This window comes from Parabacteroides chongii (assembly GCF_029581355.1).
GTDB lineage: Bacteria > Bacteroidota > Bacteroidia > Bacteroidales > Tannerellaceae > Parabacteroides > Parabacteroides chongii.
The window spans coordinates 1,817,634-2,048,319 of the sequence record NZ_CP120849.1 but is presented as its reverse complement, the minus strand read 5'-3'; the positions used below and the strand labels follow the sequence as shown (position 1 = coordinate 2,048,319).

Below are 230,686 nucleotides of genomic sequence, written 5' to 3'. Positions count from 1 at the left end.
GCCGCGGCGCATCGTCAGACGATATGGTTCGCGGGAAAGACGTTCAAGGATCATCGGAGAGACGTTACCGCCACCATTGGCACGATCGTCGATGATCAGACCTTCTTTATCCAGTTGCGGATAGAAATAACGGGAGAACTCATTCAGACCATCCACGCCCATATCCGGGATATAGATATATCCAACACGCCCGTTAGTCGCCTTATCCACTTTCTTGATGTTATCCTGCACCCAGTTGTAGTGATACAAAGAATATTCCTCGGCAAGCGGGCTGATCACAATCTTACGCGCACCAGCCAGCTGGGGTTTACTGTTCAATGAAAGTTCGGTAGGCACACCGGCTTTCCCTACTAACAAAGAGAACATATCCTTCACACTGTTGGTCGGAACGCCATCGATAGCCACGATAAACTCACCGGCTTTGGCTTCGATACCCGGCTCAGTCAGCGGAGAACGCAAATCTTTGCTCCAGGAAGCACCCGGCAATATCTTTTCCAGACGGAAGAAACCACTCTTATCACGTGAAATCTCTGCTCCCAGCAGACCGGTCTGCACACGGTCTGGAAGATCCAATTCACCCGGATTCACATAAGCATGACCGCAGTTCAGTTCGCCGATCATCTCACCGATCACATAATTCAAATCCAAACGTGTTTTTACGTACGGCAAAAGGACTTCATATTTCTTCTTAATAGCCTTCCAATCCACTCCATGCATATTTTCCACATAGAAGCCGTCACGGAAAGCGCGCCATGCCTCATCGAATATCTGTGCCCATTCTTTCGGATAATCAGTCGTAATCTTCATGTTCGAAAGATTCACAGCTTCGCTCAGATCAGCCTTACCCGAAGGGATATCGGTCACATAGATCTCCCCTCCTTTGTAGAACAATGCTTTTTTACTGCCGGGAGCTACGGACATAGAAGCACCGTCGGCAACACTTTCTTCTTTTTGCTTTTCGAGATCGTATACCTTCGTACCGCCCCTGCCGAAATAGTAAACTTTATTACCATCAGCATAGAAGTTTCCGTAACGGGAACCTGCCAGCGGGAGCTGGATAATACGATCAGAAATACCATCCATATCGATCTTCACAACCGGACTTTCGGAAGCAGTTTCTTTCTTCCCGTCTTTCTTCGGTTCTTCTTTTTTCGCTTTATCCTCTTTTGCTATAGCCACTTCGGCATCTTTTTCCAGGAAAGGAGAAGGAGTATCCTTTGATAACAATACCAGGTAAACGCCCTCCATATTATTATATACATGATTCCATTCCAGAGAACCGTAAGTAGGATTAAAATCGCGGGCAGAAGAGAATACGAGATATTTTCCGTCACGACTGAAAACAGGTGAATCCGAATTATACCACTTATCCGTTACCGGATATTCTTTTTTCTCTGCAATGTTGTAAACATAGATAATACTGTGCTCATTCGTTCCCGGACGGGAATAGGTCAGCCATTTGCTGTCAGGAGAATAGGTTACGTCCCGGATCTCGGCCATCGGGTCCTGCAACAAGGTCGTTACCTGCTTAGTAGCTATATCCAGCAGGTTGATACGGTTCTTACGGTCTGTATAAACGACCGTTTTTGAATCCGGACTCCACTCGAATGAACGGATATAGGTGTCGTTATCTTTTGTCAGCTGAACAGGTTCGCCACCTGTTGCATCCTGCATATAAAGTTCCGTTTCACCGGTACCGTCAGAGATGTAAACGATCATTTTACCGTCTGGGGACCATTGTGCTTCCCGGTCATGCTGCCCCGGAGAGCGGGTGATATTCTTTGTTACGCCTTTCTCTACCGGCAGGTTGAATACTTCACCACGGGCTGTCACGACAACACGTTCGCCGTCAGGAGAGATACTGGCTTCAGTCAGATACTGTGCACCATCTTTTATCTCGCTACGGGCATAGATATTATCGGATGTCAGCTTTACCTCCACCTTTTCCGGCTTCTTGGCTGCCGCATCCATCTTATAAAGATAACCGCCATTCTCGAAAACGATCGTATGGCCGTTTGCACTCGGGAACTTCACATCGTATTCCGTGAAATCGGTCACTTTACTGGTTTGCCGGGTCTTTATATTGTAAACAAAGATATTCATCGTACGATCACGGTCCGAAAGGAAGAATATTTCATCACCGATCCACATCGGAATAATATCCTGGGCGACATTGTCCGTAATGTTTTCCACCGATTTCTTTTCCGGATTATAAATCCAAATATCATCGGCCATTCCCCCTTTGTAATATTTCCAGGTACGAAATTCACGCATCACACGGTTGTAAGCCAGTTGTTTTCCATCCGGTGAATAACTGCAGAAACCACCTTCCGGCAAAGGAATCACCTCGGAAAGACCACCTTCTTTATCCACCGTATATAATTTCCCGTCGAAACCATCGCTGATACGATTACGGTAAACGATACGGCTTCCGTCGGGAGTCCAGTTCATGACAATGTTGTTAGGCCCCATACGGTCACCGAGATCATCACGCTTGTTGGTCGCCGTATAAGTGACACGTAAAGGCTCTCCCCCCGTAGAAGGGATTGTATACACTTCTGTGTTACCATCATACTGTCCGGTGAATGCAATCGTTTTGCCGTCCGGAGAAAAACGGGGGAACATTTCGTACCCTACATGCGAAGTCAGGCGCTGGGCCTCTCCACCAGTAGCCGGAACTTTATACAGGTCACCGGCATACGAGAAAACGATCTCACTGCCATTGGTAGCCGGAAAGCGCAACAGGCGTGCATCGTCCGCAGCCATCAAGAGAGCGGGAACACCTGCTAAGGCTAGCAAAGAAAGAATAAGTTTCTTGTTCATGTTATATTAGTTTAGTCTACGGACAAAGGTAGAAAAAGAGACTGACAATTTGTACTCATACACGTACTTCTACAAACTTATTGATACGTTAAAAAATATTACCCGGTCGGATAATTTCATTTACCCGGTATAGTAATCCGAATTACATGGCATAGTAGTATCAATTTGTCAAACAAAAAATCCCCGGAGGACAGTGATTTCCCCGGGGATTTCGGTTATAAATTTAGTAACAAAGGATTATGCTTCTTCCGTATCTATACCTTTCCATACCAAAGCAGCTATTGCGGCTCCCAGGAAAGGTGCAACGATGAACAACCATAATTGTGAGAGAGCTTCACCACCCTGGAACAAAGCCGGACCGATACTACGTGCCGGGTTCACCGATGTTCCGGTAATAGGGATACAAACAATATGGATCAACACCAAAGCCAGACCGATAGCGATACCGGCAAACTTGGTATTGGCTCCTTTGGATGTGGAACCTAAAACAACAAGCAGGAAGATAAATGTAAATACTGTTTCGGCAACAAAAGCCGGAACGAGATCATGATACCCGTTGGCTCCGGTAAGCGTGGTAGTAGAACCGGAGTCTTTTGCCAGTATATAAAGGATAGATGATCCGATGATCGCACCGATCACCTGGAAAATCATATACATACCCGCATCTTTTCCGGAAATCTTTTTAGAAAGCAACATTCCCAGTGTGATGGCAGGATTGATATGACATCCCGAAATCTTACCGATCGTGTATACCATTGCAAGAACTGACAGCCCGAAGGCAAAAGCTACACCCAGCGTTCCAACCGCTGAAAAAGGTTGAGCGGCTCCCGCAAATACTGCGCTACCACAACCCATCAGGACAAGTACCATCGTCCCGATCATCTCTGCTAAATACTTTTTCATTAGTGATCAAAAATTTGTTTTTAAATAGTATTTGTATAGGAATAAATTGTTAACTATCTCGCCTTATTGACTATACTTCATTTAGTAAAACAGACACTTATCATCCTTTGTTTCGGTTTTTTAGTTACTATTTTCGAACATAACAGAGGGAATCAGAGACTACGTTTTCCGGTCACATTGAATTGCATAAGCCGTAGCCTTTCATACATGATTTTAGGAAATATGACATTCGTATAAAAATAATCTTGTACTTTTACGGAAATTAATAAACGCATGAAAAAATTACTGATCTTAACATCGGCCCTTTTATTGACAGGGTCCGTTTTTGCCGACAATGATCCGTTATGGATGCGTTACCCGGCAATTTCTCCGGACGGAGGAACAATAGCATTCACCTATAAAGGCGATATCTATACCGTACCGGCTACAGGTGGTAAAGCTACCCAGTTGACAACCCACCAGGCCCACGACACACGCCCTGTCTGGTCGCCCGACGGAAAGCGGATCGCTTTCGCTTCCGACCGTAACGGTAACTTCGACGTCTTCATTATGAATAAAGAAGGAGGCGCACCGACTCAACTGACCACCCATTCGGCCAACGAATACCCGGATACATTCAGCGACAACGAGCATGTTCTTTACACAGCCTCTATCCAACAGGATGTAAAGGACAGCCAGTTCCCTTCGTCACTGTTTTCGCAGGTCTACCAGGTCAATACTACCGGAGGACGACCGACTTTATATTCGTCATTGGCGATGGAAAATATAGCGCTCAGCAAAGACGGAAGCCAGCTATTGTATAATGATTTCAAAGGATATGAAGATCCCTGGCGCAAACATCACCAGTCTTCCATCACACGTGACATCTGGTTATGTTCGTTAGGCAACGACCGTTCTTTCAAGAAGATCACCACTTTCCGCGGTGAAGACCGTAATCCGGTATGGACAGCCGACGGAAAGGCATTTTACTACCTAAGCGAAGAAAAAGGGAGTTTCAATATCTTCAAGAACGACCTGACCGGTAAAAACGGCAAGCAGATAACCAATCATACGACACACCCTGTCCGTTTCCTTACTTCCGACAACAACGGAATGCTTTGCTACGGATATGACGGTGAAATATATACAATTAAGGAAGGCGGACAACCGTCAAAAGTAAAAGTAAATATCATCTCCGACCAGACAGAGAACGATCTGATTCATCGCTTGATGTCAAACGGAGCGACTAGCATTGCTGTTTCTCCGAATGGAAAAGAAGTAGCCTTTATTGTAAGAGGCGACGTATATGTTACTTCCGTTGAATACGAAACAACCCGACAGATCACCGATACACCGCAGCAGGAACGCAATATCGATTTCAGTCCCGACGGTCGTTCGCTGGTTTACTCGGCTGAACGGGGGGAAACATGGGGTATCTATCAGAGCAGCCTGGCTCGTAAAGACGACAAATATTTCACTTATGCACAGGAAATAAAAGAAGAACCGCTCGTAGTAACGGACAAAACTTCTTTCCAACCGGCTTATTCGCCTGACGGTAAAGAGGTGGCTTTCCTGGAAGACCGTACGACATTACGTGTGATCAACCTGAAAAGTAAACAGGTACGCACGGTATTGGATGGCAAATACAATTATTCATACAGCGACGGAGACCAGACTTATCAATGGTCTCCCGACAGTAAATGGTTCCTGGTGGAATATATCGCAATCGGCGGATGGAACAACAAAGACATCGCATTGGTAAAAGCAGATGGTAGCGGAGATATTACCAACCTGACGGAAAGCGGTTATTCGGACGGAAACCCCAAATGGGTACTCGATGGAAAAGCAATGATCTGGTCGTCCGACCGGGCAGGTTACCGCAGTCATGGCAGTTGGGGGGCACAGGATGATACTTATATCATGTTCTTTGATGCCGAAGCATACGATAAATTCCGCCTGAGCAAAGAAGAGCTCGCACTGATCGACGAAGACAAAGAGAAGGACGAGGACAAAAAGGATGATAAAAAAGAGTCCAAAGCGAAAAAAGATGACAAAAAGAAAGATGATAAAGACAAAAAAGACGACAAGGACAAACCGGTAGAACCATTGAAGTTCGACCTGGAAAACCGCAAAGACCGTGTCATCCGTCTGACAATCAACTCATCGAACCTGGGTGATGCCGTATTGACACCGAAAGGCGATAAACTTTATTATTGTGCTTCTTTTGAAAAAGGTTATGACCTGTGGGAGCGTAACTTCAAAGAGAATACGACCAAGTTATTGATCAAAGAAGTCGGCGGGGGCAGAATGTTTACCGATAAGAAGGGTGAAAACCTCTTCCTCGTATCGGGTGGCCAGCTGAAAAAGGTAGAGATCAAAGACAGCAAAACCAAGAATATCCCGTTCAAGGCTGAATTCTCTTATCGTCCGCCGCAAGAACGTGAATATATATTCAACCATGTATGGCGTCAGGTAGAAGACAAGTTCTACGATCCGACGCTTCATGGCATCGACTGGGATGGATACAAGAAAGCCTATGCCCGTTATCTGCCGCATATCAACAATAATTACGACTTCCAGGAAATGTTATCCGAACTATTGGGAGAATTGAACGGTTCGCATACAGGTGCCCGTTTCCGTCCGTCTTCCTCTGCTCCGGCAACGGCTTGCCTGGGTGCATTCTATGACAATAGCTATAACGGCGACGGTTTGAGGATTGCCGAGATTATTGCCAAAGGTCCATTGACACTGGCCGATACCAAGATTAAACCGGGTTGCATCATCGAGAAGATCAATGAGAAACCGATCAAGAATGGGGAAGATTTTTATCCGTTGTTAAGCGGTAAAGCCGGAAAGAAAGTCTTATTGTCGGTTTACAATCCGGCAACGAAAGAACGTTTTGAAGAACAGGTTAAACCAATCTCTTACGGCGAACAATCCAATCTGCTGTACAAACGCTGGGTAGAGAACTGCCGTAAGAAAGTAGATGAACTTTCCGGCGGAAAGATTGGCTACGTACATGTCAAAGGGATGAACAGCGAAAGTTTCCGTGAAGTTTACTCTGAATTGCTTGGACGTTGCCGCAACAAGGAAGCGGTGATCGTCGATACCCGTCATAATGGTGGCGGCTGGTTGCATGACGACCTGGCTACATTGTTGAGCGGTAAAGAATATCAGCGTTTCATGCCACGCGGACAGTATATCGGTAGCGATCCGTTCAACAAATGGTTGAAACCGTCGTGTGTACTGGTTTGCGAAGATAACTACTCGAATGCGCATGGCTTCCCCTGGGTTTACAAAACGTTGGGAATAGGTAAGCTGATCGGTACTCCGGTACCGGGAACTATGACTGCTGTTTGGTGGGAGTCGCAGATCGACCCGTCTATCGTATTCGGTATTCCGCAGGTGGGTGTTCAGGATATGCAAGGTAATTACCTGGAAAACCATGAACTGGAACCGGATATCGAAATCTACAACACACCGGAGTCGCAGTTGAAGGGTGAAGACCATCAACTGGAAGAAGCAGTGAAAGTGATGTTGCAGACGGTAAAGAAATAAGTACCTGAGATATAAAAAAGCGGATCAAGTCAGTAGCCAGTTTTATGGCTCTGATTTGATCCGCTCTTTTATATCAATTAAATAGTCAGATTACCGGATAGACAAAACAGACGTGCTTTCATTCCAGGAGTTTCAATAAAGCATAACAATAATGTTCTACTCTCAAACAACACAAACTCTATTCATGATAAATGCTGTTTTAATCGGGGATTGCTATGCGGGAAGATGAAAAGTCTAACTTTTTATATTTATCTTTCATCCGATCGTCGGCCTGTTCCTTATCATCGGTAAAATAAACGGGAGATTGTTCGAAATGCCAGGTACCGACATAGTTCAGCGTATTCGGGGCAACGGTAAATTTAAACAGGACTAGTTCGTCCGGGCGTTGTTCCTTGTTCTTTATCTTCCGTTCCGTCTCCAGGATAGAGTCTTCTCCTTTATAAATAGGTTCCATATAAGATTTTCCGCCATACCATTTGCTTTCCGTCCACCAATAATTCAGGATCGCATACGTTCCCGGCTCGATCAGGTAACAGAATGGATTTTCCTTGGAGGTCTTAAAGGTAGACTTTACCCTGAAAATAAATACTTCGTTCGTCTCAATGTTGATTATCCGGATATCCTGGGGATAACCGCCACTTTTAAACTTTTTCAGGCGTTGGATGAAATCGCCGTAAAATGCAGCCTGTCCGGCTGGGATCATTTCGCTATCCCCCAGCTTATCCAGTCTTCGTCCCGGCTGTCCGGCAGCACAGAACGAAACGAGCAACAATATAGCGATCAGTAAGTTTCTCATACAGATTATTATATTATCTTTTATGACTATCCTATTCACATTGAACAGAAAAAAGAGACAAAGAACGGCACCGTAAAATCGACCAAAATACCGTGGAAGATAGAAACGAATACCAAATCTTTTCCGGAATAACGGGTAATAATCGGTAATGTTGTATCCATCGTCGTCGCCCCTCCGGCACAGATAGGGGCCAGTCTTCCGAAATACTTGACAAACAAAGGTGCACCGAGCAAAGCCATAATCTCACGGATAATATTAGCCATCAACGCAATCGTCCCTAGTTCCGTAGCCATCTGTACACCCAGTGAAGCTTCTTTCAACTCCGTTATCAGGATAGACGACAACGAATAATAAGCAAATCCGCTACCGACAGCCAGGCAGTCGAACACACTCCATTTGGTGATCACCAGACTGATCAAAGCGGAAGCCGTCAGCGTCCCGATAATAGTTGCCAAAGGTACCAGCAATAACTTCGGACGGATACTACATAATATATCTTTCAGTTTCTTATCACTGCCAATGCTTAATCCAACCTGAAACATCAGGAGGTAAAGCACATACATAGTTATATTATTTTCTACGATCACATCCGGCAGATACCCGCTCCATCCCAGGATACAGCCGAGTGCAAAGAAAGCGACAACGATCAGACTCCCTCTCATTCTCCCCTCCTTTCCTTAAAAAAGAAATGGTAAACACCCCAGGCAGCCAGCACACTTCCGGAAGTTCCCGCCAAAGCGATCAGAAAAGCCTGCCCTCCCAATGTAGTCAGATTATCGACAATAGCATCATTCGCCCCTACTGAGATACCCAGCAGAAACAGCAAGAGCAGGATTGTATAAGAAATAGGCTTACCGATCTTTTGCAGCAGTTCCACCTTCCGCAAAAGATATCCGACAGCAATACCACCAAACATGATTCCAATTACCGTGAACATGATTTTTCAAATTTCCTGCAAAGGTAAGAATATATCAAACACAGCAATTATTCTCTATCATAAAAGAAGATGTCAGCAACAAGACCAGCAACAGGATAATAATGACACTTACCAAGGTGGTAAATGAATAGAAAAGACGAAGATGCCGCCGTTTCTTCTCCCTGCTGATCCGCTGGAGAACTTTCAAGTCAAATTCCTTCCCTAACGGTGGCAGGATCTCTGCTTCGGGAGACATGAACCAGGCACGGTAAGGGCGTAACTCCGGCGGCAATGTTTCAGCCGAGAAAAAGTGACGCAATTCCCGTTCTTCTTCAATAGTGGTAGCGCACTCCCAGTATTTGTCCAACAATAATGTAATACGGTTATAATCCATATTCGCGGTTTAAACAATGTTATCTGACTACGAAGCTTTCTGTTCGTTTCTTCTTTAAATTGACCGTTTCCAATGCCATGTTACGCGTGACCATCAAGCAATAAGAAGGAAGATCTTCTATTACGATCCATGCGGCCCGTTCGTTCCAAATCTTCAGCATGACCTCCTGAACGATCTGCTCCGAACGATCTGCATTTCCGGTAATCCTGAAAGCAACCCGCAACAGGTTGTCTTTTAGCGGCAGTATCCTTGTTATGAATTCGTCTGTTCTCATCTCTGTTATATTAGACGAGTGAGCCAGGTAAAAGGTTGCAGTTTTCTGTCACTTTTTTTATCAGATAGAAGAAAAACAGCGCTATATAGTTCTTTTTCATTATATTTGTAGCAGTTCTAATTAACAATAGATACGCATAATATCAAACTAAATCAATAAAAAGTGAAAAAGACGATCTTATTCCTACAGGCAGCTGTACTCTGTCTGCTGGCAGGTTGCCAGTCAGCCCCCGGCAGTGGCTTATTAAGTGATGAAATCAAGTATGTCGATCCGTTCATTGGAACCGGATTCCACGGGCATACTTTCCCCGGCGCTACCCGTCCGTTTGCTATGGTACAGGTTAGTCCGGATACCCATATCATGGGTTGGGATGCCAGTAGCGGTTATCATTATGATGACCGGGAAATCTATGGATTCAGCCATACACACCTTTCAGGTACCGGTATCGGCGATCTGGGTGATGTAGCATTACTGCCTTTCTCCGGTACCGACTCGATCAAGCCGGTTGGTCTTTTCAATAAAGATACCGAGAAAGCAACTCCGGGCTATTATGCCGTACGCTTGGATAACTTCGGAGTAAATGTGGAATTAACAAGTACTGATAAAGTTGGTTTCCATAAATATACCTACGACAACCCTAAAGATCGTCGCGTAATGCTCGACCTGGGACATATCCTGCAACCGAACTGGGGGCATAAACTGGTAGATAACAGCTACCTGTTCGTGAACGATTCGACAGTAGAAGGAACAGTCCGCACGCAGGGATGGGCACATTTCCATTCGGTTTCTTACCGGATCACCTTCTCTGAACCTATCGAAACAATATACCAATACATCGACGGTAAATTGCGCCAGGATTCATTGTTCCTGCGTATCAATACTGCCGAAGATCTGAAATTCCATTACAAATTTCCAGAAAAGGCTGAACCTTTATACGTAAAAGTAGCACTTTCTATGGTAGATACGGAAGGAGCAGAAAAGAACCTCGAAGCAGAACTTCCCGGCTGGGATTTCGAAGCAACCCGCATCAAATCGGCTGAGATATGGAACAACGCACTGAATGCGATCGAAGTTCAGGCTGATCCTACCGTTATGGTAAATTTCTACACTGCTCTATATCATACGATGATCGCTCCGTTCGCCTATCAGGACGTAGACGGTCGTTATCTAGGTATGGATAAAAAGATACATAAGGCAGAACCGGGCTATACGAACTATTCCGTATTCTCTTTGTGGGATACCTTCCGTGCTTTGCATCCGTTAATGACGATCATCAATCCGGATCTGGCAGCCGACTGGGGTAAAGTATTGGTACAGGGATATAAAGAAGGAGGCATTCTACCGAAATGGCCGTTGGCTTCCAGCTATACAGGTTGTATGGTTGGCTATCCTGCCGTATCCGTTCTGGCTGACCTGGTTTGCAAAGACCTGGCTGACGGTGACCTGAAAACATGGGCGGAAGCCGGTGCACGTTCTTCCGTTTACCGTGAAGACCTGGCAGAAAAGTTCAAAGGAACACGTGAACTCGATTTGATCACCCGTCATCCGTATTATAAAGAAAAATATGGATTCGTTCCGGCTGATTCCGTTCCCGAATCTGTATCCTGGGGATTAGAAATGGCTTACGAAGACTGGTGTATCTCACAGATCGCAGCCAAAGCAGGATTGGACTCTATGGCGCAGGCTTATGCTGCCAAAGGAGAATACTACAAACGTTATCTGGATCCGGAAACGAAGATGATGCGTCCGATTATGGGTGACGGAACTTTCCGTACTCCGTTTAATCCGCGTTACTCGGCTCACATGAGAAGTGATTATACGGAAGGTAATGCTTTCCAATGGAGTTTCTTCGCACCACACGATATGGATAATTTCATTGCTACGATCGGAGGCAAGAAAGAATTGGAAACACGCTTGGATACTCTATTCACAACATCTTCACAGGTGGATGGTGAACATGCTTCAGGTGATATCACAGGTCTGATCGGTCAGTATGCTCATGGTAACGAACCGAGCCACCATATGGCTTACTTGTATAACTGGACGGATTCACCCTGGAAAGGACAGGAACGCCTGGATTATATCATGCGCGAATTCTATACGAACAAGCCGGACGGTATCATCGGCAACGAAGATTGCGGACAGATGTCGGCATGGTATGTGATGAGTGCATTAGGTTTCTATCAGGTTGCTCCGGGTATTCCGGTTTATACATTGGGCCGTCCGATGATAAATCATGCCTTAATTCGCGTGAAAGGCGGAGTATTTGAGATTCGGGTGGAGAACAACAGTCCTGAAAACAAATATATAGAAAGAGTTTTGCTGAACGGCAAAGTACTGGAGACTCCGTTTATCTCGCATAAAGACATCACCAAAGGTGGTAAACTTGTATTTGAAATGACAAACACACATCCGTAAAAAACGATAAACGGATAGGCATTCGATAAACGACGGACAGAGATTCTATATAAATGAACCTCTGTCCGTTTTTATTTGTGCTAAATCCGATCACAGATTCAATATAATAGATATATTTGCTGCAGACTATAAAATAAAAAGCTATGTTATTAACAACGACAAACAACATCGAAGGGAAAAAGATCACCCAATATTATGGAATTGTATCCGGTGAGACAATCATCGGGGCAAATGTATTCAAAGATTTCTTTGCAGGAATACGCGATATTGTAGGTGGCCGTGCCGGTTCATACGAAAGTGTATTACGCGAAGCAAAAGATATCGCTTTACAGGAAATGAGCGAGCATGCTGCTCGTATGGGAGCCAATGCTGTCATAGCAGTAGATCTGGACTATGAAACAGTTGGAGGCAGCGGAAGTATGTTGATGGTCACTGCAGCCGGAACAGCCGTGCGCTACGAATAAAGCATCGATGTTTTGGACGAAGAGAATGGATCTGTATAAAATAGAAAAGGAGTCAATTCTGTTGAACTGACTCCTTTCTGTCTTTCAGCTTTCGCCTGAATAAAACGGCGGCTATCTACTCTCCCACTTTTACGCAGTACCATCGACGTGGTTGGGCTTAACTTCTCTGTTCGGAATGGGAAGAGGTGGATCCCCAACGCTATAACCACCTTAATTTCTTTTTAAGATATTTGACTTGGACAACGTTACTTTAACGTAACCATAGAGCGAATCAATAATTGTCAATTCTCAATTCTCAATTCTTCAGATATATCAACCCTTTCTCCGGAAAAAGAAAGTCTCGGGCTATTAGTACTACTCGGCTTCGACATTACTGCCCTTACACCTGTAGCCTATCAACGTCGTAGTCTACGACGACCCTTGAGGGATATCTAATCTTGAGGCTGGCTTCGTACTTAGATGCTTTCAGCACTTATCCAATCCAGACTTAGCTACCCGGCGGTGCACCTGGCGGTACAACCGGTAAACCAGGGTCTGTCCAACACGGTCCTCTCGTACTAGTGTCAGAGCCTCTCAAATATCCTACGCCCACGATAGATAGAGACCGAACTGTCTCACGACGTTCTGAACCCAGCTCGCGTGCCACTTTAATGGGCGAACAGCCCAACCCTTGGGACCTTCTCCAGCCCCAGGATGTGACGAGCCGACATCGAGGTGCCAAACCGCTCCGTCGATATGAGCTCTTGGGAGCGATCAGCCTGTTATCCCCGGAGTACCTTTTATCCTTTGAGCGATGGCCCTTCCATGCGGAACCACCGGATCACTATGCTCTAGTTTCCTACCTGATCGAGTTGTATCTCTCCCAGTCAAGCACCCTTATGCCATTACACTCTACGACCGGTTACCAATCGGTCTGAGGGTACCTTTAGAAGCCTCCGTTACTCTTTTGGAGGCGACCACCCCAGTCAAACTACCCACCATACAGTGTCCTCGCATCTCGCGAGTTAGAACTCAAACAACCAAAGGGCCGTATTTCAACGGTGACTCCACAAATACTGGCGTACCTGCTTCATAGTCTCCGGCCTATCCTACACATTAGTTGCCCAAATTCAATGTAAAGCTATAGTAAAGGTTCACGGGGTCTTTTCGTCCCATCGCGGGTAATCGGCATCTTCACCGATACTACAATTTCACCGAGCTCACGGTTGAGACAGTGTCCAGATCATTACACCATTCGTGCAGGTCGGAACTTACCCGACAAGGAATTTCGCTACCTTAGGACCGTTATAGTTACGGCCGCCGTTTACTGGGGCTTCAATTCAAAGCTTCTCTTGCGATGACTTCTCCTCTTAACCTTCCAGCACCGGGCAGGTGTCAGGCTGTATACTTCATATTTCTATTTCGCACAGCCATGTGTTTTTGTTAAACAGTTGCCTGGACCTATTCTCTGCGCCCTACCTTTCAGTAGGGACCCTTTATCCCGAAGTTACAGGGTCAATTTGCCTAGTTCCTTAACCGTGAATCACTCGAGCGCCTCAGTATTCTCAACCCAACTACGTGTGTCCGTTTACGGTACGGGTACTTTATGAATATGCTTAGCGGATTTTCTAGGAGCCTGATTACGTCCATATTGCCTTGTACAAGTACGCGGCATACTGTCAGGTTCGACTCTCATGGCGGATTTGCCTACCACGATCCACGTCTACACCCTTTAACCATCTATTCCGTCAGATGGCAGGACTGTCACTTCTCCGTCTCCACATCGCTCCATAAAGTAGTATGGGAATATTAAACCATTCTTCCATCGGAATCGCCGTTCGGCTTATCCTTAGGTCCCGACTTACCCTGATCCGATTAACGTTGATCAGGAAACCTTAGTCTTTCGGCGAGGAAGTTTCTCACTTCCTTTATCGTTACTTATACCTACATTTGCTTTTCCAGTCGCTCCAGCAAGGGTTATCCCTCACCTTCAACGCCGCTGGAATGCTCCCCTACCATGTCTTACGACATCCATAGCTTCGAAACAGTTTATGCCCGAGTATTATCCACGCCAAACTCCTCGACTAGTGAGCTGTTACGCACTCTTTAAATGAATGGCTGCTTCCAAGCCAACATCCTAGCTGTCTCTGCAGTCTGACTTCGTTAGTTCAACTTAACTGTTATTTGGGGACCTTAGCTGATGGTCTGGATTCTTCTCCTCTCGGACGCGGACCTTAGCACCCGCGCCCTCACTCCTTATCAATATATAGCACGCATTCGGGTTTATCGGACTTGATAGGCGGTGAAGCCCTCGCATCCAATCAGTCGCTCTACCTCATGCTATACTAAATAAAGGCTGCACCTAAATGCATTTCGGGAGTACGAGCTATCTCCAAGTTTGATTAGCCTTTCACCCCTACCCACAGTTCATCCGAAAGCTTTTCAACGCTTACCGGTTCGGTCCTCCAGTTAGTGTTACCTAACCTTCAACCTGACCATGGGTAGATCACTTGGTTTCGCGTCTACTCCCTCCGACTATGGCGCCCTGTTCAGACTCGCTTTCGCTTCGGCTCCGTGACTGAATCACTTAACCTTGCCGGAGAAAGTAACTCGTAGGTTCATTATGCAAAAGGCACGCCGTCACAACCTTAAGGCTGCTCCGACCGCTTGTAGGCAGACGGGTTCAGGGTCTATTTCACTCCTCTGTTCGAGGTTCTTTTCACCTTTCCCTCACGGTACTGGTTCGCTATCGGTCTCTCGGGAGTATTTAGCCTTACGGGATGGGCCCCGCTAATTCACACAGAATTCCTCGTGCTCCGCGCTACTCAGGATACCACTAGGCTTCCTCAGAAAGTCGTGTACGGGATTTTCACCCTCTCTGATCGCTTTTTCCAAAGCGTTCCACTTTCCTGATTTCTTGCCATGCCGTGGTCCTACAACCCCGGTATTGCCTAAACAATACCGGTTTGGGCTCTTCCGCGTTCGCTCGCCACTACTTGCGGAATCATTCTTATTTTCTCCTCCTATGGGTACTTAGATGTTTCAGTTCCCCACGTTCGCCCCTCTTACGAGGTGACAGGCCTTCAACCTGCCGGGTTGCCCCATTCGGAAATCCGAGGATCAAGGATTATTTGCATCTCCCCCCGGCTTATCGCAGCTTATCACGTCCTTCATCGCCTCCGAGAGCCAAGGCATCCACCGTCTGCCCTTGCTTACTTTCTTTTTTCCGGTTACCATACGGTAAATCGGATTGATATATCTTCAGCTTGCTCTTTTATTCGTTACTTTATTTTACGTTGTCCATCATGTCAAAGATCTTTTAAATTGACAATTAACAATTGATAATTGACAATTTTTGTGTGGAGAATAACGGATTCGAACCGTTGACCCTCTGCGTGCAAGGCAGATGCTCTAGCCAGCTGAGCTAATCCCCCAGTTTCAATTGACAATTGATAATTAACAATTGACAATTAGAGTTTGAGTTCTATAATTATCAATTGTGCATTGTCAATTGTCAATTATATTCGTAGTCCCAGGCAGAGTTGAACTGCCGACCTCTACATTATCAGTGTAGCGCTCTAACCAACTGAGCTATAGGACTGTCAACTTTGCCTTGGTTGCCCTCAGCATCATTTTTTCTCTTACTTACTTTTTATCGTAAGTATGATCTATATTTTATACATATTCAACCGTAGTACAAGTTAACTAATACCTTTAGTCAACTTGATAACGAACTCTTCGCTCCAGAAAGGAGGTGTTCCAGCCGCACCTTCCGGTACGGCTACCTTGTTACGACTTAGCCCCAGTCATCGGTTTTACCCTAGGCCGATCCTTGCGGTTACGGACTTTAGGTACCCCCAACTCCCATGGCTTGACGGGCGGTGTGTACAAGGCCCGGGAACGTATTCACCGCGCCATGGCTGATGCGCGATTACTAGCGAATCCAGCTTCACGAAGTCGGGTTGCAGACTTCGATCCGAACTGAGATGGGGTTTGGAGATTAGCATCCTGTCGCCAGGTAGCTGCCCTTTGTCCCCACCATTGTAACACGTGTGTCGCCCCGGATGTAAGGGCCGTGCTGATTTGACGTCATCCCCACCTTCCTCACAGCTTACGCCGGCAGTCTCTTTAGAGTCCTCAGCTCGACCTGTTAGTAACTAAAGATAAGGGTTGCGCTCGTTATGGCACTTAAGCCGACACCTCACGGCACGAGCTGACGACAACCATGCAGCACCTCGCAAATGGCTATTACTAGAAGAAGTGTTTCCACTCCGGTCCAAATGCGTTCAAACCCGGGTAAGGTTCCTCGCGTATCATCGAATTAAACCACATGTTCCTCCGCTTGTGCGGGCCCCCGTCAATTCCTTTGAGTTTCACCGTTGCCGGCGTACTCCCCAGGTGGATTACTTAACGCTTTCGCTGTAGAGCTTACCGTGTATCGCAAACTCCTAGTAATCATCGTTTACTGCGTGGACTACCAGGGTATCTAATCCTGTTTGATCCCCACGCTTTCGTGCTTCAGTGTCAGTTATGGTTTAGTAAGCTGCCTTCGCAATCGGAGTTCTGCGTGATATCTATGCATTTCACCGCTACACCACGCATTCCGCCTACCTCAAACATACTCAAGTCCTCCAGTTTCAACGGCAATTTTATGGTTGAGCCACAAACTTTCACCGCTGACTTAAAAAACCACCTACGCACCCTTTAAACCCAATAAATCCGGATAACGCTCGGATCCTCCGTATTACCGCGGCTGCTGGCACGGAGTTAGCCGATCCTTATTCACAGGGTACATACAAAACGGGACACGTCCCGAACTTTATTCCCTATAAAAGAAGTTTACGAACCATAGATCCTTCATCCTTCACGCGACTTGGCTGGTTCAGGCTCTCGCCCATTGACCAATATTCCTCACTGCTGCCTCCCGTAGGAGTCTGGTCCGTGTCTCAGTACCAGTGTGGGGGACCTTCCTCTCAGAACCCCTATCCATCGTGGACTTGGTGGGCCGTTACCCCACCAACTATCTAATGGAACGCATGCCCATCTATCAGCGATTATTCTTAACAAATATTCCCATGCGGGACCCTGTTTTATGCGGTATTAGTCCGACTTTCGCCGGGTTATTCCCCTCTGATAGGCAGGTTGCATACGCGTTACTCACCCGTGCGCCGGTCGCCGGCGGAGTATTGCTACTCCCCGCTGCCCCTCGACTTGCATGTGTTAAGCCTGTCGCTAGCGTTCATCCTGAGCCAGGATCAAACTCTTCGTTGTTTAAATTGTTTTATATCTTTGCTCAGAATCCGTTATTATTTCAAGTTTTGACGGTATTAATTTTTAATACTTGTACTACTTGTTGATATGTAAATCTTTCAAAGAACTTTCGCTCATCTTTCGATTGCGGCTGCAAAGGTAAGGACTTTATTTTAACCGGCAAATTTTTCAGAAGAAAAATTCAAAGTTTTTTTTGAGTCGCTGCGGCAGTTGGAATCTTGCTTAGAATCTCTAACCTCATCCCCTTTCCACAGGTTACCCCTTTCATCATTTCTAGTGCGCCGTTCTCTCTCGAATGCGGGTGCAAAAGTAGTGCTTTACAACATACGCTCCAAATATTTTACCAAATATTTTGTATTTATTTTCACAAAGAAGCCTTGTAGTATCGTGTGCGCACGAATTTAGAATAGAATTACTCAATAGCTGTTTTAGGGAATAACGAAAGGATAAATAATTTTAAGGCGTTTTTAGCGTTATCTAAGCGAGTTATAATACAAAGGGAGTCTGATGGTCACTGCAGCCGGAACAGCCGTGCGCTACGAATAAAGGCATCGATGTTTTGAACGAAGAGAATGGATCTGTATAAAATAGAAAAGGAGTCAATTCTGTTGAACTGACTCCTTTCTGTCTTTCAGCTTTCGCTGAATAAAACGGCGGCTATCTACTCTCCCACTTTTACGCAGTACCATCGACGCGGTTGGGCTTAACTTCTCTGTTCGGAATGGGAAGAGGTGGATCCCCAACGCTATAACCACCTTAATTTCTTTTTAAGATGTTTGACTTGGACAACGTTACTTTAACGTAACCATAGAGCGAATCAATAATTGTCAATTCTCAATTGTCAATTTTCAATTCTTCAGATATATCAACCCTTTCTCCCGGAAAAAGAAAGTCTCGGGCTATTAGTACTACTCGGCTTCGACATTACTGCCCTTACACCTGTAGCCTATCAACGTCGTAGTCTACGACGACCCTTGAGGGATATCTAATCTTGAGGCTGGCTTCGTACTTAGATGCTTTCAGCACTTATCCAATCCAGACTTAGCTACCCGGCGGTGCACCTGGCGGTACAACCGGTAAACCAGGGTCTGTCCAACACGGTCCTCTCGTACTAGTGTCAGAGCCTCTCAAATATCCTACGCCCACGATAGATAGAGACCGAACTGTCTCACGACGTTCTGAACCCAGCTCGCGTGCCACTTTAATGGGCGAACAGCCCAACCCTTGGGACCTTCTCCAGCCCCAGGATGTGACGAGCCGACATCGAGGTGCCAAACCGCTCCGTCGATATGAGCTCTTGGGAGCGATCAGCCTGTTATCCCCGGAGTACCTTTTATCCTTTGAGCGATGGCCCTTCCATGCGGAACCACCGGATCACTATGCTCTAGTTTCCTACCTGATCGAGTTGTATCTCTCCCAGTCAAGCACCCTTATGCCATTACACTCTACGACCGGTTACCAATCGGTCTGAGGGTACCTTTAGAAGCCTCCGTTACTCTTTTGGAGGCGACCACCCCAGTCAAACTACCCACCATACAGTGTCCTCGCATCTCGCGAGTTAGAACTCAAACAACCAAAGGGCCGTATTTCAACGGTGACTCCACAAATACTGGCGTACCTGCTTCATAGTCTCCGGCCTATCCTACACATTAGTTGCCCAAATTCAATGTAAAGCTATAGTAAAGGTTCACGGGGTCTTTTCGTCCCATCGCGGGTAATCGGCATCTTCACCGATACTACAATTTCACCGAGCTCACGGTTGAGACAGTGTCCAGATCATTACACCATTCGTGCAGGTCGGAACTTACCCGACAAGGAATTTCGCTACCTTAGGACCGTTATAGTTACGGCCGCCGTTTACTGGGGCTTCAATTCAAAGCTTCTCTTGCGATGACTTCTCCTCTTAACCTTCCAGCACCGGGCAGGTGTCAGGCTGTATACTTCATATTTCTATTTCGCACAGCCATGTGTTTTTGTTAAACAGTTGCCTGGACCTATTCTCTGCGCCCTACCTTTCAGTAGGGACCCTTTATCCCGAAGTTACAGGGTCAATTTGCCTAGTTCCTTAACCGTGAATCACTCGAGCGCCTCAGTATTCTCAACCCAACTACGTGTGTCCGTTTACGGTACGGGTACTTTATGAATATGCTTAGCGGATTTTCTAGGGAGCCTGATTACGTCCATATTGCCTTGTACAAGTACGCGGCATACTGTCAGGTTCGACTCTCATGGCGGATTTGCCTACCACGATCCACGTCTACACCCTTTAACCATCTATTCCGTCAGATGGCAGGACTGTCACTTCTCCGTCTCCACATCGCTCCATAAAGTAGTATGGGAATATTAAACCATTCTTCCATCGGAATCGCCGTTCGGCTTATCCTTAGGTCCCGACTTACCCTGATCCGATTAACGTTGATCAGGAAACCTTAGTCTTTCGGCGAGGAAGTTTCTCACTTCCTTTATCGTTACTTATACCTACATTTGCTTTTCCAGTCGCTCCAGCAAGGGTTATCCCTCACCTTCAACGCCGCTGGAATGCTCCCCTACCATGTCTTACGACATCCATAGCTTCGGTAAACAGTTTATGCCCGAGTATTATCCACGCCAAACTCCTCGACTAGTGAGCTGTTACGCACTCTTTAAATGAATGGCTGCTTCCAAGCCAACATCCTAGCTGTCTCTGCAGTCTGACTTCGTTAGTTCAACTTAACTGTTATTTGGGGACCTTAGCTGATGGTCTGGATTCTTCTCCTCTCGGACGCGGACCTTAGCACCCGCGCCCTCACTCCTTATCAATATATAGCACGCATTCGGAGTTTATCCGACTTGATAGGCGGTGAAGCCCTCGCATCCAATCAGTCGCTCTACCTCATGCTATACTAAATAAAGGCTGCACCTAAATGCATTTCGGGGAGTACGAGCTATCTCCAAGTTTGATTAGCCTTTCACCCTACCCACAGTTCATCCGAAAGCTTTTCAACGCTTACCGGTTCGGTCCTCCAGTTAGTGTTACCTAACCTTCAACCTGACCATGGGTAGATCACTTGGTTTCGCGTCTACTCCCTCCGACTATGGCGCCCTGTTCAGACTCGCTTTCGCTTCGGCTCCGTGACTGAATCACTTAACCTTGCCGGAGAAAGTAACTCGTAGGTTCATTATGCAAAGGCACGCCGTCACAACCTTAAGGCTGCTCCGACCGCTTGTAGGCAGACGGGTTCAGGGTCTATTTCACTCCTCTGTTCGAGGTTCTTTTCACCTTTCCCTCACGGTACTGGTTCGCTATCGGTCTCTCGGGAGTATTTAGCCTTACGGGATGGGCCCCGCTAATTCACACAGGATTTCTCGTGCCCCGCGCTACTCAGGATACTACTAAGCTTCGTCAGTAAGTCGTATACCGGGCTATCACCGTCTATGGCCGTTCTTTCCAAAACGTTCTACTTTACTAATGTCTTGCTACATCGTAGTCCTACAACCCCGGTATTGCCTAAACAATACCGGTTTGGGCTCTTCCGCGTTCGCTCGCCACTACTTGCGGAATCATTTTTATTTTCTTCTCCTATGGGTACTTAGATGTTTCAGTTCCCCACGTTCGCTCCTCTTACGAGGTGACTGGTCTTCAACCAGCCGGGTTGCCCCATTCGGAAATCCGAGGATCAAAGATTATTTGCATCTCCCCCCGGCTTATCGCAGCTTATCACGTCCTTCATCGCCTCCGAGAGCCAAGGCATCCACCGTCTGCCCTTGCTTACTTTCTTTTTTCCGGTTACCATACGGTAAATCGGATTGATATATCTTCAGCTTGCTCTTTTTCGTTACTTTATTTTACGTTGTCCATCATGTCAAAGATCTTTTTAGATTACTTTCGTTTCTTATGTCCCGGTAATCCTTTGTGTGGAGAATAACGGATTCGAACCGTTGACCCTCTGCGTGCAAGGCAGATGCTCTAGCCAGCTGAGCTAATCCCCCAGTACCTTCTTAGAGATCCTGTAGTCCCAGGCAGAGTTGAACTGCCGACCTCTACATTATCAGTGTAGCGCTCTAACCAACTGAGCTATAGGACTGTCAACTTTGCCTTGGTTGCCCTCAGCATCATTTTTCTCTCTTACTTACTTTTTATCGTAAGTATGATCTATATTTTATACATATTCAACCGTAGTACAAGTTAACTAATACCTTTTAGTCAACCTGATAACGAATCCTTCGCTCCGTAAAGAGGTGTTCCAGCCGCACCTTCCGGTACGGCTACCTTGTTACGACTTAGCCCCAGTCATCGGTTTTACCTAGGCCGATCCTTGCGGTTACGGACTTTAGGTACCCCCAACTCCCATGGCTTGACGGGCGGTGTGTACAAGGCCCGGAACGTATTCACCGCGCCATGGCTGATGCGCGATTACTAGCGAATCCAGCTTCACGAAGTCGGGTTGCAGACTTCGATCCGAACTGAGACATGGTTTGGAGATTAGCATCCTGTCGCCAGGTAGCTGCCCTTTGTCCATGCCATTGTAACACGTGTGTCGCCCCGGATGTAAGGGCCGTGCTGATTTGACGTCATCCCCACCTTCCTCACAGCTTACGCTGGCAGTCTCTTTAGAGTCCTCAGCACGACCTGTTAGTAACTAAAGATAAGGGTTGCGCTCGTTATGGCACTTAAGCCGACACCTCACGGCACGAGCTGACGACAACCATGCAGCACCTCGTAAATTGCTATTGCTAGAAAGAGTGTTTCCACTCCGGTCAACTTACGTTCAAACCCGGGTAAGGTTCCTCGCGTATCATCGAATTAAACCACATGTTCCTCCGCTTGTGCGGGCCCCCGTCAATTCCTTTGAGTTTCACCGTTGCCGGCGTACTCCCCAGGTGGATTACTTAACGCTTTCGCTGTGCCGCTTACCGTGTATCGCAAACAGCTAGTAATCATCGTTTACTGCGTGGACTACCAGGGTATCTAATCCTGTTTGATCCCCACGCTTTCGTGCTTCAGTGTCAGTTATGGTTTAGTAAGCTGCCTTCGCAATTGGAGTTCTGCGTGATATCTATGCATTTCACCGCTACACCACGCATTCCGCCTACCTCAAACATACTCAAGTCCTCCAGTTTCAACGGCAATTTTATGGTTGAGCCACAAACTTTCACCGCTGACTTAAAAAACCACCTACGCACCCTTTAAACCCAATAAATCCGGATAACGCTCGGATCCTCCGTATTACCGCGGCTGCTGGCACGGAGTTAGCCGATCCTTATTCATAGGGTACATACAAAACTGGACACGTCCAGCACTTTATTCCCTATAAAAAAGAAGTTTACGAACCATAGATCCTTCATCCTTCACGCGACTTGGCTGGTTCAGGCTCTCGCCCATTGACCAATATTCCTCACTGCTGCCTCCCGTAGGAGTCTGGTCCGTGTCTCAGTACCAGTGTGGGGGACCTTCCTCTCAGAACCCCTATCCATCGTGGACTTGGTGGGCCGTTACCCCACCAACTATCTAATGGAACGCATGCCCATCTATCAGCGATTATTCTTTAACAAAATTCCCATGCGGGACCCCTGTTTTATGCGGTATTAGTCCGACTTTCGCCGGGTTATTCCCCTCTGATAGGCAGGTTGCATACGCGTTACTCACCCGTGCGCCGGTCGCCGGCAGAGTATTGCTACTCCCCGCTGCCCCTCGACTTGCATGTGTTAAGCCTGTCGCTAGCGTTCATCCTGAGCCAGGATCAAACTCTTCGTTGTTTAAATTGTTATATCTTTGCTCAGAATCCGTTAGTTTATTTTCAAGTTTTTGACGGTATTAATTTTTAATACTTGTACTACTTGTTGATATGTAAATCTTTCAAAGAACTTTCGCTCATCTTTCGATTGCGGCTGCAAAGGTAAGGACTTTATTTTAACCGGCAAATTTTTCAGAAGAAAAATTCAAAGTTTTTTTCGAGTCGCTGCGGCGGTTGGAATCTTGCTTAGAATCTCTAACCTCATCCCCTTTCCACAGGTTACCCCTTTCATCATGTTGGTGCGCCGTTCTCTCTCGAATGCGGGTGCAAAAGTAGTGCTTTACAACATACGCTCCAAATATTTTACCAAATATTTTGTATTTATTTTTTCATCAAAGACGTTGTTATATAATGTACGTACGAAAGAGAAAAGAAATACGGGCATAAACGAAACCGACACGGATAAATCAGCTGAAATTAACCTCGCTCATTCTGTTGCTAAGTCTAAACCGGTACAATCCATAGGCAGGAAGAAGAACAAGGATGCCGTTCATTGTGCATTTACATTCCAAACGGTTTGCCTTTCGACAGCTGTGGGAAGGCCTTTCGATAGCTATGGGAAAGCCTTTCGACAGCTATCGAAATATCTTACCACAGCTGTCGAAAGGCAAATTGTTCGAGAAATCAACTTTATCTGTTCACCATATATTAAACAAAACTCCGTATTCTTCGATATAAGAATACGGAGTTTCGCTATTGACGCAATTTCAAATTTACATAACCGGAGCATCCGGAGCTTTACCCGGCTTTGGAGCTTCCCCTTCTTTATAGAATGGTAACGGTCCCATCTTATATTCTTCCGGACCATAACGGAGAGTCGATGCCATAATCTCATCCCATGTAATCGGTTTACCGGTATAAGCTGCTTCACGTCCAAGAATAGCAACCTGGGTTGAATAGGCCAGTGCTTCTGCCTGATTTATTTTTTTATCTAAACGAATTGATTCAACCAAATGGACATGTTCCTGATCATACGGATTTTTCACCGGTTTATTCTGATAGTCATACTCCCAAAGGGTATTCCCATTGTAATCTACAAGCTTAATTTCACCTCTGTCGTTCAACAGGGCAACGCCTTTGGTGCCATATACCTGTTCGGATACATTTCCGTCACAACCGTCAATCTGACGAGCAGTTGCCAACATCCGTTTATTATTATTGTAATAATAGTCTACACTGAAGAAGTCATAAATATCGCCAGTCAGACGCTGTGCACGACCGCCGAAACCTACCGCACGAACCGGACGATCTTCCATAAACCAAGTAACAACATCAATATTATGAATAGCCTGATCCAGCAGATGGTCACCGCTTAGCCATTTAATATTAAACCAGTTACGGATACAATATTCCATATCGCTCCATTCCGGCCGTTTCCGTTTATTCCACCAGGCACCCTGATCCCAATGAGCTGAAGATGACACCACATCACCAATCAATCCATTTTTTACCTGAACATAAGCTTCCCAATAGTCTTTACGATGACGACGCTGATTTCCCGTTACTACAGTCAAACCTTTTGAAGTTGCCACTTTTGCCGCAGCAATCACTGTACGTATACCCGTAGGGTCGACAGCACAAGGCTTTTCCATAAAGATATGTTTACCGGCTTCAACGGCAGCTTTAAACTGTTCCGGACGGAAATGTGTCGGAGTACACAGCAGAACGACGTCTATATCGTTCATCGCCAATACCTTTTTATACGCATCGAATCCCAGGAAGCAGTTTGCATCAGGAACCTCGTTTTTAAATTGTTCCGATAATACTTTCCGGCAAGTAGCCATTCTATCCGGAAATAGATCAGCCAAAGCGATGATGGAAACATTCGGACCGGATTTAAGAAACTGAGTAGCTGCACCTGTTCCACGGTCACCGCAACCGACCAACGCCGCTTTTAACGGTTTTCCGTCAGGAGCCACTTCTACAAAAGAAAACATTCCCAATTCTTCCGGAGAATAATTCTTCGCAGCGGCACCTGCACCTTGTTTTTCTTGCGTACATGAAGTCATTACAGCCGACGACATACCCAGTGGTATTCCGGCACCCAACAATGCTGTGTTTGTTAAGAAATCTCTTCTTTTCATGGTATCTATTATAAATAATATAGTTATTAGATGCCCAAATATATGAATTCATTATCAACAAAACAAACTTAGAATACATTTTATACATCACATTATTAAGCAGATAGAGAAATACCACATGTATTTAATACAATAAGACAAAGAATATTGTACTAAATACGCCAAGATCCTATCGGATAGCTTTTTCCCTGTTATACAATAAGTAAAAATATCAAAACAGACTGGAAAAACATCGGCAAACCAGATTTTTCGTACCTTTGGGAGCATAAACAATAACATAAACACGAGATGAAAAGCACAAATTATCTTTTCCTCCTTGGGGTCGGACTCAGTACGTTATTTTCCTGTAAGGAAGTAAGTGCCCCTGACCCTGTCTATCCTATTCCGACACCGGAGCAGGTAGAATGGCATAAAATGGAAACCTATGCATTCGTCCATTTTGGTTTGAACACATTCAACGATCTTGAATGGGGGTACGGAAATACGCCGGCTTCAACTTTCAATCCTACTGATCTGGATTGCGAACAATGGGTCCGCACGATCCAGGCAGCCGGATTAAAAGGGGTGATCCTCACCGCCAAACATCACGACGGTTTTTGTCTGTGGCAGACTGCTACGACAGAATACAGCGTGAAAAACTCTCCTTGGGAAGATGGGAAAGGAGATATGGTGAAAGAGCTTTCCGATGCCTGCCATAAACACGGACTGAAATTCGGAATCTATCTTTCTCCCTGGGATCGCAACAGTGAAAATTACGGACAACCGGGATACGTAGAGAAGTTTCATGCCCAATTGCATGAACTGGTGTGCAACTATGGTCCGTTGTTCGAATACTGGTTCGACGGCGCAAACGGAGGAAACGGCTGGTACGGCGGTGCCGATGAAACACGTTCGATCGACCCGAACAGTTATTATAAATACGAACAGGCCGTCGACACCATCAAAAAATACAATCCGTCAGTCATGATCTTCGGCGGAACCGAACCTACTATCCGCTGGATCGGGAACGAAGAAGGCTGGGCAGGTGATACACAATGGAGTATGTTTACCAAAAAAGACGGCATACATTACCGTCAGAGCCAATGGGGACTGGAAGATGGCGAGCAGTGGCTGGGCGGCGAATGCGATGTATCCATCCGTCCGGGCTGGTTCTATCATGCACGCGAAGACCACCAGGTGAAGTCGTTGTCACATCTGGTAGATCTGTATTACCGGAGTGTGGGACATAATGCGAACTTCCTGTTGAATTTCCCTGTCGCACTGAACGGAAAGATCAGCCCGACCGATTCGATCCGCGCTATCGAATGGCATCAGACCATACAGAACGATCTTAAAACAGATTTATTGAAAGGTACCTCTGTAAAAGCCAGCAATTCCCGCGGCGGTCAGTTCAAAGCCGACAAAGTCAATGACGGGGATTGGGATTCTTACTGGGCTACAGATGATGACGTCACAAATGCAACACTTACCTTTACATTTAATAAACCGACAGATGTAAACCGCCTGATGATCCAGGAATACATTCCATTGGGGCAGCGCGTAAAAGCATTTACCATCGAAACGGAAAAAGACGGACAATGGACTCCCGTCGAAGCAGCCGACTCTACGACAACTGTCGGTTATAAACGAATTGTCCGCTTCCAGACCGTCAACGCTGATAAGATACGCATCAACTTCCTGGATGCACGCGGTCCGCTATGTATTAATAATGTAGAAGCATTCCTTGCACCTGCATTGCTGACAGAACCTGCAATCAGACGTGACTTGAAGAATATCATTACAATCCAGGTGGAAGATAAAAATTCAGAACTTCATTACACAACCGACGGTTCTGAACCGACAAAAGACTCTCCTCGTTACACAGAACCGTTTGCGTTTGCTCAAAAAGGTACGATCAAAGCTATTTCATACGACCGTACATTTGACAAAGCCAGTCCGGTATCTGTAAAAGAACTGGATATTCCAGCTTCAGACTACACGGTTATTTCTCCAAAGAACGAAAAGGCTATTGCCATGTTCGACGGTAACGGATATACAACTTTTTATTTACCGAAAGGAAAGCAAGAGATCGAGATACAATTGGCTAAAGAACTTCCGATCGCCGGATTCCGTTATGTGCCTAACCAGGGACGTGATGCAGGAGGACATATTTCCAATTATCAGTTATTTGTGAACAACAAAAAAATTGCTGAAGGAGAGTTCTCAAACATCAAACATAATCCGATCGAACAGGAAATACGTTTCCCGGCTGTAAAAGGGGATAAGATCCGGTTTGTAGCAACACGGATTGTGGATGATTTGCCCCAAGCTGGTATTGGGGAGTTTTCAGTTATTACTGAATAAAGCCAGTAGTACAAAACCAATACGATTCAAATAAGAAGGAGTGTCGGACATACGTTTCGACACTCTTTTTTATATATGATAGCTTTTCTTTGATAAATACAATCTTATTTACTTAGTTCTTGGAGAACTATGTCCATTTGGACTATCTTTATAGTTATAACAGAAACTGTTTTATAAAAATATCTTAGACTTAGAACGATAAACTTATTGGTGTTTGTTGTCGTTTTTTTGGGTTATTAAAAAAACGACGGCAAGTTATATAAAAATATCACAACTACAACCTTTTTTTACATAAAATATCCAGCCATACTAAATATTTAGCAGCAGGAGCCACCAAAAACAAACCAATGAAAGCTGTTTTTTCACACCTTTTAAATGATAATAAATATCAAATCCTCATCTTACAGTAAATACACCTTCCGTTTTATCCACAAAGAGCATGATACTCAGTAAACTTAAATTCAAAGCAAGAACAGAATAACGACTATTCAAAACAAGATCATTAAGCTTTCCTTCTGACTAAAAGACATAGTTCTCCAAGGACTTAGATATACCTTATTTAACCTTAGTAAAAATTGTAGTTATATTATATAATTTAATGTGTGCGAAATGAAAAAGTTAACTTTTACTTTACTGTGCCTTGTGATCTGCATGTGTACAGTAGTGGCTCAAAATGTGAAGGTGACAGGTACTGTTACCGCCGCAGATGACGGTCTACCGATTATTGGAGCATCAGTTCTTGTTAAAGGGACAATGATTGGTACAGTAACGGATGCCGAAGGTCGTTTCTCTTTGGATGTACCACCCGAGGGAAAAATTTTACAAATTTCGTATGTCGGTATGAACACGCAGGAAGTAGCTGTAAAGCCAGTTATTAAAGTGCTCTTGCAGTCAGACACCCAGAATTTGGAAGAAGTTGTCGTTACGGCAATGGGTATTACCCGCTCCGAAAAAACCCTGGGATATTCAGCAACGACCGTTAAGGCTGATGAAATTATCAGCTCACGTACGACCAATGTAGCCGATGCCCTTTCCGGTAAGGTAGCCGGATTATCGGTTAGCTCCACCTCTTCCGACCCGGGTTCGGTTAGTAACATTGTAATCCGTGGTTTCAGTTCTATCAACGGAAGTAATCAACCACTTTATGTAGTTGACGGTGTACCTTTACAGAATAATATGGTTTCCGGTGATGGCAAGAACGTAGCAACCGGAGGTATTTCAAGTGTGGCTTCTGAAGATATCGCTTCGATGACTGTATTAAAAGGTGCAGCCGCAACAGCCCTGTATGGTAGCCGTGCCGCTAACGGTGTGATCGTGATTACCACGAAATCAGGAAAGAAAGGCGACGGACGAAATTTCTCGATCAGCTACAGCGGTAATGTACAGGCTCGTATGGTCTCTTTCCTGCCGGAAATGCAGAACTCGTTCGGACAGGGATGGAACGGTGCACAGACATTTATCGAAAATGGTTCCTGGGGGCCTCGCTTGGATGGATCAATGCAGGTGTATGGCCCGATCTGGAATAATCAGCAGTTGATTCATGAATACAGTGCAAAAAAAGATAATGTAAAGGATTTCTTTGATCCGGGTTGGTCGCAGAACCATACAATTTCCTTGAGCGGTGTTTCTTCCGACACCAAGATGGATTATTATCTGTCTTATTCTTTTACGAAAGATGATGGTATCATGCCGAAAGATTATGATACATACGAACGTAATACGGTAGCTTTCCGTGGCGGCTATGAAGCGACAGACTGGTTGAAAGTGTCTTCTTCCCTTAATTTTGCACGCAGCCAGACGGATGCAGTCGGCAGTTTCCAAGGTACATCCGTAATCGACGGCGTGTTTGAGTTACCTCGCGACATCTCTATCGTGGACATGAAAGATACCAGTTCACCCTTCAATACTCCGGAAGCTTACTTTACTCCTTACGGCATCACCAACCCCTACTGGTCATTGGAAAACAATTACAACCATACGGCTTCGAAGCAAATTTACGGTAAAGTGCAGGTGGATGTCACTCCGATCAGAGAGTTGAAACTGTCCTATCGCATGGGCTTCGACTATACGGACTATGACCGTAAGGTAGGTGCTCCGCAAATTAAGCTGGACGACGCGCTGATCGACGAAGACTATGGATATGCTCCTTCCAACATGAACCAAAGTGGACATGTATATACCCGCTATGGCCGTCATTACGAATTGAATCACGATTTCCTGGCTAATTATTCTAAACGTTTCCTGGAAAACAAGCTGGATGTGAACGTAAATGCCGGTGTAAACATGAACGAACGCGGATATACGCGCACGACCGGCCAGACCGACGACTTGTCGTTCTTTTCCGGATTTTGGGATCTGAGTAACGGTTCTACGAAAACAACATTGTCGGAAAGTCAGAATAAACGCCGTTTGGTAGGTCTCTTCGGAGATGTAACCGTTGGTTGGGACGATATGATTTACCTGAACCTGACCGCCCGTAACGACTGGTCGTCTACATTGCCTATCGACAACAACAGTTTCTTCTATCCGGGTGCCACATTGAGTTGGATCTTTACCCGCCTAATCCCGGAAAATGAAATTCTTACTTTCGGAAAGGCTCGTTTGGCATATGGTAAGACCGGTAACGATGCAGATCCTTACCAGACAGGTCTGACTTATATACAAGGTACGGCAAATGGTTATTATGGTCTCGACATATCCAAGTTCCCGATGAACGGAGTGAATGCCTTTATAGCTTCCAATACAAAAGGCAGCAACACATTGCGTCCGGAAATGACATCAGAATTTGAAGTCGGCATGAACCTACAATTCTTCAACGGACGTTTCGGGATCGATGCAGCCTATTACAACCGCAAAACGAAAGACCAGATCTTTACTCTTCCGACCGATCCGTCAACAGGTTTCAGCTATATGGTAACCAACTTCGGTGAAGTCAGCAACAAAGGTATCGAATTAGTTATCAACACCACTCCGATACAGGTTAAAGATTTTCGTTGGGATTTGAGTTTCAACTTCTCAAAAAACAACAACAAGGTACTTTCATTACCTGAAAGCCTGGAAGGCGGAAAAGTTTCCATCTATAACTTCTCTGCCGGTAACGATGCGATTTATATGTATGCCGAAGAAGGTAAGCCGATGGGGCAGTTCTATACTTACTTACCGAAGAAAACTGCAGATGGAAAGCCGATCGTAGACGCAAACGGTTATCCTGTTTTAGGTACATCGGTCGAAGATACCGGCAAAAACATGAATCACGACTGGACAGGCGGAATCAATACAGCTTTTACCTATAAAGATTTCACATTGAGCGCATCTTTGGATATTCGTAGCGGTGGTTATATGTTCTCACGTACGAAGAACCTGATGCAATTTACAGGTAACGGTGTAGTTACAACTTACAACGACCGCCGTCCGTTCATTATCCCCAATTCAGTCGTTGATAATGGCGGTGGCAATTATACCGAAAACACCACCCCGATTTATCTGGGCAACGGCAGCTATCAAACCTATTTCAACGATTACGGATATGGAGATGGCGGAGAAGCTTATCTGCTCGATCGTTCATTCGTTAAATTGCGTAACATCAGCCTGACCTGGAATGTTCCGAGACAGTGGGTACGCAAGATGTCATTGAGCAATTTGGCCATTACGGCATTTTGTAATAATGTATTTACCTGGACCGCATCAGATAACCGCTACGTAGATCCGGAATCGACAACCGTATCACAGTCCACTTACGGTGACCTGGCAACACAATTCGGTGAACTGTATACCAACCCGTCTTGCCGTATATTCGGATGCAACCTGAGTGTTAAATTCTAAAACGAGGAGAAAATAAAATATGAAAAAGATATTATTGGCATCTGCACTGCTTTTGGGTGTAAGCTTCACTTCTTGCAACAGCTATTTGGATATCAACACGGATCCCAATTCGCCAGCCGAGGAGAACATTGAGACTTCCATGTTAATGCCTGCCATCGAAATGAACACGGCTTCAAGCTATGGTAATTTTTTGCGCATTGCCGGAGGTTTCCATGCCCAGCAGTACGCGCACTTATTCGGAACAAGCAACTATTTGGACTATTCAAAGTTCAATATGTCGGCTACCCGCAGTAGCGGAACCTATACGCAATTCAATCAAAAAGCATTACAGAACCTGAAGACATTACTAACCAAGTCCGCAGAGCAGGAAGACTGGGGAACCTATCTGGCTGGAACCGTTTTGCGCGCGTTTGTTTACGAAGCTTTGGTTGATTGTTATGGCGAAGTGCCTTATACAGAAGCACTGGATTTAGAAAACTTTCCGACTCCTAAATATGATGAAGGACAGGTGGTTTATGAAGGAGTGATTGCAGAAATCAATGAGGCGCTGGAAAAGGTTTCGGCATCGAATATTGTATGCACCAACTTCCTTTTCCCGTCTTCAACGGCCGACAAATGGATCAAGTTCGCCAATGCATTGAAGTTGAGGATGCTGATGCGTATATCCGGTGTGAAAGACGTACAATCAGAAGTGGCTGCTTTATTGGCAGAAAACAACTTCCCAACCACCGACGTTTCTTATAAAGGATGTTGGAAGAACGAACCAGGACAGATGAACCCGTTCTATTCGGAAGAATTTGCTACGACCTGGGGATCTACGCAAACCAATATCGCTGCCAACCTGGCGATCATCGGTACGATGCAAGTAAAGAACAGCGAAGGCGCTATCGAATATGAAGATCCTCGTTTGGCTGCTTTCTTTCAAAAAAACAAAAGCAATGAATATATCGGCGGTATTTCAGGAACCAACTATCCGAAGTCTACCAGCAAATTGCAGGATTGGTGTCGTCCGGTGGCCACATTCGATATGCCGGTTTACCTGATCACCGTATCAGAAGTTGAATTCTTCAAGGCTGAATATTATGCACGTTATGGATCTGCAGCCGATGCCGCCACTCATTATGCGGCCGCCATCGAGGCTTCTTTTGCTTCTGCTAACGTAAGTGGAGCTGCCGACTATGTAGCCCGTTATCCGTTCGATGCTTCCAATTATAAAAAGAGTATCGGTATCGCAAAATGGGTCGCTCTTTCCGGTGTCAACCCGTTCGAAGCCTGGTGTGAGATGCGTCGTTTGGATTACCCCACATTCGGTACAGCCAAAGGTAGCGACTTTTATACCGAAGGCGATCAGGAATCATACAATACATCCAAATATGTTCCCGGTACGTTGTACACGCCGATTCAGGTATTTGGCGAAGTGGGTGCAAATAAATTGCTGGAACGTTATCCGTATGCAGAAAGTTCTTCTTCCCGTAATGAGAACACACCGGCATTCCCGGGATATACGTCACCGGTGTTCTGGGGTAAATAATTTAATTTAAAAGAGAGATTTATGAAAAAAGTAATTTATAGTTTATTGCTTTTTTGCGGTCTTTTCGGTTTATGGGGCTGCGAGAAAACGACAGAAGGTCTGACTAAAGTGACCTATTATGTGAACTTTGAACTGAATGGTGATAATCCCATGCTGGTACCGGTGGGCAGTACATTCTCTGATCCCGGTGTTGTTGCCATGGAGGGAGAAGAAGACGTGACCGCTTCGGTAACTGTCAATAGTGATGTGAAAGCAGATCAAATCGGTCTATATTCTGTATCTTATTCAGCTACGAATGCGGATGGATTCTCCAGTTCGGTTAAACGCACGGTGGTTGTTTATGATCCGGAGGTCACAACAGATGCTTCCGGTGATTATACGGTGGACTCAAGCGTCAGTTATCGAAATATGAATGGTCAACAAGCTCCATTCAAAGGAGATTTCAGTGTATCTGTTACTTTGGTGGCACCAGGCATATTTGCCGTATCCGATTTTCTGGGAGGTTGGTATGACCAAGGAGCCGCTTACGGTGCAGCTTATGCCATGAAAGGCTATTTCAAACTGAATGCAGACAATACGATCGAACCGCTCAGTAGTTTGCTTGCTGGTTGGGGCGACTCTATGGACAGCATGAAAGAGGGGAAATATGATCCGGAAACAGGACAGATTTCCTGGTATATCGACTATGCAGGAACGATGACATTCTATGTAATAATGAACAAATAAACGGATAGAAATTATGAATAAACATATTATTTGGCTATTTACCCTGCTGGTATTCGTATTGGCAGGTTGCGAAAAAGACGAAATAGGCAACACAGCAACCGAAGCACTTGCCGGTGAATGGAAAGTGACGGTAGATGCGGTAGATGAAGGAGGTAATGTCATTGCCGAAGATTTCAACGGAATTGGACATATCCTGATGAATACCTATAACACGGCAGCAAATACACCTACCGAAATGTATGTAGACGATATAGGCCACTTTTGGGAATATAAAGTACGGGTTAAATCGGATGTCGGTGCGTTGACATTTGCAACTAATGGTGCTGCTCCCAATGAAGCCTACGAATGTGATGTGACGATTGACGGCGGTAAAATCTTATTGGGAGCTGCTACAACACCTCATGGAACACCGGCGGACAGTATCGTCTATTATATCTCATTCAGCGACGATGAACCCGGTATGAGGTATAAAGTTTCCGGATATCGCTATTCAGGGCTTGCTGTTGACGATTAATATATAAGATCTATTTATAAAACATACATATTAACCAAAAACCTTGCTAGACACACTTGACCGGAGTTAGTAGTGATACCAGCTCCGGTTTTTTTATACGACAAAAGAACGCTCTTATTCGTACAAAACAGGATCATGAGGAATAGGTCATAAACCAATGCGTAACTTTCTCGCTATAGGTCTTCGAGATCGGGATATCCGGGACTTTCTCTACCCCTAATTCCAGATAAACGCCATCTTTTTCACGACGGATCACTTTAACCTGGTCGAAATTGACCATATAGGAACGATGGCAGCGTAACACATTTGTTTCCGCCAGGCTCTCCTCGATCGCCTTCAACGAATTGCGAAGCATGAACTTTGTCAACACTCCTTTATTCAGGTACCAGATACAGACATAGTTATCAGCAGATTCAATATATAAAAGATTTGTCCGCTTCACCGACAAACGCAATTCGTGCTTCTCGTCATAGAAAGAGAATACTGATAATTTGTTGGCAGCTTCCGCCCTGTCTTCTTCCAGCAACCTCAATTGCCGTTCTTTCTCCTGATAAGAAAAATAAAGATGCAAAGCCGAATAAGGCAACAGCAATACCAGACTCGTATTGATAGCCGACTCTTTGAATACACTCAAATATTCACGTTCCGGATTCAATACCAGCGTATAAATCGTATAAAACAGAGACATAAAAAATATCTCCAGCAGGATCCACAGCGAATATCCGCCTACCGAAACAACATGTTTCCTCCCCCAATAATACATTACGATCCGGCTGATTACCACCACCAGTACACCGGTAAGGATTATCAGGCTGGAAAAAACAAAAAATTTAAACTCTGAAACCGGATACCAGTTAGACGAACTGAACGGCTTATAAATATTGATAAACACCAAAGCGAAAAGTGCCGTCAGCAGAACCAGGCGAACGATGTTCGACTTCTCATAAATATAAGCGGGTATTTTATGACCGAGCATTCCCATATCTTTTGCCTCTTATTTGGTAACAAATGTACTAGTAAATCCCGAAACATTCACCCCGTATACAAAAATTTCACCCCGCTATTCGGATTTATGCCCCTGCCGGAGTTCACCGGAACCATTTATTTGCAAGGATTGTTTTAATAATGTTTGTTTGCATCAAAAATCGATTGTTATGGATATCTCACTTCGCACACAACAACTAAACAGCCTTTTTTCGTACGATAAAAAGGCACGCCTGGAAGAGAGCCGTCTGGAAATAACTCCCTTTCGTTTTACGCAGACAATAGGTGCCAGCGAAATAAACGAATTCCAAAAGGAGCTTGCCACGACCGAATTCTGTTCCGTCACCGACGACCATATCCAGGAAAATAAAATATTTAATTATACGGTTTTTGCCCCTTCCGGAAAAGAGAAGCGCGACAAAGCCATCATTCTCCTGCACGGATTGAACGAACGAACCTGGGAAAAATACCTGACCTGGGCCGAATACCTGACCGAGTCGACCGGAAAGCCGGTCATACTTTTCCCGATCGCTTTCCATATGAACCGGACACCGGGCAGCTGGTGCAATCCGCGAACTGTATTACCCTGGGTCGGCAAACGGAAACAGGAAATAAACAACCTGGTCAACTCCACCTTTGCCAATGTGGCATTAAGCAGTCGGCTGTCAATAAACCCGTTGCGCTTCTATGCCTCGGGACGGGAATCGGTGTATAACCTCTGGCAACTGGTATACGAAATCAAAAGCGGCAGACATCCTCTGTTCAAAGAAGATACGTCCATCAATCTGTTTGCCTACTCGATCGGAGCATTGCTGTCGCAGGTATTATTATTGAGTAATCCGGAGAAAATGTTCAACGACACCCGCCTGTTCATGTTCTGCGGCGGTTCCATATTCAGCGAGATGGATGGAAATGCACGCGACATCATGGATCAGGAGGCATTCGACAGCCTGCAGCGTTTTTACCGCCATGACTTCCTGGAAAACCGTTCTTTACCGACTTCGTTTAAGAATGATTTCCTCGAACAGGCTTTCAAAGCCATGATCCGTCCGGATGTGCTACAGGAATACCGCGAATCCTTTTTCCAGAAAGCATGTCACCGGATCCAGGCGATCTCACTGAAGAAAGATGTCGTCATGCCGACCGGCGGAGTGATCAAAGCATTGGGCAAAGCATCCGGCAAGATACTGGAAGAACTGGATTTTCCTTTCCCCTATTCACATCAGATACCGTTCCCGTTCCGGTCAAAGACCGACCAGACACTCGTAAACCAGGAATTCAACAGTATATTCAGCAAAGCGGCGGCATTCCTGTAAAAACAGAATGAATATCAAAAAAGCCCCGGGATCACCCAGGGCTTTTTCATTTCATACAGAGCTTTTAATACTCCGGTTTTATTATACTTAACTATCAATTAGTCCAATGTAATCACTTTATATTTCGGTACCAAAGCCTTCATTGCTACCCATCCGATCAGATAAGCGACCGAACATACGCAGAAGATAATGAAATATCCCGCTGGTTTCCCTTCGAATCCCATAAACGTCATATGAGTCTCATCCGCATAAACAAACAGGTTACCCGCCACTTTTTGCAGGATCATCGAACCTACACCGCCAGCCATACCACCGATACCGGTAATACTCGCAATCGCTGATTTCGGGAACATATCGCCTACCGTAGAGAAAATGTTAGCAGACCAGGACTGATGAGCTGCACCACCGATACCGATCAATATAACCGGGAACCAGGGAGAGATCGTACCCAGCGGTTGCGCCAGCAATACAACGAGCGGGAAGAAAGCAAAGATCAACATCGCTTTCATACGGGCTGCATACGGGTTCATACCTGTACGGTTGATAAATATAGTCGGCAGTTTACCACCGTAAATAGAGAGCATTGTCACGGCATATAAAGTAAAGATAAGTGCCATGCCCAACGGATCTGAAGTTTTGATCCCGAATTGTGTATTCAAATAAGAAGGAGTCCAAAACAAGAAGAACCACCATACACCGTCTGTCATGAATTTACCGACAACGAATGCCCAAGTCTGTTTAAAAGTAAAACACTGCCAAAAACCTATTTTCTTCTGCTGGTCTTCCGGCAATTCCGGAGCTACACCCTCTTCGTGTTTATCCTGCTCAATATAAGCGAGTTCAGCAGCATTTACATGTTTACTTTTGGCTGGCGAAGTGTACATAAATACCCACATCCCCATCCAAACAAAGCCCAACGCACCAATTACGATAAACGCCATCTCCCAACCCAGCCATTTAGCCAACGGCGGAATAGTCAGCGGAGCGATCAAAGCACCGATAGAGGCACCGGCATTAAATATAGATGTCGCATAGGCACGGTCTTTTTTCGGAAAATACTCGGCTGTTACCTTAATAGCTGCCGGGAAGTTACCTGCCTCTCCTAATGCCAGCACACAGCGGGCAACCAGGAAGCAATACATACTGACAGTAGCCAAAACAACCACTACATCACCTGTTGCAGCAATCAATTCGGCAGCACTGTTCATACCTACATAATGTTCTGTTACAACACCACACAAAGCATGCAAACAAGCACCAGCCGACCAGACACCAATTGACCAAAGATATCCTTTCTTCGTACCCATCCAGTCGATAAAGCGACCGGCAAACAACATACAAATAGCATATACAATAGAGAATACAGAAGTGATCGTTCCGTAATGGGATTCATTCCAATGAAATTCGGGTTTGATAAATTCATCCCAGGTTAGTGATAAGACCTGACGGTCGAGATAATTTACTGTCGTTGCGAAAAACAACATCGCACAGATTGTCCATCTGTACTGGGTCATTTTCTGACCTACATTGCCTAATGTGCTCATTTCTTACTGGTTTTTCATGATTTGCGGCAAATATATATCATTTTTTTTAAATACAAAGCATATTGTGTGTGCGAATACACAATTATTTTCATTTAATTGGGAACTCACAGTAGAACCGGGTTATAATCAAGAAATGATTCTGTGTAGAGTTGGGTTCTACGTTTTTTTTATCATCTTTGTATAAAGAAAACACACAACACATTACAGGCTGTCTTTATGAGAAAATCTGTTCTATACCTTTTGCTGATGATTTTCTGTCTGTCCGGGCTATATGCCGCCAACAGAAAACCATTTAATTATTACTTTTCACATATCTCAAGTGAAGACGGCTTATCAGAAAGTCAGGTCAAAGTAATCCTACAGGACAGTTATGGCTTTATGTGGTTCGGGACCAAAAACGGGTTGAACCGTTATGACGGAACCTCTATCCAGACATTCAATTGCGACGATTATATCACCGGAACAAGCAATCACAATATATCCGCCCTTTTTGAAGATGAAAATAAAAAGTTGTGGGTAGGTACAGACCGGGGCGTGTATATCTATGATCCGGTTTACGACAAATTTTCTTTCATCAACCTGGAGGCTGAGAATGGGGAAAGAATGTTCAACTGGGTAGCCAGAATAACGTCCGACCATGATGGAAATATATGGGTGCTGATCCCTGACCAGGGCGCTTTCCGTTATAAAGACGAGAAGTTATATTATTATGCCATCACCAACAAGGATAATATCAAACGGGAAAGTACGGAAGCCATCTGTGTAAAAGAAAACGGCGAGGTGTGGATCGGCACGGCAGGAGTCGGTATCTTCCGTTACAACCCCGAAACAGATTCATTCACTCAATACCATACCGATAAGAATGGCAACAGCCTGATGGGCGAGCATATCTTTGCCATGTGTGAATATGGCGACTGGATCGCCCTCGCCATTCATGACGGCGAACTGAAAAAATACAATCCGGTGACCAACGTCCTGCAGACAGTGAAAGCCCCGGGCGTGCACCATACGATCCTACGGGATGTGGTATGCCTCGACAAAGAAAGACTTTGGGTCTGCACGCATGCCGGGTTATTCATTGTCGATGAAGCCCACAATAAAGTAACCCATCTGGAAGAAGACCCGATGCATTCGTACAATCTTTCGGATAATATCATCTTTTGCATCCATAAAGACCGGGAAGGTGGGATCTGGCTCGGCACAAAATTCGGGGGTGTCAACTACCTGCCAAACCATAAGCTGCTGTTTGAAAAGTATGTTCCTTCCAGTTCGGAAAAATCGCTCAACACGCGACGCATCCGTGAAATCGTGGAAGCTCCCGACGGCAATATATGGATCGGGACAGAAGATAACGGCATCAATATACTGAATCCCTCAACCGGCGAAGTTACACAGATAAACTATCCGGCTTCCGACAGGAAAAACCACCTCATGACCCAATCCATGAGCTTCCATGACGGGAAAATATACTGCGGGCTGTTCAAATACGGGTTGGATATTATCAACATATCCGACTATTCGATCAGGCACCTCACCCACCAACAGTTAAACCTCGACGAAGAAAGCGTTTATTCCCAGCTAATCGACAGTCGGGGCCGTCTATGGGTAGGAAATGCATGGGGACTATCCCGGGCAGAAGCTAATTCTTCCAACTTTACCCGGATTCCTGAGGTAGGGCTCGACTGGATCGTGTGCATGCTGGAAGATAAAAAAGGACGGATATGGTTCGCCTCGATGGGAAGCGGTGTCTGGAAATATACACAGGAAGATAACACTTTCAGGAAATATTTTAATGACGAAAAAGACCCCGGCAGCCTGAGTTCAAACTCTGTCAGTTCCATTCTGGAAGACAGCAAAGGACAGATATGGTTCTCTACAGACCGGGGCGGTATCTGCCGGTATAATGAGACGGATGATAATTTCACCACTTTCTCCAAAGAGCAGGGATTACCCGATGATGTCGCCTATAAAATATTGGAGGATAACAAACATAATTTCTGGTTCGGCACGAACCAGGGACTTGTAAAGTTTAAACCGGAGACCGGGGATGTCCGTGTATTCACCGTTCAGGACGGATTGATCGGCAACCAGTTCAACTACAATTCAGGAATTAAGGCGAGCGACGGAAAATTTTATTTCGGGACGATCGACGGACTGATCGCCTTTAATCCGAATGACGACCAGCAAAGTGATTCCATTCCTCCGGTTTATATCACCAAATTCAGCATCTATAATAAGGAAGTAACGGTACATACGCCCAATTCGCCGTTAAGTAAAAGCATCCTGCATACAAACCGGATCGTATTGCCTTACGACCAGTCGAACATCAGTTTTGATGTAGCTATACCTTCTTATTCGTCTGCACGCAGCAAAGAATGTTTCTATAAAATGGAACCGCTGGACCATAACTGGGTAAAGTCAAACAGCAATCAGAACATATCCTATGCCAAATTACCTCCCGGCAATTATATATTCCACGTAAAAGCAACACAGGAAGAGGATACAGACGATCAATCGGCTACATCGCTCCGCATCACCATTCTCCCTCCCTGGTGGTTGTCGACCTGGGCCTACATTGCTTATACGTTACTGGTGCTATGCCTGATATACGGATGGTTCCGCTGGTACAAACGGCGTAAGGAACGGCAGATGGAAGAAAAACAGAAACTTTTCGAAATAGCCAAAGAAAAGGAACTCTACGAAGCTAAGGTGGAATTTTTTACCGAGATCGCCCATGAGGTACGTACGCCCCTGACACTGATCAACGGTCCGCTGGAAACGATCCTCGATATGCATATCCAGGACAGTAAGATCACGCGTAACCTGACCGTGATCGCCCAAAACACCAAACGCCTGCTCGAACTGACCGGGCAGTTGCTTGATTTCCGGAAAGTCGGAGCCAATAAATTCAAGATGGACTTTGCTTGGGTGAATGTCACCACCTTGCTTAAAGATACGATCCTGCGCTTCGAGCCGACCATCCTGCAACAAGAGAAAGTACTGTCTGTCGACATTCCGAAAGAAGAGATCACGGCTGCCATCGACCAGGAAGCCGTTACCAAGATATTGAGTAATCTGCTGAACAATGCGCTGAAATATTCGGCACAGACGATACGGATCGAACTGCGTCAGGAGGAGACCACCTTCAGTATCCGCGTGATCAGCGACGGAAAACGGATACCGGCAGAACTCAGCCAGCAGATATTCGAACCTTTCTACCAGGTCAACAAGAAAGAAGGGACATCGACAGGTGCCGGTATCGGCCTGCCGCTCGCCCGTTCGCTTGCCATGCTCCATTCCGGTCAGCTCTGGCTGGATACCAAGGCCACCGACAATTCATTTGTACTGACATTACCTCTTGTCCAGGAAAAAGTCCGGCAACAGGAAAGTGCCGTTATCCAGGAAGAATTCATTTTCCCGGAAGAAGGGACCACAGTTAATGCCGAAGGCCGGAACTATACGCTTCTGCTCGTAGAAGATAATGAGACTATGCGCTCGTTCCTGGCGGAAAAACTTCAGGAACTCTTCATCACGGAAACAGCTCCCGACGGTAAAGTGGCACTGGAGATCCTGCGTGAACATCACGTAGATATTGTTGTCAGCGACATTATGATGCCTGTGATGAACGGTCTCGAACTGTGTAAAGAGATAAAAGCTGATATCGAACTCAGCCATATTCCGGTTATTTTCCTGACAGCCAAGAACGACCTCGACAGCAAGATCAATGGTCTGCGCCTGGGAGCGGAAGCATATGTAGAAAAGCCTTTCTCTTTCAATTACCTGGCGACACAGATATTCTCGCTGCTAAACAACCGGCAGAAAGAACGCGAAGCATTCTCCAAGCGTCCGTTCTTCCCGGTCAATAATATGCAGATGAACAAGGCAGACAAGGAGTTTATGGATCGGATCATCGCAATCATCCACGAAAATATCACGGATGAAAACTTCGGTGTAGAGAGACTGGCAGAAATACTTTTCCTGAGCCGCTCCAGCCTGTTGCGCAAGATAAAGGTGTTATCCGGATTGTCTCCGAATGACTTTATCCGTCTCATCCGCCTGAAGAAAGCAGCAGAACTGATACTCGACGGCCAGCACCGGATCGGGGAAATATGTTACCTGGTAGGTATCAACTCTCCTTCTTATTTCAGTAAGATATTCCTGAAGCAGTTCGGTGTCACACCAAAGGATTTTGAAAAGCAGAATCAAGGTGTACCCAATGAAGGATGAAAGGGAAATTCATCTTTTCCGGGAAGTTTCCCGCACTGACAAATGGGTAGGTACAACGATCTGCCGGGGCTTTTCCCGTTTTTTTATCTGCTTAAGAAGGAGGTTACAGCATTCCTCTCCCATCTTATAGGTCTGATGAGTGACGGCTGTAAGGGCTGGTTCCACATAGTTGGAATGAAGTTCGTCGGTATAACCGATCAGGGCAATATCGGCAGGGATGCGGAACTGATGCTTTTTAATCTCTTTCATGGCAGCAAAAGCCAGTGTGTCGTTCATTGCCAGGATGGCATCCGGCGGTTCCGGCAGTGAGAGCAACCGGCAACAACCTTCCCGCCCCTCTTCATAGGTCATCTTCTTACAGACAATCAACTCTTCTTCGACTGGGAAACCTTGCTCTTTCAATGCCTCCATATATCCGTCACGACGCTGCTGCACGATCGCCAAATGATCCGAACCACCCAAGAAAGCCACCCGTTTCGACCCCGTCTCCAACAGATGCCTGGTAGCCACCCGAGCCGACTCCTTATTATCTGCCACCACCGAAGGGATCGTACTCGTCAGGCAGACACGGTCGAAAAAAACCAACGGTATATCCATATCTTCCAGAGAAAGAAAATGGGAATAATCGGTCGTTTCCTGTGAGAGACAGGCCAATATACCCTCCACCCGCATGTTTACCAGGTCTTCCACACAATGCAGTTCCTGTTCGTACTGTTCATAGGAAGAAGTGATAATAACGGAATACTCGTTCTTACGCGCCACGTCATTGATACCGCTGATAATCGATGAATAGAAATGAGTAACGATATCCGGCACGATGATGCCGATAATACGCGGTGTATTTTTCAACAGACTCAACGCAAACGGGTTCGGCCGGTAATTCCATTCTTCGGCAAGCGCCTTCACCCGTTCCCGCATTTCGGGACTGATCTCGTAGCTGTCATTCAGCGCACGCGATACAGTAGAAACGGAAACACCCAGTTCTTTGGCCAGGTCTTTCAGCGATATGTGTCTTTTCTTAGGCATTACAATTCCGATTACTTCCGGCAAATATACTTATTTCCGGCAGAAAACCGGCTTTTCTTCATCACATCCGTTCAAACTCTCAACCGATTTCCAACAGATCCTCCGGCTGTTTCAATTTGTTTCACCCCGATGAAACACTTGTTTCTCCTAGGTGAAACAGTTGTTCCATCAGGGTGAAACAGTTTCGACCACCGCAGCATAGTGCAAACCTTTGCGTAGATTTTTCAGCACAAAACGGCTATAGGCAAACCATAAAAGCTATACATTTGAGCAATCGATAACTCAAATCATACATACCATGAACTACTCATATTGTGGAAAAACAGGGATGAAAGTACCCGTTCTGAGCTTTGGAGCCTCTTCGTTGGGCAGTGTCTTTCATGAAACACGGGAAGCGGAAAGCATCCAGGCAGTATTTACTGCCGTCGAAAACGGGATGAACTTTATCGACGTCTCCCCTTACTACGGACATTACAAGGCGGAAACGGTATTGGGAAAGGCACTGAAAGAAATTCCCCGCGACGCTTTTATGCTTTCAACAAAAGTCGGCCGCTACGGAAAAGACGGCGTTAATACCTGGGACTATTCCGGCAAACGGGCTACCGAAAGCGTATATGAAAGCATGGAACGGCTGCATTTGGACTACATCGACCTGATCAATGTACACGATATCGAATTTGCCGACCTCAACCAGGTGGTGAACGAAACATTGCCGGCATTGGTGGAATTACGCGAAAAAGGAATCGTGAAGCATGTCGGCATTACCGACCTTCAACTGGAAAACCTGCAATGGGTAATCGACCGCGTCCCCGAAGGAACGGTAGAAACCATTCTCAATTTCTGCCACTACTGCCTGAACGACGATAAGCTGGCCGACTATTTCGATTATTTCGAATCCAAACAGATCGGTATCATCAATGCTTCTCCCCTTTCGATGGGATTATTGTCGCAACGGGGTGTTCCCGACTGGCATCCGGCACCGGCAGCACTGGTAGAAACCTGCCAAAAAGCAGTGCAACACTGCGCTTCCAAAGGTTACCCGATAGAAAAACTGGCTATGCAATACTCAGTAAGTAACCCGAGAATCGCAACCACCCTGTTCAGTTCGGCAAATCCGGAGAATGTCCGGAAAAACATCCAATATATAGAAGACCCGATCGACTGGGACCTGGTTCGTGAAGTACAGGAGATTATCGGCGACCAAAAGCGGGTCAGCTGGTCGAACTCCTGACCGGAAAACAAATATCCTTTAAAGAAAATACCATGAACAGAAAGATTATAGATGCCCATTCCCATCTTTGGCTCAGGCAGGATACGGTAGTCGACGGATTGCCGATACGGACACTCACTAACGGACGTTCACTCTTTATGGGTGAAATCCGGCAGATGGTTCCTCCGTTTATCATCGACGGCAGGAACACGGCAGAGATATTCCTGTCGAACATGGATTATGCACAGGTTTCGGCAGCCGTCGTCACCCAAGAGTTTATCGACGGCATGCAAAACGATTATTTGCTGGAGGTCGCCAACCGCTATCCGGATCGCTTCTTTGTCTGCGGTCTCTGCGAATTTCGCCGTCCCGGCTATACGGCACAGGCACGCGAACTGGCTGCCCGCGGATTCAAGGCTATCAAGGTGCCGGCACAACGCCTTTTACTCCAGGAAGGGCGGGTCTGTCTGAATGGTGACGAGATGATGGAAATGTTCCATTTTATGGAAAACAAAGATATGATCCTCTCCGTCGACCTGGCTGATGGCGACAGCCAGACCGGTGAACTGGAAGAGGTGATTCAGGAATGCCCCGGATTAAAAATTGCGATCGGACATTTCGGTATGGTTACCCGACCGAACTGGTTGGCGCAGATCAGCCTGGCACGTTACCCGAACGTCCGCATCGAATCCGGAGGTATCACCTGGTTGTTCAACGACGAATTTTATCCTTTCCCCGGTGCCGTTAAAGCGATACGCGAAGCAGCAGACCGGGTAGGCATGGAGAAGCTGATGTGGGGATCGGATTATCCCCGCACGATTACGGCTATCACCTACAGGATGTCATACGATTTCATCCTGAAGACCGAGGAACTGACAGAACAGGAAAAGGACCTCTTCCTGGGAGAAAATGCAGCCACTTTCTATGGATTCAAAGAGTTGATCGAATTACCTTATATCAAAAACATGTCCGAATAAACACGACCTAACACAATCATACCATGAAACAGAAAAACTATATGCTACCGCTGGCGCTGATATTCAGCCTTTTCTTCCTGTGGGCGATCAGTAGCAACCTGTTGCCGACCATGATCCGGCAGCTGATGAAAACCTGTGAACTGAACCCGTTCGAGGCATCATTTACCGAAACGGCCTACTGGCTGGCTTACTTCATCTTCCCGATCCCGATCGCCATGTTCATGAAACGGTATAGTTACAAGGCAGGGATCGTTTTCGGACTGTTCCTGGCTGCTTTCGGAGGCTTATTGTTCTTCCCGGCTGCCCTGTTAAAAGAATACTGGGCGTATCTCAGTATCTTTTTCATTATCGCGACAGGTATGTGTTTTCTGGAAACGGCAGCCAACCCTTACGTAACCGTATTGGGTAATCCGGAGACGGCTCCCCGACGGTTGAACCTGGCACAGTCGTTCAACGGATTAGGAGCCTTTATCTCGGCCATGTTCCTCAGTAAACTGGTATTAAGCGGAAACCACTATACACGTGAAAGCCTGCCCGTCAATTATCCCGGAGGTTGGGATGCGTACATCCAGTTTGAAACGGATTCAATGAAACAGCCATACCTTCTATTAGCACTTTTATTAATCATTATCGCAGTTGTTTTCATTGTTTCCAGACTACCCCGTATCCAGGACGAAGAACATACAGGCGAGAAAGAGGGAAAGCTGATCGACTTCGGCGTGCTGAAACGTTCGCATCTGCGCTGGGGAGTGATCGCACAGTTCTTTTATAATGGAGGGCAGACAGCGATCAACAGCCTTTTCCTGGTATACTGTTGCAGTTATGCCGGGTTATCGGAATCGGTCGCGACCACTTTCTTCGGTCTGTATATGCTGGCTTTCCTGCTGGGACGATGGATCGGCACCCTGCTGATGGTCCGCTTCCGTCCGCAGGACATGTTGCTGGTTTATGCACTGCTCAATGTCGTACTTTGCGGAGTGATCGCCTTATGCGGCGGAATGGTCGGGTTATATGCGATGCTGGCTGTATCGTTTTTCATGTCGATCATGTATCCGACACAGTTCTCGTTGGCGTTAAAAGGACTGGGCGACAATACCAAGAGCGGCTCGGCTTTCCTGGTGATGGCAATCGTCGGAAATGCCTGTCTGCCCCAGCTGACGGCTTACGTGATGCATCATTTCGAAGCTGTTTATTATATCGCTTATCTGATCCCGTTGGTTTGCTTCCTTTTCTGTGCTTACTACGGGTGGAAAGGCTATAAAGTGGTCGATTAATTTATAATATATATAATGTATATGAAAGCAATACAAATTCCCGCTCCTGCAACACTGCAGGTAGTCGACATAGCAAAGCCGGAAGTAAAAAACGGCGAAGTTCTTCTGAAAATTAAGTTTGTCGGTTTTTGCGGCTCCGACCTGAACACATTCCTGGGGCGTAATCCGATGGTCAAGCTTCCCGTTATCCCCGGTCATGAGGTCGGAGCTGTGATTGAAGCCGTAGGTCCCGGGATTCCTGACGGATTCGAACCGGGCATGAGTGTTACCGTAAATCCTTACACCAACTGCGGTAAATGCGCTGCCTGCCGCAACGGACGGGTAAATGCCTGCGAACATAATGAGACATTCGGCGTACAGCGTAACGGTGCAATGGGAGAATATCTCGCTCTGCCCTGGCAGAAAGTCATTCCGGCTCCCGGCATTTCTCCCCGCGACTGTGCCCTGATCGAACCGATGAGCGTAGGATTTCATGCAGTCTCCCGCGGACAAGTCACCGACATCGACACCGTCCTGGTCATTGGTTGCGGCATGATCGGTTGCGGGGCGATTGTGCGTGCTGCATTAAGAGGTGCAACAGTGATCGCCATGGATCTGGATGATGAAAAACTGGAACTGGCCAAACGTATCGGTGCCCGTTACACGATCAACTCACAGACTGAAAATGTACATGAACGTTTACAGGAAATGACCGACGGCCTGGGACCGGATGTGGTCATCGAAGCCGTAGGAAGTCCGGCAACTTATGTAACGGCGGTAAACGAAGTCGCTTTCACCGGACGGGTAGTATGCATCGGCTATGCGAAAAGCGAAGTAACCTTTCAGACCAAATATTTCGTACAGAAAGAGTTGGATCTCCGGGGTTCACGCAACGCTCTGCCGGAAGATTTCTGGGCTGTAGTACGCTATCTTCAGCAGAACAGTTGTCCGCGGGAAGAACTGATATCCCGGATTGTCACCCCCGAAGAAGCATTTGCCGCCATGCAGACATGGAGCGCTGCTCCCGGTAAAGTATTTCGTATTCTTATAAAGTTCTGACATATAAAAAATTTAATTACCTTCGCAAGGCTACAAGATGGCACACTGATAACACAGATTAAGCAGATGACCACAGATCTTTTTTAATAATATATCTGCGATAATCAGCTTAATCTGTGTTATCTGCGTGCCATTTAGCAGACTCTGAATAGAGAATAGAGAATCAAGAATCGAGATAAGTTATCATGAAAAAGCTAATCAATCTAATCGTATTTTTTCTGATCGTCAGTCTGAATGGCTGGACGCAGGAAGCCGCTGAAGTAATCCGAGTGGCATGTGTAGGAAACAGTATTACATTTGGGGCCGGGATTGCCAACCGCGACCGCGACAGTTATCCTTCTGTTCTCGGGCAAATGCTCGGAAAGAAGTATGAAGTACGGAACTTCGGCTTTAGTGCCCGTACTATGCTGATGAAAGGGGATCGTCCTTACATGAAGGAACAAATGTTTAAAGATGCTCTCAGCTATAATCCCGACATCGTTATAATCAAGCTGGGGACAAATGATTCCAAATCGTTCAACTGGAAATACAAAGCCGGACTTCCCGGAGATATTCAGACGATGATCAATGCGTTTAAGGCAATCCCGTCAAAACCAAAGATCTATCTTTGTTATCCACCCAAAGCCTATGTCAGCGATGCCAGTATTAACGACAGTATCATTGCAGCCGGTGTTATTCCAGTGATTGAACAGGTAGCGAAAAGGAATAAATTACCGATCATTGACTTACATACGGCATTGAGCGGCATACAGGAACATTTCCCGGATAATGTCCATCCCGATCCAGTCGGTGCACATAAAATAGCCGAGACCGTTTACAAAGCGATTACAGGCAAAGAAACTTCGCACCGGATGCAGGCTTTTCCCGGTCTGAAAAGCGAATGGAACGGATGCGACCGTTACGATTTCCAGTTCAAGGGACGCGATGCGATCGTGGTTGTCCCTAAACAGGCGGCCAAAGGAAATCCGTGGATATGGCGCCCGGCTTTCTTCAATGCTTTCCCCAGTGTAGACAAGGCTTTACTGGAAAAAGGATTTCATGTAGCTTATTATGATGTGACACATTGTTATGGGAACCCGCGTGCAGTAGCACTAGGCACGGAGTTCTACCATTATATGAAAGATTGGTACGGACTTTCTCCGAAAGTGACTCTGGAAGGATTCAGCCGCGGTGGTTTATATGCTTTGAACTGGGCTGCCAAAAACACAGACAAGATCGCCTGCATCTATATCGACGCCCCGGTTTGCAATGTATTCAGCTGGCCGGGAAGAAAGAATGCAGAGTTGTGGAACGACTTGTTGAAAGAATGGGACCTGACAGACGAAGAGATGAATGCGTTCAAAGGTAATCCGATCGACAACCTGGAACCGTTGGCAAAAGCCGGAATCCCGATCATCAGCGTTTGCGGAGATGCAGACAAAGTCGTTCCGCTCAAGGAGAATATGGATATAGTACGTTCCCGCTACCTGGCTCTGGGTGGTCCGGTAGAAGTAATTATCAAACCGGGTGTAGACCATCATCCCCATAGTTTGGAAAATCCGGAACCGGTTGTGGACTTCATCCTTCGCCACCAACCGGAATATGAGAAATATCTGCATTACAACGTGCGCGGCAGCCTGCAAAACTCGTTTGTCAAGTTCGAGAAAGAACGTAAAGCACGTGTCGCCTTTCTGGGCGGTTCCATCACAGAGATGAACGGCTGGAAGAACATGATCGAAAAACAGCTGCAACAGCGTTTCCCTTATACGACTTTCGAATTTGTAGAAGCCGGCATCGGTTCTACCGGAACGACTCCGGGTTCCTTCCGAATGAAAAATGATATTCTCTCGAAAGGAAAAATAGACCTGCTTTTTGTGGAAGCAGCCGTGAACGACCATACAAACCATTTCAGCCCATTGGAACAGGTACGTGGCATGGAAGGGGAAGTGCGCCATGCATTACTGAGTAACCCGGAAATGGATATCGTGATGTTACACTTCATCTACGATCCGTTTATCCCGATGGTTGCTAAAAAACAGCAACCAGACGTCATACTGAACCACGAACGGGTGGCAAACCATTACCTGATCCCTTCTGTCAACCTGGTTCAAGAAATAGGCGAACGGATGCAGGACGGCGAGTTCACCTGGGAACAGTTCGGCGGAACCCATCCGCTACCGTTCGGACATAAATTCTATGCCGCAGCCATCAACCACCTCTTCGATACGATGTGGAAAGGAATCACTCCCAACAGTCCAGTCGTTGCCCACGAAATACCTGCACAACCACTCGATGCATACAGTTATTATGGCGGCGACTTTATCGACCTGAAAGAGGCTAAACTGAACAAAGGCTGGAAATACGTTCCTTCCTGGCGTGCGGATAATACGTATGAAAAGAGAAGAGGTTTCGTTGATGTTCCCATATTGGAAGCTACTCGTCCGGGCGACAAATTGACACTCGACTTCACAGGAAAAGCGATCGGTATTTTCTGTACACCGGGTCCGACAGCCGGAATCCTTGAATACAGCATCGACGGTGCCCCATTCAAAAAGCTCGATACGTTTACCGAATGGAGCAAATATCTTTATATTCCCTGGGTATATATGCTGGAAACAGAATTAGATGACACAGCCCATAAGCTGGTACTTCGTATCTCGAAAGAAAAGAATCCCGATTCTTTAGGTACGGAATGTCAGATACGAAACTTCGTTGTAAACAAATAAAATAAAATGAAAGAATTAAACAGGAAGAACGTTCCGGTCACCATCCGCCCGGAACGTATCATACAGTTTGGAGAAGGTAATTTCCTTCGGGCATTTGTGGACTGGATCATCTGGAATATGAATGCCAAAACGGACTTCAATAGCAGTGTTGTAGTTGTTCAACCCATTGAGAAAGGGATGGTCGACATGCTCAAGAAGCAGGATAACCTGTATCATGTCAACCTGCAAGGTTTGGACAAAGGGAAAACAGTCAACAGTATCGAACTGATCGACGTAATCAGCCGTTCACTGAATCCTTACACCGATTTCGAAGCATTCATTCAATTGGCGGAACAGCCGGAAATGCGTTTCGTGATCTCCAACACGACCGAAGCAGGCATCGTTTTCGATCCGTCCTGCAAACTAAATGATGCACCAGCCTCCTCTTACCCCGGTAAACTGACACAGTTACTTTACCACCGTTTCAAAACATTCGACGGGGATAAGAACAAAGGATTAATCATTTTCCCCTGCGAACTGATCTTCCTGAACGGACACAAACTGAAGGAGACTATTTACCAATACATCGATCTCTGGCAACTGGGCGAAGCATTCAAAACCTGGTTCGAAGAGGCCTGTGGTGTTTATGCCACGCTGGTAGACCGTATCGTTCCCGGTTTTCCACGAAAAGAGATCGATACCATCAAAGACAAACTCCAATATAACGATAACCTGGTGGTACAGGCTGAGATATTTCATTTATGGGTAATCGAAGCACCACAGGAAATATCCAGGGAATTTCCCGCCGATAAAGCCGGCCTGAATGTATTGTTCGTTCCTTCCGAAGCTCCTTATCACGAAAGAAAGGTTACTTTACTGAACGGCCCTCACACCGTCCTTTCACCCGTTGCTTTCCTTTCCGGAATCGACATCGTACGGGATGCCTGCCAGGATGAAGTGATCGGAAAATATATCCGCAAAGTGATGTTCGAAGAACTGATGGAAACGTTGAACCTGCCTAAAGCAGAACTGGAACAGTTTGCAAATGATGTACTGGACCGCTTCAACAACCCGTTTGTCGATCATCAGGTCACTTCCATCATGCTGAACTCTTTCCCCAAATACCAGACACGCGACTTGCCGGGTTTGAAAGAATACCTGAAACGCAAAGGTGTTTTGCCGGAAGGACTTGTATTGGGACTGGCAGCGATCCTTACCTATTATAAAGGAGGCAAACGTGAAGACGGAACCGAGATCGTACCCAACGATGATCCGAAGACAATATGCCTGATGAAAGAACTTTGGGCAACCAACTCTACACGGACCGTGGCTGAAAATATCCTGGCAGTGGATGAGATTTGGGGCGAAGACCTCAACCGGATTTCCGGGTTAACAGAGCGGGTTATTTATTACCTGGATGCGATTCAGGAAAAAGGTATGAGAGAGGTAGTAAAAGAGATTCTCTGATGAAAAAGTATATCCAAATAAATCCGGCCGATAATGTCATTGTTGCCATAGCCCCGTTATCAGCCGGAGATCAGATTGAACTTGGTGATCGTCAGATCACTATCCGGGAAGAGATCCCAACCGGGCATAAAGTGGCGTTGAAAGATTTCACCACCGGTGATCTTGTTATCAAATATGGTTTTCCCATCGGCCACGCACGGAACGATATCCCTGCCGGAGCCTGGGTAAACGAGAAAAATATAAAAACAAACCTGGACGGGTTACAAGATTACACCTGGCAACCACAGGACACAACATTACATATTCCCGACCGAGGATTGACCTTTAACGGCTACCGACGTAAAAACGGAGAAGTCGGCATACGTAATGAGATATGGATCCTGCCGACAGTCGGTTGTGTTAACGGCATCGTCAACCAACTGGCAGAAACTCTCCGACGGGAAACGGATGGGAAAGGTGTGGATGCGATCGTGGCTTTTCCCCATAATTACGGCTGTTCCCAGTTAGGTGACGACCATGAGAATACCCGTAAAATCCTCCGGGACATGGTAAAACATCCGAACGCCGGTGCAGTACTGGTGGTCGGACTAGGCTGTGAAAACAATCAGCCGGATACTTTCCGCAAGTTTCTGGGGGAATACGATACGGAACGTGTTCGCTTTATGGTCTGCCAAAAAGTGAAAGACGAGCAGGAAGAAGGCATGAAGCTACTGCGCGAATTATATGCCATAGCCTCAACCGACCAACGTACGCCGGTTCCTTTCAGTGAACTGCGTATCGGTTTGAAATGCGGTGGTTCGGACGGTTTCTCCGGTATTACTGCCAATCCGCTATTGGGTGTATTTTCCGATTTTCTGGTTGCACAGGGAGGAACGAGTGTTTTGACGGAAGTCCCCGAAATGTTTGGTGCCGAAACATTATTAATGAATCGTTGCGGTACAGAAGAGTTATTCAACAAAACCGTCCGCCTCATCAACGACTTCAAAGCCTATTTCCTGGAAAACAAACAACCGGTTTATGAAAATCCTTCTCCCGGAAACAAAGCCGGAGGTATCTCTACCCTGGAAGAAAAATCACTCGGCTGTACACAAAAGTCCGGTAAATCAGGAGTCAAGGATGTCCTTATGTACGGAGAGCGTTTATCCGCTAAAGGTTTAAACCTGTTGAGCGCCCCGGGAAACGACCTGGTAGCCAGCACGGCATTAGCCGCCTCGGGTTGCCACATGGTACTTTTCACCACCGGACGGGGAACGCCTTTCGGAACATTTATCCCCACTGTCAAGATTTCAACCAACACTGCTTTATCAGAAAACAAACCCGGCTGGATCGACTTTAACGCCGGAACTTTGGCGGAAGGTGAAGCAATGGAAACCCTTGCCGAACAGTTTATCCGGTTCATACAGGATATTGCCGGAGGAAAACAGACCAACAATGAACGGAAAGGATATCGGGAGATTGCTATATTTAAGTCCGGGGTAACGCTATAAATCTAACGACAAACGCACTTTCTCCCTCTTTTTGATTATCTTTGATAAAGAAAAGGAGGCTATACGGAACGCAAAATCATACATATAGATATGGATGCATTCTATGCATCGGTCGAGCAACGGGATAATCCGGAACTGAGGGGGAAACCTTTGGCGGTGGGTTATTCGGAAGAACGCGGTGTGGTTGCAGCAGCCAGTTACGAGGCGCGAAAATATGGTGTCCGTTCCGCCATGTCGTCGCAGAAAGCAAAGCGGTTATGCCCCAATCTGATCTTTGTTCCGGGCAGGATGAGTGTATACAAAGAAGTCTCCAACCACATTCATGAGATATTCCATGAGTATACGGATATCATCGAGCCGCTCTCGTTGGATGAAGCCTTTCTCGATGTCACAGAAAATAAAAAACAGATACCTCTTGCCGTCGATATTGCCAAAGAGATCAAGCAGCGGATACGGCAGGAACTGAACCTGGTCGCCTCAGCTGGCGTATCCTATAATAAGTTCCTGGCAAAAATAGCTTCCGACTACCGGAAACCGGACGGTCTTTGTACGATCCATCCGGCACAGGCTCTCGATTTTATTGCCCGCCTGCCCATCGAATCATTCTGGGGTGTCGGCCCTGTCACCGCCAAAAAGATGCATACGTTGGGTATTCACAACGGAGAAAAGCTAAGGGAATGCTCATTGGAAATGCTTACCCGCCAGTTCGGGAAAGCCGGTTTCCTTTATTATGAATGTTCCCGCGGAATAGACCTGCGCCCGGTAGAAGCCGTACGTATCCGCAAATCCGTCGGCTGCGAACATACGCTGGAAAAAGATATTTCCCGCCAATCGTCCGTCATCATCGAACTTTATCATGTAGCGACCGAACTGATCGGCCGCCTGCAACGAACCGGATTCAAAGGAAATACATTGACATTAAAGATAAAATTTCACGATTTCACATTAAAAACAAAAAGTATTACCCAACCGCACGAACTGACCTCCTTAAACGAGATCCTCCCCCTTGCCAAACAACTGCTGAAAGAGGTCGATTATGAAACGAACCCGATCCGACTGCTTGGCCTTTCTGTTTCAAACCCACAGGAAGAACGGGAAGAAACTGTAAAAAAAGAACGGTGGGAACAGTTAAGTTTGGAGTTTAGTGATTGGAAAGTTTCGTATTAAAGTTATATTTGCAAAAAATCTAAAAGGGATACTATTATATGCACAAGCGGTTCCTCTCCATATCCGGGCAAACCGATGATGAGTTACTTATTCTTTTGCAAAAAGGAAATGAGAGGGCTTTCACTACTATTTATGAACGGTATCATAAATTACTTTATGTCGTTGCTTTCAAATATTTAAAGGACAACGATACCGCCAAAGATGCCGTCCAGCAAATATTTCTGAAGCTCTGGGAGTCACGCACGCTCCTCAGCATCCAGATCAACCTGAGAAATTATCTGTACACCATGCTGAAAAATCACTTGCTGAACGAGATCAGGAATAACTATACCGCATTGGAGAAGAATTATGAACTGGCACAAGAAACAATCGAGTATGAAAACGAAATATTGGAAAAGCTGGAAGAGAAGGAAATGAGCGAACAGTTGTACCGGGCTATCGGCAACCTGCCGGAACAGAAGAAAATCGTCTGCCTGTACAAACTGGAAAAAGGATTGTCCAATCAAGAAATTGCAGAAAAGATGCAGATATCGATACCGACAGTCAAAACTCATTATTCGCAGGCCATCAAACTGCTCAGGGAACATTTCGATAAGTTGCTAATCCTGCTACTCTCTTCTTTTTTCCTCTAAAAAAGGGAAAAAGAGTAACAAACACTCATACCAACAGTCCAGTTATGTGTCAATTAAGAAAACAGGAATAAAAAAATGAAAACACCAGATAAACATATCATCGACAGAACGCTCGACAATACCGCCACTCCGGAAGAAGCACGCCAGGTAATCCGCTGGTTCTCCACTCCCGAAGGTTCCCGGTATTTGTCATCGCTAATGGATGAAGATATGGAAAAGATACAGCCCGGCTGCGAAGAATTATATGCAGAACGATCCATCCCAACAGACGAGATGTACAAGTACATCATGAAGAAGATCCACCTGCAACAAAGGAAGCGGTTCATTTTTCGTGCAGCCGCCATCCTTATTCCGTTACTGTTGTTCCTCGGGCAATTCTGGTATATAGATAAACGCATCGACCTTTTCGCTGATTCCGGTTACGAAGAAATATATGTACCTAAAGGAGAGCGCATGCAACTGATCTTCCAGGATGGTTCACGCGCCACACTCAATGCCGAAACCCGTATCAAATATCCCCGAAAATTCGGTTTCTCCGAGCGCAAAGTCGAACTGGAAGGAGAAGCATTTTTCGAGGTCTCGCCGAACAAGGACCGTCCATTCATCGTTGATATGAAAGATATCAATGTAAAGGTACTGGGTACGACATTTGATGTAAAAGCCTACACTACCGACCCGGATATCTTCGTTTCCCTGGAAAGTGGAAAAGTACAACTGGCAAACCAACACAGTTCATTAGCCTACATGAAACCAGGAGAAAAAGCGACTTACAACCGGAAAAGCGGCGTTTGCAAAATATCCCGTCCAGAGAACATCAATCTCCTTTCTGCCTGGAAAAAAAATCAGATTGTATTCGATAATACGCCTCTGTCTGAAGTGATAACAACCTTGTCACGCTGGTATAATATAGAATTTATCATAGCTGACTCATCGGTTCTCCACTATAACTACACGCTTACCTCAACAAACCAGAGCATTGAACAAATTCTGAAAGATATTGAGAAAATAACACCAGTGAAATTCATTGAAAAAGAAGGTATTATCAGCATAGAACTAAAAAAATAAAACTTTTTTCATTTTCTACTCATACTTTTTCTACCACCGTGTGTCTACTATATAGAAAGCATCAAATTGTTTAACCTATAAAAAAGACACACATGAACAACACAACATAATAAACTCAAAAAAATAACCGGAAATGTCCCCACATTCCCGGTTATCTGCATACCGAAATTCAAATTAATTTCTAATACATAAATTCATTTCAAAAGTATGAAAAAAAATGATTCGTGCTTTATCCCCAGGCACCTTTTAATATTAATTGAGAAAATCCCGAATGCAATGAAACTGACATTTTTATTTCTGGTTATCTCCTTGTTAACCTTTACAGCAGAAGCCTCAGCCCAGCGGGTTTCTATGTCACTCAACAACGTCAAGGTTGAAAAAGTGTTATCAGCCATCACCAAACAGACGGGACTTAGCGTTGCATACAGCAAGCAAATTGTCAATCTGGACAGAAAAGTGAGTATCCAGGTTGAAAATGCAGATGTTGCCTCGGTTCTGGAAAAACTGGTTGCCGATACCAATCTGAATTACGAGATCAAAAACAATAAGATCTATTTGTTCGAAAAACAGACTGTGACTACAAAACCAGCTATTCAGCAACAAAAAAAACAGATTTCAGGAAAAATTGTAGATCAAAATGGAGAATTTGTTATCGGAGCAAATGTAGTAGTTGCCGGAACAGCGATTGGTACAATTACAGATACAGATGGTAATTTTACATTGGAAGTACCTAACGGAGCTACATTGAAAATCTCTTATATTGGTTATATCGAACAAAGTATTCCTATTGGTAATAAATCCGTCATATCTGTTATCCTAAAAGAAGATTCCCAAACATTGAATGAAGTGGTGGTGGTTGGTTATGGTACACAAAAGAAAGCTACTTTGACCGGTGCTGTCGCCAGTGTACGATCGGAACAAATTGCCAATAGAGCAGCATCAGATGCTACGAACTTGTTGACCGGTATCGCTCCGGGATTGACAGCTATTCAACGTTCCGGTCAGCCGGGAGCCGACGGTGCAGAATTTATTATTCGTGGTCCCGGAACACTGAATTCTACATCTCCCTTGATCATTGTCGATGGAATTCCGGGTAGTATGAATGCCATTGATCCGAATGACATAGAAAGCATCAGTGTTCTGAAAGATGCTGCCTCCGCTGCTATTTACGGTGTGCGTGCTGGTAATGGAGTAATTTTGGTTACAACCAAGAAAGGGAAGGAAGGTCGCATGAAAGTATCTTATAATGGGTATATCGGCTTTCAAAACCCAACCCGTCTACCTAAATGGGTGAACTCTACCGATTACGCGACCTTGTATAATGAAGCGTTGACTAATGACGGATTGGCTCCCAAATATTCAGATACGGACATCGAAAATTACCGAAAAGGAACAGATCCGGATCTGTATCCTAATTCGAATCAAACCGACGAGTTATTTTCAAAAAGCGGATTCCAGCATAGCCACCATGTACAGTTGGATGGAGGAACGGAAAAAACAAGATATAATTTCTCTTTAGGGTATCTGAACAGAGAAGGATTAATTGCTCAAACTGGTTTGGAGAGATATTCAATCAGAGGTAATTTTGATTTCGACATTAGTAAACGAGTGAATTTTGGTATGAATTTCTCATACATCAGACAGGAAAAATCACAACCTTATCAGAGTATCAATGAGTTGGTTCACCGTTCTTATCGTGAAACACCTGTTACTCCGATCAAATGGTCGAACGGGAACTGGGCTGCTTTCATGAATGAACATAATTCAGTAGCAGAAGCACAAGACGGAGGCTATGATCATTATACAGATAATTTCCTGACTGCTATTGGAACACTCGAAGTAAAGCTCATGGACGGCTTATCTGTAAAAGGTGTTGCTGCCTTAAATGGTAATTTCACCCATACCAAAAGACAGCAATACAACCTGTTGCTTTATAATGCACCTGATGTTGTCGGTATGAAGTTCAGACCCTATTTATATGAGAACAGAGGAGAATCATCTGATATAAACTTACAGGCGTTTCTTAATTATGATAAAACATTCGGGAAACATAATGTGGCTGCGGTCCTTGGTTACGAACAACGTAAATACACAAACTCTTCCATCGCCGCATCTCGTTATGATCTTCCTGAAAACAACATGTTGGATCAAATAAATGCCGGCGATGCTTCCGACCAGCGAAACGACGGAGGAATGGATGAAAATAGTATCCGTTCCGTGTTTGGCAGGGTAAACTATAATTTTGCAGAACGCTATCTATTGGAAGTTACATTGCGTTATGACGGCTCCTCCCGCTTCCCTAAAGATAATCGTTTTGAATTATTCCCTTCCGTATCGGCAGGTTGGCGCATATCTGAAGAAGAGTTCTTCCATTTCGATCCTGTCTCAAACCTGAAATTAAGAGCTTCATGGGGACATTTAGGAAATCAGGAAATTGGTAATTATGCCTATCAGAATAAATATTCTTTAGGGCGTTTGTATGGTTTCGGAAATATAATGTATTCTGGTATCGCAGAGAATTATAGTATGTCCAATGCAACTATTGGCTGGGAAAATACCGAAATGGTGAATGCCGGGTTGGACTTGAATATGTTTAACAACAGACTGTCGTTTACATTTGATTATTTCGTTAGAAACACTCGTGATATCTTAATGAGTTTGCCTCAGCCTTCCATTTTGGGAGCTTACGCTCCGGTAATCAACGCCGGTGCAGTACGGAACAATGGTTTTGAAATGCAGTTAGGATGGAATGATCAAGTAAAGGACTTTAATTATTATGCTAATCTGAGTGTATCCAGAGTAAAGGATAAGATTACGGATCTGAAAGGAGCTGATACTCCAGGACGTTCAGTTGGCGATCCGATTAATAATATATTTGGTTTGGAAGCCATCGGTTTGTTTGCTTCTGAAGAAGAAATTAAAAATGCTCCGAATCAAGATTATACAGGAGGTGCTTCCCCCGGAGATATCAGATATAAAGACCAGAATGGAGATAAGAAAATTACAGCAGAAGACCGTGTCAACATCGGTAACTCTTTTCCTGGCGTAACTTTTGGTTTACAGCTCGGTGCAAGTTATAAAGGTTTTGATATGGCAACTACGATTCAGGCGGTAGCTGATGTCCAGGGTTACTTGACGGGAACAGCCGCCCAAGCTTTTTCTAATGGAGCAAGTGCTCTGGAAGCACAAAAGGATCGTTGGACACCAGATAATTTGAATGCTTCTTATCCTCGCCTTTCGTTGAACAACGCATCAAGGAATTATACGCAGACGAACTCTTTCTTTATGGAGAATGCCAGCTATATAAAAATGAGAAATTTACAAATCGGCTATTCCTTACCCAAATCTGTGTTAAGTAATCTGTTCGTTGAGAAATGCCGTTTTTATGTAAGTGCGGATAACCTGTTCACAATTACAAGTTTCAGAGGTTTCGACCCGGAAACTCCGTGGGGTGGAGGTAATATCTATCCAATGGTTACTTCTTATACATTTGGTTTAAATCTTGTCTTCTAATCGTTAATGATGATAAACATGAAAAAGTATATTTTTATATGGATGATAGGGATCATATTCCCCTTATTTACTGCTTGTAATGATAGCTTTCTGGATCTGAATCCGAGAGATCAATTATCGGAGCAAACATTTTGGGCCACGGAAACGGATGCTTTTAATGCGTTGGTCGGCGTTTATTCCCGTTATACGGACGGTGATAATGTTTGGATGTATTATGATCATATATTAGGTTTGCCGGCCCGGACGGACGAAGCAGTCAATGTGTGGAAAGGTAATGATTATAATAACCTGGGAGCAGGAAATAACAGCCCTTCCATGTGGTATACGAAAGAGTTATGGTCTATCCGCTATCGTATTATTCGTACTTGCAATGTGTTTCTGACTAATATTGACAAACCGGAAATGGATAATACAAAGCGTGAACAAATGAAAGGGGAAGTTAAATTCCTGCGTGCTTTTGCTTATCATTTTCTGTTGAATAACTGGGGAGGAGTTCCCATTATTGAAGAACCTCTGAATCTGGAGGATCTGAAACGCCCAAGAAACACTGCAGAAGAAGTGCTGGATTTTATTTTAAAAGATTTAGACGATGCAATCAAGGTCCTGCCGGAAACATGGTCGTCTGAATATGCCGGACGTATTACGAAAGGAGCAGCTTTAGGAATGAAAGCACGTGCATTGTTATATGCCGGACGTTGGGAAGAAGCTGCCGTTGCCGCAAAAGCTGTAATGGATTTAGGAGTACATTCGCTGTATCCTAACTATGAAGAGTTATTTGAAATAAATAATAAGTATAATGATGAAATATTATATGCTTGGCAATTTGTAGGACAAAATATGGCAAACTATACGCAAATCTATATGCATTTCCCTAGTTATGGCGGTTGGGGTGGAACAAATCCTTTACAGGGCTTTATTGATGAATTTCCTTGTACAGATGGAAAGCCGTCTTATGAGTCTGCCGTATATAATCCCGAAAAACCATATGAGAATAGAGACCCTCGTTTTTATATGTCCATCATATATCCGGGAGCGACTTATAGGGATGTCGAAATTCCGGTTTATGGCGATGTAGACTATCCGGGAGCAACAGGAAATTCTTCCCAGTCCGGATATTATACTCGTAAATTCCTGGATGATGGAGCTGTCAGATATGCTTTGATACCTATGGAAAGTAATGTAGTCATATTGCGTTATGCAGAAGTACTTCTGACTTATGCAGAGGCTAAGATTGAATCCGGCTCAATCGATCAGTCTGTGTATGATGCCATCAATTTATTGAGAGCAAGAGCCTATGGGGTTAATATTAGTGAAACTGATAAATATCCTGCTGTTACAGGAGGTTCTCAAACCGAGTTGAGAGAGATAATACGCCGTGAACGTATGACCGAACTTTGTTTTGAAGGACAGCGCAGAGACGATATTATTCGTTGGAAAACAGCCGAAAAAGCATTGAACGGCGCTTGTTATGGAATTCCTGTGGAAAAGGGCAGTAAAGACCATATTTTAGTGATGGAGCGTCGTTTTAACCCTTCTTATCATTATCTCTTCCCGATTCCCCAAGATGAAATCGACCTGATCGGTAAAGATATTATGAAACAAAATCCAGGTTGGGATTAATTCTTTAGACCGTATAATCCTGAGTGGTCGAAATCATTCAGGATTATTTTTATCAATCTGTAAAATATTATTATCATGAGTATAAATCGTCGTAACTTTTTAAAAGGTTCTCTTTTCGGAGCAGGGATGGCTCTGACCGGCTTTACTAGTTGTTCTTCCGTAGATAAATCAGAGGCAGAAGCCATTGTAAGAGAATGCGTAGAAAAAGGGAAAAATAGAAAACAACTGTTTAATATGTGCGGTTATGCCGCCGATCCTATTCCGGTTGTCCGGATCGGTTATGTAGGAATAGGGAGCCGGGGAAGCTGGGCCGTAACTCGTATCCTCAATATCAAAGAAATAGAGGTCAGGGGCTTGTGTGATCTACGGGAAGAGGCAGTGAAGAAGAACCAGGAGACACTTAAAAAATTTAATAAACATCCGGCAAAGGAGTATTTTGGAGATGAGTATGCTTGGAAAAAGTTATGTGAGCAGGAAGACATTGATTTGATTTACATCGCTACTCCTTGGAAGTGGCATACTCCCATAGCTGTGTATGCAATGGAATGCGGAAAGCATGTGGCGGTAGAAGTTCCGGCTGCAAAAACATTGGAAGAATGCTGGCAGCTTGTTGAAACATCTGAACGCACCCAAAAACACTGTATGCAACTGGAGAATTGCTGTTATGACTTTTTTGAGATTTTAACGGTAAACATGGTTCAAAAAGGATTGTTCGGAGAAGTAATTCACGGAGAGGGTGCCTATATCCACGAATTACTAAGTGGCATGTTCGGAGAACCGGAATGGCCGGCATGGAGATGGGATGAAAATCATAAAAGTGGAAATCCTTATCCGACACATGGTCTAGGACCGGTATGCTGGGCTATGGATATCAATCGTGGCGACAAAATGGAATATCTGACCTCCATATCAACCGATGATTTCATGATGGAAGCAAAAGCGAAAGAGTTGGCGGCTAAAAATGATTATTATAAACCGATGGCGGCAATGAAATATAGAGGTAATATGAATACAACAACTGTTCGTACGGCGAAAGGTAAAACAATTATGATCCAACATGATGTAAGTACTCCTCATCCATACGATCGTTTGCATGTACTGACTGGAACAAAAGGTTCTTGCCGCAAATATCCCGAACCAGGTAAAGTTGCATTTGGGCACGATTATATTTCGCAAGAGAAGATGACAGAACTGGAAGAACAATATACTCCAGAGGTTGTTAAACACATTTCTGAAGTTGCCAAAATTATAGGAGGTCATGGAGGTATGGATTTTATTATGGATTGGAGAATGATCGATTGCTTACGTAACGGCTTGCCTTTGGATATGGATGTATATGATGCGGCAGCATGGTGTAGTATTACGCCATTAAGTTATTGGTCGGTAGCAAATCGTTCCAATTCAATTGATGTTCCGGATTTTACAGGAGGATCTTGGAAAAAGAATCGTCCGGTGGATCTTTCTCTTCGTGGAGGTGGAAATACGAATGTTGTAGAACAACCGAAATCCTAAGTGCATTATGAACAAGAAAATTTGTTATCAGGCATGTTTATTTTTATTCATGTTTTTCATGGGGGTTCAGGAGATATATTCACAAAAAGACGCTAAAGAGTGGAATAAATTACCGATTAAAGCCCTTTTGTTAGCTCCTCCTGAACCAGGACAGGTAGAATCATTTTGTCATTTTATCAAAGACGCTTTGCCTAAAGAAGGAATTAATACCTTGGTTGTTCGATTTAAATATAGATATAAATTTGAGTCTCATCCGGAATTGGCAGATACATTGGCTCTGTCTAAAAGTGAAGTGAAACAGATAGTACAAGCCTGTAAGGATGTGGGTATACGTTTAATTCCTAAAATGAATCTGTTGGGACATCAATCGGAAGGAACACATGTAGAACCATTACTTATCAAATATCCAGAGTTTGACGAGTCTCCAGGGGTCGATCCTCCTGTCCCATGGGTAGACGCTTACCCTCAGGGCGGATTCCTTTGTAAAAGCTTATGCCCTCAACATCCGGATATATATAAAATTTTATTCCCTCTAATGGATGAGTTAATCGATGTTTGTGAGGCAGATGCTTTTCACGTAGGTTTGGATGAGGTTTGGATCATTGCCCATGAGAAATGCCCCAGATGTTTCGGAGGAGATCGGTCTGCAATTTATGCCGAACATGTAAGAAATCTTTATAACCACCTTAAGAGTAAAAGTTGTGAGATGTGGATGTGGGGGGATAGACTGATCGATGGAAAAACGACGGGGCTAGGAGCATGGCAAGCCAGTTTGTCTGATACACATAGGGCTATTGATTTGATCCCGAAAGATATAATGATTTGTGATTGGAAATATGAAGATGCTCCGCCTACACCTGAATATTTTGCTATAAAAGGATTTAATGTATTGGTCAGTACATTTTGGAAATCTGATGTTGCCATAGACCAACTGAAAATGTTGGAAATGGTACGAAGAAACGGAGCTAAAGAAAGTTATTCTCCTATCCTGTCTTCTAGGATGCAAGGAATATTTACGACTTCCTGGGAACCCGCCGAAAACTTTATAAATACCTATTATGGTCGACCGGCTAAGCGGGATAGCAAAGCGGCAAAAGCCTTTAAAACTATAATGGAATATGTTCGAGTTTCCGAAAATAAGGACTGATTAAAATGTAAGATAAGCTGATAAAAAAGGAGCCGTCTAACAACCAAATGTTAGATAGTCTCCTTTTTTAATTAGAAAAAGACCTACCTCTTTCTCCAAATACTAACTGAGATTTATATAAATCGTGTATATTTGCGACAATACATCTTTCAGAAACAGGGAGAACGGATAATTATATGGAAAAAAAGGAAGAACTACATTTGATTCATTCCCTGAAATCAGGAAATAATCAAGCATACAAATACATATATGATCATCATTATGTACTGTTATGTAAGATTGCCTATGAATTCCTGAAAGACGATTTTCTGGCTGAAAGTATTGTCGACGATATTATTTTTCATCTTTGGGAGAAAAGGGATACCCTTGAAATTACCACCTCCCTGCGCAGTTATCTGGTTCAGGCTGTCCGTAACCGTTGTATAAATTATCTGAACCTGGAAAGAGAAAAAAGAGAAGTCCGCTTTTCAGTCATCGACCAGCAAAATGAGTGGATAAATTCTGTCTTCCCATCCGACGACTACCCGCTGGCACGATTGCTGGAGAATGAGCTCGAACAAGAGATCAGGAATGCTATAAACAGACTTCCTGAAGAATGTAAAGTTGTATTCAAAAAAAGCCGCTTCGAAGAAAAACGATATGAACAAATAGCTGAAGAACTCGGCATTTCCGTCAATACGGTAAAATATCATATAAAAAATGCGATATCTCGCCTAAGTGCTGATCTAAGTAAGTATTTGCTCCTGCTCATATGCTGTTTTTGGATTTAATTGAAAAAATTATCCGAACGCACTACCCTCTCCCCTTTTCTAACTGTCATATATACAAGAGAACGAAAAATGAAAGCAACAAACATACATACCAAAATAGATGAACTGATCACAAATTACCTTTCAGGAGGTTTGGGAACAGAGGAATTAACTGAGCTCGAAGATTGGCTCAAGGCTTCTCCGGAAAACCAAAAATATTTCCGACAGATACGGGAAGCTTGGTTCTCTACGATCGGAGCTAATGAAGAGACACGATACGATAAAGAAGCAGCATTCCAACGGTTCCTTTCCAAAACCCAGGTAGCAGCAGAGAAAAAAGTGATCAAAAAACATCCTCTGCACAAATATATGTATGCGGCAGCAGCAATTGCTCTTTTATGTCTCATTTCTTTCGCCTCTTATTGGAGTGGCTCCGAACAGGTCAAGAAACAATTTGCCGAGATGGTGATAGAAGCTCCTTTAGGCTCGAAAACAAAATTATACCTCCCGGACGGCACATTGGTATGGTTGAATGCCGGCTCGAAAATCACCTATTCACAAGGCTTCGGTGTTGCCGAACGAAAACTGCAACTGGCAGGTGAAGGATATTTTGAAGTCACTAAAAATGAGCAAATACCTTTCGAGATCAAAACAAAAGAGTTGGAGCTACGGGTGTTGGGAACCAAATTCAATTTTAGGAACTATCCGGAAGATGAGGAGATTTCAGTCGATTTGCTGGAAGGGAAAGTCAGTCTAAAAAACTCTCTTAAAAACAATAGCCTATGCTATCTGGAGCCAGATCAGAAAGCTATATTGAATAAGAGAAACGGAGAACTTCAGATATCTTCAGTTGAAGCAGAATATGCTTCTGAATGGACAAACGGCTTTCTCTTTTTTGATGAAGACCTGCTACCGGATATCGCTAAAGAGTTGGAAAGAAGCTATAATGTAAAAATAACCTTGGAAGATAGTTCATTGGCTACATTCCGCTTTTATGGAAATTTCGTCCGTAAAGAACAAAGTATCCGCGATATATTGGATATGTTAGCATCTACCGGCAAACTGCAATATCATATCAACGGTAGAAACATACATTTATATACAACCAGATAATAGTTTTCATTAAATCACATTATTAATTTAAAATTTAATCTATATGAGACAAAAAGGACCTGATTAAAAATGTAACACAAAAATCGAGTCTGCAATATAATAAAAGAACCGGAAGATCTGCACAATCTCCCGATTCTGAATTTCGGACTCTATCTCTGCGAATTTCCGAAAGTATTGACAAATGTAATAAAACTTTACTTTTGGTATCAAAATTTCTTGTTTAAAACAATTAATTCTAATTACTTATGAATATCCGAAAAAAGGCCATATCTGTGGCCCTGGTAATGTTTTGCCTCAACCCAACGATATTTGCGCAAGACGTTAACCTGAATTTAAATAATGTAACAGTAAAAAAAGCCATAGAAACATTGAAAGAAAATAATGGCTATTCTTTCGTTTTTGCTTCCGGTGATATAGACACCCGCAAAGTCATATCTGTAAATGCAACCAATAAATCTATAGGGGAAGTAGTAAAACAAATTTTAGACGGGCAAAATATTACTTTCGAAATCAAAGGAAATAATATTATAATAAAGAAGTTATCTGCCGCTAGTTCCGCAGATGAAAAAAACAAAAAGATCACAGGTACAATCACAGACAATAACGGTGAACCTATTATTGGTGCAAATGTGGTAGAAAAAGGTTCCAGCAATGGAACAATAACCGATATTAATGGAAATTTTTCACTTTTGGTATCCGAGAAGTCTATATTGACAGTATCTTATATTGGATATGAAGCTAAAGAGGTGAAAGTGGGAAATCAAACCAAATTACAAATCGAACTTTCTGAAGACACTCAATTCATAGATGAAGTAGTAGTAGTAGGTTTTGGAACTCAAAAGAAAGTTAATCTGACCGGAGCTGTTAGTGCTGTTGATTCCGAGGTATTAGAGGCCCGTCCGGTAACAACCGCTACCCAAGCACTGCAAGGCGTTTTACCCGGATTAAACATTGGCATGAACAATGGCGGTGGAGAATTGAACAACTCTTTAGAAATTAACATCCGTGGAGCCGGCACGATTGGAGATGGTTCCAAATCCAGCCCATTAGTATTAATTGATGGGATGGACGGAGATATTAATATGTTGAATCCACAGGACATTGAATCTATCAGTGTTTTAAAAGATGCCGCAGCTGCCTCTATTTATGGTTCTCGTGCCTCCTTCGGTGTAATTTTAATTACGACCAAAAGAGGAAAAGAAGGAAAAACGAATGTTTCATATAATAACAGTTTCCGTTGGTCTTCTCCTATGCGTATGCCTGAAATGATGGACTCCTATACATTTGCTAATTATTGGAATACCGCATCAACAAATGCGCATCAAGGTGTTGTATTTGATGAAGAAACAATGGGACGAATCATTGCATTCCAAAAAGGAGAAATCACTACTCAGGGTGTATCCGATCCAAATAACCCGAACCGTTACCAAATGTATGAAAAAGGCAACAACAACATTGACTGGCTGAAAGAACACTTCAAGAGTGGAGCTTTTGCGCAAGAACATAACTTATCAGTCAATGGAGGTAGCCAGAAAATCCAATTCTATTTATCTGCCAATTATCTGGGGCAAGAAGGATTACTTCGCTATGGAGGTGATGATTACAAAAGATACTCATTCACTTCCAAAATCAATGCCCAGCTAGCAGATTGGGCTTCGGTAAATGTTTCCACCAAATTTATGAGAGGAGACCAAAGCCAGCCCACTTATTTAACGGAAAACACAAGGCTATTTTTCAATGAGTTATCAAGAAAATGGCCAGTAACTCCGCGCAACTATGAACATGGAGGATATACATCTACATCCCGCATCATACCATTAGAAGACGGAGGACGTTTCAAAAGCCAAAATGATTACTTATACCAGCAACTTCAACTAGTTCTAGAACCTTTAAAAAACTGGAAATTATTTGGAGAGATCAACTATAGAATCCACAATAAGAATGAACATACAGAAATTCTGGAAACTTCTGAATTGGGAATCGATGGTATCAACTCACAAGTCGAAGGTGTAGCAGGTTATGCTAAAGGACTCACACGCATTACCGAATATTATTATAAAGAAAACTTTTTGAATACCAATCTGTACACTGAGTATTCTCATTCTTTTGATTCAGGTCATAATTTAAAAGGATTGATCGGTTTCAATGCCGAATTAAGTAAAGATCGTGATCTGAAAGCCTATAAGGAAGGTTTGATTACTCCCTCTTTACCAACAATCGATACCGCAACCGGATTAGAAAAGATACAAAACGGAGGTTACGATCAGTGGGCGACAGCCGGCTTTTTCGGTCGATTGAATTATAACTACAAAGACCGATATATGGCGGAATTCAATCTACGATACGATGGAACTTCACGTTTTCTAGAGTCAAAACGGTGGAACTGGTTCCCTTCTGTTTCCGCAGGATGGAACATTGCACGAGAAGAATTTATGGAATCTATAAACTCTTGGCTCGGTAGTTTAAAACTAAGAGCATCTTACGGACAATTAGGAAACCAGAATACAGAATCACTGTATCCATTCTATTCATTAATGGATATTACAGCAGGTGGCGGAAATTGGCTATTAAATGGCGTTAAACCTGATAAAGTATTACCTGCAGCTCTGATCAGCAGATACTTGACTTGGGAAAAAGTTGAAACATGGAATGTTGGACTGGACTTCGGATTATTTGACAACCGACTGACCGGTTCCATCGAAGGATTCTCCAGATATACCAAAGATATGGTTGGTCCAGCTCCTGAATTACCGGTTATTTTAGGTACAGATGTTCCTAAAATGAACAATGCAGACTTACAAACTACAGGTTGGGAATTGGATTTAAGCTGGCGGGACCGATTAAAAAATGGATTATCTTACGGTATTCATTTCACTGTTGCAGATGCACGGATGAAAGTCAAACGCTATCCGAATGAGAATAACAAAGTTGATGTCAAAAATGAGGATAAAATATATTACGAAGGTCAATATATCGGAGATATATGGGGATATACCACTATCGGTATAGCAAAAACTGACGAAGAAATGAACAATCATTTGGCAAAAGTAGATCAAAGCACTATCGGTAATGAATGGGCTGCAGGAGATATCATGTATGCCGACCTGGACGGTAACGGCGAAATAAACGGCGGGCAAGGTATGTTAGGAAAAATGGGAGATAAACGTATCATAGGAAACAAAACTCCCCGTTACAATTTTGGATTAACACTAGATGCTTCCTGGAAAGGATTCGATATCTCAGCATTTTTTCAGGGAACAATGAAAAGAGACTTGTGGTTAGGTGATAATCAATTCTGGGGTGCTAGCACAATGTGGCAAGGGATTGGGTTGAAAGCACATGAAGATTATTTCCGATTGGCAGATGATCCTATGGGAGAAAATCTGAATTCCTACTATCCGCGCCCTATCTTTGATTCAGACAAGAACAGACAGGTCCAAACCCGTTATTTACAAAGCGGAGCTTATATCCGATTGAAAAACTTGCAGCTAGGATATACTCTGCCTGCAGAATTAATGCAAAAAATAGCTATCCAGAAACTGAGAGTATTCGTCTCTGGTGAAAATCTTTGGACAGGAACGAAAATGAGTAAAGCATTCGATCCGGAGGCTTTTGCCGGAGAAAGAGGAGAAGGACGTGTATATCCATTGCAAACAACTATATCTTTAGGTTTAAGTGTTAACTTCTAAATTAAATATAATCATGAAACTCTATAGTACAATAATATCATCTATTCTGGCACTAGGAATTTTCACAAGTTGTAATGACTTTTTGGACAGACCTCCATTATCATCCGTATCACCGGACAAATATTTTCATTCAGAATCAGATCTGGCTAACTTCTCTATCACACTTTATAGTGAGTTTAAGACTCCTATCGATTGGACTATGACAACAGGTGAAGACAACAACACTGACAATCAAGCGGAAGTATCTCCCAATAATCGTTTTTCTCCAGGAGAATGGCGAGTTGCTCAAAATAAAGAGAACTGGGATTTCACAACAATTTATAAGTGTAATAATTTCCTTGATAACGTTTTAGCCAACTATCAGGCAGGTTCCATAAAAGGAGATGAAAACAATATCCGTCACTACATCGGGGAGGTTTATTTGATACGCGCATATAATTATTTTACCCGTTTAAAAGAATATGGTGATTTTCCTATCGTTCGTAATGTTCTTCCTGATGATATGAACACTTTGACCGAGGCTTCAAAACGTATGCCCCGGAATGAAGTTGCCCGTTTTATTATATCAGATCTGGACTCTGCAGCAATGTTTTTAAGTGAAGTATCGCCTAATCAAAAAGTGAGACTGTCTAAAAATGTGGCTTACTTGTTAAAATCAAGAGTTGCTTTATACGAAGGATCATGGTTAAAATCGTTCAAAGGAACTTCTTTTGTACCTAAAGGAGAAGGTTGGCCAGGTGAAGCGATGTATCCCGATTATCAATATCCATCAGGAGATATCGACAGTGAAATAAACTACTTTCTCGATAATGCTATAGCCAGTGCTAAAGAAGTTGCAGAAAAAGTTGGACTAACCAGTAATAGCTATAATAAAACAGAATTAAATCAGGCAATTTCAAACCCTTATTACAGAATGTTTTGTGATAAAGATCTGGAATCTTACGAAGAAGTTTTATTTTGGAGAAGTTATGACCAATCTTTAGTAAGTCATGTCACTACACGTTATCTCTATTATGGTAGCTGCAACTCAGGATACACAAGAGGCTTTGTTCAGTCTTTTTTAATGGAAAACGGGCTTCCTATTTATGCAGAGAACTCTGGTTATAAAGGAGATTCAGACTTTACGAGTTTTCGAGAAGACAGAGACTGGCGTTTAAGTCTGTTTACAAAAACAAAAGGCGACTTTTTATATCCACCGACAACTACATTTGAATATCCTAAAATATTAGCGATCAATGCCGAAAGGGATGTAACTGGATATAGTATCCGTAAATACTGTACACACGATGAATTCTTTACAGGAGCAAATGTAGACACAGGCTTCCCTATTTTTAGATCTGTTGAAGCTTATTTGAATTATATCGAAGCTTACTATCTACGCTATGGTTCTTTAGATGCTCTTGCTGACAAATACTGGAAAGCAATCCGTACACGTGCCGGTATAGATCCTGATTATCAAAAAACAATTGCAGCAACAGACATGAGCAAAGAAGCTCCAAACGACTGGGGAGCATATACCGGAGGGCAATTAGTCGATCCTACATTATATAATATCCGCCGCGAGCGTCGTTGTGAGTTTATAGCAGAAGGTTTGCGTTATGATGATTTGCGCCGTTGGCGTTCTATGGATCAGATGGTTAAAACACCTTATATCATAGAAGGCTTCAATTTATGGACAGAAAACTATAAAGCATACGTCGACAATAACGGAACTTCTTTATTAATTACCTCAGACGATAATGCAGGAACTCCTAATGTTTCTCCAAAATCAGTAAGCAATTATTTGCGTCCTTATCAAATTGTAAAAGAAAATAATCGTTTTTACGACGGTTATAAATGGCATGCTGCCCACTATTTGTCTCCTATCCCGATGGATAATTTCATCATTACTTCCAACGGAACAGGGGATGTAGAACAATCTACCATCTATCAAAATCCTGGTTGGCCTAAAATTGCACAACAAGGACCAAGTAATGTAATTGGATTCTAATTCCTGCATTTGTAATGTGAATCAATATTAATGATTCACATTACAAATGCCAAATATTAAAATAATTAAGAACTATGAGCAAAATACTATTTATCGGTATTTGCATACTATGCACAGTATTCTCTAAAGGAGAAAATATAAATAACGGGTTTCGTATTCTCGACGATTCTCTACAAATACAAGTTTCTTCACCATTGGATAAAATTATCCATATCCAAGTAGTTCCAATTGGTACTAAAGCAAAGGAGTCTCTAATCGTACCTGAAAAAACAAGCATACCTTCTTCTCATTACAAAATTTTAGAAAAAGGAGATTTTATATCTCTGCAAACCCAATATGTGACAGCGACTTACTCATACAAAGATAAAAACTTCTACTTTTCAGACACCCGAAATAAAACCGTGCTCCTTCAAGAACAGGCACGTTCTTTCGAACAAAAAGACGTAGCTGGCGAAACGGTATGGCAAATAAAACAGACATTCAAACTACAGGCAGACGAAGCACTGTATGGATTAGGACAATATCAGGAAGGAATAATGAACTACCGAGGGAAAAAAATCAAACTCGTACAGGCCAATATGGAAATTGTCAATCCATTTCTACTATCCACACAGCCATATGGCATTTTATGGGATAATTACTCCAAAACATTGTTCGAGGACAACAATGAGGGAACTTCTTTTTGGTCGGAAGTGGCTGACGCAATCGACTACTATTTCGTTTACGGTACCGATATGAAAGAGGTTGTAGCCGGTTATCACCAACTGACAGGCACAGTCCCCATGTTCCCCAAATCCGCATTCGGATACTGGCAGTCCAAAGAGCGTTACAAATCATTCAACGAACTTACCGATGTCGTAAAAGAACACCGCAAACGGCAGATTCCACTTGACAATATCGTACAGGACTGGGAATACTGGGGAGATCGCGATCATTGGAACAGTCTAAAGTTCGATACAGTCAACTTCAATCATCCGACAGAAGTAATCCGCCAACTCCATGATCAGTACAACGTGAATCTGATGCTTTCTGTATGGCCGGGATTCGGAAAAAAGACAGATGTATACAAAGATATGGAAAAAATCGGTGCTTTATTTGACGAACCCACCTGGGCTGAATATAAAGTCATGGACATATACAATCCACAGGCTCAGCAGATTTTTTGGGAACATCTTTATAAAGGACTGTACCGTACAGGAGTGGATGCCTGGTGGATGGATGCTACAGAACCTTCTTTCCGTGAAGGCTTCACACAAGATAAACAAGAGGAAAAAACAAAATCGGCGGGACAAACTTATATCGGTTCATTCGACCGGTATCTGAATGTCTATTCCTTGTTCTTGTCCAAAGTCATGTATGAAAACATACGTAAACAGAGTGATAAACGAGTTACTATTTTAACCCGCTCCGCATTTGCCGGACAACAGCAATATGCAACAGCTGTATGGTCAGGAGATATCACCGCTTCCTGGGATGTATTCCAGAAACAATTACCGGCAGGACTGAATCTCTGTATGAGTGGAATACCTTATTGGACAACTGATATAGGCGGTTTTTTCGCAACAACAAGAGGTAGCCAATATACCAAAGGGCTTGCCGATCCATCCTATAAGGAACTTTATTTGAGATGGTTCCAACAAGGTGTATTCTCTCCCATTTTCCGAGCCCACGGCAGCAATATTCCCCGTGAAGTATGGCAATTCGGAGAACCCGGCGATCCTTTTTATGATGGATTATTAAAAATGATAAACCTACGGTATAATCTGCTTTCCTATATATATTCATCTGCTTGGCAAGTAACAACAAACTCTCGATTAATAATGCGTGGACTGGTCATGGATTTTCCGGACGACCATCACGTATATAATATAGCAGATACGTATATGTTTGGTCCTTCATTGCTCGTTAAACCGATAACAAAGCCTATGTATTATACAGCAGAAGGTCCAATCGAAAACCCTGATTCAGAAGAATCAATCTATCTGCCCAAACATTCCGGTAAATACTGGTACGACCTGAATACTCAACAACTCTATACGGGAGGTAAAACGATTTCATATCAAACTCCGCTTGATGTGATACCTGTATTTATAAAGGCAGGCTCTATTCTTCCCATAAATAAAGTAGTTCAATATGTCGGAGAACAAAAAGAAGAAGAGTTGGAATTGCGAATTTATAGTGGAGCCGATGCCGATTTCGAACTTTATGAAGATGATAATAAAACTTATGCCTATGAAAACGGCGTCTATTCACTTATCCGGTTCCATTGGGATGATCAAAACAAACAGCTAAGTATTTACGATAAAGAAGGAACATTTGTCGAATATCCCCAAAGGAGCTTCCGGGTGAAACTTTTTATACCGGTAAAGAACAGCACAAATTATTCTGTCCTCGAAAAGCTTATACGGTATGATAATAAAGGCATAAAGGTTGAGATTACAAAATAATTCCAAAAACCCGTTTAAAACGAACCACAAATTCGTTTAAAACAAGCCTTCACCCCGTTTAAAACGAGAAAAAACTCCTTTTAAACGAGATGAGGGTTCGTTTTAAACGAGTTTTCGAAGCTATAACATATACATGAGACGATCAGAGAGATTGATTATAATTAAAAATGCTATTATCTCTGATTTTTATTTATCTTTACCCTGTCAATTATTTGATATGGAGAATATTTCAGAGATAAAGGAATTTAACAAACTGTTTTCAAACTATCGGGGGATTTTCATTCGTTTCGCTAATACTTATATTCAGGATGAGGATACTGCTGAGGATATAGTAGTCGACAGCCTGGTGTATTATTGGGAGAATCGGCATTCTCTTGCTTCCAAGTCAAATATACCTGCTTATATAATGGAAGTAGTCAAGCATAAAAGCCTTAATTATCTTCGTAACCAACGAATTAGGGAAGATATAGAACAAAACCTTTGGGCTCATATGGATAGAGTAAGAAAATTAAAGATCACGACACTGGAAGCCTGCAACCCGGAAGAATTATTCAGCGCTGAAGCACAGCAGTTGGTCAATAAAGCATTGGACAGCCTTCCGGAAAAAACACGGGAGATTTTTATCATGAGCCGGTATGAGAACAAAAAACACAAGGAAATTGCCGAACATTTCAATTTATCAACCAAAAGCATCGAGTTCCATATTGCCAAAGCACTTGATGTTTTAAGAAAACAATTAAAAGACTATCTCCCATTCTTTTTTCTCTTTTTAAACTAGTAAAAGACCTTTTTTCTCTCTTTTTTGAAAAAGGTCGTTTTTTCATTAGGGATACTTTTTACTTATGTGCTTACAATAATATGAAGAGAGAAACACTATATCGTTTTTTCGAAGGCAAAGCTTCTTTCCAGGAGGAAGAAGAAGTTTGTAGCTGGACAGAATCTTCTGAAAAGAACATGCAGGAATATATCAAAGAACGGAAATATTTCGACCTGCTACTCATTCAGAACAGGAAAAACAGTGTACAATATAATCCTTCGGTCAAGACATATCACTTAAACAATATAGCTAAATACGCAGCTGTTATAGCTATATTGATCATGTGCAGCATACAAGTCTATCAAATAGCAACTTCCGACCGAAAAATAGAACCGGAAATGAATCTCATATCCGTGCCAACCGGTCAACGGGTTAATCTTTTGTTATCCGACGGAACGAACGTATGGCTTAACTCCGGTTCGAAAATGAAATACCCGGCATTCTTTTCAAAAGGGAAAAGAGAGATCACCCTCGATGGAGAAGGCTATTTTGAAGTAGCTAAAGATACTGAAAGACCTTTCGTTGTACAAACCGGCAAATATGATATAGAAGTTTTAGGTACAAAATTTAATGTCGATGCTTACAATGATATAGCCTCCTTTTCTGCCGCATTAATGGAAGGTTCCATACAGATATCGGACAAAGCTGCTCCTTCCTGCAAAATATTATTACGTCCGCAGCAAAAAGCTGATTATATAGACGGCAAGCTGGTTGTTAAAGAAATAGATAATTATGACGTTTATCGGTGGAGAGATGGTTTATTGTGTTTTGAACACATCGCTTTCAATGACTTGATGAAGGAATTTGAAAAAACATATGACATACAAATAATCAATAAAAACAAACATCTGGAAAATTATATTTGCAGCGGTAAATTCCGTATCACAGATGGCATTGACTTTATATTGCACGTACTGCAAAAAGATGCCAGCTTCAGTTTTCACAGAAATTCCGACAACACTATAATTTATATAAAGTAACATGTTGAACCTTTAAATCGAATAGCCTATGATATAGCTTATAAAAAAGAAAAAGCGATAAATGCGGGAACATCTATCGCTTTATAACTAACACAATTGTTAAAACTGTATTAATTTCTAATATTTACAAAGTTATGAATAAAGTATCTTTGTCGGGACCTTATTTTCTTAAAAAATCACGACATAAACATTTTTTCAGAATTATGAGAATAGCCTCATTCCTACTGTTCGTATTGATATTTTCACTACATGCAATCAATACAAATTCACAGAATACACGTATTACGGTAAAAGCCAGTAATACGACTTTAAAAGAAGTATTGAATATGATCGAAAAACAAACAGACTATCTGTTTGTCTACAACATCAATGTCGATACCAAACAAAAAGTAGCAGTAAACGCGGTTGAGAAAACGACCAAAGAAGTTCTTGACAACCTGTTCGAAAATCTTGGCCTCAGTTATTCAATGGAGGGATCCTATGTTGTTGTATCCACTCAAAAAACACAACTACAAGAAAAGTTGCAAGATAAGAAATCAATCTCAGGCATAATTACCGATAATACCGGTGAGCCTATCATCGGTGCCAATATTATTGAGAAAGGAAGCACGAACGGGACTATCACCGACCTGGACGGAAAATATACTTTGGAAGTTTCCTCTAATGCCATTCTGCAAGTCACTTATGTGGGATATGACACACAGGAAATTGCAATTAACGGTCGCTCAACGATCAATATTGAACTAAAAGAAGATTCACAAGCGTTGGAAGAGGTGATCGTTGTTGGTTATGGCGTACAGAAAAAAGTTAATTTGACGGGAGCCATCTCGCAGGTTTCCTCCAAGGTTTTAGAGAACAGACCTATTACGAATCTTAGCCAAGGTTTGCAGGGCGTCGTTCCAAACCTCAACATCAGTAATTCGGACGGAAATCCAAACTCGACAGCCAAAATGAATATCCGTGGGGCAGCGACCATCAGCGATGACTCCAGTTCTCCATTGATTTTGGTGGACGGAGTACAAATGACGCATTTCAATATGCTGAATCCGGAAGATATTGAAAGTATTTCTGTATTGAAAGATGCCTCTTCCGCTGCCATATATGGAGCCAGAGGAGCATTCGGTGTTATCCTCATCACAACTAAAGGGGGCAAGTCTAACCAAAAACCGGTCATTGAATATTCCGGAAGTATACAATTCAATACACAGACTTATCGTCCTGACATGTTAAGTTCATTAGATTACATGAATGCTTCCAATGAATCATCCTTCAATAATTCCGGTAAAAACAAATACACAGACGAACAGGTACAATGGGTTAAAGATTACACGGAAGATCCGATAAACAACCCTGTTTATCATACTTTGGCAAATGGCAAGATATTCTGGAACGGCAATAACAACAACTATGACCAAATGTTGCAAAAATGGTCGCCGACACATAAACACACAGTTAGTGTGAACGGCGGTTCTGAACGGATCAATTTTTATGCATCTGCCGGCATGATGCATCAGGACGGTATGTTCAAAGACAATACGGATGTATTTAAACGATATAACTTCCTGACGAATGTTTCTGCCAAACTAGTAGAAAATTTCCGTTTAGGATTTAAGGCAACTTATTCACAAACCATTTATGACGAACCCCATCGTTATACCACAAAAGGATCCAGCTGGTGGGAACAGATGACACGTGGGGAACCGCAAATTCTATATCCAATTTACACACCGGATGACAGTCCTATCTGCGGGGGAGTTCCAACAGAACACTTCTACAATTTTCTAGCCAGCGGCTCCAGAAATAATACCAAGCGGGAAGATGCAACTTTTCTGATCAATGGAGACTGGGATGTTGTCAAGGGATTGAAACTAAAAGGAGATTTCAGTTACCGTACTACAAACTATCGAAATAAAGATGTACAAAAAGAATTCGGTTATATCCGCGATTCATGGACAACACAGAACAGTGCGACTTTCCCTTCATTTATCTTTGATGAAAACCGTCACACGGATTATTTTGCCGGTAATATCTATCTAGACTATAATACCAGTATAAACAAGGCACACAATATTTCGGCTTTGGGTGGTTTCAACCAGGAATGGGAACTTTATCGTATGTCTTCTATCAAAAAAGAAAACCTGGTTTCAATGGAAGTACCTTCCATTAATCTGGGTACGGGGAATATTATTGGCAAAGATGCCGAACAAGCCTGGGCGATAAGAGGTGCATTTATGCGTTTAAAATATGACTATAAAGGAAAATACTTATTTGAAATGAACGGACGTTACGACGGAACATCTAAATTCCCGCATAATTCCCGTTTTGGATTTTTCCCTTCTTTTGCCGCTGGCTGGCGTCTCTCGGAAGAAAGATTCATGTCCTCAACCCAAAACTGGTTGAATGACTTGAAGGTTAGGATCAACTATGGAAGTTTGGGTAATCAGAATGTTTCAGGTGTTTATCCCTATATTTCAACCTTTGATGTAACGCAACAAACACAGTTCATCATGAACGGAAATCTTCCTATTTCAGTTACAGCTCCCGGATTAGTAGCTTCGGATCTTACCTGGGAAACTGTAAAAACACTGAATCTTGGAGTAGATGTTACTCTATTGGATAAATTATCTGCAAGTTTCGACTGGTTCGACCGCCGAACAATCAATATGCTGACAGAAGGAGACAAATTACCTTCTATTTTAGGTACAGATTCGCCACGTCGTAACAATGCAAATATGAAAACAAACGGTTGGGAAGTTTCAGTAAGATGGCAGGATGTGTTAGCGAATGGAATTAATTATGATGTAAGTTTCATTTTATCCGACTACATCAGTAAAATTACCAAATATGATAATAATCCCAGTAAACTATATGATACATATTATGTAGGCAAAACTATCGGTGAAATCTGGGGATACGAGACAGCCGGTATTTTCCAGTCAAAAGATGAAGTTGCAGCGTCAGCTGATCAAAGCCAGTTGGGGAACGGTAGTAAATGGGGACCCGGCGATGTACATTATGCGGATCTGAATGGTGACAAAGTCATCAACTGGGGGGACAAAACAGTTGACAATCCGGGAGACACAAAAATCATAGGAAATACAACACCCCGATACCAGTTTGGTTTTACAGGGAATATCGCATGGAAAGGCTTTGATTTCAATATCTTCATTCAAGGCGTGGGAAAACGCGATTTCTTCCCTACCGGCAATTTCTTCTGGGGACAGATTAATAATGCCGGTGCCGTAGGTACCTATGAAGTATACAACAATGCATGGAGAGAAGACAATCCCAATGCCCTTTATCCCATTTGGAAAGCCGGATCAGCAGGCTATAATGCAAAAACCCAGACACGCTTCTTACAGAGCGGAGCTTATGCACGTTTGAAGAATCTGACATTAGGTTATACATTGCCTCGAACATTGACCTCCAAACTATACATCAACCGGTTAAGAATCTATTTCTCCGGACAGAACCTATGTGAGATCTCCGGTATAAAAGGAGGTTTCGATCCGGAAATCATAGGAAAAGTCGGTGAATTTTACCCCTTACAACGTTCTATCATGTTTGGTCTCCAAGTAACACTATAAAGAAATATCATTATGAAAAAGTATAAACATATATCAAATACCATTCTCGGATTTGTACTTTTGGGAATGCTCTCCTGCAACAATGACTTCATGGACCGCTACCCGACAGATAGTATCAGTGACGAGAACTTCTGGAACTCAGAGAAAGATCTGGAAATTTACAGCAACGGCCTTTATACATTTATAGAAGGACATGCTTCCGGACACACTAGAAGCCCCTTATTAACCGGGGATAATCAAAGTGATAATATGGCTCCTCAGGATTATAACGTCATCGCAGCAGGTGAACATGTCGTTCCTGCTAAAAGTGGTGAGTCAGACTGGAACTGGAGTTTTATCAGAAAGTGTAATTATTTTCTTAATCGCTATCAAAAAACTCCAATAAAAGAAGAAGTAAAAGACACCTATGCCGGTGAAGTCCAATTCTTTAAAGCATGGGATTATTTCAAAAAAGTGAAACGGTATGGCGATGTTCCCTGGCTCACTAAAGACCTGAATGTCGATTCTGAAGAGTTATATGGCTCACGTGATTCACGGCTTGTAGTCATGGACTCGGTTCTTCATATAATAGATTGGGCTATCGATAAATTGCCGACCTATTCAAATGCGGAACCTAATCGTATCAACCGGGACGTTGCATTAGCATTGAAGGCCAGAATATGCTTACATGAAGGAACTTTCAGAAAATATCATGGAATAGAAAATTACGAAAAGTTCTTAAAAGAAGCCATGAGTGCTGCGAATTCACTAATGGTTGAAAAACATTACAGCATCTATAATACAGGAAATCCGGAATCAGACTACCGTACCTTATTCAGTTCACTCGATCTGAAAGGAAATCCGGAAATGATCTATTACAAAATATATGAACTTGGATTATTAGGAAACCGAACCAGTAATCTCATCGAAGGAGGAGAGTCCAATTTAGGTTTCAGTGTATCCAAATCATTGGTGGAATCTTATCTCTGCAAGTGTGGAAAACCTATTTCTCTATGTAAAGAACATTACCTGGGAGATGATAGTATTCAAGTAGAACTGTTAAACCGTGATCCCCGCCTGACACAAACAGTTTGTTATCCGGGAAAAGATTTACAACGCGAAACAATGAAACCATCTATTCCCGGTTCCAATATCGCCACAGGAATCATCCCCACAGGATATCAAATCATAAAATACTGGGTGGATGACCGGGAGGAATATTTACGATATCAGAACGGTATATTGGATGCTCCGGTCTTCCGTTATGCAGAAACATTATTGATCTATGCGGAAGCAGCAGCAGAACTGGGCTTATGTGACCAGAACGTATTGGACAACACGATCAATCAACTGCGTAAAAGGGCAGGAATGCCTGATATGAGAATCGAGACATTAGTAAAGGATCCGGCTTCAGACTTTCCGGAACTGCCTGTCCTGACCGATGAAATCAGGCGTGAGCGGAGAGTGGAGTTTGCCCTCGAAGCAATGCGTTATGATGATCTGATGCGCTGGAAAGCAGGGAAACTTCTGGAAAAGACCGTGCGGGGCATGAAGTTTGTCCAATCCCAATACCCGACTGTTGTAGTAGGTAAACATATTGATCTGGATGAAAAAGGGTATATCCTTCCTTATAAAAAGATATTACCTAACGGACGGAAGTTCGATGAATCCAAACATTATTTTTTCCCATTACCGACAGAAGAGTTAGTACTAAATTCAAATTTGAAGCAAAATCCTAATTGGTAATAAAATGAGAAAGATCTTAATACCAGTTTTCACACTGGTTTTATCTACAGCATGTCTGGCGCAATCTAAAAAGAAAGCGCCTAACATTCTGTTCATCCTTGTCGATGACATGCAGAGCACATGTATCCATTCGTATGGATGTGACCAGGTACATTCACCTAACATCGACCGGATTGTTGAAAACGGTATGTCTTTTACACGGACATACACTAACGGTTCATTAGGCGGAGCCCTGTCAATGCCCAGCCGAGCCATGATCATGACCGGACGAGGAGTGTATCAGGTTCTTCAGGATGGCGCCCTGATACCGGAACAACATGTCACGCTGCCGGAGTTATTAAGACAGAACGGATACACGACTTTTGCCACGGGGAAATGGCATGCAGACAGGCAGGCATTCAAACGTTCTTTCGAATGTGGAGAGAATATCTTTTTCGGAGGAATGCATCCTTACAAAACAAATGGTCATGTGTCTCCTCATCTCTATCACTACGATCCTACAGGAAACTATGCCGAGCATTTTGTCGGAGAAAAATTCTCATCAGAAATGTTTGCTGATGCTGCTGTTGAATTTCTAAATGGAAGGAAGAAAGAGAAAAATCCATTCTTTGCTTTCGTAGCTTTCACTTCGCCTCATGATCCGCGTATGGAACATCCGGCTTATGCTCATCCATACAAAGCCGATACACTGAAGTTGCCGATCAATTTCCTACCTCAGCATCCGTTTGAGAACGGAGATATGAAAGTACGTGATGAAGTCCTTTCACCCATTCCCCGAACGGAGAGTGCTGTTCAAAAGGAATTAGCCGGATATTATGGAATGATTAGTGAAGTAGACACACAGATAGGCCGTGTCATTCAAGCGTTAAGAGAGAGTGGAGAAATGGATAATACGATTCTGGTATTTGCCTCGGACAATGGTCTGGCTGTCGGTCAGCATGGATTATTAGGCAAACAAAATCTGTATGATCATAGTGTACGCGTTCCATTAGTCATATCTGTCCCAGGAATGGAAAAGGATAAAGGGACCCAAAAAGACGTAAACTGTTACTTGTACGACCTCTATCCTACCCTTTGTGATCTGGTGGGTATTCAACCAGCTCCGTCCGTAACGGGTAAATCTTTACTCCCTGTGATGAAAGGACGCGACAGACATCGCGATTGCCTGTTCCTTGCATACAACAGCATTCAACGCGGTTTGATAAAAGATGGATGGAAATATATTATTTACAATGTAGGTGGTTTCAGAACCGAACAGCTATTCGATTTGAGAAACGATCCGTGGGAGATGGTCAATCATGCACAGGATCCTGCTTATTCTTTTAAACTTGCTGCTTACAAGAAGTTACTGAAAGAAGAGATGGAAAAGAATAATGATTTCTGCCATCTGGATGATTTCTTTTGGTGGGGCAATGGTGGAATGTTACCCTGGAACGAAGGGAAAAAGCTATATACAGATCCTAATAAATAAAATGAAAGCAGGAGAAAACGAAATGTATTTTCTCCTGCTTTCACTATAGATTATAATTCCAACCTTAAAAGCTTTAATCCTTATTTCTTTACAAACTTAAAAGTCTTCCTGTTTCCATTCGTACATACCACTTGTGCAATATAAACTCCTTTACTTATCGAATGAATATCGACAGTCGCAATATTAGTCATCGGTGATTCTTTGGAAATAAGACGTCCTGTAATATCAATAATTTCTATAACAGCAACCGGATCGGTAGCCTCAACGGTCAAGCGGCTGTTGGATACCTGGCAAACGATTGCATCAGCATTGATTTCTTCATTTCCTGTTGCCGGACTTTTAGAGAAATAGAGATTATCCAAATAGAAAGTGCCTTTCGTATCACTCTCAAACCGGATATACTTGACGATACTCCAATCCAGCAAAGTCAATTTGGATGTCAGCCAGTTTTCTTTCGGAATCGAGAGTGCGGTAAGCTCCGTTTCACTTATGCCGTCCGACAAATATACTTTCAGTGTTCCGGCATTAGGACTCCATACATCCAGGTGAAGGAACTCCATCGAAGATACATCCTGTAATTTAATGTTGACTGCCAGTATATTCGTATTGGTCAGTTTCCATACAGGAATACCTTTAACTGTAATAGTTTCCACTTTAGTATCCTGCCCTTCCAAGCTCTCAAAGCTGGAATAAATATTTTCGTAAACATTGCTGAATACAGAGATCACATTTTCCTGCAGGAGAGTCGGCGCTGATGCCGGCCAAAGGGGGGCAGATTCATCTTCCGGATCGGGATCTTCAGGGTCCGGATCCTCAGGGTCCGGTTTTACTACCGTCTTTTGGTATAGATAGATATGATCCAGATAAATTCTGCGTTCTTCTCCGGTTCCTCCGGATAGCTGGATACTCTTCAGTTTTCCACCTGTCTGGGATAGGATACTGGTTAAGTCTATATCGATGCTGTTCCATTCATGGGGTTTCAATGTATAGCTTTCTTCTGCTAAAGTATCTCCATTTCCGGTAACAGCTATCTTTACATCAAACCAACTCCCTGGATATACTTCCAGGTGAAGCATTTTCTTATCTCCCGGAGACGTTGTTGCAAAAGAAATTTCCCGTGAGTCAAAGTCTGAGAATAGAATAATCTTCTGTTCTTGCATGTTCATGGCTAAATCATTCGCTGCCGGAATATACAAATCTCCGGTATATTTTGAACTGAATATACATATTGTTTCTTCTGCATTTTTGGATGGAACAGGAGCCTGCGGAATGACTTCGACAACCTTCTTTACTGTAATATCCTTTAAAGTAATTGTAGCCGGACTTCCTTTTCCTAAGTCAAAAGCCATACGAGCTTCGGCATCCGTATCATAATGCATGGTAAAGGCATAAGAAAATACTTGTTCTTCATTTCCCGGCGCAAAAGAGAAATTGCCGTATGGAGTATGACCTTCACCTTCTGAACCGACATAAGTATAATAGCTACCCCCCTCACCTGTTGACATAGCAGTAAAAGAGACCTCATAGGTCGCATTGTTTTCTATAGGTAACCCTCTTAATAGTGCCTGAACCGAGTAAGTATACTCACCTCCATTTTCTATTTGTACCGTTAAAGCATCTTTGACAGAATTAAGTTCACCCACATATCCATGTCCTGACCAACTCTTTCCACCAGGATTTTTTATATCATAAACAGACTCTTTTTCACGATACTCTATACCAGCCACTTTAGCGGGCATCGAATGAGTAAGCAATGCATCGGGCAGATAAGGGAAATCTCCTTTTGACTTATTGTATATGCTTGACGTCAGATGCCAGTAAGCAGAACTAAATCCATGTTTATCGATTGTCCGTGCTATATGATTTGTCCAAAGGAGGCGTGAATCGATATCTGCCTCAAAATGGACACCGAACTCTCCGATATGAATAGGGACATTCTTATTGTCTTCGCTAAATTTTTTTATCTTTTCAAAATCAGCAGTGACAGCATCCCGCTCTTTTTGTGTATCGTTCCATCTCAATCCGATAGGATAGCCTGGCTTTACCCAACTCGCTCCCTGGTGAGTAAAAGGCAATGGGTTGTAATAGTGAATCGTTACGATCAAACGTTTATCATCCTCTGGTAATATTAAGGCATTGCTGCCTTCCAAGCCGTTGATCGTTCCCCAATCCGTTGTACCAACCATAAGGACACGATTTTGGTTGTTGGCGTTTCCGAATTTGTTTTCTTTTCTTATCACGCCAATAGCATCTTTGAAAACTCTGTTCCATTTGCTATCCATCGCATCTCTTGGTTCATTCAATATTTCGAAAATCAGACGCTCATCGTAATTTTGGAAATACTCGGACAGTTGTCCCCAAAGAGCCAGGAATCGTTTTATTTCAGCCTCCTGTGTATCACCCGTCAGATCCATCAACGGATCATAATGGTGTATATTAAGAATGACTTTCAGATCGGCAGCCAAAAGTTTATCTACAACTGTTTGTATTTCTGTCAGAAATTCCGGCTTTATATTATAAGGTGCCTCTTTGAGACTTCTATAATCGCTTGTCGGGAAATTATCCCAACGAACAGGTAAACGTACATGCTTAAAGCCTTTTTCTTTTATCTTTTGGATATAATAATCATCCCACAGATAGTCAGCTTCCTGCTCGAAAGTGGCACCGATGTTGACACCACGACCTAACTGATTGTTAAAGGTGGAAATCGGAGTTGGATCGAAATGATCTTGCTTGTTATAGAAGTATATGTTATCGACAAAGAGGGTATTCGATCCTCCATTTTCAGGCCATACATAATCTAATCGGGTTAATATACTTCTATTTTCTCCTAATTTGAGCGTACTCAAATCAATATCAAAACGATTCCATTTACCAGCTTCAAGGGGTAAATTAATATCATGAGTTTTTTCATTACCATTTAGTTTAACATTAAAGCTTCTTATTGCTACCGGTGAATAGATATCGATATGGAAAAAATCCATCCCACTGACATCTTTATTCTCATCGAGAATCTGTATCGGGCAATGATTCATATCGATCAAAGCCATCACTTCACGATTAGCAATGGACGTAGGTTGTGGTACAGTGGTTTGATGACTTGATGTTGCAAGAAAATCAACCTTTCTCTTAGAACTTACATCTGTATATGAATCGCCAAATAAAGAAATCACATCATCCGCATTGCGTACCGGAGGAAGATAAGCGGTAAAATCGGGCGTCCCTTCAACAACCGTTTGTTTGCTATCATAGAAATAGACATGATCCATGTATACGGTAGTAAGCTCACTATTGGAAGAAAGATTTATAACACTGATATACTTATTTCCACCTGTTTTCTCGTAAAAATCAGAAAGATTTATATCAATAGAATTCCAGCTATTGGCAGTAAGGCTATAGAAGTTGGTTTTTACTTTTTGGGATTCATCAACCCCTTCTATTCTGTCTTCATAAAGAATTAACTCTACGGCAAATAATATTGCAGTCTCAGGATAAACTTCCAAATGCAAATAGTCTTTCCCCTCTATATTCAAAACCTGATTAGTAGGGTTATATTGCATTGCCATCCATCCAAATGTTGAGAATTTGAGAATATCTTTTTGATTTTCATCCTTTGCTGTTGAGTTTACAGTCGATGATCCCCATTGTAAATATTCTATACTGATATCTGTCCCATATTCCGTACTGTAGAAGTTTTTGATATTAGAACGCTGGTATTTTGGAATAGGCGCGGCTTCTAATAAAGTAGTAGAAACATCCGCTTTTTTATAAAAAAAGATGTTATCCAAATAAGCCGTTGTGCTCCCCTCGACAGGTTTCCCCGTCCCGTCTACAACCGTTAATTCGATAGCGTTTATTTGTTTCAGTTCATTTCCCTCATATGATACAGATCTAAATTCACTCAAAGGGATACTGAGGGTATGCCAAACACCTGATGACAATTCTCCGTCTGCATCATTTTTTGAAGCCGTATAGCCATAAACCGCCTCAGAAAGAGGCGCATACAACTTCATATAAAGACCGTCTATCTTTTCGCTTAGATAAATATCAATATTGATATGGCTAATAGATGATGTTTCTATCTTAACATCAGGATCTGCTTTCTCTTCATAAAACGTAATAACTTGATTATCAAACGACGAAAACTTGATCATTTCTTGACCACTACCATTGTTCTCTATAGACTTTACAGTCGTATGAGTTGCCCCCCACGAAGCATATTGTAAATCAGTACGTTTCCCATAGTAATTACTATAAATAGTTTTTACCCCATGACTTTCTTTATTAAGTCCCGGATCATTTGCAGCAGAAATCGTTTCAGCCTGCGCACTCTGCCCAAATACTCCGGCCATTCCGGTTAATAAACATACAATAGTGGCTATCCTTGTGAAAATATTTTTCTTCATAATTTGTGTATACCCCTTTTTTTAAGCGCTCATATCTTTGTCCATACTAAAAAGCGGACATTCAACAACAAACTGGTTTTTAACTCATTATACTCAAGACAAATATCGCTATATTTATTTAATAAAACAGACTCGTTAAGTTTATTTTTAATTTAATAAGCAATTGGGATACAGCTTAATAGACACACCTTTTAAACTTCACGTCATGAATTTCCGCTTTCGCAGATTATTAAAAGAGTAAAAAGAACTACCATCTCATGTTTATCCCCCAAATCAAGGAATATGTTGCATAAATAGTGCTGTTTTGTTCTATAACCCATGTATTTTGGAAAATTAGAAGCGTTTTCTCTTGTCGATTCGGAAAACCTCTTTACCTTTGCAACAGATTCCGTAGCGAGCAGCGGCTCGCGATAAACGGTTTGTTTACATATTGTAAGCATTTTACGAAGATTATTCCAAATTGAAAATCTGGTAAATTTTTAGCACAAAGGAATAATGAACAGTAAATGCTTGCGCTTGTTACGTATAAGTGTATCTACCATTTTGTATGGGTGGATTATATTATATCGTATAAGCGCGGGCAGTTGTTCTATTATTTTTGTGCGGGCTTACCAGAGCCTTCAATTTGATAATAGACAACTCGCCCGCGTTTTTTTGTGCCCGTTCATAATCATTCGCGGGGGTTGTTCCCTCCTTCGTAAAATTAGTTGTTGGTTTTTTGAACCCTATTTATAAACAATTAATTTTAAGATTATGAACAAAAAGTTTTCTACGTTTGTGGCTGGCGCTCTGCTAGCCGGTGCTGTGGTTACTCCTCAAGATTTGTTGGCAGAGATTGCGTTAGGAGCATCTCCTGCTGATGCTACGGTAGTAACTACTTCCGGAGCAACAACGAATGGATTTATGGTGTTGAATGTTAATGGTAAAAAGTATGTCGTTACAAGCGATGTCAATCATGCAATGATTGCAACTCCGTTTGAAGAGGCTTTTCTTTCCTCTTCAGAAATGAAGTTTACATCAGATGGAACCAATATGACTATTACCGTTAATGGTAATACTATCGGATTTGCGTCAGCAAGTGAAGGTTGGGGAGAAGAGCCTATTGTTATTGCTAATAGCGCATTTTCTAATCGGTTGTCTATTGCAAATACATCTCATTCGGTGAAAGTTGCAATTGATCCAATTACTGGTCGACCAGTGTTTACTCCTGAAGATAATACAAATAATTGGTTTGAGTGCTCAGGATGCGACATTAAAATTTACAATGAAAATAGTTTAAATGCTGTTTTTGCTGAAAACTTTATCGGAGATAACGACTTGAACGAATTTGTATTCGGTAAGTATTATATTTTAATGAATGCAGATGGACAGTATTTGAAAGCTGTTTCTTCCGGCGCTGAAGGCTACGTAAGTGCAGAACCGGTTGCTGATTTAGATGAAGACGATCCTGCTTTTTATTGGACTGTAGGAAAACAAGGAGCTTTGAACAAAGCAGCATTTACAAGTAAAGATGGTGGACTGTTAGTGTCTACTGGAACAACTGTTTTGTATGCAGGTTTGGATAATGACAAAAAAGGTCTTGTTAGCACTAATGGTGAAGTTGCTTTAACAGACGAAAGTGGAACTCCTTCATCATTATCTTCTGTATACATTGCAAATGTATCCCTTTATCCTATTTCTTCTAGCGAACTGCAGAGCATCTACGGTTCTAGCTTTGCTGCTACTATTTCAAGAAATAACAAAGGCTTGGACAATAATCCGTTTACAGGCAGCCTAACTCCGGTTCAATGGAAGAATCTTTCTGTAAATGCAGATTTGATTCCTCTTGCAGGTTCTCAGGATCAATTCATGTTGCAAAATGGTGAAGGTAAAGTTATCGTAGTTCAGACTGATGATAAATATGCTGCTGCAACAGATAACTATGGCTATAAAGTACTTGCTTTGGATCCTAAAGATTTAGCTACTGCGATAAAAGCAAATAGTACTAAATATGTATACAATTTCTCTATTTATGCAGATCCTTTGTTCACTGCAGGAACTAATGAAGAAATTTCATTTATTACTGCTACAACAAGCAATGGTACTTCTTATAAATTAGGTTCAATAGCTTTAGATTCAGATGATAATCAGACTTTAGCTGCAGAAGTGATGGGTACTGATTATCTGGATGCTATCAAAATCAAATTATCAAAAGCCAATCTGATCAACCTGAAAGAAGTATTGAAGACTCCGACATTCTTCACTATCAAGAATGTAAATACAAAAGCTAAATACGCTGCCGGAACAACAGGTGTGAACTTTGGTAAAGTATTAGGTTTGGATGAAGACGGTAACGTTGCTTTCATGAAGAAAGACGAAGTTTTGTTGGATCATCCTGAAACTCAGTGGGCTATTACTATTGAAAATGGCCAGATGGTTATCAAGAACCGTGAAAATACTGTAGCTAAGGATGCTGAGAATACAAATAATGATTTTACTTTGGATCCGAATCAATTGTATGTGGTTCCTGGTAAAGCAAACACTTATGCTTGGATTAAGGGTGGAAGCTTGACTAAAGTCGACACACTGGAAATTGCTCCGGTTGTTACATCTGTAGAAGATGGTTTTGCTCGTTTCGATGCAAATGCTGTAAAAGATCAGTTGTTCTATATCGGTTCTTATTCAGACGTGAAAGGTGTTTCTTATGTAGCTGAAAGCCACAAGAACAACCACCAGCTCGGTTTGGTTGCTGAAGAAAAAGAAGCAACAGAATGGCGCTTGGGTGCTTTGACTTACGAAGAAAACGACGCCTGGGACAAACCGGTATCTTATACTGCCGATACAATCCGTATCGAAAGTGCTTTAGGTTACTGGGATGCTGATGCAAAAACATTTAAAAATACAAAAGATGATGATTCAGCAGCTAACAACTCTTACCTGAAAATCCTTGTTTATTCTTTGAAGAATAGTGCAAATGACGAATATGTAAAATATGATGATGTTGCAGCCCGTAACAGATATGCTACAGGTTTGGAAGGTGAAAAAGACGGCTTCAAGAAACTGACAGATGCACAGTATTTCGCAGTGAAGGTTGCTGGCGAAGATTTGTATAATTTGATTCCGGTTACTTATGTTGATGGAACGACAGCTGATGGTTATGCAGACGGTACTTATAACACTGTAACAAAAGAAACAGAAGCTTACGAAGTAAAAACATCCTTGTCTAATCATAAAGTATTTGCCGGTAATAGTGCTTCAAAAGGTATCCTGGCTCAAACATCTATCTATGACAGAACAGAGAATGACTTGTTCACTATCAAACAAAAAGATGCTCCTGCATACTTGAAGTTGAAACAAGGTCAGATTATCAAACTGTATCGTGAAGAATATACTTCCGAGTCAAATGTATTGTATGAAAAGGATAATTTCTTAGGTGTTGGCAACGCTGTTGAAAATACAAAGATCAATCCGGCTCTGTATGTTGATACTGTTTATGTAGACCGTGAAGGTAACAACCGTTGGGAATATCTGTTGGGGGTAAACATTACTCGTATAGATACGACTTACAAATGTGACGAACCTTCTCATTCTCACCTGATCCACCGTGCCGATACGACTAAAGGCCGCTTCCTGGTTAACTTCGCTGATTCTGCTATCGTTGCAGCCGGAAAGGAAGATGTTCATGTAAACAAATATATGTATTCTGACAGCCGCGGCGACTGGGCCAAACTCGGTTTCGTTCCTGGTTTCCGTACAGCTGACGTATTATCTATCTGGAATGGTGAAAAGGGCAAGGCTGATCTGATCGAAGTTGGTACTGCTGCTCCTCAGCTGGTTAAGTTCGCATTCCGCATCGTAGACAGTGCAAAGAATGCATTTGTTATCGAAACAGGCTATAAGGATCTGAATGTAAAGGACTATGATGATGCAACAATCGAACGTGCCGGTTACCTGCGTTACGATAATGGTGTAGTATATGTAACTGATGATATCGAAGATGCAGAAGTATTCATGGCTAATCCGGACGAAGACCGCACTCCGACAGCCAACGACGAAATCGCAGCTGAAGGTGTATCAGTAGTTGCTGGTAACGGAACTGTAACCGTGAAGGATGCTGAAGGCAAGAACGTAGTAATCACTAACGTACTTGGTCAGACAATTGCCAATACAGTAATCACTTCTTCTGAAGCTACAATCTCTGCTCCTGCAGGTATCGTTGTAGTAGCCGTAGAAGGTGAAGCCGCTGTTAAAGCAATCGTAAAATAATAGAAACTATTTATAATCAATAAATTTAAATTGACCGCGCGTCGTAGGGGGCGGCTCCAAACTACTCCCTTCTGATAATTACCCTGCGACAGGCGAACAAGCAGTCAGTATTAATACTAAAGTAATGAAATAAAGTTCTTCTGTTCTGACCCCTGTGAAGGGCGACGGCAGGTAAAAAGCCCCGGCGGAAATTCCGTCGGGGCTTTCGTTATTTTCACGAAGGAATACAGAGCTTTTTATAGTAGAAAGGCAACAATTCAGTAAGACTTTCCCTTTTGGATAAGAAAACGTTACAGACTTTTTGAGCACCTAAAAATATTTTATGAATTTGAATTTGAGACAATACCACACCAACGAAGTAAAGGATTTTTCTTTTTCTCATTCTTCTGTGGTGATATGAACTTGACAGATATGGCTAATATAAAATTGACGGATATAAAATCGAACTTCGACAGACAAAGAAATTCTATTCGCTATTTCACATATACCCTTCAAAAACCAAAGAGAATATATAAAAAGAGAGTCCCTTTAAAATGTTTGTTGTAAATCTTTTATATTTGATTTTTATTTAATAAAGCCTCATATTCTAGTTCCATGAATAATCGACCGAGGTTTACGGCTTCAGCTTTCATCATTTTATTAATATTCTCTTTTTGATAAGTTGATTGTGTGTCCTCAATTATTTTTATTATTTTTTCTGTATCTGTCTCTTGAGTCTTTATTATTTTTTCTGTTATTTGATTAGTTGTTGCTTCCCAAGCTTTTTGCTCTACAACTTCATATGCCTTTTTGAGTTTATCTAAGGTCTCATCAGATGATTTAAGAAAATAAGTACACTGATTAAAATCAGGTGATTTCTCGTATGTATTCCCTAAACTTACACTACGATTGTGATGAAGTTTTATTGAAAAGATTGAAGAGCCTAAAGATGCGTCAAAATTAGAGGCTTCTGCATCTTTTTTTAATTTGAATGTTATATCTTTATAATAGATGTTTAGGAGAAACAATGCAGCCATTGCATCTAATAAATATTTTACGCTTCCAAAATGTAAAGAATGGGCTCTATCGTGTTTCAGATTTTGGTAAGAGTTGTTCCAGCTGTAAGTCATTCTGTTACTTCCTGTTCGTGTTTCATTTTTTTTGAATGGATATATTTCTCTATTTGTTAGGAAGCAATTATATGAGCTTATAATTATAGTTTTCTCTTCGAGAGACCATTTTGAATTTAGAAATGAGATAGCGTCTTCATCATATTTTATATTGATGGTTTTTGGACCCCCATTAAGAAGATATAGCTCTTTTGAAATAGACTCTATTTCAGCAGATGATCTTAGTATTAAGTCTGAGATTTTACTGGAGTAAACAGAGATTTGTGTGTCATCAATATGAATATAAAACATTATGTTGTTAAATTCATTCTCTATGTTTTTATATACGGGCCAATAGATATTTGTATTCATACTCAATAGTTTAAAAATCTTTATTTTGCATACTGTTATGTTGAATTTGCTTTTTGTTAGAGTAACAGAGTAGACAGGATTCGAACATTGGTGTAATAATCGTATTTTTATTTGATATATGCAAGTCTTTGTCTTATAAAAATCAAAACATTAACCCATTGCTGGCTTTCGCCACCTCATTTGCCCAAACGACTCCAAATATACCTTCGTTATCTCTGTATTCGAATGATGAAGTACTGCTCTTACGATATCAATAGACTTTGTTTCTGAAAATAAACGCATGGCGAAGCTATGCCGAACAAAATATGTGCTGAGGTCTTAAATCGCTTTTGGAGATCCCATGATGGTTGCCATTTTTTCAGGTACTTGTTGAGCTTTTTGTGCTTGTTCTTCTTAAAATCACTCAGCTCTGCATTTGTATCTTAATCGGTTCTTTGTAAAAAGAAGATTTTATGGACATTCCAAAAAAAATTTAAGTAAAGAATTTCTGTTCTAATTTAAGACATGTGAAGATGTTATCGCTTTCATGAAATAGCTTCATCCCCGTGTTTATGAACAAATGCTGAAAGCCGGATAGATAACCATTTAGGTTATGAGAAGTACTCCAAGCAGGGTGATCATAGTGCTAATTCCCATAATAGTAATTATAAGAAGCAGATTCAAACAGATCCTTTGGAATGTTTATACATGATTGCCTGGATGGATGGCATCGCATTCAAAGTCAGGGAAATTACTATATTTAAAAACAAGATTCAAGTATAAAACCTAAATCCTGAAGTTTTCTATTTACACAAAATTATGTACAGCGTCTTTAGGAGAATTATATTTCATTTTATAATCTGAATATACCGCTGCAATGCTTCTTTTTCAGCCTCGGCTACCAAGAAATAAAAAGCATTCGGTTCATGCTCTGTATGTGACTTTTCCAAAGCCTTATAATATTGCAGTTTCTTGTCATTATCACCTTTCAGCGTAACAAGGATATAACCATGCAGTAAAAGGTAAAGGTTCATCAAAAGACGACATGTTCGCCCGTTTCCGTCGATAAACGGATGAATCCTGACAAGTTCGTCATGTAAGTACCCTGCTATTATTACCGGGTGGATGCCCTCCTTCTCCATTTGCTGAAACTTTAAAATAAAATCTTCCATTTGTTTCTCAATGAGATAGGGTTGAGGCGGTATGTGAGTACTCCCCGTTATCAGTACCGGCACAGTCCGATAACGACCGGCATTCTCCCGGTTAATGCCATGCAGCACGATAGCGTGGATTTCCTTAATTGTCCGTTCGCTTATCTCTATTTTTTGCTGGGCAATATCTTTGATAAAATCGATGGCCTGCGCATGGTTGATAGCTTCCAAGTGCTCCCGCATAGATTTACCGGATATGGTTACACCCTCATTCACAACAAGGGCCGTCTCCTGCAATGTAAGCGTATTTCCTTCTATTCGGTTACTTTCATAGGTATACTCCATTTCGAGAGCATCCGCTATCTTTTTTAAGGCTTCCGGGGGCAATGGACGCAAAGTAGCTAGTTCCGCTTTAAGAGAATCCACTTCTTGCAATACGATACTTAGATCTTCAATCATGATTATTCGACTTTAATGTTGATGCTTTTCCCAGTACAACAAAACAAAAAAGGCTTTGCAGTCACCCGCAAAGCCTTTTTCCGAAGGTGGTCCCACTTGGGCTTGAACCAAGGACTCCCTGATTATGAGTCAGGTGCTCTAACCAACTGAGCTATAGGACCGGTATTTCAGAGGGTTACTCTGAAATCGGGTGCAATATTACGACTTTTAATCGAGTTTTGCAAGTTTTCCATTAAAAACTTTACTTTTCAGCAGCTTCCTCACCGCCAAACTCCATCAGATAAGCCTTGATAAATTCGTCGATCTTACCATCCATTACACCATTTACATCAGAGGTCTGATAGTTGGTACGGTGGTCTTTCACACGGCGGTCGTCGAAAACGTAACTACGGATCTGTGATCCCCATTCGATCTTCTTCTTACCGGCTTCAATCTTAGCCTGCTCTGCCAAACGATGTTTCAACTCCTTATCATACAGGATAGAGCGCAACTGACGCATCGCATTCTCACGGTTCTTCGGCTGGTCACGCGTCTCGGTATTTTCAATCAGGATCTCTTCTTCCTCACCCGTATAAGGATCCTTAAACTGATAACGCAAGCGTACTCCTGATTCTACTTTATTTACGTTCTGCCCACCGGCACCGCCTGAACGGAAAGTATCCCATGAAATAGCAGCTGTTTCAATCTTCACTTCAATCGTATCGTCCACCAACGGAGTAACAAACACGGAAGCAAAAGAAGTCATTCGTTTTCCCTGCGCATTATATGGGGAAACACGAACCAGACGATGCACGCCATTCTCACTTTTCAAATAACCGAAAGCATAGTCGCCTTCAATATTAATAGTGACAGTCTTGATACCCGCTTCATCACCATCCTGTATGTTGGCGATAGAAACCTTATAATTGTGAGATTCAGCATAACGCAGATACATACGCATCAGCATAGAAGCCCAGTCCTGGCTTTCGGTGCCACCTGCCCCGGAGTTTATCTTGAGCACGCAACTCATCTGATCCGCCTCGTCACGAAGCATGTTCCGGAATTCCAAATTCTCCACCAGCTCCAAAGCCTTGGCATAAGCCGCATCAACCTCTTCTTCAGTGATAACCTCTTCCTTTACGTATTCATAAGACAACTGCAATTCCTCTGCCGCAGCATTCACCTCGTTATAAAGCTCGATCCACTTTTTCAGCTCTCTTACTTTCTTCATCTGAGTCTCCGCCCGTTTGGCATCCTCCCAAAATCCGGGATCCTGCGTACGCAATTCTTCTTCTTCTAACTGGATGGTCTTACCATCTATGTCAAAGATACCCCCTCAGCGCTTGCTCGCGCTCCAACACGTTCTGTAGCTGGTCTGATGTTATCATAATCTTGTTTTTGTTTTAAAATTCGTGCAAAGATAAGAAATTAATCGTCCGCTCACTCAGCATACATCGCTTCAATCTCATTTGCATATTTCTGCAAAACGACCGGACGACGCAACTTCAATGTGTCTGTCAGCTCACGTCCCTCCATCGTAAACGGTTGGGGAAGCAAAGTGAACCGTTTGATCTTTTCATATGAAGCCAGATTTTTCTGATGTTCTTCGATATGCGATTCTATCAGACGGATTATTTCATGATTGGCAACGAGCTCCTCGCGGCTATTATAGGAAATACCCTTTTTCTCTGCATACACTTCCAAAAGCGGATAAGACGGAACGATCAAGGCACTGACAAACTTGCGCTGGTCACCGATAACGGCAATCTGTTCGATATATTTATCACTGCTCATTTCCATCTCGATCGCTTGCGGAGCTATATATTTCCCATTCGAAGTCTTATATAAATCCTTGATACGCTCCGTAAAGAATAATACATTTCCTTCCAAACGTCCGGCATCTCCTGTGCGGAAAAAACCGTCTGCCGTAAAGGAACGGGCATTTTCTTCCGGCTTGTTATAGTAACCGGTGGTGACAGTCTTTCCTTTCACGAGGATCTCCCCGTTACTTTCATCGATCTTCACTTCGACACCCGGCATCGTCTCACCGATGGAACCGAACTGGAAACCTATTTCCGGATAGAAACAAACGGTAGCCGTCGTTTCACTCAGACCATATCCATATACGATAGGAATATTGACAGATTGCAAAAACTCATTGACCGTATCGGATAACGGCGCACCTGCAACCGGGAATAAACGGCCTCTTTCGATACCCAGCACCTTTTTCAGAAGCGTAAATACCGTTTTATCATAAAATTCAAATTTGGTTTTCAGACAGAATGGAGCCTTGATACCTTTGTTCTTGTACTCCAGATTATATAAACGTCCTGTTTCTATCGCATTCAGGAATACTTTCTTCAGGAAAGGCGACGAAGAGTTTATCTTCTCATGAACTCCGACATAGACCTTCTCCCAAAAACGCGGCACATTACACATCAAAGTCGGATGAACCTCCGGCAATGTCTTTTGTATCATCTTCGGGTCCTGGTTGATAGCGATCTTCACTCCTTTATGAAGGCAATAATAAGTCCATGCCTTCTCAAAAATGTGAGTCAAAGGAAGAAAACACATCGACAGGTCTTTATCATTCACCATCGGCAAACGGATATCATGGATACGCATTGCCTCCAGGTAATTAAAATGGTGAAGAATTACCCCTTTCGATTCACCGGTCGTACCGGATGTATACATTATAGTAGCAATATCCTCGGGATTCGCCTCATTGGTACGGATCTTTACAGTCGTTTCCGCATGTGCATTATCGCCCAGGCGCAGGAAATCATCAAAATAGATGGAAGTCTTATCGTCCGGATTCAGTTTAACGGCAGGATCAAAAACAACCAACCGTTTTAATACAGTCGACTCTTTCTGCACTTTAAAAGCATTGTTGTACTGAAGCTGTTCGCCGACAAATAAGGTGTGGATCTCCGCATCATTAATGATATACTCTATCTGTGCCGGAGAATTCGTAGCATACATCGGGATCGATATCACCCGGTTTCCATAAGCCCCGAAATCAGTAAATAAACACTGAGGCATATTCTGAGAATAGATACCGATCTTCTCCTGTACTTCTATTCCAAACTCAGCCATTGCTTTAGCAGTAAGCATTACCTTCTCAGAGAACTCTCTCCATGAGATCTTTAACCATTTCCCGCTTTCGTCATCGCGGTATTTCAAAGCTGTACGTGAGCCATACTTTTCAGCCTGCCGGTGAATTAACTCGGCATAGTGGTAATATACCATAATTCTTCGTTTTGAATTGATACAACAAAAGTACGGCTTTCCTACTGAATAGCAACACATTCCTTTCTTTTTTTACACACAATCGCACTTTTTGTGCAAAAAGTGGATATGGGAATGCAGTCCGGCATACATCCGAAAGATGTTAAAATAGGATAAACATAGTAGCATGTATTGCATAGTACACAGGCAATACATATATTTGCATCATAAAACTATAAAAGATGAATGCAGAGAACGTAAAATCACAGATGAGAAAGGGGACGCTGGAATACTGCATCCTCTTACTTCTCAAGAAAGAACCGGCTTACACCTCTGACATTATTCAGAAGTTACAGGAAGCTAAACTGATTGTAGTAGAAGGTACGCTATACCCTCTCTTAACCCGGTTAAAGAACAGTGAACTGTTAAGTTATCAGTGGATAGAATCGACTCAGGGCCCGCCCCGCAAGTATTACCAACTCACTCCGAAGGGCGAAGAATTCCTCGGAGAACTGGAAAACTCCTGGCAGGAACTAAATGATACAATAAACCACATTAGAAACAATTAAAATTAGAAGACAATGAAGAAGACGCTTACAGTTAATTTGGGAGGAACAGTTTTCCACATTGACGAAGATGCATACCAGCTGCTGGATAAATATCTTTCTAATTTACGCATACATTTCCGTAAAGAGGAAGGATCGGAAGAGATCATGAATGATTTTGAAATGCGTATTTCCGAATTGTTCGGTGAAAGAATTCGTCTAGGACACGAAGTGATCACGATCGAACATGTGGAAGAAGTGATCAACCGCATGGGCAAACCGGAGGAGATTTTCGAGGAAGAAGAGACGGAAGAGGAAAAAGAGAACGCTAAAAAACGTGTTTTCCAGGAACAGGTTACCACAGGCAAGAAGAAACTGATGCGTGATCCGGACAACCGTGTGATCGGAGGCGTTGCCGCAGGTATTGCCGCTTATATGGGCTGGGACGCAACAGCCGTCAGATTAGCCATGATTTTACTGCTGTTTATCCCAGTCGTACACTGGATGGCTTTATTATATATCATTTTATGGATGGTTATGCCGGTAGCAAGAACGGCTGCCGACCGCTTGATCATGCGAGGGAAAAGCGTTACACTTGAGACAATCGGACAAACCGTTACAGACGGCTTCGAGAAGGTATCCCATAATGTGAACGACTATATCAGTTCCGACAAACCCAGAAGTTTTTTTCAGAAACTGGCTGATCTGTTTGTAACAGTATTCGGCTTCCTGCTAAAATTTGGGGCTGTCTTAGCCGGAATCATCCTGCTCCCTCCGCTTTTGCTTATCGTTTTCGTATTGTTCATTGTGACTGTAGCTTTAGTCGGAGGCGGAGCAAGCATGTTGTACCAGCTTTCGCCATTCGGATGGGACCTGTATAGCGGAGTTCCCGTTTACATGGCTGTGATCGGCTGTATCGGTGTCATTTTATTAATCGGCATTCCTGCAATCGCATTACTTTACGCTGTATGCGGACAATTATTCAATTTAAAACCATTACCCACACCAGCTAAATGGACATTGTTGGTTTTATGGCTAATCGCAGTGGCAGGATGCATTATCTATTTTGTAAACGTAGGGTTGCCGGCACTTAGTCCATACCTTTGGCATAACAACTACTCAATACATATATAAAAGACTGGATAAGAAATAGGTTTATAATTTGTGTGTTTAAAAAAGAAGGCCGTCCTGTCTCAGGAGGGCCTTTCTTCTAAGGTTAACAAATTTATGAGTAAAAACCACTAATGAATCATTTAAAAAACCACTATCACTGCCGTTTTAAAACTCGCAGTAATAGTGGTTACAAATATAGGTATTATTTTTAATAAAAAAAGACTTTCGTCAATTATTTGTACGCTTTTCTTATCAAGGCAGCAACCTCTGCCAACTCCTCCTGGGTTATTGTCATTTTATCGCCTCCGAAATACATATCCGACTCCTTGGTTATAGGGATTAAATGGATATGTGCATGAGGTACTTCCAGTCCCATCACTGCCATGCCTATACGCTTACAGGGAATAGCAGCTTCCTGAGCACGTGCCACACGCTTGGCAAAAGCCATCATTCGCCCTAACAATGCGTCTTCCAAATCAAAAAGATAGTCTGTTTCCTGCTTTGGAATAACCAAAGTATGCCCTTTCGCTACCGGATTAATATCCAGGAAGGCAAAGAATTCTTCGTCTTCCGCAACCTTATGGCAAGGTATTTCTCCTGCCACTATTCTACTGAATATTGTTGCCATATCTTATTGTATTAAATTGAAATTTCCATCACTTCAAAAGTCATCAAACCCGACGGCACTTTGATTTCCACCACGTCACCGACTTTCTTTCCCATCAGCCCTTTGGCGATCGGAGTGCTGACAGCAATCTTACCCTCTTTCAGATTTGCTTCAGAGTCAGAAACCAACGTATATGTCATCACAGCATTATTTTTTGTGTTCTTGATCTTCACCTTGTTCAGAATCTGAACCTCGTCAGTCTGAACACGTGATTCATCTATCAGACGTGCATTAGATATCAGCCCTTTCAACTGGGCAAGCTTAGCTTCCATAATGCCCTGAGCTTCCTTGGCAGCATCATATTCTGCATTTTCAGACAGGTCACCCTTATCCCTGGCTTCAGCAATCTGGGCAGAAATTTCAGGACGCTTCACGGTTTCCAAATAGTTGATTTCAGCTAAAATCTTGTTGTAGCCGTCTTCTGTCATATAACTAACAGCCATACTAAATCCTCCTAATTATTGATTATTAAATTAATATTTATACCACATAATAAAAAAAGAATCCCGACCAGAACATGGCCGGAACTCCTCTTTCTATCTATTTTAAACATTGCAAAGATAAGACATCTTTTCAAGATGCACAAACCGTCGCAAGTGCTTTACAACATATAAATCTGATTACTAGCGTACTACATTAAAGTACCGCTTTTACATCCGCTTCCAGGTTTTTCACATCGTCTACCCGTTTCACCAAATTACCTTTACGATCCAGGATAAAGATAGCAGGCAGTTGCTTTACATTATACAGTCCTGCGATCTGAGAATAAACCGACTGCGGATCACGCACAGCCACCCAGGGAAGATTTGAAGCGGCATTCTTCCAGAAATGGGCATCAGAATCCAAAGAGACCTGATAGATATCCAGTCCCTGACCATGATACTTTGTATAGATTTCACCCAAAGCCATATTCAGTGCCGGAGACCATTCTGCCTGGTAAGCCGTAAAATTAATGATCACGGGCTTTCCTTCTGCAACAGAAGAGAGTTTAACCACCTCCCCTTTCAGATTCGGCAATTCGATATCCAAGAAACTGATTTCAGTCGTTTTAACATCATCCAAATTTACCGGACGCTGGGCACGAAGTACCTTCATAGACTGCAGCGTCAGGTTATACAGATGTTTTGAACGCGGACTGCCCGGATAAAAATGGTCGTAGCTGGTAGCAACCGCGCCATAAGCTTTCACATCATTCCGATCGTATAAATCAAAGAATAACAGACCGTCGATTTGCTGAAACAAAGCATAATAAGCAGCAGTAGACATCGGAGCCGAATAAATATATTTGCGGGCAACCTCTTTGTAAGCTTCAGCTGTTTCTATAATTCTCGCACGGTATGTCGTATCTGCAATATGCTTATCTTCATATTCTTTACGTAACTTACCGATGGCCTGATTGGCATCCAGCTGCGCCAATGTAATCGCCTTAATAGCCTTACAGTTTTCAGAACCTTCCACCGAATAAGAGGTGGCGAACGTTCCGGCATCGGCTGCAATCGTAATCGTCTCCACCGAATCGATCGAGAAATTAATCTTCTGATTGTTCAGACGCAGACGATAGAAATCCGGAAAATCCGGACGCTTATGCGTAAATTTAAACTTACCTGCCGCCGTGAGCTTAACAGAATCTATCAGTTCGACATTCGATATGCCGACGTTTTCCAAATACATGGTCTGACCATCAGCTCCGGATACAACTCCTTTCACTGTAAAATCGGACGTGTTGTTACAGGCCGTGAATAGCAATATACATATCCCGACAACAAACAGTAACCATACTCCGATAACGGACTGTGACTTTGCAGATATTTGTTTCATCATTTTTTCTTTACAATGTTCGTAATTCCGATGCAAATATACATTATTTTACAATTGTGGCACTATTATTCGTGAAATCTTCCCTTTATTTTTATAAAAAAGGGCTTTTCTGATGTTTTTTATTTTCATTTTCACGTGTTTACAGGCAAACTTTCATTACATTTGCACCAATTTTTACAGATAGAAAAATAAGAAAGAAGATTATGCTTAATCCAATTAACAAGACGATCGAGTTGGCTGATGGAAGAACCATCACCATCGAGACCGGGAAGTTGGCAAAACAGGCGGACGGTGCGGTTACCGTTCGTATGGGCAACACAGTGTTGCTGGCTACTGTTTGTGCCGCTAAAGATGCAAATCCCGGTGTTGACTTCATGCCGCTGCAAGTTGAATACAAAGAAAAGTACTCCGCATTTGGCCGTTTTCCCGGAGGTTTTACAAAAAGAGAAGGAAAGGCTTCGGATTACGAAATCCTGACATCGCGCCTCGTAGACCGCGCGTTGCGTCCGTTATTCCCGGACAATTACCACGCAGAAGTATATGTAAACGTTATATTATTCTCTGCTGACGGCGAAGATATGCCGGATGCTCTGGCTGGTTTAGCAGCATCTGCTGCTTTGGCAGTATCCGATATACCTTTCAACGGACCGATTTCTGAAGTTCGCGTAGCACGTGTCGACGGTAAATTTATCATCAACCCGACATTCTCTGAATTGGAAAAAGCTGATATCGACATGATGGTTGCTGCTACTATCGACAACATCATGATGGTGGAAGGTGAAATGGCAGAAGTTCAGGAATCTGAAATGCTGGAAGCAATCAAAGTGGCTCACGAAGCTATCAAAGCACAGTGCCAGGCTCAGCTTGAACTGTCGGAAGCTTGCGGCAAACTCGTTAAACGCGAATACTGCCACGAAGAAAATGACGAAGAACTGCGCAAAGATGTACATGATAAATGTTTCGCAAAAGCATATGCTGTTGCTACATCCGGTACGGACAAACACCAGCGCTTCGATGCTTTCCAGGCAATCGTAGAAGAATATAAAGCTAACTTCTCTGAAGAAGAGCTGGAAGCCAAGGCTGAAATGATCGGCCGTTACTACCACGATGTAGAAAAAGAGGCCATGCGCCGTGCTATCCTCGACGAAGGAAAGCGTCTGGACGGTCGTAAGACAACAGAAATTCGTCCGATTTGGATCGAAACGGATTATCTTCCGGGACCTCACGGATCTGCAGTCTTCACACGTGGTGAAACTCAGTCGTTGACAACTGTTACACTCGGTACCAAAGCCGACGAGAAAATGATTGACGACGTACTGAACCACAGCAAGGAACGTTTCTTATTACATTATAATTTCCCTCCGTTCTCTACCGGTGAAGCAAAAGCATCACGTGGTGTAGGACGTCGCGAAGTAGGTCATGGTAACCTGGCTCACCGTGCTTTGAAGCGCATGATCCCGGATAATTATCCTTACGTTGTACGCGTAATCTCCGATATCCTCGAATCAAACGGTTCTTCTTCTATGGCAACTGTTTGCGCCGGTACACTGGCATTGAGAGATGCCGGCGTTCCGATGAAGAAACCGGTATCAGGCATCGCAATGGGGCTTATCTCTGAGAACAAAGGTCAAAACTACGCTATCCTGTCGGATATCCTGGGAGACGAAGACCACCTGGGAGATATGGACTTCAAAGTAACAGGTACAGCAGACGGTATCACTGCCACTCAGATGGACATCAAGGTTGACGGTTTGTCATACGAAATCCTTGAAAACGCACTGGCTCAGGCAAGAGAAGGCCGTATGCACATCTTAGGAAAGATCATGGAAGCTCAGCCGGAGACACGTGCTGAACTGAAACCGCATGCTCCGCGCATCGAATCGATGACGATCGGCAAAGAGTTCATCGGCGCAGTGATCGGCCCGGGTGGAAAGATTATCCAGGGTATCCAGGAAAAGACAGGTGCTGTTATCACAATCGAAGAAGTGGACGGTTTTGGTAAGATCGAAATCTCCGGAACAAACAAAGATACGATCGATGCTGCTATCAGAGCGATCAAGGGTATCGTTGCCGTTCCTGAAATCGGCGAAGTATATGAAGGAAAGATCTCTTCTATCATGCCTTACGGTGCATTCGTTGAATTTATGCCGGGCAAAGACGGTTTGCTGCACATCTCTGAAATCGACTGGGCTCGTCTGGAAACAGTTGAACAGGCTGGTTTGAAAGAAGGTGATACTATTCAGGTGAAACTGGTAGACATCGATGCAAAGACCGGTAAGTTCAAACTTTCACGCAAGGTATTGCTGCCGAAACCGGAAGGTTACGAAGAACGTCCGCCGAGACCCGAAAGAGGTCCGAGACCGGAACGTGGTGATCGCGGAGACCGTGGTCCTCGTCAGGATCGTGGTGACCGTGGAGATCGCGGAGACCGTCGTAACGATCGTTATTAATAAACGACTTTCTTATACATTATATATAAAAGAGCTATCCTGCGACAGGATGGCTCTTTTTTTGTTATCGTTATCAAGGGGAAAGAAAACAGGACACTGGTAATTCTTCAGCATGAAAAAAAGCTGCCCCACAGAATGGAGCAGCTTTCACCTCTTATAATGAATTAGTCTTATTTACTGCAAGAGCAACGTGGCTTCAGCTGTTTGAAGAAATCATTGCCTTTATCGTCAACCAGAATAAATGCAGGGAAGTCTTCTACTTCGATCTTCCAGATTGCTTCCATTCCCAGTTCAGGATATTCCAGACATTCTACCTTCTTGATGCTTTCCTGTGCAAGGATAGCAGCCGGACCACCGATACTACCGAGGTAGAAACCACCATGCTTCTGACAGGCATCTGTAACCTGCTGGCTACGGTTACCCTTGGCAATCATGATCATGCTACCGCCATTGTCCTGGAACAGGTCGACATACGAGTCCATACGACCGGCAGTTGTCGGGCCGAAAGAACCGGAAGCCATTCCAGCCGGAGTCTTGGCAGGACCTGCATAATAAATAGGATGATCTTTGATGTATTGAGGCAGACCTTCCCCTTTATCAATACGTTCTTTCAGTTTAGCGTGCGCAATGTCGCGACCTACCACGATCGTTCCGCTCAGAGAAAGGCGAGTCGATACCGGATATTTAGTCAGTTCTTTCAGGATATCAGCCATCGGCTGGTTCAAATTGATCTTTACAGCATTACCTTCACCGGCCTTACGCAATTCCTCTGGGATCAGACGGCCAGGATTTGAATCCATCTTTTCGATCCAGATACCGTCTTTATTGATCTTACATTTGATGTTACGGTCGGCAGAACAGGAAACACCCATACCTACCGGGCAAGAAGCACCGTGGCGGGGTAGACGAACGATACGAACGTCGTGCGCATAATACTTACCGCCGAACTGGGCACCCAAACCGATGTTGTGAGCGGCTTCCAGTACCTGTTTTTCCAATTCGATATCACGGAAAGCCTGTCCGCCTTCGTTACCGCTTGTAGGCAAGTTGTCGTAATAATGAGTAGAAGCCAGCTTCACTGTCAACAGGTTCTTTTCAGCAGAAGTACCACCGATAACGAACGCAATATGATAAGGAGGGCAAGCAGCCGTACCCAATGTCTTCATTTTTTCTACCAGGAACGGAACCAGGGTAGCCGGGTTCAGGATCGCTTTTGTTTCCTGGAACAGATAAGTCTTGTTGGCAGAACCACCGCCTTTAGCTACACAGAGGAATTTATATTCCATACCTTCAGTAGCTTCGATGTCGATCTGTGCAGGTAAGTTACATTTCGTATTTACCTCGTCGTACATATTTAAAGGAGCATTCTGTGAATAACGCAGGTTTTCTTCCGTATAAGTTTTGTAAACACCTAAAGAAAGCGCTTCTTCATCACAATATCCAGTCCATACATGCTGGCCTTTTTCACCGTGGATAATAGCCGTACCGGTATCCTGGCAGAAAGGAAGCTGTCCTTTTGCAGATACTTCCGCATTACGCAGGAAAGTCAATGCCACGAACTTATCGTTGTCGCTGGCTTCCGGATCGCTCAGGATCTTAGCTACCTGTTCGTTGTGCTCGGGACGAAGCATGAAAGCCACATCACGGAAAGCAGCGTTAGCCATCGCTGTAAGTCCTTCTTTTGCAATTTTCAGCATCGGCTGTCCTTCAAATTCGGATACCGATACATAATCTTTTGTAAGCAGATAATACTCTGTTGTATCCGGTCCGAGTGGGAACGGTGCCTGATACTTGAAAGGAGGTGTTGCCATATCTTTATTATTTAATTATGTAATATTGGTTTTACAAATTCAGAATCATTCTTTTCGCTTGGCAAACTTAGATAAAAATCACGAAATACGGGAGTGCTTTCACAAATTTGTTCACCGGAAACAATTAAATTGTTAAAAGAAAAACATATATTTGCAGGTATATGAAAAAGCTAGTCACCCTTTTCATCCTGTGTTTATTGTCAGCCAACCACATGATAAGCCAGGTCAGCCACGGAGGCAAACCTCTTCCGTTGTCGACTCTCAACACCCGGTCAGGAACACAATTCAAGGAAATGCCGCCTTTCGATGTTGCCGAACAATTACGGATCGACTCGCTGAATGAAAGTGACTTGCGCAGCGGATTCCATTTCGCTTATAAATTCATGACAGACTTTACTCCGGAAAATTCGGGTAACTGGTTCACAGGAGCAGACGGTACCCGCGTATGGCGGCTGGGGATACGGTCGGAAGGAGCCTACTCTATCAATGTCTTATTCTCCGAATACGAGATACCGGAAGGTGCCCAGCTATTCCTCTACAACCCGGACCAGACCCATATTCTGGGAGCATTTAACCATTTGAATAACTCCGAATTAAACAAGCTTCCCGTCTCGCCGGTCCAGGGTGACGAACTGATTATCGAATACCAGGAACCTGCCAACGTCCCGTTCCACGGCAGACTGAAAGTAGGTGAAGTAAACCATGACTACCGCAATCTCAGAGGATACGAACCCAAAGGGCACAGCACCATCTACCATTGGTGTATGAAGCCGTTGGTATGCTATCAGGACACTACAGACAAATATAATGACATTGGCCGCAGTGTCGTGCTGATCATCATCAATGGCGAAAATGCCTGTTCGGGTACGTTAATTAATAATACATTAAATGATGGTAAACCCTATCTGTTAACAGCGTCACATTGCCTGAACAATCAATTCACAATTACCAATCCGGACTATGAAACGATCGCCGGAAATATCGTCACATTCTTCAATTACGAAAGTCCTCTTTGCGACCCGGTCATGAGGGGAACGGAAGAGATGTCGATGGCTTCCGCCCGTTTCAGGGCAACCAATGAAAGTACAGACATGGCATTGCTGGAACTAAAAGAGACACCTCCGGCCTATTATCAACCTTATTATGCCGGATGGAATGCAAAAGACGAGGGAACCGCCCCTTACGCAGGAATACACCATCCGGGAGGTTCCGTAAAGCGGGTCAACACGACTAAGCTAGTTGAATCGGCGACCTATCCCGGAATGGACTTTATAAAGAACGGACACTGGCATGTGAAAGAATGGACAAGCGGCAGCACAGCCGGCGGTTCTTCCGGCTCCGGACTGTTTGACAGCAACAACCAGCTTATCGGGGGATTGTCGGGAGGCGAATCCAGCTGCCCGGCACCTTATAACGATTTCTATTTTGCCCTAAGCCAAAGCTGGGAAGCATCTACCGATGCCGACAAACAACTGAAAACATGGCTCGACCCCGCCGGAACAAACACAGGACGCACCTGCAAAGGTCTCGATCCTTACAGTGCAACCCCCTGCATTCGTCTGAGCAACATAAAGGAAAGCGGAAAAGCGGAGAAAATAGAAGCCACTCCTCTGCCCTCTCCCGGGACCGGTCCGGCATTCGGAAACAATTCACTGAATATGAACGAGTTTGCCGAGGCTTATAAAATAACCGGAGAAGCAAAAGTATACGGCACATATATCGTGAATCCGGCCATCACCCAAGATAAAGAAATAGACGTAGAGATCACCGTCTACAGCGGCTCCGGCAAACCGGAAACACTGTTGCATACCGAATCATTCAGACCATCGTTCGTAACCACCAATAACAAAATAGATTTTATCGACTCCATCAAGCCATTGAGTCGTGATCAGGAATCGTTTATCACTTTTTCCGAACCGGTAGATGTATCAGGCAGTTTCTTTGTCGGCTATAAGATCAGGACAGCTACCGCCGGCACTTCTTTCTCTGCCTATAACCTTCCGAAAGGGGAAACAAGCAAAAACACGGCATGGATCAACTATCAAGGCCAATGGACAGAGGCTTCCGCCCATCCGGCTTCACCAATGAGCACGTCCCTGTTCATCGATCCTGTCATCCAATACAATACGGCATCAGCCAACACATCCATCGACAACAACAATCCCATCCGCATATTCACGGAAGCAGCATCCAAAACAGTCCATATCCTGTTACCTGCCACTATCCGAGAAGCCCGATATTCAATCATATCCATGAATGGGACCAGGTTACAAAACGGGATTGTCCATAGCGGAGAAAATACGATCGTAGTAACAGGTGCCGGGCCGGGCATTTATCTGGTACAGATCACCTCCGACAAGGACAGTTTTACGCAAAAGATTTTATTTTAGTCAAAAATAAACAATAAGAGTACATCAAACAAAGCATAACAAGACATACAAAGAGAAACGAAACACGAAAATTTAACTAAAATACAATCGGACGAATGCTATTAAAACGTCCGTAAATTCTGTATCTTATGTACTTTTTAAGGAAAAAAGAGACATGGATTCATTAATAAGTATTAATTAGAAAGATTTTATCGTATCTTTGCTATTCATAACAAAAAAATGCTTTAGTTTTGCACTTTGATGGCTAAGGGACAATTGAAAGTGAATATATAAACATAGTAACATTTTAAACTTACATCAAATTATGAACAAAAAGTTTTTATTGTCATTCTTTGTAATGGCAGCAATTTTAACCCTTTCTTCTTGTTCAAACAAGTTGAAACCGCTAGCTGAAGAGTACATCAAAGCTGAGCCGCAGCCGCTTGAGGCTATCGGAGGCAAAGTACCCGTGACTATCAACGCGACTTTCCCTGCAAAATGGTTCAACAAAAAAGCTACAGTAACAGTAACTCCGGTTCTTCGTTATGCCGGTGGTGAAGCATGGGGAACATCTTACACTTATCAGGGTGAGAAAGTAAAAGGTAACAATCAGGTTATCCCGCAGAAAGAAGGTGCTAACGTAACCATGAAATCTGCTTTCACTTACAAACCTGAAATGAAAAAATCAGAATTGTATCTGACTTTCGATGCAAAAATCAAAAACAAAACAGTTAAATTACCGGACGTAAAGATCGGTGAAGGAGTAATCGCAACTTCTGAACTGGCTGACGCTGCTACTGCAACTGCTGCTATCGCTGCTGACAAATTCCAGCGTATCATCAAAGAAGCTCACGATGCAAACATCATGTTCTTGATCCAGCAGGCTGAACTTCGTTCAAAAGAACTGAACTCTACATCTATCAAAGATTGGAAAGACTTGGTAAAAAATGCAGACGAAGCTCCTAACCAGAATGTAGCAATCGAAATTTCTGCTTATGCATCTCCTGATGGTGGTGTTAAACTGAACACTGGTTTGGCTGAAAGACGTGAAGGTAACACTTCTAAATATCTGGCTAAAGAATTGAAGAAAATGAAAGTTGATGCTCCGGTTGATGCACGTTACACTGCTCAGGACTGGGAAGGCTTCAAAGAATTGGTATCTGCTTCTAACCTGCAGGATAAAGACCTCGTATTAAGAGTTATCTCTATGTACCAGGATCCTGAAACAAGAGAAAAAGAAATCAAAAACATCTCTGCTGTATATTCTGATTTGGCAGAAACTATCTTACCTCAGTTGCGTCGTTCTCGTTTGACTGCTAACATCGAAATCATCGGTAAGTCTGACGACGAAATCAGCGCATTGGCTAAGAGCAACCCTGCAGAACTGAACATCGAAGAAATTTTGTATGCTGCTACTCTGACTAACAACGATGGTGAAAAGATGGCTATCTATACAAAAGCTTCTGAACTGTATCCTAACTGCTACCGCACTTGGAACAACATCGGTATGATGGCATTCAAGGCTGGTGACCTGGCTAAGGCTGAACAGATGTTCAACAAATCTAACTCTGTTAAGGCTAACAACGAAGCTAACATGAACTTAGGTCTTATCGCTCTGACTAAGGGTGACCAGGCTAAAGCTCAGCAATTGTTCGGTAACGCTGCAGGTGTAGCTGAATTAGGCGAAGCTCTGGGTGTTCTTTATCTGGAACAAGGCGAATATGCTAAGGCTGTTAACTCTTTCGGTTCTGTTAAGACAAACAACGCTGCTTTGGCTCAGTTGTTAGTAAAAGATTACAGCAAAGCATCTCAGACTCTGAATGCTGTTGCTAATCCTGATGCTACTACTTCTTACCTGAAAGCTGTTGTTGCTGCTCGTACAAACGACGCAAACGGCGTTGTAAGCAACCTGAAAGCTGCTATCGCAAAAGACAAAGCTCTGGCTAAAGAAGCTGCTATCGACCTGGAATTTGCTAAATATGCAACTAACAGCGAATTCGCTAACTTGGTTAAGTAATTAGTATATTACACAATCCTATATAAAAGGCTGTCTCCTTCCGGAGATGGCCTTTTTTCTTGCCTTACTGCCAACAAGAAAAAAAACTCGCCGGATATTTTATTATTAATCAGAAAGTTGTATCTTGCACTAACTAATCTGAGGCATTATGAAGCGACTTGTTATTTTTCTGATTATCTGCATCGGAAACCTGCCAGGATTCAATGGGACGGCACAGGAAGCCCCGGTCGACAGTTCACAGTTTCTGTTACGAAGCTTTGAAAACGGGTATGTGTATTATAAGGACGGACGAACATTCACCGTCCCCCTGAACTACAGTTTGCTGATCAAGAAATTCCTGTTCATCGACCAACATGACGATAATGCAATCAAAGAGTTCTCGGAACCTGAAATGGTAGCCACCATCAAGATCGGAGAAAGGACATTCCTTCCTACCAAAGACGGTGCAACGGAAGTGCTTCAGAAAGATCCTCCTATCTTCGTTCAATACAGAGGCTCGTTAAAATGGGAAGGTAAACGGGTTGGCTACGGAGGCCGCTCGGAAACATCGGCAGTCGAAACTTATTCGACATTCCAGTCCGGAAGCACTACACATAAACTGGAAACAGAAAAGCTGATCCTAACCCGCATCGACAAGATTTTCCGGATAGAGCGCAAAGGAAAACAATACCGTTTCATTAATGAAAAACAATTCCTCAAAGCATTCCCGGATCAAAAAGAGAAACTGAAGAAATATGCAGATGACAACAAGATAGACTTTAACGACATCGAAAACGTCCTGCAAATCTATAATTACGCATCGACATTATAAAATAAAAGCCGGATACACATCAACAGTGCATCCGGCTTTACTCATATTATATATGTACTATTATCTACCCTGACGTTTACGTTCTGTTTCATCCAAAATGATCTTACGCATACGCATATAATTCGGAGTGATCTCCACATATTCGTCTGCCTTGATATATTCCAGCGCATCTTCCAGGCTGAATACCAAAGGAGGAGCCAATGATACTTTATCATCAGAACCCGAAGCACGCATATTGGTCAGCTTCTTCGACTTCGTAACATTCACAACCAGGTCACCTTCTTTTGTATGCTCACCTACGACCTGACCGGCATAAACTTCTTCCTGCGGAGAGATGAAGAAACGTCCGCGTGACTGCAGGTTATTCAAGGCATAAGCAAACGCTGTGCCTGTTTCCATGGCAATGATAGAACCATTGTTACGACGTTCGATATCACCCTTCCAAGGCTGATATTCCAAGAAACGATGTGCCATGATTGCTTCACCGGCAGAAGCAGTCAGAACAGCATTGTTCAAACCGATGATACCACGTGAAGGAATATTAAATTCAAGATGCATACGGTCGTTCTTACTTTCCATCATCGTCATTTCCCCCTTACGCTTGGTTACCATATCAATGATACGGCTGGAAGATTCTTCCGGGAGATTGATAGTCAGCTGTTCAACCGGCTCACATTTTACGCCGTCTATCTCTTTGATGATAACCTGAGGCTGTCCTACCTGCAATTCGTAACCTTCACGACGCATTGTTTCGATCAATACGGACAAATGAAGTACGCCACGACCATATACCAGCCATGAATCGGCAGAGTCTGTCGGGACCACACGCAAGGCCAGGTTCTTGTCCAACTCTTTCTGCAAACGTTCGAAAATATGACGTGATGTCACGAACTTACCGTCTTTACCGAAGAACGGAGAGTTATTGATCGTGAAGAGCATAGACATGGTAGGCTCATCAATAGCGATCGTAGGCAGCGGTTCCGGTTCATTAACATCGGCAATCGTTTCACCGATCTCAAAACCTTCAATTCCGATCAAAGCACAGATATCACCTGATTGAACAGAAGATACTTTTGTACGGCCTAAACCTTCAAAGACATCGACTTCCTTAATCTTGGATTTGACCATCGATCCGTCACGCTTGCACAGCATAACGTCCTGTCCTTCTTTCAGCTCACCCCGGTGAACACGTCCGACAGCGATACGTCCGACATATTTAGAATAATCCAGTGAAGTGATCAACATCTGAGGAGTTCCTTCCAGCACTTTCGGTTCCGGAATATATTCAATGATGGCATCCAGCAATGCCAGAATATCCTCTTTCGGCTCTTTCCAGTCGGTCGACATCCATCCCTGCTTGGCAGAACCATAGATTGTCGGGAAGTCCAACTGTTCTTCCGTAGCATCCAGGCTGAACATCAATTCGAAAACCATTTCCTGCACTTCCGACGGACGACAGTTCGGCTTGTCTACCTTATTGATAACCACAATCGGTTTCAGTCCCAGCTGAATGGCTTTTTGTAATACGAAGCGAGTCTGAGGCATCGGTCCTTCAAACGCGTCGACCAGCAGCAAGCAACCATCGGCCATGTTCAATACACGCTCTACTTCACCTCCGAAGTCAGCGTGACCCGGAGTATCAATAATATTGATTTTGTAATCTTTATAATTAATAGAGACATTCTTGGCCAAAATCGTAATTCCTCGTTCACGTTCCAAATCATTGTTGTCCATGAACTGATCCGGTTCTGCCTGTCCTTCACGGAAAAGCTTACCGGCTAATAACATCTTATCCACAAGCGTCGTTTTGCCGTGGTCTACGTGCGCGATAATCGCGATGTTTCTGAGTTTTTGCATCGAAGACTAATTTATTGGCTGCAAAAATACGACATTTTTACGATATATATATGTCATTCATGTCTCAAAATACAAAAAATAAGATGAAAAGTATTGTATATCTCAAAGGAATGCCTACCTTTGCATCCGCTTAGATAATATAGTATCAATTTATTAAAGTAAAAAGAATCATGTTTTTAGATTCAGAAAAGAAAAAAGAAATTTTCGAAAAGTATGGTAAATCTGCTACTGACACAGGTTCGGCAGAAAGCCAGATCGCTTTGTTCACAGTTCGTATCGCACACTTGACAGAGCACCTGAAAAGTAATCACAAAGATTACAGTACAGAAAGAGCATTGAAGATGTTGGTTGGTAAACGTCGTCGTTTATTGGACTATCTGATCAAAGTTGATATCGAAAGATATCGTGCTATCATCAAAGAGCTTGGTATCAGAAAATAAGAAACTACTTCTCCGGAAGTTACAAAAGGGCAACTCAAACAAGGGTTGTCCTTTTTTTCTTTCAGCAAATTACATGGTAAAATAAAATATTAATGTAAATTTGCGGCGTTTAGTTACAAATTAAAAGAAAATCTAAAATAAACATACTTATGGGAAACAACAAAATCATCGGAGCCAAAATTAAAAGTATCCGTGAATCAAAACAACTGTCCGTTGAAGAAGTAGCCGAACGTTCCGGCCTTGGTATCGAACAGATCGAACGCATAGAAAGTAATGTAGACTTTCCGTCACTGGCACCACTTATCAAAATAGCACGGGTACTCGGTGTCCGCCTGGGTACATTCCTCGACGACCAGTCAGAACTGGGTCCGGTCATTTGCCGTAAGAAAGACAGCAACGACTCCAACAGCATCGGCTTTACCAACAACTCGATGGAAAACCGCAAGCATATGGAATATCACTCTCTGTCACAGGATAAGTCCGGACGACATATGGAACCGTTCCTGATTGATGTTTCTCCATCAGAAGAAGGCGTTGATTTCGTTCTTTCCACACACGAAGGCGAAGAATTTATTTATGTATTGGCGGGCGTGGTTGAAATAAACTACGGGAAGAATACTTATTTACTGGAAGAAGGCGACAGCATCTATTATGATTCTATCGTTGCACACCATGTTCATGCTGCAGCCGACAGCACTGCTAAAATACTTGGAGTTGTTTATACCCCGTACTAATTGACCGAAGGATATGGAAATACAATTACAGGATAAGACTTTAGGTCAATGGCTGGAACATTGGGCCACTACTACGCCGGACAAGGAATACGTGGTTTATTCCGATCGCGACCTGCGTTTCACATGGAAAGAGTTTAACGAACGCGTAGACCGGATGGCAAAAGGTATGTTGTCCATCGGAATCGAACATGGTACACACGTAGGTATCTGGGCGACCAATGTGCCCGACTGGCTGACATTCCTTTATGCAGCCGCCAAGATCGGCGCCGTTGCCGTTACGGTAAATACAAACTATAAGCAGAACGAACTGGAATTTCTCGTTGAGAATGCCGACATACATACGATGTGTATCACCGACGGCGTATTCGACGGAAGTTATGTAGATATGATGTACTCCATGCTTCCCGAGCTAAGGGAGTCACAACGCGGATACCTGAAAAGCAAGCGTTTCCCGCGACTGAAGAATGTGGTTTATATCGGCCAGGAGAAATACCGCGGCATGTACAATACACCGGAGTTATTGCTGCTGGGTGAAAATATCAGCGATGACAGACTGGAGGAAGCTAAAAAGCTCGTCAACTGCCATGATGTTGTCAACATGCAATACACCTCCGGTACGACTGGTTTCCCGAAAGGGGTCATGCTGACGCATTATAACATTGCCAACAACGGTTTGTTGACCGGCGAACATATGAAATTTACTGCCGACGACAAGCTCTGCTGCTGCGTTCCCCTCTTCCACTGCTTCGGCGTGGTGTTGGCTTCCATGAACGTGCTGACACACGGCTGTACACAGGTGATGGTCGAGAAATTCGACCCGCTGGTCGTGCTGGCTTCCATCCACAAAGAACGTTGCACGGCTCTTTACGGCGTACCGACCATGTTCATTGCCGAACTGAATCATCCGATGTTCCCGATGTTCGACCTTACCTCACTCCGCACCGGTATTATGGCGGGTTCACTTTGTCCGGTCGAACTGATGCGCCAGGTGGAAGAGAAAATGTATATGAAGGTAACCAGTGTCTACGGCTTGACGGAGACATCTCCGGGCATGACCCACTCCCGTATCGACGATCCGGCAGAGGCACGGCATAACACGGTAGGACGTGACTTCGAATTTACGGAAGTCCGCGTTATCGACCCGGAAACCGGAGAAGAATGTCCTGTCGGCGTACAAGGGGAAATGTGTAACCGTGGTTACAACAACATGAAAGGTTATTACAACAACCCTGCCGCCACAGCCGAAGTAATCGATAAAGACGGTTTCCTTCACAGCGGCGACCTCGGTATAAAAGATGAAAACGGATATTACCGTATTACCGGCCGTATCAAGGATATGATTATCCGCGGTGGAGAAAACGTTTATCCGCGCGAAATAGAAGAGTTCCTGTATCACCTGGAAGGTGTGAAAGACGTACAGGTAGCCGCCGTTCCGTCCAAGAAGTACGGAGAGGAAGTGGGCGCTTTCATCATCCTGCACGAGGGTGTAACAATGACAGAAGATATAGTAAAGGACTTTTGCCGCGGCAAGATCGCTCGCCATAAGATACCGAAATATATTTTCTTCATCGATACATTCCCGATGACAGGTAGCGGCAAGATCCAAAAATTCAAACTGAAAGACCTGAGTCTGAAGTTACTTGCCGAACAAGGTATTACGCCGGTATAAAAAACAGACATAGACCTATCAACCAACCGATTACAGTTTCCTCGTAATTCCGTGCTTAGGAAACTCCAGTTTCCTGCGCGAGGAACTGCAATTTCCTGCCGAGGGAACTAGCGTTTCCTGCCTTGGAAACTGTAGTTTCCTAAGCAGGAAATTTTGAAGACACCAGGGGATGATTATGTTTGTCCCCGGGAATTATCTGAACAACCTAATAATTTCTTATCTTTGCCACACATTCAAAATAAGTATTATTTATGTCACAATTATTTCCAACTAATCTGCCTTATAAAGTGGCGGATATGAGTTTGGCTGACTTCGGTCGCAAAGAGATCGAGATCGCCGAACACGAAATGCCGGGACTGATGGCTCTGCGCCAGAAATATGCCGATCAGAAACCTCTGAAAGGTGCCCGTATCACCGGCTCACTGCACATGACCATTCAGACTGCAGTGTTAATCGAAACATTAGTTGCGTTGGGAGCAGATGTACGCTGGGCAAGCTGTAACATCTTCTCTACACAGGACCATGCCGCAGCGGCTATCGCAGCCGATGGCGTTCCCGTTTTTGCCTGGAAAGGTGAAACGCTGGAGGAATACTGGTGGTGTACTGACATGGCACTCCGTTTTCCTGACGGAAAAGGTCCTCATATGATTGTTGACGATGGCGGAGATGCCTCTTTGCTGGTTCACATGGGATACCGTGCCGAAGATAACGCCGAAACGATCAATCGTAAGGGCGGTAATCACGAGGAACAGGTAATTCTGGATACTTTACACCGTATCCTGGAAGAAGATAATCAGCGCTGGCATCGTACAATCGCCGAGATGAAAGGTGTTTCGGAAGAGACAACTACCGGTGTACACCGCCTGTATCAAATGATGGAAAAAGGTGAACTGCTGGTTCCGGCCATCAACGTAAACGACTCGGTAACGAAATCCAAATTCGACAACTTGTACGGTTGCCGCGAATCATTGGCTGACGGCATCAAACGTGCTACTGACGTAATGATAGCCGGTAAAGTCGTTGTCGTTGCCGGCTATGGCGATGTAGGTAAAGGTTGCGCCCATTCCATGCGTTCTTACGGAGCTCGTGTGCTGGTGACGGAAATCGACCCGATCTGTGCTTTGCAGGCTGCAATGGAAGGCTTCGAAGTAACAACGATGGAAGATGCCGTAAAAGAAGGTAATATCTTCGTTACGACAACCGGTAACTGCGACATCATCACGATCGAGCACATGACACAGATGAAAGACCAGGCAATCGTTTGTAATATCGGTCATTTCGACAATGAAATACAAGTTGAAAAACTGGTAAACTACCCCAATATCCAGCACACCAACATCAAGCCGCAGGTCGACAAATATACTTTCCCGACCGGAAACTCTATCTTCCTGCTGGCAGAAGGCCGTCTGGTTAACTTAGGTTGTGCAACCGGCCACCCGTCATTCGTGATGAGCAACTCATTCACCAATCAGGTACTGGCACAGATGGATTTGTGGCAGATGGCTTATGAAGTAGGTGTTTACCGCCTGCCGAAACGTCTGGACGAAGAAGTTGCCCGCCTGCATCTCGAACGGATTGGCGTGAAACTGTCTAAACTGAGTCCTAAACAGGCCGAGTATATCGGGGTTCCGGTAGAAGGTCCGTATAAGGCTGATCATTACAGATACTAATTCAATTGACAGTTGACAAGTGACAGTTGACAGTTATTTCGGCTTTCAGCCGATCAGGTATCGAATATAAAACCTAACTGTCAACTGTCAACTGTCAACTGTCAACTGTCAACTGAACACATATGTCCCCAACATTATCACTTATTATACCCGTATATAACCGTCCGAACGAGGTTGATGAGTTACTGGATAGTCTTACCAAACAAACAAGGACAGACTTCGAGGTAATCATTGTCGAAGACGGTTCAAAGGATACCTGTAAACATATTACAGACAAGTATGCGGACAGGCTAGCTGTATATTATTATTTTATCCCGAATGGTGGTCCGGGGAATGCCCGCAATCACGGTGCAACCAAAGCCAACAGCGATTACCTGATCGTTCTAGATTCCGATTGTATTCTGCCACCGGCTTATATCGAGGCTGTACATAAAGAACTTCAGAAAACCGGGGCCGATGCGTTCGGCGGTCCGGATAAAGCATCGGACAGCTTTACCGATGTGCAGAAAGCCATCAATTATTCGATGACCTCTTTCTTTACCACCGGAGGTATTCGCGGCGGAAAAAAGAAAATGGACAAGTTTTATCCCCGCAGTTTTAACATGGGGATCCGGAGAAGTGCTTATGAAGCATTAGAAGGCTTTTCTGCCATGCGCTTCGGAGAGGATATAGATTTTAGTATACGTCTTTACAAAAACGGTTATAAAGTATGCCTGTTCCCGTCTGCCTGGGTATTCCATAAGCGCCGGACAGACTGGAAGAAATTCTTCCGTCAGGTATATAATTCAGGTATTGCACGTATCTCTTTATTCAAGAAGTATCCGGATTCTTTGAAGATAGTACATCTACTACCTGCTGTTTTCACGTTGGGAACGTTGTTTTTTCTTATCGGAGCGTTTTTCTGCAAATGGAGTTTATTGCCTCTGTTGATCTATTGCGTGCTGATATTCCTGGATTCATCTTACCAGAATAAAAACTGCAAGATAGGATTCTTATCTATCATAGCCTCTTTTGTACAACTCATCGGTTACGGCAGTGGCTTCCTGGCAGCTGTATGGAATCTGTTGATATTGAAAAAAGAGAAATACTCAGCATTCCAAAAGAACTTTTATAAATAAAAAAAGCCGGGATTCAAATTGAAGTGTAAGCCCGGCTTTTTTATGATTTAGCTTTTTTCTTCTATTCCTTGGTCTTACTTTCTTTTCTGTATGTCCAATACGACCATCCTATAGCAGCCAACAGCAACAGCAGGATCAGGAATGAGCTATAAGCCGATACATTGGCTGCCAAAACATAGGTGTCCGGATAAAATTCGAAAACAACCGTATGTTCACCTGCCGGAACTACCATTCCGCGCAAGATCCAATCGACCCGGAAATGCGGAACTTCTTTTCCATCCACATAAGCTTTCCAACCCGGTTGGTAATAGACTTCGGAAAATACAGCCAACTGATCGGAAGCGGCTTTCGTTTTATAGGTCAAACGGCTCGGACGATATTTTTCCAATACAATCGAAGCTGTCGAATCTTTTTGAGGAGTAAAACCTTCCAGGTCTTTCGCAAAACGTTTATCCACAACAGCCGTTTCCAACGGGTTGATCGTATTCAACGCATCTATCTCAGCATCCGCATTCTCCACAATTTCCACCTTATCCACAAACCAGGCATTGCCAAAAGCATACGGGTTACGGATCGGAGCCTGATCCGGATTATAGATGATATAGCGGGTATTCAGCATGTTCAGAGATGGAGAAGCTGCTAACACAGCATAAATATCATCTACCGACTGGGCTTTTTGTAAAGCACCAACTATATTCCTATATTCAGGATCTAAACGATGATCGATCAGTTCCTGATATCTACGTAGTTTAACGGCATGATATCCTCCGATAGAATGATGGAAGTAAGAGACATTGGTATCCTGCCACGGATTATTCAAACCGAACACACGGAAAGATTCATCCGTATCCTTCAATATCTCCTTATCCGCAACTGTCTCCTTATAGGTCTCCTGCGGTTTATCCTTGACATAATTACTATCATTCAGATAACGATGGTCTACAGTCCATAAATCGACCAGTATCAGTACCGCAATGCCTGCACTCACAAACATGCCTGTTGTTTTCTTGTTCCCGGATTTCCAGAACCAAACAAGGAGTGCAGCCCCTAAGAGGATAAAGATCAACGAGCGCAATGCATCGGCTGAAGCCAAAGATGCGCGGTCCATCAACAGAGCTGTGTAATACCATTCCGGTACCTGATTCTGAAACTGTGCATCATAAGCAGACTGGAAGTTCAGTAATAGCGTCGGCATTAACCAAAGTATCAAACAGAGACCTCCGGTCAGTCCCAAAGACCAAAAGAAACCTTTTTTCAAACGGGCTTCTTCCACCTTTTCCGCCAAAATTTCCTTTAATCCCCAGATACCTATAATCGGGAATACCAGACCAGGAATTACCAGCGCCATCTCTACCGTACGGAATTTATTGTATAATGGCAGATAATGGAACATGAAATCATTGAATGCATCGAAATTACGTCCCAGTGCCAGGAATGTCAGAAAGACAGATCCGCCCAGTAACCACCATTTCATCGGATTCTTAATCACAAACATACCCAGTACAAACAGGAAGCAAACCAATGCTCCAAAGTAAACCGGCCCTGAAGTGAAAGGTTTATCGCCCCAGTATGTATAAGTCTGTACTTCTTTTCCTACTTGTGCCCCATTCTTCTTCAGTTCTTTATACAACTCGGATGAACTGTCCAAAGTTCCTCCCGAACCACCTCCGTATACATCCGGAACCATTACTGTCAACAATTCTTTCCAGCCATAACTCCACTGGAAAGCATAATCTTTATCCAGACCGGAAGAGACCTTCTCTACGTTTCCGCTTTCATCAGCCTTAGGTGTCAACTCGGTAGCGCCACGGATGGAATGTTCTCCCAAATCCCAGTTGGCATACATATGTTTGGCATTGGGTAAAACAGACAGAATCACACAGCCCGCCATGATCAGAGATGTCTTCATCCATTCTCCATAAGCTTTCTCTCTGATCTTCATTACCGTATATCCTATATAAATAAACAGGCAGAGTAATACCAGGTAATAAGTGATCTGCACATGCCCGTTTGATAATGAGAACGCAACTCCCAGCAGGAACAACACCGCTCCCCATAGCCATTTGCGCTTAAACAACAAGAACATACCTGCCAGCGTAATCGGCATATAGGCTATTACATAAGCCTTGACAATATGTCCGGCCTCAATAATAATGATATTATAAGAGGCAAAAGCAAAGGCTATAGCCCCGGCAATCGCCAACCACCAGTTTACCCCCATCACGCACATCAGCAGGTAAAAACAGACCAGTCCTGTAAAGACCATAGCGGCATGAAAATAACCGGGCATTTTTAACAAGTTATCTACTACGGAGTAAGACGGTAACTCCGGAGCCGGATTACCATATCCCGGTCCGTAAGGCATCCCGGAAAACATCGCATCAGACCAAATACTAAACTCACCTGGCTCAGCTGTCTTCGCATATTTTTCGACCTGACTACCACCCTGCCCGGCAGCTTTTATATTATCTCCTTGCCGTATAACTTTCCCTTCAAACACAGCGGGAGAGAAATAGGCCATTACTAACCCCAAAAACAGGACAAGGGCTGCTACATGCTTACCTACATTTTTAATTAAACTATGCATATATAACTATTCTATGATTATCTTTTAAACTTTCTTTCCCAGGCATTTCGCCGTATAAAACCGTATGGCGAACCATACATGTAACAAGGATGTCGATACAGTTCCATAATACTTACACATGATCTCGTATCTTTCTTTTAAAGAGGCTTTATGTTGAGTTGTACTAACTCCTCCCTCCAGAAAGTTAGAGAGTGTCATACGCGTATTATATATCTTATTTGCCTGCTTCATACAACGGATACACCAGTCAAAATCAGCAGAATAACGATATGTTAAATCATATAACGGAACAATAGTGCGTTTTGTTATAAACGACTGGTGACAAACTAACATCCCCATCCGGAAACTTTTCCATGACAATTTATCCGGAGCCTTCAATCTACGTCTTCCCAAAGAATTTCCATTCTCATCAATGATTGAGGTTTCACCATAAATAATATCCGGCAAAACTTTTTTCTTTTGGATTAATGACGCTACCCGCTGAACCGTATCCGATGTATATAAGGAATCACCGGCATTAATAAACCATACATAATCACCGGTTACTTTTTGGAGTCCTTTGTTCATCGCATCATAGATTCCTTTATCCGGTTCACTTACCCAGTAAGAAATACCGGAAGCATACCGCTCGATAATATCGACCGTTCCATCAGTCGAGCCTCCATCTATGATGATATATTCAATATTGGAATAAGACTGGCTCAGAATATTCAAAATAGTCTGTTCCAACCAACGGGAGGCGTTGTAAGTGATTGTTATAATTGAAAAAACAGGGTTGTGCATTCTTTATTTCAATTTTGCTTTTATAAAGTTCACAAATAGCTGAGGATTATGAATGGCCTTTTTTACTCCTCTAAGCCTGGCTTTCACTATTTCTTTCGATAGCATCCACTTTAATGTATACAGAAATCCGGAACGATGCACTTTGTTTTTATCCAAGACGTATTTGAATATGGAATATTTAGCTCTTCCCTGAAGATGTAAACAATAGAAACGGATCAGAGAAGGATCTCCTTTCAATCTCCCGTATGGAAGATTATCGACCCAATACACTTTCTTCTTTCCATTTTCATACTCAAATCCCAGATCCCATGTAATACATCCATCAAAACATACGCCATTTTCCGGAATTGCAATATCCGCCACGTTACAATCCTCATCATCCTGAAACCAGGTAAAAGCTGTCATATCACAAACACCACCTAATTGCTTATTGTCAATAAACCCCTGATACATGGTTTTCATTCTGCTTATAAGAGATTCTTTCGTATACATAGACATCATATATTCGCAAAATCTCGTAATAGATGATATATTAAACAGGGAACAGCCAGGTCCATATCTATTACAGATTGTAAAATCATAGGACTTATATTTTGATAAAACGGTATCTATATTACAATATAATAATACGTCCGAGTCCATACAGAAAAAATAGTCTAAGCCCTGAGCTTTTGCAAAATCCCAAGCATAGAACCATCGTTGAAAACAGATAAGCTCAAACTCATAAGGATTAGATGACATATGATCATAAACAGCTTCAAAAGACTTTGCCCCAGCCGAATAATCTTCCAGATTATAATGTTCTACAAAATCAAATTTACCTTTAGTAGAAGCATCACTAAGCAAACAAATCCGAGTATCCGGATTAAATAAACGGATATGCTCTAAAACTGGTTTTAAATAAAATGTATTTCCCTTATGTACTAATATAACCGGAATCTTATTATCCATAATTTTCTATTTTCATACACACTTATAATAAATATCGCATGTTGAATCAACCATCCTTTTTATTGAATACTCTTCAACCTTCATTTCCCCTCTATTTCGCAACGTATCAGCATATTCTTCATCGTTTATAACTTTGGATACAGCATCCAAGATAGAATCACTATCATACGGATCAAAATAGCAAGCAGCTTCCCCTGCCACTTCAGGAAAACAACTAGCATCACTTAAACAAACAGGACATTTGTTTTTAAAAGCTTCCAAAATAGGTATTCCAAAACCTTCATACAAAGATGGATATACAAACAACAATGCATATTTATACAATGAAGCCAATTGTCTGTCATTTACAGATAACTGGATTAATTGATTTTGTATTTTCTCTTCCGAGAATAACAGTAATTCCTCCTTACTAAACGGCATTCCGGTACAAACAATTTTCAGTTCTCTGTTTTGCGCAAGTAAAGGAGCTACGGATTTTATGAAAAAATTGAAGTTCTTATAATTCTTCCTATCGCCAACATATAGAATATAAGAATCAAAAAGGCGATCCACCGGGGTCGCAAAAGATTCATAACCATGATGAACGACTGATATCTTGTCGGGATTTATGTCGAACAAGTCTACTATATCATTTTTAGTACATTGACTAACAGCAATAACATGCTCTGCCTTATTGATCAAGTTCTTTTTATATTCAGTAGTTTTATCATAGGGAGAGAACAAATCATGAAATTTCTCATGAATCATATCATGCACCGTTAATACGAAAGGCTTCTTGATAGATTTTAAGAAATAAGTAGAATAGTATGACGGATGAAACAGATCAAACTCACCTTTCTTTATATGTTTGCAGGATACTCTATCATTAAAAAAATAATATACACGTCTCTTTATACGAAAGGAAGATATCAACGAAATCTGCTTAAGTTCCAACCCCATCATCTCTTTCAAATAATGATTCTCAGAATAGACAATAGGTAATTCATATTCCATATTCTGCGGCAGATTTTGCATTAGATTACAAAAATAGCGAGTTACACCTCCATATTTTTGCATGGAAAACATTTGATGGTCATATAATATCTTCATAATATACTTGAAGTTAAAAACGTTTTAAAAGTATTCTTTTCATTCTTAACAACATATCATCTACTATATTTACAGGATACATAACATAAGGAGTAATCTCCTTTTCAACTATCTCTTTAGAAGAGATGTCAATATACTTATTGATATATGCTATTACAAATGGAAATATATTATATACGAATAATAATCTATTTCTTGACTCTTTTATAGAGGGTAACATTTCATTATAAATAGAATCTGCATTAGCTATTATTGCTCCAATTTCATCAATTGCTTCTTTCACATCCTGAATATCAATTAGTCTAACTGAATTCTCCGGAAAATATCGTTTAATATTTTTACATCCGTAATATATAGGAACCGTGTATGCTAAAAATGGATCTGCTATTTTCTCTGTCCAATAATCATTTATACATGAATTCTCAATACAAATTGAAAATTTGTATTGTAATAAAGCAGATGCTTTATCATCAACAATATTAATTCCTCTACCATAAAAGTCTACATCATCACCAAACTCAGACTGTATTCTTTTTAGAAATCTCAACCGTTCTTTATGTCCCGGAAGAAATGTTCGTGTAGAAGTAATAAATGATATTTTCTTCCTTTTTAAAGGAACATCCATTTGTTCAATCTCTTCATAAGAAAATGATGGACTTTTTTCACGAAAATTATAACCAAAATACCATGGTAAAGCTTGTTGATCTCTATGGTTATTCAAATGCTTTAGTTTATGAGCAGATATAACATGATCAAATAAAGTTAAAAAAGATCGAGAATAAACCTTTACAATTGGAGGTTCTCCTGATATGAAAAAAAATCCTCCTTTTCTACATTTTAAATGATAGTATTGATTTATATTTTCATAAACAATCACAGAATCCCAAACAATATCTTCTTGCGAATTGAAAAAAAATTCATATCCATCTGTTTTCCAGTTAGAAGACAATTGTTTCTTAAATATTTCTACATCTGTAGATATCAAATTAATCTTCATTTCTCTACATTTTTTAGCAATAAGATTTTATCTGAAATTCTCTTTAATTTCTTATATATATCATGAAGCCAAGTATATTTTAAATATTTAGCCAAAAATCCTCCATTTATCTCATCTTGAAAAGATCTGGATTTTTTTAATATATCATCATTATATCCTTTATAAGAAATAAACCGAACGGATGAATCTGATTGACCTAAATTAGGTTTTGCCCACCAAACGTTTTTATCTCCACAATGTTCTCCAGTACCATCAAATCCCCAATTTTGAGTTTTAGATTTAACAGGAAAGACAGAACACATATTGTGCTGGAACATATGGTAGTAAACTCGTAGGTCTCCAGCCACAATTTCTTTTCGTGAATCAGCTTGTAAAATCCCTTTTATATAAAAACCAATAGAAAGAAACTCCTTAAACTTTTTTTTGTCCTTCTTCAGTTCTGAATAACGATCATAATAATCATGATTTACAGACTCCCATCGATCTTTCCATGTCGCAAATCCCCATGGAGAATTACAGGGATAGAAAAAAACGTCTTCTTTATAATCAGAGGGTAAATCGAACGGTGCTTTAAAACCACAAATTGCAAAAATGTTTTTTTGCTCTCTATAGTAAACCAAACCATCATTTAAATATTGCAAAAAGTCATTAGAAACAACAATATCATCTTCCAGGAAGATAAAAGAATCATTCGTAGACAATACATCATCCAAAACTAAACCTATAGATTTCTGGGCTCCTAAATTCTTTTCCCTAAAAACAGGTCGTACTTCCTTAAAACCGTTTATTGAAGAAATATAATCACGTACTTTCCGTATTTTGTCAACATGCTCCTCTTTATATGCTGCATCTGAAACTACATACAATATAGACTCGATAGCCAATTTATTGGCTTTCAAAGACTCTACACACCTCCGTAAATGTTCCAATCGATCATAAACGGATACAATGATAGGTGCATACATCATTATTTCAACTTTGCTTCTAAAAGACTCTTAATTGAATCATAACTTTTCAATTCTGCAATTTCTTCTGGTTCCAAAGATATATCAAACTCTGATTCGATTGAAATTATTAAATTAAGATGATTCATTGAATCCCATTTAGCACATGTCTGTTGTGAAATTGTTGTATCAACTTGATCTAAACCAAAAGTTTGTTTTAGCACATTTAATATACGCTCTTCCATATTTACTTAAATTGTATTTTATAGAATGTTTTAATTTTTACACCATATTCTTTTAAATCTAAAGAATACGTTTTAAGAGACTCCTTATTATCAACGATTGTAAAGCCCATTTTTTCATAGAAATTAGCGACTTGAGCATTCTTCATTGTAGGAATATAGACAGCCTCAACAAATTCAATACCTTCTGATCGTAACTTTTGTAAAACAGATTGAACAAATACCTCTTCTATTCCTTTTCCTAAAATTCGGCAACTTAGTAACAAAGTATCAATTATCCAAGACTTTCCATTCGGCTTCAAAAACATTGTTCCAGTTATACCACTGTCACCAAATTTATCTTTTACTTTAATACAATAGATCTTCCATCCATCTTTCGCAAATGCTAACAAATCAGAATCATTATAACGCTTAGTCGTCAAATTAAACTGATTTGTCTTTTGAGTCATTTGAGCAATACGAGATAAATTATATTCATTAAGAGATTGAACCTCTACCTCTATATTCAGACTCCCCAGATATTCATCCAAATTCGTAAATTTACATAATTCTTTTTGTCTATTTGCATTCGCTTTGTACTGAGCAGCTTTTTGCTTATCCTCATCTGTTAATGTATAAATCCGGAAGTAATCATTTAATAATGATTTAAAAAAGCTTGGCAGATCATATGGTTTATCTGGAAAATCAGGAACAGCAACCATCGGTAATAACTGTCTTACTAATTCTCTTTCCGCAGGATTATCATCTATGAAAACAAAACTATCTAATCCTATATTTAACTCTGTAGCTATATCCTGAATATTATCTGCTTTATTCTTCCAGTTGATCCTATAAGTCGTTATATAATCATTTTTCAAGACTATATATGGATTCTTATTCCAAACATCCAATACATCCTGCTCATTATTTTTACTGCAGACAGTGAGAATGATACCTTTTCGAGTCAATTCTGCTAATGCTTCCTGGAAATATAAAAAAGCATTACCCGGATAATCCCCCCCAATCTTTATTCCACTTATACCATCTTCTCCCAAGATACCTCCCCAAAGCGTATTATCTAAATCCAAAACCAAACATTTTTTACGCTTCAATTGGATTTCATTAATTTTCTGAGTAAACCATTTTCGAAAAGATACAGCCAGTTTAGGATTTAATCCAATCTGAGAAATAAAATAATATTTCCAATCAACAACTTCTTCTAAAGAATAATTTCGTATAAATTCCGAAAAATCTATAAATTTCACATTTTGATGTTCTTTTGAAAAAGAATATATATTGGAATTGAATCTTTCTATTTCTTGAGTTAGTTCATAGTTTTCACTACTATATTTAAGAGGAAATAAATTCTCTAACGTAAAAACAATCAATTGTCTGTTCTCTGGTAATTGTTGATAGACAAGTCTTAATTTATCAAAATACTCAGATATTTCACCTACTAAAGAAGCTATATCCGATTTAAACGGAACTTGATAAAACCAAATATAGGAAGTAGCATCAGTCGGAATAAATGATATATCACCATAACCACTATATTCAAATTCGGATGCTCCGAAGAAGATTTCAATTGTATTATTTCGAAAAACAAAATATTCCATAGATAAAACTTATTCCTCCAGTAATTCTATTAATCCAACTTCTCTATTAAACAAAAAACAAACTTTCTTATTATTTATAGCACAAGCTTCTACAGGTTTTCCCAGCAGAATGAAATGTTTCTTTTTTAACAGAACTATCGCCTCTTCAATATTTCGAACTAAATAGCAAGAATGATAAGGAGTCACCCCAACTTTTTCCAAAGTTTTGACTACCGGAGACTTATCATCCACAGGAGCTAAAAGTTCCAACATAGGCATCCCTTCCTTTGACAAAAAACAAATCCGGATATTTTGGATCGGATCAACAATCGTTTCTGATTTTTTATATCCAGCTTCTACATAATACCTAGCCGTTGCATCAATGTCAAAAACAGCAATTCCTATGTGATGAAATTTAAAATCTGGTAACATGTCAATATGTTATAATTGGTGATATATGGCAATCTCTATAATGAATAAGTGCTGTAGCCCACGATAAACCAGCTCCAAATCCGCACATTATTACTTGTTTTTCTCCTTTCAATTTTTGCTCTAACTCTGAAACAATAGTCAGAGGAATAGAAGCAGAACTGGTATTACCGTACTTGGCAATACAATAGGGAACTTTCTTTTCATCAAACTTTAACCTTTTGATAAAGAAATCTGTCATAAATTTATTTGACTGATGAAAAACAAGATAGTCTATAGCATTCAACTCTATTTGAGTTATTTTGGCAACTTCTTTAATGCTCTTAGGTACTACGCTTATAGCAAAGTTAAAAACATCCATACCGTCCATATAAATTTCCATCTCAGTACGAATATTATTATTCTCTCTTTCCTTTTCCTCTAACGAGTCAATCATGACAGGATTACGCATACCGGCTGGAATTTTAACAGAATCTTCTCCAGAACCATCTGTATTCAAAACAAATGTGGAATCCTTATATTCCCCTTTCTCTATCAGAGTAGCAGTTCCTGCATCCCCATAAAGAGGTGCGTTCACTTTATCCTTGGGATTCACTATCTTAGAGAAAGTTTCTCCATCCAATAATAAAACCCTATTAATGCCCTCCAAAGAGGCATATGCAAATGCTGTTGAAAGCGCATATACATACCCAGAACATCCCAAAGACAAGTCTAAACAGGCACAGGACTTAGGTAAATTTAATCGATGTTGGAGAATACAAGATGTAGCAGGTATTCTATAGTCTGCTGTTTGGCTGGTAAATAACAACATATCAATTGATGCAATATCTATATTGTTATCTTCAATCAGCCGTTTTGCTGCCTTATAACATAAATCAGATGCACAAACATCTGATTCACAAATACGCCTCTCATGAATACCCACCGAATTGATCACTTTATCAACCTCTTCTTGTTCCATAATAGCATTCAAATCCCTATTATAAGCAATCTTTGAAGGGACACATGCACTCATTGCCTTTATTCCAACGTTATGATATGTTATTGTTGCCATGACTATTTTAATGAAAAACCACCATCTAAAACCATTATATTCCCTGTTAACCAACGACTTCCTTCCGACAAATGATATATGACAGCATTAGCGACATCCTCTGGCGATCCTAACCCTAAAGGATATAATTTTTCCTGTTCTAAAAACTGTTCTTCTGAAATATTTGTATTTCCTATCATTTGGGTCCTGACTATTCCAGGGCATATTGCATTAACTCTAATTCTCATTCCAGATAACTCTACAGCAAGAACTTTTACCGTTGAATTGATAGCTCCTTTAGACGCAGCATATAAAGTCGTTCCAGGTGTACCTAATAATGAAGAAATAGAAGATATAAAAACTAAAGAAGCACCTTTATTAATCAATTTCTTTTTGAGAAGTTTCTGAATCAGTATTATCTGTGAAAAATAATTGATTTGAAACATGGAATTAATTTTCTCCTGATTAATAAATTTCACAGGAACAAATTCATTTACTCCAGCACAAAAAACTACACCATCTAAATGCCCCATAGAATCTACAATAGACTTTAATTCCTCTTCTTTCGTTAGATCACAACAGAAATAATTATGATCCCCGTTTTCCAAAGTAACTAATGTTTCATTCAGACGTTCTTCGTTTCTGGCAACTAAGACAACTTGTCCTTTCTCGCGAGCTACATATTGAGCGACAACTCGACCAATACCGGAAGAAGCTCCTGTTATTAATATACGTTTCCCTTCTAACTGGCTCATCCCAACTTAGATACAACTATATTATACAAATCTTCCACAGTAATAGCATTACGTATATCGTCTCCTTTTATACTAACTTCGTATTCTTCATCAACCATTGCGATAATAGATAAAGCAGTTAAAGAAGACCATTCTTCCAACTCTTTAAATGCAGTCTCCGCTTTTATTTCGTCAATATCAGTATCATCGAACTGAGCTGCAAAATTTTCAAGAAAAAGATTCAAATCCATATATATATTCTAATTTATTATATTTTTACGGCTGGCAAACCAAACACTGTCATTTCTTCTTTCACATTTCTAATAACAACACTACCAGCCCCAACTGTTGCTTTATCGTTAATTTTCTTATGCGGCAAAACAATTCCACCCGTGTGAATGGTCACCATTTCACCTAATTCGGCATATCCACCTAAAAAAGCATAAGTATTCAAATGACAATAATCACCCACTCTAACATCATGTCCCAAATCAGAGAAAGGTTGTATAGTCACAAAATCACCTATAGTGATATCACATGAAATTAAGGCATTACGACAAATAATACATCCTGTTCCTACTTTGACATTTTTTGAAATATAAGCATTAGGATGAATTAAAGTCATAAATTTTCCATTTTTATCCAACACCATTTGTACATACTTTTTCTTATAGAAAACATCTCCTAAAGCACACACAAAAATATCATTTTCCTGGATATTATAATCCTCAACAGCTCCCAATATAGAAGGATAACCTTCATATCCATCTAAAGCATCACTTTTATCATCCAGGAATCCTGTGACAATAAAGTCTCTACCATATCCATCACATTCAATCGCTAAATTGTATATTTCACGACCAAATCCACGTGCTCCGATGATTATTAAATGCTTCATTGTATAATAGACTTTATTACTCGCTCAATATCATTTTCATTCAAGCCATGATGCATCGGTAGACAAATTACCTCTTCAGCCATTTTATAAGCTTCTGGCAAATTCATTTTGGAAGCCGACTCCAAACCACGGTATGTAGAAAAAGTACTTATTAAAGGATAAAAGTAGCGACGCCCAAAGACACCTACAGACTTCATTTTCTCGTATAAGTCATCTCTACTCATACCATATTTCTTTTCATCCACAAAGATAGGAAAATAAGAGTAATTATGTTTAACATTCGGTTTATCATCAAAACAACGTATCCCTTCAACATCATTCAAGGCTTCCCGATATTGTTTTGCCACCCGACAACGTTTTTCTATAGCTTGATCCACATGTTTAAGGCTCAATAAACCATATGCAGCACGCACTTCATCCATTTTTCCATTAATACCAGGAGCAACAACAGTTGTTTCATTCGCAAATCCAAAATTTTTAATATAGTCAATCCGTTGTTTTGTTTGCTCATCATGACAAATCAAAGCTCCTCCCTCTATTGTACTATAAACCTTCGTAGCATGAAAACTCAATGTAGCCATATCTCCAGCATTAACAATAGATTGTTCATTTTCCTGAACCCCGAAAGCGTGAGCTGCATCATAAATTATTTTCAATCCATAAGTATCCGCAATTTCCTGAATACGCCTGATTTTACAAGGTTGCCCATAAACATGAACAGGCATAATTGCTGTTGTCTTAGGTGTTATTGCTGCTTCTATTTTCTCAGGATCTATATTACCCGTCTCAGGATCTATATCAACAAATACTGGTTTAATGCCATTCCACCACAAAGCATGGGTAGTAGCAACAAAACTATATGGAGTGGTAATGACTTCTCCTGTAATTCTCATTGCTTGCAATGCACAGATCAAAGGTAATGTTCCATTAGTAAATAAACTAATATATGGTACCCCTAAGTATTCACAAAGAGCCTTCTCCAATTTCTGATGATATAACCCATTATTGGTAAGCCATTGCCTATCCCAAATATCTTTTAATGATACGATAAACTCATCCAATGAAGGAAGCAATGGAGAGGTTACTTTTATTTCTTCCATATATCTTATTTTTTTGCTAAATACTCAAATATATTTTCATAGTTCTTTTTTAAGAACTTCTCATCAAATGCCTCTTTGGCATATTCGATACCCAAAGTATTCGGATATAAATGCAAAGACAATTCTTTTAAAGGTATATTTCCTATCTCATCACAATCATAAACATTCACACCATCATCTTTAAATCCTTTGAATAAAATACCTTTAGAAGATAGATAAACTTTTTTACCCCAAAGTAGTAACAACATTATATTTCCTAATGCTGATTGATGTTTATAGTCAAAAATAGCGATATCTATAGTCTTTATTAGTTTAACATAATCCAAAAAGCCTAAATTCTCTCGTAAAATCAGCACCTTATCACCATAAAGAGTTCTTGCATAAGTTTCAATCGTCTCAGCATATGAGATATCACCATAAGAAAGTGGTAATACTATTTTTATATCTTCATTTTTATATACTAACAATTTATCCAGATATTCCCTATGCTTTAAAAAATCAAAGGCACAATGACCTATCATTATATTTATACTATCATCCATCCGTTTTTCCTCTAATTGAACAAGTTCAGGATAGTAATACCCAGAAGTATAGTAAGATCTAAATATTTTCATATCAGATCCGAACCTTCTTCTAACTTCATCTTGATCTGCGCGGCAACAAACTATGATCGATTTCATTTTTTTTACTTTAGAGAAGTACACACAACTCCAAAGCTGCTCATACACAAACGAATACATTAAATTCAGTGTAAACTTCAGACAATACACTAACCGCTTTTTCAAAGAAGAAATATCACGCTTGACTCTATGAGTTCTATATAAATCATGTCCCCAAACCCACCAAGTTATTTTTCTTAACAAACTTTTCTTCATAAATAAAAAAGTCCAAATAGGATATGGAAGACTATGCAGAATTATCGAATCACCTAAAGGCAAATATTTATATAAAACCTCTGCTCGACTTTTATCTTCGTAAATAACATTGTCTAAATCAACTAATTTATCTATAATATTCTTTGACAAGAGTACAAACAAATGTTCACGTGCAGACAAATATTTATCAATGAACAATATGAAATTTATACAAAACGAAGATGCCCCCATAGGCATTATATGAATATATTTATATCTTCCATTTTGTTTCATCTTTTTCTTAATACAAAATTCAACGACTCTTTTAATATCTTTGAATCAGCAACCCAAAGAATAGCAAAGTATACAACGCCAGTGATTAATATCTTTGAGAATAACAACAAATAAATATTTGATATATAAAGACACAATACCCACGCTACAAAGAAAGAAAACAATACAGACAGTAGATAAGGGGAAATATCTTTAAGTACTAAAACAAATTTCAAATTCAATATTTTAGAAACGCGGGTATGCCACCATATAATACTAATTAAAAAAACAAAGATATAAGCGCACACCATCGTATAAATGCCTAAAGGGAAACATAGAGCCACCACAGATAACTGAACAATGGCAGTTCCCACTACACCTTTTAAATAAATATCAGATTTTCCATGTGCTATCAAGAGATTAGTATATAAAAACCATATATAGCCAAAAGCTCCCCACAAGCAAAACAATTGCAGAAAAGGCACACTAGCTAACCATTTCTCTCCAACTGTAATAATAATGAATTCTTTAGCTATAAATGCTAATCCTAATAATAAAGGGAAAGAGACAAAAGCGCCAAAACGAAGCATTTTTCGTAAAATCATAGTTTCCCTTTCCGTATCATCTGTTACCTGGGCAAATACAGGCTGAGCCACACTTAGAACCATTCCTGTAACCAGACCATACCCCATAGTCATCCATTTATTCCCTTGAGAATAGTATCCTACCTGATTTGCATTATAAAAACGCCCCAACAATATAGAAAATACATTTACATTAATCTGCTGAAATATATTTGTTAGAAACATTTTACTACTAAACCCCAATATACCTTTTAATGGAGCAAAGTTAAATTCAAATGTTGGTTTCCAAGGTGCAAATATGAATCTCAGAACTGCCCCACTAATTGCATATGTAAGACTTTGCAGAGCTAAAGCCCAATAGGCATATCCTTTTATTGCCAATACAACTCCTACAGTTCCAGATAGAGCCATTGCTGAAATATCAATTTGAGCCTGTTGCTTCACCATCAACTGTTTAAATAGGACTGTATAGGATACAGAAGCACATCCAGAAAAGAAAAAGCCCAAGAACAGAACTCTCGAAAGCCAAATCAATTCAGGATGATGGTAAAACTCCGCAATCATTGGAGCTAAAAGAAAAAGAACTAGATAACAAATCAAACCAACAATAACTGTGAACCAAAATACGGCATTATAATCACTATGCAATATTTTCTTTTTATTCGTTAATGCAACAGTAAACCCACTATTAATAATCGTTCCTGCAATCCCGGAAAAGACAGCGAGCATACCTACCAATCCATAATCTTCTGCATCCAAAATACGAGCTAAAACAATACCAAAGCACATGCCTAGCAACTGCTGTACACCATTACTCAGTCCTCCCCAAAAGAGTCCTTTTGCCGTCTTTTCTTTCAGTGTTTGCTCTGCCATTTATTCTTTCTTATCATTTCCTTTATCCAACCTCAACCCCGTTTTCGCATTAAGCGGGGAAATAACCGAATGTCCCAAATCACTTTCCAATTGTTTTCGGGCAGCTTCGGCAGCTTTTCCTCCTTGTTGGGCTACTTGTACATGCTCTTCAAAATATTGTGGATCCTTTTCTTTGGATAATTCCGTAGTTGCAGCTTCTGCCAGCATATTGAGGGCGAGTTCGGTATTCGTCATGTTATCACGAAGACTCTCTTTTTTCAACCCTTTAAAACGTTTATATTCTTTTGATGTTTTACCTGACCATGTTTGATAAATAATATCCGTGAGAGTGGCGAACTGTACACCCTCTTGTAAGTCGTGACTTCTCCATTCATCGGCCAGATCTTTACGAATCTCGATGCTTTTGAGCCGTTGGTTGATCCAATGGTCCGAATAGCCCAAGTTTTTATACTCCATCATCGCCCGATCGATTGTCCGTTCCGGATCCTGCATTTCGTCTAATCGCTCTTTAGCGACTTGAGCCATCCAAAGCTTGAACGGTTCAGCTTTCGGAGATGGGATAGATTGGATCAAACGGAACAACTGCTCAGTTGCGGCAACATCGGTTTTATAATATTTACCGTCTGCTGATGGTAATTTCAGTTGTACGATTTGAGCGTACAACTGACTTCCTTCTACAGATAACTTCCGTTTCAAATCACTCCAATATCTACGTGGGTTCTCACTATCCGTCAGTACACTCACCACATCTACTATGGAGAAATACCATTCTTCCGTTTCGTCGTCCCAAAGGGTACGCACTTTCTTTTCTTCAAAAATTTTAATTGCTTCTTTCTTCGTCATTGTTTTGGTCTTTATTTATTATTAACCTTTTCAAGCTCACTCTGATTTCCTTTTTACTGTATGTCAATTCTCTCAAAAGCTTCAACGAATATACTTGAAAAAGCAGAACTGGTCAAAAGTTTTAACCAGTTCAAATAGATTATTCTACCTCCCTATGCAATGATAAACAAACCCATTCTCTTCCATCTCCTTGATGTCATAAATATTACGACCGTCAAGTACCAGCGGGGTAGCCATCAGTTTCTTAATGGCAGACCAGGAAGGCATACGAAATTCTTTCCATTCCGTCACAAGCATCAAGGCATCAGCATCTACAACAGCATCATAAATGTCTTTTGCATAATGAACCGCATCACCAATACGGCGTTTGGCTTCTTCCACAGCCACCGGGTCATACGCATACACCTCACAACCGGCAGCCAATAACTTATCTATCAAGACCAAAGAGGGAGCTTCGCGCATATCATCTGTTTCAGGTTTAAAAGCCAATCCCCAGATAGCAACACGTTTTCCTTTCAAGTCGCCCTTGAAATGTTTTTCAAGCTTATGGAACAAAAGAGATTTCTGTTCATTATTCACTTCCTCTACAGCCTGCAGGATACGCATCGGGTATTTATTCTGTCTAGCCGTATTAATCAAGGCTTTTACATCCTTTGGAAAACAAGAACCGCCATATCCGATACCTGCATACAGGAAACGGTTACCGATACGACTATCCGATCCGATCCCCTTGCGCACCATATTCACATCAGCACCAACAATCTCACACAAATTCGCGATATCATTCATAAAGCTGATGCGGGTAGCCAGCATGGCATTCGCAGCATACTTGGTCATCTCCGCAGAGGGCACATCCATAAAAATAACACGGAAATTGTTCAAAAGGAAAGGACGGTACAAACGAGTCATCAGCTCTTCTGCACGCTCCGACTCAATACCTACGACTACACGGTCCGGACTCATAAAATCACTGATCGCAGCTCCTTCTTTCAGGAATTCCGGATTGGAAGCAACATCAAATTCAATTTGTACCCCACGCTTATCCAACTCTTCCTGGATAGCCTGGCGTACCTTTTTAGCAGTACCGACAGGCACTGTACTTTTCGTTACTACCAAAATGTGCTTTTTGATATTGCGACCGACAGTACGTGCCACTTCAAGCACATACTTCAAGTCTGCACTGCCATCTTCGTCGGGAGGTGTACCTACGGCACTGAACAAGACTTCTACCTCATCCAGGCACTCTGCCAAATCAGTTGTAAAATGTAATCTTCCGGCCTGCTGGTTACGGTGAACCATATCTTCCAGGCCCGGTTCATATATAGGGATTATACCTTGTTTAAGGTTTTCAATTTTTTCAGTATTTACATCGACGCAAAAGACTTCGGTTCCCATTTCTGCAAAACAGGTTCCGGTAACCAGGCCCACATAGCCTGTTCCTACTATCGCTATTTTCATAATTTATAATCAAAATGCAAATTAAAGACTCTTGAAATATTTAATAGTCTCTACCAATCCCTCTTCCAGGCGGATTGTCGGTTCCCAGCCATTCAGTTTTTCTTTGGCTAAAGAAATATCCGGTTTGCGTTGTTTCGGATCATCGGAAGGAAGAGGCTTAAATACAATCTTTGATTTCGAGTTCGTCATTTTCAATATGATCTCCGCCAATTCAATCATTGTAAATTCACCGGGATTTCCTAAATTGACAGGTCCCGTAAAATTCTCCGTTGCCATCATACGCACCATACCTTCGACCAAATCGTCTACATACTGGAAACTACGAGTCTGCATTCCATCGCCATAAATAGTGATATCTTCCCCTTTCAATGCCTGCATGATAAAGTTCGATACCACCCTGCCATCGTCCGGACGCATACGTGGTCCATATGTATTAAAGATACGGATAATCTTGACATCTAGCTTGTTCTGACGATGATAGTCCATGAACAAAGTCTCTGCGCAACGTTTCCCTTCGTCATAACAACTCCGCAAACCTATAGGATTCACATTACCCCAATAACTTTCTTCCTGAGGGTGAACAGCCGGATCGCCATACACTTCACTGGTAGAAGCCTGAAGGATACGCGCTTTCGTACGTTTAGCCAACCCAAGCATATTAATCGCACCGATAACAGATGTTTTAATAGTACTCACCGGATCGAACTGATAATGTATCGGAGACGCCGGGCATGCCAGATTATAGATTTCGTCTACCTCTACATAATACGGGAATGTCACATCGTGGCGAACCAACTCAAAGTAAGGATTGTTCAATAAATGAACAATATTCTGTTTACAACCTGTAAAATAGTTGTCCATACAAATCACATTGTTCCCGTCTTTCAGTAGGCGTTCGCAAAGATGAGAGCCGATAAACCCGGCTCCACCGGTAACCAAAATCTGTTTCATGCTATTTATTCAATTTGTGTTTTCCTATACACTTCAGCTGTTTTCACAAAAACGAGAACGCAACAATGTTGGTCAGTCCCATGTCGAGAATGACTAAACTTGCACAAAGATAGGAATTTGCAGGGATACAACCTCTATAAAAATGGTTATTTGTACGAAAGGGAGACTATGCAAATCAGCCCTTATCCATCCCTCTATGAAACATCATTGTTCTTTCTGAGCATAGATACGTTGAATAATATCTACCACCTTCATACCTTCCAGAACATTCGTCGTAATACATTCGGTACCTGTTCCGGAAAGCACACGCACAACATTACGAATGACAAAATTATGATTCTGGGCAGACCCTTTATAAGGACCATAATCATTCCCGGGATTCGTCGGAGCCAGTTCCGGCATCTCATAATCTTTCACATGGCAATACTCCACTTCATTCATATATTGTCCGCCGATCTTGACGCTGCCATTCTCGGCAACGATCAGCATACTGCTTTCCATATTCCTGTTCCAAACAGCAGTCGAATAACTCAGGCTACCCATTCCACCGTTCACAAAGTTGAAATTCACAAAACCGGAATCCTCGAAAGCCGTCAGCTTCTCATGATTGAAATCGGCAAAACGGGCCTGTATATTGCAAATATCGCCAAACAGCCAATACATGATGTCGATAAAATGGGAGAACTGTGTGAAAAGTGTTCCACCGTCCAGTGCTGCATCACCATGCCAACCGCCCGGCTTATAATAACGCTCGTCACGATTCCAATAACAGTTCAACTGAACCATATAGATCTTTCCCAATTTACCGGAATCGATCATATCCTTGATCCATGCCGATGGAGGAGAATATCTGTTTTGCATCACACAGAATACCTGTTTACGATACTTCAGGGAGGCATATACCACCTTTTCCGCATCAGCCAGCGTCAATGCCATCGGCTTTTCAATCACCACATTACATCCGGCTTCTATCGCCTGCACCGCCATAGCCGCATGCAGTCCGTTCGGCGTACAGATATTAACGACATCTATATGAATACCACTCTGCAACAGCTCCTGCAAACCGGCAAAAAAAGGAACAGCATACCCCTCTATTCCCAACTCCTCGCGAGGACGAATATCACACAAGGCAACCAGTTCGGCATCCGGATCACGGGTAACCATCTCTGCATGACGTTTCCCGATATGACCACAGCCGACAACGGCAAATTTTATTTTATTCTCTTTCATATTTAGTCAAATATGAGTTATTTCCTTTAATAATGTATCTATTATATATTCTTGTTCTTCTTCCGTCATTTCCGTATGGATGGGCAACGATAAAACGGATGTACTCAAACGGGCTGCCTCATCCATAGCTCCAGGTGTACGTGCCATCCATTTATAAGCCTCCTGCGCCTGTAAAGGCAATGGATAATACACCATGGTCGGAATCCCTTTTTCCTTCAGTGACGCTTGCAAAGACTCCCTGTATTTTGCCGTATCCGCAACATCACCTGCCGGTTTTAACCGGACCGTATACTGGTGATATACATGCGTAGAAAAAGCACTTTTCCGCGGAAGATGCAACTGCTCGCACGAAGCCAAAGCTTCGTCATACCGGGCAGCAACAGCCTGGCGGGAGGCTGTAAACTCATCTATGTGTTTCAGTTTCACATCTAGAACAGCCGCCTGTAACGTATCCAGCCGTGAGTTACAGCCAATCAGCTGATGATGATACTTACGTTCCTGACCATGATTGGCAATCATCCGGATACGCTTTGCCAGGTTCTCGTCCGAAGTCGTCAAAGCTCCCCCGTCCCCATAACATGCCAACGGCTTGGACGGGAAAAATGAGGTCGTCCCGATAATCCCCATCGTTCCGGTTTTCTTCACACGCCCATCCGGAAAAGTATATTCCGCCCCTATCGACTGGGCATTATCCTCCACCACATACAGATGATACATCGCGGCAATCTTCAGAATCGGGTCCATATCACAGGACTGCCCGAACAGATGAACGGCAATGATCGCCTTTGTATTCCGGGAGATCGATTCTTCTATCTTACGGGGATCGATATTATAAGTGTGCGGATCCACATCCACCAGGACAGGTGTCAGCCCCAGCAAAGCAATAACCTCGGCTGCCGCCACATACGTAAATGCAGGAACGATCACCTCATCCCCCGGCTGCAACCCCAATGCCATCAAAGCGATCTGAAGCGCATCCGTCCCGTTTCCACAAGGGATGACATGAGGAATATCCAGATATTCAGCCAGATGATCACTAAAAGCTTTCACCTGCGGTCCATTGATAAAAGCGCAGCTTTCAATCACTGCCTGCATCGCCGCATCTATCTCCTCTTTCAGGCGATGATACTGTCCTTGCAGATCGACCATTTGTATATGTTTTTCAAACATCTTTACCGTCTGTGTCCGTTTTGTTTTTCTTTGCTTTTAATAACGTAGCAACAGCTATATTATTATAAAAAAGGTGTGCCATTCATGCGTAAACAAGATGACACACCCTGACACCTTCATTGGAAGGTTTATTTTTCTTATTTCACTTCGCTACCCGGCTTCACTTCCTTCTCCGGAGTGATAACCGCCAGCTTGCCGTCGAAGTTTTCGGCAGACAGGATCATTCCTTCCGACACAATACCTTTCAGTTTGCGCGGAGCCAGGTTAGCGATAAAGCAAACTTGTTTACCTACCAGGTCTTCCGGAGCATAATGCTGGGCAATACCTGAAACGATCGTACGTTTCTCCAGACCGTCATCGATGCGGAACTGCAACAGCTTGTCGGCTTTCGGTACTTTCGTACATTCCAGGATAGTACCTACACGGATATCCAGTTTCGTGAAATCGTCGAACTCGATGTTCTCACGTACCGGTTTCGCTTTATAGCTGGCCTCTTCATTCGCTTTCTTTGTATCCAGCAACTTCTGAACCTGCGCTTCGATCACGCTGTCTTCGATCTTTTCGAACAACAATTCCGATTTACCCAGCTGATGACCGGCATCCAATAAATCGGTAGCCCCCAGACGATCCCAGCCTAACGGTTCCACATTCAGCATCTTGTTGAGTTTTTCCATACTGAACGGCAGAAACGGTTCGAAAGCAATGGCTAGGTTAGCCGTGATCTGCAAAGCGATATTCATGATCGTAGCCACACGTGCCATATCCGTCTTCGCCAGCTTCCAGGGTTCTGTATCCGCCAGGTATTTGTTTCCGATACGTGCCAAATTCATCGCTTCCTTCTGAGCATCACGGAAATGATATGTATCCAGCAAACGTTCTACATTTACTTTTACATCTTCAAAATCCTTCAATGTCTGACGGTCATAATCGGTCAACTCACCGGCTGCAGGCACTTTTCCTTCAAAATACTTCCCAGTCAGTACCAGTGCCCGATTCACGAAGTTACCCAGGATAGCCACCAGTTCATTATTATTGCGTGCCTGGAAATCTTTCCAGGTAAAATCGTTATCTTTTGTTTCAGGAGCATTAGCAGTTAGGACATAACGCAACACATCCTGTTTACCCGGCATATCCACCAGATATTCGTTCAACCACACCGCCCAGTTACGGGAAGTAGAGATCTTATCCCCTTCCAGGTTCAAAAACTCGTTGGCAGGCACATTCTCCGGCAGGTTGAAAGAACCTTCCGCTTTCAGCATAGAGGGGAATACGATGCAGTGGAACACGATGTTGTCCTTACCGATGAAATGTACCATCTTGGTTTCAGGATCTTTCCACCAAGTCTCCCAGCTATCCGGCAGCAATTCTTTGGTATTGGAGATATAACCGATCGGGGCATCGAACCACACATAAAGTACTTTGCCTTCAGCACCTTCCACCGGCACAGGGATACCCCAGTCCAGGTCGCGGCTTACGGCGCGTGGCTGCAATCCCATATCCAGCCAGCTCTTGCACTGTCCGTATACATTCGGCTTCCACTCCTTATGATCTTCGAGGATCCATTTGCGCAGGAACGGTTCATGTTTATCCAACGGCAGGTACCAGTGTTTGGTTTCCTTCATCACCGGCTCGCTGCCACTGATGGCAGACTTCGGATTGATCAGGTCTGTCGGGCTTAACGAAGTACCGCAGGCTTCGCACTGGTCGCCATAGGCCTTTTCATTTCCGCAATGCGGGCATGTACCGGTTATATAGCGGTCGGCAAGGAATTGTTTAGCTTCCTCGTCGTAATATTGTTCGCTGGTCTTCTCGATGAATTCACCTTTTTCGTAGAGTGTCCGGAAGAAATCCGAAGCCACCTGACGATGAGTAGACGAAGTAGTACGGGAATAAATATCGAACGTGATACCGAACTCCTCGAAAGACTTCTTGATGATACCATGAAAACGGTCCACCACATCCTGCGGTGTAACTCCTTCTTTCTTTGCCCGGAGCGTAATAGGCACACCGTGCTCATCCGATCCCCCGATCATCAAAACATCCTCCCCCTTCAGGCGAAGGTAACGGGCATAAATATCGGCAGGCACATACACCCCGGCCAGATGTCCGATATGTACCGGCCCGTTCGCATACGGCAACGCCGTAGTAATCAGCGTTCTCTTAAACTGTTTTTCCATACCTTGTGTTCTCTTTTTGAGGGGCAAAGGTACGGAAATATTTGCGAAATATAATTAGGTAAATATCAATTATACTTATAAGTCAGTCCTCATCTGACGGATAGTCATTAACAAAGGAGCTAAATCTTGCTTTATTACATTAAATATTTCTTCTTCGTCTATCCGATGGTATTCATGTGCAATAATATCCCGTAATCCCATAATTCCAGTCCAAGGAACAGCCGGGTAACGTTTCAAATAAGAATGTTCCGTTTTATTATCAATAGTCTTGACGCTTTCTCCTATAAAAATCAACTGCATACAGATACCACTTAATAAAAAAGTGCCTTCTTGATCCAACAAGAAATCATCCGGTTTATTAACAAGATCGGCCTTGCTCTGAATCAGCAGAATGGCATCTTCTATCCGATCCAATATTGCCTTGATGCGAACTTTATCAAACATACAACAAATCTTTAGAGATATTTTGCAAAAAAGAAGTATCAACAAGCTGTTTACGAAGACGAATAATATCTACTTTACAACCGAACAAAGCCTCTAACTCTTGCTTCATACGACAGCGCAATAAGATATCGGCTTTACCTTCATAGGCAACATCTATATCACTGGAATCAGTCTGTTCACTACGAGCCACAGAACCAAACAGAGCCATCCGGACTACTCCATAAGCTTTTGCCTTATTTTGGAAATAATCTCGTAATAATTCAATATATTCTTCTTTCGATCGCATAAACATACTTTTTACAAAAGTAATAAAACGTTCTCTTTTTGAGGGGTAAAGGTACGGAAATATTTGATTAGATGGAAAAGATTGGTTTCCTTTGTGATATGATAGCATCAACAATTATAATAACACCAGCAGTCGCTGTTTTTCGGAACAATCTTTTTAATAGCTTAATAATGTTTATTAGGATTATCCTCTGCCGCAAAGATGGAAGGGATTTCTTGCGTAAACTATTCAAGGCACTTTTCTAACCAAAGAATAAAGAGAGTTTAATATCAGGGAGTAAAGGCCTTCAAACCTTTGCTCCTTTTTCTTTACCGAACAACGACTTTCACCGGTTGTCCGTCACCCACTTTCACCAAATAAGCTCCCGACGGAAGCGAACTAGTATACATCCCTGCAGGAACTGTAAGGGTACGGAACAAAGAACCTTTGTAATCCCAGATATATAACAGGGAAGTTTCCGGCACTTCAATAAACAAAGTAGAACCGGATACTTTCATCCGTACTCGCTCCGTATCAACCAATTCATTATCGACAGTCGATTCTGTTCCGACGAAACAGGCTTTTACTTCCGTATCAGAGGCGACCGTATACGGATAAGGATTCAGGGTGTTGCCATCCCACCATTTGACAAACAACATGCCGGAAGCCGCCTCCGCCTTCAACTGGACTTTATCCCCATGAGTAACCTTACCTGCCGGAACGGCAGATACCGTACCACCGTTAGTCTGGCTCACTGTAACCTCGTAGCTATTTAGTTTCAGTCCCGATACTTTCACCGTTATACCGTCTTTTTCCACCGGCAAATTATATATATAGGTCTTTGTCTCAGATGCTGCGCGTAAAGAAGTTTCAGGAGTCAGCACCTTGTCATCGGCTGTCAAAACGACCTCGCTCTGGCTATAAGCAGGAAGCAAAACGACTTTCAATTGCACAACGTCACCACTCTTCACTGCATCCATATTCGAATTGGCTCCCGTAATACCGGCTCCCGGTGATTGATTCAGGATCACCTTTGCATACGCAGCGTCTTCCTTATCTGTAAACAGAGGTATCAGCTGGGCTGCATCCACTGCCGTTGCCATTCGGGGATTATCCGTCTTTCCGTCCGTCCATTTACTAAAGATTTTGCCTTCGGGCGCTTTCGCCTGAAGCAAAAGCATCGTTTCTTCAAATAGCCCCTGACCGGCTACGTCGGACATCGTTTCAACAACTTTCGCCGTCACATGATCCGGCAATGTCAGCTTTATGGAATCCCGGACAATACCATCAACCGAGATGCTGATGTTCTTATTTATATGGTAGATCGCATATCCTCCTTTATTCTTCGTCAACTCTTCACCATTGGCACGAACAACCAAATTTCCTTCACGGTATCCTTTAGCGAGAACCAGGTAGAACTTAAACGTTCCGTCTTTCTTCACTTCGGTAGAATAACCGGAGAACGGTTTCACGGTCACTCCTTCCATCTGCGGCAAAGTCATCATATACGACTTATAATCAGAGATGAAACGGGCAGAAATAGTCGTATCCCTGCTAACCGTCAGGTTCAGCGGGTTGCTTTGGCTGCCGGTATTCCATTGCAGGAACTTAAAGTCCTCATCAGCAACTGCCGTGATCGATACCGATGATCCGTATCCAACTTCCGAAGTCGTTTCGTCCGCACCATCGGTAAACTTGACCTGTCCGTTCTCTGTCTGCTGCAATGTAACCGTACAGGTTTTAGCTTTCAGACCGGAGACAGTCACCGTAATATCGGACGAGCAGTTCGTTAACGTATAAAGCCCGGAAGCATTCCCCGTAATCGTCGAATCATTCGCCGAGACAACCATTGAGTCAAGATTCGTATAATAGTTTTTATCCACCGTCAGCATAAACTCAAAAGAACCTCCGGTTGTGGTAGCCGTTACCACATCGCCACCGGTAGGGTTGGTTGCTTTCACACCTAAAGGGAGATCGAAGGTCAGGGAAATCTTTCCATTATCGAAGATGATATAACGTGTTGTCACCCCATCCCGATAACCATCTTTCTTTGCAATAGCCTCCAAAAGAACCGTATCTTTAGCACTTTCAACCAGGAACTCTCCCGAATAAGCCTTCTCCGGCGAACCGTCCAAACGGTAATATAACGTTGTCGCCTCATCCGTTTTCTCCAACTGCACTTTCACATTTTCTCCCTTCGGAAATTTATCCATGCCGGCAGGGGAAAGGATTATTTTAGGGGCAGGGGCTGCCGGTACAGATGAGATTGTGAACTCTGCCGTGATCTTCAAATCTTTCTCCGGCATTACCACTGTTTGCGGACTGGTCGTATAAGTAGTCCCGTTTACTGTCAATTGTTTCAATACATAATCAGATGTTGCCGGAGTAGCCGTAACAACCAACGATTCACCTTTACCAACCATCGCCCCAGAAGCGACTGCATTTCCATTATGAGTAACTGCAATCTTTCCATTCGACGGTTGAGATACGATTACTTGATAACCACGATCCCAGGTGGCGTAAAAGGTTTTGTTACCAGATGAACCTTTTTCTATTGCAGGAGAAGAAACCGGTATAGTCAAACGGTCATCTGCATACCAACCAGCAAAAGTAAATCCATTACGGTTCGGTGCAGGTAATTTTTCAATTGCACTTTCATAAGTATAAGTTACCGGAACATTTGCTCCTGCAGGAAACTCACCATAATACTTGTCTAACTCTATTTTATAATCAGTTAATTTCCACTTTGCATAAAGCGTATAATTTCCGCTTTTATTTACAGGAATTTTATCTCCGCAGGCATCCTTACAGTCTGCATCATAGCACCATCCAACAAAATCATAGTGAGACTTTCTTGGTTTAGCTTTGAGTTCCGCAGCTTCACCATAGATGTATGTTTGAGTTTTCGTACTACAAGTACCACCTTGGGGATCAAATGTCAAAGTATATTTCTTCGGTGTCCACTTTGCATAAAATGTTTTGTTCTCTATTGAATTTTGGGGAATGGCATCTCCTGCAGAATTTGTTAATGACGGATCAATAAACCAACCGGCAAAATCATAATGCTCTTTTGCAGGAATAGGTAAAGTCACTGTTATTTCATAAGTATAAGAAGAAGGTGAATTTGAAGGATTCGTACCTCCATTCAATATATATTCTATTCCATAAGAGCACAATTCCCACTTTGCTTTCAACACTATTGGTTCTCCATTCGCAGGAATAAAAGTCATCAATTTATCACCACTATACCAACCTTTAAATACATACCCTTTACGGGTTACCTTTGGCATTTCATTCTCTGTAATCCCTTTTTCTAGTTTATATTTACTATTATCAACAGGTTTATCTCCACCGGAAATAAACATAATTCCCTTATTCTCTTCCCATTTTGCATATGCGGTAAAAGACATCTTACGTCCACCATCTGTTTTTAAACCACCCGCAACAGGAGCCTCAACCAAAGGCTGTCCTGAATAAGTTGGATCCAAATACCAAGCACTAAACACAAATGCCTCTTTTGTCAACTCCAAAGAAGTTGGAAGCGTTGCCCTTTCTAAATAAGAATAAGTAATCGGATTCTGTCCTTTATAATCTCCACCCTTCAATTCATATTTCAAGGTGTATTGAATTGGAGTCCAAGAGGCATAAACCTCTTTATTCCCGATTCCGGATATCTGAGTAACTTTATTTCCTTTTCCATTAGTTTCAGTTCTCCAACCTTCAAAAATATATCCTTCCTTCTGAAAATCATCTAAAATAATCGTTTGTCCAGTTTTATATTCAAGCTTTTTAATTTGACTCTTCCCATCCTCTTCTTTACATATTATAGTATAAGTAAGCGGATCCCATTTAGCTGTAAGTTTCATCGTTTTCGGACTATTTACAGGAATAGCCTCAACTTTTGTATCTCCATCATACCAACCTACAAAAGAATAGCCTTCACTTTCGCGACTGGCAGGCTCAGGGAGTTGCGTATCTGTTGCATTTACTGAATATGTTATTGGATTTATAACCTCGTTTGTTTTAGTATCAAAAGAAAGAATATACTCTGTCGGTTTCCACCTTGCAGTAACATTATAAGTTTGAGTAGACTCATATTTCTTAATCCTATCATACACTATTGACTGTATTTGATTTCCTTCATCATCAAACCAACCTACAAAATCATAATAAGGCTTGATTGCAGAAGCCAAAGATTCTGAGCCCTTTGTTATATCATATTCTGTTATCATATTGGGGTTAGTCGCTCCGTCTATGTCTTTATATACAATTTTATATTCAATAGGTGACCAAGTTGTAGTCAGTGTAATAGTATGAGTATCACTAGTCACATAAGGATAAGGCAGATCTGTTGCTGCTGAAATATTAATCGTAGAAGATCCATCATTATAAGTCCACTGATTTGTATACCCCTCTCTCTCTACAGTGGCTAATGGTTGTATTACATTATCAAAAATATCTAACGCCTTATAAGATTTAACATGTGTTGAAGATGTTATAGTCCCATCTATTACTTTGTAATCCAAAATGTAAGTAATAGGATGAACCGTGACAGAACCCTCTATTGTTTTTGTATTTACATTACCTACAGCATTCCCATCTTTCTTTAAATAAGAACCTTTAAGAAAATTATTAATAGTCGTTCCATTTGACCAAATAGCATAATTCTTCCCCAAATTACGAGCTCCTGTTCCTACAAAATTACCACTAACTATATAGAGAGTTCCACTATAGAACTGTATACCTGTTGCATCTTTTGAAGAACTAGAATTTGTATATCCTGATATTGTACAATTTTCAATTACAACATTTCCTCCACTCACATCAAGACCAGAGCCATAGCCTCCAAAAGCAGCCTTGTTTTGTTTTGTAATTATTGATCCATTTTTTATAGTTATCTTTCCATTCGTACACTTTACACAAATTATATCACCTGCTTTTTCCTCACGCCTTAGAGTTTTTCCTCCCAAATCTAATGTTAGACTTTTTGATATCGTCAACTCATAGTCAATATTAATCTCATTCATTAAAAGAACACTTTCTCCGTTTTCTATAGCTGTCTTTAACTCATCTTTATTGTAAACTTTTGTTTGTGCTTCTCCTCGCCATGTCATCATCAATAATAAAATAAGCAATAAACTCCGCCACAATATCCAACTATTTCTTTCCTTCTTCTTCATATCTTTTCTTATATTTCCTTTCGAAAGCCTTTTCCTTCTCTTCCAAAAGGAAAAGATTTTCGAATGTATTTTTTTTTGTTCCTAATCTGTTTTTATTTTATATCGAATGGTTAGTGTGTCAAACCCACTCCCTGTCATCCCGGGCTTGCCCCGAGATCGCATCCTACACTGGTTCTAGATTTAGTATAAGAGGCGGATCAAGTCCGCCATGACAGAACCTCTGTTTTGACACAATCCCATTATTTTATTCTTAATCAACCGTTCTATGAAGTATTGAAGCAAGCAAAAACTTACTTAGTAAGTAAGCCTTCGGTTACTCGGTAAGTAAACCGCCAGCTACTTATTAAGTAAGTTTCTATCTACTTATCGAGTAAGCTTGATCTTACTTAATAAGCAGGTTTTCTTCTGAATTTGGAATCAGAAAGGAAGGAACTATTTTTTATCGAGAAGGTATTTACCAAAGAGCGACCTTGCCCAATGAACCTAAATCAAGGTTTGCCGATTTTACACCCATAGCTCTAAAAGCTCGGACAATCGTTGAGAAATTGACGCTTTTTCCACTTTCTATTTTGGATATTTGCGCCCTCTTGACACCCATCAATTCACCCAATTGCTCTTGAGTGAGATTCTTGGCTTCACGAGTTCGCTTAATGGCCTCCCCAATTAGGAAATTATTTATGTTATCCTCATACTTTTCTCGTTCCGGAGTACCTCGAACACCGATTACCCGATCTAACATTTCCTCATGAGTATACAATTTCATTTGTTCCATATTCCTTATTATTTAGATTCGAAATATCGTTTCCTAATTTCTTTTGCCTTTACAATCTCCTTTAGTGGAGTTTTTTGAGTTTTCTTAATAAAACCATGAATAGCAAAGATAGCAAAACGTTCCCTTTTAGGAAACATTCTTGACTGTTTTTATTCCAGAATCTTCCTGCATTCCAAATCCCATTACTTCAAAGAACAATTCGATGGATAATTCTCCATCTACTCAAACACCAACTCCAACTCATCCAGCAACAACACGCTACTCGTACTGCCTGTAAAGTAATCACCATACTTACTGGCGGAAGCGACGATCAATATATAAGTCGGTTTTGTTGTTTGATCACGATATTCCATGTCGATGCGGAACTGGGTGTAATCTTTGACAGTTTCCCCCTGAACCAGCTGACCGAAGGCGAGCAGATTCTCATTGTTCCAGGTCAGGTCGACAAATGTTCCGGTATTCGTATTGACTGGGAACGGAGATGTCCAGCCGGAAAACAAAGCCATATAAATATGGCAAGAATCCTTACGCCCTTCCAGCTCCTTATACGGATTTTTCGCTTTATCGATGGTACCGGAATTGTATTTATAATAGCCACGCAAAGCAGATGGACGACCCGTATACGGACGACCGAAGTTCAACGAAGCACCACTCAGCCCTTCAACCTTACCAAAAGTCCCGGTATACAAACTACCGGCGGCAAACACACCGGCTACCGTTTTACTTTCTAGACGGGCGGCTTTTCCCTTTACAACATCACTGGTTTCCGGAGAAGTCGGATTCGCTTCACCTACGGCATTCGAGCCTTTGTTTCCTGAATCCCAGAAATAATTTTCCGGAGTCAGATCGAGGTCGGCATACCAGCTTTTGCCATCTTTAAACCAATCGTCCAACGAGAGGTTCGGCACCAACTCCACCGCCTCCGTCGTAAATGTTTTGATATCCTCGGATGCACCGTCCACCGTTAACTGATATTCATACTCCATACCCGGTTTAAGATGCGTAAAGACCAACGTGAAGTTTCCTTCTTCATCTATCTCTATTTCGCTGGAAAGCACTTCCTCCCAGCCTTCTTCCGAATCAGCCTTTGTCTCCGCCTGCGGTTTACCGCGATAGCGAGCCGAAACCTGTCCGGTCAATGTCTTACCCGTCACAACCGCTCGTTTTGCCCATGCCGACAAAGAGGTGAACGACATTCCGGCAGGCGGATACGCCACACTCACGGTCCATTCTTCCGTTTCATCAAAAGCGGATACCTGGAAAATACGAGGACGGGTAAAATCGGTTACCTCCGACGGTTCAGGTGTCGTTTTTGCAATGCTGCTACCTAACTGGAAGGTCTCTATTTTCACATTACGCAAAGAAGGCTGGGCTGTTGAATCCACATATATAATTACATTATGCGTATCAGCATCGATCAGGGAAGCCCCCAGCTGGTTTGCAACAGTTACTTTACGCAGTATATCATGTACCACCGTCACTTTCCAGGGATAATCCTGATACAAACGAAGCAGAAAAGAAACCGGTTTCTTAAAGTTCATTCGCGTATTGACCGTCTCGGGCAGACTGTCTACCGACACAAATCCGGTATCCGGAAAATGCAGAAAGTCTTTGCAAGCTACAGAATCCGGTATAACGGTCATGCCCGAAGTAACGACCAGCTTTTCCACTCTCAGGTTCCTCAGGTCCAATGTATCCGCCACCTTTACAGAGACGGAAGCCGAAGTCTTATCGATCTTTACCGAAGTCTGTCCTTCAACGGCAAACTCTTCGATAATCCCTTCGATAGTAGGATAAGGCAGATCGTTTTCCACACAGCCTGTCAGCAGCAGACCTACTAAAAAACACCAGATACTATTTCTTCCCTTCATGCCCTGTTTTTACAAATAAAAGACAATACCTAAATCGATCGACAACAGATTGATCTTGAAATTAGCGGAACTTGCCGTGCGTTTCCCTTTATATACCTGATCTTTTGTCTGATCATACCAGTTGAAGTTCAAACCTGCCACACTAACCGAAGCCTCAGCTGCCACATAATCGTTAATAAAGACAGTCAGACCGGGAGCCACACCGATATTCAGGTTATGCTTTAACTGATACATACCGGAAAGATCGATTCCTGTACCTGAGCTACTGTTACTTTCTGAATAGCCATACGACACACGCGCCTCATTAAACAATCCGAAACGCTTGCTGTCTCCCAAATTCAAATAGGTACGAAGAAAGATCGCCGCCGTATATGTATTGGATACAGACTTAAAATTATCGACATCAAAGCTCAGATCGTCACCCAGTTCCAGAGATATATTACCTATATCCGTATTGGTACGTGAATAGGAAAAGCGACCGCCGATACTAATATTGTCGCGAATAAAATAACTCACCAACGGAGTCACCTTAAAGGTATACCCTTCGCTATTAATATCCTTCAACACAGATAAAAACTCAAAGTTTTCATCCACATGTTCGCTATAGGAAAACGTAGTACCCACCATCCATTGCCCTTTCGGGATAAAAGTTTTCATCAGAATACCCCGGTCATACTTGTTCTCCTTTGCCTTCGCCGGCAATGAAAAACAGATAATTAATAAAACGGTTAAAGATAAGAATTGCTTCATATTTATAATTAGTCGTTAATATTTATAGCTTTCATATCTTTCAAATTCGTATTGGAAAAAGAAGCAGGGTCATAATCATAATCCAACTCAAATTCATCAATATACAAACAACTACCAATAGCTCCCGTAAAATAATCACCATAACGACTGGAAGTTGCAACTATGACAATATAATATTGTCCTGTCCTAGGAATAGCGTCATCATACTGTAATGAAATTTCAAAAGGAGCATAATCATTTTGTATACCTTCCACATCTTTCCCCGTTTCATTTTTCGTATCAGTTATAATATATTCACCATAAGCAAAAGCATTTGCATTTGCTTTATTAAAAGACATAATTGTACCACTGGTTTTAGATACGACTTCAAATTGTTTTGGGATCAGTGCAATATAAATAATTGCCTGGTCTTTTTTCCCATCCATCTTCACCGGGCAACGAGAGTCTATTTCTTTACTAGAATCATCAATTGTTTCTGGAATATACTTGTAGAATCCTCTCAATTTTGTAGGATAACCTTGAAAAGGCTGCCCATAAGTCAATACAGCACCTTTACTTGAAACTTCTTTAGGACTTCCGCTATAAACACTACCTGCAGCAAAAGCCCCCATACCTGCAGCACTAGGATATTTAGATATTAATCTTGCAGCCTTTTTAGAAATAGAAAGAGCTATCACATCTTCAACACTTTCTGTCAATATTTCTTTTGTAGCCATAGCACCTAAATTTCCCGAATTCCAATAAGTATTATTAGGATCTTTATTAGGAGAAATATATTTTTTATTTCCACCTACGATAGGGGCATCCAAATAACCAGAGGTTTGATCCGTCCAGTCTTCAAACTTCAAATTCGGAACAGCTGAAGGAGCACTTAAAACGAAAGATGAAGTATTACAATTCATGGTTGGATCTGTATCAGAAGTCAACCAATAAGTATATTCCACTCCAGTCTCCAGTCCTATAACCAAAGCAGAGACATCATCCCCGGATCTTGTAATAGACTTAATATCAATCACACTGCCATCTTCAGACTGAAACTTAAAATAAATATCTTCTGTCGAACTATTACCTTTTAACAATGCAAAAGTATTCCAGCAGTATGGTTTTTCAACAGAAGCCGCCACATCCGGCATCATCTTAATAACAAAAGTAATCGAAGTTTCCTGATACTTGTCATCCAAGATATCTACCTTAAAGGTATATTCTGTCGGCTGTTCATTCAGACATTCCAAATGTTGTACAATAGTCGATAAATCCATTCGATAAGCAGTATAACGAGGGTCATCAGTTTCTACTGAAGAGCCAGGTACAGCTGGGAAACCGATTCCGTTTCCTTCACCTTTTGTTATATCGAAACGTGATACTCCCGTAGGCGAATCCATCGTCACCACAAACGACTGCAAAGTATTCTTACTACCTAATATATAATCCAACGAGATAGTATTCGAAGCAGGATTCTGATTTTGTACAGTTCTCTTAAAGGTATAAACACCACCCGTGAATGCACCACCTAACTTAGCAGACGGTTCGCCTATATTAGTCAGTTCCTCTTCCTTAACGAATATATTATAAGTAATCTCCTGGTGTTCTTTATCCACATCGACATCCACATCAGCACCCGCCTCATCATCCGTATTACCATTTGAAATGGTAAACTTAAACGTATAATGATACTGTGGTTCGATATCCGGATACACTTTCTTTATAACAAACTCATTCCCATCGTTATTCACCAGTTTCAACAGGACAGTCAATTTCTCCGGTGTAAAGAAACCAGCCCGATACTCATCACGAGTATAGAGCAATGCACCGGACGGGGTACTGACAGTAGTCTGATAATCCGTAAAATACTCATTCAAATCATCTGCATAAACAACGGAAACTTTCGTATTCGCAATCGTACAAGTCACTTTCGTATTGGTAATCTCTCCTTGTTTTACTTCCACCTCTTCCGATCCCTGATACAACGGCGTTTCCCAGGCAACACCATCCGCTCCATTGGAACGGACAGCCACCGTATACTTACCTACCGGAAGTACTAAACGTTGTCCTTTCACTTCCGTCAGATAATCGTTATAGACTTTCAACGTATCCTCTTCTCCCTGCAGGATGGCGACCTGTAAAGATTCATAAGTCACTTCCGACGTGGCACGTGTTTGTAAAGTCTGATCTTCCTCCACATTCAGATACAAAGTTCCGGTAGGAACCAAATTGCCATCTTCATTGCAGGAAGCCAGCAAACCGATTAACAGGCATAAACTATACCAAACTTTTATATAGTGTTTCATACGATTTCCTTATTTCTTTGACAACTTTATAACAGCACTCGTACTTTCCCCATTCTTATCTTTCAGCTTGATGTTAAATGAGTTGCTCTTGTCCATCATCTCCATAAACGGAGATATGTCAAATTTCAAATTACCTTTTTCACCTTTGGAAGGCACAACCAAGGTCTTACCCATTTCAGACAAAAGACCGTTGACTTCAGCAATAGAAGCAGCATCCAGCAAATCCAATGACAGATTAATATCAGAACCTATCGATACATCCACATCCAAACCTGCCAAACCGGTAGGAAGATACAAGTTAATAACAACTTTAGAACTACTTGTCACCGTCTGCGTTTTACCTAAATCAAATGACTTGCCATTCAACGTTCCGGTAATCGCGATCTTCTTTTGAACATCGTCATCCCCTTTATTATCATCGCCACCATTATTATCATCACCTCCATTATCCGGCTTATCCGATTCCTCAAAATGAGACGGTACTTCAATGATATAATCCTTCTCGATCAAAGACACATCGACTTTGAGAACAGGTGCATTCACAGGGACATCCGGTACATTGGAGTCATCACCGTCATCGGGATCGTCCGGATCATCGGGTTCTTCCGGTTCTTCCGAATCGTCACCACCTCCTCCATGATCAGGATCACCATCCGGCACAGTCGGAACTGTACCCAATTCGATCAGTACATTGTTATGATTCAATATCTGATCATCTTTCGAAAAGTCATGCGAATACGTATGTACGGTATTATCGTGCGTAGTAGCATACATGGTAAAACGTAATGTACCTGTATTCTTCAGGTAAGCAATACGGGCTTCATCTTTCTTGAGTGTTAGCACACCGACACCATTATCGATAACGATGGAATAATCTTCTTTAAACTGTGAATAAAACTCGTCCGAGCAAGCAAACTGTACCTTTTTATTCTGAAGGTTACATTGAGTAACCACCTTTGCCACCTCTTTTTCAGTAACCTTACAAACCGTATCACCTGCATAATAAGGAGAGTTGAAACCGGCATTCAGGTCCGATCCCATAGCTGCCCGAACGGAATATGTACCGACAGGCAACAACAAACCGCCTTCATCTCTCATAGCGGCATACGATTCATAATATTTTACCGTTTCACCCAAACTGTCGGCAATAGTTATAGAGAAATTATCCGGATTCAACAAATCCTCTTCCCCATCATCATCCCCCTTTGTATTAGGAGCTTTCGCTTCTTTCTCTGCCTTTACTTCCAGATCCAGCAGACCCACATTTTCATATGAGGGAGTTTCTTTATCCGAATCTTTTCCTCCCAACAGGTCTTTCTTCATTTCGCATGAAAAAAGAAAAGGAAGAAGAAACAAAACAATTGTAAGTATACGTATGTATTTCATTTTATTCCTGATCAATAAGCGTTACTGTTCGTAAGGATAGTTTTTCAGGGGTTTCACCTGCATCCAGATTAATGATATAATATTCGCCTAACTTCGGAGAAGTAGCCGGATTATTATCATCATTCTTTACACGATAAGTACGTTCGGGATACCACTTATCATCACCCAAACGGACTTTTACCTTTACCACTAATTCATCGCAAGCGTCTATGAAATAACCTACATCCGTCTTTTCTTTCGAGAACGTCCAGTCGGCTACCCCGTTAGATACTTTCACTTCGTAATCGTAGTTATTCGGCTGTTCTTCCAGCTTCTTTTTGAATTGTTCGGAGAGAGCCAATTCGACACCGATACTCTGAAACGTACATTTCAAAGCCACATTAGTCGTTGTCTTTTCTTCAATAACAAACTCCTGCTGTTCTACAAAATAAGGCTTGTCGGAGACTTTCGTTTCTCCCAATTTATAGGAACTGGCAATCGCTGAATAATCTCCACAAGGAAGAATCAACGGAAGACCGGCGGCCTTCATATCAGTGAAAGTATCGAACTCTTTCACTGCCGCACCATTCTCATCCAGGATTCCGACATAAAAATTATCTGCCTCTATATCGGTAAAGTCCGCACTCTTCGTAATCACCGGAATAGTGATCTGCGTAGGAGTGTTATTCTTTAAACTCAATCCACCTGTACCATCGACATAAGACGATCGGTTCATTTCCGCATCTTCACCGCAGGATGTAAAAGCGGTGAAAAGAGGGAATAGTAAGGTGTATAATAATATCTTTTTCATATTTTGATTATTCGTATATTAGTTCGACGTTGTCAATGTATAAATTACTGCCTGTGTACTCGCCGTTGCTGACATTTTGGGCATTAGGTTTCACTGGAAAATCTGAGACTCCATAATCACCAGCTTGACCTGAGACAAAACGTATAAACATAGTTCCTGCTTTCGCTGCACCTTGCTTATAATCCAAATAGACAACTTGTCTCTTCCAATCGCTAGTAACTTCCGAAGAAGTAAACGTTTTTACAACAATATCATTCTCCTTTTCATCTTTAACTACGATCTCTGCAGTAAATGTATCACTGGACTTCATTAGATTTTCATATTTGTAATAAAATGCAAAACCTGTAGGACGAGAAGTAAAAGGTATACCATATTGTGCACCTCCATTGTAAGAGCCAAGATATAGTTCACCAGGTGTGCTATTTTCAACTTTAGCTCCAATTTGTGTGAATCCTAAATCGAAAGCTGCCGCAGAACCTATTCCCCAACCTACCGTACGAATCAGGGCTGCATTACCGGAAAAACCGGCATCTGACTTTATTGTTCCTGAGTTTGCAACATAACGTGTCCATTTCTTATTACCGGTTGCATCCCCTATCTTTATTCCATCATTTTTAGTTTCACCACTCGAAGTTGTAAGCTCATTAAGAGTATTCCAATCTGATGCTAATTGCCAAATTTCCCAGCAACGATAAGGTTCAGCAAGAGGTCCGACACTTGATGTCAAATCTGCAATCGCAAATTTTATCTCCGTATCATATCCAGGCAAAGTTGATTGATTATTATCAGGTTTAATACTCCAATCTTCCAACGGATCAATTAACTTGCCATTACTGAATCCTTGCATCTTTTCTGTCATCAAATCTTTACTATCAGTAAAACGCTCATAAGAAGAATTCAAATTATAAACCGCCCTAACTGAATATAACGATGAAGCTTCCAAGCCTTTCAATGTATCTACATACTGAACAAATCCGTCAACGGCATCTCCGTCAGGTTTCAATCCAGATGACGTAACTGATAACCAACTCGAACTAACCGATTTATATTGGAAACTCAAATGCTTCACATTTGCTTGTTCTGCCAATTTCGCTCGCAACACAATACGTTTAGCAAACGCATCATTTTCCGTCGTCTCCAATGTAAGCTCAGGTACATGTACCGTTACTATTTTTGTCAACTTATCTTCTTTATTCTTCTTATCTTTCAAATAGAACGTAAACGTATAATCCTTACTACCTGTTTCCGGAGCTTTTAATAGAGTTGTAAAAGATTTAGGGAAAGCAAGTACCGCATTTGCACTATTTGTAATCTCTGTTTCTACACCCAAAGCTTGCTTTAATGCTTCTCTTCCAGCCTCTGACATAAAGGCATATTCAACATTTGATGTTCCATCATTCACAACGACCTTCGTTTGTTCTTCATCGATCAAACCGGTAGCCGTAAATGACAACATCCAATCAGCCGCCAGTTCATCACCCTCTACTATTTCAAACTTTTCGTCATCAGGCTTTGCTATTATCTGCGGAGCCTCAGCCGGCAATACTTTTGCATCAAAAGTTATAACATTCGACTCTTTAGCCTTTCCGGTAGCATCCGTTCCATAAATCTTATAATGGTAAATATATGAGTCTTTATCAGAAGAAGGCAAACTGTTCAGACCTTCTTTCAAATAAAGCACGCTCGCTTTTTTCTTGGACATATTGACATCGGTTTCTTCACCGACTGTCCAGGTATAATGGTTTTCTTTGGCCGCTTTTACTCCTGCATCAGTGGCAAGATTATAGATCGTTGCATCCTCTTCATCTTCTCCATCCTTCCAATATTTGATATTCAGAGAACCTATACCACCTGCCATATTTATCCCGATATAAGGATTCTCTTCAAACAGTCCTGATCGAAACTCGAACTCATCTCCATCGGCAAACTCTATAGCCGTCAGCGTCGGCTCCTTAAACGGCTTCCACATAAAATCCGGAATCTCCGTCGTCATCGTCACTTCCTCCATCGTATCATCCAATACAATGTCCAGCCCGATTCCATCCAGCGCTTCTCCATCCGTCTTGAACACCAGACGGACATTCTGCCGGCGTTCCAGCTTCAATGCAGTCGGTACGTAATATGTTTTCTCCGTCTCTTCAGTTATTTTCTTCAGTTTGATACCGATAGCGATATTCGTTCCGTCCTTGTCCACCTGCATATATGCCGGACGCGTTTCGCCTTTGACAATCTCTAAATCAGCCGTCGTATACGAAGAACTCAGCAAAACGGTATAATCGGAATATGCTTCCTTAAAATCATCGGTATATTCAGCCGTGATCCGTGCATTCCCCAATGTCGCCGTCACCTCCAGCGGCGTACTCATCCCCTCTTTTACGGTAAAGGCAGTACTCCCCTCGAAATAAGGATTCTCAAATTCAGCAGGGAGATTGTTCCCTTTGGAGGCAACCAGGGTGTAAGCACCTTCGGGCAGTTCGATCTCAGACGGCATCTGGTCGAAGCGGTCGTATGATTTTGTGGTGTCTTTGTCGGTAACAATCAATATCCGATAATCTTCTGTAGTAAGGAATTGCGTGAACTCGTCCGAAACCGCTTTGGTGATACCCGAGTCGATACCTTTCTTCAGGGAAGTGGTATCAGCGGTCAGACTCAAACGTAGTTTTCCCGATTTGGAAGAATGACCTTCCTCATCACAAGCAGACAGACTTAATATTAATACAGAAATATACGTAAACAACGCCATAGCTCTCGCAGAACTATGTCTTCTCTTCATTTCCATTTCCCTCTTATATCTATTTTATGGTTATTTCCTAACCTTAATATTATATACTAGTACCTATGCATTTTTTATCGGGGACAAATTAACTCCGAATTTCGGAACCTCACAAGGTCTATTTATACGATTTGCTGTCCTTTTTTTTAGACATGTCTTAAAACATATTAACTAACTTTCTTTATTATATATGATATGGTACAGAAAGGAGATATTCCAGTGTTCTATTTATAAGAAAACAGATCAGCCTTTGAAAAATAATGAATACATTTGCAGCTATATAAAAACAAGCAAATGGACACAAATACAGCTAAGGAGCTACCCAAACTCGACATCCCCGAAGACTGGATTGTCGGGAAAGATATCAGCCCCGAAATACTGAATATGTACACGAATTTCCCCTGCCGGTTGAAAGCTGGTATCTTCGTGCTCTGCATGGCAGGAGAAATCGAGGCTTCAATCGATGCTACGACCTACCAGGTAAAAGCAAACGACTTCGTGACCATCCTGCCGGGAAGTATTCTCCAGATACTGAAAGTAACAGGAGAGCTAAAGATCTATTTCATAGGCTATTCCTCCCAGTTCATTACATCAACCAATATTATCAAATCGACTCTCGACATCTTCTATACGATAAAGACCTCACCGGTTTTCCCGTTGAAAGAAGAAGTTGCCCAAATCTTCCGCGACCATATGGATCTGCTGGCCAGGACCTATATCACTTGTTACGGAAAAATCAGCAGAGAGGTTACCAAACATATGTTCTTCACCTTGATCCACGGACTAGGCGATTTGTATAAGGATTTACGAACTAAAAAAACAGTTTTAGGAAAAAGTGAACAGATCGCACACGAGTTTACACAACTGGTCATGCAACATTACAGTCAGGAACGAAACGTATCCTTCTATGCTGATAAACTGGGAATTACACAGGCTCATTTAAGTACAACGATCCGGCAAGCCACAGGAAAAACCTGCATCGATATCATCGCATCGATGGTCATCATGGATGCCAAAGCCCAGTTGAAATCAACCGAGACTTCGGTGCAAGATATCGCCTATTCGCTGAACTTCACAAACATGTCCTTCTTCGGCAAATATTTTAAACGACATGTGGGTATCAGCCCGTTGGAATACCGGAATAGTTGAAGTTCTGTGAGAACTACCGCCTCTACATGATAAAACAGGATTAAACCGTTCACCGTTCACCATAACAAACATATTCAACTAAATATCAACATATAACATATCATTTTAACAGGTGAACGGTTGCTCAAAAAAGTGAATGGTTCGCATAAACCGTTCACTCTCATTTTTTAGATTACTTATTTTTATTACTCATAGTATTGCTCACCAAACAGAAAGTCAGGAACGATTAAGTCAAACGTCATAACATCTATTCTTACCGACCAAGGTCGGCAAGCTTAACGAGCATGGTCACAAAGCTTAACGACAAAGGTCGCAAAGCTTAACGACAGAGGTTCTAAAGACCGAAAGTAATATCTAAAGAGTTAATTAGTAACGTGTTTGATAGCAACAAGTAACCAAAAGCAAGATACTTTTTAATTGCCAGAAGGGTTCATTTTAAAAAGATGAAGGGTTCGAACCAACCATTCACCTTTTTATAGAACCGTTCACCCCATCCATTCACCCATAAGCCCATGATAATCAAAAAGCGAGTATGAAAAGGTGATAGGTGAATGGTATATTACCCAATTTACTTAGGAAGCGACGCAATAGTATCATCCTGGTAGAAATAGTCTTCCTTAAATTTCTACAGTCCCCAACTCTCCCTGTCGAGGTTTCGATAATTGATGGCTTCGGCGAGATGGCGGGTCTCGATGTTTTCGGAGGCATCGAGGTCGGCAATGGTGCGGGAGACTTTCAAGATACGGTCGTAGGCACGGGCGGACAGGCTCAGACGCTGCATGGCGGTTTTGAGCAAGGCCAGACAGGCAGCATCGGGCACGGCATATTTATGCAGAAGCGGCGTAGTCATCTGGGCGTTGCAATAGATACCTTCATAATCGGCAAAACGCTTTTCCTGGATAGCACGTGCCTTGATAACCCGTTCACGAACAGCCAGACTGGGTTCGGACGGACGTTGTTCGGAAATCTTCTCAAAAGGCACGGGAACGATCTCCACCTGTATGTCGATACGGTCGAGCAACGGTCCCGAAACACGGTTCATGTATTTCTGTACCGCTCCCGGAGGACAGAGACAAGGCCGGTCGGGATGGTTGTAATAACCGCACGGGCAAGGATTCATCGAAGCGACCAGCATAAAGCTGGCGGGATAATCGACCGAGAAACGGGCACGCGAAACCGTGATCTTGCGATCCTCCAGCGGCTGACGCATCACTTCGAGCACACTCCGGTTGAACTCCGGCAACTCATCGAGAAACAGTACCCCATTATGAGCCAGGCTGACCTCTCCCGGTTGCGGATAAGCTCCCCCGCCTACCATCGCCACATTCGAAATGGTATGATGCGGCGAACGGAACGGACGCTGTACCATCAGGGAAGTCTCCACCCCTATCTTTCCCGCTACAGAATGGATCTTCGTTGTCTCCAGCGATTCATGCAAGGTGAACGGCGGAAGAATAGTCGGCAACCGTTTTGCCAGCATCGACTTGCCGCTTCCCGGTGCACCTATCATCAGCAGGTTATGACCACCGGCAGCCGCCACTTCCAAGGCACGCTTGACACTCTCCTGCCCGCGTACATCGGAGAAATCGAACTCAAACTGTTCCTGGCGGGCATAAAATTCTTCCCTCGTGTTCACGACAGTCGGCTGCAGTTCACGCTTTCCACTCATGAACTCGATTACCTCTTTGATGGTCGAAGCCCCGTACACCTCCAGATTATTCACTACCGCAGCTTCTCGTGCATTCTGTTTAGGAAGAATAAAGCCCTTGAAGCCCTCTTCCCTCGCTTTGATGGCGATAGGCAACACCCCTTTCACCGGCTGCAGGCTCCCGTCGAGCGAGAGTTCTCCCATCAGGATGAATTGATCCAGCCGGGAAGCATCCAGCTCTTCAGCAGCAGCCAATATGCCGACAGCCAGCGGCAGATCATAGGCAGAACCTTCTTTCCGGATATCGGCAGGCGCCATATTGATCACAATACGATTACGGGGGAATTTATATCCGCTCACTTGAAGGGCAGAGATGATACGTTCGTGACTTTCGCGTACGGCGATATCGGGGAGACCGACCAAAAAGAACTGGATTCCCTTCGTACAATTGACTTCAATGGTGACAATGGTTGCAGAGATGCCCTGCACCGCGGCGGCATACGATTTGACTAACATAATTAATGATTTTGGTTGAAAGTTTATAATTCGTTATTTCATCACTCTATCAGTTTTTCAAGTGTTTGTTCTATTTCCACACCGTTGTCCGTCTTCATGACGATCTTTCCTTCTTCATCGATCAGGAAACAGCGGGGAAGTGCGTTTACATTATAGAGGTCGACCAACATCGTTGCCTGTCCGGCAGAGTCGGTCACCAGGTTCCAGTCGATACTGTCTTTAGCCAGCAGCTTGCGGACTTCCTTCGGGTCGTCGTCCAGGCTGATCAGCAGCATATCCACTTTCTCTTTCGGATATTTCATTGCGACTTTATCCAAAAACAGGTCTTCCGTCTGGCACATATCGCACCAGGGAGCCGTAAAAGCAAGCAGCAAATAACGTTGCGGGAATGAGTCCAGACTCACAGTTTGTCCGTATACGTTCTTTACATGAAAGCCGGGGGCTTCCGCACCCAACAAGGTACGCTGTGCCTTGGCACTATATTCCTGCAGTTTACGTATCAGATAGAAATTGTTCAACTTCGGACTCAGCACCGCCAGTAACTCATCCAGCTTTCGGGTGTCATCCGGATTCATGAAGTAATATTGCAGTAAAACAGCCGAAGCCTCCTCATCGGGATGCGCCTGTATGTATTCCATGGCCCGTTCCGACAACGTATGATTCACATTGGTCAGACGAGACGGGATATCGGTTTCCTCCGTTGTATTCGTATAGCTTCCCTTATTCGTCAAAATCTTGAACAGATCCGCTTGTTCCTTCAGCAAGGGACTGATACTCTTCTTGTAGGAGTTCAACTGATCGTTGATCCGTCCGCCTTTTACCTGCAACAGAGACGGATAAAGAGCATCACCGCTAATGGTTATTTTTTCACCTTTGATCAGGTAAGCCGTAGTCCAGCTTTTCTTGTTATCGAAGAAGATTGTGACCGTATTGAAATCACCTTCATTGCGTTTCAAAGAGAATTGTCCGGGTTTTTCACACGTGATGGTATCGACGACCTTGTAATTGTCATTTTCAAAAACAGCATACAACGTCTCATCTTCCAAATTAGACAATTTGCCTTCTATTCGGTAAGAGACGTCCTTGCCGCATGACGACAAAAACAATGCGACTCCGAAAATCAATAATAAATGCTTTATCATTCTACCTTTAAACCCCACAATAACGGATAATTTGGGGTAAAGATAATAATAGATTTTAAAACAAACTAACATTTATGATAAAATTAATATAGATATATAAAAAAAGCGCAGAACAAAATGTTCTACGCTTTTTGATTTTTTATACTTAATCCAGGTTATATAGCCCTGAATCTGTAAATTACAATTTCGGACCAGCAGCAACCAAAGCCTTACCTGCTTCGTTTCCAGTGAACTTAGCAAAGTTCTTGATGAAACGACCAGCCAGGTCTTTTGCTTTTTCATCCCACTGAGCAGCGTCAGCGTAAGTGTCGCGAGGATCAAGGATCTTCGGATCAACGTTCGGCAATTCTGTCGGAACAACGAAGTCGAAGTAAGGAATAACCTTAGTCGGAGCTTTGTCGATAGAACCATCCAGGATAGCGTCGATGATACCTCTTGTATCTTTGATAGAGATACGTTTGCCAGAACCATTCCATCCAGTGTTAACCAGATAAGCCTTAGCACCGGTCATTTCCATTTTCTTAACCAATTCTTCGCCGTATTTAGTCGGGTGCAATGACAAGAAAGCAGCACCGAAACAAGCAGAGAATGTAGGAGTCGGTTCAGTGATACCACGTTCTGTACCAGCCAATTTAGCTGTGAAACCAGAAAGGAAGTAATACTGAGTCTGTTCCGGGTTCAGGATAGATACCGGAGGCAATACACCGAATGCATCAGCAGACAGGAAGATAACCTGTTTTGCGTGCGGGCCTTTAGATACCGGCTTAACGATGTTTTCGATATGATAGATCGGATAAGAAACACGAGTGTTTTCTGTTACGCTCTTATCAGCGAAATCGATTGTACCGTCAGCAGCAACTGTTACGTTTTCCAACAGAGCATCGCGTTTGATAGCGTTGTAGATATCCGGTTCGCTTTCCTTATCCAGGTTGATAACCTTAGCATAGCAACCACCTTCGTAGTTGAATACACCTTCGTTATCCCATCCGTGTTCGTCATCACCGATCAACAGACGTTTCGGGTCAGTAGACAAAGTAGTCTTACCTGTACCGGACAGACCGAAGAAGATAGCTGAGCTAGTTCCTTCTTTATCTGTGTTAGCAGAGCAGTGCATAGAAGCGATACCACGAAGCGGGTTCATGTAGTTCATGATAGAGAACATACCTTTCTTCATTTCACCACCGTACCAAGTGTTCAGGATAACCTGTTCTTTAGTCTTCAGGTTGAAAACTGTAGCAGTTTCAGAGTTCAGACCCAGTTCTTTGTAGTTGTCAACTTTAGCTTTAGAAGCGTTGAAGCAAACGAAATCAGGTTCACCGTAGTTAGCCAGTTCTTCAGCTGTCGGACGGATGAACATGTTAGTTACGAAATGTGCCTGCCAAGCTACTTCCATGATGAAACGAACTTTCATACGAGTTGCTTCGTTTGCACCGCAGAATGTATCGACAACGAACAAACGTTTGTTAGACAATTCCTTAACAGCTTTAGCTTTCAGATCTGCCCATGCTTCTTCAGTACAAGGCTTGTTATCGTTTTTATATTCTTCAGAAGTCCACCATACAGAGTCTTCGCTGGCTTCATTCTTTACAAAGAATTTATCCTTAGGTGAACGACCTGTGTAAACACCAGTCATTACGTTTACAGCACCCAGTTCTGTTACCTGACCTTTTTCAAAACCTTCCAAAGACGGTTTTGTTTCTTCTGCGAACAGAACATCATAAGACGGATTGTGTAAGATTTCTGTTACACCAGTGATTCCGTACTTGCTTAAATCTAAATTAGCCATTCTTGATAATAATTTAAATGATTGACTTTATATAACTTTTCTCTCTCTCGAAATAAAATTAGCAGGGGTCTAATACCTATTTATTACTTGCTGTTCCCCCGCCTTGTTAAGACCGGTACAAAAGTAATATTTTTTTTTATTGCAAACACTCTATTAAGGAAATTTTTCAGTAATAATTGCTCTTTTCCATGCAATTAACAAATGGGGTAATCAATTTGCAAACTGAACTTTACAATATAGAACAAAAGTGTCAAACAGAGTGTTCAGTTGTTTCGGGTAAAGATTTTATTTCTTCATCAAATCATCCAATTTTATCCTTTGAAAGACCATCTGAGCTGTACTCCCTTCATAAAGAATACCTATCGTTTCGCTGTCAATCCGGGTCAGACAAGAATATCCCCACCCTTGCTCTTCATCCAGATTTATTTGATATTCAGTCGGCCAGGTCTCCCCTCCGTCCAGACTCGCCTTGACCGTAATATTTCTTCGTGAAGACATTGCCGGTCGGGAGGCTTTAAAGTCCGGATTAGAAAAAAGCAATATATCTTTTTTTAAAACATTATCTTCTTTTCTTATATGCAACAAACTTCCCATACAACCGGGTTCTACCAGTATCTTATCTGATGATTCATGTATTCTCCAGCTTTCTCCCAAATCAGAAGTAGTAGCGATAAAACGATAAGGAGCAGAAGAGCGTGCATTGATCATTAAAATACCGGAATCAATTTCTGCAATCTGTGGTTCGGAAATGCCACCATCCGTCGGTACCGGATTTGCACGATGCCAGGTAAGACCATGATCTTTGCTATATATGACTGAAATTTCACCTCTAAGATCATTTTCGACACTCTTATACTGAACCGGAAAAACAAGAGTCCCGTCCCGCATCGTTATACCTCTGCCTGGTCCTTGAAGAAGCATTGTCATATCTCTTGTTTTTACCATAGAAGTAATATTTATTGGATCAGACCATGTCAAACCATCATCTGTACTGTTAGCTAGCATGATCTGACCAGTACCGTCTTCTGGTTTCATTCCCGACCGGACACTTCTCCAGGCACGGGCATTAGCCAAACCGTGTACCCAAACAGCAGAAGCCCAAATTGTGTTCGTCCGCTCGTCCACCAACACAGCCGGATCTCCTATGCCATTCTGACTCTGGGGCAATCCGTTGTATTCTCCCATATCCATAATGATCTTCATCGGTTCCCAGCTTTTTCCTCCGTCAGTACTACGACTCATTCCTATATCGATATCTTCCTGTAGATCTATATTTGTCTGGTGACGGGCATCATATACAGCGATCAATGTTCCTTTATTCGTCGTAACCAAACCCGGAATACGGTATGAATCCACGTTATCATCATCCAATTGCCGTAAAGCATATCCGGTACGATGAATAATATTTCTCTCTTTCACATTCCGTACCCGAATATTCTCTCCGTTTATTTTCACAGCCTCTAATGCAACTGCAAAGCGGGTATCCAATGAAGCAGAAGGATTCAATTTAAAACTGATCCAGAAATAATTATCTCCTTTAACCAAACGGGTATTTACCGGGAAAAAGATTCTGTCAGGAATCCCGTCCAAAGCACTTTTTCTAATGGAATATGCCGGATGACAATAAAAAGATTGACTACCTCCGGTATTTCTCACCCCCTCATGTATAGCCTGAGAAGGAGTACGGGAAGTCAAGACAGAGGAAGTCCCGCTAAAAAACAAAGAGCACCCTATTCCATCCCTAGGAAGAATACCTTCCTGGGTTAAAAAGACTTCATTTACTATTTCACCTCCGAATTTGCTGTTAATAAGTATTTCACAAACAATATTTTCCTGTTTGTTCACCAAAACAGGTAATTCCGCATCATAAAACAGAACTGTTACATCCGTTGCAGTTCCTTTCACTATCGTGACGACCAGCATAAAAATCATACATAACAAATTCCTTTTCATAAGCCATCTATTTAGAATCGCGTTGCAACAGTTTCGTCAGCCAGGGGATCACAGTTATAGCTTTAAAATAATGGCTGGTACGGTCCACATTGACCAGATCATAATACTGATCGCGGTTAATACCTTCAGGCAATGTCTTCAAATCAATACGTGATTTCGGATCAGAGAATTTAGGATAATGATGTATTTCCAAGTTCTCCGGATGTCCGGTTATTTCATAAGCCTTGCGAACCAGATTCAAGTCACGATCGAGTCCGCCTTCGGTCAATATCAAAGGACGCGGAGCAATAGCCGACACAATGTCCGGAAAATTAAAATTATTCCAGAATCTGGGGATCAAATGGCGGATTGTATTCGGAAAGGGACGAATGCCATTCTTGTCAGGTTCTGTCATCACGACAGCACGTTCCAACGTATTACACAGAAAATCATTATAAACAAATGCATAGATGGAAGGGTCCAGTGAAGCCAACACCATTAAAGGCTCCGTGCCTAAAGAAAAACCGCTAACGATTAAACGGTCTTTATCGATACGTTTATCCTGTTTCATCCAGTCGATAACCTGCATATCCAGGAAAGAGGTATAACCCAGATAACTCCAACCCAGTTCCAACAGATAACGGGCAGTTCCATCATAATGGAAACTGGTACCTACCGTATATTTCTCCAGATCGGAAGCTTCGCCGGCTGCAGCATTATCTACAACAACTGCAATTATCCCCATCTCTACATAACGGAGTGCCATTGCCGCTTTATCATTATGATAATCTTCCTCAAATTTGGGTTCCAATGGCGGTTCGCCCGTCAGACGTTCTTTTGTTCCTCCTGACCCCGGAATACACATTACTGCCGGAGACGTTTTTTTTACATTTTCGGGTATCAATACCAAAAATGTAGATACACACTCCGGTAAAGGATAGAATTCCCATTTCTCAAGAACATATCCTTCGCGTGGTTCACTTTTCAGTAATTTAGGAGCAGGCTGTCCTTTGATATCAGGATGACACATGATATCTTTCATCGCTTCTCTCAAACCTGTTTGCCAAATTTTGAACTCAGACAAGTTCATATCCGGATTGAATGTATATTTAGGATGCGTATTTTTAAGCATGGCATGTACGATTCTTCTCGAACTGATAAAGCGTCCGTCTTCCCTATCAGACTTAATAAAACCATGTTCAGAAGGGACAAACGTTGTTTCCTGTGCCATTAAAGAGGTAGAAAAAGCCAGGAAAGCCAAAAGCATTATGTTTTTAATAAATTTCATGATATAATAGTTTTTATGGTTTGCAATAGAAAAAGAAGAGGTTACTTTCATTCTATGTCAATAACCTCTTCTTGTTAATCAGATTATATTATTTCATATAACCCGGATTATTTACCAGTTCCGGATCTTTATTCAATGTTTCAATATCGATCGGCCACAAGAGTTTATACGCATCGTTTTCCTTTACGACCGGTTCCTGCGTATCGTAATTCACCTCAGAAGAGAAAACCAGTGGTTTATGGTTGGCATCCCACATACGACGGATATCATACCAACGTTTACCTTCCCATACAAATTCTTTATCGCGCTCATACAAAATAGCCAGTTCGTTTTTCTCGAATGTCCCGTTTGTATATCCATATACACTTTCATCATAATTACTACCATAAGCGCGTTTACGAACCTGATTCAGATAAGAAGCGACGTCTCCTCCTTCCATATTGACTACTTCGGCCATCATTAACAAGACATCTGCATAACGGTAAATTACATAATCATCACTGAACACACGTTTATTGGTCGCAGCATTTATCGTACCCAGGCATTTACGTAAAACCGTTCCGGAATAATTTCCCTCCTGATCATAATAATCGAGGAAGATTTCACGCTTTCTCATATCCTTATCATCGTATGATTTGAAAAATCCTTCTTTCCATTCATGGCGCTGCTTACCCTGATTATTCAGCACCAAGGTATCAGAAGTAATCAACAGTCCATTCACTCCATAGAATTTATTCAGAAAATCCGCATCGGTATAGGTAAAATTATAGATCCAATTGGATTTTTCTCCGTCCACAAATCTCAAAGCCATGATAACCTCATCATTTCCTTTATTCTCATAAGCGAACACATCTGCGTAATCATCCAGTAACCGATATTTTCCAATCAAACCGGAAAGAGCATTCTTTGCAGTCGCAATATCACCGCTTGCAGGAGACTGATCATCAGTCGTTACTTTGGCAGACCATAGATATACTTCTCCCTTCAAGGCCATAGTAGCAGCTTTCGACCACATGCCCTTATTTAAATTTACGGTTTCATCATCCCCAAAAGCTGTTTCCGATTTGGTAATATCCTCTTTAATAAAATCAAGAGTTTGTTTTGCTGTAGCACGAGCCTGGTATAGATCCCCGGCATTAGTAATTCCGTTCATTACGTCCGGGTCTTTCACTACAGGAACGCCACCGAATGTACGATACAAATGGAAATAAAGATATGCACGAACACCATAAGCCTGCCCCAAATAATAATTTCTTGCCGCAGTATCCAAAAAATCACAATTGTTTTCTACCTCATAAATAAACTCGTTTATATTCAATATTTTGGGATAAAACTTAGCCCAGTTACTAACCCCCGTATTATAATATGTAAAGTTGTTGTCTTTAATCGGAGAACTATAATCATAGCTTACTCCCTGAGTACCCGAACCCGTTCTCTGAGTACCTCCGCGTGCTTCCCCAAATAGGAATATATACTCATTTATATCACGCAAATTCTTATGAATCCCAACCATGAAGCCATCCACCTGTGCTTCATTATCCCAGAATGTAGAACTTCCGTAATAATCTTCAGGCTTATAATCCAATGCATCACAGGATAATAACATTCCCGTCATCAGACATGAAACAAAAATATGTTTTAAGTATTTCATAATATTGTAAGTTTTAAAAATTAGAATGTAAGATTAATTCCAAATATCACAGAACGTGGCAATGGATAACCACCCAAATGCAGATCGTCCTCATTCAAGATCTCCGTCGGTTCCGGAGAGAATAAATCTTTTGCAGCAGTCAGGTAACCCAGATTTTGTCCTGTTACAGTGAAAGCTAATCTTTCAATATTCCATTTGGAAATCAACTTTTTAGGCATTGTATACGTAAAGGCGATTTCACGGAATGCCAAGTAACTGCCTTCATGAGTGAACATAGTCGAGCGACGCTGATAATTACCTTTTCCCAACTGATCTGCCCAAACATAAGTCGGATATTTCGCATTCGGATTTTCGGGTGTCCAGGAGTCTTTTGTCTTTTCCAGGGTATTGAATGTTCCCTGCAGGTTACCCATTATCCAGGAAGAAGAGAAGTCATGCAATTTATAATCCAACGCATAGTCCATACGAACATACAAAGAAAAATCTTTCCAGGTTAAGTCCGTATTAATACCACCCGTCCAATGAGGGACAGTATTACCGACTTTCACCATATCATAATCATCAATCACACCGTCACCATTGACATCTTTAAACTTTGCATCTCCCGGTTGAATAGGCAACGCCAACGGTTTCCCATTACTACCTACTTTTTCCGATTCGGGAAGTGCTGCCCAGGCATCAGGACCATACAGCGTCAAGCCACTACTTTTATAAGCAATATCTTTCAGATTACCCGGTATTTCATCATAGCTTTTATATACACCTTCATATTTAAATGCATACAAAGCACCGGGCTCTTGCCCTTCCTGATATCCGCCTACCCAAATAAGTTCTTTTGTTTTAGGATCATACACCTGAAAGGCATTTTGTCTGTTTCGTTCCAGACCATTATCCGGTAATTTAAGGATCTTATTTTTATTATATGCAGCATTAACACCAATATTCCATTTAAAGTCATTCGTATTTATTACTTTGAATGCCAGCTCAATTTCAAGTCCGCGGTTTTGTATTTCACCGTTATTTGTCTTAAAAGAGTCAAAACCGGATGAACCCGGGAGCGGAATATTAGCATATTTATCCTGCGTACGACGATTATAGAATGTAAAGTTTGCATTGATCTTATTCTCCAGGAATCCAAAATCAAGTCCAGCTTCAAAAGTATGAGATTTTTCCCATCTTAATGAAGGATTAGGTAACTTACCGATCTCGAAGCCTGACAGACCTCCGTATGAAACTGTCGAGTAATCGCCTTGTAACTCATAAGCTCCAATCTTTGAAACATTACCATTCAGACCATAGCTGGCGCGTAATTTAGCAAATGATACAACATTCTGAAGATTTTCCATAAATTTTTCCTTACCGAAAATCCAACCTACAGAAACACCGGGAAAAGTACCCCAACGGTTATCACCTAACAAAACAGAATATCCGTCATGACGTAAAGTTGCAGACAAAAGATACTTGCCTTGGTAGTCATAATTAACACGTCCGAAATAAGACATTATGGCTTTTCTTTCATGCCAGGAATCAATTGTCCGCTGATTAGCTCCGGAAGCAGTCAATCCCAGGTCCGTCAAACCATCGGTAGGAGCACCTGCGCCTTCTGCACTGAATCCTTTTTTGGCTTCATTGTAATATTCGAATCCAACCAAAGCATTGAGGCTATGTTCCTGTTTTATATTCAAGCTATAATTAGCAACCGCATTATAAGTCTGTTTAAATACACGGTTAAAATAGCCGGAAGCACTTCTAGTCTTATTGATATTACCCGGAGATTGTAAAAAGTCCTGGTTATATTTTTCTTTCAGCTTTTCATCATACATCCATATAGCCCCAACTTTCAAAGAAAGGTCTTTCAATATTTGAAAATTCAAACTTTCACCGAAATTGAATTTGTTAGCAGTATAATCACGACCGAATTTGCTGGAGTTCACAGCCTGATTACCATCCTTATAGTCACGTCCGAGAAGTAATTCGCCATTTGCATTATATCCACGCAATGTAGGAGGTGCACTCAACATACGAACAAAGAAATTATGTTCAGTCTCATCATACTCCGTCAAATCTTCCTTTCTTTCCAATCCATTGGGAAGACCATTCCATTTAGAATCGGAGAAAGAAAAGTTCGTTGAAGAGGTTAACCACTCACGAATTTTATAATCGGCATTTAAGGTTGCATTTACACGTTGATAGAAGTTATCCAATGGAATACCTTCCGTACGATTATAGCCGACACTTGCATAATAATTTCCTTTATCATTTCCTCCGGAAATATTGATATTATAATCCTGTGAAATAGCCGGATGATTCAAATTGTTCTCAGCCATATCCCAATCTCTATAAATTAATTTGTCCCCATATACAGGATCGGTCATAGTCTTCCATCCCTGGTTCAAAAGAAAGGCCAGGTCATCTGTATATTTCATTGTACTCCATACTGCACTTGAATTCATATTTCCATCAGCAGGAATAGTCTTAGCAGCATCAGCCCAATAAATATTTCCGGTACCGTAAGGCTGATTTCCCTTTAGCGTACTCATATCATTCCATCCCACCCAATTTCCGGATGCAGATTTAAAAACCTGACCTGCATTCTGATATGATTTTCTCATCCAATATAAATAGTCGCCTCCGTCCATAAAGTCATAAGGATTTCTCATATAATTCAATCCAACCTGCGCCTTTACATTAATAGAGGTATGCCCGGCTTTTCCACGTTTTGTCGAAACAAGAATTACTCCATTATTAGCCCGAGCTCCATACAGTGCTGTTGCGCCGGCATCTTTCAACACTTCCATCGATTCAATATCCGCCGGGTTGATATCGCTCAGATCATCTCGTTGCTGTCCGTCAACAAGAATCAAAGGTGAACCTGTTCCGTCCAAATTAGTGCCACCACGAAGTACGATAACAGGAGATGCAGCCGGATTACCGGTAGACTGGGTCACTTTCAGACCGGCAACAGATCCGGAAAGAGCCTGTGCAGGATTAGAAAAAAGACCAACAGCCAAATGCTCTTCTTTCACTTTTGAAATCGAATTCGTTAATTTAGAACGAAGTTGGGTTCCACCATAACCTGTGACAACCACTTCTCCCAGCATTTCAGAATCTTCTGCCATTTTAATCTGTAAAACAGTCTGATTTTTAATAGTCAGTGTCTCTGGTTTATACCCAACATAGGAGATCTGAATCTTTCCATTCGTAGGTACGGAAAGAGAAAACTTCCCATCAATGTCGGTAACAGTGCCATTTGTTGTCCCTATTTCTACTATACTAGCACCAATAATCGGTTCGCCTGTCATATCGACAACTACACCCGTGATTGACCTTTTTTGGCCCATTGCTCCCACTGTACACAGCAAAAGCAAAAAAAACAAACAGATTCTTTTCATAAAGTGTTACTTTTAAAAGGTAAAAAAAAGTTTTTATGGAATATCAACCGTTGATGAATGTACTAAAGTTTTGAACGTAGTTCTATGAGAACTATGTTACTACCTATACTCATACTTTACAGACAATATCAGGGACGATATACTTGCTAAATAAAGCATGTTACATTTTTACTTTCTACCCGTAACATCATTTTCCTACAAAAATTCAGGAGGCATAAGTACTAATCACAAAAATTCAAAACCAAACTAATATTTTACAATATATGGAGCTATTAATCTAATAATTCAACCAAATACAGATATAAATAAAAATATTTTAATAATAGATGCTTTATTTTGAAAAATAATAATATATTTGCAGAAGTAAATTTTGAAAGGAGTAACATAGTTCTCATAGAACTACGTTCAAAACTTTAGTACATTCATCAACGGTTGATATTCAATCAATTTCAGCCATTAATAAAATATCTTTTTTCTAACAGACTTTTAAGTACCTCCAAAAGTTCCTACCATACGATCCTTATATATTAAGTATATGATTTTTGAGTTAGGAATAAATAATCATCGAGATCTACACATGAGTGAAATTGATCAAAATAAGCCCCATCACATTCTTTCAATGAATAAAGCATTAGCCAGGCAAAAAATAAAGCTGTTACAAAAGCCTTTATTACATAGATTCATGTAATGAAGCTTTTATAACAGCCTGTCAATTAAAAACAGAAGCCTGTTTACTTATCTCATATCGTTTATTTCACTTCCCAAACTTCCCCTTGCATCAAGAAATCTTTCAGCTTGCGGGTAGGATTCTTCGCCTGCACTTCTTCGATCTGCTGATGAACGGCTTCATCGTATACCGGAGCGTCCACATCACGGATCACACCCAGGGCAATCGGCATATCGTCCGACATCATCGCCAACATCAGGTGAAGCGTATTGTCTTTTTCGTGAGCGTCATGAACCAGGATATCATCCATCGTATAACCGTCCTCACCGATCGTAACAGCTTTCAGCTTCAGTCCGTCCAACACAAGACCTTTGTTGCCTTCCTTACCGAAGATCATCTTTTCGCCGTGGCGCAGGAAGATCGTACGGTCAGCACGGTATTCCTTATCGACAATGCTTTTGTGGATACCGTCGTTGAAGATCACACAGTTTACCAGCACTTCTGTAACGGAAGCCCCTTTATGACGGGCAGAAGCAGCCAGTACTTCCGTCGTATTCTTCAAGTCTACATCGATCACACGGGCAAAGAAGTTCCCGCGTGCTCCCAAAGCCAGTTCAGCCGGAATAAACGGGTCTTCCACCGTTCCGTAAGGAGAACTCTTGGAAACGAATCCACGGTCGGAAGTCGGTGAATACTGCCCCTTGGTCAAACCATAAATCTTATTATTGAACAGGACAATGTTCAGGTCGACATTACGGCGTACGGCATGGATAAAATGGTTACCGCCAATAGCCAGACAGTCGCCATCACCCGTGATCAGCCAGACACTCAAGTCGGGACGAGCAGTTTTCACACCTGTTGCAATCGCAGCACCACGTCCGTGGATGGTATGGAAACCGTATGTATTCATATAATAAGGTAAACGGGAAGAACACCCGATACCCGAGATAACGGCCATATTATGAGGAGCTACTCCTACTTCCGCCATTGCTTTGTGCAAACAGTTCAATACGGCATGGTCTCCACAACCCGGACACCAGCGAACATACTGGTCGCTCTTATAATCTTTCGGTTCGAATTTTATATCTGTCATTTCTTACGCCTCCAATATTTTAGTGAATTCCTCAACTAATCTCGCAACAACGAAAGGCTGGCCTTTCACGCGATTGAATCTGTACGGATTGAATCCGGGAACTTTGCCACGCAGATAGTTGGCAAACTGTCCGTTATTCTGTTCGGCAACAACCACTTTCTTATATTTGGAAAGTATCTCTGCCGTATTCTTCGGAAGCGGGCTGATGAACTTGAAGTGAGCCAGAGCCACTTTCTTACCTTGTTCCTGCATCGTTTCCATGGCTTCATACAGATGACCGTATGTTCCGCCCCAGCCTACCAGCAACAGGTCGGCATCGGGATCACCGATCACTTCCTGTTCAGGGATAAAGTCGGCAATCTTGTCGATCTTTGCCTGACGGGTAGTAACCATCTTCTGGTGGTTGACCGGATCGGTAGAGATAGCACTCGTTTCGTAGTCTTTTTCCAGACCTCCCAAACGATGTGCGAAACCTTCCATTCCAGGGATAGCCCAGTAACGGACATGGCTTTCTTTATCACGACGATAGGCTTTCCACGGTTTTTCGTCGTGGTAGTTAGAAACATAATTCGGCTGGATTGCCGGATAGTTGTCCAAATCAGGCAATTTCCAGGCAGAAGAGCCGTTTGCGATAAAGGCATCTGTCAGAAGGATTACCGGAGTCATATGTTCTACAGCCAGTTTACCAGCCCAGTAAGCAGCATCGAAACAGTCTGTCGGAGTAGATGCGGCAACTACGACAGCCGGACTTTCACCGTTACGTCCATACAAAGCCTGCATCAAGTCAGTCTGTTCACTCTTGGTCGGCATACCGGTTGAAGGACCGCCACGCTGCACGTCGATGACAACCAACGGCAACTCAGCTATTACAGCCAGACCGATCGCTTCACTCTTCAGTGCCAGTCCCGGACCGGAAGTAGAGGTAGCAGCCAGGCAACCAGCGAAGCTACCGCCGATAGCCGTACAGATACCGGCTATTTCATCTTCTGCCTGTACCGTGATCACACCCAGATCTTTCCGTTTAGACAATTCATGCAAAATATCAGTAGCCGGAGTAATCGGATAACTACCCAGGAAGAGCTGTAAGCCTGCCTTTTCCGCAGCAGCGATCAACCCGTAGGAAGTAGCCTTGTTTCCGTTTACGTCTGTATAGAATCCCGGTTCGGCTTTCTTGCTTTCGATACGATAAGTAGAAACCGACGCATGGATATTATGACCGTAGTTATAACCGTCTGTCAACGCCTTGATGTTGGCCTGTGCGATCACCGGCTTTTTGGCGAACTTATTCTGAAGCATATGCATGGCTTCTTCCAAAGGACGGTCGAACAACCAGCAAACAAGTCCCAGGGCAAACATATTCTTTGAGCGGAGAGCCGATTTGTTATCCAGCCCGAACTCAGCCAACCCGTCTTTTACCATGGTAGAGATCGGGGCAGCAACAACCTGTACACTGTTCAGACCCAGTTCTTTGAACGGATCGTCAGTTGTAAACAAAGCCTTGTCCAGATCACTCTTCTTGAATGAATCGGTATCTATGATAACTATTGCATTGGGTTTGATATTCTTCACGTTCACCTTTAAAGCGGCTGGGTTCATAGCAACCAGGACATCCGCCTTATCGCCGGGAGTAAAGATTTTACGTGATCCCAAATGCACCTGAAATCCTGATACACCACTCAGTGTTCCCTGAGGAGCACGTACTTCCGCCGGATAATCGGGAAATGTAGATATCTCATTTCCGAAGATAGCCGACAGATTAGAAAAGATTGTTCCGGTTAACTGCATACCATCTCCGGAATCTCCCGAAAAACGGATGACAACCTTTTCCAACGTTGTTACTTTTGTTTGTTCTGCCATAATTATTTATATTAGCTTAATCGCTTGTTTGTAGTTAGATTTCCGCAAAGTAAAGAATAAACTTTACCAGTTCAAAACTTTTGCTCCTTAAAAAGCAGATAGATATAGATCCAGATTATTCGATGATAAATTAAAATGATTAGACACATAACTGTTTACAGGTTTCCCACAATACATGTAAACTCCTGAACGAAAGCCATCATCGGTCTTTATCATATTTTGGACTGTTCCGGCATCTCCCAAAGAAAGGAAGATCGGGACGAATATATTACTAAAAGCCATCGAAGTGGTTCGTGCCACCCGGTTACTTATATTAGGTATACAATAATGCAATACACCGTATTGTTCGAACACGCTCGGATCGGAGTTTGCCAGGCAGCAAGTCGTTTCAAAACAACCGCCTTGGCTGATACGCAGGTCGATCACCAGCGATCCTCGCTTCATGGTCCGCACCAGTTCCTCTGCGATCACATACCGGTAACGCGTATTGATATAACGCATCGCCCCGATCACGACATCGGCGGTACGGAAAGCATTATGCAGTACGTTCGGGTGAAAATTGGAAGTAAACAATCCCTGTCCCAAAACTTGCTGGATGGTACGCAGTTTATTGATATCGTCGTCGAACACCTTGACTGAAGCACCCAGTGCCAAAGCAGCACGGGCGGCAACCGTTCCGGCATTTCCGGCTCCCACGATCACGATTTCGGTAGGCGATACACCGGGGATGCCTCCCAACAGGATTCCTTTCCCTCCCTGGGTATTACTCAGCAATTCGGAAGCAATGGTAATGGAAGCAGTCCCTTCTATCTCTGAAATAACATTCAGGACAGGACACCTGCGCTGATCGTCCGACATCAGTTCATAGGCAATGGCTGTAATTCGTTTCGCCATCATCAGCTCAAACGCCTCCTGCGAGAAAAGATTCAGCTGCACCATGGAAAAAACGGTCGAACGGGGCTTCATCAGCAAGATTTCCTGCGGTAACGGAGGAAGTATCTTCAGGATGATATCCGCCTGGAAGACTTCAGCCGGAGTAGTTACGATCTCGGCACCGGCCTCAGAGTAATGATTGTCAGAGTAATTGATCCCCAGACCGGCACCCGACTCCACCAATACGTGATGCCCGCGGTCGGTCAGCATGTCAACAGCCTCGGGAGTAAGCGCCAGACGCTTTTCCCCTTCTTTCCGCTCACAAGGGACACCAATCAGTAAACGATTTCCTATCTTGTTCAATTCCTTCAACAACTCCTGGGTGATATATGCACCCTGGGGTTGTCTGCCTCCTGTTGCTTCCATAATACGATTTTACGGTCGGCAAGTATGACAACTGCCTTACATTATATATTATACTATTTCTTTCAATGCTTCCGAAATTTTGTGCACATCTGTTTCCGTCAACATCACTTCGGCATCAAATACGATGGATGCTTGCATATAATGAGGAGTTCTTTTCTTCAGGTTTTCTGCAATAAAAGCAACCAGTTCGTCGCCGGAGCGTCCTTTCAGCACGGGACGGGTCGATTTGCAAACTTCAAGACGTTTAGCCAGTTCTTCCACCGAAACTTTCAGATAGACCGTAGTCCCCATTTCATTCATAAACTCCATATTGTCAAAAAAGCAGGGAGCGCCGCCACCTGTAGAGATCAGTACGTTTTCAAACATAGCCACTTCATGCAGCATCCGCCGTTCAATATCGCGGAATGCATCTTCCCCTTTTTCAGCAAATATCTGTCCGACCGTTTTATGATAACGGCCTTCGATGTAACAGTCCAGGTCAATAAAATAAAGGTCCATCAGCTTGGCGAGGTCTTTACCGACTGTCGTCTTTCCGGCTCCCATATAACCTATCAGAAAAATACGCTTCATTTCGTATATGATTGTTTACCGCAAATGTAAAGTTTTTTTTCTTCATTACTTTTCTTTCAATAGAAAAGTAACAAAATATTACCTTTGCATCTCATATCCGAAGAATACAGAAAATGGCGAAGAATAAACAGTACGTAGTATGGAAAGGGCTGAACCCAGGTGTTTACGACAACTGGGCGGAGTGTAAAATGCAGGTAGAAGGACAGGAAGGAGCGAAATACAAATCGTTCGAGACCCGCGAAGAAGCTTTCGAGGCCTTTGAAAAAGGATATACGCATTACCTGAAAACGGCTTCGTCGTCGAAAGCCGCCGCCAGTCTGGCTCCCAAAGCGCCTGTCGGCAAGCCGATCAACGAAAGCCTGGCTGTCGATGCTGCCTGCAGCGGTAATCCGGGGGATATGGAATACCGGGGTGTTTACACGGCTACCGGACAGGAGATATTCCATATCGGTCCTCTGAAAAAAGGTACCAATAATGTAGGTGAGTTCCTGGCACTCGTGCACGGTCTGGCCTTGCTGAAACAGAAAGAGAGCAGCCTGCCTATCTATTCGGACAGCCGCAATGCGATTAGTTGGGTAAAAAAGAAGAAATGCAAGACGCTGCTGGAGCGGGAACCGGTCAATGAACCGATCTTCGATCTGATCGAACGTGCTGAAAAATGGCTGAACAACAATACATATACCACTACGATCCTGAAGTGGGAAACATCCGAATGGGGAGAGATCCCTGCCGATTTCGGGAGGAAATAAATTTTAGAAACAACGGATATAGGCTAATGAAAAACTATCGTACAGATAGTCCTGTATGCCATGCTTATAACCGAAAGAGATAATATTCTTCTTAATTTCATAATTCAGCTTTGTACGAAGTACCATCGGCTTATCACCTTCTCCCCTGTACCCCTTTATACCGGTATAGTCGCAGTTCAGGGTGAAACCGCGAAAAGTCGCCTGTGCCCCGATAGCATATGTTAAAGCATCATTCTGGCGATGTATCAGGTCATTTGTCATCCAGCAGTAAAAACCAGCCATTCCCTGTACACGAATTGAAGCTGCCGTTTCCGGATCCTGCCATAACGTACGTCCGATATTACAATCGAACCAATAAGCCGCCGCATCCGTATAGCGGGCATCACACAGGCGACCGCCACTGGCTGTTTTCAAGCTCGCATTTGCTACGATATCCACCCATTTCTCACTGGTCAGCACCTGATAATGACAACTTAGGATAAAATCGCCATGACAGGGAATAGGAGACTTGACTTCGACCGCATTACGTTCGTCGCGCACCTCGGGAGATGTCTCATACCATTCCTGGATCACCCCGTAAAGCGATATACCGGCACGTCCTTTGGCTATAGGAATATACAAACGTGCAAAAACATCCTTCGTCTTGTCCCCCGTCATTTTATGGTATTCACCTCTTAACTCCACTTCCCACCGTGAAGACAACTTTCCTCCCATCAACTCAGGAAGAGGAAACGCATTCGGTCCGAAATACCGGGGAGTATATTTTAGAAAAGGCATCTTATCCCGCCAATCGTCGGCATTAGCCGGCAACACGGTAAAAAGACTGCAACAAAAGACAAGGAGTAAAAAAAGCGTATTCGTTTTCATTCTATACGTATGTGAATTTATATTTACAGACGATCGTCCACCCAAGCCGGATTCAAACAACCTTTTACGTCATATACGACATGGTTTTCTTTGACAAGAGACGGAATATCGAGTTCCCCAAAGACTGCATGAGCGACTGCCAGCACAATAGCATCGTATTTCTTTCCGGAAGACAAAGAATCAGACAGCTCAAGCCCGTATTCATTCCGAACTTCTTCCGTACGTGCCCAGGGATCGTAGACAGAGACATTCATGCCATAGTCTTTCAACACACGGACAACATCTCCCACTTTCGTGTTACGGACATCCGGACAGTTCTCCTTAAAGGTAAAACCGAGAACCAGGACTTCCGCTTTCTTAACCGGGACGTCCTTTTTGATCATACATTTCACTACCCGGTTAGCAATATATTCACCCATCGTGTCATTGATACGACGGCCATACAAAATCAAACCCGGATGATATCCATAATCCTGCGCCTTACGAATCAGATAATAAGGATCGACACCAATACAATGTCCTCCGACCAACCCCGGTTTAAACGGAAGGAAATTCCATTTTGTCTCAGCAGCAGCCAGCACTTCATTCGTATCTATGTCCAGCAAATGAAATATTTTAGACAGTTCGTTCACAAAAGCGATATTTATATCCCTCTGCGTATTTTCAATGACTTTGGAAGCCTCTGCCACACGGATACTTGAAACCGGAAATGTTCCGGCAACGATCACAGAACGGTATAGCGCATCTACCTTCGCTGCTGTTTCAGGGGTAGAACCCGAAGTTACTTTCATGATTTTCTCGACCGTATGCTCCTTATCTCCCGGATTGATGCGTTCGGGAGAATAGCCGGCAAAGAAATCTTCATTATATTTCAGTCCGGATGTTTTTGCCAGAATCGGCACACATTCCTCTTCCGTAATACCCGGACAAACCGTTGATTCATAGATAACAATATCACCTTTCTTCAACACCTTGCCAACCGTTTCACTGGCACGGTACAAAGGGGTCAGATCCGGACTATGATGCGTATCGACCGGCGTAGGAACAGCCACTATATAATAATTACAGGAAGCCAGATCTTCCGGATCAGAAGTAAAATAAAGTCCTGTTTCCCCTTCTTCCGGCAAATGGTCTGATAAAACCGATTTCAACGACTCTTCCGACACCTCCTTTGTGGTATCTTCCCCTAAACTCAACGCTGAAACCCGTTCTTGTTTCACATCGAAGCCAACAACCGAATATTTAGTAGCAAACAAACGCGCTAATGGCAAACCTACATACCCGAGACCGATAATTGCTATTCTCATTTTGTCCATTATATATGAAACTTTCATATCAAAATTGCACAAAGATAATTAAAACAAAGAAAAACTATATCTTTGTCCTCAATAACAAGTTATTTAACAAGAACAAAAGTGGATTTAGTAAAAGTTGTCATACCCATTTATAAGAATACGTTTTCCAAAATGGAAATGCGTTCATTAACGCAGGCATACGAAGTTTTGCATTCTTATCCATTAGTTGTAATCAAACCTTTATCCCTGGACCTGTCTGAATTACAAGTTGAATTTCCGAAATTGATAGTAACCTCATTCGATGATAACTATTTCAAAGGAATCAGCGGTTACAACCATTTGATGCTCACATCCGAGTTTTATGAACGTTTTCTTGACAGCCAATACATACTGATTTATCAATTAGATGCGTTTGTCTTCCGCGACGAGCTGGCGGATTGGTGTAATAAAGAATATGATTATATCGGTGCTCCCTGGCTTCAAAAACCGGTCTACCGATTGCCGGTTATTTCATCCATTATGTCTTTAATACATCAGTACCAAAAATCAACAGGCAAACCATCCAAACAAGATTTATACAATAAAATAGGTAATGGTGGCCTATCTTTACGTAAAGTAGATAGCCATTACCGAGTTACTAAAAAACAAGCGGACCTAATAGGATTTTACCTATCGAAGGAACGATATCATCTTTATAATGAAGATGTATTCTGGGCAACTGAAGCAGACGGCTTTATTTATCCGGAAGTAAAAGAAGCCCTTCGCTTTGCTTTCGATAAATATCCGGGATATTGCTACAAATTAAACAACCATCAACTCCCCTTCGGATGTCATTCATGGTACAAAAGAAAAATGAAGAAGTTTTGGAAACCGATTATACAGTTTTGATCAAATATGAAAATCTCCATTGTCATAAATACTTATAATGCAGAAAAGTATCTCGAAAGAGTATTAGAAGCTGTAAAAGGATTCGACGAAATACTTATCTGTGATATGTATAGTACAGATAATACAATTCCAATTGCACAAAAATATAATTGCACAATCATCTATCACGAGAATACCGGATATGTTGAGCCTGCACGTAATTACGCCATACAATCTGCCAAATATCCTTGGGTATTGGTCATTGATGCAGACGAAATAGTTCCTCCCGCATTAAAAGATTTCTTATACAAACGGATTCAAGAAGAAAACTGTCCTTCCGGTATTCGCATCCCTATGAAAAATTATTTCATGGGACGCTTTATGCATTGTGTTTATCCAAGTTACTTGCTGCGTTTTGTAAAAAAGGAAAATACTTATTGGCCTTCTTCTATACATTCTCAGCCACAAATTAAAGGGAAAATAGAAGTCATCCCTTCAAATAGAAAAGACCTGGCTTTTATACACCTGGCAAATGATTCTGTTTCAACAAATATACGAAAAACCAACCAATATACTGACAATGAATTGGATAAGCGCAAAAACAATAAATATCCTTTTTGGTCATTAATCGGAGAAACGACTTTTCGCTTTTTCAAACTTTATATATTAAAAGGTGGTTTTCGAGATGGCAAAGCAGGATTAACTTATTGCGGATTAAATGCATTTTATAAATTTGCAACTATTGCCAAAATATGGGAATCCAGAATTTCTGAAAACGAGATAGACCCGGAATTAAAATAAAATAGAAAATGGATACAATTACTTTCGAAACCAAATGTTATGAGAATGACTGGGAGTTCCTTTTACAAACTCCCTATTTGGATCAAATGATACAAAGATGTAATACGACATTTCAACATAAACAATTAATTATTAATAATGTCAACGACCTTCCTTTAGTATGCAAATTCGCAGATGAGAAAATAAGAAAAGGAGTTATCGACGCCTACTATGTTGCTGAAAATTACGCCCAGGAAGCTCTTGATTTCTTTCAGATAGACAAAAAATCATTTGGGAAAGGATATTACTATTCGATAGCTGAACTTGTTGGGATTTATCTAAGTAAAACAACTTATCATCTGCATTTTTCGAGTGACGCAAGAATGGAGAAAGCACCTTCTACTGATTGGATTTCAGAAGCAATCAAACTAATGAATGAACATACGGACTTTGCCGTTGCCAATCCTGTGTGGAACCATAAATATAAAGAAGCTGCACACGAATCCATTGATGAAACAGAAAACTTTTACATTGGATATGGTTTTTCAGACCAATGCTACCTAGTTAAAAACGACATATTCAAACAACCCATTTATAATGAATACAATGAAGAGTCCAGCAGATATCCTGTATATGGTGGAGAATTATTTGAAAAAAGAGTCGATAGCTTTATGAGAAATCATGAAATGAAACGCCTTACCCACAAACAAGTCAGTTATATTCATCAAAACTTTCCCAAAACCCCCATACTGAAGAAGATCAAAAAGATAAGTCTCAATTCATAAACTTATCTTTATAAAAACGAATCCTTTCCCAAGCATGTTCCATATTATAGCCCGCTTCTTTGGCATAAGCCAAAGCTACTCTCTTATATCCATTATCATCAAACCAAAGCCGATTCAAACTTTTATATCCTTCTTCTTCTGAAATAACACCAAATTTCATCCGGTTTATATCTACTAATGAAAAATATATTTCACCATTACGATAAGCGAACAATATATTCCCTGGAGAATAGTCTTTATGCAACACTCCTTTCTTATGCATATCAGCTGTAAACTTACCGAATGCATCCAATACCCCAACAGGTTCACCATTCCCGAAACCCGAACAAAAACAACGGATTTCTTTCATCCCTTTTTCTTCTAAAGTAATATAATAGGAATAAGACAATCCCCAGTAATATTCTTCTATATAAGCAACCGGATATGGCGTATTTATTCCAAACTCTACCAGCCTCAATCCATTTAGGTAAGAACGTGTTGCCTTAGACGAACGAAAGGAAACATAAATAAATCGGTTTATCCAATTCGGTCTTTTAAATCTTTTAACAATAAAGGAAATACCTTTTATCTGAAAACGTTTTAAAACATTTCTTCCTTGAAAAATTATTTCGCCTTCCTGTTCAAAAACTTCAGGCAATGTAGCGATAAATGTTTGAAACTCTTTATATAAAGGATTTATTACGATTTTCATATTATTTCTTTTATCTTTCCTACTATCCTCTCCGGTGTTATCTGCGTCATACAGGCCCAATCGCCCCGAAAACAGGGTTTCTGTCCGAATACGGAACAAGGACGGCACGGCAGATCCAGCTGAACAGCATTCTTCGGATCCTGGTGATAACCATAGAATCCCGCATACGGATGAGTCGCTCCCCAGATAGAGACCACTTTCGTTCCGACCAAAGAGGCAAAATGCATATTGGCGGAATCCATGCAGAGCAATACATCCAGCCGGCTGATCAAAGCCAGTTCGTTATCCAGTGAATAGCGTCCGACAAGACTTTTCACACGCGGATACTGGAACGCCCATTGTTCCAGGACAGCTTCCTCGTAACCACGCCCTCCCAACAGAAAGATCGTGTAATCTTCATTTTCGGAGAGACGGGCAACCACCTGCTCCATATCATCTATCGGATATATTTTTCCCCGGTGCTTGGCAAAAGGAGCAATCCCGATCCATTTGCCGTTTTTCGTACCGGCCACCGCTTCCATAGCCGAGAGGTCAGCGGGATGCGATTCATAAAGGGAAGTAAACGTTTCCGTATAGTTCAATCCGGCAGCCCGAAACACATCGGCATAACGTTCAATTACCGGACGCAAAGGTTTCAGTTTCTTATGATTGCGATCTGTCAAGTTTTTCCGTTCCTTCCTGGCCTTGTCTACGACATAGACCTTTTTCCCTTTTATCCGGAATAAGCTACGAATGATGATCGTACGGATCACATTATGCAGATCCAATACCATATCATACTCAAACTTAACTAAAGCAGAAGCAAACCGGAGCAGTCCAGGTAAGGTCTTTTCCGCAGCCTTTGTATTGATACCTATCACGTCTACATTCGCCGGTCGGTTCATGAAGACGGGTATCAGGAAAGCCTGCGTAAGAACAGTAAACGTATCCTGCGGATTCGCTTTGGCGGCAGAGTAAATCACCGGAACCGTCATAGCGACATCGCCTATAGCTGAAAGTCGTATAACAAGTATTTTTGCCATTATTTTTTACCGTATAATACAGGATTCAAGGCCGGATCATTATACATTTTCATCTGTTTGTACACTTTCATGTACTTGCGTCCTTCCTTGATATCGGTCAGTAATTGATCCAAAGCTGTTGAAAGGTCGTTTTTTTGTTCCAGCAATACTTTCAGTTTTTCTTCACATTTGGCTTTATGCTCAGCAGTCGCATCGGGGCGATTCACCTCTTCGGCCATATGGTAGATCTTGAGTGTCAGGATAGACAGACGGTCTACCGCCCATGCCGGACTCTCCGTATTGATCGTTGCATCCGGCAAGACCTTTACATCCTTGTATTTATCCAGAAAGAAACTATCGATCAGTTCCACCAGATCGGTACGGTCCTGATTGGATTTGTCTATACGTCGCTTGATCGCAATTGCTTCGACCGGGTCGATCGCCGGATTACGGATGATATCTTCCAGATGCCATTGCACTGCATCAATCCAGTTCTTCAAATAAAGATAAAACTCGATACTTTTCACCTCATACGGATTATGCATAGTTGCATCCACATCATCAGAAACATGATACGCTTTCGTAGCCTGTTCAAATATCCGGTAACACTGTTCGCTGAAATTCATAAATAATCGTTTTGCTTTCTGTAAATACTGTTGACAAAGGTAGAAAATCTTTTTATATGGGCAATGTTATCAATCGCATAGAAAGCATTACCTTTGTCCGTGTATACAGTAACATACGGGCAAAATGAAAATAGTAGCAGATAATACGGTTCCCTACCTGAAAGGTATAGCCGAACCGATTGCAGATGTAAAATACCTCAACTCAAACGAGTTTTCTCCTTCAACCATCCATGATGCCGACGCCCTGATTGTACGAAGCATCGACAAATGTACCCGCGAATTATTGGAAGGAAGCCGTGTCAAGCTAATCACGACAGCAACTATCGGCTTTGACCACATCGATATAAAGTATTGTGATGAAGCGGGCATCACCTGGAAAAATGCTCCGGGATGCAATGCCGTTTCAGTCGCTCAATACGTTTTGTCTTCACTGATCGCCATCGGCCTTCGCAGGAATGAACCGTTACAGGGGAAAACGATCGGGATAGTCGGCGTAGGACATGTAGGGAAAGAACTGGAGAAGCTTTGCACAGCCTACGGCATGCGCGTTTTACGCAATGACCCGCCGCGGGCTGAAGCAGAAGGCGAGACCGGATTTGTTTCGCTGAAGACGATCGCCGAAGAAGCTGATATTATCTCCTTCCATACGCCGCTGACAAAGGAAGGGCCTTATGCAACCCGTCACCTGGCAGACGAAGATTTTTTCAACAAAACATGTAAAAAGCCCTGGTTTGTAAATGCTTCAAGAGGAGCTGTACACGATACGATGGCATTGATAGAAGCCCTGAAATCAGGAAAAATCAGCGAAGCAGTGATCGACTGCTGGGAAAACGAACCGGCGATCGACCGCGAATTGTTAAGCCTGGCAGCCATAGCCACTCCTCATATTGCCGGATTCTCTGCCGATGGCAAAGCCAACGGGACCCGCACCTGCCTGGAAAATATCGAACGCTTTTTCGGTCTACAAATAGAAAAGCTGAATGAAGTCGTACCTCCCGCTCCGGTCGATCCGGTAATCGATTTGGCCGAAGTAACGGAACATCGTATCGAACATGCAATCTTCCGGAGTTTCGATCCGCTTGTTGTCGACAAGGCTTTACGGGATACGCCCGAAAGGTTCGAATGGTTTCGTGCAAACTACAGTCATCCGCGGGAGTTTGCCGCCTATAAGGTCAAAAATACGACAGATAAGGAAAGAATGCTTCTGAACAAGCTAGGGTTCCGATAATAAAGGAAAAAGCAAATGAACACATTTCTTTTTATACACGGATTCAATGAAATTTGTCAGCGACATTCTTGCATGTCGACAACTGTCGGCAAGCCTGTTGACAATTATGAACAAGCTTGCCGATAATTGTCGACAGGCTTGTTCATAATTATCGACAAGCAAAAACATTGGCAACCAAACAGGCAGACATAACGGCGAAAATATTGTATATACACTACTTATTTACAAAATGACAAGAAGTTATCCTAACAACTCACTGCAATGGCAAAAGATAAATTAGTATCACCCGGTTTTTGTTATATATTGGCAGCAAACTTCCTGCTGTTTTTTGCCTTCTACCTCATTTTGCCCATCCTACCGTTCTACCTGCAGGAGCGGTTCATGGCAGACAAGTCGATGATCGGAATTATCCTGTCCTGCTACACGATAGCGGCTCTTTGTATCCGTCCGTTTTCGGGATATCTGCTGGATACGTTTGCGCGCCGTCCGCTGTATTTGCTGGCTTACGTCCTGTTCATGATCATTTTTGCCGGATATATGGTTGCCAGCCTGTTGAGTATATTCATCGTGCTGCGTATCCTGCATGGGTTCGCTTTCGGGATGGTGACGGTTTCAGGTAATACGATCGTGATCGATATTCTGCCCTCTTCCAGGCGCGGTGAAGGGATCGGCTATTATGGACTGGCGAACAACCTGGCGATGAGTTTCGGTCCGATGATCGGGCTGTTCATGCATACCAGCTTCAGCTACGAAGTGATCTTCGGTTGCTCACTGGTCTCTTGTTTCCTGGGATTTATCATGGCATACTTGGTCAAAACGCCCTACAAGCAACCGGTAAAGAAAGAACCGATCTCGCTCGACCGCTTCTTCCTGATGAAAGGAGGTTGGGCAGGCATCTCTCTGCTGATGCTATCCATTCCTTACGGAATGACGACCACCTATGTCGCCATGTATGCGGATGAGATAGGGATTTCCGTTAATTCGGGGCTTTACTTTACCTTTATGGCAATAGGTCTCGCCATATCACGGTTGTTCTCCGGACGGCAGGTCGATAAAGGACGTATCACGTTGGTTATCACTTTGGGTATGTATCTGGCCTGTGCCAGTTTCTTTGCCCTGGCATCATTGGAAACACTGATGAAATGGAATCCGGTATTCACTTCCTATTTATATATTGCTATAGCCCTGTCGCAGGGAGTGGCTTTCGGTACGATGTTTCCGGCATTCAATACCCTGTTCGTAAATCTGGCACCCAACAGTCAGCGCGGAACAGCAACCTCGACCTATCTGACCAGTTGGGATGTTGGTATCGGCATCGGTTTGATGATCGGCGGAAGCATTGCACAGAAGTTCGGCGGGTTCAATTATGCCTATCTGTTCGGGGCCTGCCTGACGGTATTGTCGACCTTCTTTTTCATTCTCAAAGCAGGACCCCATTTCAACAGAAACAAATTGCGGTAGATGAACGATCCGTTCACCTCCGCTATTTGCCGGTTCAAAACTGAATCGGATAAGTTCCGTATTCCTTCACGGTCTCAATCAAACATTTGACATTCTCATACGGGATCAGATCGTGTATGCTATGATCCGTCGCAATAATATAACCTCCGTCGGCTCCGGCTTCCTTTATACATTCCAAAACTTCTTTCCTTACATCTTCAGGGTCTGCAGATGCCATCGTTATTTTATTATTGATATTACCGACAGGAGTCAGCTTTCCCTTATATTTTTCCTTCACCTTTTTCAGGTCCATACCGGCGGCACGTTCTACAGGATGCAGTCCGTCTATTCCACAATCGACCAGATCGTCCAATACGTCCCATATTCTTCCGTCATTATGCATGATCACCGGAACGCCCGTCTCCTTTATGCCTTCTACCAGCCGTCTGAAATACGGGACAAAAAATGTACGGAAATCATCCGGAGAGATTAATAACGAATTCGTACCTCCCCAGTCGTCCGAAATCTGTACACAATCGACACCGCCATCCGCTATCGCCAGGCGAATAACGTCCAACGTCCATTTCAGCACGGCTTCATTCATTTCATGGATCATTTCCGGATCTGTATACATCGTGATCGACAAAGTTTCAAAATCCATGATATACCACGATAACATCGTGAACGGACCGAGGGCACCCAGGACTATAGCCAGATCACCGGCATTGGCCTCTTTTGTATCTTTAAAAATCCGGAGCCTGTATGGCGTATCCACCGGCGGAAAATTATACTTTTCCCAATCTTCCCGGCTTTTTACAGGCGTATCGATCTGGGCTATGATCGGCCAGCCGTTTTTACGATACGTAACTCCCCATTCATCTTTATAAATCTCATCCTTTTCATGAGGTGTTTCTTCAATGCCACAGAAACCGTTAATGGGAGTCCATATGGCATCTATACCCAGTTTCGCAGCCAGTTCGGCCTGCGCCTTTCCTTCATAAAGGATTGTGTTATATCCTAAAACTTCCTTTAAAAGCTTTTGGCTGAAAAGATGTTCCGTAATAGGTATTCTATCAGGAACGCCGCCATTCAAAGCGGTCAGAAAACGTTCTCTTGGTGTCATATCAATTGGCTGCTAACCGGTTTAAAATTTCAACTAACTTTTGAGGTTCTTCCGTATAATAATCCACGCCTATCTTTTGGGCGAAATCACCGTTCACGGGTGCACCTCCTACAAATGTTTTTACCTTTGGAAATTCTGCCTTAATAGCCTCATTGATCGGCCCCATATTGACCATCGTTGTCGTCAGCAAGGCAGACATACCGACAAAAGCATCCGGATTTTTCCGGACAGCTTCCACAAAAGTCTCTTTCGAAACGTCCACTCCCAGATCGATAACCTCATAACCGTTTCCTTCGACCATCATACAGACCAGGTTTTTGCCGATATCATGCAAATCCCCTTGTACCGTACCAACGATAAACTTCCCTTTCCGCTTGACTGAACCGTCTGCAAAGTATTTTTTCAAATGGTTCATACCGCTGCTCATCGCTTTGGCACTCATCAGTACCTGCGGTACAAATACCTTGTTTTCCTTAAACTTAACACCTGTGCGATTCATTCCGGCAATCAGTCCTTCGGTCAGCACCTCATTCGGTGAATATCCTTCTGCCAGAGCGGCAGCTGTCAACTCGTCGGCACCGTCCTCCCCTTTCATCGTCGGCGGATAAGGAGTGGCGGCATTGATCTTGCCGACTTCTACACAATACGCTATTCTTTCAAAAATAGTTTCCATAATGTATCAATTTAGTATGTTTATTTTTCTCTTCTTCTGATCTCTTTTACAGCATCTACCATTGCATAGAAGCCCTCCACCTGCATATAGTCAGGAATAGAATTACCTGAACCCAAACCATATCCATTCGCTTTTTCCCGAAAGCGGGTGCCTTCTTCCAGGACTTTATTATACACCTGGTCATACGGATTCAGTATCAGATAATTCATATCGAAACCACCAAACAAACCTATCTTGTCGGCATAATTATCAATCCATACATCAAAAAGACATATCTGATCTTCATTGGAATGCTTTGCATCGATCCCCATTTTCAGAATATCAGGCATAATCGACATGATATTACCACAGGAATGCAGAAGGAATTTCTTATTCTTCCTGTGAACGATATCTATTACTTTCTGCTGTTGCGGAAGAATAAAGTGACGAATCGTATCCGGTTCAAGCATAGTAGAGGTGCGATGTCCCAGATCATCTCCCATCCGGTAAAAAACAAACAGGTCGTCAAACTCGTCGACCATTCTGCTCCAGAGAGTTTCATACAACTCGCCTATCTTTTGGAACAAATCGGCAAATAATTCAGGATCGAGATACTGCATCGTACAAAGGCTCTCATATCCTACCAGATCCTGTGCTGTCTCAAAAATACCATAACCGCAACCGCCGTACGCTTTCATTCCAGCCGGCATCATCCGCCGGATAGACTGCAGGCGAGGCTCATAGGTTTCCCAGAAAATACGCGGTATATCTTCAAAAGGGTATTTGTTAAAGTCATCACGGGTTTGAATGGGACCTAACTTTCCTCCCAATATAGCACCGTGTTCGGGAAGTATCTCACAAATAGCCGCTTCATAACTGAAAGCATCGTATGTGTTTTTCTTCCAAAAAGAGATATATTTCCCAAAGTAACAGTCCAGGTCGGACTGACTTTTACAAGCAGCCAGCGAAAGCTCCTCTCCCGTACATTTGGAAATGAAAGGCGCATCTATATTATGCTCGTACAAGGGCAAATAATCTGGCCGTTGATTATACAGGACTTTCAATATATTCCTGTAATCCGGTTCAAATGTGTCCATATGAATATTCTTTAATTTTAAAGCCAACAATATAAAACAGCCATTAACTGGTCTGTCTAATCTTCAAATCACCCTACTTTACCGGTCAAGTAGAAAGATATAAGATCACTGATTTTATTATTTGCCAAAGGACGAGAACTTGGAGGAAATAAATAATAGCAATTCTTACGATCTGCTTATACTATCTTACTATTCGATCTAAGGCTATAGGTAAGACTGTCCGGACTACGGGCATATCCTTATTTTTTACATGTTGTATTAAAATATCCACGGATCGTTTCCCGATCATCGATACCGGTTGATCGACCACGATCATTCCGGGAGCCAGGATGCTGAAGGAAGGCATTCTGTGCAGACATCCCAATCCTACTTTTTCCGTAATGTCGACCGAATGTCTGTAAAAATAACGCAATGCTTCCAACGCCAAAAAGTGAGTGGCAAAAAAGAATCCGTCCACATCGGGACATGTTGTAAACAATTTATCCAGTTTCTTGATTATATCACTTTCATATTCATCGTACTCAATATCCAGCACCAACCTCGGATCAGTATCTATAGAGGCATCCTGCAAAGCACTCAAATAGCCTTTAAAACGCTGTTGCATAACTCCCAGGCGTGTTTCTGTGGTTACGAATGCTATCTTTTTCTTTCCGTTTGCGATCAGTCGATCCATGACACAACGGACACTGTCTTCATTATTTATGATCACATAATTGGTTGATAAATCCGGAAAGTAGCGATCTATCAATACGAAAGGGAACGACTCCTGCATCAGGTTTTCAATCTCTTTCTTCGAATGCTCGGTCACAGCAATGACCAATCCGTCCACCTGCTTGGCTTTCAGCATCCGGATCAGTTTGCTTTCACGGACCGGATCCGATTCCGAACTGCAGAAAGTAACGGTATATCCTAACTTCTCGGCTTCCAGTTCTATCTCACGGGCTATCTGCGCAAAGAAAGTATCCGCAATGGTCGGTATGATCAGCCCAATTGTATTCGTCTTCCCTGAATTCAGGCTCTTTGCCAATAAATTGGGCTGATAATTATGCTGACGGGCATAGTCTTTTATCTTTTTCTGCATAGCCATACTGATCTTATTCTCATCTCCACGTCCGGACAACACCCATGAAACGGTTGTTTTCGAGACGTTCAATGCAGTAGCTATGTCTTTAAGAGATATTCCCATATTTCCCGGAATTTAATTTTTACCCGAATAATTCGACAGCAAAAATAAAGACAATTCTCTTAGCCTGCAATCTTACCCTAAAGATTCAATATAATCGCACAGGTTTTCGATACCCTTCTCACTTTTGATCTGCTCACTTACTGCGGCTGCATTCTTTTTATAATCCGGGTTACCGACCAAATCCGCTATTTTATGTTCCAGTTCATTCTCGGACACCTTGGCGATCTTCACCCGTTCCGGACCTAATCCCAGTACTTGTACCCGATACGCCCAATAAGGCTGGTCAAGCAGTAAAGGAGTGATCAGCTGGGGAACACCTGCACGCGCCACACTATGGGTCGTACCGCTTCCTCCGTGGTGGATAACGGCATCGCAGTGAGGGAAAATAAGATGATGGGGGATCGGCTTCTTCATCAGGTACAGTTGTTCGCTTCCCTGCAAGGTTTCTCCTGTCTTTGCCCAACCGGAACCGACAACCAACCGGTATTTTTTCCGGTCACTGATACGCGCCAGCATGCCACAAAAACGCTCCCGGTCATTCGATGTGCAACTGCCCAGGGTAAAGAAGATGACCGGTGTCCGGTCTCTTTGGATAAATGCCATCAGTTCCTGATAAGCCTCTTCGTCATATTCAAACGTATCATTAAAACAATAGCCTCCGATATTCCAACGGAAACGTTCGTCCCACACCGGATCGGTATGTCCCAGGTAACGGCTGTACAGCAGGAAGTTGTCGCTATTCTTCGCCGCATCCTGACCAAAGTTATCGATCGGTGACAGGCCATATTTCACCCGGTTCTTGTTGATCGTATCTTTCACCATATAGTTGGAAACCTTGTTCATCATCAGCCAAAGCAATTTTGGCGTAATGACCGGATTGGGCTTCGGGTACGGGAAAGCGGGAGGCGGCATCTTTGTGCCCGGCAGGAAAGGAGCGAAAGCCGTACGCACAAAAGGCTTCTTGCAATATTCGGCAATGCCGGTCGCCGCAAACTCCGTATTGGCTGCCACCAGAACATCATTCTGTTCGAGGAGCGGGATCACCTGCACAAACTGTTTGTCGATCGCATCACGCGTCCATTCCACGATCCTTTTGAAGCTCTGTTTGTTCTCGGCTGCATCCGCCATCATTCCGCCGATATTATCGAAATCCTGCAAAACGACCTTCACCGGGTATTTTCTGACCATTTCCTCAAAGACCTGGGGAACATTCATTGTTACTTCATGACCGCGCTTGACTAACTCGCGTGCCACCGCCAGATAGGGCAGCACGTCACCTTGTGATCCTCTTGTTACAAGTAGTATTTTCATTTACTCTATATTATTATACGTAGTTTTTTCCTGGCACTGTTCTTTTACTTCACATGCCTCGCTCACCTTTTTACCTGCGGCCTTCCGCTTAAAAAGCATCCGGACCAAAAAGGCCAAAAATCCTAATAATAGACTCATTAACATAATGAGAACAAAGAACGTATATATAAACATATCCGTCAATGTCTATTTTTCACATTCGATATTCCATTATTAATAATCTCTCTTTACCGCATATTCATATACAAGCAGTTACACACCCTATAAAAGTCAATTCTTAATAATAGAATATTGATTCTGAAATATAGCTATTGTTTGGTACAAAGTTATATCAGTACTTTGTAACATCAAATAAACAATAAAAAGAAAAGTAAATGAACAAGTATTTATTGCGCAACTTTCTTTATGCCATTTGTATGGCCACCTTGTTGTTTGCCTGCGATGACAATGATGATCAGGATGGTTCCGGAATCAGCGGAATCTACTCCAACAAGTTGAGCACACCCGAGGGTGACAACACATTGACCCTGACTTACAGTGGACGTGAGTTCATCGGTAAGGACGTTACCTTCAAACAGGTTAACGGAAATACAGCTAACATCACCCTGCACGGCATCCTCCCCGGTGAAACCGCTACTGTATTGGAAAATATTCCTATCTCCGCCGATGGGAACGGATATTCCTTTTCAGGAAGTAGTACAGGGAACAACGGAACTGCATTTTCCTACCAGGGAAAAGTGGAAACCGGAAAAATGACACTCGCCCTGACAGACGTAAAAGTCGCCTCCAACCAACTGACTTCGAATGCGAAATGGCATCCGGTACAGACTGCAGTAACGACGGAGACTGATCCGATAAAGGGAGAATACACCTGCTATCACTATGCTTTCCACCTGGTAACCGACAATCTGATCCTGGGACAGGCCGCCCCTCAACTGGAAGCCATACTCGGAAATCTGATTACCTGGTTCATCAACGAAGTCACTTTCAATCCGGACGGCAATATCACAGCCCGCTACGCAACTATGCCGGAAGGCAAAGCAATCGGCGACCTGATAAACATACCTCCCGACAGGAAGGACAGTGAATGGCTCTCCTCTCCGATCAACCTGGCATCTTATTATGTAAAAGACGATTCGGAGCTATATATCATTCCCAATATTGACATGATCCTTTACCAGATCGAGCAGAACAAAACTAAAGCTGACGGTGGTCTAGATACTGCCGTTATTGCCGCTGTCTACCAGCAACTCAACAAATGGAGCACGACAGGCATCCGGATGAACATTCGCAAAAACTCGGAAGCACCCTATAATAATATGGGTAAACTGATCGCTTACAAAGGCGATATCTTTTTGTTCCTCGACAAAGAAGAAGTGGCGGCTTTCCTCCCTTTATTATCACTGGTTAAAGACCTGCTTCCGGAAGATATACTCAACGGCCCGATGGGATCGATGATAGGCCCTTTACTGGATATGCTTGCCAATAGCCTGCAACAAGCGAAGACGCTGGAAATGGGCATGATGCTGACCAAATAAAAGGAGATACAACAACAAATAAAGAGTACAAACATGAAAAAATATACTATATTATTTTTACTGACCCTCCTGACTCTACCCTCTTTCGGGCAGGTCATGAAAGGATTCGTGTACGATAAAGAGAACAATGAGCCGCTGGCGGGTGTCAATATCACCTATAAAAGAATCAGCGGCGAGACAAACGGAACCATTTCGGAAGCCGACGGCTCCTATGAGATCAGACTGCCGGAAGGCGGCGTGGACCTGCTGTTCAGTTATATAGGTTATGAAAATGAGCAGGTTCCGGTTGTGATCAACCGCAATGAAACGAAGACGCAAAATATATTTATGCATATCAAGGCCAATCTGCTGGGCGACGTAGTAGTCAGCGCCGGACGTTTCGAACAGAAACTGAGTAATGTAACGGTATCTATGGACTTGCTGAAAGCGGAAGATATCACCAAGCAGGCTCCTACCGACCTGAGTGCGACACTGAACACAATGCCCGGCGTGGACATCAACGACAAACAGCCTTCTATCCGAGGAGGAAACGGCTGGACATATGGTGTCGGATCACGAAGCATGGTATTGATCGACGGGATGAGTGCACTGACTTCCGGAACCGGTATTATCAACTGGAACATTGTACCATTGGAAAATATCGAACAGGTGGAAGTGATGAAAGGTGCTTCGTCCGTACTTTACGGATCGTCCGCCCTCAACGGAGTAATCAATATCCGCACAAAACGTCCGGGTCTCACGCCTGTTACGACTTTACGTACCTATCTGGGTATCTATGGCGATCCGGATAACGAAGACTACCAATGGAGCGACAAATCTTTCTGGAAAGAGGGCAAATACGAGGTAGAACCATTCCTGCGTAAAAACGTATTATCGGGTATCCGTAACCCGATTTATGAAGGTGTCGATTTCTCTCATGCCCGCCGTGTCGGTAACTTCGACCTTTCCGCCGGATTAAACATGTTCACCGATGAAGGATATAAAAAGCAGGGATATAACAAACGTTTCCGTGCCGGAGGCAACCTGACTTACCACCAGCCGATGAATGACGGCAATCTGCTCAACTACGGTTTCAATGTCAACTACATGAGCGACAAGTATGCCGACTTCTTCCTGTGGCGTTCGCCGAAAGATGTGTACGAACCGTCTCCTATCGCTAATATGGGACGTGAAGCAAATACATTCTATATCGATCCGTTCTTCAATTTCACGAACCCGAACAACAATACATCCCATAAAATCAAAGCCCGCTTCTATTATCGCGGTGACAATATTGCCGACGGATCGAATAACGATGCCTCCATTACGGATATCCTCGGAAATATGGGGACGGATGTCAATGCCATCACCGGGATCGTACAAAATGTACAGAACGGCGATTACAGCATGCTCTATCCGATCATCCAGCCGGCTTTACAGGGCGACCTGAACGGATTGGTGAACGGTACGACGAATATCCTGGGTCAGATCTTCCCGACTGCCACTACGGCCGATTACTGCGACCTGCTTTCATGGGTAATGAAACGTGGCATTCCAAGCAGTACGTCCGACCTGGTTCCGTGGCTGTCGAATGCGATCAATCCGAAATCCGATCCGGTCAGCATCGACAAAAACTATACTTATTATCTCGATTATCAGTTCAACAAAAAATGGGACAACGGTACACAGATCACCGCCGGAGCCACCTACGAACACATGCGCAGTACTTCGGTAACGACCGGTAACCATGACAGTGATAATGCCGCCATGTTCTTCCAGTATGACCAACGCTTTTTCGACCGGCTGAGTGTATCTGCCGGGATGCGTGCCGAATATTATCGCGTCGACGACTTCCTGCGTGAAGCCGACACAAAGATATTCGGAGCCAAAGTACCTGTAAAACCGATCTTCCGTGCCGGACTGAATTACCAGCTGGCAGACTACAGCTTTATCCGCGCCAGCTTCGGACAAGGCTACCGTTATCCGTCCCTGACAGAGAAATATGCCCGTAAGGACATCGGCGGGGTCGGTGTATTCCCGAATAATGAAGTAAAAGCAGAGAAGGGAGTGAATGCCGAACTGGGTATCAAACAGGGATATAAATTCGGCAACCTGATGGGGTTCTTCGATGTAGCCGGTTTCTATACGCAGTATACAGACATGATCGAATTTCGCTTCGGCTTCTTCGATCCGAATTCATATGCCTATGCCAACAGTACGAAGGAAATCCTGGGAATCATTGCACAGGGTCAGATGCCGGGTATAGGTGCCCAGTTCTACAATGTCTCCAAAGCACGTATCTACGGGGCAGAGATAAGTACAAACGGCTTCTATGACTTCAATGCCGATACCAAACTGTCCTACAACCTGGGATATGTTTTCATCGAACCGGAAGATGCCGATTACAAGGAAAAGAACGAAATCGAAGCCCAGTACAACGATCCTCTCCGTGCAAAAGAGAAATCCAACGATTCCAAATATCTGAAATACCGTCAGAAACATACGGTTAAAGGTGTTGTCGACCTGCAATGGAAACGTCTGAACCTGGGTATGAACGTTACCTGGAAGAGTAAAATGCTGGCTGTCGACTATCTGATGGTGGACGAACGCGAAAAAGACCAGCCGGATGCCATGGAATATATCCGCCAGCTCCTGTATGGAAATATCGGCGGGGAAACGCTTAATACGTACTGGAAAGAAAAGAATACGGACTATTGTGTTGTCGACCTGCGTGCAGGCGTGAAAATAACCAAAGACGTATCGTTCCAGTTCATGATCAATAATCTGTTCAACAAAGAGTACTGCACACGCCCGATGCTAGTCTCCGCACCGCGTACTTACGTGATGCAACTGAATATGTCGTTCTAATTGAAAATTGAAAATTGAGAATTGAAAATTACGGATACATGTATTAATTTTCAATTCTCAATTTTCAATTTTCAATTCCCCAAAACTTCCTCTATCACATGCGGATAATGCGCATATTCCAGCGCATGCACTTTCGTTGCGACCTCTTCGGCAGTATCGGCAGGCAACACTTCACATGTAGCCTGGAAAATGATATCGCCTTCGTCGTAATTCTCATTAATATAATGGATTGTAATGCCCGATTCCTTCTCTCCGGCAGCCACGACAGCCTCATGCACATGCATGCCATACATACCCTTTCCGCCATGTTTCGGCAACAAAGCCGGATGGATATTAATGATCTTACCCGGATAGGCATTCAGCAATGTATCCGATATCTTATTCATAAAACCGGCCAGGACTATCAAATCTATCTGATATTCTGCCAGTTTCGCCAGTATAGGCGTTCCTTCCACAAATTCGTCGCGGGAAAACACAAAAGAAGGAATTCCCAATTTATTGACACGGTCATGCACGCCCACATTTTTATTATTGGACAAAACAACTGCTACTTTAACAGTTTCACTTTTAGAGAAGTACCGGGCTATATTTTCGGCATTTGTTCCCGATCCCGAGGCAAAAATTGCTACGTTTTTCATATTTTCCTATGTTTTAGTGCACACGAAAAGATAAAATGTGCAGTTTTCCGCATTTTTAGTGCATTAAATTTGTTTTGTAACATAAAAAATTCTTTTCTTTGCACTGCAAATTTAAAAAGTATATTCGTATTTATTAATCTAAATTGAAAAAGTTATGTCTGAAGTTGCATCTAGAGTAAAAGCTATCATCGTTGATAAGTTAAGTGTTGAAGAAACAGAAGTTACAAACGAAGCAAGCTTTACTAATGATTTAGGAGCAGACTCTCTTGACACTGTAGAGTTGATTATGGAATTCGAAAAGGAATTCGGTATTTCAATTCCTGATGATCAGGCAGAAAAGATTACAACAGTAGGCGACGCAGTTGCTTATATCGAAGCTAACGCGAAGTAATCAATCCTTTTAATTAAAGGTATGGAATTAAAAAGAGTTGTAGTAACAGGTCTTGGAGCCATTACTCCTCTTGGTAATACCCTCGCAGAAACATGGGAGGGTATTATCAATGGGAAGAGTGGAGCCGGTCCTATTACGCAGTTTGATGCATCCAAATTCAAGACACAATTTGCATGCGAAGTTAAAGGCTTCGATCCGTTATCAGTAATGGATCGTAAGGAAGCCCGTAAATGTGACCGTTATAGTTTATTTGCAATAAGTGCCGCAAAACAAGCAATTGAAGATGCTGCTATGGACCTGGACAAAGAGGACAAGGACCGTATCGGCGTTATTTTTGCTTCAGGTATCGGCGGTATCAAGACATTTGACGAAGAAGTATTAGGATATGCGAAGATAAAAGATACGATCGGACCGAAATTCAACCCGTTTTTCATCCCAAAGATGATTTCGGATATCGCAGCCGGACATATCTCCATGCTTTATGGATTCCGTGGTCCTAACTTTGCAACAGTGTCGGCTTGTGCCTCTTCTACCAACGCGATCGCTGATGCATACAACTATATCCGTTTGGGTAAAGCCAATGTAATCGTGACAGGTGGTGCGGAAGCAGCTATTGCAGATTCCGGTGTCGGTGGGTTCAACTCGATGAATGCGCTGTCAACTCGTAACGATTCACCCGAAACAGCTTCTCGTCCATTCAGCGCAAGTCGCGACGGTTTCGTCATGGGAGAAGGTGGAGCATGTTTGATCCTGGAAGAGATGGAACACGCTTTGGCACGTGGAGCTAAAATATATGCCGAGATCGCCGGAACAGGATTGTCTGCCGATGCATACCACCTGACAGCCTCTCATCCGGAAGGATTAGGTGCAAAGTTAGTGATGCGTAATGCACTGGAAGACGCAGAAATGGCTCCGGAGGATATCGATTATATCAATGTTCACGGAACATCGACTCCGGTAGGAGATATATCAGAAGTAAAAGCGATCAAAGATGTATTCGGAGATCATGCTTACAAGCTGAATATCAGTTCAACGAAGTCTATGACCGGCCATTTATTGGGTGCAGCCGGAGCTATCGAAGCTATGTTCTGTATCATGGCAATCAAAGAGGGAATCATTCCTCCGACGATCAACCATGCAGATGGCGACGATGATCCTGAAATAGATTATAAACTGAATTTCACATTCAATAAAGCTGAAAAACGAGAAATACGGGCAGCATTATCCAATACATTTGGATTCGGCGGCCATAATGCTTGTGCTATTGTTAAAAAATTTGTGAAGTAACGTGTTTACACAACTATACAAAAAGATAAGGCTTCTTAAACACAAGAATAAGGAGCCTTATTCTTCTTTATATAAGATACTGGGATTTTACCCCGATAACATCCACGTTTATGAACAGGCATTCCTGCATAAATCTTCCTCGGTGGAAGCCAGCGACGGGAAATGGCTGAATAACGAACGACTGGAGTTCTTGGGTGATGCCATATTGGATGCCGTCGTGGCAGACATTGTGTATAAACATTTCCAAAACAAACGGGAAGGTTTCCTGACCAATACCCGTTCCAAAATCGTTCAACGCGAGACACTCAACCGCGTGGCAGTCGAGTTGGGCCTCGACAAAATGGTCGTTTATTCCGCCAAGCTGAGCTCACACAACAATCACATGTATGGAAATGCACTGGAGGCATTGATCGGGGCAATCTACCTGGATCAGGGCTACCGCATCTGTTACAATTTCGTCGAGAACGTAATTATCAAAAAATACATCGACCTGGATAATATAGCCCGCAAAGAGGTCAACTTCAAATCCAGCCTGATCGAATGGAGCCAGAAGAACAAGCTGGAGATCACGTTCGACCTGATAGAATCATTTGCCGATAACGACGGGAATCCGGTCTTCCAGACAGGTGTTACCCTGGCCGATATGCAAATCGGTGTCGGCATCGGCTATTCCAAAAAAGAATCACAGCAGAACGCTGCCAAGATGGCGATCAAGAAACTGCGTACCGACAAAGCTTTCCAGCAAGTCATTTCCGAACTGAAGAAGCAGACCGGCGAAAGCACTGCCGATCATGAGTTTGAGGATCTTCCGGAGGAGGATGCGACGACGGAGCATGCGTCGAAACCTGCAGAACAAATGAAGAGCAGCAATATACCCGAATGTATCGACGCTACGATCAATGAAGAAGTCCGGTAATTACTTACCGAACGAAATCCCCATTCTTTCCCCCTGAATGATCAGGTCATTTTCAGGAGTGACCAGTTTCAATTTGCCTGCTACTTCAGACAAGGCGATCGACTCCACTTTATCTCCTTTCATGCAGACCATACGTCCGAACTGACGGTTGGCGATCAATTCCGTAGCATGGCCGCCTAAACGGGTAGCCAGATTACGGTCGAAAGGCGAAGGATTACCGCCACGCTGGATATATCCCAGTACCGTATCGCGTGATTCTATGCCCGTAGCCGCCTCTATCGTATGTGTTATGTAGTCGGAAGGACGTTTCTTTTCCGGCGTTTCCACTCCTTCGGCAACAACCACGATCGAATAAGGTTTGCCGCGGCGGGCACGGTCGAGAATGGTCTGGTTCACCTTACCCATATCATATCCCAGTTCCGGCAATAAGATCACATCTGCCCCACCCGCCATTCCGGCATACAGGGCAATCCATCCGGCATGATGCCCCATCACTTCCACCACCATCACCCGTTTATGTGAACTGGCTGTTGAATGCAGGCGGTCGATAGCATCTGTCGCAATATTGACAGCCGTATCGAAACCAAAAGTTATATCCGTTCCCCAAACGTCGTTATCGATAGTCTTGGGCACACCGATGATATTCAGACCCAGTGCCGACAGCATACCGGCAGTCTTCTGTGTGCCGTTTCCTCCGATACAGACCAGGCAGTCTAATCCTAATTCTTCATAATTCTGTATAATGACCTGCGGCTTTTCACTTTCGCCGGAAGCGAGTAATTTGCGGAAAGGTTTTTCGCGCGAAGTTCCCAAAATAGTTCCTCCCAGGTTCAGGATGCCTGATAGGCTGCGTTCATCGAACGATTGAATATCCTTGTTCAGCAGTCCAACAAAACCACTATGAATTCCGATCACTTCCATGCCATAATGCATTATGGCAGTTTTACCTACACCACGAATCGTTGCGTTTATACCGGGACAATCACCTCCGGAAGAAAGGATACCTATTTTCATTGTTTTGTTAATTATGTATGCAACAAAGATATAAATAAAAAGAGAATGCCTACATTTGCAGCCGATACAAATAAAAAGAGCATGGATATTTTAACAAATACAATATCACTACTCTTCCGCCCCCGTCAAAAGGAGATCGAAAAATATGGGCAGGAGACTGACCAACTGCAACGCAAGCAGTTACGGTCATTATTATCTACAGCCCGCAACACTGAATGGGGGTTAAAACACGATTACAGAAGCATCCGGAGATACGAAGATTTCTGTCAGCGGGTTCCGTTGCAGCTATACGACGATATCAAGCCGTATGTGACCCGGATGATCAATGGAGAGAGGAACATACTCTGGCCTTCGGTCGTCAAGTGGTATGCCAAAAGTAGCGGCACCACGAATGATAAGAGTAAATTTCTTCCCGTCACTCCGGAAGTTCTCCACGGTTGTCATTACCAGGGAGGCTTCGATACGGTAGCCCTTTATCTCCGTAATAATCCGGAAAGCCACTTTTTCTCTAAAAAAGGATTAATCCTCGGTGGCAGCCACAGTCCTTCCCCAATCAATCAAAAATCCCATTGCGGTGACCTTTCAGCCGTATTATTGCAAAACCTGAGTCCGCTGGTAAACCTGATGCGTGTTCCTGCCAAACGGATTATCCTGATGGACGAATGGGAAAGCAAAATAAAAGCGATCGTCGACAGCACGTGGAATGAAGATGTCAACAGTCTTTCCGGCGTTCCTTCCTGGATGCTGGTTCTGATCAAATCGATACTGAAAAAGACCGGACGGGAATACCTGACCGACGTCTGGCCGAATATGGAGGTCTTTTTCCACGGGGGAATCAGTTTCGAACCTTACCGGGAACAATATAAAGCACTGATCCCTTCGGATAAGATGCATTATATGGAAACTTATAACGCATCGGAAGGCTTTTTCGGGATACAGGATGATCCTTCGGACCAGAGTTTGCTGCTGATGCAGGATTACGGCGTTTTCTACGAGTTTATCCCTATGTCGGAAGTAGGCACTCCCAATCCGACCGTCCTACCGCTGGAAGCCGTGGAAACAGGAAAGAACTATGCGATGGTCATAACAACCTCCGGCGGATTATGGCGTTACCAAATCGGTGATACGGTGCGTTTCACTTCACTTTTCCCGCATAAATTCGTTATTTCGGGAAGAACCAAACATTATATCAACGCCTTCGGAGAAGAACTGATGGTCGATAATGCAGACAAGGCAATCAGCAAAGTAAGCCATCAGACAGGAGCGGTCGTTAAAGAATATACAGCCGCCCCGCTTTTCATGCTCGACAAGGCGAAAGGCCGTCATCAATGGTTTATCGAATTTGAAAAAATGCCTCCTTCCGTGGAAGAATTTGCCACGTTGCTGGACAAAACATTACAGGAATTAAATTCCGACTATGAAGCCAAACGTTATAAAGAAATATCACTTCAGCCTTTGGAAATCGTTGTAGCCCACGAAGGTTCCTTCTACGAATGGCTCAAAGAAAAAGGCAAGTTAGGCGGACAGCATAAGATACCACGTCTCAGCAACGACCGGACGCATATCGAAGAACTGCTCGCTATCGACAACAGGTTGGATTCTCAAAACGCATAGGAAAAATAAATACCCCCGCCCTGTTCATTGAATGTCGGAGCAACCACCATATTCCGGGCAGCCCGACGGTTTACCTTGCGGGCAATGGCATTGCGGATGGGGAAATAAGTAAGATAAGCCAATTCGACAGAAAGGATACCGAATCCGGCACCCGCCACCACATCCGCCACCCAATGCCGGTTATTATACAACCGGGAGCCCGCGACAAACAGCGCTATCGCATATCCCGAATAAGCCAAAACCGGGCTGCTGTCTTTAAATTCCTTATAAGCCATATGTGCCCCCAGGAAAGCATTCGCCGTATGCCCCGAAGGAAAAGAATACGGACCGCCATCCGGACGCGTCTCTTTCACCGTATATTTCAAGGTACGTGTCATAGCCGCATTCATCCCTTCCGCCAGGGTGACAAGCATCAGCTGGTCCACCCAGTTATGCTTCTCCTTCCCCATCAGGTCGCAAACAAATACCCATCCGAGCATTCCCCATTCCAAATAATCGTCCACCCGTATTTTTTTCACATCGCTTTTTCGGGAGAAAAGATGGAAATCGTTCATCCCGTCGATAGCCGTTCCCACAGCCCCGACTGTGATCAGGGAAGCCGGAAGTATCAGATGTTTGGCATTAAATTTATATTCGACAACAGGCATTTTCTGTTTCAGGCTGTCCCGCTGTAAGGTCTCGCCCTGCGCACTGACAGGTGACAGACAGGCTATTATCAGAAAGATAGAAATATAAAAGGATACTTTCATTCTTACAGACTTTATTTTATTAAGCCACAAAGAAACAAAAAATAACCTATCTTTGTTTCTTCTATATGGTATATTGATATCCGTTTATAAACAATTAAAATCATTCATTCTGATGAAAAAAACGAGTAATGGGCTTATCCTATTGGCTCTGATCATGAGCGTAAGCCTACTTTCTTCCTGCGGACAACAAAAAGCAAAACAAGATTCGGGCACCGAACAAGACTCCACCGAAATGGTCGGTAATGACAAAGACGAACATGGCTGTATCGCCTCGGCGGGTTATATCTGGTCGGAAGTACAACAGAACTGCATCCGTTTATTCGAATCCGGAACACGCCTGGAAGCTGTCGACGGAAAATCATCCGCTTATCTGGTGTTCAGTCCCGATTCGCTGAAAGCAGAATTATTCTTCTCAAACGATACGCCGAGCGAAATACTCGACCGCCGTTCACTCCCTGCCGGCGATTATGCCTGGAATGTAGAAGACGATGACACCAAAAATGTACGCAGGATTGACGGGGTATGGACGATCAGCCAGCGGGGTAAAGAAATCTACCGGCAAAACCAAAAAGACGCCGACAATACATCAGGTGAAGTTCTGACACAAACGTATGAAGGTGTGTTACCTTGTGCCGACTGTCCGGGTATCCGTTACGACCTGACCATCCGCAGCCATGAAAAAAGCGGAGAAGGCACTTTCTCGCTCTCACAAACATACCTGGAAGCAGAAGACGGCAAAGATGCCACATTTGTCACAAACGGAAAATGCATCACCCTGCAAGGAATACCGGGAGAAAAGAATGTGACCGTATGGCAACTGGTTTCCGACAACGGCGATGAAGTCATGAACTTCCTTTGCGAGAACGATTCGACAATCACCCTGATCGGCGATGATTTCAAGAAAGCGGAAACAGAATTGAATTATAGTCTGAAGAAAATCCAAAAGTAACAAGCTAATAAAAGGAATTATAGAAAGTCCCTTGTCTTATCCATTTGGAAAAGCACACTGCCATAAAGCAAGAAGGTGTATCGTAGAATGAACTTCGACACACCTTCCCGATAATTTTATTGAAAAGGTAAATCAATTTTCAACTTTCAGATCCTTCTTTTCATCCAGTCCGCCGTCAAACTGATTATCCTTGATATCATAATTGGTCACACGCTGGAAGAAGAAACGATGGTTGTTCCAGTGGAAAGCCGGATATTGGTTGTTCTGTTTGATTACATTGTTACGGAAGACCAATCCGTCTACCGACTTCGCATACAGGATCGGAGCGTCGAATGTTTCAAACTCGTTATTCTCGATCACGATACCGCTGTGGAAATATTTCTTCTGATCTTTCAGGTCGGGTATTTCGGGATAAATAGAAATAACGGCGTTCGTGAACTGGAACATATTCGTCAACGAGTTGATGAACTTGTTATCACGGATCAGGACATCGTGGCAGGCACCCGTCTCAAACCAACCGTTGCAATCGCCGCACAGCAGGATAGCCGTACCGGAAGTATGGTCGAAGATATTCTTTTCGACAACAGTCTTTTTCGGGGTACTGAACAAAGAGCCGCGGGCACGGTTATTGCGGATCATATTGTCTGCAAAATAAACCTCCGGAGTCCACTCCAGGTTTTCAATGCCGAACGTACCGGCTTCGCTAATGGCAGGATCGATGGCTTTTTCAAAAACGATCTCAAACTGTTTGGCGCCATGTGCACTCGGTTTGTCCACGGATTTGATAGCAACGACTTTGTTCTGGTCGCCCAGGATCTCCATAGTCTTTGAATCGATGAACTGCACGGCATCTCCCGGGAATCCCCATTCAAAGCCATAACTCTGTCCGTGCATGTATTCACCGACCAATGTCTTGTCGTCCACACGTTTCTGCACTTTCAGATACGTGCCGTGCACATTGATCGCATCATCCATCATCCCTTCATATAAACCGCCAACGGAAATGATCTTTCCCTTACAACCGGAAAAATGGGTAGCGTCTGCCTGCGTTGTAAAATAACGGGGATCGCTGTCACCGCGAAGGCATACCGAGAATTTATCCAGCGTAATATTTTCGCTCATCTGAGCCAGCAAGCCCATTCCTTCTGCATAATGGACCTGGATATTTTCGAGCGTCGTATTCGTATCATAAGAGACAAAGATACCCGGTGTAGGACGACCGTAACCGCGCATGGCGACAACCGTTCCGGGGATCAGTTTTTCGTTTTTCCATTTCGTAGATTTGACCACGCGGGGAGAAACCTCTGAAACGCCTTTCGAACCGACAGCAATGTCGCTCGTCCGATAAACCAACCGTTTCGTGTCGCCTTCGAATGCAATTCCCCAGGCAGGAGAATGTTCCCATCCTTCCCCCTTCACGATAAGTGCACTGTCACGAATTTCATATTGTACCCAAGGAGCCACTTCATAGGTGATAGTCCCTGTTTCCGCATCGTTTTCCAGGACTTTCACCTGAGCGATATGCGGATTTTCAAAATCGATACTGAAGTTCTTCAATGTACAGTTTTCCGAGTTGACCAGTGAAACCGGCAACATACGCCCGTGGAAGATCAGTTCCGAACCTTGCCCGTCGAAAACAATGTTCTTCATGTTCTCGAAAGGAAGTCCCACCAGTTTCGGATTGTCCTGATCGTGGTTGGAGATAAAATACTCCTTTTGTGCGGCTCCTTCAGGATAAAAATCATAACGTCCCGGAGGCAGTACGATCGTGATCGTATCGTTCCCGATATGGGAAGCGGCAATCTGTTCCAACGCCTTTGCCATCAGAGGGGAAGCATTGCCTTTCTGGTCAGGGACAAGGCCGAAGTTCGACAAGTCATAGGGACTCTTCGTCTGTGTACAGGAACACAGCATTGCCAGACATACTAAAATACCAATAAAAGTTTGAGAGTTTTTCATATTACTTATTTTCTAACTATTAACCTGACAAATATACGGATTCTTTGCAACTTTGTTGCACCTTGTTTCCCTTACCTTTGTATCAGAAAAACAAATAAAAGAATAAAAGATATGGGACATTGTAATTGTAGCCACTGCCATAGTGAACCCAAAAGTAAAATTTCACCTTATCTTCTCCCGGCAATCTCTTTTCTTATGTTACTGGGAGGGATCGCCATGCAGGTGGCAGAAGCAGGATTCTTCAATCAAACGATACGATTTATATGGTACGCACTGGCTTATCTGCCGGTCGGACTACCGGTCATGAAAGAAGCGGTTGAGAGCATCCGCGAAAAAGATATATTCAGTGAATTTACATTGATGTGTATTGCGACACTCGGTGCTTTTTATATCGGTGAATATCCGGAAGGAGTGGCCGTCATGCTGTTCTACTCTATCGGCGAACTATTCCAGGGAAATGCCCTGGCGAAAGCCCGAAAAAACATCCGTACGCTGCTGGATGTCCGTCCTGAAACAGCAACCGTCGTACGCAATAACGAATATTTCCGGACAGCTCCCACCGATGTCACCCCGGGAGAGATCATCGAGGTGAAGGCCGGCGAACGTGTTCCTCTCGACGGAAAGTTACTGAGCGAGACCGCCGACTTCAACACGGCAGCCCTTACCGGAGAAAGCGTGCCGCGTACGATCAGCCAAGATGAAGAAGTGCTCGCCGGAATGATCGTAACCGACAAAGTAATCCGCCTGGAGGTAACGAAACCTTATAGCCAGAGCGCCCTGGCACGTATCCTTGAACTGGTTCAGAACGCATCGGAACGGAAAGCTCCGGCAGAATTGTTCATCCGCAAATTCGCACGCATTTATACGCCGATCGTGACTGGACTGGCTTTCCTGATCGTTCTGCTGCCTTATGTCTATTCCTTGATACAGCCGGACTTCCTGTTCATTTTCAACGACTGGCTGTACCGGGCATTGGTATTCCTCGTTATCTCCTGCCCTTGCGCACTGGTTATCAGCATCCCGCTTGGTTATTTCGGAGGGATCGGGGCGGCATCCCGGCAAGGTATCTTATTTAAAGGAGGCAATTATCTGGATGCCATCACCAAAATCAATACGGTCGTTTTCGATAAAACCGGGACGCTGACCAAAGGGATATTCGAAGTACAATCCTTATCAACAGCCGGTCATCTGTCGGAAAAGGAATTACTCCGCGTCATTGCTTCCGTTGAAAGCCGCAGCAACCACCCGATCGCCAAGGCGATCCTGAACTATGCTCGTCAGCAACAGACGGAGATCGACACGACTATCGACACGACTGAATTGGCTGGTTACGGATTAAAAGCCGTGATCGACGGAAAGGAAGTATTGGTCGGTAATACCCGCCTGTTGGATTCGGAAGAAATTATATTTCACTCGAATGAAAATGGAATTTCTTCCGAGAGAAACTTTATTTTCTCCCGGTTGAACGAAATTCCTGAAACAGTCGTAGTTTGTGCCATCGACAAGCAATATGCCGGTTATATCCTCCTGGCCGATACACCCAAAGAGGATGCCGCAACAGCCGTTGAACAACTGAAAAAATTAAATGTTAATAATATAGAGATATTATCCGGAGATAAACAAATAATTGTGACTAACTTAGCTACCCGTTTAGGAATCCCTCGCGGATACGGAGACCTCCTGCCGGAAGGCAAAGTCGCTCACCTGGAAGAACTGAAGCGGAATCCGGAGAACCGGATAGCCTTTGTGGGCGACGGTATCAACGACGCTCCCGTGCTCGCCCTGAGCGACATCGGTATTGCGATGGGCGGATTGGGTAGCGATGCGGCGATTGAAACGGCAGACGTGGTGATACAGACCGACCAGCCGAGCAAAGTGGCTACGGCGATTCGCATCGGAAAGTTCACACGTACGATCGTATGGCAGAACATTGCGTTGGCGTTCGGTGTCAAACTGATCGTCCTGATCCTTGGAGCCGGTGGTGTAGCAACCATGTGGGAAGCCGTATTTGCAGATGTAGGCGTTGCCTTGCTGGCGATCCTCAACGCAGTAAGAATTTTAAAGACAAACAACCCCGACTGATATGGAAGTTTATTTAGACATACTGAACAAAAGAAAAATAAAGCCGACTGCCATCCGTCTGCTTATCCTGAAAGCGATGATGCAATTCGAGCGCGCCTTCAGTTCGCTCGACCTGGAAAATTATCTGGAGACAGTGGATAAATCGACGGTATCGAGGACGATTAACCTTTTTTTGGAGCATCACCTGGTACATTGTATCGACGACGGTTCAGGCTCGTTGAAGTATTCGGTTTGCGGAAACGAATGTAATTGTTCCGTGGAAGAACTTCATGCGCATTTTTATTGTTTAAAATGCCACAGAACGTTTTGTCTGCGCAATATTCCGGTCCCGATGGTGGAATTACCGCGTAATTTTACGCTGGAAAGTATCAACTACGTATTAAAAGGTTGCTGCGAAGATTGCTCAAAATAGACAAAGACACTATCTTTGCGGTCTGTCTTCCTACCGGTTACGAAAATACGGAAGGAAACTAAGCAACCTTTAAAGTATAAACAGATATGGAACATCCATTAAGTATTTACAACACGCTCACAAGAAAGAAGGAACAATTTATTCCGTTGCATGAACCCCACGTAGGCATGTATGTCTGTGGACCGACGGTCTACGGAGATGCGCACCTGGGACATGCCCGTCCGGCGATTACATTCGACCTGTTGTTCCGTTATCTTACACATATAGGATATAAGGTACGTTACGTACGCAACATAACCGACGTCGGCCACCTGGAACATGATGCGGACGAAGGCGAAGATAAAATCGCCAAGAAAGCTCGTCTGGAACAGCTGGAGCCGATGGAAGTGGTACAGTTCTATCTGAACCGTTACCACAAGGCAATGGACGCCCTCAATGTACTTCCTCCCAGTATCGAACCGCATGCTTCGGGACATATCATCGAACAGATCGAACTGGTGAAGAAGATTCTCGACAACGGATACGCTTACGAAAGCGAAGGTTCCGTTTATTTCGATGTAGAGAAATACAACAAAGATCATAACTACGGTGTCCTTTCCGGTCGTAATATCGAGGATATGCTGAATACGACCCGTGCACTGGACGGACAGGACGAGAAACATAACCCGATCGACTTCGCCCTCTGGAAATGCGCACAGCCGGAACATATCATGCGCTGGCCTTCTCCGTGGAGCGACGGCTTTCCCGGATGGCACTGCGAATGTACGGCTATGGGTAAGAAATACCTGGGACAGCATTTCGATATCCACGGGGGCGGCATGGACCTGATCTTCCCGCACCACGAATGTGAGATTGCACAGGCTGTTGCTTCACAGGGCGACGATATGGTTCACTACTGGATGCACAATAACATGATCACCGTCAACGGACAAAAGATGGGTAAGTCATTAGGCAACTTCATCACGCTGGACGAATTTTTTACCGGCGACCATAAGATGTTAAGCCAGGCTTATTCCGCCATGACGATCCGTTTCTTTATCCTGCAGGCGCATTACCGCAGTACGGTAGACTTCAGTAACGAAGCATTGCAAGCAGCAGAAAAAGGATTGAGCCGTTTGATGGACGCTTATAACCATCTGCAGAAACTGAGCGCTTCGGATGCCTCGACTGTTGATGTGAAAGATCTTCGTAAGAAATGCTACGACGCTCTGAATGACGACCTAAATTCTCCGATCGTTATCTCTCATTTGTTTGATGCAGCCCGCGCCATCAACTCTGTAAAAGACGGCAACGCAACCATCTCTGCCGAGGACCTGAAAGAGCTGCAGGACGTATTCCATACATTCATATTCGATATCCTGGGTATGAAAGACGAGGCTTCTGCCGGCGGAAACAACTACGAGACATTCGGCAAGGCAGTAGACTTGTTGCTGACAATCCGCCAGCAGGCAAAAGCCAACAAGGATTGGGCTACTTCCGACAAGATCCGTAACGAACTTACCGCCATGGGATTCGAGATCAAGGATACCAAGGACGGGGCAGAATGGAAACTGAGTAAATAAACAGGATATGACGATCAACGAATTTCTTCAGGGCGACAAGTTTGCCTTATTTGCCGGAGTTGAATTACTGGAAACGGGCAACGGCTATGCCAAAGCCCGTATGGAAATAAAGCCGATGCATTTGAATGGCGGCGGTGTTTGTCAGGGAGGTGCTATCTTTACGCTTGCCGACCTGGCTTTCGCAGCGGCAACCAACAGCCATGCCCGGCTCACGCTGTCGATTACTTCCAATATCAACTTCTTCAAAGCCGAAAGCAAAGGATTCCTGTATGCCGAAGCACGCGAAGTATTCAGCCACAAAAGGCTGGCCAATTGTGAAGTAAACATCACAAACGAAGCGGGCGAACTGATCGCCACATTCAGCGGTTCCGGATACCGGAAAGATACGGAGCTGCCGTTCGCCCCGATAGAATAAAAAACTATTGTTCTTTTATTTATCAATAATGTGCCAATGTTCAATTGGCACATTACTTTTTATTCATACCGCAACGACCGGGCAGGTTTGCTAAGGATTGTTTTAGCAGTCTGCCAGCCTATGGTCAACAGGGAGATCACACACAATAAAATCACCGGAACAAGGAAGAACCAGGCTTTCCAGGCGGTGCGGAACGAATAATGATCCAGCCAGCCGTCCATGACCCACCACGACAAAGGAAGCGCGATGACGACCGCTATGCCGATCAGAACAAAGAATTCGCGGCCCAACTCGTAGAACAACTGCATTTTCGATGCGCCCAACACTTTGCGTATTCCCATCTCACGCACCCTCGTCGAGCAGGAGAACATCACCAGCACCCAAAGCCCCATACAGGAAATGAAAATCGCCAGTATGGCAAAGAGGGCAACGATCAGACCGAAGACCTCATCCTGGCGGTATTGCTGGTCGAAGAACTGATCCAGGAAGAAATAGTCGTAGCTGGAATCAGGGAAATAACGGTCCCATATCTCTTCCGACTGTTTCACCAGCTCGCGGGGATTCGCATTCTCCATAACGACAGAAATATAACGTTGTTTCATCCAGCTCAACTTATCGTGCAAGGCGAACAGAAGAGGCGTATACCCCTTATTCAGCGACTGCTGGTGATAGTCTTTTACCACCCCGATAATCTGCATCGGCTGATCGACAGTCTCCACGGAAAGACGCTCGCCCAAAGCAGCCTCCGGCGAAGCAAAACCCAATGTACGGACAGCCGTTTCGTTCAGGACGATATTATAGACATCTCCTCCGAAATCCTCTGCAAAGCCACGCCCGGCAACAAATTCCAGGTCATACGCATCCAGATAATACACATCACAGTTAAGCATTTCCAATAAACGGGTCTGCTTCGTCACGTCGCTCAGGCGGACGATCGACAGGAAGTCGGTCACCTCCGTCCCTGGGACGGCACCTGAAACCGTTACATTCTTCACAGACGGCAATGCCTTCAACTCCCGTTTCATGGCAGTCAGCCTCGTAGCCATATCCTCGCAATGGGCAGGAAATTTCAGCACCAATGTCTGATCGACACGCACTCCCAGGGAAGCCTGACGCATATACTGCAGCTGTGCATAAACGATCAGCGTGCCGCACAACAACGCCAAAGACGCCGTATATTGCAGTACGACCAGCACCTTGCGGGTCAGCGTCGCATTTTTCGTATGCGTAAATTTACCTTTCAGCATTTTGATCGGCTTAATGCCGGAAAGGATCGTCGCCGGATAGAAACCGGACAGGAAGACACCCAGTGCAAATATCAGCAACAGTATCCAACCTAAAGAGGTCGTTACCCATACGGAGAAACCTAGATCGCGCGATGTCAGGTTATTGAATGCAGGCATCAGTGCCTCCATCAGCCCAAGCGCCAGGATAAAGGCAATCCCGTTCGTCACCAACGATTCAAACAGGAACTGCGTAACGATCTGCCGTCGGCTAGCTCCTGAAGCCCGGCGTATCCCGATCTCTTTGGCACGTTCCATCGAACGGGCTACCGTCATATTGATATAATTGATCCAGGCAATGCACAGGATCGCCAAAGCCGTACAGATCAGGACCAGCATGGATGAACGGTTTCCTTTCGTCTCCGGCTCATAGGCTTTCTGCGGAGTCAGATGGATATCTCTCAATTTAGTCAGCTGAATGGCCCATGTTTTATTCTTCAATGCCTCATCCGTCTTGTATTTCTCTGCCATCGCTGGGAAAGCATCTTCCACCTGCTTCCTCATTCCGGCAGATTTCAGAAGAACATACGAATACACCTCATGCCGGTACCAGTACTCATCCATCCATTTCGGAAGTGTTTCATAAGAGATCAGCATACTGTAACGCACATGTGAGTTGACAGGCATATCCTTCATGATACCCGTCACTTCGCATGCCTCCTCGCCGATATTACTACGGAAGATCAATATCTTCCCGATCGGATCGGCTCCCTTGAAATATTTACGGGCGATGCGTTCGGTAATAACCACCTTTTTCGGACCATCCAGGCAGGTGTTCTTATCTCCTTTCAGCAATTCGAAATCGAAGAAGTTAAAATAATTCTTTTCGGCATAACCTATATTCGTTTCACGATAGAGAAGCTCATTGTATTTAACGATCTGTTCGGGGTAATACTGGCTACCCACGCGGGTATAATCCTCTACACCGGCGAGATTGCGTTTCATGGCAGTTGCATAACCCGCCGAGCTGGAAGCCCAGTTGTCAGTCATCTCGCCGTTCTCGAAAAAGCGTGCTTCCACGCGGAAAATGCGGTCGGCACGGGTGTGCATATTATCGTAGCTGTATTCGAAAGCCACGTAAGTCAGGATCAGCAAGGCAGCCGCCATACCGATCGCCAGGCCGGTTATATTGATTGCGCTGAAGCCTTTCTTCTTCGCCAGGCTGCGCAAGGCGCTGTTCCAATAATTTGATAAGATCATATTCGTTGTTGTCTGATTATTTAGTGCCTTTCTTCCGATACTATCTTTCCATCCAGTAAATGGATCACCCGATGGGCATATTTCGCATCCCGCTCGGAGTGGGTAACGATCACAATCGTCGTTCCCTGCCGGTTCAGTTCGCTAAGCAGCTCCATGACTTCAACGCCATTGGTAGAATCCAGGTTACCTGTCGGCTCATCCGCCAGGATCAGGTTACAGTCCGTCACCACGGCACGGGCAATGGCGACACGCTGCTGCTGACCACCGGACAACTGTTGCGGGAAATGTCCGGCGCGATGGGCTATGTTCATACGGTCCAGGACCTCCATCACCTTCTTCCGACGGTCCGACTTCTTCCCGTTCAGATAGACCAGCGGCAGTTCTACATTCTCGAAAACCGTCAACTCGTCAATCAGGTTGAAGTTTTGGAAGACAAAGCCGATGTTTCCTTTCCGGAAAGAAGTCAGCTGGCTTTCGCTCATCTTATCTATCTCTTTCCCTTCAAAGTAATATTTGCCGGAAGTCGATGAATCGAGTGTCCCCAGGATATTCAGCAGGGTGGATTTGCCGCAGCCCGAAGGCCCCATGATAGCGACAAACTCGCCTTTCTTTATCTCCAGACTTACTTCATTCAATGCTTTGGTCTGTACATCTTCCGTTGTGAAGAGCATAGACAGTTTTTCTGTTTTAATCATATTTCTTTGTTTATAAATTATTCACTCCTCAAAATATACATCGGTTTCAAGCGGATGATACGCCATACCTGCCGCGCTACGGTTCCGAAAGCGATACACATCAACAGGACAAACACTGCCGCATAACTCCACCAGGGCAGTCCGATATGAAACGCATAGCCTTCGAGCCAGTTGTTCATCAGGAAAGCGGAGACAGGGACACCGATCACGGAAGCAATCACCGTCAGGAGTAATAACTCACGTGTCAAAACTACAAAAAGACCGGCTTTTCCTGCTCCCAAAACTTTCCGTATCCCTATTTCTTTCACTCTCGACAGGGTGGAGAAAAGCGTGACAGTCCACAATCCCAGGCAAGCAACAAAGACGGCAAGCAACGCCGAACCGGCAAACATCCATCCGAAATTCCGGTCTTCCTTATACTGGTTCCTGTTGAAATCATCAAGATAGAAATAAGAGAACAGCGAAGTCGGGAAGAAATCCCGGTAGGCTTGCTCGATCTCCGCCAGACGCGCTGCATCGGCTGTACCGTCCATACGGATGGAGATATAAGGTGTCCCGATAAACGGCACGCGTTCTTTGATGAAAAAAATGATCGGCTTGTAAGGCACGGCAAGCGACTGCTGATGATAATTACGGACCACACCGATCACTTGGAGAGGCTCTTCCACCACCTCCATCGCCAACTGCCTGCCCAAAGCAGCCTCATTGGAAGAAAAGCCTAACAAACGGACAGCTTCCTCGTTCAATACCACCTTATTCAGCTCATCCCCGTATTCTTCCGAGAAAGCCCTGCCACAAACCATATCAGGGGAATAAGTGGGGAGATAATCATAATCGACAGCGAACATCTGGATCAGTTTCACTTCCGACTGGTCGCTGCCATACGGACGATTGGTAAAATAATTGGCAACCTCCACGCCCGGAACTGCCCCGGAGACAGTGACCTGCCGGATATATGTCTTTTGTTTCAACTGCTTCTTAAAGCTCTCCATTTTTGCAGACAACTCATCCGTAAAAGAAGGATATTTCAGAACAACAATCTGTTTCATCGCAGCTGAAGCCGTTTCATTCTCCATATAACGAACCTGTGCGACAACAACGAAAGTACCTGTTATCAAAATAAAGGACGCGACGAACTGCACGACAATCAAGACTTTCCGCATCTTATTTCCTTTCCGGCTGTGTAAGAGCTTACCGCGCATAATGTCGGCAGGACGGATGCGCGTCAGAAGATAGGAAGGGTATAAACCGGTAAAGAAAGTTCCTAAAGCGATAATACTCAATACCGCCACCCAAAATCCCGGCAGTAAAAGGGTATTCGCTCCAAAATCGTAGGCAGCCCGTGAATAGACGACGGGCAGGAGCACTTCCAGCCAGCCTAATGCAATTCCGGCAGCCAGAGTATTGACAATGCCAGCTTCCAGTAATCCCTGGAAAAGCATCTGCTTACGGGAAGCTCCGAAAGCCTTGCGTACACCAAACTCTTTTCCCCGTTCCAAAAAACGGGCGACCATCAGGTTCAGCGCATTCACCCAGCCGATAAGCAACAGGGCGACCGCCATCACCGACAGGATATAGACGGCGGTACGGCTGCCCTTTGTCTCTTTCTCATACGATTTCTGCGGGGTAAGATGGATCTCTTTCAACGGGATCAACTCCACCCGCCAGTCTTTATGCTTCAAAGCGGCTGTCTTGTATTTATCTGAGATGGCGGCAAAGGCATCGGCTATCTCCTGCGGATTCTTTCCCGGCTCCAGGCGAACGTAGGTGTACACGCCGTGGACATACCAGATATCCTGCCGTTCTTTCGGTATCGTGGAATAGGAAAGGAGGAAATCGTACTGCAAATGTGAGTTTGCCGGCATCCGGTCGATAACGCCAGTGACCTCAAAATGTTGCTCGGCAGTCGCTGTCCGGAATGTCAGGATTTTTCCCAACGGTTCTGCCTCGCCGAAATAACGGTGGGCAGCATTTTCCGTCAATACGACTGTGTTGGGACGGACCAGCTGGCCTGTCTTCTCTCCTCTTTTTATAGGGAAGTTGAACAGTTCAAAGAAAGCAGGTTCGGTAAAGCAATAGCGTTCTTCGGCAAATTGCTTATCCTGATAGGTAACGACCTGTTCCCTGTCCTGTGCGGTGAGGCGGACGAACTTCTCGATTCCCGGGATCTCGCGGCTCATGACCGGTCCGTGTCCGAAAGCGGTAGTGGCCCAGTTATCGGTCAGTACTTTCCCTTCGTACAGGCGGCTTTCGACACGGTAGATGCGATCACCGTCATGAAAGGAGTCGTAACTCAGCTCGAACCGGACATAGAGCAGGATCAGCAGTGCTGCTGAGATACATACGGACAGACCGAGGATATTGATCACCGATAGTGACTTACGGGCCCGCTGGCTTTTAATGACTTGGGACAGGTAATCCATACTTTTCTTTTTTATTATCTGATTATAAGACGCTCGTTTTCGCCAAACAGTTCATAGCCTGAAATGATCACTTTCTCTCCGGGTTTCAATCCTTCGGTCACTTCATAGTATTGAGGGTTCTGACGACCGATCTTCACCGGACGGCGACGGGCTGTTGTCTCGTCTTCATCTACTACATATACATACTGTCCGCCGCTTGCCTGGTAGAAGCTGCCGCGGGGAATCAGGATGGCCTGTACCGGATCGCCCAGTTGCAGGTTCAAATGATAGGTCTGTCCGGCGCGTATATTTTCGGGACGGCCACCGGTAAAATGAAGGTCCGTACGGAACTGGCCGTCGCGTACTTCAGGATAGACTTTCGTCATTTCCATCTCATAGGTCTTTCCTTCACGTTCGAAGTTAGCAGGAAGGCCGGGCATGACACGCTCTACATAATGTTCGTCAATCCTGGCTTCTACCTTCAGTTCGGGAGTGATCACCTGGCCGATGCGTTCTCCCTGGGCAATAGACTGACCGATCTGTGCTTCCAGGTTACCCAGCTGTCCACTTACGGGAGCCTTCACTTTCAGGTTCTCCAAACGTTCGCGGACAAGTGCCAGACTTCGTTTCATATTCCGGATATTTTCATCCAGGCTCTCCAGCTGGCTACTGCGGAAAAGGTCGTCCTGACTGATACGCTGGTCCAGTACGACAAGTTGGTCGCGGGCACTTTCGTAATCTTCTTTTGCCAGAAGATACTCTTCACGGGCCAGGAGTTGTTTGTTGTACAAGCGTTCGTATTGTTTGTAGCGACGCTCTTTTTGTACCAGCTCCTTATTCAGGTTGATGCGTTCCTGTTTCAGACTCAGATGTTCCTGCTCCATGCTGATACGGGTGTTACGGAGTTCGTTTTCCTGATAGGCAAGGTCGGCTTCACTTTGAAGGATGCCGATATTCAATAACGGGTTACTCAGGCGGAGGATCACATCGCCGGCTTTGACTTGCGCTCCTTCTTCAATCAGACGTTCTTCCACACGACCGCCTTCGACGGCATCCAGATAAATGATACGGTCCGGCAAGACCTGTCCGATCACACGGATATAGTCGTTAAATTCACCCTGAATGATAGTGGAAATCGTCAGCCGCTCTTTCTCGACCTTCATGGAAGAAGAAGTATCACGAAAGATAAAGTAAAACACGCAGACAAGCAGGAAAACGCCTCCTGCTACAGCGTAAATATGTTTCTTTTTCAAACGGGATTTCCGTTCGATAGGGGTGTCCATGGTGTTGTTATTCATATATCTATATGTTTATTCAATTATTATTTATAAAAACGACCCGGTCCGGTAAAATTCGACCATCCGATGCTTCAGATCGTACTGCAGTCGGGTGCGCACCAGTTCTGCCTTAGCGGAAATATACAGGTTACGTTTCTCCATCAGTTCAAAAACGGAGATCATGCCTTCCTCCCACTTTTCCTCATTCTCTTTCAGCGTGGTGGTCAGTGTTTTCAACTGCAGGACAGCCTGATGATACTCTTCCGCCGAAGCCTGGAGGGTAAGGCAGGCATCTTCTATTTCCTTATATAAGGATATACGTTGCCGGTCGTTATTATTTCTGATCTGCTGCAGGCGGAAACGTTCTTTCCGGACTGCCGTAAAGCGGGATAAGCCGCTGAAAATAGGGAATGATACTCGTAAACCGATATATTTATTCCAGTTATTTTTCATCTGCTGCCCGAAAGAGACGATATGTCCGTCGGCATTGCGTTCCGTATCGTAATAGCCCGAATAAAGGCTGAAGTCTGCCCGGATCGTGGGAGAAAAAGCTCCGGATGCAATAGCCAACGACTTCCGTGATGCGCGTTCCCGCAAGTCCATCATCCGAAATTCGGGAAGTGCAGTCTCCGACTCGGCATAGATATCCGGAGCCGAATAGCTACTGAGAAGCGGCGGTTCTTCTCCGCCAGCATCCTGGTCGGCAATGGACAACGTATCCGAATCACGCATCTGCAGCAACTCCTTCAACGCCAAAAAAGACAGACGTTCAGTCTTCTTCTTCACTGTCTCCTGATAAATATCACTCTGTAAACGGGCTTTCACCTCCTGCAGATCCGACGGTGAACGAAGTCCCAGGTCCACATATTCAAGCATCTGTTCATGATACCGTTCACTCAGTTTACGTTGTTCGGCAGCCAAAGCACTCATCTTCCGGTCAAAGATATACACATAATAGGCATCCATCACCTCAAAAGCCACCCGATTCTCTTCCGCTTTTTCCGTTACGCCGCTCAATTGCCGGTTCAAACGGGTGAACTGCGCCCGGTTGATACGTTTGAAACCATCAAAAACAGGTAAGGAGATATCCACTCCCACCGTGCTTTCCAGAAAAGAAGAAGTAGTGTACAGATTCGTTTTCGGATCTACCGAACGTCCCATCCGTTTTCCGAACGCTCCGTTGGTACTGACCGTAGGCAGGAAGTCACCGATTGCCGCCGTAAAGTCTTCACGGGCAATACGGGTATCCAAACGGCTGTTTCTCAGCGTCAAATTCTTCTCTATAGCATAACGCATACAGGAATCGACCGTCCAGGAATCCTGGGCATGTGCAGTGACCGCCGAGCCCAACAGTAACAGCCCCATAACCAGTAATCCGTATTTGGTTGTTATTTGTATTTTCATCATACAAATACAAGAACAAATGGCATGCCATATTTTTCATCAGTTGATTATCAAATACCACAGAAAGATATCATCTGTAAAGTGTAAAATATATTGACACGCAATTGTCAAATATTTTGACGTTACAGAGCGCACACAGAATAGACAAGGGAATATGTTCCTATTTAGAAAAAGGTGAGCTATATATAGAGAGAGAACACAGATGACATAGATTCCCCAAAAACTCGTTTTAAACGAACCCATATTTCGTTTTAAATGAGTTTTTTTTCGTTTAAAACGGATGTTAAGCTCGTTTAAAACAAGTTTTCGCTCGTTTAAAACGAGATTTGGGCGCCCTAATTGACCTACTGGCATTAGATCATTAATAATCATATGATTAGCCGCGATTTAATATAAAAGAAATAGAGCTACCCCGTTTCCGTGCTTGACACGGGATTGCGAAAGCCGGCAAAGCAACACTTAACAAAATAACATTCTCTCAACTGTCAAATATTTTGACGCTCATTTGCAAAGTACCCCGGAAGCCGATACCTTTACAGAAAAATTGACGTATGCAAAGCGGAACAGTTCTTATAGTAGACGATAATAAAAGTGTGTTGACCTCACTCGAATTATTACTGGAAGACGAATTCGAACGAATTGAAACAGCTTCGAATCCGAACCGGATCCTGTCTGTTCTGGATACAATGCCGGTCGATCTCGTTCTTCTCGACATGAATTTCTCCGCCGGAGTCAATACCGGCAACGAAGGCTTATTTTGGTTACGCCGTATCCGGGAAATTGCTCCCGAACTGCCCGTTATCATGCTTACCGCTTACGGAGACGTGGAACTGGCAGTCAAGGCACTGAAAAGCGGAGCAGTAGATTTCATCCTCAAACCCTGGGACAACGATATCCTGCTGGAAAAGATACATACCGCATTACAAGCCGCCGAGCAAGAACGGATGAAACAGAATGCCGGCAAAAGCAGCAAGACCAGCCGTCCCTCCGAGCCCGCCATGATCATCGGCCACTCTCCCGTCATGATGAAGCTGATCAAAGTCGTGACCAAGGTCGCCAAAACGGATGCCAACATATTGATCACCGGCGAGAACGGTACAGGCAAAGAAATGCTCGCCCGCGAGATACACCGCCTGTCTCTCCGCAGTCGTCGGGAAATGATCAACGTCGACATGGGAGCCGTCAGCGAATCGCTCTTCGAAAGCGAACTGTTCGGACACGAGAAAGGCGCTTTTACCGATGCCCGCGAAAGCCGTCCGGGCAAGTTCGAAGCTGCCAGCGGAAGTACCCTGTTTCTGGATGAAATCGGTAACCTGCCTGTCAGTCTGCAAGCCAAACTGCTCGCCGCCCTTCAGAACCGCGAAGTCACACGCCTGGGAAGCAACCGTAAAATACCGGTCGACATACGCCTGATTGCTGCCACCAACCGGAATCTGCCGGAAATGGTGAAACAATCGCTCTTCCGCGAGGACCTGTTTTACCGGATCAATACCATTCAGATAGAAATCCCGCCCCTGCGAAGCCGGCGGGAGGATATTCCCCTGTTCATCGATTATTTCCTGAAAAAATACACCACCCAATATAAACAAACCGGTCTGACGCTCCATCCGCAAGCAATGAGCAAACTGGAACGGTACGACTGGCCGGGCAACATACGCGAACTGCAACATACCATCGAAAAGGCCGTGATCCTTGCCGAGAAGAATGTGATCCGAGCCACCGACCTCTTTATCCGTCCCGGCAAAGCCGTCTCGTTCTCCGAAGCTCCCAAGCTGGGAGAAGTGGAACGCAAGGCCATCGAAGCAGCCATCACCCAGCATGACGGGAATCTGACCGCAGCCGCCGAACAACTGGGCGTAAGCCGGCAAACCTTATATAACAAACTAAAACGGTTCAACCTGTGAAACGGATGTTCAGCACACGCATCTATCTGAAGATAGTCTTCCAGGTGGCGATTATCGTGATCGTTGCCGGCCTGGGACTGGCCGGCATTGTCAGCGGCAAAGCCATCATCCTGGGATACGTCACCCTGCTGATCGCTTTATGGCTGATCGGCGTTCTCGTCTATTTCCTGAACGCCTCGAACCGCCGTATCCAGCTCTTTTTGGATGCCATCGAAGACAATGAATCGATGCTCTACTTTCCCGAAAACACCGGTCCCGAAGAACAACGGCAACTGCACACGGCATTCAACCGTATTCACAGCCTGATGACGGAAAGCAAGCAGAAAGAATTCGAACGCGAACTGCTACGGAAAGAATATGAGTCATACGATAAGCTGATGCACGTCCTGACCCACGAAATCATGAACTCGATCGCCCCAATCGTTTCCCTTTCGGGGACGCTCCTCTCCTACTACCGGAATAAAGAGACCACCAAAGGCCGCGACGAGATCACCGATGCCACGATCCGTAAAACGATCCGCGGACTGGACACAATCAAGAGCCAGGGACAAAGCCTCATGAACTTCACCCACTCTTACCGCCAGCTCGCTCATTTGCAGACACCCAATCCCAAGCCCTTCTCTTTATCCAATCAGGTCCGCAACATCGAGCTGTTGTTCCAGTCGGACCTCCAACGGTTACAGATCGGACTGGATATCCGTCTCTGCCAGGAAGAAATAACGGTGAATGCAGACGAAGAATTGCTCTCACAGGTACTAATCAATCTACTGAAAAACGCCATGGAAGCATTGGAAGAGCAGGATAACGGAGAAATCTCCCTCACCGTACAGCAACCCGGCAACACGACCCTGATCGAGATCACGGACAACGGCCCGGGCATTCCGCACAATCTGCAGGAAGATATATTTATTCCTTTCTTTACGACCAAAAACAGGGGAAGCGGCATCGGCCTGAGTCTTTCACGCCAAATCATACGTATGCACGGCGGCGAACTGCAGGTATATTCGCAGCCTTATACCGAAACGCGTTTCACCATCTCCCTGCCCTCAACGACGGGGAATTTCCACGCGTGAAGTAAGCGGATAACGTAATCCTTTCGACGATTTGTAATAGACCTCGGCAGCCCCGATCTTCAGTTTGGCGCGTATCTTGACCGGGATATGATTTTCGTCATCCCCGATCCATATTTCGGCAGCTGCCTTGCTCTGAGTGAAAGCATCGTCGTAGATATCTATAAAGAAATGGCGGGTGCGATATTTCAGCGTTTCGTTGCGTTCGACAATCTGCTGCCCGGTATAACGGAAACTGATATTGATACGGTCGCGCCCGATCGCTACATGGAAAGGAAACTCATCCCCATACTGCATCTTATCCCAGTCCAGCGACCGGAGATACATCGTGGCGCCCAGCATATCGAACATGCGTTGTTCCGAGACGATCATCGTATCTATCTTGGTCCGCGAAGGCGTATACCGGTGGGAACGGGCGGATATCTTTCCAGGCTCGTAAGAGAATTTCAGATCATCTATCAGATAATAATCATTCTCATTCACGCGCTTCTCGCTCCGGAGCAACAACATCTCAGGCGAGAAATAGCAGTCGATCGTATCGCGCATAGCGTATACCTTCTCGAACATGCCGGACGTGCGGAACAGCAGGCGGTAATGATAAGCCGGATCTCCTTCATAACGAGCGTCCTTGACAGAAAGCGTAGCCTGCCCCGCACGAGGCATCAGAATGCCCCATTTGAAATACAATTCGTATTGCACCACCTCACCGGCACTGAACCGCTCTTTCACCGGAATTGTCTGCGCCCCGGTCACTCCCGGAAGAAGCAACAACCAGACAAGCAGGAAGAAGCCGATCCCTTTAGAACGGCATTCCCATATTTCCACTGCTGTTGCGCGAAGAAGACTTCTGTTGTCCTTCATCTTTGTAATTTCTTTTCTTCTTGGTAGCCTCTTTAGGCTTATTCTTTGTAATTTCGATAGGTTTCTGTTTTGCCAGCGGGGTTGCTTTCACATTCCAGGTCTCTTCCACCTGCCAGTTCTGCATCACATTGTACTTCACCGGCGAATAGAAGACTTCTTCCGGCTGCCGCTTGTCGGCGTAATTACCGGTATCCCATTTGCCGTTGTCGTTCAGGTCGACCACCAGACGCACATAATATTTGTCCGGCTTCAGGTCCATAAACAGGGCTCCCCCGTTCTTCACCTTTACTTTCCGTACCGGTGTATCGCTACTGTTCAACAATTCGACATAAGCCGTCGTATCTATTCCTTCTATATTCAGATATAAATGGCCGTATTCATCTTCTTTCTTGATCTTAAATTCGCCCGAATACGGTTCATTCCATTTGTCATACAGGCTGAATATCGTCGCCGAATCCACCGACAACCGATACTCTTCACCGTATTTCCACGGACGGCGGATGAAATAGTTCAACGTATTGACGGAATCCCTGAAAAAGTCGAAATCGACCGGAGTCCAGACCGTATCCACCTTCTGGTCCAGATAAAAGACTTCTTTCGGCAAGTCGAGTACCGGCTCATTGAACGTCACCGAAACGGTATCGAACAGGTCCATCGAGCCTGGCGCATCTATCTGCATGCCGAGGAAGACGATCGGTTCCGGTTCGTCATCTTTCTTCTTTTTCTTCTTTTCCGGACGGCGACGCATCACAAACTGAAGCGTATCCGTTTGCGGACGGAGAATATTCAGAGAATCACTCTTCGGATAAGACAATTCCACCTGCAACGTATCCTGCTGCCACACCAGCGAATCGGTCAGCCAGAAATTGACCCCTTTCCCCTCATCCGTTTCCTGGGTAAAAAACCAGTCGGAATCCGCCGGATCGAAATTGAGCGGCTTCGGCAGCGGGATGGTATCCAGCGGAGCGTTGAAACGTATTGTCAACAAGTTTTCCTGCTGGCGTTCCGGTTTCAGGAGATATTGCCGCACGAAGTTTTCCTTGAACAGGCGCAACTGGATATCATCCGGAAAATAACGAGTATAGCCAACCGTCCGGATCGTATCGATGGTCAGGCTGTCTTTCCAAAGCGTATCCTGCCGGGTAGTCTGTTCCAGCGACGGGATAATGATAGAGTCGTTGAAAGCAATCTCTTCGCCCGGCTGGTCGAACTTATAATCGCGATTGACATCATTTAGACCGAATATACGATAGCTGCCCGGAGAAATATTACGGATGGTGAACTCTCCTTTATCGTTTGTACGCGAAGTACGGTCGAAAGGCAGTTTCACAAAAGCCGAATCTTCCAAGTTCTTATGCAGACCGATCGTGATACCGGGCATCGGTTCCAGGTTTTCCGCATTCAGCAGGATACCGGAAACTTCCAGCGTATCGATCACATCACCGGTAGAGAAGGCAAAAGAGAAATTCTCGAACACATTCTTCTCGTTATTATCGGATATCGAATTGGTAAAGTCGATCGTATAGGTCGTATTCTCTTTCAGTGTATCTTTCAGCTCGACCACCACCTTCTTTCCGGCAGCACGGATTACCGGCAACTGCATTTGCGGCGGTGTGATGATCACATTCTCCGACGGCTTATCCAGCTGCACCAGCTCATCAAACAGGATTTCCACCTTCTTCCCCTTATAGTTCTTCTGGTTTGGAGCCGGAAGGCTGCTGACAAATTTAGGCGGCATCTCATCATAAGGTCCTCCGTTCGGAGAAGCCATATTGGCACATGAATACATGGTTACCAACAGAAACAGCCCGCACACCGCCAGCAATAAATTGTTTATATATCTGTTACTCATTCAATCTCTTTTTAATCAGAGGGCAAAAATAGGGAAAAATCCGGTGACAAACAGTTATATATACGCTAAATAACGTAAGTTCACTATAACAAATCAGAAATTGAAACACCATTCATGCCACCATCTGCCCGGACAATTCCCTTTCTTCCGCTATCAGTCAGTCAAAAAAAACGTTTCTGCAAAACGGCCATCCTCGATAAGTCTCATAATAGTTATCTGTTCGATTTTGTTTGATTTATAAACAAAATCGAACAGCCGGCAGGTCTTTATATCACAGGCTTCACAATTTCAATACGTAATCCCAGTGCTTCAATAATTCTATAAAACGTACTTACACCTGGTTCTATAACCCCCTTTTCAATACGCGAAATATATGACTTACTTGCCCCAATACGCTTTGCCAGTTCTTCCTGCGTCACCTTTTCTTTTTTACGCGCATCGTGGATAATTTGACCCATACAATAAGAATAGGCTTCACGTCTAAAATTATCACGCTCGGAAGTTCCTACTTTGCCGAATTTTTGATCCATTATTACATCAACGCTTCTCAGATTTGCTTCCATAATATTCTTCTTTGATTTTTAATGCTTTATTTATTTCCTTAACCGGTGTCTTTTGCGTTTTTTTCTGAAACCCATTAAACAGAATAACGATCTTCCCTTTATCAAAACAAAAAAACACTCGATAGATATCTGACTTTCAGCATATCAAGTATATAGTATATCTTTTTAGACTCATTTTCGGTAAGAGTATCCATGAAGTCCCAAAAGTAACTTTTATATGCTACTATTTCTCGTTCATCATCCATAGGACAAAAGTATATAAAGTTTAAATATATTACAACTTCTACGAGATTAATATTTCAAAACATCCTGTTTCAGATACCTGAACCCGATCCGGCAATACAAACATTTCTTTTTCTCGCAGTACTCCCGCTTCAGCTGGATAAGTGCCTGGCTGTCTCCGGCATGGCAGGCTTTGATTCCTGCTTGCCCAAAAGCGGAAACGATCGCATTCTTTTCCGGCGGAAGGCTTTCAAGGATACGGATGGCACGGTCGCAATATTCCGGTTGTTTATTCCGGACACCATAAGCAAAAAGTATCGGAACCACCGTATTTATCAGCAGGATACATAAGGAATTTTCTCCCACCGGCTTTTCTTTCCGGAGGGAAACAGAACGGAAATTATAATGTGTCGCCCAATACTCGGATGGAGAAACACGGAGGTATTGTTTGATCTGGCCGATACTGCCGGCTGTCAGTATTTCGGAAAACAAGGTATCGTGCTGCGTCCAGACGGCAGTCAGTTGTGCCAGTTTCAGACAGGGAAAATTGACCGGACGGATACGCAGATTCTTAAACAGGAAAGGATCGAGCGGCGTCAACCCGAACTTATGACGAAGGAACCGGTATTCGCGTTGCAGCAAACGGTAGTAAGGACAGTCGAGCGCTTCGTCCAGCATTCCCGCCTGCCCGAACAGCATCGCCTCCACCTGCGAATAGCTGCCGCGTTGTTTCTGAATACAGCGCAACGGCAGGCTTTTCGCCAGACGTTCGAAAATATCGTTATTCACTCCAAAGCCGAAATTACGGGTTAAAGTAATATAAAAGACCTCGTTCCAATCGCCGCCATACAGGTCCAGCAGACGGAAAATATCAGCCGTCTTCCGCTCCAGCCGTTCACCTAGCAGGGCATCCAGCCAAGAGGAAATGTACAACGATTCTATTTCCCGGATATAGCCCAGGCACGGCATGGAAACTTCACGGTACAACAGCCAGTCCATATTCCTGACCACAGCCTCCGGAACAGCCAGTTTCAGCTGCGGGATCGGTTCGCCGTTCGTCCGGCACACCTCACAGTCCGAACACTCCACGACATGCAGCACCACAGCATCGTAGGCCTTATCCAAATCGTGCCGATGAAGCAGCCAGTCAGACGCTTTGGTATGGATTTCCACACCGCCGACCCACAGGGTATCGGCTATTTTTATCTTTGCATTGAAGAAGTCCGGTCCGGCATCGGAATTGAGTATTCCGGGATCGATTACGGATACAAGACGACCATCGGTGGTAAGAAGCGGCAGTGCCGGATACAGTTTGTATTTCCAAACATAATGTAATAAACGTTCCATATTCTTTTCAGAGTTAAGATTTATGCCACAAATCTAATTCATTTTCTTTATATTTGCACCCTATAACTAATTGAAAATTGAAAATTGAAAGTTGAAAATGAACAATAAACCTTATTTCATTCTCTAATTCTCAATTTTCAATTCTCAATTCTCAATTTTTAAAGATATGAAGATTGCACTTATCGGTTACGGAAAGATGGGGAAAACCATCGAACAAATCGCACTCAGCAGAGGACACCAGATCGTCTCTATCGTAGATATAAACAACCCGGAAGAATTTCAGTCAGCTAATTTCAAGAGCGCAGACGTTGCCATCGAGTTTACGACTCCTGCCACGGCTTTCGACAATTATATGAAAAGTTTCGCTGCCGGCGTTCCCGTTGTCTCCGGGACGACAGGCTGGTTGGACCGTATCGGCGAAATCAAAGAGAAATGTGAAAAGGAAGGCAAGACATTCTTCTATGCCTCCAATTTCAGCATCGGAGTAAACATCTTTTTCGCCCTCAACAAATACCTGGCGAAGATCATGAATAACTTCCCCTCCTACAATATCAGCATGACGGAAACGCATCATATCCATAAGCTGGATGCTCCGAGCGGAACGGCCATCACACTGGCTGAAGGCATTCTTGAAAATGTAGACCGGAAAGAACGCTGGACGCTGGAAACAGCCGAACAGCCGACCGACCTGCCGATCCACGCCATCCGCGAAGGAGAAGTGCCGGGTATCCATGAAGTGACCTACGAGTCGGATGTCGACTATATCAGCATCAAACATGATGCCAAGAGCCGTGCCGGCTTTGCCCTCGGCGCTGTCGTTGCCGCCGAATTTACAGCCGGGAAGAAAGGCTTCCTCGGTATGGATGATATGCTTCAATTTTAATTCCACAGATTAGTCTACAAATGAAAAAGTTTTCCAAGAAACAATGGATCAAGTTCGGCATCTCAGCCGTATTGTATATACTCTTTTCAATCTGGATGCAGAACCTTTGGTTGTTGCTAGGATTGATCGTACTGGTGGATATTTTCCTGACAAAATACATTCCCTGGGGAGCCTGGAAACAGTCGAAGAACCCGAGTGTGCGGAATGCACTGGAATGGGTGGACGATATCCTGTTCGCGCTGATTGCCGTTTATTTCATTAACCTGTTCATTTTCCAAAACTATCAGATACCGAGTTCTTCGCTGGAGAAATCATTGCTGGTTGGCGATTATCTGTTTGTGAGCAA

Annotated in this window: 155 protein-coding genes, 5 tRNA genes, 6 rRNA genes and 2 pseudogenes (2 of these 168 only partly in view); 68 read left to right on the top strand and 100 right to left on the bottom strand. The window is 43.1% G+C overall.

Annotation, left to right across the window (positions count from 1 at the left end; translation table 11 throughout):
- A protein-coding gene (locus tag P3L47_RS07700; protein ID WP_277783222.1) for a S41 family peptidase crosses the window boundary here: on the bottom strand, positions 1-2,823 show its 5' portion. 417 nt of this gene lie to the left of the window's left edge; 2,823 of the gene's 3,240 nt are visible here — the first part of the coding sequence; its start codon is at positions 2,821-2,823; the stop codon falls past the left edge of the window.
- A 237-nt stretch (positions 2,824-3,060) separates the two neighbouring features.
- On the bottom strand, positions 3,061-3,726 hold the full coding sequence (locus P3L47_RS07695; protein WP_277783221.1) for an MIP family channel protein: 666 nt from the start codon (positions 3,724-3,726) through the stop codon (positions 3,061-3,063).
- Between the two features lie 273 nt (positions 3,727-3,999).
- Here P3L47_RS07695 and P3L47_RS07690 point away from each other — a divergent pair, with 273 nt between their 5' ends.
- Positions 4,000-7,263 (top strand): S41 family peptidase, encoded by a 3,264-nt coding sequence (locus tag P3L47_RS07690; protein WP_277783220.1) that lies wholly within the window; start codon positions 4,000-4,002, stop codon positions 7,261-7,263.
- Between the two features lie 199 nt (positions 7,264-7,462).
- Here the strand turns inward: P3L47_RS07690 and P3L47_RS07685 are convergent, their stop codons facing one another.
- The 5 genes from P3L47_RS07685 to P3L47_RS07665 are packed head-to-tail and all read right to left on the bottom strand — an operon-like array spanning position 7,463 to position 9,643.
- Positions 7,463-8,059: a hypothetical protein gene (locus P3L47_RS07685; protein WP_277783219.1), complete on the bottom strand. Its 597-nt coding sequence runs from the start codon at positions 8,057-8,059 to the stop codon at positions 7,463-7,465.
- Between the two features lie 35 nt (positions 8,060-8,094).
- Complete coding sequence (locus P3L47_RS07680; RefSeq protein ID WP_122363589.1) at positions 8,095-8,721, bottom strand: LysO family transporter; 627 nt, start codon at positions 8,719-8,721, stop codon at positions 8,095-8,097.
- The gene (locus tag P3L47_RS07675; protein WP_277783218.1) at positions 8,718-8,996 is read right to left on the bottom strand and encodes a LysO family transporter; all 279 of its coding nucleotides are present in this window, start codon (positions 8,994-8,996) and stop codon (positions 8,718-8,720) included. The genes P3L47_RS07680 and P3L47_RS07675 overlap by 4 nt, the downstream gene beginning before the upstream one ends.
- A gap of 34 nt (positions 8,997-9,030) precedes the next feature.
- On the bottom strand, positions 9,031-9,369 hold the full coding sequence (locus tag P3L47_RS07670; protein ID WP_122363587.1) for a hypothetical protein: 339 nt from the start codon (positions 9,367-9,369) through the stop codon (positions 9,031-9,033).
- Positions 9,370-9,388: 19 nt separating this feature from the next.
- Positions 9,389-9,643 carry a sigma factor gene (locus tag P3L47_RS07665; protein WP_122363586.1) on the bottom strand — a complete coding sequence of 85 codons (255 nt, stop codon included), beginning with the start codon at positions 9,641-9,643 and terminating at the stop codon, positions 9,389-9,391.
- Between the two features lie 162 nt (positions 9,644-9,805).
- On the opposite strand from P3L47_RS07665, the gene P3L47_RS07660 reads away from it, so the two are divergent.
- Together P3L47_RS07660 and P3L47_RS07655 are read left to right on the top strand one after the other, a co-directional pair.
- Positions 9,806-12,061: a GH92 family glycosyl hydrolase gene (locus tag P3L47_RS07660; protein ID WP_277783217.1), complete on the top strand. Its 2,256-nt coding sequence runs from the start codon at positions 9,806-9,808 to the stop codon at positions 12,059-12,061.
- A gap of 143 nt (positions 12,062-12,204) precedes the next feature.
- Positions 12,205-12,525, top strand: a complete 321-nt coding sequence (locus P3L47_RS07655; RefSeq protein WP_122363584.1) for a heavy metal-binding domain-containing protein — start codon at positions 12,205-12,207, stop codon at positions 12,523-12,525.
- A gap of 102 nt (positions 12,526-12,627) precedes the next feature.
- On the opposite strand, the gene rrf (P3L47_RS07650) is transcribed toward P3L47_RS07655, so the two are convergent.
- The 11 genes from rrf (P3L47_RS07650) to P3L47_RS07600 all read right to left on the bottom strand — a co-directional run bounded on the left by rrf (P3L47_RS07650) (position 12,628) and on the right by P3L47_RS07600 (position 25,633).
- Positions 12,628-12,738 (bottom strand): 5S ribosomal RNA (gene rrf, locus P3L47_RS07650).
- Positions 12,739-12,854: 116 nt separating this feature from the next.
- Positions 12,855-15,726: ribosomal RNA gene (locus P3L47_RS07645) — 23S ribosomal RNA — on the bottom strand.
- A gap of 138 nt (positions 15,727-15,864) precedes the next feature.
- Positions 15,865-15,938 (bottom strand) — tRNA-Ala (locus P3L47_RS07640).
- Positions 15,939-16,031: 93 nt separating this feature from the next.
- A tRNA-Ile gene (locus tag P3L47_RS07635) sits at positions 16,032-16,105 on the bottom strand.
- Positions 16,106-16,251: 146 nt separating this feature from the next.
- Positions 16,252-17,775, bottom strand: a 16S ribosomal RNA gene (locus tag P3L47_RS07630).
- A 648-nt stretch (positions 17,776-18,423) separates the two neighbouring features.
- Positions 18,424-18,534 (bottom strand): 5S ribosomal RNA (gene rrf / locus P3L47_RS07625).
- Between the two features lie 124 nt (positions 18,535-18,658).
- Positions 18,659-21,533: ribosomal RNA gene (locus P3L47_RS07620) — 23S ribosomal RNA — on the bottom strand.
- A gap of 137 nt (positions 21,534-21,670) precedes the next feature.
- Positions 21,671-21,744: transfer RNA gene (locus P3L47_RS07615), tRNA-Ala, on the bottom strand.
- Between the two features lie 21 nt (positions 21,745-21,765).
- Positions 21,766-21,839, bottom strand: a tRNA-Ile gene (locus tag P3L47_RS07610).
- Positions 21,840-21,986: 147 nt separating this feature from the next.
- Positions 21,987-23,511: ribosomal RNA gene (locus tag P3L47_RS07605) — 16S ribosomal RNA — on the bottom strand.
- Together the 16S, 23S and 5S rRNA genes with 4 tRNA genes alongside form the textbook arrangement of a ribosomal RNA operon.
- 751 nt (positions 23,512-24,262) lie before the next feature.
- Positions 24,263-25,633: a Gfo/Idh/MocA family protein gene (locus P3L47_RS07600; protein WP_277783216.1), complete on the bottom strand. Its 1,371-nt coding sequence runs from the start codon at positions 25,631-25,633 to the stop codon at positions 24,263-24,265.
- Between the two features lie 288 nt (positions 25,634-25,921).
- Here P3L47_RS07600 and P3L47_RS07595 point away from each other — a divergent pair, with 288 nt between their 5' ends.
- The 5 genes from P3L47_RS07595 to P3L47_RS07575 all read left to right on the top strand — a co-directional run bounded on the left by P3L47_RS07595 (position 25,922) and on the right by P3L47_RS07575 (position 34,569).
- The gene (locus tag P3L47_RS07595; RefSeq protein ID WP_277783215.1) at positions 25,922-27,976 is read left to right on the top strand and encodes an alpha-L-fucosidase; all 2,055 of its coding nucleotides are present in this window, start codon (positions 25,922-25,924) and stop codon (positions 27,974-27,976) included.
- Between the two features lie 609 nt (positions 27,977-28,585).
- On the top strand, positions 28,586-31,798 hold the full coding sequence (locus P3L47_RS07590; protein ID WP_277783214.1) for a SusC/RagA family TonB-linked outer membrane protein: 3,213 nt from the start codon (positions 28,586-28,588) through the stop codon (positions 31,796-31,798).
- Between the two features lie 19 nt (positions 31,799-31,817).
- Positions 31,818-33,329: a SusD/RagB family nutrient-binding outer membrane lipoprotein gene (locus P3L47_RS07585; protein ID WP_122375621.1), complete on the top strand. Its 1,512-nt coding sequence runs from the start codon at positions 31,818-31,820 to the stop codon at positions 33,327-33,329.
- A 21-nt stretch (positions 33,330-33,350) separates the two neighbouring features.
- A complete protein-coding gene (locus P3L47_RS07580; protein ID WP_277783213.1) occupies positions 33,351-34,055 on the top strand; it encodes a BT_2262 family domain-containing protein in 705 nt (234 codons plus the stop codon).
- Positions 34,056-34,068: 13 nt separating this feature from the next.
- Positions 34,069-34,569: a lipid-binding protein gene (locus P3L47_RS07575; protein ID WP_277783212.1), complete on the top strand. Its 501-nt coding sequence runs from the start codon at positions 34,069-34,071 to the stop codon at positions 34,567-34,569.
- 133 nt (positions 34,570-34,702) lie between these two features.
- On the opposite strand, the gene P3L47_RS07570 is transcribed toward P3L47_RS07575, so the two are convergent.
- Positions 34,703-35,545 (bottom strand): LytR/AlgR family response regulator transcription factor, encoded by an 843-nt coding sequence (locus P3L47_RS07570; RefSeq protein ID WP_122362062.1) that lies wholly within the window; start codon positions 35,543-35,545, stop codon positions 34,703-34,705.
- Between the two features lie 178 nt (positions 35,546-35,723).
- Between P3L47_RS07570 and P3L47_RS07565 the strand changes: the two genes are divergently transcribed.
- Positions 35,724-36,869 carry a DUF6051 family protein gene (locus P3L47_RS07565; RefSeq protein WP_277783211.1) on the top strand — a complete coding sequence of 382 codons (1,146 nt, stop codon included), beginning with the start codon at positions 35,724-35,726 and terminating at the stop codon, positions 36,867-36,869.
- Between the two features lie 98 nt (positions 36,870-36,967).
- On the opposite strand, the gene P3L47_RS07560 is transcribed toward P3L47_RS07565, so the two are convergent.
- A complete protein-coding gene (locus P3L47_RS07560; protein ID WP_122362063.1) occupies positions 36,968-38,383 on the bottom strand; it encodes an MFS transporter in 1,416 nt (471 codons plus the stop codon).
- 246 nt (positions 38,384-38,629) lie between these two features.
- Between P3L47_RS07560 and P3L47_RS07555 the strand changes: the two genes are divergently transcribed.
- On the top strand, positions 38,630-42,640 hold the full coding sequence (locus P3L47_RS07555; protein WP_427910545.1) for a two-component regulator propeller domain-containing protein: 4,011 nt from the start codon (positions 38,630-38,632) through the stop codon (positions 42,638-42,640).
- Between the two features lie 9 nt (positions 42,641-42,649).
- On the opposite strand, the gene P3L47_RS07550 is transcribed toward P3L47_RS07555, so the two are convergent.
- Complete coding sequence (locus P3L47_RS07550) at positions 42,650-43,666, bottom strand: LacI family DNA-binding transcriptional regulator (protein ID WP_277783210.1); 1,017 nt, start codon at positions 43,664-43,666, stop codon at positions 42,650-42,652.
- 298 nt (positions 43,667-43,964) lie between these two features.
- Between P3L47_RS07550 and P3L47_RS07545 the strand changes: the two genes are divergently transcribed.
- The 24 genes from P3L47_RS07545 to P3L47_RS07430 all read left to right on the top strand — a co-directional run bounded on the left by P3L47_RS07545 (position 43,965) and on the right by P3L47_RS07430 (position 83,027).
- Positions 43,965-44,897 carry an aldo/keto reductase gene (locus P3L47_RS07545; RefSeq protein WP_277783209.1) on the top strand — a complete coding sequence of 311 codons (933 nt, stop codon included), beginning with the start codon at positions 43,965-43,967 and terminating at the stop codon, positions 44,895-44,897.
- A 32-nt stretch (positions 44,898-44,929) separates the two neighbouring features.
- Positions 44,930-45,853 (top strand): amidohydrolase family protein, encoded by a 924-nt coding sequence (locus P3L47_RS07540; RefSeq protein ID WP_277783208.1) that lies wholly within the window; start codon positions 44,930-44,932, stop codon positions 45,851-45,853.
- A gap of 23 nt (positions 45,854-45,876) precedes the next feature.
- Positions 45,877-47,127: an L-fucose:H+ symporter permease gene (fucP, locus tag P3L47_RS07535; RefSeq protein ID WP_277783207.1), complete on the top strand. Its 1,251-nt coding sequence runs from the start codon at positions 45,877-45,879 to the stop codon at positions 47,125-47,127.
- 21 nt (positions 47,128-47,148) lie between these two features.
- Positions 47,149-48,165, top strand: coding sequence for a zinc-binding alcohol dehydrogenase family protein (locus tag P3L47_RS07530; protein WP_277783206.1), 1,017 nt, complete (start codon positions 47,149-47,151; stop codon positions 48,163-48,165).
- A gap of 185 nt (positions 48,166-48,350) precedes the next feature.
- Positions 48,351-50,870 carry a GDSL-type esterase/lipase family protein gene (locus P3L47_RS07525; protein ID WP_277783205.1) on the top strand — a complete coding sequence of 840 codons (2,520 nt, stop codon included), beginning with the start codon at positions 48,351-48,353 and terminating at the stop codon, positions 50,868-50,870.
- 6 nt (positions 50,871-50,876) lie between these two features.
- A complete protein-coding gene (locus tag P3L47_RS07520; RefSeq protein WP_277783204.1) occupies positions 50,877-52,316 on the top strand; it encodes a tagaturonate reductase in 1,440 nt (479 codons plus the stop codon).
- Complete coding sequence (locus P3L47_RS07515; RefSeq protein ID WP_427910544.1) at positions 52,316-53,803, top strand: UxaA family hydrolase; 1,488 nt, start codon at positions 52,316-52,318, stop codon at positions 53,801-53,803. Before P3L47_RS07520 ends, P3L47_RS07515 begins: the two co-directional genes overlap by 1 nt.
- 75 nt (positions 53,804-53,878) lie before the next feature.
- Positions 53,879-54,970: a DNA polymerase IV gene (gene dinB, locus P3L47_RS07510; protein WP_255419285.1), complete on the top strand. Its 1,092-nt coding sequence runs from the start codon at positions 53,879-53,881 to the stop codon at positions 54,968-54,970.
- 38 nt (positions 54,971-55,008) lie between these two features.
- The gene (locus tag P3L47_RS07505) at positions 55,009-55,602 is read left to right on the top strand and encodes an RNA polymerase sigma factor (protein WP_277783203.1); all 594 of its coding nucleotides are present in this window, start codon (positions 55,009-55,011) and stop codon (positions 55,600-55,602) included.
- Positions 55,603-55,677: 75 nt separating this feature from the next.
- The gene (locus P3L47_RS07500; RefSeq protein WP_277783202.1) at positions 55,678-56,667 is read left to right on the top strand and encodes a FecR family protein; all 990 of its coding nucleotides are present in this window, start codon (positions 55,678-55,680) and stop codon (positions 56,665-56,667) included.
- Positions 56,668-56,943: 276 nt separating this feature from the next.
- Positions 56,944-60,180, top strand: coding sequence for a TonB-dependent receptor (locus P3L47_RS07495; protein ID WP_277783201.1), 3,237 nt, complete (start codon positions 56,944-56,946; stop codon positions 60,178-60,180).
- A gap of 18 nt (positions 60,181-60,198) precedes the next feature.
- Positions 60,199-61,800 (top strand): RagB/SusD family nutrient uptake outer membrane protein, encoded by a 1,602-nt coding sequence (locus P3L47_RS07490; RefSeq protein ID WP_277783200.1) that lies wholly within the window; start codon positions 60,199-60,201, stop codon positions 61,798-61,800.
- A gap of 75 nt (positions 61,801-61,875) precedes the next feature.
- Positions 61,876-63,312 carry a Gfo/Idh/MocA family oxidoreductase gene (locus P3L47_RS07485; RefSeq protein WP_122361728.1) on the top strand — a complete coding sequence of 479 codons (1,437 nt, stop codon included), beginning with the start codon at positions 61,876-61,878 and terminating at the stop codon, positions 63,310-63,312.
- A gap of 7 nt (positions 63,313-63,319) precedes the next feature.
- Positions 63,320-64,459, top strand: a complete 1,140-nt coding sequence (locus P3L47_RS07480) for a family 20 glycosylhydrolase (protein ID WP_277783199.1) — start codon at positions 63,320-63,322, stop codon at positions 64,457-64,459.
- 176 nt (positions 64,460-64,635) lie between these two features.
- Entirely contained in the window at positions 64,636-65,229 is a 594-nt protein-coding gene (locus P3L47_RS07475; RefSeq protein WP_277783198.1) for an RNA polymerase sigma-70 factor, read from the top strand.
- Between the two features lie 69 nt (positions 65,230-65,298).
- Positions 65,299-66,321, top strand: a complete 1,023-nt coding sequence (locus tag P3L47_RS07470; protein ID WP_277783197.1) for a FecR family protein — start codon at positions 65,299-65,301, stop codon at positions 66,319-66,321.
- 245 nt (positions 66,322-66,566) lie between these two features.
- Positions 66,567-70,010 carry a TonB-dependent receptor gene (locus P3L47_RS07465; RefSeq protein WP_277783196.1) on the top strand — a complete coding sequence of 1,148 codons (3,444 nt, stop codon included), beginning with the start codon at positions 66,567-66,569 and terminating at the stop codon, positions 70,008-70,010.
- Between the two features lie 13 nt (positions 70,011-70,023).
- The gene (locus P3L47_RS07460; RefSeq protein WP_277783195.1) at positions 70,024-72,000 is read left to right on the top strand and encodes a RagB/SusD family nutrient uptake outer membrane protein; all 1,977 of its coding nucleotides are present in this window, start codon (positions 70,024-70,026) and stop codon (positions 71,998-72,000) included.
- Positions 72,001-72,074: 74 nt separating this feature from the next.
- Complete coding sequence (locus P3L47_RS07455) at positions 72,075-74,447, top strand: glycoside hydrolase family 31 protein (protein WP_277783194.1); 2,373 nt, start codon at positions 72,075-72,077, stop codon at positions 74,445-74,447.
- A gap of 217 nt (positions 74,448-74,664) precedes the next feature.
- The gene (locus P3L47_RS07450; protein ID WP_277783193.1) at positions 74,665-75,225 is read left to right on the top strand and encodes an RNA polymerase sigma-70 factor; all 561 of its coding nucleotides are present in this window, start codon (positions 74,665-74,667) and stop codon (positions 75,223-75,225) included.
- Positions 75,226-75,305: 80 nt separating this feature from the next.
- Positions 75,306-76,244, top strand: coding sequence for a FecR family protein (locus P3L47_RS07445; protein WP_277783192.1), 939 nt, complete (start codon positions 75,306-75,308; stop codon positions 76,242-76,244).
- Between the two features lie 203 nt (positions 76,245-76,447).
- Positions 76,448-79,831, top strand: a complete 3,384-nt coding sequence (locus P3L47_RS07440) for a TonB-dependent receptor (protein WP_277783191.1) — start codon at positions 76,448-76,450, stop codon at positions 79,829-79,831.
- Positions 79,832-79,843: 12 nt separating this feature from the next.
- Complete coding sequence (locus tag P3L47_RS07435) at positions 79,844-81,556, top strand: RagB/SusD family nutrient uptake outer membrane protein (RefSeq protein ID WP_277783190.1); 1,713 nt, start codon at positions 79,844-79,846, stop codon at positions 81,554-81,556.
- A gap of 4 nt (positions 81,557-81,560) precedes the next feature.
- Positions 81,561-83,027: a sulfatase family protein gene (locus tag P3L47_RS07430; protein ID WP_277783189.1), complete on the top strand. Its 1,467-nt coding sequence runs from the start codon at positions 81,561-81,563 to the stop codon at positions 83,025-83,027.
- Positions 83,028-83,107: 80 nt separating this feature from the next.
- Here P3L47_RS07430 and P3L47_RS07425 read toward each other — a convergent pair whose 3' ends face one another.
- Positions 83,108-87,433: a cellulase family glycosylhydrolase gene (locus tag P3L47_RS07425; protein WP_277783188.1), complete on the bottom strand. Its 4,326-nt coding sequence runs from the start codon at positions 87,431-87,433 to the stop codon at positions 83,108-83,110.
- Positions 87,434-88,186: 753 nt separating this feature from the next.
- On the opposite strand from P3L47_RS07425, the gene P3L47_RS07420 reads away from it, so the two are divergent.
- Positions 88,187-91,678 (top strand): DUF6383 domain-containing protein, encoded by a 3,492-nt coding sequence (locus P3L47_RS07420; RefSeq protein WP_277783187.1) that lies wholly within the window; start codon positions 88,187-88,189, stop codon positions 91,676-91,678.
- A gap of 551 nt (positions 91,679-92,229) precedes the next feature.
- Here P3L47_RS07420 and P3L47_RS07415 read toward each other — a convergent pair.
- The 5 genes from P3L47_RS07415 to P3L47_RS07395 form a co-directional block, all read right to left on the bottom strand.
- A complete protein-coding gene (locus P3L47_RS07415) occupies positions 92,230-93,138 on the bottom strand; it encodes a hypothetical protein (protein ID WP_277783186.1) in 909 nt (302 codons plus the stop codon).
- An 827-nt stretch (positions 93,139-93,965) separates the two neighbouring features.
- Positions 93,966-94,727: a Fic family protein gene (locus P3L47_RS07410; protein ID WP_277783185.1), complete on the bottom strand. Its 762-nt coding sequence runs from the start codon at positions 94,725-94,727 to the stop codon at positions 93,966-93,968.
- 87 nt (positions 94,728-94,814) lie between these two features.
- Positions 94,815-94,888 (bottom strand) — tRNA-Ile (locus P3L47_RS07405).
- Positions 94,889-94,968: 80 nt separating this feature from the next.
- A protein-coding gene (prfB, locus tag P3L47_RS07400; RefSeq protein ID WP_122361736.1) for a peptide chain release factor 2 occupies positions 94,969-96,094 on the bottom strand; the annotation gives its coding sequence in 2 pieces (ribosomal slippage) (positions 94,969-96,030 and positions 96,032-96,094; 1,125 coding nt in all).
- A gap of 52 nt (positions 96,095-96,146) precedes the next feature.
- Entirely contained in the window at positions 96,147-97,955 is a 1,809-nt protein-coding gene (locus P3L47_RS07395) for an AMP-dependent synthetase/ligase (RefSeq protein WP_277783184.1), read from the bottom strand.
- Positions 97,956-98,176: 221 nt separating this feature from the next.
- Here P3L47_RS07395 and P3L47_RS07390 point away from each other — a divergent pair, with 221 nt between their 5' ends.
- Complete coding sequence (locus P3L47_RS07390; protein WP_122356051.1) at positions 98,177-98,503, top strand: PadR family transcriptional regulator; 327 nt, start codon at positions 98,177-98,179, stop codon at positions 98,501-98,503.
- A gap of 12 nt (positions 98,504-98,515) precedes the next feature.
- Entirely contained in the window at positions 98,516-99,613 is a 1,098-nt protein-coding gene (locus P3L47_RS07385) for a PspC domain-containing protein (protein WP_122361738.1), read from the top strand.
- Between the two features lie 211 nt (positions 99,614-99,824).
- Here the strand turns inward: P3L47_RS07385 and P3L47_RS07380 are convergent, their stop codons facing one another.
- The 3 genes from P3L47_RS07380 to P3L47_RS07370 form a co-directional block, all read right to left on the bottom strand.
- Entirely contained in the window at positions 99,825-100,220 is a 396-nt protein-coding gene (locus tag P3L47_RS07380; protein WP_122361739.1) for an HIT family protein, read from the bottom strand.
- Between the two features lie 11 nt (positions 100,221-100,231).
- Complete coding sequence (gene greA, locus P3L47_RS07375) at positions 100,232-100,702, bottom strand: transcription elongation factor GreA (protein ID WP_122361740.1); 471 nt, start codon at positions 100,700-100,702, stop codon at positions 100,232-100,234.
- A gap of 193 nt (positions 100,703-100,895) precedes the next feature.
- Complete coding sequence (locus P3L47_RS07370; RefSeq protein WP_410510721.1) at positions 100,896-102,077, bottom strand: redoxin domain-containing protein; 1,182 nt, start codon at positions 102,075-102,077, stop codon at positions 100,896-100,898.
- 203 nt (positions 102,078-102,280) lie between these two features.
- On the opposite strand from P3L47_RS07370, the gene pnp reads away from it, so the two are divergent.
- Positions 102,281-104,527, top strand: coding sequence for a polyribonucleotide nucleotidyltransferase (gene pnp, locus P3L47_RS07365; RefSeq protein ID WP_277783183.1), 2,247 nt, complete (start codon positions 102,281-102,283; stop codon positions 104,525-104,527).
- A 170-nt stretch (positions 104,528-104,697) separates the two neighbouring features.
- On the opposite strand, the gene P3L47_RS07360 is transcribed toward pnp, so the two are convergent.
- A complete protein-coding gene (locus P3L47_RS07360) occupies positions 104,698-106,338 on the bottom strand; it encodes a fumarate hydratase (protein ID WP_075559886.1) in 1,641 nt (546 codons plus the stop codon).
- Positions 106,339-106,499: 161 nt separating this feature from the next.
- Between P3L47_RS07360 and P3L47_RS07355 the strand changes: the two genes are divergently transcribed.
- From P3L47_RS07355 to P3L47_RS07345, 3 genes are all read left to right on the top strand, one after another.
- A complete protein-coding gene (locus tag P3L47_RS07355) occupies positions 106,500-108,728 on the top strand; it encodes a trypsin-like peptidase domain-containing protein (protein ID WP_277783182.1) in 2,229 nt (742 codons plus the stop codon).
- Between the two features lie 304 nt (positions 108,729-109,032).
- Entirely contained in the window at positions 109,033-110,724 is a 1,692-nt protein-coding gene (locus P3L47_RS07350; protein ID WP_277783181.1) for a tetratricopeptide repeat protein, read from the top strand.
- A gap of 148 nt (positions 110,725-110,872) precedes the next feature.
- A complete protein-coding gene (locus P3L47_RS07345) occupies positions 110,873-111,535 on the top strand; it encodes a hypothetical protein (protein ID WP_122361745.1) in 663 nt (220 codons plus the stop codon).
- Between the two features lie 60 nt (positions 111,536-111,595).
- Here the strand turns inward: P3L47_RS07345 and typA are convergent, their stop codons facing one another.
- Positions 111,596-113,392 carry a translational GTPase TypA gene (typA, locus tag P3L47_RS07340; protein ID WP_122361746.1) on the bottom strand — a complete coding sequence of 599 codons (1,797 nt, stop codon included), beginning with the start codon at positions 113,390-113,392 and terminating at the stop codon, positions 111,596-111,598.
- A 170-nt stretch (positions 113,393-113,562) separates the two neighbouring features.
- Here typA and rpsO point away from each other — a divergent pair, with 170 nt between their 5' ends.
- From rpsO to P3L47_RS07315, 5 genes are all read left to right on the top strand, one after another.
- The gene (rpsO, locus tag P3L47_RS07335) at positions 113,563-113,832 is read left to right on the top strand and encodes a 30S ribosomal protein S15 (protein ID WP_122361747.1); all 270 of its coding nucleotides are present in this window, start codon (positions 113,563-113,565) and stop codon (positions 113,830-113,832) included.
- Positions 113,833-113,981: 149 nt separating this feature from the next.
- Positions 113,982-114,566, top strand: coding sequence for a helix-turn-helix domain-containing protein (locus P3L47_RS07330; RefSeq protein WP_277783180.1), 585 nt, complete (start codon positions 113,982-113,984; stop codon positions 114,564-114,566).
- Between the two features lie 13 nt (positions 114,567-114,579).
- Positions 114,580-116,235 carry an AMP-binding protein gene (locus P3L47_RS07325; protein ID WP_122361749.1) on the top strand — a complete coding sequence of 552 codons (1,656 nt, stop codon included), beginning with the start codon at positions 114,580-114,582 and terminating at the stop codon, positions 116,233-116,235.
- Between the two features lie 251 nt (positions 116,236-116,486).
- Complete coding sequence (ahcY, locus tag P3L47_RS07320; protein ID WP_122361750.1) at positions 116,487-117,905, top strand: adenosylhomocysteinase; 1,419 nt, start codon at positions 116,487-116,489, stop codon at positions 117,903-117,905.
- A 122-nt stretch (positions 117,906-118,027) separates the two neighbouring features.
- On the top strand, positions 118,028-119,023 hold the full coding sequence (locus P3L47_RS07315; RefSeq protein ID WP_277783179.1) for a glycosyltransferase family 2 protein: 996 nt from the start codon (positions 118,028-118,030) through the stop codon (positions 119,021-119,023).
- Positions 119,024-119,084: 61 nt separating this feature from the next.
- Here P3L47_RS07315 and P3L47_RS07310 read toward each other — a convergent pair whose 3' ends face one another.
- The 33 genes and pseudogenes from P3L47_RS07310 to P3L47_RS07150 all read right to left on the bottom strand — a co-directional run bounded on the left by P3L47_RS07310 (position 119,085) and on the right by P3L47_RS07150 (position 159,316).
- Positions 119,085-121,610 carry a YfhO family protein gene (locus P3L47_RS07310; protein ID WP_277783178.1) on the bottom strand — a complete coding sequence of 842 codons (2,526 nt, stop codon included), beginning with the start codon at positions 121,608-121,610 and terminating at the stop codon, positions 119,085-119,087.
- Between the two features lie 24 nt (positions 121,611-121,634).
- Positions 121,635-122,393, bottom strand: coding sequence for a glycosyltransferase family 2 protein (locus P3L47_RS07305; RefSeq protein WP_122361753.1), 759 nt, complete (start codon positions 122,391-122,393; stop codon positions 121,635-121,637).
- Positions 122,394-122,396: 3 nt separating this feature from the next.
- The gene (locus tag P3L47_RS07300; RefSeq protein WP_122361754.1) at positions 122,397-123,344 is read right to left on the bottom strand and encodes a hypothetical protein; all 948 of its coding nucleotides are present in this window, start codon (positions 123,342-123,344) and stop codon (positions 122,397-122,399) included.
- 12 nt (positions 123,345-123,356) lie between these two features.
- On the bottom strand, positions 123,357-124,433 hold the full coding sequence (locus tag P3L47_RS07295; RefSeq protein ID WP_122361755.1) for a glycosyltransferase family 4 protein: 1,077 nt from the start codon (positions 124,431-124,433) through the stop codon (positions 123,357-123,359).
- 13 nt (positions 124,434-124,446) lie between these two features.
- Positions 124,447-125,430, bottom strand: coding sequence for a glycosyltransferase family 10 domain-containing protein (locus P3L47_RS07290; RefSeq protein ID WP_277783177.1), 984 nt, complete (start codon positions 125,428-125,430; stop codon positions 124,447-124,449).
- A complete protein-coding gene (locus tag P3L47_RS07285) occupies positions 125,427-126,398 on the bottom strand; it encodes a glycosyltransferase family 2 protein (RefSeq protein ID WP_277783176.1) in 972 nt (323 codons plus the stop codon). The genes P3L47_RS07290 and P3L47_RS07285 overlap by 4 nt, the downstream gene beginning before the upstream one ends.
- The gene (locus P3L47_RS07280; RefSeq protein ID WP_277783175.1) at positions 126,398-126,619 is read right to left on the bottom strand and encodes an acyl carrier protein; all 222 of its coding nucleotides are present in this window, start codon (positions 126,617-126,619) and stop codon (positions 126,398-126,400) included. The genes P3L47_RS07285 and P3L47_RS07280 overlap by 1 nt, the downstream gene beginning before the upstream one ends.
- Before the next feature lie 2 nt (positions 126,620-126,621).
- Complete coding sequence (locus P3L47_RS07275; protein WP_277783174.1) at positions 126,622-128,211, bottom strand: HAD-IIIC family phosphatase; 1,590 nt, start codon at positions 128,209-128,211, stop codon at positions 126,622-126,624.
- A gap of 9 nt (positions 128,212-128,220) precedes the next feature.
- Positions 128,221-128,622, bottom strand: coding sequence for a VOC family protein (locus P3L47_RS07270; protein WP_122361760.1), 402 nt, complete (start codon positions 128,620-128,622; stop codon positions 128,221-128,223).
- A 1-nt stretch (position 128,623) separates the two neighbouring features.
- On the bottom strand, positions 128,624-129,673 hold the full coding sequence (locus tag P3L47_RS07265) for a 3-oxoacyl-ACP synthase III family protein (protein ID WP_277783173.1): 1,050 nt from the start codon (positions 129,671-129,673) through the stop codon (positions 128,624-128,626).
- A 2-nt stretch (positions 129,674-129,675) separates the two neighbouring features.
- The gene (locus tag P3L47_RS07260; protein WP_277783172.1) at positions 129,676-130,407 is read right to left on the bottom strand and encodes an SDR family NAD(P)-dependent oxidoreductase; all 732 of its coding nucleotides are present in this window, start codon (positions 130,405-130,407) and stop codon (positions 129,676-129,678) included.
- Positions 130,404-130,637 carry an acyl carrier protein gene (locus P3L47_RS07255; RefSeq protein WP_122361763.1) on the bottom strand — a complete coding sequence of 78 codons (234 nt, stop codon included), beginning with the start codon at positions 130,635-130,637 and terminating at the stop codon, positions 130,404-130,406. The genes P3L47_RS07260 and P3L47_RS07255 overlap by 4 nt, the downstream gene beginning before the upstream one ends.
- A 17-nt stretch (positions 130,638-130,654) precedes the next feature.
- Positions 130,655-131,284, bottom strand: coding sequence for a NeuD/PglB/VioB family sugar acetyltransferase (locus tag P3L47_RS07250; RefSeq protein ID WP_122361764.1), 630 nt, complete (start codon positions 131,282-131,284; stop codon positions 130,655-130,657).
- Entirely contained in the window at positions 131,281-132,384 is a 1,104-nt protein-coding gene (locus P3L47_RS07245; protein ID WP_277783171.1) for a DegT/DnrJ/EryC1/StrS family aminotransferase, read from the bottom strand. The genes P3L47_RS07250 and P3L47_RS07245 overlap by 4 nt, the downstream gene beginning before the upstream one ends.
- A 5-nt stretch (positions 132,385-132,389) precedes the next feature.
- Positions 132,390-133,532, bottom strand: coding sequence for a TDP-N-acetylfucosamine:lipid II N-acetylfucosaminyltransferase family protein (locus P3L47_RS07240; RefSeq protein WP_277783170.1), 1,143 nt, complete (start codon positions 133,530-133,532; stop codon positions 132,390-132,392).
- On the bottom strand, positions 133,529-134,968 hold the full coding sequence (locus P3L47_RS07235) for a lipopolysaccharide biosynthesis protein (protein WP_277783169.1): 1,440 nt from the start codon (positions 134,966-134,968) through the stop codon (positions 133,529-133,531). Before P3L47_RS07235 ends, P3L47_RS07240 begins: the two co-directional genes overlap by 4 nt.
- Positions 134,969-135,811 (bottom strand): BRO-N domain-containing protein, encoded by an 843-nt coding sequence (locus tag P3L47_RS07230; RefSeq protein ID WP_277783168.1) that lies wholly within the window; start codon positions 135,809-135,811, stop codon positions 134,969-134,971.
- Positions 135,812-135,955: 144 nt separating this feature from the next.
- Complete coding sequence (locus P3L47_RS07225; RefSeq protein ID WP_122361769.1) at positions 135,956-137,269, bottom strand: UDP-glucose dehydrogenase family protein; 1,314 nt, start codon at positions 137,267-137,269, stop codon at positions 135,956-135,958.
- 21 nt (positions 137,270-137,290) lie between these two features.
- Positions 137,291-138,220 carry a UDP-glucuronic acid decarboxylase family protein gene (locus tag P3L47_RS07220; protein WP_277783167.1) on the bottom strand — a complete coding sequence of 310 codons (930 nt, stop codon included), beginning with the start codon at positions 138,218-138,220 and terminating at the stop codon, positions 137,291-137,293.
- A 204-nt stretch (positions 138,221-138,424) separates the two neighbouring features.
- The gene (locus P3L47_RS07215; protein ID WP_277783166.1) at positions 138,425-139,450 is read right to left on the bottom strand and encodes a Gfo/Idh/MocA family protein; all 1,026 of its coding nucleotides are present in this window, start codon (positions 139,448-139,450) and stop codon (positions 138,425-138,427) included.
- Positions 139,451-139,456: 6 nt separating this feature from the next.
- On the bottom strand, positions 139,457-140,620 hold the full coding sequence (locus P3L47_RS07210; protein ID WP_277783165.1) for a DegT/DnrJ/EryC1/StrS family aminotransferase: 1,164 nt from the start codon (positions 140,618-140,620) through the stop codon (positions 139,457-139,459).
- 137 nt (positions 140,621-140,757) lie between these two features.
- Positions 140,758-142,797, bottom strand: coding sequence for a methionine--tRNA ligase (metG, locus tag P3L47_RS07205; RefSeq protein ID WP_277783164.1), 2,040 nt, complete (start codon positions 142,795-142,797; stop codon positions 140,758-140,760).
- Positions 142,798-142,872: 75 nt separating this feature from the next.
- The gene (locus tag P3L47_RS07200; RefSeq protein WP_277783163.1) at positions 142,873-143,241 is read right to left on the bottom strand and encodes a HepT-like ribonuclease domain-containing protein; all 369 of its coding nucleotides are present in this window, start codon (positions 143,239-143,241) and stop codon (positions 142,873-142,875) included.
- A complete protein-coding gene (locus tag P3L47_RS07195) occupies positions 143,234-143,527 on the bottom strand; it encodes a nucleotidyltransferase family protein (protein WP_277783162.1) in 294 nt (97 codons plus the stop codon). Before P3L47_RS07195 ends, P3L47_RS07200 begins: the two co-directional genes overlap by 8 nt.
- 308 nt (positions 143,528-143,835) lie before the next feature.
- On the bottom strand, positions 143,836-148,686 hold the full coding sequence (locus P3L47_RS07190) for an InlB B-repeat-containing protein (protein ID WP_277783161.1): 4,851 nt from the start codon (positions 148,684-148,686) through the stop codon (positions 143,836-143,838).
- 454 nt (positions 148,687-149,140) lie between these two features.
- Positions 149,141-149,458, bottom strand: coding sequence for a helix-turn-helix domain-containing protein (locus P3L47_RS07185; RefSeq protein WP_277783160.1), 318 nt, complete (start codon positions 149,456-149,458; stop codon positions 149,141-149,143).
- 8 nt (positions 149,459-149,466) lie between these two features.
- Positions 149,467-149,568: pseudogene (locus P3L47_RS07180) on the bottom strand (type II toxin-antitoxin system RelE/ParE family toxin); the annotation flags it as partial.
- Positions 149,569-149,676: 108 nt separating this feature from the next.
- Positions 149,677-151,329 carry a PCMD domain-containing protein gene (locus P3L47_RS07175; protein ID WP_277783159.1) on the bottom strand — a complete coding sequence of 551 codons (1,653 nt, stop codon included), beginning with the start codon at positions 151,327-151,329 and terminating at the stop codon, positions 149,677-149,679.
- Between the two features lie 9 nt (positions 151,330-151,338).
- Positions 151,339-152,079, bottom strand: a complete 741-nt coding sequence (locus P3L47_RS07170) for a hypothetical protein (protein ID WP_277783158.1) — start codon at positions 152,077-152,079, stop codon at positions 151,339-151,341.
- Between the two features lie 8 nt (positions 152,080-152,087).
- Positions 152,088-154,367, bottom strand: coding sequence for a DUF4493 domain-containing protein (locus tag P3L47_RS07165; RefSeq protein ID WP_277783157.1), 2,280 nt, complete (start codon positions 154,365-154,367; stop codon positions 152,088-152,090).
- A 9-nt stretch (positions 154,368-154,376) separates the two neighbouring features.
- Positions 154,377-155,690: a DUF4493 domain-containing protein gene (locus tag P3L47_RS07160; protein WP_277783156.1), complete on the bottom strand. Its 1,314-nt coding sequence runs from the start codon at positions 155,688-155,690 to the stop codon at positions 154,377-154,379.
- A gap of 64 nt (positions 155,691-155,754) precedes the next feature.
- Positions 155,755-156,543 carry a DUF4493 domain-containing protein gene (locus P3L47_RS07155; protein WP_277783155.1) on the bottom strand — a complete coding sequence of 263 codons (789 nt, stop codon included), beginning with the start codon at positions 156,541-156,543 and terminating at the stop codon, positions 155,755-155,757.
- A 7-nt stretch (positions 156,544-156,550) separates the two neighbouring features.
- Positions 156,551-159,316: a DUF4493 domain-containing protein gene (locus P3L47_RS07150; protein ID WP_277783154.1), complete on the bottom strand. Its 2,766-nt coding sequence runs from the start codon at positions 159,314-159,316 to the stop codon at positions 156,551-156,553.
- A gap of 294 nt (positions 159,317-159,610) precedes the next feature.
- On the opposite strand from P3L47_RS07150, the gene P3L47_RS07145 reads away from it, so the two are divergent.
- A complete protein-coding gene (locus tag P3L47_RS07145) occupies positions 159,611-160,465 on the top strand; it encodes a helix-turn-helix domain-containing protein (protein WP_122361783.1) in 855 nt (284 codons plus the stop codon).
- A gap of 625 nt (positions 160,466-161,090) precedes the next feature.
- Here P3L47_RS07145 and P3L47_RS07140 read toward each other — a convergent pair.
- From P3L47_RS07140 to P3L47_RS07090, 11 genes are all read right to left on the bottom strand, one after another.
- Positions 161,091-162,629, bottom strand: coding sequence for a YifB family Mg chelatase-like AAA ATPase (locus tag P3L47_RS07140; protein ID WP_277783153.1), 1,539 nt, complete (start codon positions 162,627-162,629; stop codon positions 161,091-161,093).
- 41 nt (positions 162,630-162,670) lie between these two features.
- On the bottom strand, positions 162,671-163,771 hold the full coding sequence (locus tag P3L47_RS07135) for a TlpA disulfide reductase family protein (RefSeq protein ID WP_122361785.1): 1,101 nt from the start codon (positions 163,769-163,771) through the stop codon (positions 162,671-162,673).
- Positions 163,772-163,949: 178 nt separating this feature from the next.
- Complete coding sequence (gene pckA / locus P3L47_RS07130; protein WP_122361786.1) at positions 163,950-165,557, bottom strand: phosphoenolpyruvate carboxykinase (ATP); 1,608 nt, start codon at positions 165,555-165,557, stop codon at positions 163,950-163,952.
- A gap of 285 nt (positions 165,558-165,842) precedes the next feature.
- Positions 165,843-167,510: a sialidase family protein gene (locus P3L47_RS07125; protein ID WP_277783152.1), complete on the bottom strand. Its 1,668-nt coding sequence runs from the start codon at positions 167,508-167,510 to the stop codon at positions 165,843-165,845.
- A gap of 7 nt (positions 167,511-167,517) precedes the next feature.
- The gene (locus P3L47_RS07120; protein ID WP_427910542.1) at positions 167,518-168,777 is read right to left on the bottom strand and encodes an alpha/beta hydrolase family protein; all 1,260 of its coding nucleotides are present in this window, start codon (positions 168,775-168,777) and stop codon (positions 167,518-167,520) included.
- An 88-nt stretch (positions 168,778-168,865) separates the two neighbouring features.
- The gene (locus tag P3L47_RS07115) at positions 168,866-170,428 is read right to left on the bottom strand and encodes a RagB/SusD family nutrient uptake outer membrane protein (protein ID WP_277783151.1); all 1,563 of its coding nucleotides are present in this window, start codon (positions 170,426-170,428) and stop codon (positions 168,866-168,868) included.
- Positions 170,429-170,448: 20 nt separating this feature from the next.
- Complete coding sequence (locus P3L47_RS07110) at positions 170,449-173,820, bottom strand: SusC/RagA family TonB-linked outer membrane protein (RefSeq protein ID WP_277783150.1); 3,372 nt, start codon at positions 173,818-173,820, stop codon at positions 170,449-170,451.
- Positions 173,821-174,569: 749 nt separating this feature from the next.
- Positions 174,570-175,580, bottom strand: a complete 1,011-nt coding sequence (locus P3L47_RS07105) for a 2-oxoacid:ferredoxin oxidoreductase subunit beta (protein ID WP_122361792.1) — start codon at positions 175,578-175,580, stop codon at positions 174,570-174,572.
- Between the two features lie 3 nt (positions 175,581-175,583).
- Positions 175,584-177,437 (bottom strand): 2-oxoacid:acceptor oxidoreductase subunit alpha, encoded by a 1,854-nt coding sequence (locus P3L47_RS07100; protein WP_277783149.1) that lies wholly within the window; start codon positions 177,435-177,437, stop codon positions 175,584-175,586.
- Between the two features lie 87 nt (positions 177,438-177,524).
- Entirely contained in the window at positions 177,525-178,736 is a 1,212-nt protein-coding gene (locus P3L47_RS07095; RefSeq protein WP_277783148.1) for an alanine dehydrogenase, read from the bottom strand.
- A 48-nt stretch (positions 178,737-178,784) separates the two neighbouring features.
- Positions 178,785-179,306 carry a shikimate kinase gene (locus P3L47_RS07090; protein WP_122361798.1) on the bottom strand — a complete coding sequence of 174 codons (522 nt, stop codon included), beginning with the start codon at positions 179,304-179,306 and terminating at the stop codon, positions 178,785-178,787.
- Between the two features lie 113 nt (positions 179,307-179,419).
- On the opposite strand from P3L47_RS07090, the gene P3L47_RS07085 reads away from it, so the two are divergent.
- Positions 179,420-180,055 carry a ribonuclease H1 domain-containing protein gene (locus P3L47_RS07085; RefSeq protein WP_122361800.1) on the top strand — a complete coding sequence of 212 codons (636 nt, stop codon included), beginning with the start codon at positions 179,420-179,422 and terminating at the stop codon, positions 180,053-180,055.
- Positions 180,056-180,058: 3 nt separating this feature from the next.
- Here P3L47_RS07085 and P3L47_RS07080 read toward each other — a convergent pair whose 3' ends face one another.
- Positions 180,059-180,922 carry a hypothetical protein gene (locus tag P3L47_RS07080; protein WP_277783147.1) on the bottom strand — a complete coding sequence of 288 codons (864 nt, stop codon included), beginning with the start codon at positions 180,920-180,922 and terminating at the stop codon, positions 180,059-180,061.
- Between the two features lie 23 nt (positions 180,923-180,945).
- Positions 180,946-182,238 (bottom strand): nucleotide sugar dehydrogenase, encoded by a 1,293-nt coding sequence (locus P3L47_RS07075; RefSeq protein ID WP_122362068.1) that lies wholly within the window; start codon positions 182,236-182,238, stop codon positions 180,946-180,948.
- 99 nt (positions 182,239-182,337) lie between these two features.
- Here P3L47_RS07075 and P3L47_RS07070 point away from each other — a divergent pair, with 99 nt between their 5' ends.
- Genes P3L47_RS07070 through P3L47_RS07060 form a run of 3 tightly spaced genes read left to right on the top strand, consistent with a single transcriptional unit; the run spans position 182,338 to position 184,649 of the window.
- Positions 182,338-183,105 carry a DUF5672 family protein gene (locus P3L47_RS07070; protein ID WP_277783146.1) on the top strand — a complete coding sequence of 256 codons (768 nt, stop codon included), beginning with the start codon at positions 182,338-182,340 and terminating at the stop codon, positions 183,103-183,105.
- Positions 183,106-183,111: 6 nt separating this feature from the next.
- Positions 183,112-183,885, top strand: a complete 774-nt coding sequence (locus tag P3L47_RS07065) for a glycosyltransferase family 2 protein (protein ID WP_277783145.1) — start codon at positions 183,112-183,114, stop codon at positions 183,883-183,885.
- An 8-nt stretch (positions 183,886-183,893) separates the two neighbouring features.
- Positions 183,894-184,649 (top strand): hypothetical protein, encoded by a 756-nt coding sequence (locus tag P3L47_RS07060; RefSeq protein ID WP_122361807.1) that lies wholly within the window; start codon positions 183,894-183,896, stop codon positions 184,647-184,649.
- Here P3L47_RS07060 and P3L47_RS07055 read toward each other — a convergent pair.
- The 3 genes from P3L47_RS07055 to P3L47_RS07045 are packed head-to-tail and all read right to left on the bottom strand — an operon-like array spanning position 184,639 to position 186,967.
- Positions 184,639-185,340, bottom strand: coding sequence for a lipopolysaccharide kinase InaA family protein (locus P3L47_RS07055; protein WP_122361809.1), 702 nt, complete (start codon positions 185,338-185,340; stop codon positions 184,639-184,641). The genes P3L47_RS07060 and P3L47_RS07055 overlap by 11 nt on opposite strands.
- Positions 185,337-186,362 (bottom strand): glycosyltransferase family 9 protein, encoded by a 1,026-nt coding sequence (locus P3L47_RS07050; protein WP_277783144.1) that lies wholly within the window; start codon positions 186,360-186,362, stop codon positions 185,337-185,339. The genes P3L47_RS07055 and P3L47_RS07050 overlap by 4 nt, the downstream gene beginning before the upstream one ends.
- Positions 186,362-186,967, bottom strand: a complete 606-nt coding sequence (locus tag P3L47_RS07045) for a DUF4254 domain-containing protein (RefSeq protein ID WP_277783143.1) — start codon at positions 186,965-186,967, stop codon at positions 186,362-186,364. Before P3L47_RS07045 ends, P3L47_RS07050 begins: the two co-directional genes overlap by 1 nt.
- A gap of 124 nt (positions 186,968-187,091) precedes the next feature.
- Between P3L47_RS07045 and pdxB the strand changes: the two genes are divergently transcribed.
- The gene (pdxB, locus tag P3L47_RS07040; protein ID WP_277783142.1) at positions 187,092-188,195 is read left to right on the top strand and encodes a 4-phosphoerythronate dehydrogenase PdxB; all 1,104 of its coding nucleotides are present in this window, start codon (positions 187,092-187,094) and stop codon (positions 188,193-188,195) included.
- A gap of 261 nt (positions 188,196-188,456) precedes the next feature.
- Positions 188,457-189,656, top strand: a complete 1,200-nt coding sequence (locus P3L47_RS07035; RefSeq protein ID WP_277783141.1) for an MFS transporter — start codon at positions 188,457-188,459, stop codon at positions 189,654-189,656.
- Positions 189,657-189,690: 34 nt separating this feature from the next.
- Here P3L47_RS07035 and P3L47_RS07030 read toward each other — a convergent pair whose 3' ends face one another.
- The 5 genes from P3L47_RS07030 to P3L47_RS07010 form a co-directional block, all read right to left on the bottom strand.
- A complete protein-coding gene (locus P3L47_RS07030) occupies positions 189,691-190,758 on the bottom strand; it encodes a uroporphyrinogen decarboxylase family protein (protein ID WP_277783140.1) in 1,068 nt (355 codons plus the stop codon).
- Between the two features lies 1 nt (position 190,759).
- Positions 190,760-191,431 carry a corrinoid protein gene (locus P3L47_RS07025; RefSeq protein ID WP_277783139.1) on the bottom strand — a complete coding sequence of 224 codons (672 nt, stop codon included), beginning with the start codon at positions 191,429-191,431 and terminating at the stop codon, positions 190,760-190,762.
- A 20-nt stretch (positions 191,432-191,451) separates the two neighbouring features.
- Positions 191,452-192,507, bottom strand: coding sequence for a uroporphyrinogen decarboxylase family protein (locus P3L47_RS07020; protein WP_122361822.1), 1,056 nt, complete (start codon positions 192,505-192,507; stop codon positions 191,452-191,454).
- A gap of 181 nt (positions 192,508-192,688) precedes the next feature.
- Positions 192,689-193,693 carry a LacI family DNA-binding transcriptional regulator gene (locus tag P3L47_RS07015; RefSeq protein ID WP_277783138.1) on the bottom strand — a complete coding sequence of 335 codons (1,005 nt, stop codon included), beginning with the start codon at positions 193,691-193,693 and terminating at the stop codon, positions 192,689-192,691.
- 72 nt (positions 193,694-193,765) lie between these two features.
- Positions 193,766-195,004: a glycosyltransferase gene (locus tag P3L47_RS07010; protein WP_122361826.1), complete on the bottom strand. Its 1,239-nt coding sequence runs from the start codon at positions 195,002-195,004 to the stop codon at positions 193,766-193,768.
- A gap of 374 nt (positions 195,005-195,378) precedes the next feature.
- On the opposite strand from P3L47_RS07010, the gene P3L47_RS07005 reads away from it, so the two are divergent.
- Complete coding sequence (locus tag P3L47_RS07005) at positions 195,379-196,542, top strand: DUF4925 domain-containing protein (protein ID WP_277783137.1); 1,164 nt, start codon at positions 195,379-195,381, stop codon at positions 196,540-196,542.
- 33 nt (positions 196,543-196,575) lie between these two features.
- On the top strand, positions 196,576-199,389 hold the full coding sequence (locus P3L47_RS07000) for a TonB-dependent receptor (protein WP_277783136.1): 2,814 nt from the start codon (positions 196,576-196,578) through the stop codon (positions 199,387-199,389).
- 71 nt (positions 199,390-199,460) lie between these two features.
- Here P3L47_RS07000 and purN read toward each other — a convergent pair whose 3' ends face one another.
- Positions 199,461-200,027 (bottom strand): phosphoribosylglycinamide formyltransferase, encoded by a 567-nt coding sequence (gene purN / locus P3L47_RS06995; RefSeq protein WP_122361831.1) that lies wholly within the window; start codon positions 200,025-200,027, stop codon positions 199,461-199,463.
- Between the two features lie 154 nt (positions 200,028-200,181).
- Here purN and P3L47_RS06990 point away from each other — a divergent pair, with 154 nt between their 5' ends.
- From P3L47_RS06990 to rnc, 3 genes are read left to right on the top strand one after another with little or no spacing between them, the layout of a single operon-like run.
- A complete protein-coding gene (locus P3L47_RS06990) occupies positions 200,182-200,418 on the top strand; it encodes an acyl carrier protein (protein WP_009860668.1) in 237 nt (78 codons plus the stop codon).
- A gap of 21 nt (positions 200,419-200,439) precedes the next feature.
- Positions 200,440-201,705 (top strand): beta-ketoacyl-ACP synthase II, encoded by a 1,266-nt coding sequence (gene fabF, locus P3L47_RS06985; RefSeq protein WP_277783135.1) that lies wholly within the window; start codon positions 200,440-200,442, stop codon positions 201,703-201,705.
- A gap of 1 nt (position 201,706) precedes the next feature.
- The gene (rnc, locus tag P3L47_RS06980; protein WP_122361834.1) at positions 201,707-202,621 is read left to right on the top strand and encodes a ribonuclease III; all 915 of its coding nucleotides are present in this window, start codon (positions 201,707-201,709) and stop codon (positions 202,619-202,621) included.
- Here rnc and P3L47_RS06975 read toward each other — a convergent pair whose 3' ends face one another.
- Complete coding sequence (locus tag P3L47_RS06975; RefSeq protein WP_277783134.1) at positions 202,622-203,635, bottom strand: ATP-dependent 6-phosphofructokinase; 1,014 nt, start codon at positions 203,633-203,635, stop codon at positions 202,622-202,624.
- A gap of 81 nt (positions 203,636-203,716) precedes the next feature.
- Between P3L47_RS06975 and P3L47_RS06970 the strand changes: the two genes are divergently transcribed.
- A complete protein-coding gene (locus P3L47_RS06970; RefSeq protein ID WP_277783678.1) occupies positions 203,717-205,249 on the top strand; it encodes a GH3 auxin-responsive promoter family protein in 1,533 nt (510 codons plus the stop codon).
- Here P3L47_RS06970 and P3L47_RS06965 read toward each other — a convergent pair.
- A complete protein-coding gene (locus P3L47_RS06965) occupies positions 205,237-205,998 on the bottom strand; it encodes a phosphatase PAP2 family protein (protein WP_277783133.1) in 762 nt (253 codons plus the stop codon). The two genes, P3L47_RS06970 and P3L47_RS06965, sit on opposite strands and share 13 nt — an antisense overlap.
- 112 nt (positions 205,999-206,110) lie before the next feature.
- On the opposite strand from P3L47_RS06965, the gene P3L47_RS06960 reads away from it, so the two are divergent.
- Positions 206,111-206,947 carry a copper resistance protein NlpE N-terminal domain-containing protein gene (locus tag P3L47_RS06960; protein WP_277783132.1) on the top strand — a complete coding sequence of 279 codons (837 nt, stop codon included), beginning with the start codon at positions 206,111-206,113 and terminating at the stop codon, positions 206,945-206,947.
- 132 nt (positions 206,948-207,079) lie between these two features.
- On the opposite strand, the gene P3L47_RS06955 is transcribed toward P3L47_RS06960, so the two are convergent.
- Entirely contained in the window at positions 207,080-208,861 is a 1,782-nt protein-coding gene (locus tag P3L47_RS06955; protein ID WP_427910567.1) for an alpha-1,3-galactosidase-related protein, read from the bottom strand.
- A gap of 156 nt (positions 208,862-209,017) precedes the next feature.
- Between P3L47_RS06955 and P3L47_RS06950 the strand changes: the two genes are divergently transcribed.
- From P3L47_RS06950 to P3L47_RS06935, 4 genes are all read left to right on the top strand, one after another.
- Positions 209,018-210,988, top strand: coding sequence for a heavy metal translocating P-type ATPase (locus P3L47_RS06950; protein ID WP_277783130.1), 1,971 nt, complete (start codon positions 209,018-209,020; stop codon positions 210,986-210,988).
- Between the two features lies 1 nt (position 210,989).
- Positions 210,990-211,400 carry a Fur family transcriptional regulator gene (locus P3L47_RS06945; RefSeq protein ID WP_277783129.1) on the top strand — a complete coding sequence of 137 codons (411 nt, stop codon included), beginning with the start codon at positions 210,990-210,992 and terminating at the stop codon, positions 211,398-211,400.
- Between the two features lie 86 nt (positions 211,401-211,486).
- Positions 211,487-212,962, top strand: a complete 1,476-nt coding sequence (gene cysS / locus P3L47_RS06940; RefSeq protein ID WP_277783128.1) for a cysteine--tRNA ligase — start codon at positions 211,487-211,489, stop codon at positions 212,960-212,962.
- A gap of 7 nt (positions 212,963-212,969) precedes the next feature.
- Positions 212,970-213,377, top strand: a complete 408-nt coding sequence (locus tag P3L47_RS06935; protein ID WP_009860656.1) for a PaaI family thioesterase — start codon at positions 212,970-212,972, stop codon at positions 213,375-213,377.
- 59 nt (positions 213,378-213,436) lie between these two features.
- Here P3L47_RS06935 and P3L47_RS06930 read toward each other — a convergent pair whose 3' ends face one another.
- From P3L47_RS06930 to P3L47_RS06910, 5 genes are read right to left on the bottom strand one after another with little or no spacing between them, the layout of a single operon-like run.
- Positions 213,437-215,860, bottom strand: coding sequence for an ABC transporter permease (locus P3L47_RS06930; protein WP_277783127.1), 2,424 nt, complete (start codon positions 215,858-215,860; stop codon positions 213,437-213,439).
- A gap of 20 nt (positions 215,861-215,880) precedes the next feature.
- A complete protein-coding gene (locus tag P3L47_RS06925; protein WP_122361855.1) occupies positions 215,881-216,555 on the bottom strand; it encodes an ABC transporter ATP-binding protein in 675 nt (224 codons plus the stop codon).
- Positions 216,556-216,572: 17 nt separating this feature from the next.
- Positions 216,573-218,978 (bottom strand): ABC transporter permease, encoded by a 2,406-nt coding sequence (locus P3L47_RS06920; RefSeq protein ID WP_277783126.1) that lies wholly within the window; start codon positions 218,976-218,978, stop codon positions 216,573-216,575.
- 14 nt (positions 218,979-218,992) lie between these two features.
- On the bottom strand, positions 218,993-220,240 hold the full coding sequence (locus tag P3L47_RS06915; RefSeq protein WP_277783677.1) for an efflux RND transporter periplasmic adaptor subunit: 1,248 nt from the start codon (positions 220,238-220,240) through the stop codon (positions 218,993-218,995).
- 42 nt (positions 220,241-220,282) lie between these two features.
- A complete protein-coding gene (locus tag P3L47_RS06910; protein WP_277783125.1) occupies positions 220,283-221,641 on the bottom strand; it encodes a TolC family protein in 1,359 nt (452 codons plus the stop codon).
- A 548-nt stretch (positions 221,642-222,189) separates the two neighbouring features.
- Between P3L47_RS06910 and P3L47_RS06905 the strand changes: the two genes are divergently transcribed.
- Positions 222,190-223,542 (top strand): sigma-54-dependent transcriptional regulator, encoded by a 1,353-nt coding sequence (locus P3L47_RS06905; protein WP_277783124.1) that lies wholly within the window; start codon positions 222,190-222,192, stop codon positions 223,540-223,542.
- A 5-nt stretch (positions 223,543-223,547) separates the two neighbouring features.
- A complete protein-coding gene (locus P3L47_RS06900) occupies positions 223,548-224,615 on the top strand; it encodes a sensor histidine kinase (protein ID WP_277783676.1) in 1,068 nt (355 codons plus the stop codon).
- On the opposite strand, the gene P3L47_RS06895 is transcribed toward P3L47_RS06900, so the two are convergent.
- From P3L47_RS06895 to P3L47_RS06875, 5 genes and pseudogenes are all read right to left on the bottom strand, one after another.
- The gene (locus tag P3L47_RS06895; RefSeq protein WP_277783123.1) at positions 224,589-225,473 is read right to left on the bottom strand and encodes a DUF3108 domain-containing protein; all 885 of its coding nucleotides are present in this window, start codon (positions 225,471-225,473) and stop codon (positions 224,589-224,591) included. The two genes, P3L47_RS06900 and P3L47_RS06895, sit on opposite strands and share 27 nt — an antisense overlap.
- Entirely contained in the window at positions 225,412-227,325 is a 1,914-nt protein-coding gene (locus P3L47_RS06890; RefSeq protein WP_277783122.1) for an Ig-like domain-containing protein, read from the bottom strand. Before P3L47_RS06890 ends, P3L47_RS06895 begins: the two co-directional genes overlap by 62 nt.
- Before the next feature lie 266 nt (positions 227,326-227,591).
- Positions 227,592-227,888, bottom strand: coding sequence for a helix-turn-helix domain-containing protein (locus P3L47_RS06885; protein ID WP_277783121.1), 297 nt, complete (start codon positions 227,886-227,888; stop codon positions 227,592-227,594).
- Positions 227,863-228,133, bottom strand: a pseudogene (locus P3L47_RS06880) (type II toxin-antitoxin system RelE/ParE family toxin). Before P3L47_RS06880 ends, P3L47_RS06885 begins: the two are co-directional and overlap by 26 nt.
- A 46-nt stretch (positions 228,134-228,179) precedes the next feature.
- Positions 228,180-229,457, bottom strand: coding sequence for a DUF2851 family protein (locus P3L47_RS06875; RefSeq protein ID WP_277783120.1), 1,278 nt, complete (start codon positions 229,455-229,457; stop codon positions 228,180-228,182).
- 166 nt (positions 229,458-229,623) lie between these two features.
- On the opposite strand from P3L47_RS06875, the gene dapB reads away from it, so the two are divergent.
- Together dapB and lepB are read left to right on the top strand one after the other, a co-directional pair.
- Positions 229,624-230,340: a 4-hydroxy-tetrahydrodipicolinate reductase gene (gene dapB / locus P3L47_RS06870; protein ID WP_122361871.1), complete on the top strand. Its 717-nt coding sequence runs from the start codon at positions 229,624-229,626 to the stop codon at positions 230,338-230,340.
- Between the two features lie 20 nt (positions 230,341-230,360).
- Positions 230,361-230,686 carry the 5' end (the start) of a signal peptidase I gene (gene lepB, locus P3L47_RS06865; RefSeq protein ID WP_122361873.1) on the top strand. 1,072 nt of this gene lie beyond the right edge of the window, so 326 of the gene's 1,398 nt are visible here — the first part of the coding sequence; the start codon lies at positions 230,361-230,363; the stop codon falls past the right edge of the window.

Bases quoted from the DNA above. Each gene is read 5' to 3' on its own strand.
- P3L47_RS06910 (WP_277783125.1), bottom strand. From the start codon at position 221,641: ATGATGAAAATACAAATAACAACCAAATACGGATTACTGGTTATGGGG.
- P3L47_RS07055 (WP_122361809.1), bottom strand. From the start codon at position 185,340: ATGAAAATCGTAATAAATCCTTTATATAAAGAGTTTCAAACATTTATC.
- P3L47_RS07325 (WP_122361749.1), top strand. From the start codon at position 114,580: ATGGAAATACAATTACAGGATAAGACTTTAGGTCAATGGCTGGAACAT.
- P3L47_RS07080 (WP_277783147.1), bottom strand. From the start codon at position 180,922: ATGAAAACGAATACGCTTTTTTTACTCCTTGTCTTTTGTTGCAGTCTT.
- P3L47_RS07235 (WP_277783169.1), bottom strand. From the start codon at position 134,968: ATGGCAGAGCAAACACTGAAAGAAAAGACGGCAAAAGGACTCTTTTGG.
- P3L47_RS07665 (WP_122363586.1), bottom strand. From the start codon at position 9,643: ATGAGAACAGACGAATTCATAACAAGGATACTGCCGCTAAAAGACAAC.
- P3L47_RS07370 (WP_410510721.1), bottom strand. From the start codon at position 102,077: ATGAAACAAATATCTGCAAAGTCACAGTCCGTTATCGGAGTATGGTTA.
- greA (WP_122361740.1), bottom strand. From the start codon at position 100,702: ATGGCTGTTAGTTATATGACAGAAGACGGCTACAACAAGATTTTAGCT.
- pnp (WP_277783183.1), top strand. From the start codon at position 102,281: ATGCTTAATCCAATTAACAAGACGATCGAGTTGGCTGATGGAAGAACC.
- P3L47_RS07005 (WP_277783137.1), top strand. From the start codon at position 195,379: ATGAACAAGTATTTATTGCGCAACTTTCTTTATGCCATTTGTATGGCC.
- P3L47_RS07035 (WP_277783141.1), top strand. From the start codon at position 188,457: ATGGCAAAAGATAAATTAGTATCACCCGGTTTTTGTTATATATTGGCA.
- P3L47_RS06990 (WP_009860668.1), top strand. From the start codon at position 200,182: ATGTCTGAAGTTGCATCTAGAGTAAAAGCTATCATCGTTGATAAGTTA.
- P3L47_RS07015 (WP_277783138.1), bottom strand. From the start codon at position 193,693: ATGGGAATATCTCTTAAAGACATAGCTACTGCATTGAACGTCTCGAAA.
- pckA (WP_122361786.1), bottom strand. From the start codon at position 165,557: ATGGCTAATTTAGATTTAAGCAAGTACGGAATCACTGGTGTAACAGAA.
- P3L47_RS07450 (WP_277783193.1), top strand. From the start codon at position 74,665: ATGGAGAATATTTCAGAGATAAAGGAATTTAACAAACTGTTTTCAAAC.
- P3L47_RS07125 (WP_277783152.1), bottom strand. From the start codon at position 167,510: ATGAAAAGGAATTTGTTATGTATGATTTTTATGCTGGTCGTCACGATA.
- P3L47_RS07505 (WP_277783203.1), top strand. From the start codon at position 55,009: ATGCACAAGCGGTTCCTCTCCATATCCGGGCAAACCGATGATGAGTTA.
- P3L47_RS07485 (WP_122361728.1), top strand. From the start codon at position 61,876: ATGAGTATAAATCGTCGTAACTTTTTAAAAGGTTCTCTTTTCGGAGCA.
- rpsO (WP_122361747.1), top strand. From the start codon at position 113,563: ATGTTTTTAGATTCAGAAAAGAAAAAAGAAATTTTCGAAAAGTATGGT.
- P3L47_RS07575 (WP_277783212.1), top strand. From the start codon at position 34,069: ATGAATAAACATATTATTTGGCTATTTACCCTGCTGGTATTCGTATTG.
- P3L47_RS07025 (WP_277783139.1), bottom strand. From the start codon at position 191,431: ATGGAAACTATTTTTGAAAGAATAGCGTATTGTGTAGAAGTCGGCAAG.
- P3L47_RS07580 (WP_277783213.1), top strand. From the start codon at position 33,351: ATGAAAAAAGTAATTTATAGTTTATTGCTTTTTTGCGGTCTTTTCGGT.
- P3L47_RS07360 (WP_075559886.1), bottom strand. From the start codon at position 106,338: ATGGCAACACCTCCTTTCAAGTATCAGGCACCGTTCCCACTCGGACCG.
- metG (WP_277783164.1), bottom strand. From the start codon at position 142,797: ATGGAAAAACAGTTTAAGAGAACGCTGATTACTACGGCGTTGCCGTAT.
- P3L47_RS07330 (WP_277783180.1), top strand. From the start codon at position 113,982: ATGGGAAACAACAAAATCATCGGAGCCAAAATTAAAAGTATCCGTGAA.
- P3L47_RS07170 (WP_277783158.1), bottom strand. From the start codon at position 152,079: ATGAAGCAATTCTTATCTTTAACCGTTTTATTAATTATCTGTTTTTCA.
- P3L47_RS07390 (WP_122356051.1), top strand. From the start codon at position 98,177: ATGAATGCAGAGAACGTAAAATCACAGATGAGAAAGGGGACGCTGGAA.
- P3L47_RS06930 (WP_277783127.1), bottom strand. From the start codon at position 215,860: ATGATCTTATCAAATTATTGGAACAGCGCCTTGCGCAGCCTGGCGAAG.
- P3L47_RS07225 (WP_122361769.1), bottom strand. From the start codon at position 137,269: ATGAAAATAGCGATAGTAGGAACAGGCTATGTGGGCCTGGTTACCGGA.
- P3L47_RS07010 (WP_122361826.1), bottom strand. From the start codon at position 195,004: ATGAAAATACTACTTGTAACAAGAGGATCACAAGGTGACGTGCTGCCC.
- typA (WP_122361746.1), bottom strand. From the start codon at position 113,392: ATGCAAAAACTCAGAAACATCGCGATTATCGCGCACGTAGACCACGGC.
- P3L47_RS07150 (WP_277783154.1), bottom strand. From the start codon at position 159,316: ATGAAGAGAAGACATAGTTCTGCGAGAGCTATGGCGTTGTTTACGTAT.
- P3L47_RS07425 (WP_277783188.1), bottom strand. From the start codon at position 87,433: ATGAAGAAAAATATTTTCACAAGGATAGCCACTATTGTATGTTTATTA.
- ahcY (WP_122361750.1), top strand. From the start codon at position 116,487: ATGTCACAATTATTTCCAACTAATCTGCCTTATAAAGTGGCGGATATG.
- P3L47_RS07000 (WP_277783136.1), top strand. From the start codon at position 196,576: ATGAAAAAATATACTATATTATTTTTACTGACCCTCCTGACTCTACCC.
- P3L47_RS07395 (WP_277783184.1), bottom strand. From the start codon at position 97,955: ATGGTATATTACCACTATGCCGAGTTAATTCACCGGCAGGCTGAAAAG.
- P3L47_RS07050 (WP_277783144.1), bottom strand. From the start codon at position 186,362: ATGGCAAAAATACTTGTTATACGACTTTCAGCTATAGGCGATGTCGCT.
- P3L47_RS07095 (WP_277783148.1), bottom strand. From the start codon at position 178,736: ATGGAAGCAACAGGAGGCAGACAACCCCAGGGTGCATATATCACCCAG.
- P3L47_RS07680 (WP_122363589.1), bottom strand. From the start codon at position 8,721: ATGAGAGGGAGTCTGATCGTTGTCGCTTTCTTTGCACTCGGCTGTATC.
- P3L47_RS07085 (WP_122361800.1), top strand. From the start codon at position 179,420: ATGGCGAAGAATAAACAGTACGTAGTATGGAAAGGGCTGAACCCAGGT.
- P3L47_RS07560 (WP_122362063.1), bottom strand. From the start codon at position 38,383: ATGACCCAGTACAGATGGACAATCTGTGCGATGTTGTTTTTCGCAACG.
- P3L47_RS07480 (WP_277783199.1), top strand. From the start codon at position 63,320: ATGAACAAGAAAATTTGTTATCAGGCATGTTTATTTTTATTCATGTTT.
- P3L47_RS07310 (WP_277783178.1), bottom strand. From the start codon at position 121,610: ATGCATAGTTTAATTAAAAATGTAGGTAAGCATGTAGCAGCCCTTGTC.
- P3L47_RS07215 (WP_277783166.1), bottom strand. From the start codon at position 139,450: ATGAAAGAGAATAAAATAAAATTTGCCGTTGTCGGCTGTGGTCATATC.
- P3L47_RS06965 (WP_277783133.1), bottom strand. From the start codon at position 205,998: ATGAAAGTATCCTTTTATATTTCTATCTTTCTGATAATAGCCTGTCTG.
- P3L47_RS07280 (WP_277783175.1), bottom strand. From the start codon at position 126,619: ATGGAAGAGCGTATATTAAATGTGCTAAAACAAACTTTTGGTTTAGAT.
- P3L47_RS06935 (WP_009860656.1), top strand. From the start codon at position 212,970: ATGACGATCAACGAATTTCTTCAGGGCGACAAGTTTGCCTTATTTGCC.
- P3L47_RS07465 (WP_277783196.1), top strand. From the start codon at position 66,567: ATGAATATCCGAAAAAAGGCCATATCTGTGGCCCTGGTAATGTTTTGC.
- P3L47_RS07260 (WP_277783172.1), bottom strand. From the start codon at position 130,407: ATGAGCCAGTTAGAAGGGAAACGTATATTAATAACAGGAGCTTCTTCC.
- P3L47_RS06905 (WP_277783124.1), top strand. From the start codon at position 222,190: ATGCAAAGCGGAACAGTTCTTATAGTAGACGATAATAAAAGTGTGTTG.
- P3L47_RS07455 (WP_277783194.1), top strand. From the start codon at position 72,075: ATGAGCAAAATACTATTTATCGGTATTTGCATACTATGCACAGTATTC.
- P3L47_RS06970 (WP_277783678.1), top strand. From the start codon at position 203,717: ATGGATATTTTAACAAATACAATATCACTACTCTTCCGCCCCCGTCAA.
- pdxB (WP_277783142.1), top strand. From the start codon at position 187,092: ATGAAAATAGTAGCAGATAATACGGTTCCCTACCTGAAAGGTATAGCC.
- P3L47_RS07065 (WP_277783145.1), top strand. From the start codon at position 183,112: ATGAAAATCTCCATTGTCATAAATACTTATAATGCAGAAAAGTATCTC.
- P3L47_RS07145 (WP_122361783.1), top strand. From the start codon at position 159,611: ATGGACACAAATACAGCTAAGGAGCTACCCAAACTCGACATCCCCGAA.
- P3L47_RS07470 (WP_277783197.1), top strand. From the start codon at position 65,299: ATGAAAGCAACAAACATACATACCAAAATAGATGAACTGATCACAAAT.
- P3L47_RS07290 (WP_277783177.1), bottom strand. From the start codon at position 125,430: ATGAAGATTAATTTGATATCTACAGATGTAGAAATATTTAAGAAACAA.
- P3L47_RS07525 (WP_277783205.1), top strand. From the start codon at position 48,351: ATGAAAAAGCTAATCAATCTAATCGTATTTTTTCTGATCGTCAGTCTG.
- P3L47_RS07155 (WP_277783155.1), bottom strand. From the start codon at position 156,543: ATGAAAAAGATATTATTATACACCTTACTATTCCCTCTTTTCACCGCT.
- P3L47_RS07445 (WP_277783192.1), top strand. From the start codon at position 75,306: ATGAAGAGAGAAACACTATATCGTTTTTTCGAAGGCAAAGCTTCTTTC.
- P3L47_RS07565 (WP_277783211.1), top strand. From the start codon at position 35,724: ATGGATATCTCACTTCGCACACAACAACTAAACAGCCTTTTTTCGTAC.
- P3L47_RS06975 (WP_277783134.1), bottom strand. From the start codon at position 203,635: ATGAAAATAGGTATCCTTTCTTCCGGAGGTGATTGTCCCGGTATAAAC.
- purN (WP_122361831.1), bottom strand. From the start codon at position 200,027: ATGAAAAACGTAGCAATTTTTGCCTCGGGATCGGGAACAAATGCCGAA.
- P3L47_RS07120 (WP_427910542.1), bottom strand. From the start codon at position 168,777: ATGAAATTTATTAAAAACATAATGCTTTTGGCTTTCCTGGCTTTTTCT.
- P3L47_RS07075 (WP_122362068.1), bottom strand. From the start codon at position 182,238: ATGGACAAAATGAGAATAGCAATTATCGGTCTCGGGTATGTAGGTTTG.
- P3L47_RS07200 (WP_277783163.1), bottom strand. From the start codon at position 143,241: ATGTTTGATAAAGTTCGCATCAAGGCAATATTGGATCGGATAGAAGAT.
- P3L47_RS07415 (WP_277783186.1), bottom strand. From the start codon at position 93,138: ATGAATACAAATATCTATTGGCCCGTATATAAAAACATAGAGAATGAA.
- P3L47_RS06895 (WP_277783123.1), bottom strand. From the start codon at position 225,473: ATGAAGGACAACAGAAGTCTTCTTCGCGCAACAGCAGTGGAAATATGG.
- P3L47_RS07595 (WP_277783215.1), top strand. From the start codon at position 25,922: ATGAAAAGCACAAATTATCTTTTCCTCCTTGGGGTCGGACTCAGTACG.
- P3L47_RS07285 (WP_277783176.1), bottom strand. From the start codon at position 126,398: ATGATGTATGCACCTATCATTGTATCCGTTTATGATCGATTGGAACAT.
- cysS (WP_277783128.1), top strand. From the start codon at position 211,487: ATGGAACATCCATTAAGTATTTACAACACGCTCACAAGAAAGAAGGAA.
- P3L47_RS07240 (WP_277783170.1), bottom strand. From the start codon at position 133,532: ATGAAACAAAATGGAAGATATAAATATATTCATATAATGCCTATGGGG.
- P3L47_RS07550 (WP_277783210.1), bottom strand. From the start codon at position 43,666: ATGCCTAAGAAAAGACACATATCGCTGAAAGACCTGGCCAAAGAACTG.
- P3L47_RS07270 (WP_122361760.1), bottom strand. From the start codon at position 128,622: ATGTTACCAGATTTTAAATTTCATCACATAGGAATTGCTGTTTTTGAC.
- P3L47_RS07030 (WP_277783140.1), bottom strand. From the start codon at position 190,758: ATGACACCAAGAGAACGTTTTCTGACCGCTTTGAATGGCGGCGTTCCT.
- P3L47_RS07695 (WP_277783221.1), bottom strand. From the start codon at position 3,726: ATGAAAAAGTATTTAGCAGAGATGATCGGGACGATGGTACTTGTCCTG.
- P3L47_RS07410 (WP_277783185.1), bottom strand. From the start codon at position 94,727: ATGATTGAAGATCTAAGTATCGTATTGCAAGAAGTGGATTCTCTTAAA.
- P3L47_RS07440 (WP_277783191.1), top strand. From the start codon at position 76,448: ATGAGAATAGCCTCATTCCTACTGTTCGTATTGATATTTTCACTACAT.
- P3L47_RS07655 (WP_122363584.1), top strand. From the start codon at position 12,205: ATGTTATTAACAACGACAAACAACATCGAAGGGAAAAAGATCACCCAA.
- P3L47_RS07140 (WP_277783153.1), bottom strand. From the start codon at position 162,629: ATGTTAGTCAAATCGTATGCCGCCGCGGTGCAGGGCATCTCTGCAACC.
- P3L47_RS07195 (WP_277783162.1), bottom strand. From the start codon at position 143,527: ATGCGATCGAAAGAAGAATATATTGAATTATTACGAGATTATTTCCAA.
- P3L47_RS07690 (WP_277783220.1), top strand. From the start codon at position 4,000: ATGAAAAAATTACTGATCTTAACATCGGCCCTTTTATTGACAGGGTCC.
- P3L47_RS07520 (WP_277783204.1), top strand. From the start codon at position 50,877: ATGAAAGAATTAAACAGGAAGAACGTTCCGGTCACCATCCGCCCGGAA.
- P3L47_RS07210 (WP_277783165.1), bottom strand. From the start codon at position 140,620: ATGTTTGAAAAACATATACAAATGGTCGATCTGCAAGGACAGTATCAT.
- P3L47_RS07115 (WP_277783151.1), bottom strand. From the start codon at position 170,428: ATGAAATACTTAAAACATATTTTTGTTTCATGTCTGATGACGGGAATG.
- P3L47_RS07685 (WP_277783219.1), bottom strand. From the start codon at position 8,059: ATGAGAAACTTACTGATCGCTATATTGTTGCTCGTTTCGTTCTGTGCT.
- P3L47_RS07300 (WP_122361754.1), bottom strand. From the start codon at position 123,344: ATGGATAATAAGATTCCGGTTATATTAGTACATAAGGGAAATACATTT.
- P3L47_RS07355 (WP_277783182.1), top strand. From the start codon at position 106,500: ATGAAAAAGCTAGTCACCCTTTTCATCCTGTGTTTATTGTCAGCCAAC.
- P3L47_RS07185 (WP_277783160.1), bottom strand. From the start codon at position 149,458: ATGGAACAAATGAAATTGTATACTCATGAGGAAATGTTAGATCGGGTA.
- P3L47_RS07110 (WP_277783150.1), bottom strand. From the start codon at position 173,820: ATGAAAAGAATCTGTTTGTTTTTTTTGCTTTTGCTGTGTACAGTGGGA.
- P3L47_RS07165 (WP_277783157.1), bottom strand. From the start codon at position 154,367: ATGAAACACTATATAAAAGTTTGGTATAGTTTATGCCTGTTAATCGGT.
- P3L47_RS07385 (WP_122361738.1), top strand. From the start codon at position 98,516: ATGAAGAAGACGCTTACAGTTAATTTGGGAGGAACAGTTTTCCACATT.
- P3L47_RS07555 (WP_427910545.1), top strand. From the start codon at position 38,630: ATGAGAAAATCTGTTCTATACCTTTTGCTGATGATTTTCTGTCTGTCC.
- P3L47_RS07670 (WP_122363587.1), bottom strand. From the start codon at position 9,369: ATGGATTATAACCGTATTACATTATTGTTGGACAAATACTGGGAGTGC.
- P3L47_RS07100 (WP_277783149.1), bottom strand. From the start codon at position 177,437: ATGGCAGAACAAACAAAAGTAACAACGTTGGAAAAGGTTGTCATCCGT.
- P3L47_RS07515 (WP_427910544.1), top strand. From the start codon at position 52,316: ATGAAAAAGTATATCCAAATAAATCCGGCCGATAATGTCATTGTTGCC.
- P3L47_RS07090 (WP_122361798.1), bottom strand. From the start codon at position 179,306: ATGAAGCGTATTTTTCTGATAGGTTATATGGGAGCCGGAAAGACGACA.
- P3L47_RS07245 (WP_277783171.1), bottom strand. From the start codon at position 132,384: ATGGAAGAAATAAAAGTAACCTCTCCATTGCTTCCTTCATTGGATGAG.
- P3L47_RS07045 (WP_277783143.1), bottom strand. From the start codon at position 186,967: ATGAATTTCAGCGAACAGTGTTACCGGATATTTGAACAGGCTACGAAA.
- P3L47_RS06945 (WP_277783129.1), top strand. From the start codon at position 210,990: ATGGAAGTTTATTTAGACATACTGAACAAAAGAAAAATAAAGCCGACT.
- P3L47_RS06890 (WP_277783122.1), bottom strand. From the start codon at position 227,325: ATGAGTAACAGATATATAAACAATTTATTGCTGGCGGTGTGCGGGCTG.
- P3L47_RS07060 (WP_122361807.1), top strand. From the start codon at position 183,894: ATGGATACAATTACTTTCGAAACCAAATGTTATGAGAATGACTGGGAG.
- P3L47_RS06925 (WP_122361855.1), bottom strand. From the start codon at position 216,555: ATGATTAAAACAGAAAAACTGTCTATGCTCTTCACAACGGAAGATGTA.
- P3L47_RS07590 (WP_277783214.1), top strand. From the start codon at position 28,586: ATGAAAAAGTTAACTTTTACTTTACTGTGCCTTGTGATCTGCATGTGT.
- fabF (WP_277783135.1), top strand. From the start codon at position 200,440: ATGGAATTAAAAAGAGTTGTAGTAACAGGTCTTGGAGCCATTACTCCT.
- P3L47_RS07250 (WP_122361764.1), bottom strand. From the start codon at position 131,284: ATGAAGCATTTAATAATCATCGGAGCACGTGGATTTGGTCGTGAAATA.
- P3L47_RS07545 (WP_277783209.1), top strand. From the start codon at position 43,965: ATGAACTACTCATATTGTGGAAAAACAGGGATGAAAGTACCCGTTCTG.
- P3L47_RS07230 (WP_277783168.1), bottom strand. From the start codon at position 135,811: ATGACGAAGAAAGAAGCAATTAAAATTTTTGAAGAAAAGAAAGTGCGT.
- fucP (WP_277783207.1), top strand. From the start codon at position 45,877: ATGAAACAGAAAAACTATATGCTACCGCTGGCGCTGATATTCAGCCTT.
- P3L47_RS07275 (WP_277783174.1), bottom strand. From the start codon at position 128,211: ATGGAATATTTTGTTTTTCGAAATAATACAATTGAAATCTTCTTCGGA.
- P3L47_RS06920 (WP_277783126.1), bottom strand. From the start codon at position 218,978: ATGGATTACCTGTCCCAAGTCATTAAAAGCCAGCGGGCCCGTAAGTCA.
- P3L47_RS07160 (WP_277783156.1), bottom strand. From the start codon at position 155,690: ATGAAGAAAGACCTGTTGGGAGGAAAAGATTCGGATAAAGAAACTCCC.
- P3L47_RS07255 (WP_122361763.1), bottom strand. From the start codon at position 130,637: ATGGATTTGAATCTTTTTCTTGAAAATTTTGCAGCTCAGTTCGATGAT.
- P3L47_RS07530 (WP_277783206.1), top strand. From the start codon at position 47,149: ATGAAAGCAATACAAATTCCCGCTCCTGCAACACTGCAGGTAGTCGAC.
- P3L47_RS07435 (WP_277783190.1), top strand. From the start codon at position 79,844: ATGAAAAAGTATAAACATATATCAAATACCATTCTCGGATTTGTACTT.
- P3L47_RS07220 (WP_277783167.1), bottom strand. From the start codon at position 138,220: ATGAAACAGATTTTGGTTACCGGTGGAGCCGGGTTTATCGGCTCTCAT.
- P3L47_RS06960 (WP_277783132.1), top strand. From the start codon at position 206,111: ATGAAAAAAACGAGTAATGGGCTTATCCTATTGGCTCTGATCATGAGC.
- P3L47_RS07420 (WP_277783187.1), top strand. From the start codon at position 88,187: ATGAACAAAAAGTTTTCTACGTTTGTGGCTGGCGCTCTGCTAGCCGGT.
- P3L47_RS07495 (WP_277783201.1), top strand. From the start codon at position 56,944: ATGAAACTGACATTTTTATTTCTGGTTATCTCCTTGTTAACCTTTACA.
- P3L47_RS07540 (WP_277783208.1), top strand. From the start codon at position 44,930: ATGAACAGAAAGATTATAGATGCCCATTCCCATCTTTGGCTCAGGCAG.
- P3L47_RS07265 (WP_277783173.1), bottom strand. From the start codon at position 129,673: ATGGCAACAATAACATATCATAACGTTGGAATAAAGGCAATGAGTGCA.
- dapB (WP_122361871.1), top strand. From the start codon at position 229,624: ATGAAGATTGCACTTATCGGTTACGGAAAGATGGGGAAAACCATCGAA.
- P3L47_RS07490 (WP_277783200.1), top strand. From the start codon at position 60,199: ATGAAAAAGTATATTTTTATATGGATGATAGGGATCATATTCCCCTTA.
- P3L47_RS07295 (WP_122361755.1), bottom strand. From the start codon at position 124,433: ATGAAGATATTATATGACCATCAAATGTTTTCCATGCAAAAATATGGA.
- P3L47_RS07175 (WP_277783159.1), bottom strand. From the start codon at position 151,329: ATGAAGGGAAGAAATAGTATCTGGTGTTTTTTAGTAGGTCTGCTGCTG.
- P3L47_RS07350 (WP_277783181.1), top strand. From the start codon at position 109,033: ATGAACAAAAAGTTTTTATTGTCATTCTTTGTAATGGCAGCAATTTTA.
- P3L47_RS06915 (WP_277783677.1), bottom strand. From the start codon at position 220,240: ATGGACACCCCTATCGAACGGAAATCCCGTTTGAAAAAGAAACATATT.
- P3L47_RS06885 (WP_277783121.1), bottom strand. From the start codon at position 227,888: ATGGAAGCAAATCTGAGAAGCGTTGATGTAATAATGGATCAAAAATTC.
- P3L47_RS07345 (WP_122361745.1), top strand. From the start codon at position 110,873: ATGAAGCGACTTGTTATTTTTCTGATTATCTGCATCGGAAACCTGCCA.
- P3L47_RS07190 (WP_277783161.1), bottom strand. From the start codon at position 148,686: ATGAAGAAGAAGGAAAGAAATAGTTGGATATTGTGGCGGAGTTTATTG.
- P3L47_RS06875 (WP_277783120.1), bottom strand. From the start codon at position 229,457: ATGGAACGTTTATTACATTATGTTTGGAAATACAAACTGTATCCGGCA.
- P3L47_RS07585 (WP_122375621.1), top strand. From the start codon at position 31,818: ATGAAAAAGATATTATTGGCATCTGCACTGCTTTTGGGTGTAAGCTTC.
- P3L47_RS07475 (WP_277783198.1), top strand. From the start codon at position 64,636: ATGGAAAAAAAGGAAGAACTACATTTGATTCATTCCCTGAAATCAGGA.
- P3L47_RS07135 (WP_122361785.1), bottom strand. From the start codon at position 163,771: ATGATAAAGCATTTATTATTGATTTTCGGAGTCGCATTGTTTTTGTCG.
- P3L47_RS07570 (WP_122362062.1), bottom strand. From the start codon at position 35,545: ATGCTCGGTCATAAAATACCCGCTTATATTTATGAGAAGTCGAACATC.
- P3L47_RS07460 (WP_277783195.1), top strand. From the start codon at position 70,024: ATGAAACTCTATAGTACAATAATATCATCTATTCTGGCACTAGGAATT.
- P3L47_RS06950 (WP_277783130.1), top strand. From the start codon at position 209,018: ATGGGACATTGTAATTGTAGCCACTGCCATAGTGAACCCAAAAGTAAA.
- P3L47_RS07600 (WP_277783216.1), bottom strand. From the start codon at position 25,633: ATGAAAAGAAGAGATTTCTTAACAAACACAGCATTGTTGGGTGCCGGA.
- P3L47_RS06900 (WP_277783676.1), top strand. From the start codon at position 223,548: ATGTTCAGCACACGCATCTATCTGAAGATAGTCTTCCAGGTGGCGATT.
- P3L47_RS07315 (WP_277783179.1), top strand. From the start codon at position 118,028: ATGTCCCCAACATTATCACTTATTATACCCGTATATAACCGTCCGAAC.
- P3L47_RS07020 (WP_122361822.1), bottom strand. From the start codon at position 192,507: ATGGACACATTTGAACCGGATTACAGGAATATATTGAAAGTCCTGTAT.
- P3L47_RS07305 (WP_122361753.1), bottom strand. From the start codon at position 122,393: ATGCACAACCCTGTTTTTTCAATTATAACAATCACTTACAACGCCTCC.
- P3L47_RS06955 (WP_427910567.1), bottom strand. From the start codon at position 208,861: ATGCTGTGTTCCTGTACACAGACGAAGAGTCCCTATGACTTGTCGAAC.
- P3L47_RS07500 (WP_277783202.1), top strand. From the start codon at position 55,678: ATGAAAACACCAGATAAACATATCATCGACAGAACGCTCGACAATACC.
- P3L47_RS07675 (WP_277783218.1), bottom strand. From the start codon at position 8,996: ATGTTCACGGTAATTGGAATCATGTTTGGTGGTATTGCTGTCGGATAT.
- P3L47_RS07105 (WP_122361792.1), bottom strand. From the start codon at position 175,580: ATGACAGATATAAAATTCGAACCGAAAGATTATAAGAGCGACCAGTAT.
- P3L47_RS07380 (WP_122361739.1), bottom strand. From the start codon at position 100,220: ATGGCAACAATATTCAGTAGAATAGTGGCAGGAGAAATACCTTGCCAT.
- P3L47_RS07430 (WP_277783189.1), top strand. From the start codon at position 81,561: ATGAGAAAGATCTTAATACCAGTTTTCACACTGGTTTTATCTACAGCA.